A 230,686-nucleotide genomic window follows, 5' to 3' on the forward strand; every position below is an offset into this window, starting at 1 on the left:
GACAATCGTTACAACCACCAATTTTGACGAGATATTTCCCTTTCGCATACTCTTCACTCATATCATTTGAAACAGCTAAAGGTGAGACAATGAGTGTTATCAGTAATAAGGGACAACGTGTTTTTCTAATAAACATAATAAGCATACCTATGCCGTTGCAACAGGCTAATTATAGTTCTATAAATAAAAACACTCTTGCCAGTCAGTGATAATCTTATTGATTATCACCATTGAGACAATTTTCAAAAAGATTCTCGAAGCGTGAAACATACATTGCGATGTTTCCACTAATTGAATCAATAACGAGTTCACATGCGTAATAAAATGCATTTAGTGGCAACTCGTTAATAAATAGCCGTTATGCTTGAGCTAACGAGAGTGACATTTTTACAATAGTCACTTCTCTACCAGAAGGTAACGTATCTTGACCACCTAACCCATCGACTGAAAACCCGAAACTTTCGTACAGCCTACGGGCAGGCAAATTGAAATCGTAAACTTCTAACTTCAGTTCCTTAAATCCGAAACGACGACTATCTTCAATTACCTTCGACAATAGTTTCCGAGCTATGCCTTGCCCGCGAAATAATCGATGAACTTGTGTTCCAACATAGCCTATATGCACACTGACAGGGAAAGCCTCCACTACGCCAACAATCTTATTGTCAGAGATTGCTACATACTGAGGAAACTGGTCACGCTCACTTTTTTCTAGAACTGATTTAATTCGTTCTCTAGAAGGTGGAGGGGTAGCAAAAAATTCACCTTCATCAAACACGCTTTGCCACAGCGACAAAAAACTATCCAAATCCGCTGGAACGATTCGCCTTACTTCCATATATCCTCTTAGAGCCAATGCATCACAAAAAATGCCACGTATTACGAACTGATCCTCGACATTTTTTGTGTTCATTTATCTGGCTTTGTAAAAACTTAATAAGTTCAGAGACTTCATCATGTTTAAAGTGTCCGAACCGTAGAAGTGCAATACCTTTAATCAATCCGCTGAAAACCAGCTATTGGGTACTTTGACCGCTACAACCTGACTTGTACAACAAAGATCGTCACCAGAATACAGTTCACAGCTCAATGTCATCTTGTTGCCGTTAACGCTTTCAATGACGGCTACTAGTTCTAGATTTTGATCAATTCGCACTGGTTTAAGGTAGTTCACTTGTAATTTTCCTGTCGCATACCACACAGGTTCACCAGAGCCTATCTCTTGCTCCTGTAATTGATACCCTTTCGCTATCGCCGTGCAGATACAATGACAATCGATAATCGTAGAAATGATCCCACCGTTTAAGAACTGTGTCGGTCCAGCACAATGATGTGAAGATGGCACAAATGTACAGGCGGATTTATCTTCTTCAATCCAGTGGCTCTTGATTTGTAAGCCGGATGTATTTTGAGGACCACAGCCAAAGCAATGGTTATTTGGTATTAGATCTTGAAAAGCTTTTCCCTGCTTCATAGTTACTCCTGAAAACTAACTCTTGTTAATGATCAAAATGCTGACTAATTTCGCACTCAGCATGGCATCTTCCTTAAAAATGAACAAGTTGAGTCTCTAGAATTAAAAGGCTTATCAAAAAAGTACTTTTGCTAAAGGGGGTTGTAACTAAAAAGATGCAGATGCAAGAGAAAGAAGAAACGCATTCGCCGCGTGTTGATAAATAAATATAGAAAGCAACGTAGTAAAGTTGCTTTCTATATTTAAATTAAATAGTTACTTTCCCTGCTTACTAGGGAGCATATTTCGTAAGTAGGAGCGCCCGGTAATTCGACTCATAATAATGACAGCACCGATGTGGACACATACACAAAAGAAAGTGGTATTGACTGCGGTTTCATGAATGGCTTCAACCCAATCTTCTCCCCAGAAAAGATCAGTTTCCATCATATATCCTGATATTCCAGTGACTATCAGGCCAATCCACATGCACCAAATCATTATTGCACCTGCCGGGTTATGTCCTTGGTGCTCATCCTCCCGAGTCTGATATACCTCTTTTAAGTGTTGAATCGCTTTAGAGACAGAGGGTTGAAAGGAAGAAAGACGTGCCGGTGGTTTAGCAACACATCCCCATAGTAACCTTAAAACAACGGCCCCTACCACGGTATAACCAACCCACTGGTGTAAGTTACTGCCGTCCTCGGTAATGAAATAATTTACCAAGAATAGGCTAGCCACCACCCAGTGGGTGAGCTTAACTACCCGATCCCAGGGAGTTTTCTTAGTCATCGACTTCCTCTTTAACTACACTCATATCAACGGGGTTGTAGTAGATTTCAACACGCTTACCATTTGTGCCATAACCATATAATTCGTAACACCCTGTATTGGTTTGTTTAAACTTCTTCACTTTATATCCTTGTGACTCCACCATTTTCTGAGCCGTGTCGAATGGCATCCAATTATCCTGACTTTCTGTAGTACAGGTTGGATCTCCAGCGTATGCGCCAAAAGAAAGTAGTCCTGCGATCATCATTGTTGAAGTTAAAAGCGTTTTACGTTCCATATGATTATTCCTATTAGTAGTATGTAAGGTTAAAACTCATCACTCACATTAACCCTGCTAACTTAAGAACCGCTTAAGAATCGTCCACTTAAATAAAATTACCTTTTTCGACGTTTATTTGGATACTGCTCCCTTGATAGCATTCAGTTTCTCTCCACCATTAAGCAACAGAGTGAGCACTCAAAAAGATTAAGTCCACGTTATTGCACCGTTACTTTTTCGTCGTCCGCGTTGTTTTAGCTGTTGTGGACACAGTTTTGGTATTAGTCGTTGCTTTCAATGTATCTTTTGCGCTCACTTTCGTGCTTCGCGTGGTTGTTCGATTAGGTTTCACCACCGTGTTCTTTATTTCCTGATCCGGCACCATCTGCTCAAACCGCTCGATTTCAACTAATTGTGTTTTCTCGCGCGCTATCGCTTCATCCATTTTTTTATTAAACGCCGCACGTTGCTGTTCGAGTTCAGATATTCGACTTTCAATCCTGACTTTCTTTGCAGCAGCAGCGGTTTTCGTTGCTAATACCGGGTTCTTCACTTTGTCAGTTTGGCTCGCCTTTTCCATCTCTTTGATGAGCGAAAAATGCTTTTTCAATGTTGTATTTGCGTTTGCCATGATTTCGCTCCTTGATTAAATCTGCGAATTAAAGCCAGATTCTGGTACTGGGAATTCAGGGTGATTGATAACGGCTCCTTCTGTGATATTGCCAATATAAGGGCCAGCCATGCTTTGGAAGTTAAACGATGGAAGAAACCGAGTGCCCGACTTGATTTGATTACCCATCACAACGCCTCTGTTTCCGACCAAGATAACCGTTGCACCAGTTGCAATATCCCTACCGTTACTTCCAAAGTGTTCGACAAAATTATGATTAAAAAACACTCTCTCAAATCTGATTCGAACCAATTCAGTAATGTCGGTAGATAGCAGTTCTACAAGGGTATCTGCGCCCCGACCAAGAAACTTGTTGTTTGAAATTTGAACGGAGTAACCCAATATCCCGGTATTTTTCCCTTGGGTATCTAACAACGGCATCTCCAACAACCCCTGCATCAATAGTGCACGATCTTCTAGAATTCGTTCACGGGTCAGTAAGTCAGAATAAGAAACAAGATTACTTTCAACACGAGCTTCGAGCACATATAGCGCCCGAATCCCAACTGTGGCTTGGCCATTAACCACATCATCTCGACCCACACCCGTGTTAAGCACCTCATTAGACTCGATATGACATTCACCCAAATGGAAAATACTCATGATTGACGAGGCAAACACGCCCTGTGCTGACACGCCGACATAATTCAAGCGGTTTCCAATTACCGCTGCGCGTGCGAGGCAAAACATCAGAACTATCCCACCGAGCGCACAGTGGTTAATTTGGTTGTTGGTGACATCGACTCGTACACATTGAAGACAGCCAATTGCAATGCCGTCATCGCGAATTTGATTGCTACTGATTTGAACGTCTTCACATTGCGTGACCATAATGGCCAGTGTCGCTGCGACAATGATGTTATTTTCGATACTGACCAGCGAGCACCCCTGCACCGACACCGCAAGTTCTTCACCACTGTCACCAGCAATATCATTATTATCGATACGAAGCCCATTGACTCCCTCGGCCAATATGCCTCCACTGCAGCCATGTAACCAGTTTTGCGTCACGCTAATACCACCGGAAAACAATTTATCATCGCCTCCAAGCAAAATTGCAATTTGCGACTGAACCTTTCCTCCGGTTTCAATACGGTTACGCTCGACCAGTGCTCCTACGCCTCTCACCATCACACCAGTGCTCCCTTCTGACATCAGCACAATTTGGTTTTCTGAAACCGTGCCGTAAGAGCAATTGCACTCAACAGCTACCGCATCTTGGTCGACCACAATTCGACTTAAGGTAATGCGGTTACCTTTGACCTCACTGTATGAGGCCGTTGAAAATGCGTCTCCAAATATTTGATTGTTAACCACCACACCTCGAATGAAGCCAATGATGTCGTTCTCTAAGACTCTTACCCTACCGGACACTTCGCAAACTGCTATACCGACGAGTCCGGGAAGTTGCTCGGCATTAAAACGGATCACGTTGTTATTCAACGTTAGATCTTCGCCGCCATTATCTAGCCAAACACCCACTGGAGAACCCACAAATTGACAGTGGCACACACGCACTCTCTGACAATCAAACAACGCCACAGCCGGACTATCGGTTGACGGAACACTTGCATCCAGTGTTTGAACTCGACAATCCTCAATCAGACTATCGCTAACCGTTTTTAGGGAGATAATGCCATCTGAGCCTTTCGTTTCTCCACGACTAAGAATGGAAAACCCTGAGAGATGAATGCCAGAAAGCTGGCTGCCATCTTCTGAACTGACGGTAATTGCCTTTTCATTGCTGAGATTGAGGATTTGCGCACCGTGGCTTTCACCATGCAACGTGATATTGGGATAACGAATACGAAGCGGTCTGTGAATGGTATGGACACCCACTTTTAGGCAAACGCAGCCACCAAATTCAGGAGAAAGACTGTCTAACGCTGTCTGAATATCTTCACCCGGCCGTACGACAACAGTGCAGCAACCCACCGTGCCGATGGGATCCCGGCAGTCCTGCACAATGGGTTCAACAAATTCCCCACCTAAAATATCTAAAACAGCCAGTCGGCAATAGTGGTGATGAAATGCCTGAGGAGGAGCGTTGGTTAAGGTTTCAACTGAGCTGTCCGCGTAGCGGGTGACAAAGCTCCAATTATCACTCACATGATAATCGCCCGTCCCTTGTAAAGAAATCGCCGCTTCAACACCGTCCTCTAACGCAATAAATACGCCTTCCGGAGCCGGGATTAAACCATGACTTCCCGGGGCATCGAGATTAATCACTTCAGCACCATCCGTATCCAATACCACACCTGACTGATCCCAACGTCGTAAAATAGGATGGAGTGATTTATCGGCAACTGTGGAGGCAGGAATCAGCACGATATCATCGGCGCTCAAAGGGTTGGTAAGCACCACGCTATTCGTCGCGTAATTTACGGAAAGTATTTGAACCATGGTACCGGGATTGTCTTCCAATACGCGGACATCATCAGTAATCTCCGCCCAATCACCTGCGCTAAATCTCAGGTAATCATCTTTGGCAACTTGTTCCAGAGTGATGGTGTTACTCGCTGGCTGAGAAAGAATGCGCCCAGCGAAAGAGCCATTAACCCGAGACCATTTAAGCAACGCAACGCCATCTTCATTAACATCATGAACCGCAACCATGTAAGTGCGGTTTTCCAGGCCACGATAACCACCTTCTGGTGGCAGCAGACAAGGATCATCAACGGCGGAGGCGGGATTGGCACGAGTGGATAAACGAGAAGAGGATGGCTGAATAAACGCTGCCCAGTCATCAATATCTTCATCTTCAGTACTACAGGTTACGCCATCATCTACCGAAAAGAGTTTCACCTGCCAAACGGTTTGCAAGCGTGCACTGGTATCGACACCCACCGCCGGATCGATTAAATCAGGGTCTTCAAGGAAAGTGACCGGACGCTTCCATACATCCAGAAAGACCAGATAACGGCCGTCATCCAGATCCAGAGGTTCCATAATTGGCAGGTAGGGCTGCGATTGAAAAGGTACAGGCTCATTACTGCGCATCTCTTCCAACGGAAAATAAAATTCATCTTCGCCGTAACCAAAGTTCTCTGCAAGCAATCCATCGACATAATAACGCCCCGGGTGGATAAGCAACTCTCCGCCAGTAACCTCAATGCGAAAGCTGTCTGGCAGATGCGCTGGATAGCCACAAAAGCCAGCCAGGTCGATGGTTTCAGCACGAAAGCGCCTATCTACAATCTCCGCGCCCTCATTGAGCGGTGTATCCAACACCACCCTTCCTTGCATTGACACCAGTCCGGAGTAGTTATGACGTGGGTCAAACGTTTTTCCTGAAATATCTACAGCCATGAGTCCCTCCTCAGGTCACATAGATCAAGCCTGCATCGAGGCCAATAGGTAAAAATTCATTAAGACGAAACAGCAAAGCATCATGCCGCTGTGGGTAATAAAGATGATGATAAACGCCCATCTCTCCACCACTGTCGGCACCGCGGCGTAATTCTACCGGCGCAGAGAGTAGCAGTTGACCATAGGCAGGGTCGTTATATCGGGTAGATGTAAAGGCTGCTACGACACGTGCTCTAACCCCACGAGTGATGTTAGCGCGTTCAGTATCCGTCAGAGCCGGATTTCTCGATTCGGCAGCTTCTATTGCCTTAGCAGCTGCAAACTGTGGTTGGCATCTGTGTTGGCGAGGAACCCTTGAATTAGGCGGTATGTAAGAGAAACGGACACACCCGGTTTGTCGTTGCAATGCCCACACTGGTGCCGTCCAGGGATCAGTTTCGACCAGTGCAGCATCTACAATACAGTTCGAGATGAGTGGAAACGATCGTGCTCCAACTTTACCGATCACCGTCGATTCACAAAGTGTCAGTACGCCACCATGACCGTCTCCACCCAGTGATGAAAAGGCGATGTTAGTGTTTGATGTCGCATCAACAATACTGTCTTTAATAGTGACTGAAGCACCTTCTACGGTACGAATCGCACCAACGATTGAACGCTCAATTTCTACGGTAACATTAGCGATTTCGACAACCAGCGAAGGCAACTCAGTAAAGAGTGGCTCACCATCCATGCTCACAGAGTGTCCCGGGACCAATGTGATATTCCGCAAAACTAAACGGCGCAGTGCATTATCTCCGGTATCCTGAATCACAAGACGCCCACCGGTAATGACCAAGCCATCTAAAATAATTTCAGACTCAGCGCCACCTTCCAGAGTCATATCATTGCCGCCGAGCTGAACAAACCCGCGATGACCATCTTTAGCGCGTAATGACAATGTTCGATCTGCAGCTACGCTTACAGATAACGCCTCATTAAACACATGGGACACTGCAATTTCTGCTACGCCACCATCGGTAATCAAATCGAGCGCAGTCTGAATACTTTCTCCTCCACGAACTACCTCTGGAGGGCGTTCAGAAACAATAAACCCTTCACCACGCGAATAAGCACCCCCACCAATATCCGCACTCGCCCCATAGTGATACGTTACTTCAACAGATTCTGGCTCTGGCATGGATGCCGGAAGCGATAATCGGCCAAGCTCCGGGTCAACCGATATTAAGTTAACGGGAGAATGTGCCCAATCCGCACCATCATCGCTTAGATTACAGATTTGTAATTGATCAGCGGTTTTCAAAATCCCATCAATCACCAAAGTAAAGGCATGTGGATAGAAAGCTGGTAAGCAATCACCTGCGATATTGCTTCGTTTCAACGCAACGGGCAAGTTTTCTTCACGAGCAAGATGATTGATATCCGGCTCTGGTACTGGCTGATTAAACAGCTTGGTGTTACAACCTAACGGATTAAAGAGAAATCGCCGCTCAGCAACCCTGTGAGCAGGCACAATCGGCTGACGATAATGGCCTAGCCTCCAAAGGAATAAACCTACGTGATGAAAATGGTGCCGCCCTTCACTCTGGCTAATCCTGCCTACCGACGTTGTATAGCTCGCTGAATCAAAAGCAGAACCAATCGCATCGCACTTGCGGCTGTTTCTTAAATCCAAAGTGTAATGATTTGGGAGATGGATTGCCGCCATATGCTCAGGCCGTGCCAAAAGCTTGAAAAACTCCACCACTCTCGCAGGCCAGCGCGTGGTATCCGTTGCCATTTGCTCCAGCGCCAACGCAACCCCGCGTTTTCTCGCGAGTCGGATTTGATTGGCTGCCGCTGCGCGTTGACTGACACCAGGTATTTCAGCGCCATATCGATAACCGACCAACTCTCCCAGATAAGGTGCGGCCCATTCATCACAGGTTTCGATGAACTGATTATCGTAAAGACGGTCGATGTCATATTTTACGATGTTCGCCTGCTCAGCCAGAATCTCCATCAACGCTTTAAGTGGAAACCCCTGATCTTCGTCTCGACGACGATAGACTTCTGGCAACAGGTTGTACAAAGATTCAGGTGACAAACTACTCATAAGCAGGCCTCCAGAAAATCAAGTCCACTAGGGTGCAAGCTTAGGATTGACGCACCAACGATTTCACCATCCACTATTTCGGCCATAGGTGCCGCAATCCCTTCATATCGCGTTGGCGAACTGCCCGTATAGAGTCGTTCGATGACGACAGCGTCTATGCCTTCAACATCATGAAGCAATGCAATGACTTCACTGGCAAAAACAGGCTGGCCAAAGTCCCTGGCCTCGAAGGAAAACGACTCAAAAATGACCATTTCAGCTCGGTTGAGCACGTCGTCTTCCAGATAATCAGGATTCACTTTGACTTTGACCCCAAGACGAAAATAGGTTTGTCGAAAACTTCGCAGCACAAATCGTGAGAAAGGATTACCCGCATCCATCAATGCCTGCGTTAATGCATTATGAAGATCACCGCCTTCGGATACCTGAGCTCCCGCTTCCGCCGCTACCGTCACGACCACATGGTGCCCACCACTAACATGAAGCCATTGTGATGTCGCTTTAGCGATTCCTCCGTAAGCACGCGAGAAATCGGCATAATCCGTTAGTGAAACAACACGTCCTAACGTTCTGCAAGAAAGCGGTGCACTGACGCGGATATCATCCATACCTTCCGGATCGGCACCGCCTTCTGCATCCAATGGGTTATTTACTCCCTGAACACCCAATGGTTGCGACATTAACAGGTTGAGTTGACCAGCTTTCACCCTGCCTTCCAGTCCCAATGTCTTGCGATAACTGGCTCGGATGTTTTGTTGTCCTTTACCCGGTATCGCGCCTAAAGTCCCATCTCCAAATGCTACATGACTGTATCCGTTCTCATCGACGCGCATGGTGTAGACGCGATCGGTCGGTGAGGCATCAAGAAAATGGGGCACTTGTTTCCAGAGGACCTTATTGACACGAATTTCCATTGTTGGCTTCACTCCGGTTTCGGTCGCAGCAGGCACGAAGGTTTGAGGAGCCTGTTTAGATTTAAAGGCTAAGTGTGGTGTCGCGTTACCGTCACCAAGTACTTCAGCCACCGACTCTCCCTGTGAGGCATCTGCAACGTTGGCATAAATACGAAGACTTTGCGGGAAATAAGGGGCACCTATCGATTCGGAGAATGTCAGAGTCGTGCCGCCATTTTCGGCGAAACTGTGACTCACCGATTGAACGATTCTCGTCGCGACAACAGGCTCAGTACCTGCGTTTTCGGCTTCCCCCTTGAGTATCATTTTCCGGCCTTCTTCTAACCCCGGATACCAGCCATTTAATTCAATCGAAATACTCTCCTCGTCCATCGCCTCCGTAATGGGTGGATCAGCGATGTCCATCCACTCACTGGCACCAAATACCACAGTGCCTCTGATGGAGAGTTCGTCAAAATGAGCATCGCTGTTTAATGTCAGACGTGTACTTTTCCCCGTGACAGAGAAGAACGAGACAGACGTTTCGTTTGTATCAGTCACACTGTAACGCGACCACTTATTACCATCCCGAAGTACAACCACGCTCTCCTTACCGATGTCGGTGACCGGGCGTTCTAAGAAAACATGATGTGACGCGCTATCGTCCATTACGTCCAGCGTGCCACCCGCCCATTCATCCTCCTCTAAATCCGCATAAGGTCCGCTAGCAACATCTTCGACGACAACATCATCACCAGATTTTTTGTAAACAGGAAATGTGCCTGTTAATGAGTAATGCAAACTCGCCAAAGGGGGGGCTGCATGACCGAAAATTGCTGCTTTGGCACGAAACAGTTGTACTTGTCGCGTTGTTTTGGTGGATTCAATTAGCGGAGAAAAGAAAGCCTTTTCTTTAAAGGACTCCTGCTTTAGTACTCCCGCCAGCTCTTTGGCATCAACAGTTTTCCCTTTATAGTTCGCTATCTTATCTGCCAGAGATCGAGCGGTTCCTCCTGACAGGTCTGAATGAGAAGTGGCAAGCGGTTCAGACGATACTGGAGATATATCTATCCAGGTAAGGTCTTTTGAATCAGGATCTTTGGCTATGTTTGCGAGCACAGGAGTGACAGAATTAATAGTCGCGAATACTTGCTCGCCATCATCCGACACAAAATAAACCGCATCGCCAGTTTTCAGATTAAGGTTAGTGCCGGGCAGCGGAATCTTTTTGGTTGTCTCGGTTAACGGATGTGGTGCAGTCAATTTGGGACGAATCGCATTCCATGCTGCACGAGTGGTTAGCTCGCTCAACGTCTCGTAAATCACCGGCTTCTCGTCCTGGGCGGGAGTACTTTGCACTTTAGTACCCGCTGGAACAATAATTTCTTCCGGAATACCCTCTCCTGCAGCGATCGTAAATGCTAGATTTGTGGTGGCGGCAGCGCCAGGGTGAGGAACATAATTCGTCAGCATGGCTAATTCATAGAGAGAGCCGGTTTCCATCGCCGTGTTGACATAAGCTTCATTCAGCCACATTTCATTGTAGAACGTCAGTACATCGCAACTGGCGGCCCATGCATCTATAAGCGCTAGAGTAAAATCGCTCGACTCACGTGTAGTCAGTGTTCCTAGGGCGCCATATCTAGCTGAGGATAAGCGCGCGACCATACTGAGATAAAAGTCGTTGTATTCACCGATTCGATAATTAACGTGTGATAACCCTGCCGTGTTGTCAGGTGCTCTAGGGGTTCGTACTTCAATACCATTACAGGCTCCACAATGGGATTCGTGATCTGACATATCAACGCCCTCCATCCATGTCGAGTAGGAACACACCATGACCAGGGTGGCTGAAATCATTGTCGATTCGGGCAATTTCTGTGCGACCGAATTTCAGTTTTCTATCGGCAAGGCCACTGGTACGTGGATCACCAAATCTTCTGAATCGTATGATTTTCGCCGCAACGACACCCTCTACGTGTTGTGCAGCAGCGATCCATGGCGACAAATGTAATGTCTCCCCTGCGCGGAACCGATCGGGATGCAGCAAACCTAAAGAGCCATCGAGTAGACGACTAGGAGAGAAAAGTTTGATCAGTTGCTGCCATACGTAAGATTTAGAGGCATTTGGCGCGACACAAACATGTAAAGTCACTTCCAAAGGCACATAAACAGGTGACGACACCTCAATATCATGCGCTGCAAGCCGGAACTTTTCATAATGATCTCGAAGTGTGGAACGCAGGGCTTGAGGAACGTCCACTCTCTCTTCCGGATCCGGTAAAGCAAAAGTGGTCACCCAACTCCCTGTGTGGATGTACGCACAACTGACATCCTGAATACCTGCGACGCGTCGTCCCAGTGTCTGATAGTCTTCACGTGTAACGGCGCGTTCCTGATTCTTGAAGATAAACGGGGCACGTTTGCGGATTTCCGCATTCGTTTCAGGATTTCGGCCGCCTTCTCCCGGAGTAATATTTCGTACTTCTGCCACTTCCGGTATAGGTAAAGCGAGATGATAGAGTTTGTCGGCACCGATATTTCCAGCCTCCCCAATACCCACGCGGTAGGTCGCAAGAAATTGGGTTTCTGGCAGCGGACGGTGGCCAAATACGTTGTCACCAAAACGGAGATAAACCCGACCATCACGCTCAATTTCCGTAGTAAAGACGAAAGCGGAATCATCGCTTGCCAATAAGTCCCTCACAACCTGATAAGGACGTTCTTCACCGGCTTCATCAGCGTTGAGTGAAATATTGGCAACCGCTTCGTTTGGGCTCGGTGTCCGTAAAAGTACGGATGCGGGAGCACCAGCTTGATAGGCCGGAGAAAAGGTAAGAGGCAGGATGGCGAGCGAAGGTCGATAGCGAGGAGTGATCGATTCGGCCTGATTTTGTTCACAGTGTTGTTGCTCACAACTGGCGCTTTTTGAAGTCTCAGATTGCATGCCACGTCCCGGAGCCCAACTGAGAGTTGGCAGTGGTACATCGGGCAAGCGTTCGTCGGTAATTGTCTGACCATGATCCACCAGCACCAAATTGCCACGCGCGACAGAAACAGGTTCGATATAACGTCGCCCTTCTTCGATCGAAGTCTCTGATGAGATGCAGAGTGGAAATTTCAACGCGTCTGTACTGTGCCAAAAAATTTCTGTGATCGGCGCTTCTGTTACAGGATCAATCAGAAGTTCGTCATCAACATCAAACGCCTGAACCTTTGTGAGTAACACCACCTGACGATGCGATAACTGGCGGTCGGCTTGATTGCCACTTCTTGCCCCAATCACCTCCTCTAGCGCTAGGTACATCCCTGCCGTTAAATCAGGGTAGTGCCCATCCAAAGTCGCGCTCACTGCTCCTTTTGCCAGATAACAACGCGCGTTGCTCCAGGTGTAGAACTTCATTTCGTTGTGCAGCCTATAGAGCGCAGGAACGTCAAAACAGGTCTCATAAACTGCGCCACTTTTGGCTAATACAAACTCGTTTCGAACAAACGTTCTCGGCAGCTCACTGAGTTGAGTGCAGACAGCACTTCCCTCTGGGATAACTGCGCTCGCTGGTGCAACTGGCAACACATCCGCCGTCACCGCAAAATGGCAAAAGCAGCGTGCATTACAGCCTTCATCGACGGTGTAATCAACCAACCGTGTCATTCGCTTGAGGGAGATACGTGATCGCGCTTTATTCAGGTACGCTTCCGTCGTTGCAGTATCCTGATAATAAGCAAGTTGATCAGCGGTATAGGCAAGCACTTCGATTATCGCTGTAGAGAGATCTGCCGGATGTCCCGTCGCTGCCTCTTTAGCCGTCACGGATAGTCTGTCTAACATCATGCGGCGAAATGATTGGAAATCACGCGCGGTATAGTCAATTTCAGAATCAAGAGCTTCAGGTTCCGGGCAATCACAACGACTCTGACAGTCCAACTGCGTAGGACACTCAACCTTGAACGAGAAGGTAACGGAAGCCAGTGCAGGATCAATTTCTGGTGGCGGCAAAGGGTTCAACGAACTGGTGACAATATTAATGGTATAAGGAGAAAAGTCTCCAGGATCTTCAACTTCAATGACCAAAACATTGGTTTGTGCATCAAATCCCATCGTAACGTTGACCACTTTAATCGCAGTCGCCCCTTCGATTCGGATGTTATCAACCTGGTAAACAAATACGCCTGGGTCGTTGACCAGATGAAGATGCAGAAAGCGCTGGCGATCTGCTTCCACTGCCGCTTCTTTATCAATGACTTCGACAAAATCGATACCATTGAAGTCAGAATTGCGCACAGCCTCACGCCGCCGTTGGTCGCAGCAGAAATAAATCATATTGACACCTCACGTTCAAACGTTGCCTGCTGCTCTTCCCCTGTCGGCAGCACCAAGTAAGCAACATCAATAAACAGGGCACCATTTTCGAATCGCACATTCACTTCCGTCAGTTCAATGTCATCCTGCATCCAGGTTTGAAGGGAAGTCGCAATTAAACTGCGTGTATTTTCGATCACTGAATCACTGACGCCAGTAAACAACAGCCGATTTAACCCACATCCGAATGTAGGCACCATCACGCGCTCGCCCGGCTCTGTAAAAAGGAGTTGTTCGATGCGGTCACGAACAAGATCAAACCGCGTCGTTGTTGCCGTTTTGCCACGTGTATCAATTCGATAAGGAAAATCTGGATAAGCCATACCCTTTCACTCCTTTTCAGGTCGCCAGAACACGAGCTTGAACTACTGATGTAAACATCGGCGTGCCTGTCGGTGCGCAGATCGACTGCCCAACTTGCAGCGCAAAAGGCTGACCTTGCGACAGTACTCGCATTGACCCTGTGAGCCACTGACCAGTTAGGCAAGGACCATTACCAGCAGTCGGTGGTGGCATCGAACAACCAGCTATTACATAAGGTGCTGTCTGCAGCACTGTCGGCTGACCAGACACCATCACCCTAGGGTTTGGTATTGTCGGTGTGGCCTGCCCTCCATGAGCACAGGTGACGGTCGCGCCAACGTGAACAATCGCTCCTGGCATATCTGCTCCTCACCAATCAGGTTATGGTCAGCGCACCATTATTGATATCTACGGTTGGCCCAACCATTGATATCTGCGCCCCTCTGCCGTTGTTAATGAAAATACCCGCATCGGTAACCGACAGCGTCGCGCCAGTCCCGGTTTGCAACGTAATCCCGCCCATACCCATAGGTCCACCAACATCGCAAATGACAATTCCGTTCATTGCCAAGGTTTGCAATGTAATGGCGGAAATTGGCGGAACAGCCGTTCTCGCCAACGTCGGTACATCGGTTGGAGCACCAGCAAAACAACCCGTCCAAATTGGATAATCGACATCTCCCTGCTCAAACTCAATCCATACGCCTGATCCAATGGGTGGTACAGTAAACATCCCCGAGTTAACGCCGAGAACTGGCAAACAAGGCATACACCAGCTACCGGGTATCATTCCGGACACACTGGGAACGGTCGCCTGGATTCGACCTTGCTGCATAGGATCAACATTGTTCACGACCGTTCCCCTAAATTTCCCGTACAATGGCTGCGTCATGCGGACACCTTGCTAACAGTCGATAACAGACCGTCCCTACTGAGTTGAAAATTCTGTTTCAGCTCACCCTCTTTGAAGGTGGTGGTTACTGACTCAACATAATGAACACCATTGAACGCCGGACTGGCACCTCGCACATACACCAATCGTCTCGCTTTCAGTAACGAGCCGTACGACAAGACGTCAAGTGAGCCTGTCATTTTCAAAGCACGGACTGCCGAGCGTGCCGCTTTGGCCATACCAATCATTGCCGCTTGTACCGGAGAATATTTCGCCGTCTCATAAATATTTTGCGTATTCAGCGTGATCGGTCGGATTATCCCTAACGGCGGATTAAGCGGGTTTACATCTGGAACCGGAATCGTGATTGGTAGTTTGGTTTGCGGGTTCTGAATAGTAATCAGAGGGATAAACGCGCCTTGCGAGTTATAAGTTCCCGTCAGAGAAGTCACATTACGGCTGGCATCTAAATCATCATTCAACGGTTTTTGCACGTTTCCGAAACGCACATCTGGCCCCCAATAAGCCACAGAAGATCCCACGGTATCGGTCGGTTCGATATAGAACACGTACCCCACTTTTTCTGCGAGCGACTGAATGTAAGCCAAGTCTTTCCCCTGCTGTGTCGGTATGCGATCTGTTGGGATTGGCACATCAATCAACACTGAAGGTATCACTTTAGGAATGATCCCTAAAAAGGCATATTTTGCTAACACCAGATTTACTCTCACAAAATCCGGCATTGCGGGGTAGCGCATAAAGCTGAAGTCGATGTAATCAAGTACCTTACTGAGGTCTTCACCCGTTATGGTCATACGCGATACACCGGGTGAGTCGCCCGGACTGACGCTGTGCTCCGTAATAACGCCATCAATCAGCACATTCTTTTTGCCGTTCATTTCAACCGCTATCACTGTACGCACCAAGGGAATCGGATTATTGCTCGCCAACATAAACAGAGTATGTAAAGGCGAGTTATTGTCGATTTCGAACACCAACTGAAATCCCGAAGCATCTGTCGTGCTTGACCGTACCTCACAGGACACGAAAGCGTTGATCACAGCCTTTTTCACCGGTATCGGTGCAACAGGGCCAATGTAAAGACTCATAACAATCTCAGACATCAGCTCTCCTCATCGCCTGTTGAAAGCGAGATTTTACGACCGGGTGCCGCAACTAAATTGCCGGGATAAGCCTCAAGGTTTGCATCGGCAATACGCCACCACTGTGAAGGATCGGCATAATATGCAGCACCGAGTAAATCAAGACGATCGCCTTCTCTCACCAGTAACATAGGAACGGTACCTTCCACTGCTGGTTGAGGCAAAAAACGTCGACTGACGAAAACACGTTCAACTCCGTTACTGTCTTTCATCACTTTCAGCGGCGAACCCGCATAGCGACTATTCGACGGAAAATCAGCCGTTTCATCCGTATTGCCGAGAAGATATTGCGTTAAGTCTGTCATCGTTAATGTTCCTCACTCTAACCAACCGGTTGCGGGTTTAAAGACTTTAACTGCCTGTTTTTCAATGCCATCGAGATAATTAAGAAACAGTGCCGATGCCGGATGATCGAAGCCAAGATCATCAACTGATAGCACCTGTAGAGAAAGACTCGCCTTGGCACGCAGAGGATTGAGATGCGCACTAAAGAATTCTTCCGCTACCGAAAGGCTGCCCACTTTCACGGGTATTCTGCGATGTAGCCCCCAACAGAATACTGGCAAAGGTTGAAGCATCGGAATGATGGTAAGTTTGCCCTGACGTGCCAAGCTGTCGTTATCTAAAAGCTGCCGTTTCGTTGGTGAAATTAAACTTCTTAGCGCCGCGATATAATGGCCAATCCCATATTTCATCGCGTCTTCATCACCACGTGACATGGCATCCGTCGCATCCAGTATCGCATCAAACGTTATGGTTTCTTTCGGTGGTCCGTTAAGACGCAATTGTTCATTACGCGTGCCAGATGCCGCAGGCGCTTTCACTTCAAATTGAGTATTAAGCGTATCGGGATTTATCAGCAGTGGAATCGCATTTATAGGCTCTCCACTTTTCTGATCCAACAGCACGATGCCCGCTTTAAGATAATTCGGTTGAGAAGACAACATTTATCGTATCCTCCTTGCGGCTACCGTTCTTGATAACTGCTTTGCCATCGCAACAACAGCGCATTGCTGTGCTAACCTCTGCTGCTCAACTGACACCGATGTTAGATTTGGCCAGTTTTGACGCACAGCTTTTGACAGCTCAGTGTAGATTTCACTGTAAGAGGCGTTTTCTGCAATCTGAATGTGGTCAAAACCAATCGTGATTTTCATGCTTCCTTCCATACATTGAGCTAATCTACCGACTTCCAATCGTCTTCACTGAACCGAGCGAGCTCTCCACCATTTCAACAACGCGAACTTAACCATAATCCAGATCTCCCGCTTTTAATGGACGCTCCAATTTTTGCAGTTCTGCAGCAGCGGCCTCCATTAATCTGCGCATGGAAACAGGCTCATCATGTTTCGCTGCCAGAAAAGCACCATTAAGCGCAACATTGTGAATGCTGCCACCAGCCAAATTTAGGCGAGCGAGTCTGGCTGGATCCACATCAGCAGCGAGTGGTGTCTGTTTTGGGAATACAGTGCGCCAGATTTGTTCTCTCTCTGCGGGAGCGGGAAATGGAAAATCAATGACAAACCTCAGACGACGTATAAACGCTTTATCAACTTGAGATTTCAGGTTAGTAGCAAGAATCGCAAGGCCATTGTACATCTCGATACGCTGAAGTAAGTCGTCGGTCCCCATGTTTGCAAAGCGATCGTTGCTGTTTTTTACTTCTGCTCGCTTACCGAACAGTGCGTCGGCTTCATCAAAGAAAAGAATCGCGCCGCAACGTTCTGCTGCATTAAACAGCGATCGCATTTGTTTCTCAGTTTCACCGATATATTTGCTTATCACACTGGCAAGATCGATGCGGTAGAGATCAAGATTCAATGTGGTGGCGATGACTTCTGCTGCCATGGTTTTCCCGGTACCACTTTCGCCACTAAACATGGCGATGATCCCCATGCCACGGCTCATTCTGCTGCGAAAGCCCCAATGCTGATAAACACGGTTACGAAGTGCGACCTGAGATGACAACTGGTGCAACATTCGGGTTTGAGTTTCCGGCAAGACAAGATTGTCCCATGTTGCTTTGCACTCTATCCGCTGCGCCAGTTTCGATAACTCTGAGGAGGAACCGCGCTGACAAACACGCCAGAGCGTACTTTCCATTTGCTCGTTGTTAGCACTGGATTGTGCTGAGGCGATCGCTGCTGATCGCACGATGTCGGGCTCATTCATTGAAAATTGTTCTGCCAGACGAGAGGGCAATTCGTTCTTAATTGGCAAGACGCCCCGCCAGATGGACTCCTGCTCTTCCACCGTAGGGCGTTTAACCTCCAGTGGAAAGCTGCTTGCTGCCAACGCAGCAGGAGCTGCTCCGGTGTCTATCAGAACCAGACCTCTTAACCTTGTTATCAATTGCCGTGCAACCGTTTGTTTAGATGCCTCGTCGGCGTCTTCTACCAAAAGCAACATAGGAATCAGACAAGATTCACGAATCCAAAGTCGGACCAATGCATCGATATCATTAGGCCGAGATGGTAAATTATCAGCCCTGATACGTTGTAAACTCGCACCTATTTCTGATGCGATAACCCCCGCCATCGCCGCTCGGGCAGGAGCATCATCGCCGTACAACTCAAACACGGTTAAGGCTCCGCTTTGCTCCCGTCGCTGAATTTGAACGAGGTAGTTCGAGGCGGCTTCCAACTGTTTACGTTGTGATGGCATCAGTGACACTGTGATATCGACTATTGACGGCTCAAGCAGTACAGAAAGTCGCTCATCAAGGTAATTAATGCCACGAACAAAATTCACCACACGTTCATCAGCGATAAGCACGCCATCTCCAGAACCATGCGGTTGCCATTCGATCAGCAGCCAATAGCGCAGCGGTGACTGCGGCGAGAAGCTGCTCCAGTCGCATTCCGGTAACCGAGCAACACAAAGCATCGCAGTAACTAAAGGCATCGTAGTAAAAGAAGACTGAGAAATATGACCCGCAAGCTCTGCGCAGCGCTCTGCCACTTTTGGCTCCAAAGCCGATGCTATGAGCAAGGCCAGTACCGCCTGATCGCTCTCGTTCAGACCGAATTGCTCGATCAATACGTTCAGCGCAGTTGGATTTTCGTTTGATGTTTTAGTGCGATAACGAGCATTAATGGCAGAAGCAGATTCACGCGAAGCATCTACTTCATGCTCTCCAAGCATACTTATCGCCCAATCCACAACCGCCGCCAGATGCTCGTTGTTTTGCTGTTGCCAGTGATTCAAGGCTTCATGTTTCTCGAGTGACGAAAACTGAATAGATTCAGACATCATGGCACCACCACTACCTGAGTTGGATCAAAAATAGGCGCTCTTGGCTCGAAGTCCGGTGCAATCGGCGGTCTGTCACGAAGAATGAACCAGCTATCGACACCATCAACACGAAGCCTCGCTGGGTATGACCCCGCAGCTAAAGGTCCAAAGATAAACACTAAAGTATCTGTCTGGGACGACACGGTTTCTGATATTGCGCCTTCGGCACCAAGCCACATCAGTGCTTTTTGGCCGGGATGTACATGGGGCGAAACCTGTACCGTAACGACAACAGTCTGACCATTTCGTACCACACTGGTTGGTGGCAGAGTCATGACTGGTGCAATCTGGACCGCTAGTTGATTTGACTGCTGAATTTGACCATCAATCTCGACAGAATAAAGTAAGGAATAGAGGCCTGCAGCCCAATTTGCCGCATCATTCGGCAAAATGACTGACTGTAAACGTGCCGTTCCACCTACCTGTGCATTGATGGTATGTGTTACTGCCAGTGAGGTGTGCGTCAATGTAACGCCTGGATTATTGCCATCCAACGCAAAGCCTTCTACATCTAGCGGCTCTCCCAGTCTTGCACTTGGCTGTAGAGCGGGAGTAATCACACGTTTAAGCTGTGGTAAAGAAGCAAGCAAAGTTGGCTGGACATCAGGCCCGGTATTATTCGGACCGATGGTTAACACCGGTAGAGCTTGACTCACGCCGTACTCGGCTTCTATCAATACCGTAGACACACGATATGTCGCAGAAGGACGATACTGGCTTTGAAAAGCGCTCCATAATGAGGACTTTTCAGAGACAGACATTGAGAGCGGAGCAATTCGGATCGCCTCAGCTTGATCGGCCAGCCCAGTCGTAGCAAGAGCTTCAAGCAGTGGTGGGAGGCCTGCATCAATAACCGTTGAAACGGTCAGCGCAGACTGAATCTCCGCACGAGTGAACCCGGGATGCTCATGTAGAATTTGCATCGCATAGCCAAGAAGTACATCGTTATGCAGATCTGCCGTTCCGTATGCGCTGACGATATAAAAAAGATCGAGCGGTAACGGCGTGTTGTTGATTCTATCCCCTTGGCTATTTTGCGTAGGTAAACACTGATTAGCCCACGCACCATTTACTTCGGTGTGATAGAGGAACACATTTAACATCGGCGCGTTATCCGCTTCCTGAGCCAACATCTGATCAGGCGATATCGCATGCACCGTCACATTGCTGTTGACCACAGTGGCTACATCGTTATCCACCAGACCGTCATTCAATAAATCGCGGAGAAGTTGGGTTATACCGGCAATCGCTAGTGCACTGCTCATCGTTTACCCTCCTGACGTTCACGAAGATAATCACTGAGACTAATTGGCGGTTTCCAGTTTGACTGATGTTTCTCTGCACCATTAGAAGAAGACATGATAGTAACCTGACGGATAGTCACCGATACCTCGAGATTCTCTCCATCTCCGCTGTGGCCTTGAGTGTCAAACTCGGTACCATTCTGAGTGGTGGTCGGAGATTTTGGTGAGCTCTCGTAAGCAGCATCATTTCCTAAAATCGCCTGAGCAACTTGCTTGGTGAAATCTCTACGCTTTAATGGCTTAGAAAGTGCGTCGTAACCAGAATCAGTTGCAGAGACTGCCTCTAAATCTTTTAACTCACCCTGATGGATAAGCACGCTTTCGTTTTCGAGGTTGTACTCTGTGAAAACAGCAGAATGTTGAGATTCATCAATGTGACCAACTTGGCTGCTCCTGTTTTGTTCTGATGTATCTCTCATGGAAGCGTCTCGCTCGACAGTAAGACTCTCCGCGTGGCTACTTTCCTCTGGGTGGTACTCCGAAGTTACTTGTGTAGAGGCATCAATGTCTCTGTCTAAATTCGATTGAGCATTGTCAGCGTCACAGGTAGCTTCGGACATTAACTTTCTTGCAGGCGTAGATGCTGTAAACGCAGATTCGTCGTCCATTGATGGTTCAGAATTCGTCCAAGAGCTGGCGTCATTATGTTGAACGTCTGACTCGTAATGAGCATTTGGAGTGATATCAGAATAATAGGAGCGCACCACCGGTTTGAGAGATTGCTCTCCGGTCAGATTTCGGTGGATAAACTGGCTAAGCGTTCGGCTCATCATACTCTCCTGACATCACTCGACAATCATCGAAATGTGGCGACGTCTTCGTGCAGGGCTCATCGCGAGAATGTCCTGACTCGACCAACCGTATGCGGATGCCAAGAGATGAACATCCCAGAGCTGCTTTTCGACATGAGCCGAAAGCTGAGCCCAAAATTGACTCGCTATATCAAACTGATGTTCGGCCTTCGCGCCACATTCGGGACAAGCGGTAACCAAAGAGACGACCGACAGCGGCTCACACTCAAGCATGCCTCTTTCTAGCTCATCGAAAAGCGCTTCCCATCCTGAATGCACATCCTCTTTTTCAGCCAATTTGCGACTGACCTGCTTGAAGGACTCTTGATCCAACACACGTTGCGCAAACTGAAACAGCACTGAATCCCCTTGTTTTACCGCCATCAAGTCAGCAATACAGGGAAGACGGAAACGGCATTGAACACCATCAATATGGATTTCATGGTAGAGAGGAAGGTAAACCTCTGTATCCAATGTTCTGGTTACCGCATTCCAGCCATTATTAAACGAGACGGATGCCGTACTCAGTATTTGAGATGCCGTAAAGCTAAGCTCTGCTTTCTCACCACATTCAGTACAGGACGTAGACACGTTGATATCATCGCCAAACTGACATTGATACGCCAATAGCAACAGGTGATCGCGCCCGGCTACAGACCAGTTATTGAAAGAGGGCTTTAATGAGTCAGGCAGGTAGGCACTGGCCATAATGGCTGCACGATTTTGTCCCCGACAAGAAGAGGCCAACTCCCACACTTCCACTTGTTTGTTGTCGCTGAGTGCGTTTAATACAAATCTCATGTTTAAGACAAAGCTCATGTGCGATTACTCATTGCTCAGGATGAACAAAACTTGGCTCTTTCGGAGTCGTAACAGGTACACGTTCCCACCCCTCATTTTCCAGTTTGATAGTCTGAATCATGAACGCAGAACTTGACGCATCCAAACCCGGCAGGGCTTTATATTCCGAGACCCAACACCGATAGATAACGTAGCTGAGCACCTTCTGTCCGGCTTCATTCATTACTTCCAGAATCAGGTCTTTGTGCAGATCAGCCAGCGATACCTCGCCCCCTTCTTTGGTGCCAATACGCCAGACCTTATTTGCCCATTGTTCAAACTGCAGGTTTTCTGTTACCCCACGCTCCAACGTGATCGCTTCGAACTTAACCTGACCGGGCGATTTTCGAGTGTGAGAAGCGTCTCCACCCGCTCGATACTCATTCACTTCCACAGTACGGCTAAGACCAGAAACTTTTTGTACAGCGGCCAACACTTCACCACCCGCTTCCTTGATGATGAATTTATATCCAGGATATGGAACGACTCGTTGACCATTTACATTAAGCTGAGACATAACGCCCCCTCGCTACCTGTCCATAGAGATGATTAACATAGCCGGAAAACGAGCCACCGTTTCCGGCATGAGATATTAGCTTGCTCGGTTGTTCATCAGTTGAAGACTGACGACGACAAATTCCGCAGGTTTGAGCGGTGCGAACCCGACTAATACATTGACGACACCTGCATCAATATCAGCCTGCGTTGTTGTTTCGGAATCACACTTCACAAAGAAAGCCTGCTCCGGAGTACTCCCCTGGAACGCGCCTTGGCGGAAAAGCCCTTGCATAAAGCTGGTCACAGAGATGCGTATCTCAGACCAAAGCGGCTCATCGTTTGGCATAAAGAGCGACCATTGCAAACCCCGGAATAAAGATTCCTCAACGAAAAGTGCCATCCTGCGAACCGGGACATATTTCCACTCCGATGCCAGTTCATTTGCACCACGAAGTGTTCTTGCACCCCAGATGATGTTACCGCTAATGCCACCATTTCTGAGGCAGTTCAGGCCGATAGGATTAAGTAACCCTATCTCGTTGTTGGTGAGGTTCTGATTAAAACTGATCACATTACGAAGACTGGCCGTAACGCCTGCGGCTGCAGTCCAAATACCAGATTCGATATCTTTTCTCGCATATACGCCCGCAACCGTACCACTTGGTGCGATAGTACGAAGCCGGTTATCACTGTTTGGATCCGGCACCTGTACTCGAGGGTAGTAAGCGGCGGTGTTACGATGACGAAGTCCTGCTCCGGCGACTTCATCCAACCACTCGATGGCTTCATCCGCACTATTTACGTTCGCAGGTGGATCAATCAGCAAGAACGCTCGCTGCTCTTCACAATAGGCTATGGCTTGGCTCATTACGCTCGACATCGCCGCAACGCTGCCATTATTAAGATCAGACGCTTCAGGAATAAGCAACAGATTGAAAATATCGACATCTTCCAACGCGTAAATACCCGTGCGCTGATTTCGGTTACCGCGTAATTGCGCAGCCGTTGGTGCAGAGCCTGCGGTCCCCGCTACTGCCAAAGTTTGGTGTCCGGCTGGTGCGGTAGTATTCATGGCATATTGCTGAACATTGTTTTCAACACCAGCACCAACTAGTCCGGTTACCGTAGCAAAATTTCCGACTGATTCTGCAACAGCAATGACCTGTCCTGCACGATACTCGGTACTGCTACGTCCACTAAATATTGCCAAACGCTGGCCGCGAACCAACACCTGACATTGAGCCCAAAGTGGGTCAGCAGGACGCTCATCTCGAATGGCGTTCTGAAGCATGAGTGCGGCTTCTGCCATGGTAGTCGGCGGTGTTGAGCCATCAATCTCAACGTCTATAACACCAGCCCCCAAATTTATTTGCAGAGTACTCAGTGCTGCGAGACTCGCGTATTGCGTCGTGTCTTGCACAGCGGAGTAAAAGCCGGTTGGTGCGGGCATAGCTGTGCCCGTCGCAGTAACTTGAACCATCATGGAGTCATCATTGACCACGTCCTCGACATAACGAGGATGTGTAGTAACCATAGAAACGTTTCGGTACGTCTCGTTTCTTACTGGTAATTCCAAGCCGTCAACATGTCTGATTTCGGTTATGGAGAGATTAAAAAGAGAGGTAGGGTCTGAGGTGAGATAATCGATTTCGACGCGAATATTGTTGTTCCAGGTGCCCGGGTCTTCGACAGCATTCCCCTGAAACTGTCTCCCAGCTGCGAATGCAAGTGTACTGGCACCGTTCCAACTCTCCGCAGTCATACTGCCATTAGTGCCACCACCGACTCGAACAGCGAAAGATTCTCCTCCGCCATTGGCAAAAAACTGAGATACGGCATAGCTGGTTTCACTGTCTGAGTGAACACCGCCCATGTGAGTGTCAAAGTCACCGACATGAAACATCCTAACCGGTGTATTTAAAGGTCCTCGAGAAAAGCTGCCAACAAACGCAGCGATGGATGTTGCGGCGCCACTAATAGAGCGACTGCCGCTGGAAATTTCCTGGATGTAAACGCCTGGGTATGTCAGTGCAACGGGCATGATTGACTCCTCCAATAGAACAGTTGGCCCTGACGGTACTATTTACGACGTGAATCAATGGCAAAATTACCTAAGATAAAAACGTACCTGATATGAACCTATGCACACTTATAGAAACAACCTTGGATTAAAGCGTAGCAGCTTCTTTGTGACATGAAAGCGAGTGTTTTGAACGTTTCTGCAGTGAAAAAAACAGAGGAAATGAGGTGAATTATTTAATGTCAAACTTATCAATTAATTATGCATCCACACACTAATCATTTGAGTGAATAAAATAATTAAAAAATTTTTTGCTAATTTACGTTGGCACGGAAAATTCTTTAAAAAGTAAGCAATGGACGACACAATTAGCCGTGCCTCAGGGGATAAAGCCAATCGCTTAACGATTTTATCTGTGTCATTCCAGCGAGCTCAAGCGAGACTAGGAATCTAATAGCAGCGCGCTGAGCGGTTAATGAAATAATTTCGGCCATAAAGTGAGCGGAAATTAGACCTGAATAACACTCCTTCGTCGTTGTTCAGGATGACTGGAGGCTTAAACATGCCGTTAGCGACTAAACGAACGGCATTTACCTCAGGGTGCGGCTGGGGCAGCGGCATTCCTTTCGGCCAGAAAATCTTCGGCAGACATTCTGCGACCATCTTGGGTTCTTACCGATATTTCCGCTCCCCGGCGTTCTCGCCCACCACCACGAATGATAATAAATATATGGTAGTGCCCTTCCCTGCTTCGGAATGCGGATATTAATCTAGAAGCGTTTTCATCAACCCAGTTGTGGTAAATACTTGGGTCGTTGAAAACATCCTGCAGAAACTCAGCTTCAGCTCTGATGCCTAGCGGGTGAACTCGATCCCATTCCGCATCTAGATTCAGCATACCGAGCCTTCTTGCGTAGTTACGCACATTGAAGCGTTCAGTTAGAAAGTGGAGCATAACCGATTGGAATCCCAAATCATCACTTGCCATCAAGTCATCAAGATCGACATAACCCCGTCGTAGTTCATCCATTAAAAGTGGGGCACCTCCGACATAACCAGCGCCCGTGATTAGTCTCATAGGAACCATCTCCGCTCGATCTATAAAGCCCGTAATCCGCTGATCAAATGGAGTGAGCGCATTTTCATCGATGACGTTATATCGCAGAACTCCACCTTCTAACCTATATTCAATCCCCGTAGATAAGCCATTCATCCGGTCTATAAGTTCCTGTGCTCGGTCGAACGCTGAAGCACTACTACTCCCGGGTGGTTGTATCTGAATCTCGCGCTGGATCCCCGGAACATGCGCCGTGTTATTTGATTTAGCTCCTCCGGTTTGCTGCATCACGTGAGTTAATTCGTGGGCGATTAATGTTTTTCCTGCAACAGAGGTAGGACGGAATTGACCAGAGCCGAATACAATATGATTTCCAGCCGTATACGCTTTTGCATTGATCGATTTCGCAGACGTTGCTGCCAACGCGTTATCGTGAATACGAACACCACTCAAGTCCTGATCTAATCGGGGTTCAAAAAAAGCTCGAACGTCTGGATGAAGCGGTTCGCCCGCTGAACGTAGCACATCGTGAATAATAGTCGGTGCTGTAACCTTCCCAATGCCGCGATCTTGAATACGTTGGGCTTGAATACGTTTGGTCTGTATTCGCTTACCGTTCTGAATGAGTTGTTCACCTTTATTTTTAGGACAGAGACCACCATTAGCAAAAGACCTCATTAGCTTAGGTTCAGGCATTCGCATCACCTGGTCGGCAACACGATCCGCCTCTTGCTCATAAGCATCCCCCGGCTCATTTATCGTCAACTTCGTCTGAATCGCGACCGACCTGCGACTTATCGACGGACGTGCGTCGACACCTGACATGACTCTGGGTGATATTAATGGATTGTGGGCGTTTTCATTTGATGAGACGACGGAACTTTCAGAGTTCGAACGCTGGGATTGGAAAGTAAACATGTCAATGCTCTCTTGCCCGTTCCAAGCGCAGACATCTAACATCCACTTGGCTGGGACATTGTGATGAGGTTGAACTTAAACATAGTTCATATACGCGAAGATGTACAAATAGGTGAGACTAGCCTCATCGATGAGTTAGCGTTGCTTTTGCTCGTCGGCGCACTTTGTCTCACCCAGTTTAGATATTTAATCTGTTGATTATGCTCCACCTCAGTTCTAGGGCATCAAATTTTCACATGAACTACGCAACGATGCTGACTACCGCAAAGTAGAGCAGAGATGGACCAAGAAGGCAGCCTAATGCCGTATAAAAAGCTGCCGTGATGCAACCGTATGGAACGAGCTTTTCATCTGTTGCCGCTAAACCTGCAGCTACACCGCTCGAGGTTCCGATCAATCCACCAAACACGAGTGCTGAACGTGGAGAATTCAATCCTATAAATGGTGCGATAAACGGCGTTAGAATCATAACTAAAATGGACTTCACCAAACCCGCTGCGATAGACAGAGCCATAACCTCAGAACTTGCACCGAGGGCTGCGCCTGTTACTGGCCCAACGATGTAGGTTACTGCACCCGCCCCAATGGTGGTGATACTAACCGGATCGGTATAGCCAAATGCCATTGCGATGGCGGCTCCGGATACAAAGGACATCACAACTCCCAAGATAAGGGCTGTAATTCCCGATAAACCAGACGACTTCAGTTCATCCAATTTCACGCCAAACCCGGTCGCAATGATGGCAAAATCACGCAACATTGCGCCACCCAGTAAACCAATACCAGACAGAAATGGGATATCTACCGCTCCTTTTGTTCCACCACTAATTGCACCTGATACATAAGCCAGTGTCAGACCTAAGATAATCGCGATGGCTGAACCGTGTATTCTGCCTTTGGTCCATTTTTCTGATATCCAGTAAGACAACCACATCATCAGACCTATAACCGCGAAGCCCACGATTAGATCATACTTGTTAGATACAGAGATAAGAGATTCAAACATGTGGCCTCCCGCTTACGCTTGTTGTTTGTCTAGTTGGGACACTGAACTTGTCCCCATTTTCGTAATAACGGGTACCAATGCGAACCCAACGGCTACCGCAGTAACACCAGCGGTAATCGCCATCGGTCCGCCGGTAATTGCACCAATCACATTTTGTTTTGCTGCCATCGCGACGACGATTGGGATGTATATCGCGCTCCAAAAAGCGACGCCTTGCTCCGTTTTAACGTCGATCTTTTTATGTTTCTGAAGATAATCACTCGCAACAATTAAAATCACCATTGCGATACCTACCCCACCGACATTTGACGGTATGCCGAACATATAACCCAACAATTGCCCGATAGCCAAACCAGCGAGTGTACAAAGAGAAAGTAGTGCTACTCCATAAATGATCATTAAGTCACCTCCAATATGTGATACTTTCGTTTTGAACCTCACCAATTGTTATCACATTGTTAACCTCAATCAATTAACATATTTCCAAAACTGTTAACCTCAGGGTAATAGATGGCCTGTAACGGCAGAAAACAAAGTAACCAAACACATTATACTTTTTAATTATCAATATCTTAAATTAACCCCTTTGAGCTCAACATCAATGAACCCTTGGTTAAACTAAGACGTTTAAAGTACGTTTTTGTGATCCAGCTGAAATTAGAAAAGAAACATTTCATTTACATGGAAAGTGGCACACTGTGGCTTAGTGCAGACTTGTTTCAGAGCTCGGCTCTTAAATACCTCGATAAGGCTGTTGAGGTTCTATTTTTGAAAAAGGATATGAGAGGAATCTTATGAAATATCCTCTCTCAATAGGCCTGACCAAATAAAAATAGCTATTGAGGGAGGAAAGTAATTCAGGGGGATTTAAGAAGTTAACTACTTTTGGGTCCGTGGTTTAACTCCCAACGCACTTGGGGTCTGTCTGCTTCCACTTCGGTTAACGGTTCAACAAGTTTGAGTTCGTTAAAACATCGCTCTGCTAAGCGATGATACATATGCGTTCCGCGCTCTTTCCATTTCAGTTCATCGTCCGATACATCTCTTTTACGCTTTGCAGGACTGCCTAAAATCATGCTTCTTGGCGGATAGTCGCTCTTGGCTTTTACAAAGCTGTTCGCGCCTATAATGGATTCCTTCCCTATTCGAGTCAGATCCATGACGACAGCGTTCATACCAACTAAGGTGTTTTCGCCGATGCAGCAACCGTGAATGATCGCTCCGTGCCCTACATGAACATTTTGTTCAAGAATGGTTTCTTTTCCGGGAAAACCATGCATAACGCAGTTATCTTGCACGTTAGAACCTTTTTTCACGATAAGACGACCAAAATCACCCCGTAATACCGCAAGAGGTCCGATATAAACATTTTCCTCGATGATGACATCACCGATGATTTCAGCGCTCGGATGAACGAACGCCGAAGGGTGAATAACGGGAATAACGTCAGCAAATTGATAAATGGGCATTGTACTTCCTTGTTACAAAGCTCACTCTAGCTTAAACCACCAAAACGAATGTAGTAGTTTGGCGATGGCACAGGCAACTTTCCGTTTGGAGTTTCGCTGCTATCCATTACGTACTTCAGTGCCTTAGCGTGAACTTTTCTATAGATATTAATGGTTAACTGCTCGGCCTCTTTTCGTGGCCAGTCTTCCGGTAGCAGTTCTGTTGGTAAGTCCGGGTCTTTAACGATGATTCGGCGATAAAAGTGAATAACCATCAGTCTCATCTTAAATGCGTCTTCCTCACTGATCTCATCATCCGCCGTTTTTTCTAATATACTCCATGCCGTGCCGAACAAGTTGATAAATAGCTGATAATCTTCAGCAATACGCTCTATATCCCAACACTGTCGAACCATATTTCTCAATGCGTCTTCGCCTTCAGAATACAATTCGGCCTGCTGGAAGATCTTCGCACTAGAGATGTTTCGCGTAATCTCTTGCTTAATTTCTGGCGTCAATTGCTGTAGATCTGGCTGAACAAAGAAGTCCTTATCGAATAAACCAAACCCCTTGTGTTGCAGATATCTAACTTGTTCTTTACTGCTATTTGTCGGACCAAGTGAAGTATGAATAATATTCCAACGCTTGCTCCACGCTAATTTTTCAGAATGGTAAATTTTCTTATTAGCGTTAAGCATTTCATTGTATCTGGAAGGTTCCAGGTAATAGTAACTTTTACGGCCGACCTTATTGACCGTCAACCATCCATCTTTATGTAAACGAAAGACCGACGAACGTACAACGCGTTGATTCAAACCAAGTGTTTCCATCGCTTGAATTAGGTTACCTAACCAGATGCCACCACCACACGTCCACAAATAGTCACCGAAATAGGAAACAATCAACGACGTACCGCTGACTGATTGATGACCGGAAATTTTTTCTAAAAATGAATGTAAATCTTGGTTCAAAATAGCTCCATGTTTGGCTTCTAATTGGTCTCTATATAAAAGCCAATCCGTTTCCCTAATTAATCTCTGTATTATTCACAATTAGGGCGGTTATACCACTCTCGAATGCAACCTTTATCGAGAGTGGTATATTTAGCTGTTATGCTTTGGGACGCAAATCTCTCACACGCTGCGCTTTACCTTCAGAGCGAGGAATACCATTTACAGGAAGTAACTCAATCGTGGTAGAGATACCAATCATCGACTTGATTTGATGTTGCAAGCGCTTGGTAATCATCTCACTTTGGTCCAGATAAACATTGTCTTTTGCTTCGAGCAATACAACCAAATGATCAAGGTTACCTTTGCGAATCACTTCGAGTTGGTAATGCGGACTAAGCTGTTCGATTTGCAAGATCTGCTCTTCGATTTGCGATGGGAATACATTTACCCCACGGATGATCAACATGTCATCGCTTCTGCCGGTAATTTTGTCCATGCGACGCATCGTGCGAGCCGTACCCGGCAACAAGCGAGTCAGGTCACGAGTTCGGTAGCGGATAATCGGCAGCGCTTCTTTGGTCAACGACGTGAATACAAGTTCCCCATGCTCGCCATCAGGCATTACGTTACCTGTAACAGGGTCGATGATTTCAGGATAGAAGTGATCTTCCCAGATAGTTGGACCATCTTTGGTTTCAGCACACTCCATAGCAACGCCCGGACCCATTACTTCAGATAAGCCGTAGATGTCGAGCGCAACAATACCTAAGCGTCGTTCGATCTCTTTACGCATCTCGTTTGACCAAGGCTCCGCACCGAAAATGCCTATTTTAAGAGAGCAACCTGATGCGTCACCACCGTAATGCTCTTCCAATTTATCCAGCAAGTTTAGACAGTAAGATGGGGTCACCATAATGATGGTCGGCTTAAAATCTTCAATCAGTTGAACTTGTTTTTCGGTTTGTCCACCCGACATAGGAATAACCGCAGCACCGAGGCGTTCTGCACCGTAGTGCGCGCCCAAACCACCAGTAAAGAGTCCGTAGCCGTAAGAAATATGGATCAAATCTTTCGCACTACCGCCCGCCGCACGAATCGAGCGAGCAACAATATTTGCCCATGTATCAATATCATTTTGCGTATAACCCACAACCGTTGGCTGCCCAGTTGTACCAGAAGAGGCATGGATACGAGCCACGTCTTCCATCGGTACTGCAAAGGAATTAAAAGGATAGTTGTCTCTCAAGTCCTGCTTGGTGGTGTAAGGAAACTTATTAATGTCTTCGAGACATTTAAAGTCTGATGGATGCACCCCTGCTTCATCAAACTTTTTGGTGTACATCGGTGAGTTTTTGTAGGCATGTTCAAGCGTCCACTTCATGCGTCTGAACTGGAGTTCTCTTAACTCCTCTACAGAAGCGGTCTCAATCGCGTCCAGCGTATTTGAATACTTAATCATGTGTCGATCTCCTCGTAAGTCCTTTTGTTTCTTATTGGCTGTAAATCCCGTCTGTTGTATTTGTTTTAATCTCAGACGTTTTCGATGATCATTGCGATCCCTTGCCCTACGCCGACACACATACAGCACAAAGCATATTTCCCATTTCTACGTTTTAGCTCATTGCTCGCAGCCATTACGATACGAGCTCCGCTCATGCCTAATGGATGTCCTAAAGCAATTGCTCCGCCATTCGGATTTACGTGCTCGGCGTCATCAGCGACTCCTAGTTCACGCAATACCGCCAGCGCTTGCGATGCGAATGCTTCGTTGAGCTCGATAACATCCATATCATTAATTGATAGCCCTGCTATTTCTAGTACTTTTTTCGCTGCTGGCGCTGGTCCGACACCCATAATAGCAGGCTCTACGCCAACCGTTGCTGTTGCCAGTATTTTTGCCTTAGGCGTTAACCCGTACTGCTTAATGGCATCGTCGCTAGCAATCAGTACTGCAGCCGCGCCATCGTTCACGCCAGAAGAGTTTCCAGCTGTTACCGAACCGTTTTGCGCGAAAGGCGTTTTGAGTGCAGCGAGCTGCTCCAGAGTCGTTTGCGGACGAGGATGTTCATCTTCAGCAACAACAACAGGTTCACCTTTACGCTGAGGAATAGATACAGGAACAATCTCTTGTGCAAGCACACCGTTCTCTTTTGCTTGCTGCGTTCTTTGTTGGCTGCGCAATGCAAATGCATCTTGATCTTCGCGGCTGATTTGGAAGCGTTCCGCAACGTTTTCTGCGGTCTCAGGCATTGAGTCCGTACCATATTGATTTTGCAGCGCCGGGTTGATGAAACGCCAACCGATGGTGGTATCAAACATCTGACCGCTTCTATCGAACGCGGAGGCCGGCTTGCTCACCACATATGGAGCACGAGACATGGATTCGACGCCACCAGCAACCATCAACTTCGCTTCGCCCGCTTTGATAGTACGTGCAGCATGGCTAATGGCATCCATGCCTGAACCGCACAGACGGTTGATTGTTGTACCGGACACTTCGATCGGCATACCCGCCAGTAATAGTGACATACGAGCCACGTCGCGGTTGTCTTCACCCGCTTGGTTCGCACAGCCTAAAATCACATCATCAATCGCCGACCAGTCTAAATCTGGATGGCGTTCCATTAATGCTTTGAGAGGGATAGCGCCCAGATCATCCGCTCGAACGCTTGAAAGTGCGCCACCGAATCGACCGATTGGGGTTCTGACGCCGTCACAAATATATGCATTAGTCACTTAAATGTCCTCCTTTACTAGCTTGGTGCCAATTCGGTGAGATTTCCCACGAAACAGCGCAATCAACTTTTGGTCCTGATTGACGATTTCTATGTCATACGTACCGGTTACTTTTCCTTGAGATTTCACATTCGCAATGGCCGTTAGCAGGTCATTTTCAAAAGCTGGGCGAATGTATTCAATGCTGCATCCAGATGCCACCGCAGCTAAGTTTTCACTGTTACAAGCACAAGCAAATGCGGTATCAGCCAGAGTAAATAACATGCCTCCATGGCAACTGCTGTGGCCATTAAGCATCGATTGAGTCACTCGCATCGTGACTTTTGCCATCCCTTTGGCGACTTCCACGACATCCATTCCCATCGATTTTGTGCAGGTGTCATTCTCTAACATCGCTGCAACGGCCTTCTCAGCCACCGCTTTTTCATGCGCTGCTTCGTTCAAGTGTTCTGAAAGTTGCTTTGGATTGACAACTATCATGCTGCACCTCCCTTTGCTTTGATTGTGAATTGGCGAAGTAGTGGCGATGGACGATATCTTTCTTCGCAGTAGAAGGATTGCAAATGAGTGAGAGTGTCCAGTACTCGTTGCCAGCCAAGGCGTTCACCTTGCTCGATTGGACCAAGTGGATAGTTAACGCCACTCTTCATTGCTACATCGACATCGGCCAGAGACGCACCTTGCTGATTAACTAAATCAAGCGCTTCATTAATTAGCATTACCCAAGTACGCCATAGGATCAGGCCAGGGTAATCATCCAGCACTAATACCTGTTTGCCTTTTGATTGGAAGTAAGCAATCACAGCTTCGGTTTGCTGTGCAGAGTTCTGCAAAGCAGGAGCAATCGCGATAATGTCACTAGCGCCGTAATCTTGGCAGTAATCAAAGACAACCACAGGGCTCTGCAACTGTTCAGATAACTCTGACGCTGTCACACCTTGAGTTGGCGTAACAATGATGTCGTTTACACACAGCTGTGGAGCACCTTCGTTGCTGTAACTGTTAGGGAGCTGAGTCAATTCAACAAAGCTTGGCACGCCACTCCAGTCACCGAGTAACGATACTGACAAGCGTTCTGGCAGAACACATTTCTGCGCCAAATTAACACTTGGTTTGTCAGTTGAACCATCATAGCAATAGAAGCCACGACCCGATTTACGCCCTAAGAAACCTGCTTCGACAAGCTCTTTCTGTGTCAAGGATGGAGTAAAGCGTTTGTCTTGGTAATACGCGTCATAAACACTTTTAGTTACCGCGTAATTAACATCGTGACCAATCAGATCCATGAGCTCGAAAGGCCCCATATTGAACTGACCAGCTTGTGTGATGATATAGTCGATGTCTTGAGCGTCAGCGACACCACACTCCAGCGCACGCAAACCTTCTGCGTAAAACGGTCTTGCAACTCGGTTTACAATAAAGCCCGGAAGCGAGCGGGTGATAACAGCGTGTTTACCACATGATGCCGCCCATTCCTTAGCTGCCTCAGTGGCGGCCGGAGAAGTCGCGATGCCTCGCACCACTTCGACTAACTTCATCAACGGCGCAGGATTAAAGAAATGCAGTCCAACGAAACGTTCCGGTTTAGCCAGCGCACTGGAAATCGATGTCACAGAAATAGACGATGTATTCGTGGAAAGCAGGCAATCTTCTCGACAAATCGACTCTAGATCTCTGAATAGGCTTTGTTTGATCGCAAGATCTTCAACAATCGCTTCAATAACCAGATCCGCGCCTGCGACATCTTGTAAAGCGTCCGAGCAATACATGGCATCTAACAAGGCATCTTTAGCACTTAGTGACATTTTGCCGTTAGCAACACGCTTTTCTAAACGCTCTGCGATTACCGATTTAGCCTGCTCTGCCTTGCCCTGCTCAAGATCGAACAAAACGACTTGGTATCCAGATTGAGCCGCTACTTGTGCAATACCAGCCCCCATGGTGCCTGCACCGATGACCGCGACGGTTTTAATCACAAATTCCATGATTACTTCCCTTTAAACTCAGGTGCACGCTTATCGAAAAATGCAGCGATACCTTCGCGGTAATCGTCCGTTCTTCCCGCTAATCGCTGAAGATCTTTTTCTAAGTCCAGCTGAACTTCTAAACTGTTCTCGCTGGAGTGATTCAGTGCATGTTTAATAAGACCCAACCCTTTCGTTGGCTGCGTAGCCAAATGGTTTGCTACTGACATCGCCTTTTCGATAAGTTCTTCATCTTCAACACATTGCCAGATCATTCCCCACTCTTGTGCCTGACTCGCGCTTACTTTGTCACCGAGTAACATCAGAGCTTTCGCTCGTGCCGATCCCACTAAACGTGGCAGTGTCCAGGTGCCACCTGAATCTGGCACCAGACCAATCTTACAAAATGCCTGAATAAAGCTTGCTGACTTAGCCGCAAATACGATATCGCACGCCAATGCGATATTGGCACCCGCGCCCGCAGCCACACCATTGACCGCAGCAATGACTGGCTTAGGCATTGCAGAAATTTGTTTGATCAGAGGGTTGTAGTATTTCTCAATGCTCTCGCCAAGATCCGGCATTTCTGCGCCGCTATTTACGTTGCGATCATTAAGGTCTTGCCCAGCACAAAATCCTCTGCCAGTACCGGTTAGCAGCACTGCGCGCACTGAATCATCAGTTTCTGCCTGTTTTAGCGCTCGCTTAAGCGCTTTATGCATATCCGGGTTAAAGCTATTCAGTTGCTTAGGACGGTTAAGCGTAATGACCGCTACGCCAGCTTCTACCTGAAATAAGATTGACTCTTCCATTGATTACTTCCCTTTAAATGTTGCCTTTCTTTTATCAAGAAAAGCTTGGATTCCTTCCGCTCTGTCTCGGGTTTCCGCAAGCAGGCTGAATAACTGTCTTTCCATCATCAGTCCTTGGGCCAACGTGCCATTTGATACTGATTTTAATGACGTTTTAGCGGCGCGAACGGCTAAAGGCGCATGTTGGGCAATACTTGTCGCTATCTCTTGAGCTTTATTGAGCGTGTTTTGTGAAACCGTGATTTCACTGATTAAGCCAGCGTTAAGCGCCCTTTGAGCCGAGATTGGTTTTCCGGTCAGCACCATTTGGTTCGCAAGTGATTTTCCGACAGTACGAGCCAGTCGTTGCGTGCCACCTGCACCTGGCATTAAGCCCAACGTAATTTCTGGCAGACCAAACAGTGTCCCTTCTCCTGCAACAACGACATCACAAAGCAGAACCAGTTCTAATCCCGCCCCCAGGGCGTAACCATTGACTGCAGCAACCATAGGTTTTTCAAACTGGTCGATACGTTGCCAAAGTTTCGGTCTTGGATTTAGCCAAGTCTCTATCGACTGCTGACTCGACATCTCGTGCAAATCAGCTCCCGCGGCAAATATCGTTTCACCGCCGTAAAGCACCACCGACTTGATGGAAGTGTCCAGTGACGCCTCTTCCAGCAGATCCGCTAAGTGTTCCAAAACGTCATTGCTTAATGCGTTGCGCTTCTGGGGACGATTCAAAGTGATGGTTAACACCCCTTGATTGGAGATGTCACCGATCAGGTCCTGATAATCGGTCTGTAATGTCATGCTAGCCTCTACACATCAAAGTCGATTTCTATTTCGCTGGTTGTCGGAACGGCCTGACAACTCAAAACGTAGCCATCTTCAACCTGATCAGCTTCCAGGCTGTAGTTAGTGCCCATTTCAACCTGACCGGATTTAACTTTACAGATACACGTTGCACACACGCCGCCTTTACACGCATAAGGAAGGTCGACACCCTGACGAAGTGCTGCATCCAGCAAGCTGTCATCTTGTGAGGTCATATCAATCTTCATGATGCGACCATCTCGCTTAAGTGTGACTTGGGTATTTTCTGATTGGTTAGCTGGCTTCGCTTTAGACTTGGTTGCGGTGTTAAAACGCTCTACATGGTAATTGTCTTCGCTCAATCCGCCTTCTACCAACGCGGTGTAGCAAGATTCTAAAATCTCTTCCGGGCCACAAACGTAACATGCGTCAAAGTCGCTCCAGTTAAACAGGTTGCTACCGAGCTCGCGTAGTTTGTCGCCGTCTAAGCGACCATTCCATAGATCGACTTCATTGGTTTCACGTGAGAAGAAGTAACTAACGTGTAAACGATCCGGATAGCGGTTCTTCAAGCCCAGCAATTGATTGCGAAACATCATGCTATTTACGTTGCGGTTGCCATACAGCAAAGTGAAAGTGCTGTTGTCTTCCTGCTCTAACGCAGTCTTAAGCATGGATAAAATTGGAGTAATGCCTGAGCCTACCGCAATACCTAAATAATTTACTTTGCGCTCTGGACTAGGTGAAAATCCGAAGTGACCTTGTGGCGTCATCACCTCAAGTTCATCGCCGGGCTGAATTTCGTTGACGGCAAAGTTGGAAAAGCGACCTTCTGAAATGGCCTTGATACCGACTTGCAGACTGTTTTCGCCCGGTGCTGAGCAAATTGAATAGCAGCGTCTCAGATCCTCACCGTTGATGTTCGATTTAATAGTGAGGTGCTGACCAGGATGAAAACGAAACTGTTCGGCAAGGTCTTGCGGTACGTCAAAATGCAGCACCACAGAATCTGGCGTTTCCTTGTCTGCACGAGCGACTTTTAATGGGTAAAAATCTGTCATAATAATCCCTTACTTTATATGCACTTGAAGTAATCAAATGGTTCCAAACACGCATTACATCGGAAGTGTGCTTTACAAGCTGTGGAACCAAATTCACTCACCATTTTTGTATCAACACTGCCACAATGTGGGCATTCAGGCTGTGCGTTGATAGCTGTGTGCATACACGCTTTTCTGTCTGGTGGCGCGATTCCGTATTCACGTAACTTTTGTTTGCTCGACTCTTGAATCCAGTCTGTTGTCCATGCTGGATCAAGTTGTACTTCAACCCTCACATCCTCGTACCCTTCCGTGTTGAGGGTTTCTCGGATATCGTTCATCAGCATTTCTGTCGCTGGGCAACCGGAATATGTCGGAGTGAACTTCACTATCCAGGCATCACCGACTTTGGCAATATGACGAACCATGCCCAGTTCACCAATCGAAATAACCGGAATTTCCGGGTCTGGGATCGAACTAACTAATTGCCAAACGCGGTGCGTTTCTGGATCAGAAAGCGAATCGAGTGTTTGCTTAATCATCAGTACGCCCTACCACTGTTGGTTTGGATAAGTCCGTTGCATGTACTGAAGTTCCGCCAAAATGAAACCTAGATGTTCACTGTGCTTGCCTGATTTACCGCCTTGCAGAAAGTACTTAGATTCAGGCATCGATAGCGACGCTTTCTCTAGCGTTGCATTGACATTGCGCTGCCACTGCGCTTTTAGTTCAGAGACATCAACAATAATGTTCTGCTTAGCAAGCGCGATTTCTTCTTCACTTGGCTCAAACATCTCATCGGTGTAACGCCATAATTCGTTTAATGCAGTTTGAACTTTTTTATGGCTTAACTCGGTACCGCCACCTAAACGTTCAATCCAGCCAGAGCTGTATCTCAGGTGGTAAGCCACCTCTTTCAGGGATTTCTTAGCGATAGCCGCCAACTGTTCATCAGCACTGTGTGCTAGCTCTTGAAGAAACAGCGCATGGTAGTTGTCATAAAGAAACTGGCGCACGATTGAAATATCGAAGCCTTCATTTGGGCGCTCAGCAAGCAGAAGGTTTCTGTATTCGCGCTCTTCGCGAACATAAGCGTAGTCATCTTCCGTTTTTTGATTGTCTTCAAGCTCAGCGGCATATTGGTAAAGGTTACGAGCCTCACCAAGCAGGTCTAAGCCAATATTTGCCAACGCGATGTCAATCTCTAGTTCCGGTGCAATACCACACCACTCAGATAAACGATGGCTGAGAATAAGGTTGGTGTCTGCCAGCTGAAGTACGTAGTTTACTTTTGTTTGTTGTTCACTCATGACTCACTCCCTACATATGCTTGATGTCAGCAGGAATGGTGTAATGGCTGGCGTGGCGATAAACTTTATCTTCAGCTGGGTCAAAAAATGGACCTTGTTCGCTCGATTGAGATGCCGTGATTTGGTTTGACTCAACCACCCAAATAGAACAACCTTCACTGCGGCGAGTGTATAGATCGCGAGCGGCTTCAAGCGCCATTTGGCCATCAGATGCACGAACACTGCCTACGTGTTTATGGTCCAAACCTTGTTTGCTTCGAACGAATACTTCGTATAGCGGCCAGTTAAATGAACTCATCTTGATTCTCCTTAATCTGTTTCGATTCTATGTGGCGCGACTAGGCTGCGCTTTCCATCTGTTTTTTTGAGTAAGCGACAGCAGCTTCTCGAACCCATGCACCGGCTTCCCAGGCATCACGTTTGTCTTTCAAACGCTCGTGGTTGCAGATGCCGTGTCCATTAATCACCTGGTTAAACTCTTCCCAGTTGATCTCGCCAAACTCATAGTGGCCAGTTTCTTCGTTCCACTTCAGGTCTGGATCTGGAATCGTCATGCCCAGCGCATGAACTTGGTGAACGGTGTTATCAACGAACTTCTGACGTAGATCATCGTTGCTGACGCGTTTGATTTTCCAAGCCATGCTTTTCGCGGAGTTTGGAGATTCACTGTCGTTCGGACCAAACATCATCAATGCAGGCCACCACCAGCGGTTGATAGAGTCTTGAAGCATTGCTTTTTGCTCGTCACTGCCGTCAGCAAGCACTCGACAAGCTTCATATCCCTGACGTTGGTGGAAACTCTCTTCTTTACAGATTCGAACCATGGCACGTGCATAAGGTCCGTAAGAGGTACGGCACAACGCAACTTGGTTAACGATCGCCGCACCGTCAACAAGCCAACCAACAACACCAACATCAGCCCAGCTTAGCGTTGGGTAGTTGAAGATGGAGGAGTACTTCATCTCACCAGTCAGCATTTTTTCGTACAGGTCGTGACGCTCACCACCCAAGGTTTCTGCCGCGCTGTACAGATAGAGACCGTGGCCAGCTTCGTCTTGAATTTTTGCAAGCAATACCGCTTTACGACGCAATGATGGCGCACGTGTTAACCAGTTGGCTTCTGGCAGCATTCCGACTACCTCTGAATGAGCATGCTGACCTATCTGACGTACCAGTGTTTTACGGTATCCGTCAGGCATCCAATCTTTAGGCTCGACTGCAATCTCTTGTTCGATTTTTCGCTCGAATGACGTTTGCTCCGAAGACATCCTCTTCTCCATTTGATACATATTAAATGTTGTTTGTATTTTTAATGTATCACGTAAAATTACATTAGCAACACAATAATTACAAAAAAGTAAAATATGATGCATTTAATTGTTAAATTTGTGATAAAAAAACAGGGCCAAATGGCCCTGTTGAATAAGATTTAAAGAAATTTTTAGCGAATGTCTGAACTGTTAAAAGTCACCTTGCTGCCTCGCAACTAATGTAAGGATCGTATAAAGCGCGACTGGTTTTCCATCCTGATTACACACTTCTACATCCCAGGCCACGACGCCTTGTGCCTGTTCTTCGGCAGAACGCTGACGCTTCTTAATTTTCTTCTTACAAGTGAGATGAACTTGAATGGTATCGCCGATTTTAACTGGTTCGATAAACCTCAGTCCTTCCATTCCATAGTTGGCGAGCACAGGTCCGGGCGCAGCTTCTACAAACAGCCCTGCTGCGGCTGAAATGACGAAGTATCCGTGCGCCACCCTTTCACCAAACATCGACTCTTTGGCCGCGATCTTATCCATATGCGCATAGAAGTGATCACCACTTAAGCAACCAAAGTTGACGATATCTGCTTCTGTTATCGTTCTTCTTGCCGTTGTCAGGGTTTCGCCTATTTGCAAATCTTCAAAGTACTTTTTGAACGGGTGAATCGGGTCAGAGACCGTTTCAGCCCCGCGAACCCACTCCCGACCAATCTTAGCCAGCATGGTTGGTGAGCCTTGTATCGCGGTGCGCTGCATGTAGTGTTTCACACCGCGTAGGCCGCCCATCTCTTCACCGCCACCGGCGCGTCCCGGGCCGCCATGGACAAGCATTGGTAATGGAGAGCCGTGACCGGTGGATTCCTTGGATGATTCTTCATTCAAGATATGTAAACGACCATGAGATGACCCAATTGCAAGTGTCAGCTGAGCAGCCACATCCCCGGATGCGGTAACGATACTGCCTACCAAGCTGCCCTGACCTTTTTTAGCCAGTGCTGCGGCATCGTTTAAGTCACGATAAGGCATAAGAGTACATACTGGGCCAAACGCTTCTACAGAATGAACTTCTTCAACTTCATGAGGATTGTTGCAGCGAAGCAACGTTGGTGGATAGAAAGCCCCTTCACTTGATCCCTGAACTTTCAGGTCTGAGGCATTCCCGCCCGTCAGCACATCACAGTGATTTGATAACGTCGTGACTTTTTCTTTGACGTCGTTGAGCTGGCTTTTACTCACCAAAGCGCCCATTTTAACGCCTTCTATTGCAGGGTCACCGACGACAACTTTCTCGAGTTTTGACGTTAGTGCAGTTGCAACTTCATCAATCAAATGTTCGGGCACGATGGCGCGTCGAATCGCGGTACATTTTTGTCCTGCTTTCACCGTCATCTCGCGAGTAACTTCACGTACAAACAGCGCGAACTCTTGCATATCAGGCGTGACATCAGCACCTAAAATGGCACAGTTCAACGAGTCAGCTTCCATCGTAAATGGAATGGATTTCTGAGTAATCGAAGGGTGAGAACGAAGCATTTGACCAGTTTGTGCTGAGCCAGTGAACGTCACCACATCCTGGTAATCGAGATGGTCAAACATGTCGCCTACCGAGCCACAAATAACCTGAATAGCACCATCAGGCAGCAGGCCACTATCTAACATCGCTTTTACCATTGCCTGGGTCAGATACGCCGTTTCAGTAGCTGGTTTGACAATAGCGGCTACACCACCAAGCCAAGTCGGTGCTAGCTTCTCTAGCATCCCCCAGCAAGGGAAATTGTACGCATTAATGTGTAGAGCAACACCGGTTTTACTGGTCAGAAAGTGACGCGCCGCAAATCCACCCTCTTTTGAAAGTGGCAGCAGTTCATCTTCCGGCCAAATGGTATCGTTTGGTAACTCACGGTTGGCAACACTAGAGTAATTGAACAAGGTACTGACGCCCCCTTCAATATCAATCCAAGAATCCATTCTCGTCGCGCCAGTATGTTGAGAAAGCACGTAGAACTCTTCCTTGCGAGATAGCAGATACTTAGCTAAGTCTTTGATCATATTGGCACGCTCTAAGAACGTCATTTGAGAAAGAGCTTTTGTTCCTCGCTCTCTTCCATATTCCAAGACATTGGAGGCATCCATACCATCCGCATTGACCTGATATAACTCCTCACCAGAAATTGCACTTGAAACCACGCGTGGTTTCCCGTTACCAAAATACCATTCACCGGCTACGTAACTGGTTAATTGTTCCATTTCTATACCTCGTTAATCCTTAATGCTGTAGCAATTTACTCACTAGAGTTTTTTCATCGATAACGTGCTTAATTCGCCCTTAGCACATCACTTATGAAATGGCAGTGTTGTTCATCTTCAAAACAAGTTCTGATTCACAAAATCACAATTCATTAACAATCATGATACACAATCAAGATTTTAAATGATACGTTTAAATCGTCAATTGGCATAATTACGTGTCATTTGATGAGGAGATTAATTCATTTTAATGGGACTTACAAAGGAATCAGTATGTTTAAATCAACCGTAGCTAAAGGCCTTGCAGGATTGCTCGCTTCCACCATGTTGGTGAGTCACAGTGCTCAAGCACAAACACATGAACTAAAAATCGCAACATGGCTTAGCCCAATGCAGACTATGAACGCCGATGTATTACCGACATGGGGCAAATGGATCGAAGAAGCCACTGATGGGCGTGTCACAATTAAGTTGGAATACGACTTGGCTCACCCAAAAAGTCTCGTTGAATTAGTTGAAGATGGCGCGGTTGACGCGGCCTGGACCTTTCACGGTTATCTCCCAGGACGTTTTCGTTTAACACAAATTGCTGAACTGCCGGGGAACAAAGCAGGTGGTGAAGCAGCTTCCGTCGCGCATTGGCGTGTTAACGAAAAGTACTTTAAGAATTCTTTTGAATACAACGGTGTTGAACTGGCTGGCGTATTTGTTCATGGGCCGGGACAAGTTCATATGCGTGAGCCAATTGAATCTCTGAAAGATCTGAAAGGCAAAAAAATGCGTGTAGGCGGCGGTATTTCTACTGAGGTAGGCAACCTTTTGGAAGTCTCTGGCGTAAGCGCTCCTGCTACGAAAGCGTATGAGATGCTATCACAAGGCGTTGCGGACGGTCTGTTTATGCAGATGGATATGATGAAAGCCGCTCGTTTTAAAGACGTCACACCATATAGCTACAAGCTCCCAACGGGTTTGTATTTGGGTTCGTTTGGCATCTTTATCAGTCCTCAATTTATGGAAAAACTCTCTGAAGAAGATCGCCAAGCAATCAGAAGCGTTTCTGGTGAGAAACTCTCTGCGCTTGCAGGCCGATACTGGTCTAAAGCTGATGAAATTGGTGAAGCCGATATCATTGCTTCTGGCAGTCAGGTGAAAGACTTATCTGATGAGGATGTTCGTTACTACGAGCAACTTACACAAGGTCTTGATGACAAATGGGTGAAATCGGTTAAGTCACGTAAAGTTGACGCTCAAGCCGCTCTGACCGAGTTTAGAAAAATCGTTAATGACTACGAGCCAATCGAGCTTTAGGAATAAATGATGATCAACTCATTAATGTGGTTTACCAAAAGTTGGGAGTCTACTGCCCAACTTTTGGATAAATTTCTGAAGCTGTGTGCGTGCCTGATATTACTTTCAATGATGCTGCTTACCTGTATCGATGTAGTAGGACGCTACCTGTTCGAAAAGCCAGTAACCGGAAGTGTAGAACTTACAGAATTACTTTTGGGTGCACTGATTTTCTCCACTATGCCTTTGGTTACGTGGCGTAAAGAGCACATCAGCGTCGACCTGACCGATAGCATCATTCCCAGAAAAATAAAGAACATTCGTGATATGGGGTTCGATGCCGTGGTCTCTCTCTGCCTTGCAGTAATGGGATTCAAAGTATGGGAATTAGGTGACCGATCGCTGATGTACGGTGAAACGACTGAGTACTTAGAGATCCCAACTTATTATTTTGTCTATTTTCTGGCTATTTCATGCTGGTTAACCGCAATCACTTCGCTCGTTTTAGTGGTTACGCGAGTCTTTAACAAAGAGTATTTGAATCAGAGGGATTGATATGACTATTGCCTTAATTGGTTTTGCAGTGCTGATGATTCTAATACTGCTGAGAATGCCGATCGCGTTTGCTATGGGTGTGGTGGGCTTTGTAGGGTACGCTGCACTGGGAGACTGGAACTTTAACGGTGCGCTAACCGTCAGTGCGAAGCGATTGATCGACACCGCACAAGATTACGGTTTGTCGGTCATCCCTATGTTCATTCTAATGGGCAACTTAATCACCCGTGCGGGAATGTCTCAAGAACTGTACAGAGCTTGTTATGCGTTTTTGGGTCACTATCGTGGTGGTTTAGCAATGGCAACCGTAGCGGCATGTGGTGGATTCTCAGCAATTTCTGGTTCTAGCTTAGCAACATCGGCGACCATGGCTAAGGTTGCAATGCCTTCTATGAGAAAGTACGGATATTCAGATGGATTAGCCGCCGCCTCTATTGCTGCGGGCGGAACATTGGGTATTTTGATCCCACCAAGTGTCATCTTAATCATCTATGGCGTGCTCACGGAACAAAGTATTCGCGACCTTTTTGCCGCTGGCTTTATCCCTGGTTTGCTTGGCATTTTCATGTACCTTTTAGCAACAAAATACGTCGTATGGCGCAACCCGGATGCGGGGCCGAAAGGCGAAAAAATGTCGAAGGAAGACAAAAGAGCCGCGTTGAAATCCGTTTCTGGCATTCTTGGACTATTTGCTCTGGTGATGGGTGGAATATACCTTGGCGTATTTACACCAACTGAAGCGGCAGGTATTGGTGCCGGTGGTGCATTTGCTATTGCACTCTATCGCCGTTCTCTCACAATCTCAGTTCTTAGAGAGATCCTTATCGATACCGCAAGAACATCTACCATGCTATTCGGAGTTATTATCGGCGCGCTTATTTATTCTAACTTCGTAAACCGCACTGGTTTACCGCATGAACTGGTTACTTGGATGGAATCTTTCGGCGCTGAACCAATCTATGTGATTCTGGCGATCATGGGGATTTACATCCTACTCGGCACGGTGTTCGAAAGCTTGTCGATGCTGCTCCTGACAGTCCCAGTTTTCTACCCGTTGGTTGCTAGCTTAGGGTTTGATCTGGTCTGGTTTGGTATTGTGGTCGTGGTTGTCACTGAGATCAGTCTTATTACTCCACCGGTAGGATTGAACATCTTTGTGCTCAGCAGCGTAGTCAAAGACATCAAAACCAGTACGATCTTTAAAGGCGTCACACCATTCTGGTGCGCAGATATTGTAAGGCTACTACTGTTACTACTTATTCCGCCATTGTCTCTATGGCTTCCAAGTGTCATGTAACAAACTAAAGTCATCTAGCGATATTCTTTAAGATGCAATGATCCTCAAGAGTATCGCTAATCTTTTATCATCAACGTTTCATTAAATTGGTTATCTAATAACTGATAGACGCTCTTGCCAGTCCCGCTTATCCAGTTCACAACTTCTTTATTTGGAATTAATAACGGCATGCGGTGATGAAATTCGCTGCATTGTTGATTTGATTCGGTGGTTAGCGTTACGAGTTCTCGCCCATTGTCCACCGCAATACCTGCCATATACAAAACGTGGTTATCTCCAAGGCTGAAAAGGTACTTTACCTTTCTGCCATTTTCTTCTCGCCATTCATACCAACCCGTACACGGTACGATGACTCTGTTAAATTCAAACGCATTCGCAAATGTTGCTTTAACAGCAACAGTCTCGGCTTTCGCGTTGATGATCAGGTGGTTTGCCCAGTCAGGTTGTATTCCCCAAGGTAAATCGAGTTGTTTTAATTCACCGTGTTGGGCGCCGACAGTAGAAACGATTTGACTGGGCCTGAGATCTCTATTGGTTTCGGTTACAAAACTGATTCCAAGCTGTTCGGAAACAATTCGACATAGGGGGTCATCGAGTACATTTAACCTGCCACACATATCACACTCCTAAGAAACAATAGATGTAACACAAATTATAGTTACTTTATGACTCACCATTTATCTATGTATTAACATCACCGGTGGTCAGGAGTTAATACCTAAAACACCAATATTAAACATATTACATATCAATTAGATACACCCTTAAAATTTGTATTTCTAGCCCAGAAATTCCCTCGAATTAAAGTCACAGAATTTCAAAAATTGAATAGCCTTTTCTTTTTTCGAACTAACGTAATGGCAAATCAAGTGTTAACTTAACATTAACATCTTACACAAGGTAAAACCTCTGATAGGTTAAAGTTGACGATTTTATTCAGCCCAAAGAAAAAGAATAGTCTGACTAAAAAAGCACTTTATAAATACTCTACTAACATTTGGACGTTTAAGTATGAATACGATTATTAAAAAGACTGCTGCCACTGTACTGTCATCGCTTCTTCTAGCTTCACCTGCGTTCGCCGCAGACGTTACATTGAGATTCGGACACTTTTGGCCTTCCGTATCTGATATTCATAAAGAGATTTATCAAAAGTGGGCTGACGCTGTTGAAGCGGATTCAAATGGCCGCATTAAAGTAGAGTTGTACCCGTCTTCTACCCTTGCCAAGCCGCCTGCACAATATGATGCAGTAAAACATCGTATTTTAGATGTGACCGCTACGGTGCAAGGGTACTCTGCAAATCGATTCCCACTAACTCAAATCGTTGAACTACCGGGGGTCGTACAAAATGCCAATCAAGGCTCTTGTGTGATTCAAAAGCTATACGAAGAAGGTGCTTTTGCGAATGAATACAAAGATTCTAAACCACTGTTCTTATTTACCCACGGCGCTGGTTTATTGCATGTAAAAGGCAAAAATATCGAACAGCCTAGTGATCTGGAAGGTCTGCGTATTCGCCGACCAACAGCGGTAATCGGTGGCTTACTTGAAGAACTTGGTGCTCTTCCTGTCGGTATGCCAGCTCCGCAATCTTATCAATCTCTTCAGCGCGGTGTTATTGATGGCGTGGCACTTCCTTGGGAAGGTGTGAAGAGCTTTAGAATTAACGAGCTAGCGGAAAACCATACTGAAGTAGGTGGACTTTACTCCCTGGCATTCATCGTGACGATGAATAGCGACGTATACAAGTCGCTTGACGCTGAGCTTAAAGCGGTTATCGACAAGAACTCAGGTTCCGCATGGTCGAAGATTGCAGCACAAGTGTTTGATGATTTGGACAGCAAAGGTTTGGAAGAAGCCAAAGCCGCTGGTCACACTATCAACCGTATCGATGCATCAAGTAACGAAACAACCTGGAAACCAATTTTCGACAAAGTCATCGAAAACTACTTGTCTGATTTGGAATCGAAAGGACTAGCTGCACGCGACGTATATAAGCGAGCAATGGAACTTTCACAAGACTGTATTTAACTGCTGCCTTTCAGCCTTAACAAGGGAATGAGATTATGAAAATACTCATCAACCTAGTCAATCGCGCGGCACATATTGCCCATCTGGTCGCTGGTTTTATTTTAGTGTCGATGATGTTCATCACTCTCGCTGACGTCATCACTCGCGCGATGTTTAATTTTACTGACGGCAGTATCGACTTGACGTTTGTCGGTGGCATAGAGCTCATCAAATTTGGTTTGCTGTTTGCCATCTTGCTGACTATGCCTCACTCGGTAGCCAAATCTCAGGTCATTGTTGATTTGTTTACCGAGAAAATGAATCAGCGTCTGAAGATATATCTTGAAGCCTTCTACAACCTTGGTTTTGCACTACTGGGCGCGGGTATGTCAGTGCGCTTCTTTGAAGCGATTGAGTCGGCATCTCTCACTGGAGAAACCACACAAGATTTACAGATTCCGCTGGAATATATCTATATTGGTGTGGTTATCGCCACTGGGTTGCTTGCAGTTAAAGCGTTGATCATTGCAGGGGAGCTCATCTTTCACTGCCATACACCAGCGAAAAATAATGGCGGCGATGAACCAGCAAAGTTAAGCGACAAAAAAAGTAACGTGCAACAACGAAACAAAGAGGAGTTAGTCTAATGGATGCTTCAACGATTGGTCTAATTTGTATTGCGTTAATGTTAGTAATGATGGCGTTCAGAGCTCCTATCGCGTTATCCATGGCGGTAACCGGATTTGTTGGGTTCGGATCTATTGTTGCTTTTCCTTCTGCGATGGCGATTTTGGATAGCGGTCCGTTTGAAACCCTGTCTAACTACAGCTTTAGCCCGATTCCTATGTTTATCCTCATGGGTGTCTTTGCCTCTAAAGCACAAATGTCGCAAGAACTGTTTCATGGTGCGAGAACACTATTTGGTCGCTGGCGTGGTGGTATGGCACTGGCAGCAGTAACATCATGCGGTGTTTTCTCGGCTATCTCTGGCTCTTCTCTGGCCACAGCAGCGAGCATGTCTCGCGTTGCGTTGCCAGAAATGGAAAAGAATGGCTACTCAATGTCATTGGCAACCGGCACGCTTGCAGCAGGTGGTACATTAGGCATCATGATCCCGCCTTCTATCGCACTTCTTCTTTACGCGTTAATCACAGAGCAGTCTGTCGGTGATATGTTTATTGCTGGACTAATCCCTGGTCTGCTAGGGCTGTTACTGTACTGTGTGACGATTGCCATTACGGTTTGGCTAAAACCGGATCTCGCAACACCAGGTGAACAAACCTCCTTTTCAGAGAAGATCAAAGGGCTTAAAGGCTTGATTCCCTTCACTAGCATCTTCGCTTTCATCATCTGCGGTATCTATTTTGGCCTGTTTACACCAACCGAAGCGGCAGCGATTGGGGCGGCTGGTACGCTAGTCATCGCCTTGTTCCGAGGAATGAAATGGAGACAATTTGTTGAAGCGGTAGAGGAAACACTGGCTCTTTCTTCCATGATCTTCTTCATGATCATTGGTGCCGAAATTTTTGGCTACTTCCTTTCGGTTTCAAGAATCTCTTACACCTTGGTGGAAGTGGTCGATAGTCTACAGCTTTCTCCTTACATGGTTCTGTTTGCTGTGCTGTTATTGTTCGTCCTACTAGGTTGCGTCATGGACAGTATTGCGATGCTGCTCCTTACCGTTCCTGTCGTTTACCCTCTTATTGAGGCGGCAGGCTTTGACCCAATCTGGTTCGGCATCGTTGCGGTGATTACCGTTGAGCTTGGTCTTATTACGCCTCCTGTAGGAATGAACGTATTTGTCATCAAGTCATTAGCGCCCGATGTTTCAATTAAAGAAATGTACAAAGGCGTATTCCCGTTCGTCATGTCGGACGTTGTGCGCCTGCTATTGATAATTGGCTTCCCAACGCTCGCTCTTGGACTACTTTAATTCCCCCCCACTACCCTTACCACACGGACTGTGGTGAGGGTTTCCTCCCCCAACAAATTTCTTGGAGAATCTAATGAAAGCCTTTAGATCTGGTATTTTTGCGCCTGCGATAACCTGCGCCCTAGGCCTAATGTTATCCATCAGTGCATCAGCCAAAACCGATGTTATTCTGTTAGGAACGGGGACCCCAGTTCCTGATGCTGACCGATCTGGCCCATCAACCGCCGTTGTTTACAACGATACTGCGTTTGTCTTCGATGCAGGTGGCGGCATGGTACAAAAAGCGATTGAAGCTGCAGAGAAGAAAGGGATCAAAGCACTCTATCCTACTAACATTAAGCACGTGTTCATCACACACCTCCACAGTGATCATATCCTTGATATTTCGGAGCTGGCAGCTACTTATTGGTGGCGACGTGACGATAAAATATCGTTGTATGGTCCTATTGGTACGGAAAAATTTGTGACTGGATACTATGACATGTTGTCCGTTGACATTGGCTTGCGCACAAGCGGTAAACAGCCATTAAAAGATCCAACCAACTATCAAATGATCGTGAAGGAATACACCGAAAGTAACACCGTTTATGATCAAGATGGCGTCACAATCGAAGCCTTTACCGTCCCTCATGGTGATATCCGCCCAGCCTTTGGATACAAAGTGACGACGCCGGACAAAGTCGTCGTAATCAGTGGCGATACGGCCTATTCAGAAAAGATGATCGAAATCGCGAAAGGTGCCGACGTGCTGGTTCATGAAGTGATCAGCGAACAAGGGCTATCGAAGCTTTCTGAATTCTGGCAACAATACCATTCAACAAGCCATACCAGAACCAGTGAACTAGCAAAGATTGCTTCTGAAGCAAAACCTAAATTACTGGTGCTTACCCACATCCTTCACTACAGCGCGCCTATCGAATCGGTGTTGGAAGAAGTTCAAACCAACTACGACGGAGAGGTGGTTCTCGGTAATGACCTTGATGTGTTCTAACTAATAGACCCTTTAGCATTCCGTATCAAACGGGTTGAGCTGTCTGAAAGAAGTCGGGCTCAACTCAGACTTATTTTTAAAGAAACGTGAAAAATATGCCGGATCTTCAAAGCCTAAATTGTAGGCGATTTGGTCAACATGCAACTGGGTATACAGAAGGCTTCGCTTAGCTTCAACAAACAGTCTCTCAGCAATAATCGCTTTTGCCGCCACCCCTTTTGATTTGCGACATACTCGATTTAACGTCGACACCGACGTTTGCAGAGCTTCCGCATATTGAGCGACCGTCCAGTGACTACGATAGTTGTTCTCTAATAATTTTTGGAATTGATAATAGTGACTATTTAATGAGTTACCGACTTTGGTTCCTTCATCTTGCTGTTTTATCGCCCGAAACAAAGACAATAAGATCATTTTTGCCAACCACTCTGAAGCTAGTCTCATTCCCACATCATGTGCATTCAGCTCAGATGACAATAAATTACAATAATCACGCAGTTGAGTAAGTACCTTATCATCCGTTGTAAATGAGAGTACTCTTGGCTTATCCAGAACCGTCTCAAATACACTTTCAGCATACGTTAACGCCAAGTGATGAATCATCGGTTCCGCGATGCTTACAACATAACCTTCCGTATTCGGAGAAAAAATAAATCCGTGAACAACCCCGGTAGGAATCGAGACCACAGAAGCCCTATCTACAAATATCTTATTGTTATCTAATGATATATCTGCATGACCCTTGTTAAGTAAAAGAAGTTGAAAAAGCTTGCCGTGACTATGAGGTTTAATACGCCACCCTCTCGTTTCACTACGAGCAGCAATGGTTTCTACATGAACAAACTCAGAATTATTGCTGTCACTCTGTTCTCCATACAGGAAGAACTTTGGTACATCAGATATCGCACTCATTACTTAACCAATCATCAAACAAACATCACATCATGACCTAAAAGTACAAGAAATTGCTCTGTATGTGAATGGAGGAAATCACACTTTATTAACAAAATAGAAACACAAGGAACAAAACAAGCGGAGTGCTTAAAATGGAAGTTATCAAAACACAAGTTGCAATTATTGGCGCTGGTCCATCAGGCCTATTACTAGGTCAGCTACTTGCTAAACAAGGTATTGACAATGTCATTGTAGAACGTTCGACTGCGGATCACGTTCTTTCCAGAATACGTGCAGGCATCCTCGAGCAAGGTTTTGTTGACCTCATCAGAGAAGCTGGCTGTAACGCTCGTATGGATAAAGAAGGCCATGTCCATGACGGCTTCCAAATCAGTGTTGACGGTGAAAGTACAAGAATCAACCTCAAAGAACGCACTGGCGGCAAAGTGGTGACTTGTTATGGACAAACCGAAATCACCCGCGATTTAATGGAAGCAAGAAGTACTGCTGGCCTACCAAGCTATTATGATGCGCCAGTTACCGAAATTGTCGCGCCAGACTCTTCTAACCCTGCAGTTCGATTTGAGCACGAAGGTACGTCTTACGAATTACAATGTGATTTTATTGCCGGTTGCGACGGTTTCCATGGCGTATCCCGTCCAACTATTCCTGATACCATCCGTAAAGAATATGAGCGTGTTTATCCGTTCGGCTGGCTTGGATTACTGAGTGACACTCCACCAGTGGATGACGAATTGATTTACTGTAAACACCCTAGAGGCTTTGCACTTGCGAGCCAACGTTCATCGACACGCTCACGTTACTACCTACAGGTTCCTGCAACAGATAAAGTAGAAGACTGGAGCGACGAGAAGTTTTGGGACGAACTGAAAAAACGCCTGCCTGCCGAAGCGAGCAAAAACTTACAAACGGGTCCTAGTATCGAGAAAAGTATCGCCCCATTACGTTCATTCGTGTGCGAACCGATGCAATATGGGCGATTATTCCTGGTGGGCGATTCGGCACACATTGTACCACCTACGGGCGCAAAAGGACTCAACCTGGCCGCTTCTGACGTGGCGACGTTGTACAAGATCATGATTCAAGTGTACAAACACGATGATATGGAATGCATCAAACAGTATTCGGATATCTGCTTACGTCGAGTATGGCATGGCGAACGCTTTTCATGGTGGATGACTAACATGCTGCACGACTTTGATGAGCTTAGCGTGAATAACACCGATGGTGCTATTTTTAGCCACCTGATGTGTTCTGAGTTAGATTACTGTCTCCATAGCGAATCGGGTAAAACAATGATTGCCGAGCAGTACGTCGGTTTACCGTATGAAGAACTAAAACCGACAAAATAATCCCCTCTGGCATGTAACAACCTCCACCAAATAAGGATACCTCAGTATCCTTATTTGGATTAATCAGGGCGCACTATATGCTGAAGGGGATACTTATTATTACAATTATCTGTGGCTAAAACTCAGCTGTCACAATATTAGAGCAATCAGCATCAAATTTACTTCCAGCCTCACATACCTGATACGAGAAGGTACCACCACCCTTACCTAGGGAGTCATCCGTAAAAGTAATATCAGCAGACTGGTGCAACAAATTACCATCTCGATATATGTCTACTGTTACAGGAGTACCGTTGTCTAGCCAATGCCAATTCAGAGAAGCATTCATGGTCCCTCTAACTTTGCTAGTTGTGACGGTGAGCTCAATACCATAGCCTGATCCATCACCTGCGTTAGGGTCTTGAAGAGTAATGTAATCTGAATAGGTATCTGTTACTTCACCGTCATCAGTTACCGTTAAGGTAACCGTGTAAGTACCATAGCCAACATAGATGTTACTTGGATTCTGACTCGTCGACGAATTACCATCACCAAAGTCCCACAACCAGTTCATGATATAACCATCGCTATCATCAGAGACGTCAATGAAGTTTACGGTTAGCCCATTACTATCAATCGAATATGTAAATCCTGCCGTAGGTGCTTGATTAGAGCCTTGCTCAACTGGGGCCAGATTAGCAGAAAAGCCACTAACATCCAGTAGCGGTTCTGGAATCCCGTCATCCGAATCATCGGTCCAAATATCATTACCTGCAGCTATAACGGCATCATATAAGGCGTACACATCGTCTGCATCTAAAGGTGGATTAGTGCTCGCCAATAGCGCCAGAGCACCGGCCACATGTGGAGAAGCCATGGATGTACCACTAATTGTGCCGTACTCTCCCTGCTCCAGTGGATACGTAGATAGAATACAGACACCCGGTGCTGCGATATCAACGGCACTACCCCAGTTACTGAAATCAGCCAGAGTGTCATCTTGATCTGGGCGGCAGGTATTAGAGCCAAGACCTCCAGACACACCATCAAAGTCTGCAAGGGCACTTACCGTTAAGACGTTATTGAATGCCGCAGGGCTATAATTATTCGCATCAGCGTTATTATTGCCTGCCGCAACAGCAAAAGCGACACCAGCATTAACTGCTCCTTGAATGGCGTCGTATTCAGCCTGGTTGAAACCAGAACCACCCAGACTCATATTAGCCACTTCGATATTTCCGTTAGCCGCTATCCAATCAATGCCGGCAATGATCCATGAGGCATAACCGCTGCCTCTGGAGTTTAAGACTTTAACGGCCCACAAACGGGCACCGGGGGCAACCCCAACCACACCAATACCGTTATCCAGCGCTGCAATGGTTCCGGCGACATGAGTGCCATGATAATGGTCATCATCCCCACCACTATCACATGTCGTGCTAAACGGTCCTCCTGTTGCACAATTAACGCCTCCAACGACATTCAAATCCGGGTGATCAAAATCGATGCCGGTATCAAGAACAGCAACATCCACATCTACTCGGAAATCATCGTTACTATCAATACCAATGTTGGTATTCGTATCAGCAAAGATTCGCTGGATACCTGTGGGGGCTGTCTGAGCCGAAATATAGCGTATATCATCTGTGGCCACATATTTGACCTTAGGGTTTCTCTCCATAGCCGCAACTGCCTGGGGCGGTACTGTGATAGAAAATCCTTTCAGGGCGTGCTGATAGATAAAACCGAGATTGCCACCGACCTGGCGAGAGATCTCTTTGGCTGCAGCCGCCGGGTTATCGATATGGTCATGAAGAACGACAATATATCCTCCGGAAGGAGGCGCTGCCATCGTGACAGGTGTAACGCCAATCAACGCTGCCAGCGAGAGTAGCAGAGTAACTAAAATTTGTTTCATCGTAATTGCTCCGAACTAGATTTAGCTTTTCCGGTGGTAATTAGCTATCCGGCTAAGCTCCTTTTTAAGAGTAGTAGGAGATAACGTTATAAATAAACTCAGAAACCATTAAATTTGAGATTTATAACCTTAAATAGTTAGCTATCTAGTTAGAGTAATTGCGTTACGGTGTGATTAGGATTAGCTGGATGATTTGAAAACGGTGCTTATGGACATGTTAAACCAGTTATATGAATTTGCTACGAAATACAAAATAAACAGCACCGACTAAACATAAACCAGCCCATAGATAATCGAGTTTTAGGGGTTCTTTTAGATAAAGAACAGAAAAAGGAACGAATACCATCAATGTGATGACTTCTTGCATAATTTTTAGTTGGCCAACGCTCAATACGGTAAAGCCAATTCTGTTAGCAGGAACCTGTAGCAGGTATTCAAATAATGCAATTCCCCAACTTGCGAGCGCTGCAATTACCCACAACTTATTGTTCAGCTCTTTTAAATGAGCATACCATGCGAAAGTCATAAAAACGTTACTACATATAAGTAACGAAATACTGAGAAAAACAGGATTCATCAACACTCAAACTCAAATAGATGACCCACTACGATGATGAGCCAGGGCCAATGTCGGCGCATTCTACTCTTGAGTGAAAACAGAGTAAATTGGAATATTACAGATAAGAGTACCTTGTTTGTCATGCACTAAAGTTACAGTGCCGATAGGAACAGTACCGATAGGAGCCTCAACGTATTTCTGCCCAAAATCATTTGGTTTTAGTTTTTTGATACACTTCTATTGTCATTCACTGACCTAATTTTACTAATGGCTGAAGAAGCACTTGGCTTTGCATGACGAGTTAAATAAATACTGTTGGCTGATATAACAAGGAAACAGTGCTATACCAAAGAGTAGACAGTAAAAACAAAGGAGAAATAACTCATAAGCAACAGATTAGAAATCGCCATGAAATTTTTCGATGCATGTGAAACAGGAAAAGCCTGGGATGCATGCAAAATTTATTGTCACTCTGGTGCAACTTTTTCATCTCAGGCTGGAGCATTGGCAGATATTGACAGCCTAGAAGCCTATACAGAATGGACGAAGGGGTTATTAACACCTATTCCAGATGGTCGTTATGAATTAAAGAGCTTTTCAGAAGACAAAGAGCGCAATATTGTTACTGCTTTCGCTGTTTTTCATGGTACACAAACTGGTCCGGGTGGCCCGATCGATCCTACAGGGAATACTGTCGAAGCTGATTATGTCTATGCGATTCAATTTGAAGGTGACCTTATCAAGCATATGACCAAAATATGGAATGATACTACCAGTCTTCAACAACTCGGCTGGGCATAGCGCACATTACAGCGATAGACGCCTGTTTAGCACCAAGCGGAAATTCATCCCCAATCTGAACATAGAGCTTTAGAGTAGCTTGTCTATCATTGCAAAATCACCTTCGTAAATGCCAATAAAGGCAACCGCGAAATTCCTATCTCTCATGAACTCTTTTACGAAATCAACCCAAGGGGTGTTGGCGGGATATTCAACTGCGGTTGTAGTCCATAAGTGGACTACTAAAGCATTACCGGGATTGCCTAAAGGACAGGCAACCCATGGTCTAAGGTATACATTCGCCACCGATTTTATGCGTGAAGTGGTAACATTCTTGACTTAACTGTGAATATGTAAGATCTGGTACGAGTCAGCGCACTTAAGTTACCATTTCGTCGACATCTCAGATATAAGCATTTGCTATTGTGACTTAGCCTTCCGCTGTCGCCATATCCACCCTGCGACTGGTACTAAGATAGTTGCCCATAGCCATTGCCAATTGCTAGATATAAAAGCAACCATCTTTTGTTTTCCGGTCACTTCAACCTCTATAGATCTATCAAAAGTTTTAATAGAGCGTGGAGTTGTTCGCCCATCAATGTCCAACATCGCCACTAAAGTTAGGTGTAGATTATGCCTCCCCTCTGCTTTGGGATGAATTTCCCATCTCCATTCAGTTTGCACTGATTCGGAAATAATTTGTATATCGGGAGTTATCGATGTAATCGAAAATTTATCCCCGGAGAGCGTAGCTTCCATGATTCTGCTTACTTTAACTTCAGCGTCTTCTATCTCGCCTTGTTCAGTTATCTCTTGTTTGAGCTCTTCAACAGTACTGTTAAGGTCCAGTATTAATTGAATTTGATAGGAGCTATGTATGTTGATCGGCGCCTCAGGGACATTGTACACAACCACAGCATCTAGCATACTTTTAAGTTCTTTCTCTACATCTTTGAATCCTTGGTGGGAGTCATTAGACTTCTCGACTGATGAGCCGGGATAAATGCTCTCTGGTGGTGTGAGTTCTATTGTTTCCAATATTTCACGTGGAAGATGAGCTTTAGCTAAGGGTGGAGCTTCTCCTGTTAGGAGCGACACGTCATCGATTGCTTCACGCGGAGAATCGTGTATTTCCTCTCTTTCAATCTCTGCAGGCATTTTCTGTTCCATTGGGATTGATTTTACAAGCAGAAAGAAAGCTCCTAATGCTAGAAGCACAATTAAAGCCACTACAAATATTGAACTTAGTTTCATTGCTATCTCCAACCGAAACACCCTAGATAGAGGGTGATTAACGCAACAACAAGAATATGTGATAGCGTGCATATTAATAAATTTAGACTACGAAACACTGAAAATCACCGTCTAATTAGTTTGTTTTGGTCAATCTTGTCATGTGCTATACGCTACACTGACGCAGGCTTTGGTTACTACAAATTCGAGTGTTGATGGGAGGGTGTTTTGAGGTGTGTGTTATTTTAGCAGTGCACTTAGTACCTAATGAGATAAACCGATAAATACGCGAGGCTACACTGTGTCCGTCAGATCGAGGCTGGATCCAAAATGCACCCTTTCTGTGTTTCGTCCCACTTGGTATGTTAGGTTACTTCGTTGCTTATTGATCAAATTTTAGTAATCACTATGACACCTATTGATCAGATTTTGGTACTGAGACAAAGTGGCTTACCTTCCCATTGCAATACAGGCAGTATAAAAATCAATTACCATCAGATTATCCAGTGCTTTTCCAATACTTCGTTATAGCGGAAAGTAGTACGTAATCAGGGAAGGCCTTACTGCCACTCAAAACTCAATGCTCTTGAGGTAAATACACTGGCTGATCGGCTGTAATACCTTGCTTTACTTGTTGAGTGATAATGTCTGCCAGCACTTCATTTTGCCCCGCCTCCAAGCCATCAAGAGCGCGAGTAACTATTTCTTCCGGACTACTTTTAGGTATGTCGAAAGCCTGTGTTAGGTCGGTGTCTACATATCCCATATGTAAACCTAAAACTTGAGTCCCTTGAGAAGCTAATTCATGGCGCAATGCATTGGTTAATGACCAAGCAGCAGATTTACTCGCAGCATACGCCGCCAACCCGCCGTCATTGACCCAAGAAGCAACAGACAAAACGTTAAGTATTGCACCTCCACCTCTACTCTTCAGTACAGGAGCAAATGCTTTACTCATATGCAAAATGCCATAGAAATTAGTCTCGAAGGTACGCCTTGTTACCTCTAGACTGTCTTCAAACAAAAAGCCGCCAGTCTGAGCAATCCCAGCATTATTAATTACCAAGGTTACATCAGATGCTATTTTTGCTACGGCATTAACGTCAACGATTTTAGTCACATCTAATCTGAGCGGAAGAACTCCGGGCAGGCTAACAGTCGATGTATCACGGACAGCGGCATAGACTTTTTTTGCACCGCGGGAAAGTAATTCTTGAGTGAATGCAAGTCCAATTCCCCGATTTGCGCCAGTCACTAATGCTACAGAATTTTCAATTTTCATTTTAGAAGCCTTTGAATTTCTGGTGAATATAATATCGACTTAGAGCGATGATCTTCTGATGACTACTTTTCCTTTGTTGTGGGTTTTAGAGGTACCTTGAAGAGCCTCAAACCTACTTGAATTATTTTAGTCTAGCCTCGAAATTAGTACCTATCACTGAAGATAATACAGATAGAATAAATGAAATAATTACTTCGATAGAGGCAATGCAAGTTATAGGTACTGGCGGTCCTTAACTAACCATAAGGAACCCATTTTTATTGCAACTCTACTGACTGGAGCTTATTTTTTGCACCAAAGTGAATACAACCAGTATGCCCATCATATAAACTCCCGTCGAAACCAAATGGCTGGAATGCCGAGATATAGTGTCATTCATAATATTACAGAAGCTGCCGTAGTCAATTCGCTGACTTATGCTGATCTGAGCCACCAAAACCAGATAGTTCCTTAAGCGATTTTTCAATACCTGAAGTTATTCATGAATTGATAACTTAGCACTTTACAAAACGGCCATGTGTCTTCCATTAGAGTAGGTATGATTAGGGGGAACGGTTAGTTTCATCTTGGCGAGCCCGTAATTCGCTCAACTGATACGAACATAGATAGGAGTTCCACTGGATCGCCGAATTGCGTATAAATGGCAACATCAGCCGCATCGCGGCCAAAAGCGATAGCTATACGTCCCTTGTTCAAACCAGACTGGGTCGGGTCAAATGTATACCATCGATGACCAACATAAGCTTCAAACCAAGCGTGAAGATCCATAGGTTCTAGCCCTTCCAGATAACCTACAACCATTCGGGCGGGTATTGATAATGCTCGGCAACAAGCAATACCGAAATGAGCCATGTCTCGGCATACTCCACGCCCATACGCATTCAACTCAGAAGCGCTGATAATATTTTGTCCGGTTCCGGGAATGTACTGCATGCTATTACGAATGTAATCAACGATGGCAACGCATTGATCATATCCAGCTGAACGGCCAATTACGATTGAACGAGCCATATCAGAGAAGCGATCTGATTCACAATATCTGCTGGGAAGAAGAAATGGTAGTGTGTCTTCTGGTAGTTGCTGAACTTCTACAAATGGAGCATATAGGTTAACGTCATATTCGTCAGAGGTTTCTATATCTACAGATGAATGAACATTAAAATATCCGCTCGATGAGACCAGTCTCTGGCAAAGGTTCCCGAAAGAATCGGTAAACTCTACCACCGGCACACTAGGTGTCAGAATGTACTGTTCGCGAGCGACCCACTGCTGCCATCCGCTACGCGGGCGAAGCATAAGAATAAATGGTGTTGGTACAGGTATATTGAATTCAAGATTACAAGAAGCATGTAGCCACATGATACTGTCTCCAAGACCGAAGCATAATATAAAAAGACAGTATGCTCTATCTGTTAAATTATCTGGTTCGGTAGATAAATTAAGTCCACAGTGCCCCTAGTAGCGTACGTTTGTGGCTCATTAAATATTCTTGCTTATGTACTCCTTTAACTAAAGATAGACTCACCTGAATCAAAGCGAGGAAACAGTAACTAACTTCTTAGGAAATGCCTGTTTTCAGAGTTGTATGAAGTTACTAAGTGTAGGCAGGACTAGACTAAAGGAAGCAGGTCAGTACCCCAAAACCGAACGCCACCTGAACTCGGATTCAAACTCAGACGGTAATAGGTGTGCACTGTCGATTATTTATTTTCGTGATAGTCGCGGCTGCCTTGACTTAAGCCTAAGTAATTCTTTGAGGACACAGCTGGTTGATAAGGTAAAAAACAACTGAATGAAGGGCGACAAAACAAAGCGGCCACTCAGTGACCGCTTAACAAGGAGAGAATGAACAAATCGTATGACGACTATTTTGACTCGATCAACATAGTACCGGAGCCAGTGTTTGAGATTGGTGCATGGTAGCTGCTCTGTAATACGTTCAGCTCACCTTGCAGTGTTCCGCGCATACCAAGCCACATGTTCAGTTCAGGGCCTTGAGCACCACCCTCTTTGATAAGATCAAGGACAGAAAGCTTGGTCAGACATTCAGGCTCGTAAACCAGTTTATCCATGCAGTACAGGTCAAACTCTTTGTTAATAAAGCCTGCACGCTCGCCATCCAACTGATGCGACAAGCCACCAGTGCCAAGCACAACCACTTTTAGTTCCTGATCGAAACTCTCGACCGCAGCGGCAATCTGCTTGCCCAGGTCATAGCAACGCTTCGGAGAAGGCATTGGATGCTGCTCACAGTTGATACATACAGGAATAACCTGAACATCGTCGTACGAGTTATTTGGCCATAAAAGCTGCATCGGTACCGTAAGACCGTGGTCGACTTTCATCTCCTGACAAATTGTAATGTCGAACTCGTTTTCAACCAGATGATTACAAATGTGCCACGCTAAATCTGGCGAACCTTTTACATCAGGAACAGTTTGAATGCCCCAGCCTTCGTCGGCGTTCTCGTAACGGTCTGCAACACCAATTGCGAACGTTGGTTTTTTATCGATGAAAAACTCCAGTCCATGGTCGTTGTAAAACAGAATCGCAACGTCTGGTTTCTCTTCCGCTAACCATTTATGAATTGGAGGATACGCATCAAACAACGGCTTCCAGTATGGTTCCTGTTGTTGATTGTGTTCTATCGCTTTGCCGATAGCAGGGATATGTGAAGTACCGATACCACCTAAAATTTTAGCCATGATTATTTCCCCGCGTCGACTAGCATTTGCTTAAATTCTTCAACCGTTTTGCCCGTTTGAATCGCACCGATGTCTTGCATATTCAGACCAAGCATGCCGGCAAATTTAGCCAAATAGTAAATACTTCCGCCTAACTTAAGTAAGCCAAGCACATCACGATTTTGAATGGCTACTTTTTGCTCTTCTGTCAGACCATACTTATCGCAATAAGCCATTTCGTCACGCAGAAACTCCTCACGTGCCGAAGCCGTGTTGAGAGAAAAGCACATCTTGTTCAGACCGTAGCCTTTACGAGCCATTTCTCCATCAAACAGAATGGTGCCTTCAATTGAGGACTTGTTATCAAGGTAAGAAGACATATTAAACCTCCTCCGGCCAGTAAAGCTTCATCGGGTTAGTCACAAGCAGCGCTTGTTGCAATTCTTCCGATGGTGCAATTTTAGGAATCACATCAACTAGGTGACCATCATCCGGCGTGTGTGATTTCATGTTCGGGTGAGGCCAGTCTGTTCCCCACAGAACTCGGTCTGGGAAACGTTCAACTAACTCGCGAGCAAAAGGAACGACATCTGAATAGTTAGGAGGAGTAAGAGTCAGACGCTCTGGACAGCTTACTTTTGTCCAGATATTCGGGTTACTCTCCATCATGTTAATGAACTTCTCAAACTCTTCGCTGTACACGCCTTTAGAGACATCAGGGCGGCCCATATGGTCAATGACAACGGTCATATCAAGTTCATTAAGGAAAGGCGCAATCTCGTCGATATCCTGGGATTCAAAATACACGACTACATGCCAACCCATCGGGCGAATTTTCTCCGCAATAAGCTTTAGCGTTTCTTTTGGCGCAGTATCAACAAGACGTTTTACGAAATTAAAGCGCACACCCCGGACACCGGCTTTGTCCATCAGTTGCAGTTCTTCGTCGGTAACGGTTTCATCAACAAAGGCAATACCACGAGCTAAATTGCCTGCAGTATTCAGCGCATCAACCAAAGCCGCATTGTCTGTACCGTGACAAGACGCTTGTACGATAACGTTACGGCTGAAGCCGAGGTAATCTCTCAGTGCAAATAACTGCTCTTTAGAGGCATCACACGGCGTGTACTTACGTTTTGGCGAGTAAGGAAATTTACTTGCCGGGCCAAATACGTGGCAATGGCTATCCACAGCACCTTCCGGCACCTTAAACTCGGGTTTGCTTGGATTAGGGTGAAAAGGCAGATAATCCTTGTCCATGGTCAGTCCTTATATTCTATCTATTTGTATACACGATTCCGTCGAACAACTTACGGGCTGTGCGCAAAATTGCTGCAGCTTGGACTTGGCTGTTTTGTACATCCAACACTACGCTCATTTTGCCTATCGGGTGTTCAACGTCTACCGCTAAAGTTTCGCTTTGCTCGATTGATGCCAATTTTTGTGCAGGCGAACCGGGTAAAATGCACGCACTCGCGACACTCACGGCACCTAATACGCCTATAGACGCATGGCAGCGGTGAGGAATAAAAGTACGAGTAGAGATAGCGCCGCCGTACTGAGCTTTGCTAACTAATGTCATTTTAGGTACCGATAATTGAGTGACATCACCGAGATTCATTAGCGGTCCGGCTTGTAGCCGTATCGATTCAAGTTTTTGTTTCAGTTCAGCGTTATTGTCTAATTGATCGCGACTTTCATCGCCCGAAATACCAAGGTCTTGGGCATTGATGACAACAACAGGCATACCGTTATCAATTAACGTCACTTCAACACCGTCAATCACATCGACCGCGTTACCACTCGGTAGTAAAGCACCACACGTTGAACCTGCAGTATCTTCGAACGTAACTGCAATAGGCGCTGCGCTACCAGGGACGCCATCAATTTCACAGTCACCTTCATAGGTTACTTGTCGATTCGGCGTATTAACGGTCACCGTCACGATTTGATCGGTGTTCTCCATGTAGATCCTTACCGTCGTTTGCTTTTCTTGAGCCTCGACGATCCCTCTCTCTATCGCAAATGGAGCCACACCCGCTAGGATATTGCCACAGTTTTGCTTAGTGCTGATTAGTGGTTGATCTACAAACACTTGCAAGAACAGATAATCTACATCCACACCATCTCGTTCAGATGGTGCTACGATCGCAACTTTAGATGTCAGGGGATCAGCACCGCCAATCCCATCAATTTGTCGCTCGTCAGGAGAACCCATTACTGCGAGAAGAAAGCTCTCCAGACAAGACTGGTCTGAAGGCAGGTCACTTTTAAGAAAATATGCACCTTTTGAAGTACCCGCTCTCATCCACATACAAGGGGCTTGGTTAGACATACTTGAGCCCTTTTTCTGCTAAACGCTCACGCATATTATAGATGTCCAGGCCAAGCTCGCCGTTTGCTAAGCGAACACGTTTCGCCTCTTCTCTCTCGATGCGATCCAGTGCGGCTACCAGAACTTGTTTTGCTTCGTCGCGACGAACGACAACAACACCATCTTCATCGGCAACCATCACATCACCCGGGTAGACGATTTCTTCAGCACAGGTCATTGGAACGTTCACTGAACCCAATGTTTCTTTAATGGTGCCTTCACTGAAAATGGCTTTTGACCAAACCGGGAAATTCATTTCACGCAGATCTTTCGTATCGCGCACGCCGCCTTCGATGATTAGGCCAACCACACCGCGCGCTTGCGCTGACGTAGCTAGTAAGTCGCCAAAGAAACCGTGGTTTGATGGTGATGTCGGAGCAAAGACTAAAAAGTCACCGTCCTGAGCTTGTTCAATTGCTACATGCATCATCCAGTTATCACCCGCTGCGCCAGAAATGGTAAGCGCAGAACCAGCGACCGCATCACATTGGAAAATAGGTCGCATATAGTGCGCCAGCAAGCCGCGACGGCCTTGAGCTTCATGGATAGTAGCAACGCCACATTTGCGCAGACCTTCAATCACGTCTTTGTCTGCACGCTGAATATTCTGAACTACTACATTGTTTTGCATAATATTATTCCTTATGCCTTCAGACGGCTGAATACACGACGAGCATTGCCTTCAAAAATAAGCGCTTTTTGTTCGTCATTAACCTTATTGCTCGCATCAATGTAACGCTTGGTGTCATCAAAATAGTGACCACTTTCTGGGTCGATACCGCGCACTGCGCCTATCATCTCAGACGCGAACAGAATGTTCTCCGCAGGGAGAATATCCAGCAGTAGGTCAATACCTTTCTGGTGGTAAACACAGGTATCAAAGTAGATATTCTTAAGTACTGACTCTTCTAATGGTGGAAGCCCCATGTCTTGTGCAATACCGCGGAAACGTCCCCAGTGGTAAGGAACTGCACCACCTCCATGAGGAATAATGATTTTCAACTCAGGGAAGTCTTTAAATACATCCGACATCATCAGTTGCTGAAATGCAGTGGTATCCGCACCTAAGTAGTGTGACGACGTAGTGTGGAAACACGAGTTACATGCCGCACTCACGTGAATCATTGCTGGCACGTCCAGCTCGACCATTTTTTCGTAAAGTGGGTAGAACGCTCGGTCTCCCAAAGAGGCATCTTTCCAGAATCCACCAGTGGTATCCGGGTTTAGGTTACAGCCGATGAAGTCCATTTCTTCTACGCAGCGTACCAATTCAGGTACCGATTTTGCTGGTGTTACACCCGGAGACTGAGGAAGTTGAGCAACAGGTGCGAAGTTGTTAGGAAATAGGTCACACACACGGCGAATCAAATCATTCTGGTGCTCTGTCCAGAAACGGCTGGTATGCTCATTTCCGATGTGATGCCCCATCCAACTTGCACGAGGAGAGAAGATAGTCAAATCCGTTCCACGTTCTTTTTGTAAACGCAGTTGGTTGTTTTCAATACTTTCACGAATCTCGTCATCGGAAATATTGATCGTTCCCTTACTTCCAACGTGTTTAGGATCTTTAGCTACCGCAGCTTTCTGGCTCTCGCGATAGTCACCGACTTGCGGTGGTGTAGTGGTATAGTGGCCGTGGCAATCGATTATCATCTCATCAATTCCTTCTGTTGTTATGTTTTGAACTACTATAACGACGGAGATAACTACTCGACTATTTCAATTTATTTTTACGGTATAAGTTTTTGAGATAGAAACCTTACTTTTATCGTTAACAAATCAACTTAAAACCCAATAAATACAAGGATTCAACAAAAATGAATAGGTGTTAGAAAAATATAATTATCATTAGAAAAATGACGTATGGTAGCCTTATCTCGTCATATATAGATGGAGTACTTACTATGCAATGCCGCTTATTTGGTAAAAATATAACTCGGTCAAAATCCCCTTATTTCCACAACGAGCTTGCCAAACAATTAAATATTAACTTTAGCTATCAATTAAATAGTATTGATAGCGGGGATATTGAGGAGTTCAAATCTCAGGTAACGGCATTGTTCGGTTCTGAAATTCAATCCGCAAATGTCACCTATCCGTTTAAAGAAATCGCCATAGAAATCGCCAATAAACTCGACAAATCAGCGCAACGCGTTCAGGCGGCGAATACGTTAGTAAAAAAAGGCGATGAAATTATCGCTTACAACACGGATTACTCCGGGTTTAAACAGGCTTACCAAAAAGCGCGCGAGCAAAAACCTGGTCGCGTCGTCTTAATCGGTTGTGGAGGCGTAGGCAAAGCTGTTGCGATGTCTCTGGTTGATTTAGGTGCATCAGAACTGGTTTTATTTGATATGGATGAAAAGAAAGCCCGAGCACTTGCCGATCAGTTGGTTAATGAAGACTTGCAAGTGACGACGGCCAATGCTCAGTCACTTGAGTCTTACGTTAAACTGGCAAATGGCCTGGTAAACTGCACTCCAGTTGGGCACTACTCCATGCCGGGAACCCCTATTCCAGAAAGCTGGATAGGCTCTCAAGATTGGGTTTTCGACGCTGTTTATACACCAGTAGACACTCAATTTCTTTTGGCCGCAAAAGAGAAAAACGTTTCTATTATCAGTGGCTTTGAGCTATTTTTCCATCAAGCTACTGACGCATTTTCTCTCTTCACTAATACCCAACCTAGCCCTGCCGAGTTGGCGGAGTTTCGTGAATCGCATTTTGCTCAGCTGTGTTAAGTTAAGGTTCTCATCATGCCTAAGTTACTGTTATTAAATGGTCCAAACCTAAATTTGTTGGGCTCTCGTGAACCAGAAAAATACGGTCACGAAACGCTCGCGGATGTGGAGATTAACTGTAAAAAACTCGCATCAGAGTTTGGTTTTGACGTCGAATGCCTGCAAAGCAACATTGAAGGCGAATTGATTAACGCCATCCACCAAGCTGGCGCTGAATACAAAGCGGGTGAACTCGCGGGCATTATTTTCAACCCAGGTGCTTATACCCATACCTCAATTGCCCTTCACGATGCAATCGCAGGTGTTTCGGTGCCTGTAGTAGAAGTTCACATTACCAACGTACATGCTCGTGAACCGTTCCGCCATCACTCCTATATTTCTCCGGTGGCCGTAGGCACCATCATCGGCATGGGTACGAAAGGCTATCAACTGGCGATTAACTATTTACTAGGAAAATAATACTAAAGAAATAACGTCACAGCGTTTTTTAGTTAACTTATAAATAAAAAAGTAGGTGCTTCTAAGCACCTATTTTTTTATTCCTTTTATGCCAATGCCAGCAAGAATGATTAGATAATTGCTGGCATTGATATTATTCCTAACTTTTAATCATGATAGGCCTGAGAAGCCAAACGAATAAACGCGTTGGTTTCGCCATATTTTTTATAGTTTCCAACTCGTTGTAATACTTCAAAGAATAACCCATTGACTTCTTTGGTGTAAAAATGCAAGAAGCTACCGGTATCATCTTCCGTGTATAGGATATTGTTTTCTTTAAGTTTTGAGATAAATTCATCACTTAAATCAAACTGAGCCTGAATATCGAGGTAATAGTTGTTTGGTATTTTCAACTGGTAAATGGGTGACAAGTCTTGTACCGCAGAAAAAATATCACGACATTCAATTGCGATCTGGTTAATGCTTGCTCCATTTGATTTATTCAAAAAGCGCTGAGCAGAGGTCTGCTTGGCACTCGTGCTGTTTAACGCAAACTTAATCTTACCGTTTGGACTGGTGATTGTACGACTGGTGATTAGACCGTTTATATCTGGCAAGTCATAACTCTCTTCCGGTACAAACCCAAAAATGGATTTGTAGAAGAACAAGTTAGAAAGCAAAGTTTCTGGAGAGACTACCTGCCCCATATGATCGATACGAACTAAGTTGTCATTAGATACAGTGACATCCTTAACTGGCTGAAAATCGACTTCATAGAATTTCTCTGCATGGTTTTGATCAAGCAGATGGATTAACAGGTTACTTGAGCTTTTCAGGGTCGGGATATCCAGCTCATTCTCTTGACGAGCTTGATAAATCGTTGGGCTATTGTAACGCTTCGCCAGTTCCACCAGACGGTTTGAATCCTTCGCTAACACACCCAATGCACAAACCGATTCACCATGCCCTTCTAGATAGTTGCTGGCGTTACTGTTTTTCTCATAGTTGAATACGAAGTTAATGTCACCCAGTTGGTAAAGATCGACATTTTTGCTTTTATGACAATGGGTTTTCTCAAATCCAAGCGATTCAATGATATCGGTAAATGGATTGTTTTCGCGCTCTTTGACCGCAAATTCCACAAAACTTATATCACTTACCTCAGGAGCCTCGAACGTATCACTACTTTGATCCTCAAGCCATTTCAGTGAACGTACACCATCAATGGCTTTTTCAATCGGAGACGAAGATCGGAACTCATCATTAAACACTTCATGAGACAAATAGTCGTCGTAACCTTTGTCTTTAAGTGCTTGTACAAACTCAATAATAGGAAAATCACCCTGACCAGGGAAGCAGCGGTAATGACGGCTGTACTGAAGAATGTCCATTTGCATCTTAGGCGCGTCAGCGAGTTGCACCAGACCGATTTTTTCAACTGGAATCTCATTCTTTAGCGTGTCCAGAGTGTTACCACGGGCAAACATATGAAAGGTGTCAAGGACAATGCCCAGGTTCGGATGGTCAACTCGCTTAACGATATCCCAGGCATCGTCGTAGTCTGCAATGTGGCGACCCCATGCGAGCGCTTCATAACTTAGCTTCATATCTTCACGTTTAGCGAGCTCGGCTAAGGCATGCAAATCTTCAGCACATTGGTTTCTGTCCGGAGAAGCCAGCGGATGAACACTACTGCACATCATCAAACGATCCGTGCCTAGCTGATGCGCGAGATCGATCTTGCGCTCCATCATCTTATATTTTTTATCGCGTAGTTCAGGTGGTAGTCCTTCCATATCGCGAAACGGTTGCAGCACTAAAATTTCCAACCCTAGGCTATCAGCGATACGTTTTACATCACGAGCGGTGCCTCGGTATTGAGTCAAATCATTCTCGAAAATTTCGATTGCTTGGAAACCCGCCTTAGCTGCTGCATGCATTTTTTGCTCAAGCGTGCCAGAGAGACAAACGGTGGCAATTGAATACTTCATAAATTAACTCCTAGCCAATCAAAGGCTTGATATCTTGTAGAGGGAAGTCATATTCGGCTTTGCTGGCTATGAGAATGGCATTAACTAATAGATCAATAGAACCATTCCAAACACTCACCTCACTATGAATTAAACATTGCAACAACTATGGACAAAGTAATTCCGGAAGCCAGCGTTGTTGTTACAAGGGTGTTTACACAAAACTTTTGTTGATAATAAATAGAACCCAATATTGGATAGATAGTTAACATTGGTGCTGCAGCAAATATAATTAATACCTGTTTAAGCTCACCACTGATGGGAAAAATTGTCAGCAAACCAATACTAATCATCGGAAAAACAATTAATTTAGTAATCGAAACCAAAGCAGTTCGTCTTTTTTCTTCAATCTTAAACGATTGACCCAACGCACCACCAATAGCAAACAGAGCCAATGCGACTGCTGTATTAGAAAACCAATCGGCACTTTGTATAATAAAATCAGGCAAGGTTAAGCCTAATATATTTATAAGTAATGCAATAACTATCGCTATTATTATCGGGTTTCGACCAATGCGCTTAGCAATGGATTTAGTTTTTTCTAAAGTATTTGTTTTTACACTATGACTGATTTCAAGAAGCAATAAACAAAGCGGCATAAATAAAAGATTTTCTACCAATACACACATTAGAAATGCTTCAATAAATCGGCCTCCAAATAGAGACAAAACGATTGGAAACGCTACGAATGCACTATTAGGCATTCCACTTCCTAAAGCATTAATACATGCATCCTTCCAATCAGATCTTAATATTTTTTTACTGACTACCAGCGCAAAGCCCATCGAGATGATACCGGACATTGCATAAACCGAGACAAAGTTCAGCTCAATCGCGTGCTGGATATCTAGTTGCGATAAATTAATTAAAATTACGGCAGGCAACGAAAAATAAAGAACAAACTTACCTATATCCGCATGAAAACCTTGAGAGAAAAAGCGAATCTTCGTTGTATAAAAGCCTGCCGCCACTATCATCGCGAGCGGCAGGAGTACATCCATCACAGCCATAATAAGTACTTATTAGTAACCAAACAGTTTTGGTAAAAACAGCACGCTTTGAGGCACAAAGGTAATAAAGAACAGGACAACAACTTCAAGCAGGAACAACGGTGCTATTTGTTTCGATATAGCGGCAAGCCCAACTTTGGATATGGTATTGGCAACGAACAAACAAATACCAAGTGGTGGCGTAATCAAGCCAATCATTAGGTTAAAGATAACCACAATACCGAAGTGAACAGGGTCGATTCCGAAACTCATTGCAATTGGATGGAAGATTGGAATCAAAATAAGCATCGCCGCAATCCCCTCAAGAAATAGCCCAACCACCAGCAGTATCAGGTTGACCATAATAAGGAACATGATTGGGTCACTGATCGTGCTGATGATTTGCGCACTGATGTATTGAGGCACGCGAGAGAAAGTAAGTAACCAGTTAGCAACTGAAATCACGGCAATCAAAATCAACACGATAGATGAGTCTCGCATTGAGCGAATGAACACTTTCGGCAGGTCACTTATTTTTAATGTCTTGTAGAAAAACATACCAACAGTAAGCGCGTAGAATGCGGCGAAGGCTGCTGCTTCTGTCGGAGTGACTATGCCCAGTAGAATAGAACCAAGAATGAAAATTGGCATAGTCAGCGGTACAAACGCTTTCACTAACGCTTTGCGTCGACTTTGACGAACGACCTTACTGCGAATCTTATGGCGCGTCGCGTAGAAATAAACGAATATCGATAGTGCAATCGCAGACAAAATACCCGGAACAATCCCTGCTAAGAATAGAGCAGGAACCGATACACCACTTGCAATTAACGCATAGATAATCACCGGGATACTTGGTGGAATCATTGGACCAATAACGGAAGATGCAGCAGTCAATGCTGAAGAAAACTCTTTGCTATACCCCTCTTTTTCCATCTGAGGAATAAATACACGGCCAAGGGCAGACGTGTCTGCAACCGCAGAGCCGGAAATACCCGCAAACATCACTGATGACCATATGTTTACCTGAGCAAGTCCGCCTCGGAAATGCCCCACCAAAGCATTAGCAAAATCGATAATACGTGTGGTGATACCACTTTTGTTCATCAGCTCACCCGCCAGAACAAACAGAGGTACTGCCAAAATTGAATAGGAGTCCAATCCACTAAAAATTCGTTGAGCAACTAAGCTAACTGAAATTGGAGTACTGGTTACATAAAACGACATCGCCAGGATGACAGTAAATACAAGTGGAACACCGAATATCAGTAAGGTGCCCATCAAAGCTATAGATGGCATAATAATTCCCTATACATCTCTACGTTTCAGACAGGTCGCACGCCCGGTTAGAGCCAGCGTTACATGGGCCGCTAATCGGAGTGATGCAGCGATAAGTAAGCAAACTCCACCAACCACTAATGCCGATTGGAAGTAATACATACTGATCCCGATACCCGGTGATTCAATTGCACCGCGTTTGGCAACAAACAAATAACCCGACCAAATCAATATCAATGCGCTCCCAAATACTGCTATGTCGGTAATGACTTCTAATCCTTTTTGGAACTTAGCCGACTTAACTGAGCTAAGAACTGAAAATTTAATGTGTAGATCATCGAGGTAACAGATTGCTGTGGCAAACATAACGCCGTAAATCATGGCGTATTTGCACAGCTCTTCTCCCCAAAGAATGGATGTATTGAAAAAATAACGACTGATGGTGGTTAATAACATCACCACAAAGACTGTTAGCAATGAAGTGCCAGCAAGGATAGCCAGCAGCTTTTTGTATCGCTCTATCATAGCCTTTTCTCCCAAAAATTCCGTAAAGCCCTTTGTAGGCTTTACGGCTTACCTAAAATTAATTAGCAGCGTCTACTGCTTTAAGCGCTTCATCGATCCATTTTGAATCAATAGAGGTTTCTAGCCATTTGATAACAGCAGGCTGAGTTTTATCTCTGAACTTCTGCTTCTGTTCCGCTGTAAGCGACGTGACTGTCATGCCCTTTTTCGCCAGTAATTCAAGGCCAGCAGCTGAGTTCACTTGTTGGATAGCGCGGCTTACCGTACTCGCTACTTTTGCCGCTCGGTCAATAAGTTCTCTATCCTGTGCTTTTAAGCCAGTGTAGAAATCGTCATTGATCAGCAGAAAGTCAGTGCCGTACACGTGTCCGTCTAGCGTGATGTATTTTTGCAGCTCGTAGAATTTGTTGTTCGCAATAACACTAACTGGGTTTTCCTGACCGTCTACTACGCCCGTAGTCAGTGCCGCCGGAACTTCAGGCCAAGCAATTGGCGTTGGCTCTGCATCTACCGATTTCAACATTTCAATATAAAGGGGGGTGGTCATAACACGGATCTTAAGACCTTCAAGATCTTCCGGCTTTGTGATGACTTTCTTAGAGTTGGTGAAATGGCGGAAACCAGTCTCTCCGTACGCAAGGTTGCGTAGCCCTGTTTGTTTTAGGCAGTGTTCGCTTAATTTTGCACCAAACTCACCATCAAGCACTTCCCATGCAACCGGAGCTGAAGGGAACAAGTATGGGATTTCAAGTACACTCGCTTCTTTACACAGCTTACTGTAAGCACCGGAAACCATCGTCATGGTCAACATTCCTTCCTGAGTTGACTGTAACGCCTCGGTCTCTCCGCCTAACTGGCTGGATGGGTAGACATTAACACTAATACGTCCGCCAGATTCCGCTTCAACCAGATTTTTGAAAACTTGTGTAGCAGCACCTTTTTTGGATGTTGTCCAATCCTGAGAATCAACGTGTCCAATCGTGATTTCTATTTCAGATGCTACGGCAGTTCCCGCATAAGCAAGTGCGAGAGAAAGTGATAATGTTTTTATAGTTCTCATTCTGTAAACCTCCTGTTTCATGGCGTTCACAATCTAGCATTCACATCTAGCGGACCTATAATTCATATAGTGAAAGCGTCATTCAATTTTTAGATAAAGAGACACTTATCAATCGAGAGCAATAAAAAATTTAAATCATATAAATCATATAATTAAACTAAAATTTATAGAGTTAAAACATTAAATAAAAAATAAACACTCTCCATTGTATACAATTTCAAATAGGAGATTGATGTCACAATTCGTAAACAAAAAAGCAACCTAAACGTTTAGCATTGCGCGTAAACATGTCTAAATAAGTGAAAAGTCGGTGTGGACTTGTCTTCAAGAGTTGTTGCTCCATAAAGCATTAACATTTTTCACGGTTTCATATCCGATACCGCAGCTTACCTTTCTCAATTACAGGCGGTCTTATGTTTAACATCCCTAATATTCGGCACTTGCGCGCCATTTCTGAAGTTGTAAAAACAGGAAGCATCAGTAAGGCATCAGAGACCGTATTTCTCTCACAGCCAGCCATTACGCAGGCAATTTCAAAGTTTGAAAAGAGCATTCACAGCGAGCTTTTTGAACGAACAAGCGAAGGCATGACTCCAACTCCGCAAGGCAAAGCTTTTGCTTTTCGTATTGATAGGGCTTTAGAGCACTTAGAGCATGGTATCGCTGAGACACTTAAAATCGCCAAGGGCCAGCGAAAAAGTAATGTTCATCGATTCTTATACAATATGACTTCGACGCATCTTAAAGCGTTAGTCGCCGTGTCAGATGGGCAGGGATTCACCGAAGCCAGTCGGTTGTTAGAAGTCTCCCAATCGTCTGTTTATCGCGCATCTAAGGATCTTGAAGAGATCTTAGATGTCACCTTATTCGAAAAAATAAGTAATGGTATTGTCGTTAGTAAAGCAGGTACTGCGCTGGTCAAAGCTTGTAAGCTCGCATTTGTTGAAATTAAACAAGGCATCGAGGAGATCGATGCCCTGAGCGACCGACATAATAGTGTTATCACGGTGGGTTGCCTGCCGTTAGCCCGTACCTGTTTATTACCTATTACGATTAATGAGTTCAGTCAAAGCTACCCAGATTGCCGGATTCAGGTTATCGATGGCCCCTACTCCGATTTGCTCAACCACCTTAAGTACGGTGAAATCGATGTTCTGATAGGCGCATTAAGATTCCCTATTCCAAGCACCGATATTCGCCAAGAAACCTTGTTTGAATCAGAAAACAAAGTATTTGCACGCCATGATCATCCGCTGTCAAAAAAGGACACCCTATCTCTGCAGGATTTACATGCTGCGAGTTGGGTAGTGTCTAGCGCCAATACGCCTGGACGTAAAATGTTTGAAGACATCTTTATTAATGGCGGCTTGCAACCTCCTACTCGTTTGGTAGAAGCGAGCTCGCAAATGCTTGTGAAAGAGTTAATTCTGGGAAGTGATCGCCTGTCTGTCCTTTCGCAGCATCAAATTCAACGCGAACTGGATGAAGGCCATTTTACGATATTGCCTTTTGACTGCAGCCAGCAATCTCGACCGATAGGACTTACTATGCGCAAGAACTGGTATGCGACTGCGGTACAAACACATTTCGTATCGCTCCTGCGTAAGAATGGCTTGAAAATGTCAGGTTAATTTAGGGGGTGCTTTCTCAAAATTGAATACCTCTGATCATCTTTTGATTATTCGTGTTTTTGCCCAAATGTTAGAGTCGTATTCGGTGAAGCAACCTAGTCAGGTATAAAGGTGAAAACAACTCGTGCCGCATTTATTGGCTTCGGCGAAGCCGCTCAAGCACTTGTCAGTATTGCTGGTGATAATGCACCGGATGTGATCAGTGCTTTTGATATCAAAACTCGCAATGAGGCTACACGCGAAGCAAAACTGATGGACTACATACAATATCAGGTGAATGGCGCGTTTAACCCAGAGCAAGCCGTGTATGGTGCGCAGCTTATTTTTTCTCTCGTTACACCTGATCAGGCAAAGCAGGCTTTAGAGCCTTTGCAAAATGCTCTGACAGAAAAACAAACCATTATCGATTGTAATTCTTGTGCTCCTACGATCAAAATTCACAACGCGGCATTGGTGGAATCTCAAGGCGCAGCCTACATTGATGCGGCAATAATGAGCCCGATGAAAACGAGTTCAATGCAAATCCCGCTGTATATCTCTGGTAAAAAAGCCATGCAGATTGCACCACAATTACAATACCTGGGGTTTGACGTAACGGTGATTTCAGAGAAGGTCGGCGATGCCTCACAGATAAAAATGTTACGCTCCGCCATGGTGAAAGGGTTAGAAGCACTAACGACTGAATGTATTCTTGCTGCTCATAAAGCAGGTGTGGCCAAGCACGTGATTGATTCATTGGAAAAGAGTTATCCGCAACTTAATCTGTCACAACTATCTATTTACCATATGGAAAGAATGCTCACCCATGGTAAGAGACGAAGCGAAGAGCTTAAATCTGTGGTCGATACGCTTGCTTCACTCAATATCAATAACAGCATGTCTGGTGGAGCAATACGCTGGCATCAACTGATGTCGGACGTAAATGTAACTGTCGACAATCAGACTTTAGAACAGTTATCTAATCAAATTTTGAATACGATGGAGCACTCAGCGTCACCCATCCTATCAAACGATACCCTTACCTCTAACAAAGTGTAATAAAGGATTATTTATGAAAGTATGTGTAGTTGGTGCAACGGGTGCCTTTGGCCTTAAGCACTTAGAAGCAATTAAAAATATCGACGACGTAACGGTCACTGTTATGGTGTCTCCGGAGCAGGATAAGCTAGACGCTCTCATCAGCGAGTACAATTCACAAGCAGTGGGTGTGACAACACTTGAAGATGCTCTTATCCGCGACGATGTTGATGCCGTAATCCTGGCAACACCAACTCAGGTTCATGCTTCTCAGGCTATTCAATGTATGGAAGCGGGTAAGCACGTTTTGGTCGAGATCCCAATGGCCGATAATATCGAAGACAGCTACAAGGTAGTTGAGACTCAAAAAGCGACCGGTTTGGTTGCAATGGCAGGCCACACACGCCGTTTCAACCCAAGCCATCAATGGATTCACAATAAAATTAAGGCTGGCGAACTGAACATTCAACAAATGGATGTGCAAACCTACTTCTTCCGCCGTACCAACACCAACGCGAAAGGCGAGCCAAGAAGCTGGACCGATCACCTGCTATGGCACCATGCATGCCACACAGTCGATCTGTTCCAATACCAAACTGGCGAAACGGCTTCGCACGTACAAGGTTTACAGGGGCCAATTCATCCGGAGCTCGGCATCGCGATGGACATGAGCATTGGTATGAAGGTGCCATCAGGCGCGATTTGTACGCTTTCTCTGTCATTCAACAATGAAGGACCATTTGGTACATTCTTCCGTTACATCTGTGATGAGGGTACATTTATTGCTCGTTACGATGATTTGTATGACGGCTACGACAACCAAATTGATTTGTCGGGCGTTACTGTATCAAACAACGGCATTGAACTGATTGATCGTGAGTTCTTTGAAGCGATTAAAACCGGCAAAGAGCCAAACTCAAGTGTTGCTCAGTGTTTGTCGGCAATGGAAACTCTGCACCGTATCGAAGAACAGCTCTTTTAAGGAAAACTCAGCAAAGGAACCAAACTATGCAACAACGGAAAATTGGCCAGTTTCAATGTAATCCTGTCGGTCTGGGATGTATGAACCTCTCTCATGCTTATGGTACGCCACCAGATGAGAAACAGAGTATTCATTTACTTAATCATGCCTTGGATCTTGGTTACAACCACCTTGATACCGCAACGTTATATGGTGGCGGTGCCAATGAAAAACTTGTCGCTAAAGCCGTTGGACATAGAAGAGATGAATATGTGTTAGCCAGCAAGTGTGGCATGTTCATTAACGAGCAAGGTAAAAAAGAGATCAATGGTCGTCCTGAAGCGCTGCGTAAAAACATTGAAAACAGTTTGCAACGCCTCAACACGGACGTTATTGACCTCTATTACCTTCATCGCTGGGATAAAACCGTTCCTATTGAAGAGAGTGTTGGCGAGCTAAGTCGACTGGTTGCAGAAGGTAAAATCCGTGAAATCGGCTTGTCTGAAGTTTCAGCTGCGACCCTAACTCAAGCGGCAAAAGTGCACCCTATTGCAGCCGTACAGTCAGAATACTCACTTTGGACTCGCAACCCGGAGATCAAAGTGCTTGAAACCTGTAAAGCACTGGGTACCGCTTTTGTCGCATTTAGTCCTCTTGGAAGAGGAATGCTGACAGACACCATTTATTCGCCGACGAGTTTCACTCCTAACGATATCCGTCGCAACATGCCTAGATTCGATATTGAACATTTTTCACATAATCAGAATCTGGTCAGTGAACTTGCTTCCAGTGTCAAACAAGAGTTAGACGCGGATTTGAGCAATGCCAGTCTGGCAAGTATCGTTCTACGCTGGGTACTGGATCAACAAGATCATATTCACGTTATCCCGGGGACGACTAATCTAGAACATCTGGCTGAAAACATGTCTGCAACTACAGTGCGCTTACCAATCGACCTGTCAGAAAAAATGGGGCAGCTCATCAACAGCAACAATGTATCTGGTACTCGCTATAACGCCGCTCAACAAGTCGAGATAGATACTGAAGAGTTTGCTGATAGTCCTGCTCTACCTGCATAACCTACCCCACTTTCTGGTTATTGCTGCTCGTTGAACAGCGAGCAGCACAATTAAGTTTTTTCGTCATCTAGAACAGCGACGAAGGAGCGTGATTCAGGATCTTCTATCCGAGCAGTTTGTTACCAACGATTATTTCTATATCTTCTCAGCACGCTTATATTCGATTCCTAGTCTCGCTATGGCTCGCTGGAATGACGGCGATGAGCGCAAATAGATCTTTTTCAATGTAGAGAACCATTAAGCGACTACCATTAACGTCTTCGACGGGCTTTTCATTTTCCGCAACCAATAGCGCCTAGCTAACCACCCAACAAGCCCTCCCCCTAACCCTTTATGTTCCTTACCTGAGACAGTTAACGTTTTAATGACATAAGCGAACAAACAACAGGCTACGCTTCAACGCTATCCTTAACGCGCAACACGAACAAAGATGCCTGAAAACACTTCATCACCACTATCGAAAACACCCTGGTTCCGTCGACTGACTCAAGTACTCTTCGCCGGAGGTTTACTGCTCCTTTTAGCGATTATTTACTTCGGTGTGCAGTTCAACAACCTTGTCGCAGCCAAATTTGAAGGCCAGATGTGGCAGTTGCCTAACGTCGTGTATGCACGCCATCTGGTATTAAGCCCAGACAGTCAGGTTGATCAGAAGACCGTGCTCAGTGAGTTGGAGCAATTAAACTACCGTAGAGTCGAACAGCCAACATCCAGTGGTGAGTACAGTGTATCTGGCCAGACAATTCGCTTGATTCGTAGACCATTTGTATTTCCTGAGGGAGAGCAGCCAGCGCTACAGGCGAGCATTCGTTTTAGCGGTAAGCGCGTAGTTAAGATAACTGATGAATCCACCGGGATTGCTCTTGGTGTATTGCCGATAGAGCCTCAAATTTTAGGGATGCTTGATGGTGACAATACTGAAAAGCGCATCTATGTACCTAAAGATGAAATGCCTGATACGTTGGTTGCTGCATTGCTAGCCACAGAGGATCGTGACTTCTACCAACATGACGGCGTCTCTCCTATTGCTATTGCCCGTGCCTTTGCAGCAAACGTGACGGCAGGACGTAATGTGCAAGGCGGAAGTACCCTAACCCAGCAATTAGCGAAAAACTTGTTTTTAACTCGTGAGCGCAGCCTCGTCCGTAAGCTTAAAGAAGCTTACTTAGCGGTGATCATGGATTATCGCTACAGCAAAGAACAACTGCTTGATGCTTATCTGAATCAAGTGTACTTAGGACAAAATGGTCAAGACGCAATACATGGTTTTGCTTTAGCGGCACGTCATTACTTTGGCCGCCCATTATCTGAACTGCGCCTGGATCAACAAGCTTTGCTCGTGGGGTTAGTGAAAGGGCCTTCCTACTACAACCCTTGGCGTTATGCCGAACGCGCTAAAGCTCGTCGTGACTTAGTCCTGAAAATGATGGTAGATACAGGGGATCTTGAACTAAGTGATTATGAGAGAGCCATTCAAAAGCCATTATCAGTGCGTGCTCAAGGTAACGGTAATACGACTCAGCCTCCTTACTTTGATTATGTGAAACTCTCTTTAAAAGAGAACGGTATAGACTACAACAGTGGCCGTGGGTTACGCCTCTTCACAACCTTCGAGCCGAAAGTACAGAGTCAAGCCGAAGCAGCCGTCTATAACGTCATGCCACAACTCGAAAAGAAAGCAGGTCAGTCTTTAGAAACGGCGATGATTGTTGCAGATAAGCAAAGCGGCGCAGTTCGTGCCATGATTGGAAGTCGTCAGCCAAATTTCCACGGTTTTAATCGTGCAATCAATGCTGAGCGCCAGATAGGTTCTTTAATAAAGCCAGCGGTTTACGTAACGGCGTTAGCACAACCTAAAAGCTATTCGCTGGCAACGAACTTAGTCGATAAACCGTTAACAATTCACACTAAAAATAATGAAGATTGGTCGCCACGCAATTACGATCGTCAGTATCGTGGTCAGGTGACGCTCTATCAATCTCTCGCCCACTCTTACAATGTTCCAACCGTCAATCTAGGTATGGCTTTGGGTTTAGGGAACGTAACAAAAACGCTAGTGTCACTAGGCGTCAAGCAAGATCAAATCCCTCAAATGCCATCAATGTTACTGGGTGCCCTAACCCTATCGCCTATGGATGTGACCCAAATGTATCAGGCTCTGGGGAATAAAGGCGATAAACAAAACTTATTTGCGCTCAGTGCCGTACTCGACGAGCACGGACAAGTCCTATATCGCCACAAAGCACAGACTAAGAAAGTACTGGAACCTGAAGCTGCGTGGCTTATTGAATACGCGATGGAGCAGGTTGTTGAACAAGGCACCGCTCGTTATTTAAATCAGATAGTCCCTGCTCATGCTCATCTTGCGGGGAAAACTGGTACTTCTAACCAAGGCCGTGACAGCTGGTATGTAGGTCTTGATAACCGCGATGTAGTAACGGTTTGGGTAGGCCGTGACGATAACAATCCCGTGGCTTTGACAGGAGCCAGCGGACCATTACGCATCTACGGTGATTACCTTAAAAAAGCGGGCTACCAATCGTTAGATCAAACAAAACCAAAGCAGATTGGATTAGCGAACTATAGCCCTGACACCAGCGGCGGTTTGAGAGAAAGCTGTTTTGGAGAAGTCAGCTTACCTGTCTGGAATGAAACCGGAGAAGTGAGTCCAAACTGTTTGCAGCCTTTGGAAGATGGCCTGAAGGAAATAGGCCGTGGATTAGCAGAAGCACCAAAGCAGATCGGTGGATTTTTCAAGAGTTTGTTTGACTAAACAGAAGCAGGAGTCAGGTACGGATTTTCGACTGTTTACCGCCTATAAACAGTCGTCACGGATACTGATTACATTTCGTTGTTGAAGCAATGCCAATATCGTCAGGTTCGGCGATATTGGCATGAATATGCTAACGATGAAGGGACACGATGGCTCAGATTCAAAGCGTCGTTTACGGTCCCCCACTAACAGCGAAGTAAACACTGCCCACCGATTCTACATTGATTAAAAGCCAAGGAAGTCTCCGGCTAAGAAGCACAACTGAAGTGTTCTTTACTTCTTTAATAGCTACACTTGATTGTATTGACCATACATACGGTAAACGCCTTAACTCAGAAACTTTCTCATAATAGTCATCCAAGTCTGCCGCGATAATCTGAACCATAAAATCCGCTTCCCCTGTCACACAAAAACAAGTCAGAACCCAATCAAATTGCTGTTATAGCAGCCTTAACTTGTGCACTACTAGGTGTTCCTTATGGGGCATTCCACGTTAGTGATAATGCTAACGCTATACGCCGAAAGGCTATGGAAGAAGTGGGCTCTATCGCAAGTAAAAAGGGAATAAATCTTTCATATGATGATATAGATGCCTATGAGCCGACAATAAAATCAGTCCCATTTTTCAACAAGCCATCAACATTGCAAGACATTGAAAATTCGAAGAAAACAGAAATCGATATGTTTGCAGGTAGAATGGTTGAATTAGGTAAAGAGCTTGGGGTTGAGACACCATTAAGCTTTATGTTCCTTCACGGAATAAAGGTATTAGAAGAGAAGAATGACAGCTTGTTTTCTATGTAACTTATGAGTAACTTCAGGGTATCTAAAAATCGCTTAAGCCACCGTCTAGTTTTGATGGTGCCTTTCAATGGCTATAAAGCAATAATTAAAACGCTCTGTGAGTCATTCACATAAGGAAATACAATGAGACAAGATCTCACTACAATTCTTACAAAGTCTCAGTTACTTATTACTGATGGTGCTGCGGGTACGCACCTTGAGTCTATGGGTTGTGACCTTAACGACGATCTTTGGACAGCAAAAATCCTCAAAGACAGTCCGGAATTAATAAAGCAATTGCACCGCGATTACTTCCAAGCCGGAGCCGATTTTGGTGTCACGGTAAGCTATCAAGCCACAATTGAAGGCTACACCAAGAAAGGACTGACTAAAGCCGAAGCCGAGGATCTGATTAAGACATCCGCCACTCTGCTATTAGAAGCAAGGGACGAATGGTGGGAATCAGAAGGAAAAGCAGAAAATAGACGCTACCCGATTGCCGCTGCATCGATTGGTCCTTACGGTGCGTATCTCGCTGACGGTTCTGAGTACCGTGGAGATTACAACCTATCTAAGGAAGAGTTGCGCAAATTTCATCAGGAACGAATAGAGATTCTTTGGAACCAAGGCGTTGATCTCATCGCCGCAGAGACCATTCCACGCCTAGATGAAGCAATGGTCATTGCAGAGATCGTCCAAGAGCTAGATGCAAAATGTTGGATTACTTTCAGTGCTAAAAACGAATCGCAGATATGTAATGGTCAAGATATCTCTGAGTGTATCCGTGCTTTGGAACAATTTGATTGCGTTGCCGCAGTCGGTGTCAACTGTACCGCCCCCCAGTTTATTGGCGGACTGATTGAAAAAATCAACACGGAAACTAATAAGCCAATCGTTGTCTATGGAAACCTAGGTAATAGTTACGACCCAAACAGCAAAACTTGGTGTGAGCATGATAAAAACGGGTCGACAAGTTATCTCAATTACGCTCAGCAATGGAAAAATCTTGGCGCTCGAATCATCGGTGGATGTTGCGGTACAACGCCGACTGAAATAAAGCAACTCTTCTCTAACGTTGAGTAACAAAATTTAAATGCTAACGCTTCGCCCCTGAAATGATTCTCTGGTGCATACGAGGGTAAGGACTAACCCCATGAATGATGTAAACCTCAGAGATTGATTTCAGGAGCGAGGCACTTGAGTTAACCGTTTAACACCTTGACTATAATTCATTGAATTTTATAGAAACACACACAATCGAGTTCAAGATGCAGAATTCAGGGCGTTGTTTGAGTATATTTGGCCAATAGTCTGATTCACCTACTGCGGACATGGCATTTCAGGCCAAGGATAAATTGAGCATATCTTATAAAGAATAATATATTGATTATTCTTCCAAAATCTTCATCATCCATACGCTTTATGTCTGACATTGTCAGACCAGACAGAGCAACACAAAAATAAAAAATACGTGGATGTATAAAATGAATTCAAAGCCGTTAAAACAACAAGTTCGTGAGGTATTAACCTCCTCAATTGCTATTTTCACTCTCTTTTCCTCAGCGAATGCAACAGCCGCTGAATCGGCACTGAATGGGATATTAAGTTCAGGAGAACTCAAGTTCTGTTTTGAATCAGGTTATATTCCGTTCGAAATGACTGATAAAAGTGGAAACTATGTTGGATTTGATATTGATCTGGCCAAACAAATGGCACGTGCAATCAACGTGAAATTTGTTCCAGTCAATACAGCATGGGACGGAATTGTTCCTGCTTTAAAGACAGGTAAATGCGATTTTATCGGCGGCATGACAATTACGCCTGAGCGTAATTTAAGTGTAAATTTCGCAGATCCATACATAGAAGTTGGACAGACCATTCTTCTTTCTCCTAAGCTTGCTGACAAAATTCAATCGTACCGTGACCTGAACAATGCTCAATATGTAATCTCAACACAAATGGGGACAACTGGTGCGGAAGCTGCTAAAAAGTATTTGTCAGGAGCGAAAATCGATCTTTACGACACATCAGCCGATGCCGTACTACAAATTGCAAATGGTCAGGCTGATGCTTTTGTTTATGATTTTCCTTATAACGCCATGTACGAAGCACAACATCAGGATAAAGTGGTTCATCTCGACAATAGTTTCACCTTTGAACCTCTTGGTTGGGCTATACGCCAGGGAGACCCGGATTTCCTTAACTTCCTAAACAATTTTCTGCGCCAAATAAAAGGCGATGGAACCTATCAGCGTATTCATGATAAATGGTTCAAATCAAACAAATGGGTAGATAGCGTCCAGTAACCAAAAACCAAAAAGAGCCGCTATTAGCGGCTCTTAATTATTCGAATTTTCCGATATTCAGTCGATTTATTCTTTACCGAACACGTTGTTCTCTTGCTCTTGTACGCGGATAAATGTCGTGCGCTTCGTTAGCTCTTTAAGCTTTGCTGCGCCTACGTATGTACAGGTTGAACGCACGCCACCAAGGATGTCCTGGATAGTGCCGTGAACACTGCCGCGGTATGGCAATAGTACGGTTTTTCCTTCAGCTGCACGGTACTTAGCCACACCACCTGAGTGCTTGTCCATAGCCGACTGAGAAGACATGCCGTAGAACTTCATGAAGGTTTTACCATCTTTTTCGATGATTTCACCGCCTGACTCTTCGTGGCCAGCCAACATACCGCCCAGCATCACGAAGTCTGCACCGCCACCGAAGGCTTTAGAAACATCACCTGCACATGAACAGCCGCCGTCACCGATGATCACACCGCCAAGACCGTGGGCTGCATCACCGCATTCGATGATTGCAGAAAGCTGAGGGTAACCAACACCAGTTTTAACACGTGTCGTACATACAGAACCAGGACCAATGCCTACTTTAACGATGTCTGCACCAGCAAGAATCAGCTCTTCACACATGTCACCAGTAACGACGTTACCAGCAGAGATAACTTTGTCAGGGAATTCTGCACGTACGCGTTCTACATACTCAACTAAATGTTCTGAGTAACCGTTCGCAATATCAACACAGATAAAGATGAACTCGTCAGAAAGCGCCATTATGTCTTTCGTTTTTTGGAAATCTGCAGCAGACGTACCAGTAGACACCATAACGTTGTTAAGCGTTGCTTTATCCGCTGATTTAGCAAACTCTGCCCAATCTTGAACTGTATAGTGCTTATGAACAGCGGTCATTACACCATGCTCTGCAAGCGCTTTAGCCATTTCAAAGCTACCAACCGAATCCATATTCGCTGCAATTACTGGCACTCCAGACCATTGACGGCCACTATGCTTGAATGTAAAATCGCGGGTTAAATTTACTTGAGAACGGCTCTTTAGAGTAGAACGTTTCGGGCGAAACAGTACATCTTTAAAACCTAACTTAAGTTCTTGTTCGATACGCATTGTGTAATTCCTTGATTCATATGTATATGTGTCATCGCAGAGTGCGTAGTGGCACCGTTGGCAGACGGGTTCACTGTTCTTCGGACACAAAAAAACCGGAGCGTTGGCAGACGCTCCGGTTTTCAGCATTATAGGTCGGGATTTATTTCCTACAAGTCTGATATTTCATATTTTTTTGTGTTACCATCTTGACAATCGCATACCAAAATCACCCATCAAACCTTCAAGCTTTCTTTTTAATTAATAAATTCAACAAGTTAACAAAGCACTATACTTGAACGATTGCGCAACCCTTTGCGTTATATTTGAAGATCTTAAATGTTTCACATCTCAAATATGTCCAAAATCCATGCGATTGGAACTAAAACTCTCAGACTAACTGCGAAATTTTTTTGCCAAATTGGTTCAAATTTTATGGATTCATCGCACAGCGAAGTGCGTTTACCACGTCACTCGCTAGCAATCCCCGTTCGCCATATTTAACAGCGTTAATATCCGCCGCGTGGCTATGGATCATAACGCCTAATCTGGCAGCAATAGCGATTGGTATACCTTTCGCCAGCAAAGCGCCAATAACACCAGAAAGCACGTCTCCCATTCCTCCACTGGCCATTCCTGGGTTACCAGCGAGACAAACGTACATTCGTACACCATCATAGATGAGCGTTCCCGCCCCCTTTAACACCACTACACCGCCAAATCGTTCTTGTAACTGTCTTGCTGCGGAATATCGGTCGCGTTCAACTTCTTGTGTTGTAACATTTAACAGTCGTGCAGCCTCACCCGGATGTGGCGTGATCACACGTTGATTATCACACACAAGCGTTCCGTCACAACGCTGACTCAGCATTGCCAATATATTCAGCCCGTCAGCGTCAACTACCTTTGGTTTATGTTGCTGGGACAAGTACTGATAAGCTTGATAAGCCCATTCATCATCGCCAAATCCAGGACCAAAAACTAACGCATCAGCCCATCGAATGCGCTTAGTTAGAGCATTTTCTGTATCGCGTAATTCATCAGTAGTAATGCTCTGACTCATTACTTCCGGACAGGCTATTTGTAATGGAATAAAGCTATCTGGATGAGTGATCCCCGCAGTCAGTCCTGCGCCACTGCGTACCGCAGCCGAAGCGCAGAAGCGAATAGCGCCAGACATACCCAGATTGCCTCCGACGCAAAGCAATTTACCATTATCACCTTTGTGTGCCGCAGGCTTTTGAGGGGGTAAAAGCCGTGAGATCACTTTGTGATCGATACCTAATGCACTCTGTTCCTCTATGGAATCAAATTCTACATTTACCCCCAGACCACAGAAGTGCAACTCACCAACATGATCTCGCGCTCGGGCAGTACATAACCCTTGCTTGACGCCGATAAAAGTAACGGTGTGGTTTGCATAAACCGCCTCACCCAGCACAGAGCCAGTATTCGCACATAAGCCTGATGGAATATCAACCGATATCACGGGACAACGAATTTGGTTAATTTGCTCTATATAACGGCGGTATTCCTTCCTGACTTCTCCGCTCAACCCTGTCCCGAACATCGCATCAATAATAACCGCTGCGTCGAGCAACGCTGTGTTCCAGTCATCCCAACTGCTATTTTTACCATCAACAGATTGCCAATCTTCGTAAGCACAGAGCGCATCACCTGTGAGCGCAGAAGCATCTCCAAGCTGAAACACTTTAACATTGAGCTGAGCTTGCTTGGCCAAAGAGGCAAATATATAGCCGTCTCCACCATTATTTCCCTTACCGCACACAACCAATACGTTCTTCACTCTAGGGTAAAGATGAAGAAAGCGTTCATAAACGGCCATACCAGCGCGTTGCATCAAACTATACATGGAGACACCAGCCATCTGAGCCGCAATGACTTCACCATTTTTGACTTGTTCTGCTGTGTAAAGTTTTAGAGCAAGATTAAAGTCCATAACCATATTCTTTGTAGAGAGCCACACAAAATAAGTATACAAAAAAGCACCCAAAGTGGGTGCCTAATACAATTATTGATGTCGCAAGGGATTTCTATGGCACACCATGCCCTTTAGAAGCAACCCAAACTCGATACCATTGCTCACGAGTCAACTCGATGTTAAGTGCATCAACCGCAGTTTGAACGCGCTCAATCTTACCAGAGCCAATAATTGGGATTGGCTTAGATGGAAGACGACGTACCCAAGCATAAATCACTTGATCAATACTGGTTGCACCGATTTCTGCGCGAATCGCGTCCAGTTCGTTACGTACACGCACGGCTTGCTCACTTTCACCACTGAAGATTGAGCCACCACCTAAACAAGACCAAGCCATTGGACGAGTGCGCAGCATTTGCATTTGATCGAGTGTGCCATCGTGTGCAACTTCAAAGTTAAGCGGGTTAATTTCCACTTGGTTCGTGACGAGTGGTTTGCCCAGACGGGATTGCAACAGCTCAAACTGACTTGGTGTAAAGTTTGAAACCCCGAAATGCTTGACCTTACCGACTTTATGCAGTTCAGTGAACGCTTCTGCCACTTCGTCCGCGTCCATTAACACGTCTGGACGGTGAATAAGCAAGACATCGAGTTCATTCACATTTAGACGTTCAAGTGAGTTATTTACTGATTGGTAAATGTGCGCTGAACTCGTATCGTAATGGTTGATTTTACGATCTGGGGCTTTATCTCCACATAAGTTGATATCACACTTGGTTACGATCTGAATTTGCTCACGCACGCTCGTATCAAGCTTTAACGCCTCACCAAACAGCGATTCACATTCGTAATTACCATAAATGTCTGCGTGATCTACAGTCGTAATACCTAGCTCAATATGTTGCTTAAGGAATGTTAAACGCTCTTGCGCCGTCATTCCCCAATCTGCCGCACGCCAATAACCTTGGACCAGTTCAGAAAATTCTGGGCCACTCGGTGCAGTGACTACTTTTGCAACCATGGGTTCTCTCCTTTAATTAATCTGCTTTCATCCTAGTCTTGTTTTCGCATCGTCTCAACGGGTAAACTTTCGCAATTCGAACTGGAGTACGAAATATGTCTTTTGCCCAACGATTATCCACTTTAATTGGCGAAGAAAGCATCAGTGGCTTTGCGCGACGTGTTGATGTATCAGAAGCGTTGATACGAAAATATTTAAAAGGTAGTGAACCTAGCTTAACTAAGGCGAATCAAATCGCGATGCGAGCAAACTGCTCTCTTGAATGGTTGGCGACAGGCTGTGGCTATCTCTATCGCCGCGCAGAAGTGGTCGACATGGAAGCGTATAAACTCGCATTCCAATATGTGATGAATGAAGCTCTGTCTGAGGTTAACGAAGATTTGCATCGCAAACTTATTGCGGGTTACCAGTACTTACGTTCACACAAAAAGGCAGATGGATTTTTAGATGAGTCAGCAATGGCCACGTTTCTCTCGTTGCACCATGAAACGAAAAAGCATCATGAAACTAAAACGCAGCACGAGGCTAAAAGCGAGTGACGCGCATCCCTATCATTTCCCCATCGCTAGTGAGAATGACCTTTAGGCTAGGAGTAGTCACATTGAACTCACTGGCTCTCACCCACTGCATTGTCCGGCTGGCATCAGGCGGATAACGATTCATCAAAACAATCACTTCTTTATCGACTTCTTCAGCGGATTTCTGCTCGAGTGCACTCAACACGTCATACTCTTCCTCATCGAAATTCACACTCTGCATTACAAAACCATCTTTTCTCAGGCTGAGGATCAAATCGTTCCAGTTCTGCCATTGATACTCGTTTAAGAACAAGAAATTAGCTATTCCATCCCGTAACACAACTTCACCATACAAATGCTGAGAATAATAGTGAAAATCATCTAAACACAGTTCATCGGCAGGTTCTGTAGAGTCGCCTAAACCTGTATCGCACGGATACCAACTCCCTCCCTTTTGTATGACTTCCTTTACCTGATTGAAGGGCCGCTCAGATAAAACAGTGTGCCACCAATTATCCAGTGCCAATGAAGAACCAGAAAATAGAGCAACACAAACAGGAAGCAAAAGTCGGGAATATAAACGCATCATATTTTTTGAAGTCAGGACGAGATCGGTAACAGTGGCAATGACATTAAAGTGAGACGGAAAATTATCAAGTGGAAAAAGTCATTATGTGCGAAAGAAGTTAGAATTGCGCCCATTAAGAAGGCGCACATTTGCGTGCGCCTCTACCTCGTTACTCAATCGTGAGTCTGCGAATCGGGAAGTCTTTAGATGCATCCCAAACATAAAACGAGGACTTACCGTAGGGTTTGAATCCATCCAAATTGTGAGTTAATCGTCACATCCCTCCTTCTCAAGCAGTCATGTTGCTTTACACTTAAAGCATGGTTCATTTTTCTCAAATAACAAGTTTTCTCCGTAAAAATACAACGAGAAATATGAGATCAATAGCACAATGCTCGCGTATACTTTCATCACACAATCTTTAACACACCAATAGTGGAAAGCTAAATTGCAACTTTACCGATTAGGTCTAGCCTCGTCCCATCGTATAATTTCGGCCGTCCCAACAAACCAATAGAAACTGGAGAAATCTTTAATGACCAAAAGAGAGAGAATTGTGAAGTCTGTGTTAGCGCGAGTACCGAAAGATGCGATTAACCAGTTTATCTCTCGAGGGTCGACACCAGTATCTGTTCTGTTGATGGCCGCGATCGTGGGTATACTCGCAGGGCTTGTTGGAACGTACTTTGAGCTTGCAGTTCACTTCGTTTCAGAAACTCGAACTGAGTGGTTAAAAAGCGAAATTGGCAGCTTATTGCCTTTATGGCTGGCCGCAGTGTTAATCAGTGCCCTATTAGCTTTCGTCGGTTACTTTCTTGTTCACCGTTTTGCACCAGAAGCTGCCGGCTCCGGTATTCCTGAAATTGAAGGTGCAATGGATAACATCCGCCCAGTGCGTTGGTGGCGAGTGCTTCCTGTGAAGTTTTTCGGTGGCATGGGTGCGCTTGGTTCAGGTATGGTTTTAGGCCGCGAAGGTCCAACTGTGCAGATGGGTGGCGCGGTCGGTCGAATGGTCACTGACATCTTCCGAGTAAAGGATGACGATGCACGACACTCACTGCTCGCCTCCGGTGCTGCAGGTGGTTTAGCGGCGGCATTTAACGCACCGTTAGCCGGAATCATGTTTGTCGTTGAAGAGATGCGCCCTCAGTTCCGCTACTCGTTAATCTCCATTCGCGCAGTAATTATCTCTGCCATCATGGCAAACATCGTGTTTCGTACGATTAACGGCCAAGATGCAGTAATCACCATGCCTCAATATCAGCCACCAGCACTTCAATCACTATGGTTGTTCCTGTTATTAGGCGCTCTGTTTGGTGTATTTGGCGTAACATTTAATAAGCTAATTACTCTTGCCCAAGATAGCTTTGTTGCCATCCACAAAAATGATCGTAAGCGTTACCTCATCACAGGATCAATTTTAGGTGGTGTATTTGGCTTGCTGCTTTTGTACGTACCAGAATTGACCGGTGGGGGCATAACACTTATCCCGGACGTTACGAACGGTAACTACTCAATTAGTCTGTTGGTGTTGCTGTTTGTCGGCCGCGTAGTCACCACTTTACTTTGTTTCGGCTCTGGTGCTCCTGGCGGTATCTTCGCTCCGATGCTTGGTTTGGGAACTCTGTTTGGCTACGCGTTTGGTGCAAGTGCGGATGTGTTACTGCCGGCACTTGATATCGAACCGGGCATGTTTGCCATCGCAGGAATGGGCGCTTTATTTGCCGCGACTGTGCGTGCGCCAATCACTGGTATTCTTCTTGTCATAGAAATGACTAACAACTATTACTTGATCCTTCCTCTCATCATTACCTCTTTAGGAGCGGTAATTATTGCTCAGTTACTGGGTGGACAACCGATATACAGCCAACTCCTTCATCGAACGCTTAAAAACGACAAGTTACGTCAGCAAGATCTACCAGAAAACCAAGCTTCTTAATCTAATATTCACGTCTGCGCTCCAAATAATCTCTTAAATACTGAGGCTATTTGGAGCGACTAATTCTCTACTTTGACATCTTTTCCCAAATATTCGATACCAAACTCACAAAGTTGTCATTCTCCTTATCTTTACCCGCCACCTTTAAGAGTAACGACCAATAAAACTTGATAGTATGCGCGGCTGATAACGCCATGTTTCATGACTTGTGGCGTCATTTACACCAATCCTGAGAAAGAAATATGAAAATATTAAGCAAACTCTTGTTTCTCAGGGATTCAGGTTGGTATTAACGTTTCATTCGCGCAAAATCATTTCGGAGTAGATTTGAACTGGAGAAGACTTGTACAGTTTTATAGTGTCCCACCCTCTCAGGCTGCGTTAGCTCTGGGTATGATTGGTTTGGGCCAGGCTTGGGCACTGTACGTTCCAAATATTGGTGAACCGATTCGACCATTTCTCTCGTCACTTGGTGCATTACTGCTTGCTCCGGTTCTGATAAAGTATGCAACCAGCCCACGTTTGTTCATGGCGGACATTCGCCATCCACTTAGCGGCAGCTTAATGGCTCCGATGAGCATGGCTCTGCTTATCCTGACGGATTACCTTGCATCTGTCGCCCCGCTTGTTGCTTATCCACTTTGGTTTCTGGCTCTGATGCTTCATTTTTCAATGATGGTGCTGTTTTTTGGCTTCCAGCTGACTAACTTCAAGATGTCGAATATTGTTCCGAGTTGGTTCCTGTATCCTGTGGGAATAATAAGTAGCTCATTAGCAGGGTCTCAGTTCGGGCATAACTTGTTTTCAGAAACCGTAGCCCTTTTGTGTATCGGCATTTATTTCTTTATGCTGCCCCTTGTTTTATACCGTTTAGTCTTCTTTGGTTCTCTGCCTCGTAGGGCCAGACCTACGCTTGCTATTATGGCAGCGCCCGTTAACTTGTCTTTGGCAGCCTATTTGGTAAATTTCCCTGAGCCAGATCCAATCCTTACCGGGGCTTTAGCTGGCATCGCTATTACGATGACGTTGCTCATCTACCTCTGTTATTTCCGCCTGCTACGATTGAAGTTTCAGCCGTCGATTGCGGCGGTCACATTTCCATCAGTGATCAGTGCTATCGCAATGCATCGATTGACCTCATTTTTCGCAGAATCTCACCCGCAATGGAATTGGCTACACGACTTTGGCTTCTTAGAACTGAGTATCGCCACGGTATTGGTGGTTTGGGTATCAACAGGATATGTGAAAATGTACTGGCCAGAAATTGTCAGACCCCGCTCTAATCAAACATAAAAAAACGGCCTCAATTGAGGCCGTTTTTTATTGATTCAACTAAATGACATCACCCAGAAAACTTCGCCATGAAGTTGCCGATATTAGTCAAACTTGCTCCTGCCATCACGACTACAATCGCGACACCAGTAAATGTTAAGTACATTGGATGTTGATAATCACCCACGATGTCTTTTCTCTTTGTCGCAACAAGCACTGTGCCCAATACGATAGGAAGAATGATGCTGTTAACCAGACCAGCAAGCATCAATAGGAGAATAGGCATGTTCATCGTAACAGTGCCCAAAGAAGTTACGATGATAAATCCTACACACCACGCTTTTTCGTTGCGTGCCACGACTGGAAACAGAGTCTTAATCAGCGATATTGCCATGTAAGAGTTACCCACTACAGAGGTAATAGAAGCAACAAACAAGACCAGACCGAAAATGAAGTAACCCAACTCTCCTGCACCTTGACGGAAAGCATCTGCTGCTGGGTTAGAAGTATCCAGAGTCGCACCCGTTGCAATTACACCAAACACAGCTAAAAAGAGCAGTGTACGAATGACCACAGCAATTGAGATCCCAGCCCATGCCGTTGTCTTGATTGACGGGACGTTCTCTTTGCCTTTCAAGCCTATATCGACCAAGCGCTGCGCACCCGTATAGTAGCCACCGACTGCACCACCAACAATGGTCAAAGTCGGCAACAGCAGGCTACCTATATCAGAAGGCATCACTGCAGCCGCTAAGGTTTCACCCATTGGAGGTAGACTCGTCATTGCCACATATGCAATTAATATGATCATGAACAAGCCAAGGTAACGCGCCATTTGATCCATGCGCTTGGACGCGTTGTGAACGACAAACAACAAACAGCCGATCACACCAGTAAATAGAGCACCCCAAGTCGTATCCACACCGGTCAGAACATTGATACCCAATGCAGCACCGCTCACATTACCAAAGTTAAACGCGACTGCGCCTAACGCAAGCAAAATGCCAACACCATAACCCATACCCGGAGCAACTTTGTTAGCGATATCTTGAATACGCATACCGGAAACACCGACTATACGCCAGAGATTCATCACAATACCAAAGGTAATAAAGATTGAGGCAAGTACTGGAAACGCCATATCTACTTTGTAGATGTTGGTAAAAACGGCAGTTTGTGTGAGAAACCCAGGGCCTACGGATGTGGTCGCCATCAAAAACGCTACGCTTAACATAGCTTTCTTTTGCCAGCTGGCTTCTGTGGCCGAAGCGGATATAGGATTAGTACTGATGGTGCTTTGTGTCGTCATGCCAAATCTCAATTTTTGTTGTGTTTCTATTATTAGAAAAACAGAAACACAACTGACCGAGATCAGCTGAGCGTGGAGAAATACTTCTTTTAAAACAAATGATTACAACCTATAACCATTCATTGGTCGCATATACTAAGAGTATCTTTTATGACTGTCAACACAGAGTTGCATAAATATTTTTGTGGTAGTTTTTCTTTCACGCATACAAAAAAGGACGGCTTTAGCCATCCTTCATGTTTCAATTCAATTTATCGTAAACCGTGTAGAAACTCGGCACGAGTCGCAGGGTTTGTTTTGAAGATACCACCCAACGCTGTTGTCGTCGTTTCACTGGTTGCATCCATTACCCCACGCGATTTCACGCAATAGTGTACAGCATCGATAGTTACCGCAACATCGTCTGATTCCAGCAAAGTTTGCAGAGCAACTAGAATCTGTTGTGTCATGCGTTCCTGAACCTGAGGACGCTGAGCAAAGAAGCGAACAATACGGTTAATCTTCGACAATCCGATGATTTTTCCACGTGGAATATACGCAACTGCAGCTTTGCCATCGATCGTGACAAGGTGGTGCTCACAAGTACTGGTCACGGTGATATCTTTCACACGTACCATTTCACTCACGTTCATCTTGTTTTCGATAACAGTGATTTTAGGGAAGTTAGAATAATCAAGACCAGAGAAAATTTCGTCCACATACATTTTTGCAATTCGGTGCGGCGTTTCTTCAAGGCTATCATCTGTAAGGTCAAGCTGAAGGAGGCCTAAGATCTCACGCATGTGATACTCGATCTTTTCCTTTTTCTCTTCACGGCTCACGTTATTAGGACGCATTGGCGTTTCTAATCCGCGTTTATCTAGCGCTTCTTTTACTAACTTTGCTGACTCGCTAAGACCTGACATTACACTTCCTCTTTTATAACTACCGCGAACGGAGTGACATACATTTACCGTTGTTCATCCGTTAGCGTTTCAGTAACCCAGTTCAATGTTTATATCGCCAAAGCACATAACAAGAATACACTGAGCTGTTTTCTCTTTACCCGTTGGAGATTTTACCCCTTTTGGATGGGTGACAAGGATACTAGGATTTTTGAATAATTACACCCATATTTTATAGGTGGATATTCTGATGCCCAAATGACCTCTAGATATCAGATTCAAAAAAAGTCTCGAGGTTATTTGGGGATATCAATAAAGCTTTTATGATAAAGTTGCCACAAAACATAAGAACATAGGATTATCTCAATGGGCTGCTGTGATGCACCTGGCTTGATGCCAATTGAAGAAGCGATGGATAAAATGCTATCGCAAATCAAACCGATCCAAACCACATCGTCTCTGCCACTTGCTGAAGCTTTGGGTTACGTAGTTGCTGAAGATATTTTGTCACCAATCCATGTACCACCTTTCGATAACTCAGCCATGGACGGTTACGCGATCCGCATTAAAGATTTAGAGTCATCCTCTGTTTTGCCATTGGCAGGTAAGTCATTTGCTGGTCAACCGTTTGAAGGTGAATGGGACCAAGGCACCTGTGTTCGAATTATGACTGGCGCGAAGATCCCAGACGGATGTGATGCAGTCATTATGCAAGAGAACACGGAAGTCACAGAAGCTGGCATTAAATTTAATCAGACAGATGTAGAACCGCAAAACAACATTCGTCCGACTGGCGATGACATCAAACAGGGTGACATTGTACTGGCAAAAGGCGCGCGCCTGACACCTCGTGATATTCCTATGATCGCGTCTTTAGGTGTCAGCCAGGTGACGGTTGTACGCAAACCAAAAGTTGCATTTTTCTCTACCGGCGATGAACTGAAACCATTAGGTGAAACGTTGGAAGCTGGTCAAATTTACGACAGTAACCGTTACGGTATCAAACCATTGATAGAAAACTTTGGTTGTGAACCCGTTGATCTAGGTATCGTCCCAGATTGCCCGGAAACACTCAAGGCAACATTCGAGCAAGCGCAAACACTGGCAGATGTGGTTGTCACCTCCGGTGGCGTGAGCGTGGGTGAAGCAGACTATACCAAAGACATTCTTGAAGAACTTGGCGAAATCGGCTTCTGGAAACTTGCGATTAAGCCAGGCAAACCTTTCGCCTTTGGTAAGCTTTCTAACGCATGGTTCTGTGGTCTGCCGGGTAACCCGGTTTCTGCGATGATGACGATGTATGTGCTGGTTCAGCCAATGCTGGCGAAATTATCTGGTCATACAGAATGGCAAGAGCCAGTTTCCATTCCTGCTACCACAAAGACAGCTTTCAAGAAAGTGCCGGGACGCGCGGACTACCAACGCGGCATCTATTCTTTAGAAGATGGTAAGTTCGTGGTCGAGACAACTGGCAACCAAAGTTCCGGTGCATTCCGTTCGATGAGTTTAGCGAACTGTTTCGTGGTACTAGAGCGCGAACGCGGCCGCGTTGAGATCGGCGAGACCGTGAACATCCAGCTGTTCAATTCAACACTTTATTAGGGACGTTCTGTGGATATTCTGTCCGATCAAGAAATGCTGCGCTACAACCGCCAGATCATCCTTCGTCAGTTCGACTTTGATGGTCAGGAGGCACTCAAGCAAAGTTCGGTTCTTATTCTCGGCGCTGGCGGTTTGGGCTGTGCTTCCAGCCAGTACCTTGCTACTGCAGGCATTGGTAAGATCACATTGATTGATGATGACATCGTCGAGCTTTCAAACCTTCAACGTCAGGTATTGCACCACGATGCGGATATCGGTCGTAAAAAGGTCGAATCGGCCGCAGATGCATTACGCGAGCTGAATCCTCATATTGAAGTAGAGACGATTGCGCAGCGCCTTGATGACGCCGAGCTAAAAGCCCTTATCGAGCAACATACCCTTGTCGTAGATGGCTCGGACAACGTAGAGACCCGGAACCAGCTTAACCGTCTGTGCTTTGAGACAAAAACGCCTCTGGTATCTGGTGCGGCAATTCGCATGGAAGGTCAAGTCAGTGTCTTCGCCTATGATGATCCAGAACAGCCCTGTTACCAATGCTTGAGTGCCTTATTTGGTAGTGAGGCACTGAGTTGTGTGGAAGCTGGTGTTATGGCTCCGGTGGTCGGTATTATCGGCGCAGTGCAAGCGATGGAAGCCATCAAAGTGATTGCAAACTATGGTCAGCCGAAGAAAGGGAAAATCCTTATTCTTGATGCACTCACCATGTCATGGCGTGAAATGAATTTGATGAAAATGCCAACCTGTCCGGTTTGCAGTTAGTACCGAAGCTCAACATCATGTTGGGCTTTTTTACATCAGATGATTATCTGTAAATCCGATCCTTCTTTGAACATACAATTCTTTTATTGTAAAACTGTAGGACTATTCAGGCCTGAACGTACGGAACTCAACTTTGGACAATCCCAAAACTTACATTTTGGTTTTAATCAGTTTGGTCGCTTTACTGATTCTTATATGGCTAAACACCTCCAACACTGAGAAAACCGTAACTGCAACAGTAATCAGTAACACGTTGACTCAGTCTTTGGATGGTCAACGACGCTACCTCACCGTTGATTCACCTACGATAGGCCAACAACGGGTTTCTGTTTCAACTACGGTGTCGTGCCCTGTCGGCTCAACCGTGATATTAAGCCAAACCACCGGAACAACGATTGAACATTCACTCTCATTTGTTAGCTGCGAATAGAGCATAGATAACAAGGAATTAACGATGCACACATTGATTGACGCAAAAGAATTAAGTGCCCTATTAAACCAACCAACTGTGAAAATTTTGGATGCCAGCATTAATTTCCAAATCCCGTCTGAAGGTAAGAAAATCACCGACAGATGGATTCCCGGCACACTACGTTTTGACTACGACAAGGAATTTTGTCTGCCTGATTCTTCTCTTCCTCATATGATGCCAACGGAAGAAGGGTTTAATGCCAGTGCACAAAAGCTCGGACTTCATCAAGATGACCTGATTATTGTCTACGACAACTCGGGAACGCTCGCCTCTCCAAGAGCATGGTGGATGTTTAAAGCCATGGGACATGACAATGTACGAGTTCTCAACGGTGGGCTACCAGCGTGGATTGCAGAAGGCTTGCCTGTGGTCGACTCACTCAGCACGCCGAAACAACAAGGCACTTTTGTCGGTTCTTTATTTGCGGAAGCCTTCTTAGATGCACAAGCGGTACTCGCACATTCAAATAATCAAAGCGCTAATATCATTGATGCGCGCTCTAGAGCTCGTTTTTTAGGCGAAGTACCAGAGCCACGTGCAGGCCTGCGCAGCGGACATATACCAAACTCGATTTGTCTGCCTTTTCAAGATCTCATGATGGATGGCCACATAAAACCTACTTCAGAGTTGGCGAAAATATTTGCTGAACTCACCCTACATAGCGATAAAGCATGTATATTCAGCTGTGGATCCGGGGTTACCGCTTGTATTCTGTTGTTAGCTGCACATCAAGTGGGTCTGAGAAATGTGTCCGTTTATGACGGTTCTTGGACAGAATGGGGAGCCTGCCACCATTTACCAATTGAAGTTTAGGAACCGAAACCTTGTTATAGAAACTTCAGCAAACTAAGCTTTAGCAGAAAAAAACCGCATTCTAACTGAATGCGGTTTTTTGTTTTCCTGTTAAGGAAGTCAGTTATCACTACTTGTTCATTATGACGCTTGGGAAGCTGGTTTCTCTGGCTGGCGATAGTTAAGCAGACAAATAGCCACAATCACTACTAATGCAACCAATCGTAAAATGTCTGACATAAACAGTACTCCCAAAGCCATAGCAAGCAAAACAGCGCGCTGCCAATGTTGTAACGGTGAGAAAAGTCGTCCTTCAATACCACCGGCAAATGCGACAAACAGGCTGATGGTTGATATCACGCCGATAACAAAGTGCACCGGCTCACCATCTATCCAGATCAACCCGGAAAACGCCATCATCGCAGGGATGAGGAAAAAGCCCTGAGCGAGTTTAAATGCCTGAACCGCTGAGCGCATAGGTGATGCATTCGCAATCCCCGCTCCCGCAAACGCTGCCAGTGCAATCGGTGGCGTCACGTTTGACGTCTGAGACAACCAGAACACGATCATATGCGCCGTTAAGATCCCAAGACCAAAGTCCATCAACGCTGGTACTGCCATGATTGAAAGAACAATATAAGCCGCAGTCACCGGTAATCCCATACCAAGAACCACTGCTGCGACAGCAATCAATGCAAGTACTGACCACAAGTGACCACCCGACATCGCAATGAGGAACTGAGTAAACTGAAGACCAATACCCGTCTGACCGACGACGCCGACGACAATACCGGCTGTCGCACAAGCAACTGAGATTGGTATAGCAAGGAGTGCACCTTCTCTCAGACCTTCTATGAACAATTTCAAAGAAATACGGCTATGTTTACGCGTCATTGCAGCAACGAGAATCGCCGCACATCCGATAATTCCGACCAGCACCGGAGAGTAACTCATCATCAGGAGTGCCGTAATCAAAATAAGCGGTACTAAATAGTGCCAGCCATCTTTCAATACTTTTGAGATTTGCTCGGTCACAGTCATACCCTGTAAGCCAAGCTTACAAGCCATCAAATGAACATATAGCAATGTACAGGCAAAATACAAAATCGCTGGTGCAATCGAGACCAATAAAATATCGCTATATGGAATACCGGTAAATTGCGCCATCACAAATGCCCCAGCGCCCATTACCGGCGGCATGATCTGACCACCCGTTGATGCAGCCGCTTCTATACCCGCAGCCTGCTCAGGCTTGTAGCCGAGCTTTTTCATCATTGGTATCGTCAGAGCACCAGTAGTCACTGTGTTAGCAATCGCTGAACCTGAAATGGAACCTAGCGCTGCAGAGGCGATAACACTCGCCTTCGCAGGACCACCTCGATACTTACCAGCCAAAGCAAAGGCCATATCTATAAAGAACTGACCAGCACCTGTCACCTGCAAGAAGGCACCGAACAAAACGAAAATAAAGACTACACCAGCAGCAATCGCTAGTGGCGCACCGTATACACCATTGGTTGAATAAATGTGGAAGCGAACAATCTCTTCTATTGAGAAGCCTTTACTTGCAATGTTATCCGGCAGGACATCGCCAAACATGGCGTAAACCAAAAATGCTGCCGCAATCACTACCATCACCAGCCCGACGGTTCGTCTAGTGGCTTCAAGCAGCATCACAATCAGTACCACGCCTGCGATTTGTTCAACAGAACCTAAACCATCCAGTAAGAAACTGATATCGTCATAGTCAAACAAAGCGATGATCGTCGAAGCCCAGCATGTTAAGGCCACCAGAACAAAGTCAATGACTCTGCCTGTCAGATATAAAGGAAAGGAGCTTCTGGATTTAAAGGTCGGATAGACCAAAAAAGCTATCGCTAACACCCAACTGACGTGAATCGGTCTGAATACTGGTGCAGAAAGGGTGGCGACAATGCCCTGCCAAACTTGAAAGACAGATAAAGCGATAGCCGCAACGGCGGCTATCGAAAGTATCACGTCTGTAATTTTCTGGTTACTCGGATGAATCTGACTCATCACTTACTCCATGTAACATTACTTCTTTTATACGAGTTACTTTGCTTGTTCCTGAAGATATTTTGCCGAACCTGGATGCAGAGGAACGCCTTCCAGCTTAGCCATATTCTCGAGGGTTGTGTACTTAGTGACATCCAATACCTGACGAATTTCTTTGATGTGATCAAACGTGGTCTTGGTCAGCTGGTAAGCCATATCTTCACTCATATTTTTGTTCACAACCAAAACGTTCCATACTGCAGGCACCTGGAATGCAGGGACTTTGTTGTACGAATCGGCTGGCACATCAAGTTCCAGATATGAAGGATAAGCTTCTGAAATTTTCTTTAGCTCTTCATCACTGAAACTCAACACGCGAATGTCGCGAGTCAGAGCCAGTTCAGTTATTGCACCTACGCCCACACTACCTACGATCACGCCAGCATCAATTTGGTTATTCGCGATAGCACTTGTCGTCGCTGTGTAATTAAGAGACTGCGCTTTGATATCGTCTTCGGTAACACCCAAAGTGTTAAGAATGTTGATTGCACTCACCCGTGTACCCGAACCCGGCGCACCAAGAGAAATGCGTTTGCCTTTTAAATCGGTGACGGATTTGATATCAGAGTCTGCAGGAACGATAAACTGCACTGCATTTGGATAAAGAGCAAACAGTACCGCTACGTCCATCTTACGAGGAAACGGGTCAGTGCCCTCGTATGCTTGTAGCACAACGTTGCCCTGAGCAATACCAGCGAGCTGCTTATTAGTCGAAACTTTAATCGTATTTTCAACAGAGGCAGCAGTCACTTCTGCACGCATATTGAAGTCAGGTAAATTCTCACTCCAAATTTTGGCTAACATGCCACCTAGCGGGTAATAAGTACCACTCTGACTACCGGTACCAATAGTGTAATTTTCTGCCATGCTTGAGGCTGAAAATACGACAGCAAGCGCCACTAGCCCATTCCTTAGTGCCTGGTACATAAATGCTCCTTGTTCTTTTTGATTGATAGTTATACCCAAATAACCTCGAGATGCTTGGTGTACCTACGAGGCGACGCTCGAAGTCCTGTATCTTGAAGTCATTTGGATATACTTCATAAAGTTATGGTGTGCTCAGGGAGAAATAGCAAACGAGAATGAGATGAAATGAGAGCTTTGTGCGCTATATTGCATGCCACTCAGAAACTGGTTGAAACTTTTCCCTGTACACTATTCAGTGAGAAATCGTGGAAGATCACGATTAAAACCAAACTGAATTCGCATCACAAATTTTAGAATTGTTTGTTCTCCCGACCATGGGGAACTGCGATTGAAAACTCATATTTATATACTTTGCTGCAATTTGCAATCATAAAAAATGTATACGTCAACAAGCAACACGTGATCTGTGAGGCTTGAGCACAAGAACTAAAGTTGGATAAGTAGCATTCTAAATCAAGATATTACATTTAATTTTATTGTTTTAATTATCATTAAAATAATCTATCAAGACAGAAGCGAACCGAAAGTCTAAGTGAATAAAAAAGCAACAAGAAGAAATAAAAAGTCATCTAATATACGAGCCACCCCTTGTGAGCCAGACGTACAATAGCTTTGTGTCAGTTTGTCAGCAGAAAATGGCTAACTCAGAAAGGAATAAGGCTGCGAGTGACTTATAGATACTCGCAACCTTGCTATATCAGTAGGACACTGTCTGGTCTAAGCATCTGCTACTGTTTTGCCATGCATTTGTTCATCAAGGTTAAGTACGGTTAACGCGTTACTTACACTCGTCGCGATGACATCAATCGCTCCGGTTCTCAATGCCCCCAGTAATGCCAACGGTTTACTATTCTCAGCAGCAATAGCGATCACTTCTGACACAGATCGAAATTCATCAATGCCAAGCCCGATAATGCGATCGCTCATAACAGTCTTGGCCGATACGCCATTAATATCGAAAAAATCATAACCTGCGAAGTCACCGACCACACCCTGCATCATTCGAGACTGCACCACTTCTTCTGCTGTAAACCAGCCAAGGTCAACCATGTAGCTGTTTTCACTCATATCCCCGATTCCGACTAATGCAACATCGGCTTTACGTGCTAAGTCCAAGGTCTGCTTTACAGTCGCGTTTTGCATGAAGGCAAGTTTCTGCTCACGGTTTTCCGCGTATGCTGGCGCGTATAAGGTTTCCGATGTTCCGCCATAGCTTTTCGCAAACTGACGACAAATATGGTCTGCGTTAAACATACCTCCGCGAGGATGGATTCCGCCAATACCACAGACAAACTTAACATCCTTTTGTGGAATAACGCCGATGTGATGTGCAACTGCAGATACATTGCGCCCCTGGCCGACTGTCACTACCGTACCATTTTGTAATGTGCTGGCCATGTACTTAGATACCAACCCAGCTACTTGTAGCCTTTGCTGCTCTTCATTCGGTTGATCGAGTGCCACCAAAGCGCGCTTAACGCCGAAACGTTCAATAAGTCGTTGCTCAATCTTAGCACTAAATACCGGATGGTATTTCACCGTAATTTCCACGATGCCTTCGTCTCTGGCCTGCTTAAGCATTCGTCCCACTTTCGCACGGGAAACGGCAAACTTTTTCGAGATCTCTTCTTGCGTCGCTCCATCTTGGTAGTAAGCAACCGAGATTTCCGTCAAAAGATCGGCGCTCTCATCAGATACATCGGTATTGGATTTACTCATATTCAACCTGACTTGTGTTTATTTGTGCCCTTTCATAACGGGCAAATACTCAACGCCCTTACAAGCGCTCACATACGTAGCATATGTCACACCCATGCTTAACATCAACATTTGCTCATCACAAAAACAAATTCTCACCGTAAAAATTGCCCAAACAAGCGCCCGTATAAGCCACACACAGTCTAGGCAAACGTTTATTCATGTAACCCATGGTTAACGGCTAAAAAATTAATTGATGAATGTCACTTTCCCCCCAGATCAACAATTGACTTTCAGCGCAGATAAGATAATTATGGTGGCATCATTTACTCAGCATTAGATCAAATGTTCACAACAAATGTTCAAACGCTGAAAAGTTAAAATTTAGTTGGTAGACCTAATATCTACTTCTATCTACTGACACGCTTGCAAATGCACTCTTCATGCTTACAGCAAAGTATGAGCCCCATGAAATAGGATGATCGGAATGAGCAACAAATTAGAGCAACTTCGTAAACTAACGACTGTAGTAGCTGACACTGGTGAAATCGACGCAATCAAAAAATACCAGCCAGAAGACGCAACAACTAACCCTTCTCTGATTCTGAAAGCCGCTCAAATTGCTGAGTACGCACCTCTAATCGATGCTTCAATTACTTACGCAAAAACACAGAGCGACGACAAAGCTCAACAAGTTCAAGATACTTGTGACATGCTTGCTGTAAACATTGGTAAAGAAATCCTAAAAACTATCCCTGGTCGCATCTCAACAGAAGTTGACGCTCGTCTTTCTTACGACATGGAAGGCAGCGTAGCGAAAGCTCGTCAGCTGGTAAAAATGTACAACGATGCGGGTATCTCTAACGATCGCATCCTAATCAAACTGGCTTCTACGTGGGAAGGTATCCGCGCTGCTGAGATCCTAGAAAAAGAAGGCATCAACTGTAACCTGACTCTTCTATTCTCATTCGCTCAGGCTCGCGCTTGTGCTGAAGCTGGCGTATTCCTGATTTCACCATTCGTTGGCCGTATCATGGACTGGTACAAAGCAAAAGAAGGTCGTGACTTCGAAGCTCAAGAAGACCCAGGTGTACTATCTGTATCTAAGATCTACAACTACTACAAAGAGTACGGCTACAAGACTGTCGTTATGGGCGCAAGCTTCCGTAACATCGGTGAGATCCTTGAACTAGCTGGCTGTGACCGCCTAACTATCGCTCCTGCTCTACTTGCAGAACTAGAAGCGGCAGAAGGTGAAGTAGTTGAGAAGCTAGTGGACTCTAATGGTGCGCAAGAGCGTCCAGCTCCAATGACTCACGCAGAGTTCCTATGGGATCACAACCAAGATCCAATGGCAGTAGAGAAACTTGCTGAAGGTATCCGCAACTTCGCGATTGACCAAGGTAAACTTGAAGAGATGATCGCAGCTAAGCTGTAATCGCACAGAATCACAAAAGGGGAACGTTTGCGTTCCCCTCTTAATTTTCCTTTCCTAGAATTAAATATATTCGGTAACTATTATGGATCGCTCCTCTTTATCAAACAAACAGCTAGCAAATGCAATCCGTGCACTAAGTATGGATGGTGTTCAACAAGCTAACTCTGGTCACCCAGGTGCACCTATGGGTATGGCTGACATCGCTGAAGTTCTTTGGCGCTCTCACCTAAACCATAACCCATCTAACCCAGAGTGGGCTGACCGCGACCGTTTCGTACTTTCAAATGGCCATGGCTCAATGTTGATTTACTCACTACTACACCTAAGTGGTTACGAGCTATCTATCGACGATCTGAAAAACTTCCGTCAGCTTCACTCTAAGACTCCAGGTCACCCAGAGTACGGTTACGCACCAGGTATCGAAACGACAACGGGTCCTCTAGGTCAAGGCATTACTAACGCAGTTGGTATGGCAATGGCTGAAAAAGCACTGGCAGCTCAGTTCAACAAAGAAGGCCACGACATCGTTGACCACTTCACTTACGTGTTCATGGGTGATGGCTGTCTGATGGAAGGTATCTCTCACGAAGCGTGTTCACTAGCAGGTACGCTAGGCCTTGGCAAACTGATCGCGTTCTGGGATGACAACGGCATCTCTATCGATGGTCACGTTGAAGGCTGGTTCTCTGACGATACGCCTAAGCGTTTTGAAGCGTACGGCTGGCACGTAATCCCAGCGGTAGATGGTCACAATTCTGAAGCAATTAATGCAGCAATTGAAGCGGCAAAAGCAGACCCTCGTCCTACGCTAATCTGTACTAAGACTATCATCGGTTTTGGTTCTCCTAACAAGTCTGGTTCTCACGACTGTCACGGTGCACCTCTAGGCGCAGAAGAAATCGCAGCAACACGTAAAGAACTAGGTTGGGAGTACGGTCCTTTTGAAATTCCGCAGGAAATCTACGCAGAATGGTCAGCGAAAGAAACAGGCGCAGCTAAGGAAGCAGCGTGGGACGAGAAATTTGCAGCTTATGAAGCAGCATACCCTGAGCTGGCAGCTGAATTTAAACGCCGCGTAAACGGTGAACTGCCTGCGGAGTGGGAAGAGAAAGCAAACCAAATTATTGCCGATCTTCAAGCTAATCCAGCAAACATCGCATCACGTAAAGCATCACAAAATGCACTAGAAGCATTTGGTCAGATGCTTCCAGAATTCATGGGCGGCTCTGCTGACCTTGCGCCTTCTAACCTGACTATGTGGTCTGGCTCTAAGTCTCTAGAAGCGACTGACTTCTCAGGTAACTACATTCACTACGGCGTGCGTGAATTCGGTATGACTGCGATCATGAACGGTATCGCGCTACACGGTGGTTTCGTTCCTTACGGTGCAACGTTCCTAATGTTCATGGAATACGCACGTAACGCAATGCGCATGGCCGCTCTGATGAAAATTCAGAACATCCAGGTTTACACGCACGATTCTATCGGCCTTGGCGAAGATGGCCCGACTCACCAACCTGTTGAGCAAATGGCTTCTCTACGTCTGACTCCGAACATGAGCACATGGCGTCCATGTGATCAGGTTGAATCGGCAGTGGCTTGGAAACTGGCTATCGAACGTAAAGATGCGCCAACTGCGCTTATTTTCTCTCGTCAGAACCTGGCACAACAAGAGCGTACTGCAGAACAAGTAGCAGACATCGCGAAAGGTGCTTACATCCTGAAAGATTGTGAAGGCAAGCCAGAGCTTATCCTTATCGCAACTGGCTCTGAAGTTGAGCTAGCGGTTGAAGCAGCAGCGCAGCTAACTGCAGAAGGTAAGAAAGTACGTGTTGTTTCAATGCCATCAACGGATGCATTCGACAAGCAAGACGCGGCTTACCGTGAAGCAGTACTACCATCAGACGTCACTGCACGTATCGCTATCGAAGCAGGCATTGCAGACTTCTGGTACAAGTACGTTGGCTTCGGCGGCAAGATCATCGGTATGACTTCCTTTGGTGAGTCAGCACCAGCAGGCGAACTGTTCAAGATGTTCGGTTTTACTACTGAAAACGTAGTAAACACAGCGAAAGAACTGCTTGCTTAATCAACGATTAGCTTTCAATTAATTGCTTAAAAAACAAAGCCCCGCTAATACTGCGGGGCTTTTATCATCTAAATTAAATAACCGAGAGTTTTTAAGACAATACCGTTCACTTAACCGCGAGCAGAATATTCGAGTCTCCCGTCATCCTGGACAGCGACGAAGGAGCGTGATTCAGGATCTTCTATCCGAGCACCTTGTTGTCAAAGATATTTCTATATATCCTCGGCACTCTGTTATTAGATTCCTAGTCTCGCCAAGGCTCGCTGGAATGACCCTATAAGAATCGTTAAGCAACTGTCATTAGAATTTTTACGACTGCTTATCTTCAAATCGAAGCGCTAATTGATAGAAATCTTTGACCTGCTCTTTAAGCTGTAGACTGTTTTGCTCAACAGAGTGTGTCGCCGCTAAGTTCTGCTCTGCTGTTGAGGCGATAGACTGAATGTGCAGATTGACATCACTGGCCAGTTTTAGCTGGTTTTCCGCTGTCTCTGCCACATCAACCATCAAACCACTCATGGTTTGCATCATCTGCTCTACTTCCGATAAACGAAGCGTACTTTGTTCAGCAACTTCAGAACATGCATCCGTCTGATCTTTGTTTGCAATAATATCTTTCTGCCAACTCTGAATCGTCGATAGCATGGTAGAAAGTGACGCTTGAATTTGCTCTGTCGCTTTGGATGTGCGACCGGATAATGCCCGAACTTCATCTGCAACCACTGCGAACCCTCTGCCTTGCTCACCCGCTCGTGCGGCTTCAATTGCCGCATTTAATGCCAGCAGGTTAGTTTGTTCAGCGATTCCGCCTATTTCTTCCATCAGGTGGTTAACTTTCTGAGCCTGATTGCTGAGTTGGTATGTCGTTTCAGTTGCTTGCTCTGCCTGAAGACTCAACTGAGCTAAATTGCTATGTGTCTGAACGATAGTTTCTTTTGCCATAAGACACGACTCAAGAGTCTCATCAATAAGGAGGTGTGCGTCGTTCGTACTTGACGAGACTGAATTTGCCGACAGCTCAACCTCTTGCATGGCATCGCGCACTCTTCGAATATCTTGATTTTGTTGATTCAGCGCGGAATGTACTTCAGCCGTCGTTTGGCTTAGATTTTCAGCGCAGTCTTGTAATGGCAGTGCAGAATCCGTCATACGTCCCAATACGGTTCGAATACGAGCTGAGAGCATTTTTATATGAAAATCTGCAATTGAGAATGCGGTATCTCCGGAATAAATCAATCGGCTCACACTGTCATATTGCTTTTGTAGTATTTTAAGTTGCTGAGGGGTATCAATCAGTTCCTGGCGGAACAGCAGAGCTAACACGCCAGCAGGTAAAGCACTGGCTAGCCAAGCCAAAGGACCTTCGGCAGACAGAGCGTAAGCTGCTGCTGGGGCGGTTAATGCGCCAAGTAAAATAGCGTAGCGTAACGTTTCATTAATTTTTAAGGACCAAGTTCGACCAGATTTTTCAGCCGCTTTCATACCCTTATAAGCTTTTGCTGCGATATCAACCCATTCACGTTTTGGCTTAACACGTACCGACTGGTAACCGACAACCTGATTATTCTCATATATTGGCGTTACATAAGCGTCGACCCAATAATATCCACCAGATTTGGTACTGTTTTTTACCATACCACGCCAAGCCTTACCTTTCTTAAGGCGCTCCCACATGTCTCCAAACGCCCCTTTAGGCATATCGCTGTGGCGTACAATGTTATGATTCTGGCCTACCAACTCTTCATATTTATATTCTGCAACACGACAAAATGCTTCGTTGCAGTAAGTGATAACACCTTTCAAATTAGTAGTTGAGACCAGTTCCTCAAACTCTCCGACGAGAGTTTCTTGAGCTTTGAAGTTTGAATTGACTGACATAGACAATGCTTCTCATATTTATAGTTATATTTCGCTAATATATTGTAGAGCTGTTACGAAGTAATTTATTTACACCCCTTAAGGGTGATCCTTTAACGGCAAGACCTCACTTTTCTTAAGAGTAAATATTGAGAAAATTAAGCAATTGCATGCATTTGAAAGATCCGACCATAGCCTTATCAGCCGTTATACCAACCGCAGTAAGTAAGTTATCAGAAATAGCGTAGTAAAAATGCTTGAGAACAAGGCACAATTTTTCGATAAGTAGTTATTCTACAATCAAACTTCTTTATAAAAGAAAAGGTAACGCCGTTATCGAGTGTTTTAACAAGCTAGAATGACCAGTTATTTACTACGATTGGTATTATTTATATACGGATATTAAGCGACCTGAGATGTCTTTTGATTAAGCGTTTTAGTAAAGAAGAGCACAACGACCAGCAAAACGACAGGAAGTACGTATAGGTTGAGGTTCTGCCATCCAACCGTCGATTCAAGCCAGCCTGAAAGCAGTGCGGTAATCGTAACGCAGCCAAATACAAAAAACTCGTTAAATGCCTGAGCTTTACTTCGGTTCTTAGCTTCGTAGCATTGGCTAAACAAACCCGTTGCTGCAATAAACATAAAGTTCCAACCGACACCTAGCAAAACTAGCGCGAGACTAAAATGCCAAATAGATACTCCGTGAATGTTAATTGCGATACATGCGATAAAGAGCAGCCCACCTGCCAGAATCATATTTTTTGTACCAAATCGCTCTATTAAGCGTCCGGTAAAAAATGCGGGGGCAAACATTCCGAGAACATGCCATTCAATAACCCCTGCCGCTTTTTCAAAATGAAATCCACAACCGATCATGGCTAACGGTGTTGCTGTCATCAAAATGTTCATCACCGCGTACGCTACCATTGCCGCTATAACTGCAACCATAAAGTTAGGTCTGCGAACGATATCGGCTAGCTTGTCAGCTTTTACATGGGACAGTTGAGCGTGAGCAGCAGGAAAACGAATGGTTTGTAGCAATAGCAAGGCAGTAATATAAAGAACGATCAGTACAGAAAATGCACTGATATATAAGCCATCATTCGACCATTGTTGCGAATAAACCGCCAGATTCGGTCCGAGCATTGCTGCCAGCACCCCTCCGGCCATAGAGATCGAAATTGCTCTGTGTCGGGCCGATTCCTCGCACACTTCTATTGCAGCGAAACGATAAAGTGTTCCAAATCCAATCCCTACACCCAACAAGAAAGTTGAGACACAGAAGAGATAGAAGTTTTGTTCTGTCAGGGCATAGGTTGCGAGCGTCGCTCCGATGATCCCGATAGCATTACCAAGACTGAAACCTAAACGTCGACCCAATTTCCCCATAATTAATGAAGCGGGGATAGTCGCAGACATTAATCCAAGAAACTGAATGGCAACAGGTAAAGTAATCAGACTTGCAGAGGGCGCAAGAGTTTTCCCGATCAACGCTATTACCGAGATAAGAAGTATATTCCCTGTCATTAGCAAGGCTTGGCAAAGCGACAACAGCCAGACGTTACGATTCAATTCCATTTTCCTTTGGTTAACCTTTGTTCGGATAACATAAAGGAAAGGCGTTGTGATAGAAAGAAATTAGGACGTATAAAAATGAGGACGCACAAATAGAAAGAGCCAGAGACATCCGCCTCTGGCTCTTTTAGCTATTATTTCTCGCTAAGTTTATTTAGCTCGGCGTGCTTTAACAGCATCAGAAAGCTGACGTAATACTGTTTCTGTATCTTCCCAACCAATACATGCATCAGTGATTGATTGTCCGTAAGTTGCAGCTTTTCCATCAACGAGATCTTGGCGACCTTCAACTAGATGAGACTCGATCATCACACCAAAAATAGCGTCTTCCCCACCTGCGATTTGCTCAGATACGTCATCAGACACTAACATCTGACGCTTATATTGCTTAGAGCTGTTTGCATGGCTGAAGTCAATCATCACTTTCTTCGGAAGGCCGGCCGTTTCTAACTCATCTTTGATTTGAGCAACATGCGACGCACTGTAGTTTGGCTCCTTACCGCCACGCAAAATGATGTGGCAGTCAGGGTTACCTGCTGTTTCTACAATCGCAGAATGACCGTATTTCGTTACCGATAAGAAGTGATGAGACGCACTTGCAGAGCGAATCGCATCACTTGCAATCTTAATGTTGCCATCCGTACCATTTTTAAAGCCGACAGGACATGACAAACCTGACGCCAACTCACGGTGAACTTGTGATTCTGTTGTACGCGCACCAATCGCACCCCAACTGATCAAGTCAGCAACATACTGAGGCGTGATCATATCAAGAAATTCACTGGCTGTAGGTAAGCCCATGTCAGTGAGATCAAGAAGAAGTTTGCGGCCTATGCGCAGACCGTCATTCAATTTGTACGTGTCGTTTAGGTAAGGGTCATTGATAAGGCCTTTCCAGCCAACGGTCGTGCGAGGCTTTTCAAAGTAAACTCTCATCACAACTTCCAGCTGTTCGCCTAATTCATCACGCAATACTTTTAGCTTTTTACCGTATTCAACAGCAGCTTGCGGGTCGTGAATAGAGCAAGGGCCAACGATTACCAGTAGTCGATCGTCTTTACCTTCTAAGATATTGTGAATAGCATTACGACAATCAAAAGTGGTTGAAGCAGCGGTTTCAGTGGTCGGGAACTTCTCTAAAACTGCCACTGGTGGCAACAGTTCTTTTACTCTATTTATTCTTACATCATCAGTTTGAAACATCGCTTCTACTTCCTGGTTGCTATTACTAACCCACCTTTGCGCCAAATATAAAGCCTGCAATATTGTTCATAAAGCAAGCAGCAACAAGGGCTGTGGTTCATTTCTGTCTATCAATGCAAGTAACTTATCGGCTTCGCCATAGACTTTCAATCACTTTTTGCAAATAAATGCAAACAAATGGCTAGCGTTAAATTTTGCGCACGCCGTAAAAAAATGTTTACGAAAAAAAGTTCAAAATTATCATATATTTTCTTATATATTTAAAATTCTTTACTACAATGTAAGAAATATCAGAAGTTTGTGAGGTATTGCGTACGAAAAAGTTTCTCTAGTTCTAAGTTTTTGTTGCTTGATGTGAAACGAATAAACTATTAAACTAATTTCCTATAAACACTAGTTTTTTCTACAACTTTGATAACACAACGTATAATTTATATGCAATCAATACAAGGAAACATTATGAACAAAGTAGCAATTGCAGTAGCAGCAGTGGTGGCTAGTGGTAGCGCTCTTCTAAACTCTGCTCAAGCAGAAATGTATATCGGGGGTAAAGTGGGCTGGAATACGCTTGACGATGCTTGCTATCTAAATAGCCCTTGTGATGAAGATGCATTCGCGGCCGGTATGCACCTTGGCTACGGCTTTAATGAATATTTCGACCTTGAGTATGGCGTAGATTTCTTGGGTAACTACGAAGGAAACTCCAAGTCAGGGCCTACTACCGTAGATACTATTGACGGCAATCTATGGGCAATCACTCTAGCTCCTAAACTGAATCTACCTCTTTCTGATTCTTTTAACTTGTTTGCTAAGCTAGGCGGGGCGTACATGTTAGGTGATGACGAGTCTGACTTCGTTCCAACCGGCTCTCTAGGTGCTGAATACACTATCGACAGAAACTGGAGCTTGCGTGCTGAGTACCAACGCTACCAAGACATGTCTGACGATGTTTGGGATGATATGGATGCAAACTTCTTCAGTGTTGGTGTTAACTACACGTTCGCGGCTGCACCTGTCGTAGCGCCGATGGTTGAGCCAGAGCCAGAGCCAGAACCAGTAGCGGTAATGAAGACGCAGAAAGAATGGTACGGTTCAGGTACGTTTGAGTTTGATAGCGCAACACTGACACCTGAAGCTACTGAGCGTCTGGATAACTTCGTTAACCACTTGAACGAGTACCCTCAAGCTAACGTAGAAATCACAGGTTACACTGATAGCTCAGGTCCTGCAGCTTACAACCAAAAACTGTCTGAGCGTCGTGCTCAAGCGGTTGCTGATTACCTAACAGCAGCTGGTATTGATGCAGGCCGTCTGACTGTGTCTGGCATGGGTGAAGAAAACCCAGTAGCAGATAACAGCACTAAAGAAGGCCGTGCTCAAAACCGTCGTGTTGAAGTAGTAGTTCCAGAATTCGAATACGAAGTAATGGAAATGGTTCAACCATAAGCTCGGTGATATCAATTTATTGCTAGACAAAGGGGTGCGCTCGCACCCCTTTTTAATGACTTTTTATTAATAACTATCAAACCGTTAACGTACTTTCTCATCTACGGCTTAGCGAAGAAAACCAATTCATCACCTTCCACCATGACACAATCCATTCCTGCTGCGTGCGCAGCTCGCTTACCCAATTCTGTATCTTCAAAGACGAGACATTCAGTCGCATCCAGTCCTAACTGCTCTGCGGCCATTAAAAACGTATCCGGAAACGGTTTATGATTGTCCACATCGCTTGCGGTAACCACCACGTCCAATTTGTCCAATATCCCTGAGTGACTGAGTAAACGCATTGCGCTTTCCCGCTGGCTGCCGGTTCCCACCGCTATTTTTTTAACGCCCAGATACTCATCTAATACGAGGTTCGTGCAAGCGATGATATCACCGTGTAGCTCCATCGCTGCGAAAGTGTCCATCTTATATTTTGCAACCATTTTAGGGTCGAGCGAAAGTCCATGTAGATTGTTTAACTCAATAACAATTTTAAAGCTCGGCATACCGCCTAAGCTGTGGAACCAGTCTTGGCAAAATGGAAAATCGAATCGGTCAGCCGTCGCCTGCCACGCGGCCAGATGCGCGGGCATTGTATCTAATAAGGTGCCATCCATATCAAATATGAATCCCTCGTATGGCCTGAAATCAATCGTGCTCATGTCTTTTCTTCTATTTGTATATCTGTAATGTTAATTTATCAGCTCTTTCAATCGTCCCTATCGGCAATCGCTTACCATGCTCAAAATTGATAACTCCATCACACTTCAGGAATGGGAAATCCAATTATCCCCAATAAGAGCTCAAGGAAATGGCGGGCAGAACGTTAACAAAGTAGCGACTGCGATCCATCTGCGCTTTGATATACGTCATTCAAGTTTGCCGGAATTCTACAAAGAGCGATTACTCGCGCTTTCGGACAGCCGGATCACAAACGATGGCGTGATTATTATCAAGGCGCAACAATTCAGAACGCAGGAACAAAATAAAGAAGACGCATTGAATCGGCTGCAAGCGCTGATTACATCTGCTGTCATACAAAAAAAGAAGCGTATAAAAACAAAACCAACTCGCGCTTCACAACGCCGCCGACTTGACAGTAAAAATCTGCAAGGGGCAAAAAAGCAGCAACGCAAGAAAGTCCTGTATTAAAAACAGTCACTTAAAATGCAAAGTTTATTGGTGTATGAGATCGCTTTGGATCTCATATTTTGGGGGAATATTGGCCTTTCAAAGTACGCCAGGCGGCAGCTTATTGTTATTTAATACAAAATAGAAACTTTTTTAGCTAGTAATACTAATTAAAAGTGGATAGCAGAGTAAAAATAATCATCAGAGTCCGCCTGAAAGATCAATGCACCCAACCACTTATTCAGGAAACGATAATATGACTATTCGGCAAAAACTCTACTTCCTCGGAGCTATCGCCATTTTAGGTATCGTGACCCTTTTGGGCACCTCATCTCATTTCGCCAATCAGAGTACAGAACTCAACCACGCCGTTAAGTACGTGGGAGATTTAGAAATTCGTTTACTTAATTTACGCCGTAACGAAAAGGACTTCTTACTTCGCCGTGATGGTAAGTATTTAGATACATTTAATGGCAATATTGACCAGTTTCTTCAACTCGAAGAAGAGCTCGCTGAAATACTTACTCACTATGAACTCCCCTCTAGTAATCAGTTAAGAAAGGATTTACTTGCTTACCAGCAAGGGTTTCAGGCACTTGTGTCAGCATATCAGAAGTACGGTATTAACAGCGAAAGTGGGCTTTTAGCCCGCTATGAACCAGTGTTGTTTGAGACTAAGAAAGCCGCCGACCCTCAGCAGATAGTGTCACTTATTCATTTCGATAACGCCATAAAATCAGGGCAGTTTGATACTAGCTTATTGAGCGGTATCTATGCGCCTGAATTGATGGAAGTTGCAAAACAGCTAGCCTATCAGAAGCAAGTGATCGGAATTGCCTACAATAAAGGCCTGCTAGGCGAAACTCGTTCTTTATCTCACTCCGTTGAAGAACAGTTTGGCTCTTTCTCCTCAATGATTAATACAGCAGCAACGCAACGTGAAGAAAGAATGATGACAATTAAACAAGGCATCACGGCTTTGGTTTTGATTGTTTTATTTGCGCTCATTTGGCAAATCTCACGCTCAATCAATGTTCGCGTAAGTAGCTTACTAACGACGATTAAAAGCATCAGTGAGAGCAACAATATCGCTCTGCGCTCTGACCTCACAGGTAGAGATGAGCTTTTTGACATCAGCCACCACTTGAATGATCTTCTGGAAAAGCTTGAACGCTTAATTCAGAACACACAACATAAGTCGATGCAACTGACAACAAGCACTCAAAATATGCACAGAGAGCTTGAGGGAGTCATGGAACAATTCCACACTCAAACCGATCACACGGCATCGATGGCTACAGCTGTTCAGCAGATGGTAGCAACGATCGGAGAGATCTCTGAAAGCACATCAGTAGCCGTAGAGGGCGTTCACCAAGCTGCTAACAATGCCGAGCAAGGTCGTACGGTCGTCGAAACTACCGTCACGAACATCGGCCAGTTGACTGGCATCTTGTCTAACAGTCAGCAATCTATTGGTGCTTTAAATCAGCATGTCGATAAAATTGGCGGTGCGGTTAACATTATTCAGGAAATTGCCGAACAGACAAATTTACTTGCGCTTAATGCTGCTATAGAAGCAGCTCGAGCGGGAGAACAAGGACGCGGGTTTGCGGTGGTAGCCGATGAAGTTCGAGCACTGGCAAGTCGTACTCACCAATCTACAGAGGAAATTACGCGCGTCGTAACGGATATCCAATCCCAGATGTCGATGGTGGTATCCGATATCGATCACTGTAACGATCAAGGGCAACAAACACTGAACGCTTCAGAACAGTTGGATGCAAGCCTACAGCAAATCATCTCCGACATGCGGGCTATTCAAGGTAACTCGGAGCGTATCGCCTCTGCGATTGAGGAACAAGGTATCGTAATGAATCAGGTTAGCGATTCGATTAATGAGCTGAATGTGATTTCGGAAAACAACATGCAGTCTGCTCAGGAATGCTTGCACGAAGTCGATTCCGTTTCCGCTCAGGCGCACGGCATGGATGCTGCGGTCGCAGAGTTTAAAACTCGTATTAAGTAAGAAACACAGCTAACTGGCGCATATAGAAAGCCCGAAGCAATGAATGCTTCGGGCTTTTTGTTATCCGTTGAGCAATGTGTAGCTGAAAGTGATATCGCTACTCATCATCCAAAGGGACTAGTTTTGTGTTCCCGCCGTGCACTTTCTCACGTTGTTTTTGTACCATAGCGTAGAAGCCTGGAATCAGGAAGGTACCCGCAAGAAGCACGCATAGCAGGCCACCAATCAGGGAAATTCCCAAAGAGTTCTGGCTCACGTGACCAGCACCTGCAGCAAAAATCAATGGGAAAATACCCAGGATGAATGACCAGGACGTCATGTTCACAGCACGGAAACGCAACGTGCCGCCCTTCACTGCCGCACTGTTAATATCCACCTCTTTCACCTCTCGCTCTTGCTTAGCAAACTCCACAATCAAGATTGCGTTCTTCGCAGCTAATGCAATGAGCAGCACCAGACCAATTTGCGCATACAAGTTCAGCGGCGTTCCAGTTAGATTCAATGCGAGGAACGAACCTAATGTCGCCACAGGTACCACGAGAATAATTGCCAGAGGAATACTCCAGCTTTCATACTGTGCCACCATAAACAAATAGATAAAAATCAGTGCAAGTGCGAATGCATAAATTGCCTGGTTGCCAGCAAGAACCTCTTGGTAAGCCATGCCCGTCCATTCATAGGTATAACCTTGAGGTAAAACCTCTGCCGCTACACGTTCCATCGCCGCAATCGCATCACCACTTGAATAACCCGGAGCAGGTTGGCCCTGGATGATTGCACTGCGGTACATGTTGTATCGCCATGCTACGTCCGGCTCAAATACCTGTTCGTAACTGACCAGTGTACTCAGCGGAACCATTTCGCCACCAGCAGTACGCACATGGAAGCGTTCCAAGTCTTGCATACCACTACGATGTTGGCTGTCCGCTTGCATCGTCACCCGGAAGTTCTTACCAAACATAGTGAAGTCATTCACATACAAAGAACCTAAGTTACCTTGTAGAGTCTGGAAAATCGAAGAAAGTGAAATACCCAGCTGTTGAGCTTTCTCGCGGTCAATATCGACATAGTAATGCGGTACGTTTGCACGGAATGTACTGAAGGTATATGCGATTTCCGGCGCTTGGTTTGCCGCCTGGATCATCTCACCCATGACCATCGACAAATCCGTACGGCTTCGTCCCAAGGTATCCTCCAGCACAAATTCAAAGCCTGATGCGGCTCCCATACCCGGAACCGCAGGCGGGCCCATTGCAAACACAACAGCCTGTGGTAGTTTCATCGCAGCTAAACCGTTAATACGATTTGCGATCGCATTCGCTGAATGGTCACCACTAAACGTATTTCGCGTATCCCAGTCATGTAATTTAATAAACAGAGATGCGCCATTCGAAGCTGCTGCACCAGTCATGAACGAATAACCGTTTGCCACTGTTACACCATCAACGCCCGGTTCCTGCTCAATCAATTGCATCAGCTCGCTCGTGACTTCTTCAGTACGAGATAAAGAAGCCGAGTCAGGAAGCTGAACGTTCACCAGCAAGATACCTTTATCTTCTTGAGGTACAAACGCAGTAGAGGTTGCCTTAGCAAAGAAAGTTACCGCAGCAATGGCAACAATGAAGAAAGTCACCAGCAGCAGTGATTTCTTCACCAGGAAGCCTGCAACCTGACCATAACCTTTAGTTACACGCTCTAAACCTCGGTTGAATGCCTGGAACCAGTTTGCTGTGTTGCCACCACCTTGTTTTAATACCAATGAACATAACGCTGGAGAAAGCGTTAACGCGTTTATCGAAGAAATTACTACCGAGATACAGATAGTCAGGGCGAACTGACGGTACATAATTCCGGTAATCCCCGGAAGCATCGCAACCGGAAGGAACACCGCAAGAAGTACCAAGGTTGAGGTAATGATCGGCCCGGTTACCTCTTTCATCGCAAGCAAGGTTGCCTTACGCGGTGAAATGGTCGGATCCTTCGCCATAATCGTATCAACGTTTTCGATAACCAGAATCGCATCATCCACTACGATACCGATTGCGAGAATCAGACCAAACAGGGTAACGGTATTAATTGTAAAGCCCGTCACCTGCATGATCGCGAAAGTACCAATTAATGATACTGGGATCGCGACTACCGGAATCAAAGTTGCGCGTGCACTCCCCAAGAACAGGTACGTTACCGCAATAACCAGCAAAATTGCTTCTATTAGCGTCTTTACAACGCCTTTGATCGACTCGGAAACGAAAACTGTTGTATCGTAACTGGTCTCATAGGCCATACCTTCTGGGAAGTTCACACTTAATTGTTCAAGTAGCTCCATTACCGCTTTGCCACTTTCCAATGCGTTTGCATCAGACTGAAGAGACAACGCAACAATCGACGCATCCCGGCCACGGAACTTACCGTTACCATCGTAGAACTTTTTACCCAGCTCAACACGAGCAACGTCTTTTAAATAAACCGTTGAGCCATTTGGATTCGCACGAAGTACTACATTTTCAAATTCGCTAACACCCTCAAGACGGCCTTTCGTCACAAGGTTAAACTGAACTTCTTGCGGGTTATTGTAAGGTGCAGCCCCTATTCGACCCGCAGCCACCTGAACGTTTTGCTCCGCCAGCGCCGCATAAACATCGGTTGTGGTGAGTTTAAGGTTGGCCATTTTTTCAGGATCCAACCAAACACGCATCGCGTATTCACCGCCACCAATAACGTTAACTTCACTGATACCTTTCGCACGAGCAAGCTGATCTTTTACATTCAGGTTGATGTAGTTAATCAAAAACTGGTCATCATACTTGCCATCTGGTGAGTAGAAGTTCAAAACCATCAATAGGTCCGGAGAGCGTTTTTTAACGGTCACACCAACCATTCGGACTTCTTGTGGTAGCTTCGATTCAATCTGCGACACACGGTTCTGAACGTTCACCTGCGCCATATCAGGATCCGTTCCAACATCGAAGGTAACGTTCAAGCTGTATGAACCATCGTTAGCACTTTTTGAAGACATATAAATCATATCTTCTACACCGTTAACGGATGTTTCTATCGGATCGGCTATCGCTTGCTCGACAACTTCAGCACTTGCCCCAGTATAATACGCAGATACACTGACGGAAGGCGGGCTGATTTGTGGGTATTCAGCGACTGGCAGGATCGCTAATGAGATAGCGCCTGCCAATGTCAAAATAATGGAAATAACCAGTGCGAACTTAGGTCTTTGTATAAAGAAACGACTTAACATTTTGCCCCCTACTGTTTATCTTCAGTCGGAGTTTGAATGCTCACTTCAACACCATTACGAACACGCTGTAGGCCCTGTGTAATTACAGAATCGTTCAGTTCAAGACCCTCGCGGATAATAATCCCTTGTTCTACTTGTGGCCCCAACTCAACGTTACGGCGCTCTGCAATATTGCCTTCGCTTGTTACCATCACAAAGTCACCTTCCAGATCCGTTTGTACCGCCCGACGAGGCACGACAATCACATCTCTTGTATTCTTATCACGCAAGTTCACTTTGATATGCTGACCAGGCAGAAGCTTATGATCAGGGTTAGCCACGATAGCTCGCAACGCGATAGTGCCAGTTTTGGTATCAATACGATTTCCTACGAAATCAAGTTGACCTAATTGCTCGAAAAACTCACCGTTTTCAAGCTCTAGTTGCACTTCTACGCCGCTTGATTCTGCGGAACCATCACCTTTTACTCCGTCCATTCCCATTGCAAGACGCTCACGCTCGCTGACACTAAATGAAGTATGTACAGGGTCTAAGCTCACAAGCGTGGTTAATACGCCAGAAGATGGAGAAACCAGATCACCAGTACTCACTTTGGTATCACTGATACGGCCGCTGAAAGGCGCACGAATTTGTGTGTAAGACAGGTTAACTTCTGCAAGCTTAAGCTGTGCGTTAGCAGCTTCAAGCTCGGCTCTGGCACCAAGAAGCGCTGCAGTCAGAGCGTCAAATTCAGATTGAGAAATACTGCCACGTGGAAGTAGATTTTTTCCACGTTGGTGGTCAAGTTCCGCTTTTTTGAGTGCTGCTTCTGCCTGAGCCAAAGTTGCTTTCGCACTTGCTATCTGCGCTTCGAAAGAAGAAGGCTCGATAGAGTAAAGGAGTTGTCCTTTTTCTACCATTTGCCCTTCATCGAAATGACGGGTTTTCAGATAGCCAGAAATTTGCGCCGTGATATTGGTATCTTCTACCGCTTCAATGCGACCGATGTAAGACTTGCTCGGTTGGTAGTCGATAACGGTGACATCCTGAGTCACAACGAGAGGAGCCTGGCTTCCACTCTGGGTATTATTCACTTCTCCGCATCCTGCAAGGATAGTTGTAGCCGCTATTAGTGCGACGAGTAGTTTCTTTTGCATGTATTTACCATTTTTATGGAACAGGATATTGTTGAAAACACACCAACCTTACCGCCTGTAGAGTACGATTTCTCCTACATAAACCCTGCAAAACGTTTCTAATTGTAATCAAATGAAACCAAGTAAAATTAACGTGATGCAATGGAAAAATTTTTAAGATCGTTATTACTCTGAACACATTTTAAACAGCAAACCATCACTCCAATGTATGTGTGAATATCGCGTCTTATCGCCTCGCCATAACTCTCTTAAAAAACCCATTTCAACCGGGAAATCGACACTTTCTTGCTCCTTAACCATCAAAATTGAGTACTTAACTGTCGATACTCGTTTTTTGACTATTTTTTAAAACAAAATGGGTTATCATTCCAATAATTCAAAGCCTTCGATCGAGAGGATGAGCATGATTTCTAAATGGGCGAAACGTTTTTACCAAATGGCTGAATTGGTAGCATCTTGGAGTAAAGACCCATCAACACAAGTTGGCGCGGTGATTACTAAGCAAAACCGTATCGTTTCTGTTGGCTTTAACGGCTACCCACACGGTGTTTCTGATAGCGTGGATACCGATGAGCGAGAACTAAAATACTTAAAGACTCTGCACGCAGAGGAAAACGCAATACTGTTTTCTAAGCGCGATCTGGATGGGTGTGATATTTGGGTAACCCATTTCCCGTGCCCGAACTGCGCGGCAAAAATTATCCAAACAGGCATCTCACGTGTGCATTGCCCAGAGCAATCAGAAGATTTTTTGTCTCGCTGGGGTGACAAAATCCAAGTCAGCCAGGATATGTTCGATCAAGCTGGCGTGGAAGTGAATTGGCTGCCGCTGGCAGACATCAATATTGAAGGTAAAGACGTTCGTTAACCTATCTCTGAATATAAAACAGCCCAGAACGCTTCCGGGCTGTTTTTCTATCGCGGCCGCTTGTAAAACTACTGGTATTTCTTCGCAGTAAGCTCTGCAATTTTGGCGATAACCAATACCGATTTCTCCATCATCTCTACCGAAATGAATTCATGGATGCCGTGAAAATTAAATCCGCCAGTGAAGATATTCGGGCATGGTAAACCCATAAATGACAAACGTGCACCATCCGTACCGCCTCGAATCGGTTTAATCAGCGGTTCTACGTCGCACTCTTCCATCGCTTGTTTAGCGAGGTCGATGATATGAGGATATGGCTCAACCATCTCACGCATGTTGTAATAACTGTCTGTAATTTTGATTTCCACAAAACCATGCTTAAGCGATGAATTCATTTTTTCGACTAGCTCGTGCATGTATGCTTTTCGACTTTCCAAACCTTCACGGTCAAAATCGCGGATGATATAGCCAAGTTCGCTTCGCGCAACACCAAGTTTTCCCGAATTCAGGTGGTAGAAACCTTCATAACCTTCAGTGGTTTCGGGTGTTTGATCTTCTGGCATCTGAATCTGAAACTTGGCTGCCAAGTTCATCGCATTCACCATTTTCCCTTTTGCTGTTCCCGGGTGAACGCTGACGCCATGGAAAATAACGTCAGCACTTGCCGCGTTAAAGTTCTCATATTCCAGTTCACCTTGTGGACCACCATCAATGGTGTATGCCCACTGCGCACCGAACTTTTCAACATCGAACAGATCCGCGCCTCGGCCAATCTCTTCATCGGGAGTAAAACCAATGCAAATGTCGCCGTGTGGGATATCTGGATTTTCTATTAACATCGCGACTGCTGAAAGTATTTCTGCTATGCCTGCTTTATTGTCTGCGCCGAGCAGGGTTTTGCCATCTGTCGTGATCAGGTTGTGACCATGAAGATGATGTAAGTCCGGATACTGAACTGGTGACAGCACTTCGTCACCTAGACCAAGTGCGATATCACCACCCTGATAATCTTCAACAAATTGTGGGGTAACATGCTTCCCGGAGGCATCAGGTGCGGTATCCATATGCGCAATAAAACCAATTGGTGGCACATCGTAATTTACATTAGATGGCAACTTAGCCATCAGGTAGCCATTGTCGGTTAAAGTCACATTGCTTAAACCCAGATCGAGCATCTCTTGTTTTAACAGCTTGGCAAAAACGAGTTGACCTGGACTACTTGGACATGACGAAACTTTAGGATTTGACTGGGTATCGAACGTGACGTAGCGAAGAAATCTTTCAACTAAATGCTTCATAATTATTCTCATTACTCTAGACGATGGGCTTTTAAACCCCATAAACATGTTACGCCCACAGTAGAATAAGAACTTGCTTTGAATCATTTTCTAATCAAAAACAGCTTAGATTATGCGTATTGATACTAGGTATAAACTAATACCGAAGCTCTTCCGCTAATATACGCCATTCCTTCACTTCATTGTGAAAGTGGTTCCATTGCTTATTAGTCATTGATTGAGTAAGAGAGAAGGCAAGCTTATCAGCCAAGGCAACGTTGTGATCAATATTTTCTGACAATTGTTCGCTGTAAAAGCTGTCTGGCTCAAACAATAACTGCATGAACACTCGCTGATAAATAGCAGTGTTGGATTTATTCTCGAACAAGTATTCAAACTCTTGATATATTGACGCACGATAGTTGCGCCATAGTGGACTATTTAGAATAACTTGATCTGAAAATTGTCTCACATAGGCTTGCTGTTCGTTGTTTAAAGATCCAATCCACTCAGTCACCCATTCTTCAGTATTACCAAAAACAACTTCTCTCACTTCCTTTTCTGTTTTATCTGCATATTTGGCATTTCGCTTTTTATAATCCTTTCGGACATTGAGTAAAAACTCGCGCTGTTGCTTCTCGGTTAATTGCATACTGAGCGAGAACAAATCAGGAGCAACCTTACTGATAATACGGTCATAATGACCTCGAATTTTATCTCTGTTCTGCTGTAAGTAACTTAATGTGATATCGCTTTTTGTTACAGTTTCAAATTCTTTTAAATGATCAATATATAGAGGTAATTCTTCTTGTTTATGCCACTCAGCCAATAACAATAGCCGCTCCTCTAACAACCTTTCTTGATCACTATTGAGCGTGACATAATCATCCAGATATTCGAGAACAAACCAATCGAGATTGTTGTATAGGAACTTCTTAGTACAACCTACCAACACAAAAATGGAAATCAATATAAGGCCGTAGCGAAGCACTTTATTAGATACGTCATGTAATTTAATCACTTATCGGTTTCCCTTTTTTTTCGATTACGCTCTATAATCAAGCTATATCACTTAATATTGCGGCAAACTTACCTTGAAGTGACAAATATATGATGCCACCTACTAAAATATAGAGTTTGAAATTGACTTTTTAATCATAATTATCCGCAAAAAAGTGAGTTAGAGCGTATTTGTTGGCTAAAAATTGTACCGAATAGCGCTCCTTAAAGCGGCATATAATTTGCTTTGATAATTCTAGGATAGTTTAGGGAGACTAAGTATGGCTGCCGTTGAGCAACTTGATACTAGTGTAGAGTATGAAATTCTATATTTTGAACAGGGAAGAATGTTCCGCATGATGGTCGACGCTGAGAACAAAAACTCAGCTTATCAATTTTATTTAGGGTGTGGGAAACACATTAGCGACTTGTATTCTATCCGCCCCGACTATTGAAAATAACGCCTCTATTATCTGATAGAGGCGTTGTTGCATTGCTACTTAATGTCGCCAAAGCGCTCTAGGTAAAGAATAGTCGCAGCGGTCCGAGAAGGGACTCTGAGCTTCTTCAACAAGCTCTTCATGTGTACTTTTACTGTCGACTCTGAAATAAAGAGGCGGTCAGCAATTTGCTTATTACGAAACCCTCTCGCCACTTCTTTCAGTATTTGACTTTCGCGATCCGTCAAAGTGGCGAATACATCTTCCTGATCTACGCGTTCTCGAAGATATGTCGCCACTTCTCTGCTATACGTTTTATCTCCTTCGTTTGCCCGCTTCAGGAGTTCAACTAACTCATCAGGTTCCGTATCTTTAAGTAAATATCCATCAGCACCACTACGTACAATAGCATCAATATCTGCCGGACTATCAGAAACAGTCAGAATCACAATACGCGCTTCACAACCGTCTGCTCGCAATGCTTTTAACGTGTCTAAGCCAGACATGCCTTTCATATTCAGATCCAGAAGTACCAGATCCAATTCCAGTTCGTGGGCCTTGGCAACGGCATCCGCTCCATTACTTGCTTCTGCAATGACTTCAAACTCGCTTTCGAAACTTAGTAGTTGCTGGATACCACGTCGCATCAGTGGATGATCATCCACCAGCATTACTTTACACACCGTCAATGTTTACTTCCTTACTATGTTGGAATTCTAGTTTTACAGTACAACCCTTGTTGATTGACGCTTCAACATTCAGATCGGCATGCAGTCTTGCCGCCCGCTCTTGCATGATACTCATACCGTAATGATTAATTTTTTCGTCTTTATGCTCAAACCCTACACCGTCATCCCCTATCGTAACAGTGATTTTCCCACCATCATCAAGACATTGAATAACAATATTATCGGCTTGGGCATGCTTCATAGCATTCAGAGTTGCTTCTCTTATCAACTGTAGTAAATGAACCTGTTGATGGGCATCTAATTCTGTCGATGAGAGTTTATTATTTAAGGTTATTTTGGCAGATGTTTGCTCACTCAACGTGCCAACCATTTCGTGTAATGCCTGGCCAAAGCTCCCCTCTTTAATCGTTAAGCGGAATGTTGTGAGCAGTTCTCGCAATTGTGTATACGCGGCGGATAGGCCCGTATCAAGCTCAGCGGTTACCTGATTGGCTTGTGAGATAGCACGTTCATCTGGAAGATTCTTTACACTTCGTTTTAGCAGTGTTACCTGAATCTTCAAGTAAGAAAGCGCCTGAGCAAGAGAATCGTGCAGTTCTCGAGCGATGGTCGCCCTCTCTTCCATTAGCAAAATTTGCTCAGCCTGACGCTGAGCACGGTTGTAATACACCGCTCGAGAGAGAATTTGAACAAAATTATCAATTAACGAGTCATTCGGGCAAGGTAACCCCGCTTTCCAATATAAATAACCCAAGTGCTGACCATCAAGTATCAGCACTTCTGCATGACAGTCTTCAGCACAATCATGACAACACTCTTCTCCTTCGGTGAGAACCCAGTTCGGCTCACCCAGTTGTTCTATTTCTAACTTAACCGCCTGAATGCCTTCAAGACTAGCAATATGTTTTAAAATAGCCTGAAAATTTTCTTGATTAATCCGCGAAGCCGCCAGCTCTTTTGAGGAATCATAAAGAACCTCAAGCGTTTGATTCGCTTGCTGAAGTTTACGCGTCTTTTCGTCTACCGCTTGCTCCAAACCGCGGTATAACGTTCCAAGGTCTGTTGCCATCCGACTGAAGGTATGGGTAAGAATACCGATTTCATTATCGCTTGGCGTCTCTAACGAGATATTAAAGGAACGATTTTGGATCTGCTCACTTGCGATGACTAAGGATCTTAGCGGTCTGACAACTTCCCGGCGCACAAAGAGTACAACGAAGATACTGACACATAAAATGCCCCCGAGACCTAATCCGCCAATCCACGCCAAATTAATTAGCTTTTGTTCTGAAAAACTTTGCAGCTTAAACACGAACGTATCAATCTGATGAACAAAGCCTGCAACCAACAATTGATATTGACTCGGTTCATTCCCTTTCAGTACTGACTTAAGTTCATGCCAACGCGCAACTAAGCCGTAATAGTCTTGTGTAATATCTTCAGGCACGTTCCAACTTTGCAGTGCTTGCATAGAAGGTGATTTTATTGAGTACTCGAATGCATCAATATGAGAAGAATACTCATCGGACTGAATCTGAATGTCGTTTGCTAAGCGATAACTTTGCATGCGCATTGAACCCGCAACGTTAACCGCTTCAGCATCATTAAGGCTAGAGGCAAGCGTGAAAATAGCAAAGCCAGTCGTCGCTACCGATAACAACAAAATGATCAGCATCGCAGAGGCAATCGTACCTGTAACTGACTTTTTCACATTTTTAAACAATATGAGTTCCTCGCTTTTTCGTCCAGTTTGCTCGTGCAGTGAACCCATGACGTTTTTAACTTCATCAATATGTGATCAGCCGCGTCGGAATTTATTGATCTAAAACAATAATGCCCCTCAATTAACCCCTAAGAGGTATTTATACGAATATGTCAAAAACTACAATTTCGTTAGCGTTAATGAGTGTTTATTAATAAAAAAAGTGGGCTAAGCTTAGTTTAATTTAATTACCAAATTTTGAGATGAAATTCGAGTCGAGGTAACTACGTGGTAGACCTTTCCAGAAGAAGACTCTTCGCAAGAAAAACACAAAGTGAAGATGCCGTGCATCTGCCTTGGTTAGCTCAGCCAGAGCTTTTCACCGATGGTTGTACGCGCTGCGGAAAGTGCATTGATTCCTGCGAAACCAAGATTATAACCAAAAGAGACGGCGGTTTCCCATCTGTTGATTTTTCCATCGATGAATGCACGTTTTGCTATCAATGTGCCGACGCCTGTCCAGAGCCGCTATTTTTAGTGAAAGAAGCAACGCCTTGGCAAGCAAAAGCACATATTAATGACACCTGCTTAGCCAAACAAAATGTCGAATGTCGAAGCTGTGGGGACATGTGTGACCCAATGGCAATTCAGTTCGGGTTAGAACTGGGGAAAGTCGCACAACCAAATTTAAACCTTGATGAATGTACTGGCTGTGGCGCCTGTGTTTCTGTGTGCCCAACTTCATCCATCAATGTGAGCAATATAACTGCCTGAGCCGTAAACAAAGAAAGGCAATAACTGAGAGATCCATATGTCACTAAATGAAGTGCATATTTCAAGTTTGGTAGTACATGTACTGCCCGAGCATCTGGACGAGATTAAATCCCGGATCGAAACGTATGAAAACGCGGAGATCTATGGCGACAGTCCAGAGGGTAAGATCGTGGTGGTACTTGAGACCGAGAACCAAGGATTCATCACCGATACTATTGATGCAATCAACAACTTACCGAATGTCTTAAGCACAGTTCTGGTTTATCACCAAATTGAGACTGGGCTTGAAGAAGCAGATGAACAAGACACTGGAACACAACATTCCCAAATTGAGGGTGAAGTATGAAAATGACAAGACGTGCGTTTGTGAAAGCAAACGCAGCTGCATCGGCTGCCGCTGTCGCGGGTATTACACTACCAGCATCTGCAGCAAACCTGATCGCAAGCTCTGATCAAAGCGAAATTACGTGGGACAAGGCGCCTTGTCGTTTTTGTGGTACTGGGTGTTCTGTTCTTGTTGGTACGCAAAATGGCAAAGTGGTCGCTACACAGGGAGACCCAGAAGCACCAGTAAACAAGGGTTTGAACTGCATTAAAGGTTACTTCCTTTCTAAAATTATGTATGGCCAAGACCGTTTGACTCAGCCTTTACTTCGAATGAAAGATGGCAAATACCACAAAGATGGCGAGTTTACGCCTGTGTCATGGGATGTAGCTTTCGACACGATGGCAGAAAAGTGGAAAGCGTCTTTAGAGAAAAAGGGACCAACAAGCATCGGTATGTTTGGTTCTGGCCAGTGGACTGTAATGGAAGGTTATGCCGCAGCTAAAATGATGAAAGCGGGTTTCCGTTCTAATAACATTGACCCTAACGCACGTCACTGTATGGCTTCTGCAGTAGTGGGGTTCATGCGCGCTTTCGGTATTGACGAACCAATGGGCTGTTATGATGACTTTGAAAACGCCGATGCATTCGTTCTTTGGGGTTCAAACATGGCCGAGATGCACCCGGTTCTATGGACACGTATCACTGACCGCCGTCTGAGCCACCCTCATGTGCGAGTAAACGTATTATCTACGTACTACCATCGTTCGTTTGAGCTGGCAGACCATGGCTACATTTTTAATCCTCAGTCTGATCTGGCCATTGCAAACTTCATCGCGAATTACATCATCGAAAATGACGCCGTAAACTGGGACTTTGTTAATAAGCACACCAACTTTACTCAAGCGGACACGGATATCGGTTATGGATTGCGTGACGATGACCCACTGCAAAAAGCGGCGAAAAACCCTAACTCAGGAAAACTGACTTCTATCTCTTTTGAAGAGTACAAAAAGTCTGTTGCTCCATACACCGTTGAGAAAGCGTCTGAAATCTCGGGTGTTGAGAAAGAGAAACTTATCGAACTCGCTAAGCAATACGCCGATCCAAACACCAAAGTCATGTCGCTTTGGACCATGGGGATGAACCAACACACGCGTGGCGTATGGATGAATAACCTGGTTTACAACATTCACCTGTTAACAGGTAAAATTGCGACTCCGGGCAACAGCCCATTCTCTCTGACAGGCCAGCCATCGGCATGTGGTACAGCACGTGAAGTGGGTACGTTTGCTCACCGTTTGCCAGCCGACATGGTGGTAGCAAACCCTAAACACCGTGAAATCGCAGAGAAAATCTGGAAATTACCTGAAGGCACCATTCCACCAAAACCGGGCTTCCATGCGGTTCTGCAAGACCGTATGTTAAATGATGGCGTCCTGAACTGTTACTGGGTTCAATGTAACAACAACATGCAAGCTGGTCCAAATATCAACACTGAGCGTCTTCCTGGTTACCGTAACCCAGAAAACTTCATTGTTGTGTCAGACCCTTACCCAACTGCAACAGCACAAGCGGCTGACTTGGTTCTTCCTACTGCAATGTGGATTGAGAAAGAAGGTGCTTACGGTAATGCAGAACGTCGTACCCAGGTCTGGTACCAACAAGTTGGTACAGTCGGTGAGGCGAAATCTGACCTTTGGCAGGTAATGGAGTTCTCAAAACGCTTCAAGATTGAAGAAGTGTGGCCAGAAGAGTTGCTAGCCAAAGCGCCGGAATACCGTGGTAAAACCATGTATGACGTTCTGTTCAAGAACGGTCAGGTCGACAAGTTCCCGGTCGAAGAAGCGCGTGAACTGAACGATGATTCACACCACTTTGGTTACTACGTTCAGAAAGGTCTGTTCGAAGAATATGCAACGTTCGGACGCGGTCATGGTCACGACTTAGCGCCTTACGATGTTTACCACACAGTACGAGGTCTACGCTGGCCAGTTGTCGATGGTAAAGAAACACAATGGCGCTTTAAAGAAGGCTCTGACCCATATGCGAAAGCTGGTTCGGGTTGGGATTTCTATGGTAACGCGGATGGCAAAGCTAAGATCATCTCTGCCCCATATGAAGCACCGCCAGAAATGCCAGATGCAGAGTACGACCTATGGCTATGTACAGGCCGTGTTCTTGAGCACTGGCACACTGGTACTATGACTCGTCGTGTACCTGAGCTTTACAAAGCAGTGCCAGATGCAGTGTGTTACATGCATCCAGATGATGCAAAAGCGCGTAATGTTCGTCGTGGTGAAGAGGTACTCATCGCCAATAAACGCGGCGAAGTGCGTGTTCGCGTAGAAACTCGCGGTCGTAACCGTCCGCCTAAAGGCTTGGTATTCGTACCATTCTTTGATGCTCGTATTTTGATTAACAAGCTCATCCTTGATGCAACTGATCCGCTGTCTAAACAGACAGACTTCAAGAAGTGTCCAGTCAAAATCACCAAGGTTGCTTAACCCTTCAGATATCGAATAAAACGGCCGCCCTCTCGGCGGCCTGAAAAAGAATTTAAGCCATAAAGGCGGAGAAGAAACGATGAAAAAATTACTTGTCGCACTTTTATCGGTAGGTGCTTTGGTGACAGGCATTGCACAAGCTGAGCTGGATAACCCTGGTGGTATCGGCGGGTTAGAGTCTCTGCGCGGCACATCTCAACTGGAAGATACTCGCCCTGCTGATGAATTCAAAGACTTCCCGAAAGATCAAATTGTTGAAGACAGTTATGTTTATCAGCCACCACTGATTCCCCATAGCATCCGAAACTATGAAGTGTCGTTGAATGCAAACAAATGCCTTGCATGCCATAGCTGGAAAAATGCTAAACAGTCTGGCGCAACAAAAATCAGTGTAACGCATTACGTCAATCGTCAGGACGCAGTACTTGCTGACGTCTCTCCTCGTCGCTTCTTCTGTTTGCAATGCCATGTTCCACAAACCAATGCGGAGCCATTAGTGGAAAACGAATTCCAAGCAGTAGATTCGCTTCAGTAGTTGAAACGCGACGGCTAAGAGGTTACTTATGAAAATATTAAAAGCGTTTTGGGATAGACTGAAAAGCCCGAGTAAAGCTGCCGCTGGTGTGGTTTTATTCCTTGGCTTTGCCGGTGGTCTGCTGTTTTGGGGCGCATTTAACACGGGTATGGAGGCAACCAATACAGAAGAATTCTGTTCAGGCTGCCACGCACCAATCGTTGCTGAAATTAAAGAGACAATCCACTACTCGAACCGTTCAGGGGTACGAGCAATTTGTTCAGATTGTCATGTACCTCATGAATGGACAGATAAAATCGTGCGTAAAGTTCAGGCATCTAAAGAGTTGTTTGCTCATTACGTTCTTCGCACTATCGATACGCCAGAGAAATTCCAGGAACGCCGTGGACATTTGGCAGAGCGCGAATGGGCTCGAATGAAGAAAAATGACTCTTTAGAATGTCGTAACTGTCATGAATTCGATTACATGGACTACTCACAGCAAGGCTCACGTGCAGCAGATCAACACTCGACGGCGTTGGCTTCAGGCGACAAAACCTGTGTAGATTGTCACAAAGGTATCGCACATAAACTGCCTGACATGCACGGCGTTGAAGGCTGGCAATAAGGAGAACTGATTTTGAGTACTTTAGAATCTGTGATTTGGCATATCCTCGGATACAGCGCAATGCCAGTAATTATTTTGTCTGGCTTTGTTGGCGTAGCGGTAATTTCTCTCTGGATATTGTCTCTGGGTAAAGATAAGAAGATGTAGGCGACCGAAGGGTTAACGCATTAATAAGCGTCAACTTTTGCCTACTCCGTTGACGCACAGCGCTGAGCTTACACTCGGCGCTTTTTCATTCTTCTAATGATAAATAGTCCAAAAAAAAAGCGACCCTGAAGGCCGCTGAAAGTATCGCCAAATTAAATGCTAAGGAAATCATGACCATTCAAGGTTATTTCACTGGCAATACCTGCTTAACGTACAGACCTGGCGCCTCACCTACCACAGGGTTGTTTTCTGACCCAATAGGAAAAGGATCGACTTGCTCTTCTGGATTGAATTGAGTTAACCATTCATTCCAGTGAGTCCACCAAGACCCCTCTTTACGCTCTGCATTACTCAGCCATTCATCGGCCGAGTCTTCCAGTGTGTCGTTGAGCCAATAGCCATATTTGTTCTTAGCCGGTGGATTTACGATACCTGCAATGTGACCTGATTCACCCAGTACAAATGTCTTATTGCCACCTGTATTCAGCGCGCCTCGATACGTGCCTTGCCAAAGAGCAATATGGTCTTCTTTAGTGGAAACAAAGTAGCTCGGGATTTTAATCTTATCCAGATCCATCCACACGCCACCAATTTTCACACCTTTGTCTTCAACCAGCTTGTTCTCCAGGTAAAGCTCTCGAAGCAAAAAGTTATGGGTAGCGGCACTAACGTTGGTGCTGTCACTGTTCCAGTACAGCAAGTCGAAATCCACTGGGCTATTACCTTTAAGGTAATTGTCCACATAGTAATTCCAGTACAGGCTGTTCTCACGTAACAAGCTGAACGTCACGCTCAAAGAGCGGCCATCCATATACCCTTTCGCGTTGTTTTGCGCCTCAATCGCACTGATGATGACATCATTGATATAAGCACCGACCTCTCCTGGTTGAGAGAAGTCCAACAAAGTAGTAAAGAAAGAGGCTGACTTGATGCGCTTTTTCATGCGCTTAGCCGCATAGTAAGCAATAGTACTCGCAAGAACAGTTCCGCCAATACAGTAACCCGCCGCATTGATTTGCTCTTGACCCGTAATATCTTCAATTGCTGCTACGGCTTTAACTACCCCTTCCGTTACATAATCACCAAACTCTACTTCTGCTTGCTCTACTCCAGGATTACGCCAAGACATCATAAATACGCTGTGACCCTGCTCTAGCAACCAACGAACCATTGAGTTCTTCGCAGTCAGATCCAGAATGTAATATTTGTTGATGAAAGGCGGCACGATCAGCAACGGCGTCGCATTGACCTTCTCAGTCAATGGACGGTATTGGATCAATTCAAACAATTCGTTTTTGAAAACAACATCGCCCGCTGTAGTTGCAACATCTTCACCCACACGGAATGCGTTGTTATTGGTCATGCGGATTTTTAAAATATCTGCGCTCGACTCTACGTCTTCTTTGAACTGATCTAAACCTGCTATCAGATTTTGACCATTTTGCTCAAGTGTCAGTTTTAAAAGCTCTGGATTCGTTGCGATGAAATTAGAAGGAGAGAGGGCGTTGATTGCTTGGCGGGAAAAGAAAATAATGCGCTCTTTTGCCTTCTCATCTAAGCCTTCTATAGACTCGATGGTATCCAAATACGTCTTGCTAAACAAAAGGTAGGATTGCTTGATAAAGCTGTACATCGCTTCGTTTTGCCAAGACTCATGCGAGAAACGCTTATCGCCTTTATCAGCTTCGATGGCTTGCGTCTGGTTACCTGCCAAAACGACGTTCTGCCAGATTTGCAGCTGCTGTTCCCACCATTCTGCTTGTAACTTTAGAATTGAAGCGGGTTGATTGGCAGCTTGTTCGAACAGTCTGGCAGTGTCCTCAAAGTTCACTTCTTGCATGGCCTTGTTCAAAGGAGAATTCACGACTGCCTTGTTTACTTCGAAATCATGCCACCATTGTTGATTGGTTTCTTGAAGCTTTACAAGATAGTCCGAAAAGAAGTGTTGAAACATAGTCTTACTCCTATATTCGGAAAAAACAACGCCGCCCAAATGAGGGGCGGCGAGAATCGGACAAATTACGCTGGAGTAACAGTCTTTAGATTTTCCGAAGTCAGTTTCTCAACATCGTCTTTGAATTCTTTCGCGATAGCTTGCAGCTTGTTGCTGTCATCCATCATTTGTTGAGAAAGCTTAGTAAGAACGCTTAGCTGCTGGCTATTAAACGCTGTTAGTGAAGTAACATCTTTGATTTCTGACGCTGCTTTCATTTGGTTGATACCCACTTCGCTGTAAGTGCGCATCGCGTTAAGTTGAAGCTCAGTCAGAACTTCCACGTTTTTAGTAACTAGCTTGTTGAACTTCAAGTATGGTTCAAGTGTTTTTTCAGTTTGATCGCTGAATGTTTTGAAGAAATCAGTGTACATGGCTTATCTCCTAGATAAAAAATTAAATATGTCCGTTTAAAAACTAATTAACTGCTCTTAAAATGACAGCCGTCCCCATACCGCCGCCCACACAAAGTGAAGCGACACCGTATTGAGCGTCCTGTTTATGAAGTTCGTGGACTAAAGTAACCAAAATACGATTGCCCGACGCACCAAGCGGATGACCTAATGCAATAGCTCCGCCGTTAAAGTTCGCTTTATCTTTAATTGAGCTTACTGGCACCTGATTCGTTTCAGCCAACTGATGAATGACACCGAGTGCTTGAGCAGCAAACGCCTCGTTCAACTCGTAAACATCAATATCCTGAATGGTTAAATCCGCTTTTTTCAGCGCTTTATTAACCGACTCAACCGGACCTAGCCCCATGATTTTTGGATCAATACCAGACTGAGCATAGCTGACAATCTCAGCCATAGGCGTCAGACCATAAGCTTGAACTGCACTTTCCGATGCGACAATGATTGCACTTGCACCATCGTTGATACCAGAAGCATTACCTGCAGTTACCGTGCCATCTCGGTCAAATGCAGGACGAAGCTTGCTCAAACCTTCAAGCGTTGCGTTTGCCTTTGGATATTCGTCAGTGTCAAAAATAACCGTTTCGCGGCGCTGCTTCACTTCCACTGGTACAATTTCATCCTTGAACTTACCAGCTTCAATGGCTGCAATCGCTTTTTGTTGGCTAGCTAATGAGTACTCATCTTGCTGCTCTCGCGTGATGCCAACTTCTTTCGCCACATTTTCTGCGGTTACGCCCATGTGGTATTGATTATAAACATCCGTTAATCCGTCAGTGATGAGCAGGTCTTTAAGTTCCATATTGCCCATCTTGTTGCCGTCTCGAATGCTACTTGGCACAGTAAACGGAATCTGAGACATAACCTCAACACCAGCAGCAACAACCATTTGTGCGTCACCACTTCGAATGTGAGAAACGGCCTCCATCACGGCTTTCATGCCGCTGCCACACACCATGTTAATGCTGTATGCAGGGACTGATTCTGGAATTCCCGCATATAATGCAGCTTGACGACCAACCCCCATGCCCTGACCAGCGCTAACGACGTTACCGACGATCACTTCGTCAATCTTATTGCCATCCAGTTTTGCCGATTCAAGCGCACCTTTGATGGCCACGGCTGCAAGATCACCTGCCAATGTATCTTTTAAGCTTCCACCAAATGCGCCAATTGGTGTACGTTTAGCTGCTACGATATAAACTTTTTCCATTATCTCATCCTTAGTGCATGTAAAGACCGCCGTTCACCGACAGCGTTTCTCCGGTGATATACGCGCCTGCATCACTTACTAAGAAGCTAACGGATGCTGCAATCTCTTCTGGTGTTGCTAAACGCTTCATTGGAATCTGGTTAGTAATGGACTCCAGAACCTCAGGTTTCATTTGCTCAACCATCGGTGTTCCAGTATAGCCAGGGGCGATAACATTTACGGTAACACCAGAACGTGCACCTTCAAAAGCCAACGCTTTAGAGAAACCAATCATTCCCGCTTTAGCTGCTGAATAGTTCGCTTGACCAAACTGCCCTTTAAGACCGTTAACTGAAGAGATATTGATGATACGTCCACCACCTTTTTCACACATGGCAGCAAAAAGTGGCTGAGTCACATTGAATAAACTGTTGAGGTTGGTATTGATAACGTCATGCCAAGATTCTGCTGTCATCTTTTTAAACACGCCATCACGTGTGATACCCGCATTGTTAACAACAACATCGAGAGTCCCCTCTTCCTCAAGTAAAAGTGCCAATTTTTCAGCACATTGCGCTGTGTCGGTAACATCCAACTCAAAGAGGCGAACCTGATCTGTGGTAAACCCTTTGGTGTTAAACCATTCGAGCGCACATTCATAGTTGCCGGTGTTGTAGGTAGCGATAACTCGATAACCGTCATTCACTAATTGAGAGGAAATAGCGGAACCAATTCCGCCTTTTGACCCAGTGATCAAAGCGACTTTATTCATTGAAGACTCCATTCTTATCGGCATATATAAAATCAAACTCGTTAAAAACCACTTCATAAGTGGATATGTTTATTTAATTTTTTTTTGGCAAAAATTCCTTGACGCCCTTTATTTCAAGTTAATCCAGAAATATTACATTTCAAATAAAAAAATAAACTATTTACGTAATATTGATTTAGATCTCACAAACAATGAAACGTTAATTAAATGTTAATTTCAACTAAGGCACTGTTTTTAAACGTAATTAATTCTTGACACCAGCATTTTACAACAATGTAAAATGTTTAAATATCATATAGTTACATTTATTTCTTGAGTTTACATTCACTAACGGTGAAAGATCATAGTTAATATTGATAGAAAACATTGGAAATAATAAATTAGAGTATTAATTCCAAAACAACAAAAAATTAATTGTGTAAACGTTTACCACATTTAAAGCTATACATTAATCTTTGCAATCACGATGGAATACGCATTGTTAAAGAGAATTATTACTAACAACTATTTTAATTTATAGATATATGAAATTAATTTATAGATATATGAAATTAATTTATCGATATATAAATAAATTAATACGATCATTACTGGTGCAATCGCACTAATATGACGCGCTCATTAAAATATGATGTACTTTCCTTTAATATATTTTATGAACTTCAATAAAATAAAATTAAAGGTAACCTTTAGTTTGTAGTAGCTTCCTTCACCGCTTTGCACTATCTTTGTGAATCTTTCTCTACTACCTAATCATTAATACCTATGAATATGACACTGCTTAGTATGTTCATCCCTACCTTCTTTTTTGTTTCGATTACGCCCGGGATGTGTATGACCCTCGCGCTCACATTGGGGATGAGTGTCGGTTATCGCCGTACATTATGGATGATGATCGGAGAGCTGGCTGGCGTTGCACTCGTTTCTGTATCAGCGGTGCTAGGAATAGCAGCCATTATGCTTAACTACCCTTGGCTGTTTGTTGCATTGAAATTTATTGGTGGTGCGTATCTGCTTTATCTGGGCATTGAAATGTGGCGTTCAAGAGGGAAACTCGCTATCAATCTAGAAACTCAGACCACATTGCCTAAAGGCAACTGGAATCTGATTTTGCAAGGTTTCGTCACCGCCATTGCAAACCCTAAAGGTTGGGCTTTTATGATTTCACTTCTACCGCCCTTTATTGACCAGAATGCTGATCTTGCGCCTCAATTGACCGTTTTAATTTCGATTATCCTGATGTTTGAATTCATTTGCATGTCACTTTACGCAACAGGTGGAAAAGGATTAAAACGTATTTTAGGCCATTCCGAAAATGTACGCGTGATGAATCGCGTGGCAGGTACTTTAATGATGGGTGTGGGTGTCTGGCTATTAATGAGTTAATGGCAAAACAGTAATTATCTTTAGCATTCAACAACGGTTTCTAAAGACGTATTTCTATTCGATATATTGCTACTATACCCAAATAACCTAGAGATGCTTGGTTCAGCGAGAATGACTTGGCTCTCAGACGCGGCAACGATTTGAAGATTTAGTGGTTCTAAATCAAAAATCGTTAACAAAGACTGTGAGTCAAGACAACTCGCCCTTCGGGAGCGTGTCACTGACACAATTTCTGCGTCAAATAACTTGGAAAGAGCTTGCTATTCCGTTGCGTGTTCTTTCCTTGAGTGTAGGCCTTGAACTAGCATCAGTGACAACGCTCTGAATCCGGCATCTTGAAGTCATTTGGGTATATCGATATGTACAAATAAAAGCGCCACTCTAAACGAGTAGCGCTTTTACTTTATCAATAGCTATAAAACCTATTATGGGGCGGTATCAATTTCTACTGGTAGGTAATGTTTTGGCTCCAGTTTCAAACATTCCGGTAATACAGTGCCGATAGAAATCGAAGACCAGGTGCCAGAAAGTACACCGATAAACATTGCGGTAGAAAAACCTGCCAACGCCGCACCGCCCATCATCCATAGTGCACCCACCGTAATCAGCGTGGTACCTGAAGTCACCATAGTACGTGAGAACGTTGCAATCACCGCCTGATCATTGATGTCTTCTGTATCCCAACTCTGTTTTGCAATCAATAGCTCTCGAATTCTGTCAGCGATAATAATCGAGTCATTCAGAGAGTAACCAAGAATGGCCAAAATCGCCGCGAAGACAGTCAGATTAAACTCCATCTGAGTAAGAGCGAAAAAGCCTAAGACAAGCACGACGTCATGTGCGAGAGCAAACAGAGAGCCGCTGGCTAAACGCCATTCAAAACGGAAACATAAATAAGCCAAGATGGTTAGGACCGAAACGATCAACGCTAATCCACCTTGTTCAAATAAGTCCTGGCCCACTTGTGCACCAACGATGCTGTTACTTACGACCTCTACTTGATGAGAAACCGGCTTTAGAACGTCCGCCACGCTTGGCAGTGTTTGTCCTTGTTCCGGCACTGAATAGCGAATAACCCAGCGACCTTCTTCCCCCGAGCGCGTTACGGATGCCGATTCGCCTAGTTTAGGCTGTAACACCTCTAGTAAATCGTGGTTGGTCAACTGCTTGTCGATTTTTACCTCAGTCACCATGCCACCCGTAAAGTCCAGGCCTAGGTTTAACCCTCGCACTCCTAATGCCGCTATCGCAATGACAGTCAGAATCAGTGAAACCAGCGTAGTAAAGTAACGAATTTTGCGAATATTTTGTTGTAGCATTTTGACCATGATTAAACCCTCACATCACGACGGGCATCACGGCCCCAAATTAAGTTGATCATTGCTCGAGAGGCAAATACGCCGGTAAACATACTGGTCAACAGACCAAGGCCTAACGTTAAAGCAAAGCCTTGGATTGGACCGTTACCGATAGCGTACAAAATCACAGCGGTAATCATGGTGGTAATATTGGCATCAAGGATGGTCGCAAATGCGCTATCAAAGCCAGAATCAATAGCCTGAGCAAAACTTCGGCCTTCGCGCATTTTGTCTTTAATGCGTTCAAAGATAATCACGTTGGTGTCTACAGCCATACCTACGGTCAGCACCAAGCCTGCGATACCCGGTAAAGTGAGTACAGCGCCCGGCAGTAAAGCGATTAGCCCTAGTAAGCACAACATGTTCGCACACAGAGCAGCGTTTGCGACCCAGCCTAAGCGGCGATACCAGAGTGCCATAAAGGTCAGCGTTAGCCCCATCCCCAATGCAAGTGCCGCAAAGCCATTTTGAATGTTTTCAGCACCAAGCGAGGCACCGATGGTACGCTCCTCAACAATTGTCACTGGCGCAGTCAAAGAACCTGCACGCAGTAATAGCGCCAGTTGCTGCGCTTCATCCATGCTACCTGCTCCGGTAATACGGAACTGGCTGCCAAGCTGAGATTGAATCGTCGCAACACTGATGACACGCTCGCTACGCTCAGTTACTCCACGTGCGTTGGTCTTGTATTCACGATAGACAGTTGCCATTGGCTTACCAATGTGTGCTGCGGAAAAATCGCTCATTTTCTTTCCACCAGCGTGGTCAAGCGAGATATTCACTTCTGACATGCCCATTTTGTCTACGCCCGCACGAGCGTTGACGATATGTTCACCCGTAAGTACCGGACGTTTAGTCAGCGTTACTGTACGACCATCATTGTCCTTTAACACCAAATCTTGACTGCTGCTTGCTTTACTTGCGTCTTTCACTTCATAGAAAGCCAAACTTGCCGTCGCGCCAATCACATTTTTCGCTTGCGCAGGATCTTGAACACCGGGCAACTCGATACGAATACTTTCTTTGCCCTGACGCTGAACTAGGGCTTCTGTAATGCCCAGCTCTTCAATACGACCACGCATGATCTTCAGGTTTTGTTGCAATGTGGTTGACTGGAACTCTTGGATATTCTGTTCGCTTGGTTCGAGCACAAATCCACGTGAAGCACTTTTTGCTACCCAACCCGGGTAATTCTGGCGCAGAAACTGGTTCACGTCAGCGAGTGCTTGTTCACTTTCACTGATAACAGCAATGCGATTACCGCTCTCAGCTCGAACTTGGACACCGCGTACACGTTGGTCTCGCAGGTCAGCTTTAATCTCATCGATCAATGCATCTCGCTGCTCTTCGAACGCTTTATCCACATCTACATTCAATAGAAATTGCACACCTCCGCGGAGGTCAAGACCGAGTTTGATTGGATTAAATCCCATCTCGTTCAACCATTCTGGCGCAACAGAAACATAGGAGAACGTAATGCTGTCTTCGCTATTCAACTCATTATTGAGTAACGAGCGCGCGTTACTTTGCGCGTCTTCGTTGTCAAAAACGATGGTGGTTTTTCCATCCATCTCGATGATTTTATCGACCGGAATATGATTCGTTTTCATCAGTTGGTTGAGTTGTACAACCGACATTGAACCACTACCTTGATCGGCAAACGTCACTTGGATCGATGGCTGCTCGCCAAACCAGGTTGGAATGGCGCTTAGAGTAAGCATAATCACTGTCGCGACGAGCACGACATATTTCCATGCTGAATAATGGTTCAGCAATTTTCTACTTTTTTGCGGTTTTGGTGTTTTCTTCATATAAACATCATCCCTTCACTCTCTGGTGAAGATTTTAAATTGATCGCTTCAAGACACGACAACCTCTACCCAGAAAAATAGTGGGTACAGAATGCTCAGAACATGACGTACTGATAAATAGAGTCATCGTATTGAGATTGCACTTACTGTGCAAAGTGATGGTGTTTAAGCAGAAAACTGGCTATTGAGTGCGACGTACATCGCGTTGGTTTCTTTCCAACCAGAAATACGATATTCGCTTGTGAGGTGATAAAAAACAGACTGGACTTGGCACCAGTTAAGGCCTTCCAAGCTATAGGTGTAACCTACATCTGCATAAAATGGCGTGTTGAGATCGTTGGTAAAATCGATATCTGCATCATTAAGCCCCTCACGCAGATGAGAAGCCCAGCGTTGAGAAGAAAAAATCGCCAAGGTATCTGAATTTGCATGACCTTCAGATACGGGAGCTTGCGTTGACTCTTCTGATCCTTGAGAAAGATCAACGTCTGTGTCTGATGTCGTACCTGTGACTACAAACGGTTGTAACGTAGAAAAGTGCGGTAAGGGAGCTTTCTGATCATTGCGCGCAGCTGAAACATGCACTGGTACCAATACCATTGCAAGTAACAAAAAAAACAGCTTTCTCAAATAAATCAGAGGCATGAAAACTCACTAAAAGAAGAATAAGCTGAGTTTATTAACACAGCCAGTTGATACTATGCCTATTAACTAGGCTTCACAACTAAAAAGTTCTAAATCTCTGATTCCATATTTATCCAAAGAGAAGTTTTCGACGCTTAACGATAAAATATTTCACCGCTGTCTGCATCGAGGTAGATTTTATTCTCTTGCTCTAGCCCACTGCAGTAAATGAAGTAGACATTGCGCTCTTTGTAAGTCACCGAACGAACCCATCCCCCAAGTTCTTCGAAATCATCCGGCTCACAGGTGTTTTCGTCCAACAATTGCTGTGTCTTATCGCGGAAAATCTCCTGATGTTCTTTTAAATCGTCTGACTTTTGTAAATAACCATCAAGGATTTCCAAACGCTCTTGCTCTTTAATCACCGGCTCAGCATCCGAAAGCCCTTTGGCATCAAGCCATTCTGCTGTTTCCTCACCGCCTTCTTTGTAGACGAGGTAATCGGACATACGGTACCAACCGTTATATTTTTCGAGTACGGCGACTTTTTCTCCTTTGTAGAGGGTGTCGACGACTAAAGCGTTATGGTCAGGTTTGTTGTAAACATTAATCTGACGATCGATGACGTAATATTCTGTCATTTCGGGCTGAACAGATCCCAAGTCCATAATCGGCTTTGTGACCTTTTCACTCTGTTGCGACTTAGCTGATGGCTTTTCTGTTGCCGGTTCTGGTTGATTTTCTTGCATAAAGAAGAAATAGTAACCAGCGCCAGACCCACCAAGCAGTAAAACAACAACAATGGCGATAAGAGCTTTCTTCATATACGTTTCCTTTTTCTTTAGGCAAACATCCAAAAAGATGCTTTATTAATAGTCGCCAGAAATAAACTATAATTACAATCGCTTAACTAACGTGAAAAATAATGATCAATAAGATTAAATGGATACTGATACTTTTTATCATTCCTTCAGTTGGATACTCAAATGAACCATGTAATCCGTCTTCATGGAATGACAATCTTTACCAATTCAACCAGTTAGAGTCGAATTATAATAAGCATGTTAAAGTCTTCAATGCACTACTTTTTGAACACAAACAACGACCGCTATTATCGAAGCAGTTTTCTCCAGAGGAACTTGTGATGCTTTGGCGCGTAAAGTCGAGACGCGACATGCTCCAGACCCAGCTAGACTCTTCCATAAAATATCGTCAAGAGTTGAGCCATAAAGCAGAAGCGCTAACAAAACTCAGCACACAATCTAAATGGTCGGCCAATGCCTGGGAAAAATTAGCCCAAAGTTGTAAAAATGCGGATGAGATGGCAAATCAAATTACCGCAGAGTGGTACCAGATAAATGCCAATCAACTTGCCGATGACTATACCAACCTATCCTTACAATATCTTGGTCTAGCTAAACTTTATGACGAAGAAGCCAGTGCATTAAAAATGGCAAAAAGCGGAAATAAAAAAAATAACACCAACAATTGATCTATCCCATGAAACTCAACTAGTTGCACTTTAATCAGGCAAAATAGAGAGACATAGATCACAATAATGCTTTACTTGTGACCAATTATTGGTTAATTTAGCCATTAATAAAGTTTAACAAAAAGTCACAATTGGCTGGAGATGATGCTACAAAATGGTTATCAATCGATTAAGTAACAGGAATGAACCTAATACTACTAAAGCCAAGTTTTTGTCAGTAGTTAGGCATGTTAAAAGGTTTGGTTCAATCAGTGATTTGGATCTGTGTAAAATCTTTGGAGAAACAATTTGGAGTGATGGGAGGGAATACCATTCAGCTGCTTTCTCATTTAAAGTTGACAGACACACCGGGAATTGTGAAATATCACAATACAAGGACCACCAATAAATCGTATAGATTTAAAAAATAAAGATTTATAGAGCGAAGTCAGGAAACAGACTTCGCTTTTTTGATCATGGCAACAGTAATATCATGATCAGCCCCCCGCTCTCAATTAGCGGCCTATCTTACAGAGCCCTTAAGACTCACCTCTATCCTCTCGATCACGCATAAATCGGTAGACTGCTGTTCCCTTTTACCTGCCTGATCGCTAAATGAGTATGGATGTCTTTCACGTTCTCTAGTCTTTGTAGTTTTCTCGTGAAATTCTCATAACCAGCAAGATCCTTACTGACAACTTCCAATAAATAATCGTAGGCCCCCGAAACGACGTGACACGAAATCACTTCCTCCATGTCAACAATCGCACTTTCAAAATCATCAATAGAAGAAGCTTGGTGATTATTCAAACTGACCTCAACAAACACCGTCATCGCTATCCCCACAGTGGAACGAGTTACCATTGCGCGATAACCACTTATCACGCCTTCTTGCTCTAAACGCTTTATGCGCCTTGCGCAAGGAGAAGGAGATAGTCCCACTTGGTCAGCAAGCTCAGCGGTCGTGAGTCTGGCATCTCTTTGAATGAGATTAAGCAACTGCCTGTCAATTTTATCCATTTCCCGTATCCTGCCAAAAATAATCAAATTTTGTTGTTTACACGCACTTTATAACCAATATTAAAATAAATTACGTCACATTTTGCCACCATTGTGCGTCACTTTTATTCGACAATTAACGTATCGTTAACAAGTGGATACATCGGGCATGATTCTGGGATATGCAGCTATATTTGTGACTTTACTTCTTTGGTCTGGTTTTTTCATTTCTTTGAAAGGAGGAGCAATATCTGTACTGCAACCTGCCGATATTGCCTTGGTTCGTTTCCTTATCCCAAGTCTGGTATTGCTTCCCTTTGTCTTAAAACATAAGAAGGTGCTTAGTGCAGTACCCAATAAGTACTTAGCCGGCGCGGTTGTGGGCAGCGGACTGCCATACTTACTGGTGGTTGGTAGTGCTATGCATTTTGCACCCGTTGCTCACGGTAGCGCGTTAGTGCCTGGCACCTTGCCTCTATTCGTGTCATCAATCGCCGTTATCTTTTACGGACAAGCATTAAGTCAACATCGCTTATTCGGCCTTGTGACCGTCTTACTGGGTATCCTCGTGTTCCTGTTTTCAAACACAGGTGACGAATACAACTGGTCTCAAATGCAAGGTCACCTGCTATTTCTGACTGGCAGTATAATGTGGGCAGTATTCACCATCAGTGCGCGTGTCGCTAATCTCAACGCGCATGTTTGCGCGGGCTTTGTTGCAATTATTTCGCTGGCAATGCTGATCATTGCTGTGGGCTTTGGTTGGGTAGAAAGCTATTTAGTGGTCACGCCAATACAGCACTGGCCTTGGGAAGAGTTGTTCGGCCATGCCATGCTTCAGGGTGTGGGAGCAGGATTAATTGCTTCATATACCTTTATATACGCGATTAGAATTATTGGTGCAGAAGCCAGTGCCGCTTTTGGATCTCTCACACCAGTGATTGCAGCGCTGTTTGCTATGCCTATATTTGATGAACAACCCGATACACTCACGTGGCTGGCGCTGTTGTTGGTGACGTTTGGCAGTATTATCGCCAGCCAAATATTTATGAAAAGTGATCTCAGCCAGTCTTATCGTCCGCCGGTACACCGTTAGTTACGATACCCAATTAGCATTATGTTGTTTGGTTAAAGAAAAGGATCTCAACAGTTCACACAACACGTACCTTATTTATCGATATTCCGATGGGACTGTTGGAAGAGCAACTGATGAACTGTGGGGATGGTATGACGTTTGAGAAGTCTATTTCTATGGCAGAGCAGGTTGAAGATAGCGTTGCTGGTACAGCCTTCCTCTGTCCAGCAACGTGTGACAGTAATCATTTAAACTACGTCTATTGCTCCCCGAAGCTTGTCGCCTCGAAATTATTCAGCAATCGATGTATCAGGTAGGTCACCAATAAGGTCGCGACAATTGCGAATATTATGCTGCTCACTCGGTAAAGCGCACTAAAAATCAAATCACCATTAGGAGCCAAGTACTGACCAAATAGAATCCCTAAAGTTGTTAAGCCACCAAAACCTGCACCTGAGCCACTCGATTCTTTCACGTGCATGTAGCTGAATATCATCGCACCTATCCACAGCAGAGGAACAACAAAAAACAAAGTACCAGACCAGTCATAGAGAATGATCTGAGTTGTGATACCAAACGTTACCCCTAGCAGGGTGCCCATCGCTCTTTTGCGCGCATAGCCAAGTGCGCCGTTCCAGTGCATTGGGAACAGTAAGAGTATTGTCGTCGCCTGAGCAGATAGTGAGTCATTCAAGTCAAAGATCTGAAACACCAAAAAGGACATGGTAGCAATACTCGCACCCATTAGCGCCTCATGACGCATTCGGTGACTTTTCTTTGGCTCAGATGGTCTAACTGGTGGCTGACGAGGCTCAGCATCTGGAATGATAAACGTCACCAAATAAGCAACGATGACTGAAATAATATTCGCTTCCAGATTACTAAAGATAAGATCATTCAAATCGGTAGTAACGTAACTGGAAAAGTGCAGCATGATACTCAGGTTTAGTACACTACTTGCACCAAATAGGAAGAGACTTCCTTTGGACATACACGCAAATTTGTACAGAAACAAACCAAAAGCAATCAGTGTCATCAAAAATGGATGACCGCCAAACAGCCCGCCAAGAATTCCTACCTCAAGACCACAAACTACCGCAGCGAATATCATCTGACGAGCTGCATGCAAGTTTATTACTGGCACCATGCCAAGCAGCAGCATAGGTGTCACTGTGTAAAACACACCGTAGTTCCAGCCAAAGATTTTGCACAGGGTGAAACCTATTGTGGCTCCGGTTGCAATACGCAGACACTGCCGGAGATCATTCTCCGACATGGGGTGGTCCCATAACTTCATACCACCTCCCAATTAATAGATGTAATGCAAAGCACTCAAGAAATGAATCTGCAGGTTACTAAACCAGCCAGAAATCGTATTCTCAGGCAATAGCTGTACCGTTGCACGAGCGCCAGCAGGGAATGAATGGGTTTGTGGATCAGCAATTGATAAATGCAAACGCATACGTTGCGCGTCCCTTACCCAACGGTCGGTCTCAGTCGGCGTAGCAAGTCGGCCATCAGCATCAAACTGCCCCGAACTCACCCCTGCATCAATACTCGTGATTCGAGCTTCAAAAACTTCACCTGGTAATCTATCAAATGCCACCAATGCGCGACTGTCATGGTTAAAGTGGCGCAGGCTTTTTTCACGAAAATCAGCGATGATATCAATATCATCGGATACCAACGCGACCAATGGGCTTGCAGCCGATGCGTAAGCACCCTCTTCTAACTGTAAGTTAGCGACGACCCCATCGTGCTCAGCAACTACTCTTGTATAGGACAGATTTAATTCCGCTTGTTTTAGCTGGTTTTTAGCGACACGAACATTGACGTTCTCGTCTCCCAAATCACCACGGCTAACTTCAAGCTGCTTCAGGCGAGCACGAGCCGCCAATAGATTCGCTTTTTCTGCGGTTGCGCTACTCTGTGCGTCATCAAGTTGCTGTTGAGAAGTACCATTACGGTAAAACAATTGATTTAAACGCGTTGCTTCACGAACCTTTTGCTCTGCAACAATTTTATTTGCTTCAACATCTGCTTTCGCAGCAGCAATTGAAGCATCTAATTGCGCGTTATTTTGAATCACTTGTTCCAAATTCAGGTGAGCCTTCTCCACCTCTAGTTGATACGGTTGCGGGTCGATCTGGAACAAAATATCGCCCTTATGAATTTCTTGGTTATTCGTTACGTAAATCTCCGTGATTTGTCCACTCACACGAGGAGCGATTTTAGTAACCACTCGAGTTGCCATTGCTTGAGGCGTAAGAGGCATTGCTAGGTCAGCAATAAGGAAATAAGCAAAAACAAGGACAAATGTAACGCAGGAATATTTAATCCAGCGAGCGAACTTTTGGTCTGGAGTCATGGGGGTCAACTTCTCTCTATTCGGTTTTCTGACTTATTCGCTAAGAGTATCGAGTGCATTGTGAGCCATCTGCTCTAAGATTAAGCTCATTTTTTCCTGCTCTTCATCACTGATGCCTGACAATAATTTTCTGCGGACCTGAAGAATGCGATCTTCCATTTGAGTCAGTAGCGCTTTACCTTCATCAGTCAGACTAACAATGCGTGCGCGCTTGTCGTGATCGCAACAACGTCGCGATACCAGTGATTGTTCTTCCAGTAACTTTAACGTTCTCATCAACGACGCCAATTCAATTTCTAGTGCTTCAGCGAGATGCTTCTGACTGACATTGTCACCCAATCGATACAACTTCCATAAAGCTGTCCAGCGAGGATAAGTCAAATTCAGAGGCTCTAACTCTCTATCAGCAACCATTTTCCATAAACGAGAAACACGAGATAATTTTTCAGCGATGGAAAGATCTCTAAAAAGATTGCTTGCGTTGATCATAAGAATTACTCAATTACTTAGCGTGCTAAGTAATATAAAATAGTTAGCATGCTAAGTAAATAGTTTTGTGATGAAAATCACGTTGAATGATTTGCGGAAACGGGAGCGCCGATCACTAACGTAATTAAAGCTACTGCGAAGAAATAACTGGGAGGTTAGGTGGTTATAAAGACGAATAAAAAGGCACAATTTAAGTCATCCTCAAACTGTGCCTAGTGTGCAGCTCTATTTTGTTCGTTCGATCAAAAAACGCTGTTTGTAGTCTACAAGTGCATCATGGAATGCGTTTTCTTTGATTGGCTTGAGTAATATGTAGTTCGCTCCAGCTTCAATAAATGCGTCGCCGGTTTCTTTGGCGGTATCCGCGGTACAAGCATAGATTGGTATACCAAGATTAAGCTTGCGACGAATTTCCTTTGTAGTCTCGATTCCACCTAAATGGGGAAGCTGGTTGTCCATCAAGATTAAATCATAGGTGTTCTCTTTTAGAAGCTCCATGGCTTCCAGTCCATCCTTCGCCCACTCTACCTGCATTTTATACTTGTTGCAGAATGCATTTAAAATGAAAGCATTGGTGTGATTGTCCTCAACGAGCAGCACTTTTAATGTTCTCTCAAACAGGTCCTCAGGCTTCACATTTTGCTCTGATTCAAATTCCGTCAGTGCCCGTTCACGATCTTTCACAGGTAGAGTAACGACAAATGTGGTTCCATGCCCTTTTTGGCTGCGAACTTGTACATCACCCTCCAGCATATCGACTAAGCTCTTAACGATCGTCAGCCCCAAGCCACTACCACCATACTCACGAGTGGTGGTTTCCTCTTCTTGCACAAATGGCTCAAACATTTGATCCAGTTTATTAGGGTCAATACCAATACCAGTATCGGTAACTTCAACCACCAGCACACTATTTTCTGCCCCCTCAAACTGCTCTAAGACAGCACTTAGTCGAACACTCCCTGAAGGAGTAAATTTGACCGCATTGCTGAGGAGGTTAAACATAATTTGATTAAGGCGCACTTGATCAGTAAAGAGCTCAACATGAGGATCTAACCGATTTTCGATAATAATTTTTACACCTTTGCTTTCACAAATAGGCCGGTAAATATTCTCTAATGTACGAATGGTATCAGTGAAGGAGAAAGAATGTTTTTGAATGTTAAATTTCCCTTGCTCGATTTTGGAAAAATCTAAAATATCATTCAAAACAGCAAGTAAGTGCTCGCCACTGTGACGAAGTACGTCGATCTGATTACTTTGTTCTTGGGATTTTACAGAGCCTTTAAGCAACTGAGCGACACCTAAAATTCCGTTTATTGGTGTTCGAATTTCGTGGCTCATCTTAGCTAAGAAATCCGCTCGAACCTGAGCCGACTTTTCCGCTTCTTTTCTGGCTAAATTACTCTGCTTTTCAGCTTCAATGAGCGTCGTGATATCTTGCCCCTGAACAATAATTCCGTTGAGGTCTCCATCAACAAGAATCGGCGATAGATTCCAGCGATACACCTTTTCACCGATAGGTACATTGACGCCTGTTAATGTTGCGCCTTGCGCTGCCATACGTAAATGAGGAATCAATTTCTCTTTAAAGCGCCTAAATACAGGATGCATGGTCTCATTGACACTCTCTAGCACAAGCTCTTTTCTTGCCGCTGGGTTGATTTGGATTAATACGCCAGACTCAGACCATACCATCATTGGTGATAACGCGAAGTTAAACAGATCCCTGAAGGAACGTTTTTGTGCTTCAAGTTCTTCGAACGTATTCTCCAAAGTTGTCCCTATGTCATCGAACTCTTCAATGTCTGAGCCACAAAATCGCTCAAAGCCTTTTTCTTCTCGAGCGGATCGGGTGTACGACATCAGGGAACCAAGTTGTTCTGCTACCTTGTTCTCTATCCACTCTTTGGTCAATAAGGCAATCAGAATCATGCCAATCACTGAAGCCAACATCGCTAATAGATGCTGAACCTGAAGCATCACAACACTCTGGTTATCTTGCACAGTAAGAAGAGACAAGTCTGTATGAGCCGCATTTACCTCAATTGGCGTCTTAATAATCAGTAGACCATCAAGTTTCTGCTGCGATTCTTTACGTTTTAATACATCAAAGATTTTATAAGACTCATTGCCTGCCAACGAGTTAGCTAATGGCAAATCACCCGACACCAACACAACGTTGTCGACGTTCCCTTCGTTCTTCAACCTTTCCATGAGGCCAAAGTTGTTATCCAGAACAACGACATTGTATGAGTAGCCCATAACTTCACCGCTCTGAGGCTCCATAACAGGCACTCTCCTGACTAGCAGGTGTCGAGCGCCCATTGGCGTGTGCGAAGTAATGTAATACCAGTTATTAGTGAAAGTTACGTTACGGGCAATATTGTTGAGTATGGCATCATTGATACCGTAGAAATGCGCATTTCCGTCATCCCAAATGATGCCTTGATGATCACTCAGAAAGCGAATTTCCGGCGTGTGGTAAGGGTCACTCTGATCAATGCTGAGGAAAAAGAGATTTAAGGCTTCTTCATCTCGAACGCTGTAAAAATTCAGAACCACATCACTTTTTGAATTGCTGTCGTGATGGATCTGAATCGCCGCGAAATGACTGTCAAATATATTCAGAATCAGGGCTGATGTTTGTTGCTTAGTCCTGTCGACTTCTTGCCAAATGATCTGTTTGGAAAAGTAATAACTCTGAACGAATATGCCTAAAATAATCGGAGCAAGAACGAGAATAATTATTTTCGTAATGAGCGTCGACAATGAACGACGCTTTCTGGTTGATGTATTTGTCATCAATTATCTGAGTATCTGAATGCGCGTTTTCTTAAGGCTTCTATTCTTTCCGGAGAATCAGATTTAGAAACGATTTCGTAGTCACCAGAATATACGGTTGGTACTGACTTTCCTTCCAGATCCCACTTTATGGCTTCTGCCATGGCAATGCCCGTATCATCGTTCATTCGCATAATGGTAATATCTAACTCTCCGTTTAATATAGCATCAAGCTCTGCAGAGCCCCCTCCCCAACCGTTGATCATAATATCATCACGACCAAGATCTGCCAGCGCTTCTACCGCTCCTAACGCTACATCTGTGGAACATGCATAAATAAACTCAACATCAGGATACTTATCGAGACTCGCTTTAGCCGCTTCATACCCCGATTGCTTCGTCGCTTTAGTGTAGTAAGCAGATTGTAGTTCAAAGTCACTATCACGGCTTACTTGGTGAATAAATGAATTCCCTCGCACGTCACTGATGTATCCCTCAGAGAAATAGAGAACACTGTAGCGACTGTGCTTCGGGAAACGCTTACTAAATTCCGTAGCCAATTTTCTGCTGCCCTCTGCATGGTCAAAACCAACATAAAGAAACGGCTGATGATTATCCCAATCTCTTACTGGAGTGGTGATGTTCTGTAAGATCAGTTTGGTTTTCTTCGAATCCAAAACATGCTCGACAAACTTGCGATGCCTTGTGGTATCGAGAGTAAATATCAGGTAGTCAGAATTACTTTTCAACGCCTCCATCAAAGAAAGGCTTTGCTGTTTAATATCTGCATTTGGGCGAGTAAAAACCTGATTTAGCTGATAATCGATGTTGAGCTTATCCAAACGCTTTTCAAATGCATCAATGTTTCTGATCCAATAGTCAGAAATTTGTTGGCCCGGATAAACGACTGAAATCTTTAGCTCGCGCTTTTTCTCATTCAAAATTGGAATTGGTTTTTCTCGGACAGCTTCAGCAAGAGCGTTAGTCAGCTTCTTTTGCTCAGGATACTCGTCCAGAAACTCTTGATATTCCCAATATCCATTCAAGACTTGGGATGCTTGAGATACCGGGACAATACCGGCCATTAAAACAAGGGAGAATACGAACTCTTTTTTCATCTATCGCTCTTTTAGTTTTTATTGAGCCTAAATCAGCTCTATTTATTATCTAGCCGAGTCATCCATTACTGACGTAATCTACCTTCCACTGAGTCTTGGTTTCAATATATTTTTTGTGTAGCGCCATTATGCGTCAGAAATGTCCTACATAACAAACGAATATTCGCGTTCCCACGGTTCTCTAAGACCATCAAAACCAATCTCTAATTGATCAGTCTATTACTCTGACAGTAGCGTTAATTTTGTACCAAAAGCACATTTTAGGTAAAAAGAAACCGCCTAACGTCGGCGGTTTCTTTTGTGCAAATTCAAAGCGTAAATTGTTTTGTTGTCCGTCGATGTCGATCGCGGCAATAAAGCTATCTTAGTGTAAACCTCAAGCTTTGGTTATCATCAAAGGCAATGGAGGCTTTAGACTCGACTAATAACTCTTTTTTCTTTTTAGCTAATTGCTTAATGAAATACTCTGCTTTCATCGCACTATTTTTTGAGTCAAAATTCATCGTCCATTCCAGGGCTAATGGGCCTTTACCTTTCAGAGCTTTAGCTCCTTTGCCATCTTGATGCTGTTTAAACCGGCGCTCAACATCGTTGGTTACTCCACAATATAACGCATTACGGTTATTTCTTATCAGGTAAACACTCCAATATTGAGCCACACTTTCACTCATGAAAGTAGAGATTCAACCTGAGCTTTAAGTGCATCGAGTTCCTCTCTCATCTGAGCCACTTCCTGCTCAAGCTGACTAACACGGTCAGAGCCAGAAGAAAATGTCGACGCTGACGCTAGCGCAGAAACGTCCACTTCCCCACAGAATAAGTGCATATAGCGAGATTCTCGCTTTCCGGCTTCACGAGGGAGTTTAATAACCAAGGGACCTTTATCTTCACTTGCCAGATGCTCAAGAACGGTTTCAACCTCTTTTACATCGTTGAATGTCGCGAGACGGTTAGTTCGAGTACGAATCTCACCCGGAGTCTGCGCCCCACGTAGCAACATGCAGCACACGATGCCCTTTTCTTGTTCGGTGAGTTTTAAATCGCCGAACTCTGTGTTGCAAAAGCGGTGTTGATACTTGCTGACCCGACTATTAAAAGCGCTTTCGTCACTAACAAGTCGGCGATCAATCAGCGCATCTACTGCATCAAGCACTTCCGATTCAGACAGTGCCATTACAGGTTCACGATTGCTTTTTTGATTACATGCGTTGGTAAGTGCGTTCAGACTAAGAGGATATAGGTCGGGAGTTGTTACCTCTTTTTCGATTAAGCAACCAATTACTCGTGCTTCTATTGCCGTTAGCTCAACTTTCATAATGCATTCCTTATTATTTTTTGCATTTGAATTTTAATACCTCAGTGATTTCAAGCTCCCGGATTAGAAAATCAGTCTAGCGTTCGCTACTCACTTAAAATCACTTTGATATAAGGTTGTCAGGCTAAAGCATAGCGCAAGACCTGACCCCCTTTGCGAATCGGGTTTCGGTCTCAATGCTCGGAGAGGATAGGCACTGTTCTCATATTGCCGTCTTCATCAATCATTACAATCTTTGAACGATTGAGTTCAACTTCAATAATCTCAAGTTGAGTGCGCGCTTCTATATATGCCGCTTTTAACTTCTCAGTCAAAGAATTTGTGACTTCTTCACTATCTTGACTGTCGACTTGCTCCGCAGTGTTACGAGAGTCCATAACAAGTGTCATCATTTTTTATTTAATGGCGGTGATAATATAGTGAAGGTTCAATCATGACAACGCATCGATGCATTCTTCCCTGAAATCAGCCGCAGATCTGTCTTAAACGTATCAGCATGTTTAGGTCGTTCTGGGTTTATTTTCCCCCGCAACAAATCACTCTATACAGTATGGAAAGAAAGTATACCCATACAAAATTCGCAGCAAAAATATGATGACTGGTAGGTAAAGTTCAGCATGAACCAGCAGTAAGCTGTTGTTGTAACGTAAGGGGCATCGTGATTGGTTGAAAAGCGTTCAACTCTTCGTCGCTATTGATCTTAAGACTGTTATGCCACGGGATGTTGTGCTTTAATCGAGGAAGTATTCACAAATTAGGAAAGGGAACTATGAGTAGCGTATTTGAGATCGTTAACCAAGCTCGTCGTAAAAACAAACTACAACGTGAGCTTCTTGATAACGAAAAAAAAATTCGTGATAACCGCAAACGTGTAGACCTTCTAGAAAACCTACTAGACTACATCAAGCCAGAAATGACGCATGATGAAATCTTGGTGATCATCAAGAACATGAAAGCTGATTACGAAGATCGTGTAGATGACCACATCATTAAGAGCGCAGAAATCTCTAAAGCTCGTCGTGACATCAGCCGTCGTATTCATGAACTGACAGAAGAAGACAAGCAAAACACCGGCAAAAAATAAACACTGCCAGTAATGCGAAAATTCTAACCCCGAGTAAGGCACCTTGCTCGGGGTTTGTTTTTGTCACCGACTATAGTGCCGTGTACAATGAACCCTCACCATTCCCAATCCACAAACCCCATTTAACTTTTTATGACCTCAACTACGATCAACACGCAACCAACGCTTGCTAAGCAATTGTTCTCCATGACATGGCCTATGCTCTTCGGAGTGTGGTCATTGATGAGCTTTCAACTTGTGGATAGTGCTTTTATCGGCCAACTAGGTGTGTTGCCGTTGGCGGTACAAGGTTTCACACTCCCACTACAAATGGTTGTTATTGGTATTCAAGTGGGTTTAGGCATCGCTACCACTGCTGTTATTTCTAAAGCGATTGGATCAAAAGAAACGCGATATGCCAAGCAACTCGGCGGATTAGTGTTAATGATCGGCTCTATTGGTGTCGCAATAATCGCTCTTTTAATTTGGCTACTGCGCTACCCGATATTGTCGTCATTAAGTGCACCTGACACTGTGATGCCGATCATCGATACGTACTGGCCTTGGTGGTTACTGAGCTCTTGGACAGGGGCCGTCCTTTACTTTTACTACAGCATTTGTAGAGCGAACGGAAACACCATGTTGCCTGGCACTATGATGATGATCACTAGCGTTGTAAACCTGATTTTGGATCCTATTTTTATATTTACTCTGGATCTTGGCATTAATGGCGCGGCGATAGCGACCATTGCAGCATTTGGATTGGGAATTATCGTGGTAGCACCAAGAGTAAGAAAAAATCATTGGGCAATCGCACAATGGCAAGACTTAAACGTGAAGAAGAGTGTCCGATCAATTGGCAATATCATGGGCCCGGCAATGGTGAGCCAGTTGTTACCACCATTATCATCAATGCTCGCGACTAAACTGTTGGCCGGATTCGGTACTGCTGCTGTTGCTGCCTGGGCATTAGGGTCTCGTTATGAGTTTTTTGCAATAGTATCGGTTCTTGCGCTAACGATGTCTCTGCCACCTATGGTTGGACGCTTGCTAGGAGCGAAAAATTACAAAGACATTCGATCTCTCGTGAGTATCGCAGTGAAGTTTATTCTCAGCTTCCAACTATTAATTGCAGTCATCACCTTTGCAGTTGCCAGCCCTTTGGCAGTATTGATGACGAGTAATAATCAAGTTGAAAATGTGTTAGAAATGCACTTAATGATTGTGCCTATTAGCTTAGGCTCATTAGGCGTATGCATGCTCATGGTTTCTATCTGTAATGCGTTAGGCAAGTCGTACACAGCACTGACAATTTCAGCATTGCGCCTGTTCATCTTCTTTCTACCTTGTTTATGGATCGGATCTCAGCTTGGCGGGATAAAAGGTCTTTTACTCGGTGCGTGTATTGGTAATATTTTTGCTGGATTATCTGCTTATTTCACCTACCGCAGTACTATAGAAAAATTATCCAGAAAGTTAGATTAAAGACACGATAAAACGTTGTCAGATTAAGTAATTCAAAAAAAGCCCTCATTTTGAGGGCTTCAAAATCAAGTTGTTCCGTCCAAACTAGCTTAAGCAGTTTTATCCGCTGGAAAAACAACGCCAGTTTGTTTTCTTACTTCCGTTAACACCTTCGCTACTGTCAATGATCGTTGCTTGGTGGTCTCATCTATGACACCCATTTTAAGCTGTTTAGCAAACGCTTCCGCTTCGTAAACCATGTGATTTGCAGTTTGTGGCTGTGTCAGCACCTCTTTGCCTTCACCACGAAGAATACGTTCAACACCACGCCCAGTGGAGATCATGTCAACTAATACACTGCCCTGCTCGCCCTGAAATTCACTAGGAATCAATGAGTCACTCACTTTTGAATGTAGTAGATTCACGTTAAAGTCATCGTACGCAAGTGTCACACTGCCACATCCATCCACACCAGATGGCAATACATAGGCACTCGCTTGAACCTCATTAGGCTCTCCAAACAGCTCAATAGCGGCACCCAGACAATAATAGCCAATATCCATAATCGAGCCATTGGAAAATGCCGGGTTGAAAGTATTCGGATTTTCACCATTTAAATACTTTTGATATCTCGACGAATATTGACAATAGCTGATAGTGGCGTGTCTTAATGGTGCAATCGTCGGCAAACTCTCTTTCAATACGGTAAAGTTTGGCGTGTAAGGTGACATGAAAGCTTCGAAAAGAACGACATTATTTTCTTCAGCGCATCGAAACATCTCTTGCGCGAGTGCGTAATTAGAAGCCATCGGCTTTTCACAGATAACGTGCTTGCCGGCTTTTAACATTTGCAACGCTTGAGGCGCATGAAGTGAATTTGGGCTAGCAATGTAGACAGCATCAATATCAGGATCTTGCTCCAAAGATTCCAGATTATCGTAGAAAGTGTCAGCGTTATATGGAGTGCCGAATGAGCGGGCTTTCTCTATATCTCTCGAGTAAACCGCTTTGAGGCTAAATTCTCCTGTTTGTATAGCCGCTTCAACAAATTGTTGAGAAATCCAGTTAGTCCCGATAATCGCAAGTTTAAACATATCACTTCCTTTTTATTTTGATTCTAAAAGCTAAGGTCATTACGGCTTCTAGTGCCGATTTAAACAAGGTTTACTCGATTAAACAACTCTCATGTTCTGCTTATATTTCGAGACAAACTGGCAGATTAGCAGCAGTTTTCAATGTGACATCGTCACAAAAACCCAATACTTAATGAATCGAAACAATACTAACCGTCGTTTTATTGATATGCCTCAACATTCCTGATCCAACAGACTGCTAGTTTGGGGCACTTATTGGTTACCAGCTCATATATAAGCCTCAAATTGTCGAACTCACAGTAAATAAACTTTCAATTTGCAAGGTTAAAGAGTGTTTTTTGTACATTTCGCCCTCTTCGTACTGTGACTTACCGCAAATTTCTAATATTTAATATCCACCTTAGCAATGAAATTCAGCTCATACCTAAGGCGTAATTACGAATCGGCACAATAATGCATTTCATGTTTACTAGTTAAGTTGCGTTATCGATTGATATCACACAAAACTGAAACATCTACATATATTTTCACTCATTTGATTTGAACATGACCATTATCGTCGCAAAATAAGTTTGCATTTTTAAAAATGTCAACACTTTAAATTCGACGCTTTAGTCACACTAATCATCCATATCTTGGCGATAAATCAGTGGTTTCAACTGGATTTATTTTTCCTAGCAGAATAAGCCTTCCAACCGTAGAATCCGCCCCATAATTATTACAACCCGATTACATTACCACCAGACTCCTACGCTCTACCGTAGAGGTAAAAGCGGCGAGTATGGTTAGCCCCCAAAACGTGAAAGGTCCAATACAACAATGAGTCCAGAGAAATATCTCCAAGACTGGCAAACTAGCCAAACGATTGCTGAATCTATTTCCCCTTTAATTGGTAAGCTTTATCGTCAAAAAGGAATCGAAGTGGTTCTATTCGGTAAGACGCTTATTAACGCCACTACTATCGACATTCTCAAAACTCATCGCGTAGCAAGACGATACACTGGAAACCCTCTTTCTCTAGAGCACACAATGCCTATCATTCAAGCGCTATGTGAAATGAGCATTTCTTCTTGCCGTGTTGATGTTGGTCAGTTGGCTACCAAGTATTGGAATGAACACGAAGATACTGCTGCGCTTGGCGATTACCTACAAACAGCACTTCATGGCGCTCGTGATGCAGATTCATCGCTAGAAGCTCGCGACGTTGTTCTTTACGGTTTTGGACGTATCGGACGTCTGTTAACTCGTCTTCTTATCGAAAAGAGTGGTCCTGGTTACCCACTAAGACTTCGTGCAATTGTTGTTCGTGGCGGTAAGAAAGGTGACCTGGAAAAACGTGCTAGCCTACTGCGTCGTGACTCTGTACACGGCCAATTCAACGGTAGCATCATCATCGACGAAGAGCGTAAAGCACTGATTGTTAACGGAAACTTTATTCAGATCATCTACGCAAACAACCCTAGTGATATTGACTACACTGCGTACGGTATTAACAACGCACTTGTGGTAGATAACACTGGTGTTTGGCGCGATTCAGAAGGTCTGAGTCAGCACCTGGCATGTAACGGCGCAGAGAAAGTACTTCTGACCGCACCTGGTAAAGGCGACATTAAGAACGTTGTATTCGGTGTAAACGAATCTGTGATTCAAGAAGATGACACCATTATTTCAGCTGCAAGCTGTACAACAAACGCTATCACTCCAGTATTGAAAGCGTTGAATGACAAGTATGGCGTTCTATCAGGCCACATCGAGACCGTTCACTCATATACTAACGACCAAAACCTGATCGATAACTTCCACTCAGGTGACCGTCGTGGACGTAGTGCGTCTCTGAATATGGTTCTGACTTCAACAGGTGCTGCAAAAGCGGTAGCAAAAGCACTGCCGGAGCTTGCTGGTAAGCTAACAGGTAACGCAATTCGCGTACCTACGCCAAACGTATCAATGGCAGTAGCAAACCTGAACCTGGGTCAAGATGTGGATCGCGATTCACTGAATGACTACCTACGTGGAATGGCTCTAAATTCTGAGCTATCAGCACAAATTGATTACACGGACTCAACGGAAATCGTTTCAACAGATTTAGTGGGTTCTCGCCATGCAGGCGTAGTAGATGGTCAAGCGACTATCGCACAAGACAAACGTTGTGTACTGTACATTTGGTACGACAACGAATTCGGTTACAGCTGCCAAGTTGTGCACTGTATGGAACAAATGATGGGTGTTCGTTACCAAACATTCCCTCGATAGGTGAACATTGCTCCACAACGTTAACCACATGGTGTAGCGAACTATACTTCAACATTTGTTTTTTATAATAAGCGCGCAAGCGCAATACTAATCTTAACTCCCCCGTTTATACGCCTGAACTCACCCTCAGGCGTTTTTTCTTATATACAGTTTGACATTATTCAGACATTGCAACGTAAATTGTTCATGTTTAGTTCATATTCAGAGCGGTAATCTGAACACATAGACGAATAGAGAGGTCAAGTTTATGAATCGGATCATCGTTACTGCACTGGCACTGATTAGCGGTTTTTTTGCTTTAGTATTTAGCCTAATAATAGCGATCCCATTGACCATCGCGGCACTGATAACTGGTAAACGTATTGAGAAGCGCGTTAAGTACATGCAGAGAGAGGCGCAGGAAGAATATGAATTCAATACGGGAAAAGCGGACGCGATAGAAGGCGAGTTTGAAGAAGTACGCCGATAAAAGTATCAAAGTGTTTCTCGCCCCCCCCCCCCCCCAATAAAGCTAATAAAGCTAATAAAGCTCCTGAGAAACTCCTTGCTTACACCCAGCCTGTTTATCAAGCTGGGTGCTTTTTTATGGTTTGAATGCAAAAGAGCGGTGCTGGAAGGCTTTGATTATCCCGGGATCGGGTTGGCTATATCGTTATGACAACGCGCAAAGCCAACAGCATAAGAACAACCCCAGACAGGCGGTCAATCAATACGGCCTTTGAACGAATGCGATCGACCACCTTGGCGCTAGATAGTACGATGGTGATAAAGGTATACCACAAGCCGTCAACAAGAAATGGGGTCGCGACTATGATCATTTGGTTGCTGAGATCATTCCCCAACGCGACAAACTGGCTAAATAACGCGATAAAAAACAGTGCTATTTTGGGGCTGAGAATAGAGATAAAGAAGCCCTCTCTCGCCGACTGACCGACGGTGGTTTCCTGCCCAGATTCAAGTTTAGCAGCCACACCGCCTTTTGAACGCAGAGCATTAAACCCCAAATACGCCAGATACGCCGCCCCTGTCAGACTGATCGCTTTAAACAATATCGGACTTTGTTGTAAAACAACCGCCAGACCAATCAAAGTGATAAATGCGTATATCCCGATGCCAAACGCGTGTGCCCACGCTGTCGCCAATCCATTGATACGTCCACCTGCCAATGCGTGTTTAGCAATAATTGCCAAGCTAGGCCCTGGTGACATAGCGCCTAATAAGCATATCGTAAAAAGTGATAGCCAAACTGTTAGTGTCATAGAAACTTCTCCTTATTTGGCTTCAATCTATCAAGTGAAGGGATATAAATAGAAATCAAAGTTTTTCATAAAGGCTATAACTTAAAATCATAACTTAATGGATTGAGTATTCTGACTTCCGCATGATCAAACACATTTGCTCTCTCGCCCAACGATGCGCAGGATCTGTGTCATATTTTGGATGCCACATAAGCCAGTATTCATGTATCTGTGTCTTGATAGGTAATGGTTTATTGATGAGGTTCCAGTGCTTCGCCAGATTCAATGCAATATGCTCCGGTACCACCATAAGATGGTCACTCGTTACCAGACGGTTAACCGCTGCAGAAAAGAAAGGTACTTTGAAAGCGATATGACGCTCCAAACCAATTTCTTTTAAAGCAAGATCGGTACTGGAGTCCTTATCACCACCGCCGGTCACTTTAATGTGTGAATAGCTGACAAGCTGTTCCGCACTAATACTCTCACACTTAGCCAAAGGATGAGTATCCTTCATCAAACAGACCGAAGTATCCGAGCCTATGTTGATGCTTGATACACCTTCTGGTTTCGCGGGATACATAGAAGAGGCGATGTGTATCCCCAACTCATGCAACTTATCGAGAAAGTCTGGCTGCCAAAGCCGATACGCCATATCAAGTTTTGGTGCGTGTTCACTTAGATGCGATGCAATATCGGGAAGAACGTACTGCGCGACATAATCACTCGACGCAATAACAAGTTCTCCCTGCCAGGCTTGAGGCTCAAATGGTTTATCATGCAAAAGATGATCGAATTCAGCGAGTAAAGAATCCAGCTTATCTTTTAGCGCTATCGCGCGAGGCGTTGGGATCAGTTGGTTACCCTGACGAATAAGCAGAGGATCGCCACAAAGTTCACGGAGTTGGGCCAATTGGCGACTCACCGCAGATTGCGTGATATGCAGTCGCTCGGCGGTGCGACTAACATGGCACTCCTCTAGCAAAACATGCAAAGATCTGAGTAGATTTAAATTAATATGGTTTAACATTCTTTATCCATACGAATGGAAATCACGACCATGGTTTTGAGCTTCACTTTACAAACTTATTACCCGTCGTATTGAAAAACTCTGTTAATACGGTGTGGGTCATCAGGTGACGAAGCTCTGGGTAGCGTTGAATTTGATCTCTGATTTCATTAAGGCGATTCATGTTTGGCACCTCTACAAAGACCATCATGTCAGTTTCACCACTTATTGCATGACACCATTTTACACCATCAATCTTATACAGCTCATCAGCGTAAGATTCGCAATAGTAAGTAGAGGTTGATGTATCAAACTTCAAAGCAAAGTAAGCACAAATCGAGTCCCCTTCATTGGAGGCGATTTCTGCATGATATCCCAAGATGACTTTGTCATTTTCTAGCTTTCGAATGCGAGCCGTTACCGCTGAACGAGACAAGCTCACTTTCTCAGCAACTTCAGTCACTGACAATCGAGCATTGTGTCGGAGGATATCAATGATCTTGAGGTCAAACTTGTCCATAAACTTACCGCTTCTTCCTTATTTACTTCATTTTATAACGATTTTAAATTCATAAGAAACCAACATTTAGTTGGAATTATTTGAAACAACCGTCATATTGTCGGCTCAGAAACGCATTTTGTTTTCCAGAACTCATTTATTCTAAGAGTTTCGTAGTTCAACACCGTCAGAGACCAGCATGGAACAGCTCAAAAAAGATATCTCACTTATATCCGGCATCGCCCAACTTTCAACAACATTGATGGGTACAGGTCTATTTATGATACCGGCGATTGCGGCAGGTATTGCAGGTCACTTTTCACTCTGGGCTTGGATATTACTGTTTGCTGCAATTTGCCCTATTGCTCTAACATTTGCTCAATTAGGCAAACGCTATCCCAACGCTGGCGGCACCGCTTTCTTCGTACGTAAAGCCTTTAACGCAAAGTTAGAAAGCAGCGTTGCCTGGCTATTTGTCAGTGTGATTCCCGTTGGCATACCAGCAGCTATCGCTCTCGCGGCAGGTTTTCTTAAACAACTCCTCCCGGATCCGATAAATAATGACTTATTCGCTCAAGTGCTGACTATCGCCCTACTCATATTTGTTAACTTGCTGGGAACAAAATCGTCTGGTCGTTTGCAAACCGTTATTGCGCTTAGCGTATTTGCACTTGTAGGCGCCTTTCTATGGAAAGGGGGAATCAACAGTGCTGATCTTACCATGCCAACCGTCACAGCAGACTCGATTTGGCCAATTACCGCAGCTCTGGGCGTAATGTTTTGGTGTTTTGTCGGCATAGAGGCGTTTGCGCATATGGGTGAAGAGTTTAAGAACCCACAACGCGACTTTCCTATCGCTATTATTGTAGGATGCTTCGTTGCCGGAGCTACTTACTGGGCATGTTCAGTGGTTGTCTTAAAGTTTGGGGCTTATGGCACACCACAGTTTGATAGTGCATCTATTCCTTGGCTAAGCGCACAACTACTAGGAGACAGTGCCAAATGGGTCATTAGCGTGATCGGTTTTTCTGCCTGCTTTGCCAGTGTGAATTTATACACTCAAAGCTTGTCCCGGATGGTGTGGAGTCAGGCTCGTGAGCATCGACCTGGAAGTAAACTGGCCAAAATATCCCGACGTGGCGTCCCTTCGTCAGCAACATTACTTGTCGGTATTGTCCTGTTGCTGTCATGTGTCATAGGCAAACTTTCACAGCTCGATTTGGAGTTTTTCCTCAAATTGGCTAACAGCATTTTTGTGTTAATTTATCTGCTCGCTATGTTGGCGGCATATAAGCTTCTTAAAGGCGTTGGTAAGGCACTGGCTGGAGTATCTTTACTTCTTTGTACAGGCGTATTTATCTGTTTAGGTTGGTCTATGTTCTACGCGCTTACTATTTTTGCTTTACTTTCATTACCCTGGAAACAATGGGGACAAAAGCGACAACCACGAGCGATAGAGTAACTAGCTCAAAACAACTCAGATAATCGCTTTACAAGAGAGTCGATATCATTCAAAGCGACATTGCCATAGCCAAGCACCACGCCATTCCAATCCCGAAACTGGAATTCGGGATGCTCATAAAAACTTAGTGGACGCAATACGATGCCCTCTTTAGCCGCACGTTGCGTCCATATTTGTTCATCACATCCTGACCACCATTTTAGTGTTATGTGTAACCCTGCTGCCTGGCTAATCACACTGACTCTATCACCAAAGTATTCACCGATTGAGAAACACATTTGTTCATGTTTTGCTTTGTAAATACGGCGCATCCTTCGGATATGACGTAACAAACCGCCTTCAGCAATAAAATCAGCCATCGCCTCTTGTACATGACTAGGCGAATTTCCACTTAACGCATCTTTAACCATTAAGCATTTACCGACCAGCGTTTTCGGTACGACAAGATAACCTAGCCTTAGACCGTTAAACATAACTTTACTGAAAGATCCAACGTAAAGAACGTGATCATCCCGCCCCATTTGTGCTGCTAATCCTTGCAAACTGGTATACGGGCGGTGCGCAAACTGAAATTCACTGTCGTAGTCGTCTTCTAAAATCCAGGACGAATTCTGAACTGCCCAATTGATAATTTTCCCTCTCTGTTCGGTATTCAGAGTGGTGCCCATTGGATACTGATTACTTGGCGTAATGTAGAGCGCCTCAGCGTCACTGCTTGTCACAGAATCAATATCAAATCCGACCTTTTCCCTCACAATCAAAGGCTCGAACTGATAATGCTGAAATTGGATTAACTTACGCATTTGAGCATAGCCTGGTTGCTCCATTAACACTTTGTCACCACTATTCAATGTTGCCATGGTCGCAATACTTAATGCTTGTTGGGCACCAGAAGTAATAATGATTCGCTCAGGAGTACAATTTACTGAACGACTTGAGGCTAGATAGTCAGACAATGCACCGCGTAGTGCCCAGCTTCCTTGAATATCTTGATTCCCTAGCAGAGAAGTTCTAGCCAAGTGGCGATTAAGGTACTTTTGCCATTGAGCAGTAGGGAAAAGTGCTAAATCAGGAACTCCAGGAGCAAATGCGGAGTTAATGTCATGCTTAACAATTGGAGCACTAGTCATATTTACAGGTACTTTTTCCGGTAAATATTGTTCAGGCAGTTCTACGGCGACGTAAAAGCCAGAGCCTCTCTGGCTAATAAGATAGCCCTCTGCGACCAACTGCTCATACGCCGAAATAACGGTATTTCTGCTTAAACTTAACTCGTGAGAAAGTTTACGTGTGGAAGGTAATTTGCCATTTTTAGGCCAAAGACCTTTGACTATCTTCTCTCGAATCGCAAAAAACACCGATTGCTGCAACGTTCCAGCCTCCGCACTCACACATAAATCACCCACATCAATCAAAGACAAACCGGATCCATCCATTGTTTAAAACTGGCTCTCTTTAAACTACCAGTTAGGCGATACATTGCAACTAGACACTGATTAAAAATGCCTACCCCGGCATTGGGATTACGCCAAGGAGAGCAGTAATGTTATCAAACACAAAAAGAACACAAATTAAGAAAGGCGCGCACAAAGCGGTAACCGAAGTTGAAAAGCTACACAAGATTATTGATGAGAGTCTGATTGCCCATATTGCAATTAACAACGAACTTGGCCCCGTAGTGATACCTATGCTGGCATGGCGTGTAGGAGAGTTCGTCTATATCCATGGTGCAAATAACAGCCGACTTCTACGAACACTCAAACAAGGTCAGCAAACGTGTCTGACGTTCACACTCTTCGATGGATGGGTACTGGCTCGCTCAGCATTTCACCACAGCGCACATTATCGTAGTGCCGTTGTGTTTGGTCAGTTTGAAGTGGTGCCGGACCACAAAGAAAAAGATCACCTGCTGAATCACTTTGTGGAGCAAATCGCACCGGGTAGAACAGAGCAAATCCGATTAAGTAATGAAAAAGAGCTGAATGCGACTATGTTATTAAGAATCTCTCTGGAAGAAGCCTCAGTAAAAATTAGTAATTTCGGTGTCAACGATGACCCTGAAGATGTAGATATCCCAGTATGGGCTGGTGTACTGCCGTATCGAACTGTGGTTGGCCCGCTCGAGGCTAGCCATGATCTGTACGAAGAAATTACCGCTCCGGATTACAGCAGCGCTTATTCAAATCGCTGGTACAGTGCGGAAAATCAGACTAAGCCTTGAGTACATACAAAATGTAGGATCCCTATAACCGCTGGCACTGCTGGCGGTCTTTCATTAAGTATATCCAATTGCACACTTTTCCCGTATAACAGGGAGTCCCTAAGCGAGTCCAAAAAGCGGCATGCAGTGGTAGTTTGGATATAATTAACGGGAGGCTCTCATGTCGGACAAAGAAAGAAACTTACCCACACATCGCATTTCTCGATTTGGTAAATTTGCGTCTCTCGCAACAAGAGTCGCAGGGAACGTGCTTGCAGAAGGCACCAAGCAACTCGCTAAGGGTAACAGACCTAAAGCGAAAGACCTCCTATTGACTCCACAAAACATCACCAGGTTGACCGATCAGCTTGCCCATTTACGTGGTGCCGCAATGAAACTTGGTCAAATGCTGTCGATGGATGCAGGCGATATCCTCGATCCTGAGTTAGCCGACATCCTCTCCAGGCTGCGTTCTAACGCCGATCCGATGCCAGCGAAACAGTTAAATAGTGTGATGGAAAATTCGCTTGGTCCAAATTGGAAAGCGGAGTTTCTTGCGTTTAACTTCAAGCCCATCGCCAGTGCTTCTATCGGGCAAGTGCATCAGGCTTACAGTGACGCAGGTGACAAGCTAGCAGTGAAAGTCCAATATCCCGGCATTCGCAAAAGCATAAACAGTGACGTTGATAACGTCGGCACACTGCTTAAAGTCGTCGGGCTTATACCTGAGTCGGTGGATTACAAGGGGCTGCTAGAAGAGGCTAAGAAGCAACTTCACGACGAAGCAAATTATTTACGTGAAGCACAGTTCGCCATACGTTATTACCAGGCACTAAAAGAACACCCCCATTTCGTTGTGCCTAAAATTCACCCAGAAAGCTCTTCTCAGTCTGTGTTAGCAATGGAATTCATCGAAGGCGCCCCTGTTGATACCATCGTAAACTATGACCAAAAGACACGTGACACAGTAATGCATAACTTGCTTGAGCTGCTGTTTCGCGAACTGTTTGAGTTCAAGATGGTTCAGACTGACCCAAACTTCGCCAACTATTTATATATTGAAGAAACCAAACAGATTGGTCTGTTAGATTTTGGTGCTACCCGAGAATACAGTGAACGCTTTAGTTCAGGTTACCGCCTAGCGTTCTCTTCTGTAATTAATGAAGACGAAAATGGCCTGAATGACGCTTTGCAGCAAATTGGCTTTTTCAGCCAAACCATAGTAGAGGAGCAGCGCAAAGCGATTCTCGATTTAGTCAAAATGGCATGCGAGCCAATGTTAGTTGACGAGGCATATGACTTTAAAGCCAGTGGCCTTGCACAAAGGCTACGGGACGCTGATAAGATCCTCAGTATGGAGCAAGATTACTGGCATACACCACCAGCAGATGCCATTTTTCTTCACCGGAAAATTGCCGGTATGTACTTACTCGCGGCTCGGATCGGTGCCAAAGTGAACATTCGGAAACTCGTTGAGCCCTATCTGAAGATCAATTTCGGTTAGCCTATTGTTTTTCTGCTGCTTTCAAGTAGTTTGACTACTGTTTAAGCCTTTTGGCCCGGACTCTAGGCACAATAATTCGCTATTGTTAATAGAAAGCTTCGACCGAAAAGTAACACGCTATCATTTTCCACTAAAACGCATAAATTATCGGGGTGCTCGGTGAGCAAGTTTCAAGATCTCTCCACTCTAATACAACAAATTGGACAAGCCGAAGAAGCGGATCAAGTCGCGACACTCAATGAATCTATCGAAGCGGGTCTGGAGCCCGGTGCGATAGCTTTGATTCTGGAAGCCTTCACCATTAATGATCGTGTTCGTTTATGGAGAGCCTTACCACTCGAGCTGCACATTGATGTACTGACTGAAATGCGTGCTGACGTTCGCTTTTCTATCATCAATGCCTTATCAGAAGTTGAGCTAAAACTGACCCTTGCTAAGCTGGATAACCTTTCGCTGATCGAATGGGCAGATTCACTGCCGGAAGAGATCATTCATGAAGCTCTCTCGCTCATCGAGAAAGCCGAGTTAGAGCTTTACGATCAAGCGAATGCTTATGAAGATGAAGAGATAGGTCGTTGGGCTGAACGTAAAATCATCACCCTGCCTTTTAACATAACTGTCGAGACGGCTAAGCAGTTGATGGATCGTTACAGCTACGGCACGCCTCAGCAAGTCTATTTGATCAACCGTAAAAAACAGTTTCGAGGCGCAGTGAACTACTACGAGATATTGCGTAGTGACCCCGATACACGCCTGAAAAGTTTAGCGATTGAGACAGTAACCGTACTGGATAGCAAGATGTCTCTGCCTGAAGCCGTTGAAGCTCTAGAGCACAGTTCACTTTCAGCGTTGCCAGTGACAGATGCCGATCAAACTCTAATTGGAGAAGTGGATTGGCAATTTGCACTAAGTACCCAACGCGAAATTTATGAAGCTCGTTTGATGGCGGGTACCGGTATGGATGAAGGGGACGACTTGTTTGCTCCGGTCATTAAGAGCTCTCAAAAACGCGGGGTATGGCTTGGTATTAACTTACTTACCGCTATTTTAGCCTCTGTCACCATTGGGCTTTTTGAGGACGTCATCGCTCAGGTGGTTGCGCTCGCAGTGTTAATGCCAATCGTTGCCTCGATGGGCGGTATTGCGGGTAGCCAAACCCTTACACTGATGATCCGTGCAATGGCCCTCAACCAGATCACACCAGGTAACCGCTTTAAGCTACTAAAAAACGAACTTGGTATCGGCTCGTTAAATGGCATTGCCTGGGCTCTCATTATCGGAGGGTTAGCGGGATTATGGTTCCAATCGGCTATCCTTGGGGGCACCATCGCTCTGGCGATCATCGTAAATATCATTACTGCAGCACTGTTTGGCGTGTTGATTCCCATCATGTTGGATAAATTGGAGCTCGACCCCGCACTAGCTGGTTCAGTGATTTTGACTACTGTGACGGACGTTGTTGGCTTTTTTGCCTTCTTAGGCACCGCAAGTCTAGTATTATTGTAAAGAAGCGCTGTTAGTTTATTAATCAATCATTAGCATATTAAAGGTAAATTGCATATCGCAATTGCAATTTGCAAAAAGCATCAAATTTTAAGCAACGTATCTCAGAGAAACCACGGAGTTTCGATGAATTTAAAGTTGGCACGTAAGCTGCATTAATTGAGCTGACCCTTCTTAAGCCGAGGGTCACCTAGCCAACTGACGTTGTTAGTGAATTAGATTTTGTTCACATGTATATAAGCCAATCGCACTGTTTGCGGTTGGCTCTTTTTTTATCTGCCTTCTTTAAGCTTCAAATCGTTTCTAAGCTTCACATCGTTGCGCGTCTGAGTGCCAAATCATTCTCGCTGAATCAAGCCTTTCGAGGTTATTTGGGTTTAAGTCTCAATAACACCATCGCATTTGGAAATTAGTTTCTTTGTTGGGCATACTTTCCCCCAAAATTTTAGTGTTAAGTATTCTCATGACCTCATTAAGCCAAACTGAATCTCTGTTTTTAGAATTTATGCAGCAAGAAATGCAAGTTGATGCTGCCCACGATCTTAATCACGTGAAGCGTGTTGCTAAAACCGCCAAGAAACTAGCTAAAGAAGAAGGTGCTCAACTGGAGGTTGTATTACCTGCCGCTTATTTGCACGACTGTTTTACGTACCCGAAAGATCATCCCAACCGGAAGAAAAGTTCTGTAATTGCAGCTAAGAAAGCCATCGCCTTTTTGGAGAGTATTGATTACCCACATCAGTACCATGATGCCATTGCTCATGCGATAGAAGCGCACAGTTTCAGTGCCAATATTCGGCCTAACACACTAGAAGCACAAGTCGTGCAGGATGCCGACCGTTTAGATGCACTGGGCGCGATAGGTGTGGCACGCTGCATTCAAGTCAGTACGCACTTCAATGCAAAGCTCTACGACCACGATGACATATTCGCCGAAGAGCGTGAGCTAGATGACAAACAATTTACCCTTGACCACTTTCAGACTAAGTTGTTTAAAATCGTAGATACGATGAACACCGATTCAGCCAAGCAGGAAGCACAGCGACGCAAAGCGTTTATGCAAACCTACTTAGGCCAGTTACGCGAAGAGGTTGCCGAATAAATGTCCGAAAGCTATGCCCTGATTAAAGAGCTCAAACGGCAATTAAAACTTGCAGGTTTACACTATGTGGACGTAGCACAGCACCTTGACGTCAGCGAAGGAACAGTGAAAAGACTGCTTGCTGAAGGTCATCAGATTAGCCTCGAAAGACTCGAGCGTATCTGCCAGTTGATTGGTCTGGAAATGGCAGAGTTGTTTAAACTCGCTGCGTCACATAACCGAGGACTGGAATCACTTTCTCTAGAACAAGAAAAGCAACTCGTTGAAGATAAAGCATTATTGCTGGTCGCAATTTGTGTAGTGAACGGATACCAGTTTGAACAAATCATTGAGCAATATTTGTTTAATGAACCCGAACTGGTGCAAAAACTTGCCCTGCTAGACCGTCTTAACATTGTTGATTTACTACCTGGGAATAAAATTCGCTTACGGATATCCCCGACTTTTCAATGGCAGATGGGTGGTCCGATTCAACGCTTTTTTCAACAGCAAGTTCAGGAAGCATTTTTCCAAAGTTACTTTTCCGCAGAAGATGAAAAGCTAACGATGGCTACAGGTTTAATGAGCATCCCTACCAACAAGAAGCTTCAACAAAAACTACAAAAGGTTATCGACGAGTTTTATCTGGCTTGCCAAAGTGACAACGCTTTAGGGATGAATGAAAAGCACGGAACTTCTCTGGTTATCGCCATGCGACGATGGACATTTCCCTTATTTAAACCTTGGGAAAGAACGCCTCATAACAAGTAACAAATTTGGCACCTTTTATTGAGAAAAGTTACACTAAAAGGCACCTTTAGTCTCACATAATGTTACTTTTAATATATAACTGGTTTATCTGAGAACAAGGCATAAAGTGCTCGCATATTTTGACTTTGTTCTTATGGAGCCAGCATGTTCTTCTCTAAGCGCTTTTTCCCGTTTTTTGTCACGCAATGCCTTGGGGCACTGAATGACAATGTATATAAAAATGTTCTTTTATTGATGGTCACCTACCGTCTGATTGATTCATTACCGGTATCAGCCAATTTGTTTGTCAACCTCGCTGCAGGTCTGTTTATTCTGCCTTTCTTTTTATTCTCCGCTCATGCAGGCGCTGTTGCTGATAACATGGACAAAGCCAAGCTGATTCGACGCCTGAAGATTATCGAACTGTTGATTATGGTGTGTGCCGCCACGGCCATCATGACGCAAAACGCAATCTTGATGTTATTGTTACTGTTTTTAACCGGAGCACAGTCAGCATACTTTGGGCCAGTAAAATACGCATTACTACCTCAGGCATTGAAAGCAAATGAGCTAATAAAAGGTAATGCATGGGTTGAAATGGGCACCTTTCTTTCCATTCTGATGGGGACATTAACGGCAGGACTTTTATTAGCGATTCCGAATGGGACTTTTATTGCTTCTTGTCTTGTCATCGTCCTATCGCTAATGGGGTTCTTAAGTAGCGTGTATATTCCTGCGTTACCGAGTCAATCCAAACAAACAGTGAAATTCGAGCCAATTTCTGGCCTTAAAAAGACCCTAAAAGTCGCGCAAAAACAACGTGGGGTCTGGATGTCAATTCTGGCCATTAGCTGGTTTTGGTTTATGGGAGCAACCTACCTGACGCAATTCCCTAACTTTGCTCGTGAACATCTGTTTGCCGACAGTACAGTCGTGTCTTTGTTACTGGCGCTGTTCTCAATTGGTATCGCAACAGGCTCCTGGCTGTGTGAAAAACTCTCTTTTGATCATGTTGAACTGGGTATTCTGCCATTTGGCATCTTGGGTTTAACCGTCTTCGGCGTAGATTTATTGTGGGCGGTACCATCATACGACACCTTGCCAAGCGGCTATTATGACGTACACAGTTTTATTTCTGATTCCAAACATCTCCGAGTCATGGTGGACCTGTTCTTAGTTGGACTAAGCGGTGGTGTGTTTGTCGTCCCACTGTATGCATTTATCCAATCACGCGCTAAATCAGGGGAATGTGCACGTTCAATCGCCGCCAACAACATCATGAATGCCTTATTCATGGTCATGTCAGCATTGGTATCGATATTCGTCCTAAGCGTTTTAGACTGTTCTGTAGTTGAACTGTTCGTAATCATGGCCATCGGCAATTTCTTGGTCGCCGTTTTCGTATATCGCCAAGTTCCTGAGTTTACGCAGCGTTTTATCAGTTATTTACTCAGCCATTGCTTGTACCGCGTATCCGTTAAAGGACGCCAGCACATCCCAGAGAAAGGCGCTGCATTAATCGTCGCAAATCATGTCAGTTATGTGGATGCACTGATTCTGATGGGAACCTCTACCCGTCCAGTTCGATTTGTGATGGATAAATCCATCAGTGAACTGCCAATACTTAAGTATGTGTTCCGCCATGCTGGCGTCATTCCAATTTGTTCTCCACGTAAGTGTGCGGACACTTACACGAAAGCATTTGCACAAATAGAGCAAGCTCTGAATAACGAAGAGGTTGTGTGCATTTTCCCTGAGGGTCGTTTGACATCAGACGGTGAGTTAGGTGAGTTTCGTCCCGGGGTAGAAAAGATCCTTCAACGCACGCCGGTACCAGTTATACCAATGGCATTAAAAGGACTGTGGGGCTCATTTTTTAGCCATAAAGATGGACACGCACTCACTACCCTGCCAAGACGTTTTTGGTCCAAAGTCGAAGTGAAAATTGGTGAAGTTGTCAGCCCAATTTCACTAGATCGCCACAAGTTGCAGCAAGAAGTACAAGAATTGCTGATAAGTCACAAGTAGTTACGCCTAATTTAGAGTAGGATTACTAATACATCATCGGGGGTAATATGAAAATCATCATTCTACATGGTCTTTATATGCATGGGCTGGTCATGCAGCCTCTTAGCAAAAAGCTACGTAAATTAGGCTATGAAACAAAAGTGCTAAGTTACAACACCGTATCGATAAACGAAGAAGAACTATTCGATGCCATAGATCATGCGCTCAATCCGCTTACCGCCAATATACTAGTTGGACACAGCTTAGGTGGCTTGATGATTAAACGTTATCTGGGGAACAGAAAACCAACCACCAGCTTAGTCTCCCATGTTGTTGCAATCGGCTCTCCGTTGAAAGGCGCTTCAATTGTCTCCCGAATTCAAGACCTTGGATTAGGAGCAATTTTAGGTAACTCACCAAGTCACGGTTTAAATAAACACGAAGATGTCTGGGATTTTCCACAGAAGCTCGGCAGTATCGCAGGCACTGTCCCTATCGGTGCTCGTCCGCTCTTAATGCGCGATGGCAATACTCTGTCTGATGGCACGGTTACGGTCGAAGAAACCCGTCTGGAAGGGATGCAAGACCATATAGAAGCGAAGCAAACGCATACCAGCTTAATCTACAATACCTTCGTCCCGGTGCAGATTGATCACTTTATTCGCACCGGTTTTTTTCGTCGGTAGCACATTTTTATGTAATAAAAGAGTAATCTGCTTCCCAAAATATTGTTAAATCAGTACTATCTCTAAGTCAGCCGTAATTAAAACTTGTGGTTTGGCATAATTTTAATTGTTCTCAGGGCGGGGCGAAATTCCCCACCGGCGGTATACTCTTTTGAGTGAGCCCGCGAGCGCTCGATTCGTCGAGGTCAGCAGATCTGGTGAGATGCCAGAGCCGACGGTTATAGTCCGGATGAAAGAGAATAAGAATACACCAGTCGACTCACTCAACTATTGGGAAGAGCTGGTGCATTTCTTTTTGATCGCATTTTACGGCGATCTCTCACACCGCCCTGATTCTGGTCATTTTTAGGAGTTAACCATGAATCAGTCATCTCTACTTGCCGAATTCGGTGATCCAATTACTCGCGTTGAAAACGCGCTTACTGCACTTCAAGAAGGTCGTGGGGTTCTTTTGCTCGATGACGAAGATCGCGAAAACGAAGGCGATATCATCTACTCAGTTGAACATCTGACTAACGAACAAATGGCACTGATGATCCGTGAATGCAGTGGCATTGTCTGTCTCTGTCTGACAGATGCTCAAGCAGATAAACTACAACTGCCTCCAATGGTTGTGAACAACAATAGCGCGAATCAAACAGCATTTACCGTTTCAATTGAAGCTAAAGTAGGTGTAACCACCGGTGTATCCGCCGCTGACCGTGTAACCACAATCAAAACCGCAGCAAATCCACATGCAAAACCAGAAGATCTAGCGCGTCCAGGTCACGTATTTCCATTACGTGCACGTCCAGGCGGTGTAATGACTCGCCGTGGACATACTGAAGGTACGGTTGATCTGATGCAAATGGCGGGACTTCAACCAGCTGGCGTATTGTGCGAAGTGACTAATCCTGATGGCACAATGGCTAAGACGCCTGAACTCGTCGCCTTTGGCCGCCTTCACAACATGCCGGTGCTAACGATTGAAGACATGGTTGCTTACCGTAACCAATTCGATTTGAAGTTGGCATAACGCTACCAAGTTTCTATTCGGGCCGCACTATTGTGCGGCTTTTTTGATCGATATCCAATCTCCTGAGTAACACTATACTGACTAAGGTGAACAAATAAGGAGATCAAATCATGAAAGGAATAATAAGACCCTTTGTCACTATCGGGCTCTTCAGCCTGAGTACATTGGCTTTTGCTTCGAGTTGCCCTGACATTCTTCAGGGTAAGCAAAGACTCCTGAACTCCACTGAAGAAATTGATTTGTGTGAGAGCTTTAAAGGAAAAACGTTACTCGTTGTAAACACCGCTAGTCAATGCGGATTTACTCCACAATTCGAGCAATTGGAAACCCTTTACCAAACCTACAAAGATAAAAATTTTACGGTCATCGGTTTTCCGAGTAATGACTTCAAGCAAGACAAAGGAAGCGAAGAAAACTCAGCAAAAATCTGCTATCTCGATTACGGCGTCACCTTTCCTATGATGGCAAGAAGCTCTGTGATGGGCTCGGATGCAAACACCGTGTTTAGCGAGATAAGCCAACAGGCGGGTGTCTCACCAAGATGGAACTTCTACAAGTTTCTAATCGATAGGGAGGGAAAAGTCATCGCAACTTTCCCTAGCTCAACTTCTCCAACGAGTACTACGCTTACTGATATGATCGAACAACAACTGTAGGAGTAAAGTCATGGTCACTACGCGCTCAACAATGTTGCGCCTTGGCTACTTGGGGTTACTGCCATTCCTATTCAGTTTGCTGCTCATCATTTCTGACACAACGCTTTTCAACTTAAGTGGCCATCAGTTTTTTATTGCCTACAGCGCCGTTATCTTAAGCTTCTTGTCTGGAGTGCTCTGGGGCAATGGGATTGATCATTATTACCACCGTCTAAGCCGCAATATATTAATCCTAAGTAATCTCTTTGTATTGCTCGCTTGGGGCTCTCTGCTTCAAGGGCACACACATTACATCACGGCCACGTTACTCTTAGCCACGGGATACATTGCGGTGTGGTATGCAGAGAAGTTGATTAGAAAAGTGGAACAAGAGAGGGATCCAAAAGGCTATCAGGTACTGCGAGGTCAACTCACATGCGGCGTGCTTCTTATGCACGGCATCGCCTTGTTGGCTTGATTTTCTACAGTTAAACAATTAATCCCTTCTTTTCAATATAAAAATGGCGACATAAATGTCGCCATTTTTTATTCGTACTTAATACCTAAAGCGTCAATAGATAGTTAACCAATTCGTTGTACTCATCGTAAGAACGAATTTCATTAGGAATAACAATGTACTTGTTGTTCACAATCAAACCCGGTACCCCTGTCAACGTGCTTTCTTTGAACTGCTGATCGAAACGCTTTTGCATCGAATTCACGGCAAAGCTGTTGTACGCGGCATCAAACTTTTTAGCATCAACTCCATTGTCAGTGAAGATTCTTTTTAACTCAGATTCGTCTTTAGGTGCCTCTCGTTTTTGGTGGATCTGAGCAAACATTGCCGGAATCATTTTATCTTCCACCCCTAGCGATACCATTGTCGCGTAAGACTTCGCCATAGGAACAGCCATGTTTCCTCCCATAAAGGCAACATGGACTTTTTCAAATCGTGCCTGTTCAGGTAAAGCAGGCTTCAGATTTGCAATTAAGCTTTCAAATTTATAACAGTGCGGGCAGTAAAAAGAGAAATACTCTGTAACCGTAGGCTTCGTTGCTTTTTCTGCGTCCAACACTTTGTAGTGCTTACCCTCTTCGAACTGTGCTGCATGTGCGGTAAATGCCAGTAACAGGGTACTGAAAAGCGCAAATAGTTTCTTCATTGTTGGTTTTCCTTCAAGGCGATCATGTGCCTTTCTAATTCTGAATAATTTACAAAAGTTGTATGTTCTTTATAGGTTAGAAGAAAATCAAACAATGGGAGGTCGATACGGTTCGTATACAACTGTTACCGCTTTTACTGCGGGAGGCCTTTGTATTAGAGCAAGTCTGTATGGGAGGAGAATCAAGCCACTCAGTGGCAGACTCATAGGCACTTTCACAATACATGAAGAACTGCAGCCAGCTTGTTGCTCCTTCCCTGGCTTCAGTGTGTGCTTGCTATCTTGAGACTGAATACAGTCAGAATTCACCCCAAGCTGTGCCTGAACTGCCTCTGAAGGAGATTGAACACTCTGCTGTTCTAAAGGTATGGTCGACGCTTGTACTTTAGGAGACAAACTGGTCAGCAGCATTGCAACCAAGCAGGTCAAAGTCAGCAGCAATGTGCGGTTAAATGTCAACATACCAACGTCTTCAAAAATATGATGAATTTCATCATACAGAAACACACTGTTCATACAAGCTTGAAGAGCAATTCGCGATTAATCCGCGTTCATTATTTTCGTCTTTTTTACCGGCATGTCGATGATAAAACTTGAATTAAGCATGAATACTTTGTAATAGTTAGAATAGTTTTTGTACAAACAAGGAAAGATTAATGCTTAAAAAAAGATTTTTTAAAACAAAAGATGAAGTCGAAGTCACTTTTGAGCTCGATAAAGAGCAAATTGAATCAGTAAAAATTGCTGGAGACTTTAACAACTGGCAGCCGGAGCCAATGAAACTGGTCAAAGCAAGCGGCCAATTTAAGTTCAAAACTCGCTTACCAAAGGAACAAAACATCGAATTTCGTTACCTGTTAGACGAAGCTGAATGGCAAAATGACCCTCAAGCCGATGGCTACGTGCCTAACGGATTTGGCAGTGATAACAGTGTCGTCTGCACGAGTGAACAATAGGCGTAAGTCTCACTTTATATTTTCACACATTAGGATCAGGCGCACTTGTTGCGCCTTTTTTGATCGAACTCTAATTAGAAGTAATGGTGGTCTTTGCTGCATGCATATCAAAGCCAGCATGCAGATTACTTTGCCTTTTTAATACCACACTCGCCTTTTCAAATTTACGCCTCTTTATATTCACAAATGTTTCACGCGCGACCCATTAGTCTCACCACTAGCTTGTGCACTCGAACACCAGCAAAGGTATTTTTCATCGATCGGTATTGGAACTCTATTTTGAAACCAGGAAAAACAGGTATTCGCCGAGTCATGGACGCGACCGGTTACTCACTTCAGGGATTGAAAGCGGCATGGACTAATGAAGCGGCTTTTAGACAAGAATTACTCCTTTCTATTGTACTTTCGATCAGCGCATTCTTTTTGCCTGTCACAACGTTAGAAAGAGTACTGATGATCAGCAGTTTACTGGTGGTCTTAATCGTTGAATTAATTAATTCGGCGATAGAAGCAGTAGTTGACCGTGTCAGCGACGACTGGCATGAGCTAAGTGGTCGCGCAAAAGATATTGGATCTGCAGCCGTACTTGTCGCATTACTACTCGTCCTTTTCGTCTGGGCGTCGTTTTTGCTTTAGTTTTTTGTAAGGCAGTTATTTATGAAGACCGTTGATTTACAGAAAGAAGGTATCTCTTACGTTGCCTTTACTTTTATGTTGGCGTTTTATTTTGCTCTTATCGTTAATGTCCCGATTTATAAAGAGCTCATTAGTATTTTCTCTCATCTTGATAACGTAAAAGTCGGATTTGCCATTACGATCCCAATTTTCTTTATTGCTGCACTGAATTTTCTTTTCAATTTATTCAGTTGGCCATGGATAGGTAAACCATTTTTTATCCTGCTACTCGTTCTGTCTAGTATGGTGAGCTACGCGAGTTACAACTACGGTACACTATTCGACTACGGAATGATCGCCAATATCATTGAAACCGACTCTAGCGAAGCTGGTTCTTATCTTAGCGCCTATTCCACTTTATGGGTGATTTTAATGGGCATCGTTCCAGCCTTGATTGTCGCTAAAGCCAAATTACGTCCGCTCAATGGCGAGTTGCTCCGTTTTACGCTAACTAAACTCGTATCGATGATTGCCTCTCTTGCTGTCATTGCCGCTATCGCGGGCATATATTATCAAGACTACTCATCGGTCGGCCGCAATAACAGCTACCTGAAAAAGATGATTATTCCCACTCAATTCATCTACAGTGCGAGTGGATATATTAAGAAAAACTACCTGACAACGCCGGAGCCTTATCGCGAGATTGGTACAGAGGCAAAACAATCACAATCCGCAATAAAACAAGCGGAAGAAAAGCCAACCTTACTAGTCTTTGTTGTGGGTGAAACGGCTCGCTCTCAGAACTACCAATTAAATGGATATGAGCGCAAAACCAACCCATACACCAGTAAACTGGACGTCATTTCATTTCAGGATTTCGCCTCATGTGGAACAGCAACAGCGGTGGCACTTCCGTGCATGTTCTCGCAGCTTACCCACAATAAATTCGAACGCACGAAAGCAGACAATCAAGACAACGTGTTAGATATTATGCAGCATGCAGGCATCGACCTGATGTGGAAAGAGAATGATGGTGGGGATAAAAACGTCGCCCACAAGATCAAAAAAATTGCGTTAGACCGAAGTAAAGTCGATCAATGGTGTAATGGCAGCAATTGCTATGACATGGCCCTGCTTAATGACCTCGATCAGCAGATCGAAAGTATGAGAGGTAACCGGGTCGTCACTATGCACCTCAATGGAAGCCATGGCCCAACGTACTTCCAGCGTTATCCAAAAGATAAAGCCTTCTTCCAACCCGACTGTCCACGTGCAGATATTGAAAACTGTAGTGTCGAACAAATAGTCAATAGTTACGATAACACTATTCGTTACACAGACTACGTTTTGGAGCAAACCATCAACAAGCTCACCAGGTTGGAAGACAAATACAACACAGCGTTGATTTATCTCTCTGATCACGGTGAGTCATTGGGTGAAAACGGTATGTTCTTACATGGCATGCCTTATAGTCTCGCACCAGATTTCCAAAAGCGTGTGCCTTTTATGATGTGGATGTCACCAAGCTTCAAACAGGCAAAACAGATCGATTCAGATTGTCTGAGCCAAGAAGCGCAAAGCGTGGGTAAGTACTCACAAGACAATATCTTCCACTCTCTACTAGGGATCATGGATGTTAAAACCAACGCCTATGACGCTAATATGGACATATTTAACCCATGTCGTATACCTAATGCCTAGTGTATGAGTTGAAACCTAAAGCCTGACCGAAAGTTGTAAGTCAGGCTTTTTATGCCAAAACCCTGCAACGAACGGACTCTCGATTGCTATAATCTCGTTCTAATAAATTAAAAGAGCAAGAGAAGAACCAAGATGAAAATTGGCATTGTTGGCTTGGGAGACATCGCACAAAAGGCATACCTTCCGGTTATCACTCAACTTCCAGATATTGACTTAGTATTTTGTACCAGAAATACACATACCCTCCGTTCTCTGGCGCAACAGTACCGAATAGCTGAGACCTGTCAGGATTATCACCAGCTCGTTAACTTTGGCGTCGACGCAGTCATGATACACGCTGCAACAAGCAGCCACTTCCAAATCGCTGAATACTTTTTGAAGCAAGGTATTCCTGCGTTTGTTGACAAGCCTCTTGCTGACAACGCAGCAGAAGTTGAAAAGCTATATGAAATTTCAGCTCAGACTGCTCAGCCTCTTTATGTTGGGTTTAATCGCCGCCACATACCGCTCTACAATCAACACATGCCGGGCACACAGCAGGGGGAAATTACCGGGCTAAAATCGCTCAGATGGGAAAAGAATCGACATAACCTGCCAGGTGATGTTCGTACTTTTATTTTTGACGATTTCATTCATCCGTTAGACAGTGTCAATATTGTGGCTAAAAGCGACTTACAAGATGTTTACATCACTCATCAATTTAGCGGAGCACTTCTCGCTCGGCTGGATGTGCAATGGCAGCATGACGAAACAGTGCTACACGCCTCTATGAATCGCCATTTTGGTATCACCACCGAACGTGTTCAGGCTTGTTATTCAAATAAAGCAGTTGAGTTTGACTCTTTTGTTGAAGGTAAGCTTCACAATGAAAACCAAGAACACAAACTAAGCCTAAAAGATTGGACGCCAATGCTGACCAGTAAGGGCTTCCATAACATGCTTTTAGATTGGATTGGGGTCATTGAGAGTGGGAAAATGGCAAATCATATAGTGGAGCGAAATATCGCTAGCCACCAGCTTGCGGAAGCTATCTGTCGACAAATTGAGCAGACAATACTGCGTTAAGCTACTCAAATACAATACCCAGGTTCAAGCGCTCTATAGAGACATCAGCATGGGTATTTCTTTCCCAACTTACAATAAGTTACTTGGCTTTGTTTTGGCCGATTTTTGTCATTCATACTCTGTTAAGATTGATGTGACATACTTATAATCATACTCAAGTGATATGATCGACCATTAGAAATAGGAAATAGAATGAGAACTCTGGGCAACATCATCTGGTTTGTGTTGGGTGGCGTATTTATGGGCTTGCTGTGGTGGGTTTTTGGCATCTTGGCGTTCATCAGCATTATCGGTATCCCTTGGGGGCGAGCGTGTTTCGTCATGGGTAATTTTTCATTTTTCCCATTCGGAAAAGAAGCCATTTCACGTGATGAATTGACCAATGAGATGGACATCGGCACCAGTCCACTTGGTGTCATAGGTAATATAGTTTGGTTTGTGTTTGCAGGTCTCTGGCTGGCAATCGGTCATGTGATATCCGCCGTAGCGTGTTTTGTCACCATCATCGGTATTCCGTTTGCACTTCAGCACCTGAAACTAGCGGTTATTTCCCTCGCTCCAATTGGCAAAACCGTTGTATCTAAAGAAGAAGCCGCAATGGCACGCTTCAACATTAATCGATAATTCTTGTTATCCTCTGGGAGATTTTTCTCAGAGGGTAACCCCTGTCAAAAGTAAGCCGATTATCGCTACAGCGTACTCAATTATTATTGATTGTATATTCATATCGTCGCCTAATATTTGAAATTAATGCCTAGACCACTACTGACTTCCTCGTTTTAGTTATAAAAATCAAAGATAGTTAATTTCTAAATGTTAATGAAACGGTAGCTAAACCTCGCCTTTAGCTTACTGTTCCGACTCTCCCTACCTGCATGTTTTCTAAAAGCCGAATTATAAGCATAGTAAAGATCAACGAAGATCGTGCAGACTTGGACGCCAAAAACAAGAGATATTGTCTTTGAACTGTATATTTTGCAGTAAAGATAATGACTTAAAAATGCGATTTTTTGACAGCTAAATATGTCTAAGAAACTTTGTGAAATGGAGAGAAATATGAATAATTTATATGGTGGAAAAGTAAAGAGCAGAAGCTAATTTGTACTCTGCTCTCTTGATAAAACTCTGCAATCAGAAAAGGTTAGAACTCGCGGTTCATTCTTTCAAGACAAGTAAGAAAAATGGATTGCTGCTCTGGATCTATATGACGGGTCAAATCACGAACTAAATCAAGATGTAACTGATTGTGATGTCGATGAATAACTTCACCTTCTGGCGTCAATTTAACCACAATTGCACGGCGATCTTCGGGATGGGGGCAACGTTCGATCAGATTCGCATTCACCAGTTTTTCAATCTGAACTGTCAATGTCCCTGTTGTTATCCCAAGTTTTTCTGCCAGTTCTTTCATCCGCAAAGCTCCATGGCCCCCCAGCACTTCAATTGTGTGGACCTGCGCCAATGAATAACCAGTTTCTTTAACCACTGACTGTTCCCACGAAGACATTTTGTCATAGAATTCAGTCAGCATTTGATTCAATTTTTCTAATTCGCTCATCGTTTAGTCATTTTGCACTTCGAGAGTAAGATGATGAATCTTATCAAACTTACTCAATAATTGCTTAAATTCAGTTAGCGTTTTATCGCTGTGATTACGTATCGCGATCGCGGCTGAGTAATGATGGCCACTAATTTTCCAAACATGAAGATCAACGACTTCAGCATAAGGTTCGAGCACGGCTTGAATATCCGTACGGTACTGTTTATCAATGCTTTCATCCAATAAAACCGGCGCCGTTTGCTTCAATAAACCAAGCGTCCACTTCCCAATAACAAGAGCCCCTACCATACCCATGGCCGCATCCAACCAAATCCATCCGTAAAATTTACCAATAATAAGTGCAATGATGGCAAGCAGTGAAGTCAGTGTATCGGCAAGAACATGGAAGTACGCCGCCGCAAGGTTATGATCATGGTGGTGACCGTGATGATGTTCATGATGATCGTGGTGCTCATCATGGTGGTGATCATGTCCATGATGGTGATGATCCTGAAGTAGCAGCATGCTCGCCAAGTTAACCACTAGGCCTATGACCGCCACCATAATGGCTTCATTAAATTGAATGCTTTCAGGATTGAATAAACGGTGTATGGATTCAACCATCATCATCAGTGCGACCATCCCAAGCGCAATTGCACTGGTGAAGCCCCCTAGCACGCTAACTTTCCCGGTACCAAATGAGAATCGCTTACTGTTCGCATGTTGCTTTGCATAACGATAGGCAAACAGAGTGATACAAAAAGCGGCAGCATGGGTTCCCATATGCCAACCATCTGCCAGCAATGCCATCGAGCCAAATAAAGTCCCTGCACTTATCTCCACTACCATAGTAACAACGGTGAGAACGAGTACGTAAAATGTTCGCTTTTCACCTTTGTGATTATGAGACACAAAATCGTGTGTATGCTGCGATGCTGCCATCATGATTTGACCTTTCATTCCTGAATTTTTTGTTTGATTATCAAAATATTTGAATTAAATTTAGTTTGATAATCAAACATTGTCAACACAAAACATACTAAGTGAGATCGTGTCTTTGATACTGGCTTGGGAATTAGCCTCTCATAAGTTATGCTGACGAACTGCCAGTGTGATCGACGAGCGATGGAAAACAACGATGAAACAAATAGGTACGAGAGCACTAATTGTTGAAGGGGGCGCAATGCGCGGCGTCTTTTCTTGCGGCATTCTCGATCACTTTTTAGAACAAAATTTCTCTCCATTCGACAGTTTTTGGGGAGTATCAGCAGGTGCAAGTAACTTAGCTGCCTACCTGGCAAAAATGCCGGGGAGGAACCTGAAAATCTATCTCGACTACAGCCTGCGAAAAGAGTTTATTACTCCCAGCCGTCTATTTCTCGGTGGCGATATGATGGATCTGGATTGGATGTGGAAAGTCACACTCGCTGAGCTTGGTATTGATAAAGAGGTTATAAAAGCAGATTCGCGGCCTTTCTTTTTGGGTGTAACTCGACAAGATACAGGCCAAGCAGAATACCTGACTCCAGACGTCGAAATGCTTGCCGAAACAATGAAAGCCAGTAGTGCTCTACCTATCCTATATCGCAATGGTGTACTACTCGATGGTACTCGATATGTCGATGGTGGTGTGGCAGATGCAATCCCCATTGCGGAGGCAATTAAACGCGGCGCAACCAAAATCATGGTATTACGTAGCCGACCTGCCAGTTACCGAAAATCAAAAGCCAAGTTCAGTTCCATCACCAAAAGAATGCTGAGAGATACCCCTGCCCTGATTACGCCCATGCTGACACGGGATATTCGCTACAACCAAGCCTTATCAGTTATTGATAATCCACCCGATGGGGTCGAAATCATTCAGGTTTGTCCACCTGAGACATTCAAACTAAAGCGGTTAAGCCGTTCACCAGAACCATTGCGTGCCGCCTATGACCTTGGTATTGAGGCAGGTAAAGAAGCCATTGTACGCTGGCAGCAACTCTAAATATTTTCACTCCACCAAGAAAAAAAACCACACCTCACGGTGTGGCTAACGCAAATTCGATGGCAGTGGATTATCTTATTTGCTTCACAATGAACCCAACAACTAGGCTCCAATTCTTTTCTTGATAATTTACGACCACTGGGCGTATAGCCTAATAGGTCTCAAACAATCCTGCATTGTAGTCTTGGATTGCTTGTTCGATTTCTTCAATGCTGTTCATGACAAATGGACCGTAATGAACCACTGGCTCGTTGATTGGCTCACCAATGAATAGTAATACACCGCTTTCCTCGTTTGCTGTCAGCACTACTGTTTCACCCTTAGACAAGAGTGCCATTTCCCCTTGTCTTATTGCACGCTTCTGGTTCTCAATACCGCCTTGATAAACATAAACCATCATGTTGTGATTTGGCTTTGTCACAAGCGTAATAGTTTCACCTTCATGCGGTCGCCAATCAGCGACTGTGGCCTCAACACCTGTTTTCGTCAGCGGGCCTACTACAGTGTTGTTATTAAGGTTTAGCTCTCCGGCAATAATACGAACCAGACCTGCTTCTTTATCATCAAATTCGGTGATTGTTTCCGGCTGAAAATCATGATACTGAGCTGGTTGCATCTTGTTTTTAGCTGGCTGGTTAATCCAAATCTGAAAACCATGTAGCTCACCGTCTTGCATGATAGGCATTTCACTGTGAATCACACCACGCCCAGCGGCCATCCATTGAGCACCACCAGAACGAAGTTCACCGACATTGTTCATATGATCACGATGCTGAAAGTGCCCCTTCAACATATACGTCAAGGTTTCAATCCCACGATGTGGGTGTGGAGGAAAACCGCCGATATAATCCGCTCGATCATCTGATTTCAGTTCGTCCATCATCAGAAATGGTGAAAAATGTGCGTTATTGAATCCTGCTACTCGGCGAATTTTAACGCCGTCTCCATCCGCAGTCGGCTGAGAAGGAATCAACTGACGAATTTCTCTTACTGTGCTCATAATCTTGCTCCTCGTGCGCTTTTAAGCAGATCTACCCAACAAGTCTGCATACGATCGCGACATGTTCATATTGTAGATTGAAGAAAAATAATAGTGACCAGAAGCAGTTGAGCTACTTATTCAAATTTTTCGAACAACAGCTTAAATCTTATCAAGATGTAGCAGAGGAGTACTGCTACTGTTGTTGGATTGGGCAAAACATGGCAGAAGACAGAATCAAATAACTTACAGATAATGCGAAAATAAATGTAGCTATTTTTTAAACTCGGTGTATAGTGACCCTTGGCTCATATAGAAGAGCTGTTAATGCAACATTTAGTTTAAGTTTCCTCTCAGTAAAATCTTGAATCTCAAATTCAGACACCTGCGTACAACTTCCTCTTGGTTGAACATTCAATAGCTTAAAAAAGATCCACCCAATAATTCATGTTTTGATACAGAGGTATTTATGTCTGGTAAAGTAACTGGTTCAGTAAAATGGTTCAACGAAACTAAAGGTTTTGGTTTCCTATCTCAAGACAACGGCGGCCAAGATGTATTCGTACACTTCAACGCTATTGTTGCTGACGGTTTCAAAACTCTGACTGAAGGTCAGAAAGTAAGCTTCAACGTAGAGCAAGGTAAAAAAGGTCCTCAAGCGACTGAAGTTACTCCTCTATAAGACTGCTTTTCTTGGTGTAGCATCTCCATGCTGCACCAAATTTCTCCCCCTTCAAAAACACCTCCCCACATGTATTCAGCCAAATAAATAATGGCTTAGCTTAGTGCTGTCTAAAATAAGTTTGGCAGTACCGTTTTATATTTTATTAATCTCAGGAAAATATTATGTCCTCAAGAAGAACAAGCCGTCAAAGGCATTGGTATCAACTACTTAGCAAAGATAAAATCGTCAAGAAACAGGAGAATAAATGTTAGATATAGAGTTTATTTTAGAAAACCCTCAAATCACCTGGAACGCCAGAATACATCAACTTAATGGTGATATTTTAAGGCGGCATATATTACCAAAACTGCACTCCACCAGTATTTTCATTGAATTTAACTATTGTGAAAAAGCCTGTGAAGGTACGATTCTGAGTGAGTCAGGATCAAAGTTAGGTCACTTTATTGTCAAATAGTACGATTCAATACGTCGACAATACTAATAATTACTTTGGAGCAATATCTTATGGATAGAAAAACTAAAAGCCAAATTGAGAAAGAAAAGAAAGAGTCTGAACAACTTATCACAGCGGCGAAACAAAAAACCCGACGTCGTATTGAAGATATTATGGAACAAAGAGAGTTCGATAAATTATTTGACCTCTAAGTGCTACTTCCTCGGTTTCTTTCTTCCTGTTCATGTGTAAGGTAACGCCACCTGCCTTCCACTTACATGATTCTCCCCTTAGACTCATCAGCTCAATACCACTTTTTCTTACTGATAAATCAGCCCCACGCGTAGATATTCATATCGCTAATTAGCGACAAGATTGTCGAACGCCAACACCAAATACCAACACACCCTAGTCAAATTGATAATTTTGCGTATAATTGCAACCGTTTGCTTCGTATAACCCCAATGATATGGTTTGGGGGTCTCTACCAGCTCCCGCAAAGTGCTGATTACGAAGAGTTGAGATAACGGTGTATCTTACTCTTTGTAATAGCGTTCGACTTATTTCTATCTATACCTATTCTTAGAGTAACTGCATCCATAATACACAAAAGGTGGAATATGAACGCATTTATTCAAGGTCTTCCAAAAGTAGAGTTGCACTTACATATCGAAGGATCACTCGAGCCAGAACTCATGTTCAAATTGGCAAGACGTAACGGCATCGACATCCCATATTCATCACCACGCGAGTTACGAGAAGCGTACCAGTTCGAAGATTTGCAGTCTTTTCTTGACCTCTACTATCAGGGTGCTGATGCATTACGTACTGAACAAGATTTTTACGATCTGACCTGGGAATATCTAGAGCGCTGCAAAGCAGACAATGTCATCCACACAGAAATTTTTTTCGATCCGCAAACACATACTGATCGCGGCATTGATTTTGATACGGTCATCAATGGTATTGAACGTGCGCTAAAAGACGGACGTGATAAGCTCGGCATCACTTCACAAATCATTGCATGCTTCCTTCGTCATCTCTCTGAGGAGAGTGCGATGGAAACTCTTCAATCTATCCTCAAGCATCGCGATAAAATTATTGGCGTCGGACTCGATTCATCAGAGAAAGGAAATCCACCAGCCAAATTCAAGCACGTGTTTCAGCAAGCCAAGGAAGCAGGGTTACTTACCGTTGCACATGCAGGCGAAGAAGGCCCTGCACAAAATATTTCGGATGCGATTGAAATGCTGGAAGTGAGTCGTGTTGACCACGGGGTTCGCTGTGTAGAAGATGAACAGTTAGTGGAATCACTAATTAAGAGCAAAATGCCGCTGACGGTTTGCCCTCTATCAAACATAAAACTGTGTGTCTTTGACGACATGAAACATCACAATATCGTGGAGCTTTTACGCAAAGGCGTTGCCGTAACTATCAACTCTGATGATCCTGCCTACTTCGGTGGCTATATGACTGATAATTTCCTGGCCGTGAGTCAAGCTCATCCAATGAGCCACGCAGAGTTAGCCAAATTTACCCTCAACGCGATTGAAGCAAGCTTTATTGATAGTGAAATGAAAGCCAACTATCGTTCACAAGTTGAGCAATACGTTGAACGTCACTCTGCGTGATAGACATTGAGTCCAACCTGGATTAACACAGCAATCATGAGGGGACGCCTAAGTAATTTTACAAATATGCTCAAAAACGAGCAGACTACTTGGTTATACCCTTACAAACCGTCTGTGGTTAATGTTGAACTTAAGCGCTAGACTGACTGAGATTAAGTAACGAATCACAAAAGGAAGACAATCATGATTCAACAAGGTCAAACACTACCTTCTGCGACTGTCAGTGAGCTAACTGCCGATGGCATGGTAAACCACGACGTAACAGAACTATTTGCAAACAAAAAAGTAGTGTTGTTCGCTGTACCCGGCGCGTTCACTCCAACTTGTTCAGAAGCTCATTTACCTGGTTATGTTGTACTCGCTGACCAGCTAAAAGCAAAAGGCGTTGATCTAATTGCATGTGTAGCAACAAATGACGCATTTGTTATGCATGCATGGGGCGAAGCACAAAATGCCTCTGAGATTAAGATGTTAGGTGACGGCGACGCTAGCTTTACCAAAGCACTAGGTCTGGAAATGGATACAGCTGGTTTTGGCGGTATTCGTTCACAGCGCTATGCAATGATTATTGATAATGGTGTCGTTACCACGCTTAACGTTGAAGCACCACAAAAGTTTGAAGTAAGCAACGCAGAAACAATTCTGGCTGCTCTGTAAATATCTAAAAAATATCGCCCCGACATATGTATGTTGGGGCGATATTTTTTATTAATACAATTTAACGACTTAGAGGATATCTTCGAGTTATTGCTAAAAGTAATGTCATCAGCAATAAGTACATGTAATCTAGAGAACCACCGCTACTATCGCCGTCGTCGTCGTCACATCCAAAAATAACATAGTCACCATCAATATACGTTTCACACTCATCGGTGTCAGTGACTTCTTCGTCTTCTGTAACAGAATCACCTTCTTCATCATCAGTAACAGTATCATCGTCTTCTTCTGCAATAACGAGAAAATCAGGCTTGGTGATCACAGCTTCAGGCGGTTCGTCACTGCTAATGTACGATTCTATCCATTCCGTGTAATACGATACGTTGGTGTACCAGGTTGGCAAGGTAATCGAGCTACAAACGCTATTAATGATAGGCCCCGCGCTGATAATACCGACTTGGGTAAAACTAAGACCATCGCTGCTTTTCAGTAATAAAGGACCACCAGTATCGCCGACACAAGCACCGTTACCAATGATGCTATCTCCACTACCACCAACAATTGCTGTAGGTAATGTGCAAAGCTTCGTAAGATCAAGAGGAGATGATATATATTTTGGTAGATCTTCCGCAGATTCAAGACGTTCATAACACAAAGGCACAGGATAATACGACACGTCCGTATCTAGTAAGACCCCACCATCAGTCCCCCAACCCGCGACTTTTACATTAGGTTTTGGGTCTGCTGAGTCCCATTCATCAACTAAATTAGACAACCTAATATCACTCTCTGAGTCACCTAAGCTTACCGTACCGACAAGATTGGCAGGAAAATCGCGTTCCACATAAAGTAAAGCAAGATCATTTTGGTATGCTGTTGATTCGAGAACCGTCAACCCGGTTTCATCCGTCGTCACTGAGTTCACTGGATAATAATCTGGGTGTATCACAACGTGAGTGACCTTGTAGATATCAGATATCTCAACTAAAGATAAATCAGCCTTACCTGCCGTTACCGATATTTCTTTGGGTTTGGCAACATCATAAAGCGTAAACACGTCAGGGTTCGAGTTACTATCTTCCAAACTAGCATCAGATGCGACTAAACAGTGGGCAGCAGTTAACACCCAGCGGTCACCGACAATGGTGCCCCCGCATGAATGATCCTCCGCGAAAATACTGGCACGAACAGAGGCTAAAAAAGAGAACTCTTCCTCAAATGCCTGTTGTGATACTGGGACATCGTCCTCTGTAACCACAACCGCATACGTTGGTACACTGATCAAAAGTGAGGCAAATAGCGGTGCCCATTTGTTTCTCATACACTTCCTTCCTTGGTTAAACAAAGCTGACTGAGTATGAAAGGATAACGCCTGATAGGCACCTACACACTTAGACATCAATTGCACACAGTATAAACACTTGTTCCAAGATTATCTGTAACTTATGTTGCAAAACAAAAATTATGGGACATGATTCTAAAGTTTAAGAAATCGTTGCCATTCTCATGCAAAGGTGTGAGCCACGCCCTCGTCGAAGGGTAAAAATACACTAATAAAATCAACGTATAAAAAACTGAGTATCGAGCATTGACTTAAAAATAAGTGAAATGCAGTCTAGTGCAAAGAATGAAAACTATAGAAAATAAAAAAACGTCCGCACACAGGCAGGTCAAAAAACACTTGTGCGGACATAATAGAAAAGCCAGTTCATGTTTTTGAACTGAAAATTAGGGGGCAATGAAAATCGATTAATCATGATTTCCAACTTCAATTATATTACTGGTATTTTTATTAATATTGTTAATTTAACGTCAATAATAATATAGTCTCAATGGATAGAAACTATATAAATCTTTCTATTAAATAAGGTTTAAAATAAAAACAAAAGGATAATATAAATACATTAATTTCATTTATGTCAGACCATAGTTTGATTTATATTTAATGGCCCGTTGATTATCTGAAATTAATAAAATACTTACATTAAAATAAGAAATGCGCACCTAAAACAAATGCGCAAATACTTAGTGGAGTGTTTATAATTTAAGGTTTGAGCTTCAGAACATCGTCAATATCTTGTGCACTATGACGCTCAGCCAGATGTTCCCAATCTTCACCCCAAAAACGGTTGACTATTCGACCACGTTTTACAGCTTCACGCTCATCAATGCTTTTAGCCCAACGAACAACATTTTTGTAGCTATCTACATCTAAAAACTCAGCCGCATCATAAGAGCGCCCTAAAACAAAGTTACCATACCAAGGCCAAGTGGCAATATCTGCAATACTGTATTCATCACCAGCTAAGAACTCGTTATTTGCCAAGCGCTTATCCAATACGTCCAACTGGCGCTTCGCTTCCATCGCAAAGCGGTTGATTGGGTATTCAAACTTCTCAGGAGCATAAGCATAGAAATGACCAAAGCCACCACCAAGATATGGTGCAGATCCTTGCAACCAGAATAACCAGTTCATCACTTCAACTCGTTTAGCCCCATCTTTAGGTAAAAACAAGCCAAACTTTTCCGCTAAATAGAAAAGAATGTTGCCAGATTCAAATACGTTTACAGGCTCCTCACCAGAGCGGTCCACCAATGCTGGAATTTTTGAGTTCGGGTTTACAGCGACGAATCCTGAACCAAACTGGTCTCCTTCCCCTATCTTAATCAAATACGCATCGTATTCTGCCTCTTTCACACCGGCGGCCAGCAGCTCTTCAAACATGATGGTGACCTTTTGGCCATTGGGTGTACCCATGGAATAAAGCTGGAATGGATGTTCACCAACTGGCAACTCTTGTTCATGACGAGCGCCTGAATCTGGGCGATTGATGCTCGCCCATTGGCCGCCATTTTCATTGTCGTTCGTCCAAACTCTTGGTGGTATGTACTGGTTTAACATTTTTATTCCTTATCGTGTTTGAATGCGCCTTTGGCTGATTAGCTTATTGCTTCAGCAACAATACTGAAGCTGTCCTAACAGTAAATGCAGGGGAGATAATCAGAATATTAGGTCGTAATCATCAAATAAAAGCCCCCCGCACCAATTTGATTAGAACCTTTCGTTATGGGAGTTTCTTTCGCGATATAAGAAATAAAAATGGAAAAGACAGTTTGGTAGTAAGAAAGTCGCCCCCGAGATAGGGGCGACATATATTAGCTATAAGACTAAACCACCATCTATTTTCAGGACTTGCCCTGTAATGAATTCACTCTTATCAGATGCTAAAAAGGCAACGCCATTTGCGATGTCTCGAACTGAGCCCATGCGTCCTAATGGTGTTTTTCCTTCCATCATTTTTATCACTTTTTCAGGTAGATTTTTGGTCATATCGGTAACAATGAATCCAGGAGCGACACAGTTAACACGTATCTGCGCCCCTTTTCGGGCAAGCTCTTTCGCCCATCCTTTGCTCATTGATATCACTCCACCTTTACTTGCCGCATAGTTACTCTGACCGATATTCCCGTCAGTGCCGACAATGGAAGAGATATTCACGATACTTCCGGAGCCTTGATTTAACATTACAGGTGCGACGCTTTGAGTAAGCAAAAATACTGCTTTAAGGTTTACGTCAATCACACTGTCCCAATCTTTCTCCAGCATATCCTGAAGTAAAGCATCTCTCGTGATACCAGCGTTGTTAACCAATACATCGATGCGATGGTGTTGCTTAATAATACTATCGACTACTTCATTGACTCCTTTGGAGTCACACAGGTTAACTTGATAACTTGAGAGTTGTGACGATACTCCCCACTCAACCGGGGAGATATCTAACCCGATGACATAAAAGCCATCTTCCAATAGTTGCTCACAAATCGCTCGTCCAATACCGCGAGCGGCACCCGTGACAATGGCTACTTTGTCATGTTTCATCTTGGTGGTCCTTAATTACAGAGGATACAAACTGCGCTTAAGCGCTTATTTTTGTACCCTCTTCAGCTTCTCGTTCTAGCACGCCTTTGCGTTGCTAATAAAACTATAGATAAATTCTGGGTGCGAGATGTGAGCAAACCGATACAAATAGCCAATATTTTCCCGCCTCAGCCAACTCATTGCGACTTTTTCGCTCCCTTTTTCAAGAAAATTTCATACACTCGTTGCCAGAGTATTAACCCAAGGTTGAGCGTTGCACGTACAATCAATTAACGTTCATCTCAAAATAGGTCTCGGGATTTCAGTATGTTGAATATGAATTTTTCTCAGCGAGTTGTCATTAACACAGCTCAGCAAGAATGGGTCGCAAGCCCCGCCTCAGGCGTTTGGCGTAAGCCGCTAGAGCGTGAAGCGAAAGAATCCGGACACACGACCAGTATTGTAAAATATGAAGCTGGATCACGTTTTGCTACCCATCATCACCCTGTCGGTGAAGAGATCTTGGTACTCGAAGGCGTATTTTCCGATGAAAACGGTAACTATCCAGCGGGCACTTATATCCGCAACCCGCCGGGAAGTCATCATGCTCCCTTTAGCGAGGAAGGTTGTGTGATTCTGGTGAAACTCAATCAATTTGATCCTCAGGACCTCACTACAGTGCGTACCAATATCAATACTGCTGAGTGGCTTCCGGGTTTAGGAGGATTACAAGTCATGCCTCTTCATGAGTTTGAACATGAACATGTGGCGTTAGTAAAGTGGCCAAAAGGAGAGCGCTTTCAGCCACACCGACACTTTGGCGGTGAAGAAATTTTTGTTTTGTCTGGCGAGTTTAAAGATGAATTCGGAAGTTACCCAAAACACACATGGTTGCGTAATCCACATATGAGTGAACACTTTCCTTATGTTGAAGAAGAAACGGTGATTTGGGTTAAGACAGGACACTTGCTCGTCAATTAACTCCCTGCAAGAAAAAAACGGCTCGTATTCCAACATACGAGCCGATACTCATTAATCGGTTACGCCCCCATAATTCTGGAATGTAGCCAATCTTTCAGCTCGGCACGATTATGTTTCAGCACATTCATGGCCTGATCATCGATAGGGTTTCCTCGCAGTTCCAAAACGCGAATTTCTTTATCTAATGCGTTGTAGTTTCTAACGTTTTCAGCAAAGGACATATCGAGTTCAGAAAGCTGAGCGATAGTATCCAAATGTTCTGGGAATTCATGAGTTAATGAGTGATTTTCACCTAACATATAAACCTCTTGATGGACTGTTGATGTATATGTCTTGCTCACTTTTTAAGCAGCGCACTAATAAACATAGCATTACATTGCCAAAGATAGCGTCGAATTGAGCACACTTTTACGTAACCACTGAAAACAACAATATGCCCTTCTTTGATTAATATTTAGTCACCTTCAACTACATTTAATAGAATTCCAACCAAAAGGTACATCCAATGAAAACCATTAAATTCAGCTTAATGAGTGCTGCAGTGGTCATGGCACTTTTCGGCTGTAATTCAGACAGCGATTCCGTTAGCACAACAACACCCGTGACACTTTCAGTATCCGATGCTCCCATTGACGGCGTATCAGAAGTGGTCGTGACATTTAGCAAAGTTGCCTTCTTATCTATCGATGATGAAACACCCCAAATTTTTGAGGTCTACAAAACCGACGGAGAAGGGAATTATGTGGATGAGAATGGTGACCTGCTTCTTGAAGGCGAAGACCCAATTCCACTCAGCGTGGATTTGCTAAATGTACAAGGCAGCGATGTACACGATCTCATTGATGAAGAGCTAATCCCTACCGGTAATTACAAGCTTTGTGTTTTTGCCAATGACGGAAACCACCCAGATTACCCATCTTATGTCGTTGATGAATTGACGCTTAACCAAATCCCTCTCACAGTTAAAGGGGATGGGGCTTGTCCACAAGGGGTAGGTAAAGAAGACAACGTCGGGGTGCTTTTCTTCAACAATACGTTTGCGGTTAACCCGGACAACAACGAATACGTCGTTGAATTTGATCTACGTCGAGGGCTAAAAGATGGCACCGGTCAAAACGAAGGTTACAGCATTCAACGTACCTCCGTGACTTTGATTAACACGGTGACCACAGGCGAAATTCAGGGTGAAATCTCGTCAACGACTTATCAGAGCTGCGTTAACGATACCGTGACTGGAAATGGTTATGTTCAAGCCGTGTACTTATATGAGGGCGATGTTGCCGAACAAGACATGGGACCATTTGCGGGCGTAGAAGGGCTTGCTGAACCAATCGCTGCATCTAACGTTGTACTTGCCGATAATAATACGGATTACATGTATGAATTTGGCTTTGTTGAACCTGGTACCTACTCCATCGGGTACACCTGCACTGCCAATGATGATTCGGAAGATGGCTTAGTCGAAGGCGAGACCTTCAGTATCTACGATTCAGCCAGTGGTTTAAGCGTTTCGGTTGGTACAGATACCATCGCCGACTTCTAACGACTATCGACATGCAGGGTCTTTGAGACCCTGCTATTTAATACGTTGTTGGCAATGAACTTCAAAAAAAACTGATCGGTAGATAAAAATCCAGTTCAAACTGCTCTTCCTGATTTAGGAAGTGATTTTTATGGTAGTGGACATAAGCAGGCGTTGATCGCAGCTTAAAGCCAGAAGTGGGTAACCACAATTCCATTATCTGACTTATTTGTGGCAATAACTCCCCGTACTCTCCCTCGAGATGAAATACCGCATGCAATCCACCAGGGATGACTAACTGATTCACCACCCCACGTACTTTAAGTGGATTGTCTATCGCCAAACAGGCGACATAACGACATTTGTCCAGCTCAACCCAGGCGGGATTAGAGTGATGCAAGCCATACTGAACAGAAAAATCCCGTTTTTCCGATTCCGCCCACGCCTTTAAAACTAACCAGGCATTTCGGATTGAGCGGTTATACCCTTCATGCCGGACATAAGCAGCAAAACGTTGTGGGACTTCCATAATTTTTGGTGCTGGTAATGCGCGCGTGGCAACTCGATCATAACCTGCGGCCACTTCTGGATCTTTGAGATACGGTTTATCCGCCACTTTTAGATCGTGCTTTCGCCAAGCACCCGGAGACATATCAAACGTTGTCTTAAATGCCCGACTGAATGAAGAGACGGAGCTAAAACCGCACTTATTGGCAATCTCCAATACCGACGACTTTGTGTCAAACATCAACTGATTGGCGGCATATTCCATGCGCGTACGGCGGATATATTGATGAATGGACTCACCGACCACTTGTTTAAACACACGATGAAAATGTTGTTCAGAGTAGGCTGCTACATCAGAAAGCTGTGTAGCAGATAACTCTCTGCTTATATCTTGATGTATGTAAAACAACACATCGTTGATTCGAGAAATTTGTTGATGACTCACTGGCTAAACTAATGCGCTGATAAAGCATAAATGGACATGTTGAACAGCATAAATGGACACACTTCACTTATCAATTCCCATGTACTATTTGAGCCACAACAATAAAACGAGAAAACACAGCACATGGAAATCGCACAATCATTACAACAAATAAAATCTTCCTATATTCGAGAAATTCTCGCTGCAGCCAGCGATAAAAATGTCATCTCTCTGGCCGGCGGTTTACCTGATGAGAAAACTTTCCCTATCGACCTGATGAAGACGACTTTGGAAAATCTCGCAAATATGCCGGAGGTCTTTCAATACGGTTCGACTGCAGGCTATGCCCCATTGCTTAGCTTTCTGACCAATTACTATCAATTGCCAGAATCTCACCTTGCCATGATCACAACAGGCTCTCAGCAAGGTCTGGATTTGATTGCCCGTGCTTATATCAATCCAGACGACAAAGTGGTAATGGAAGCACCAAGCTACCTTGGTGCGATGCAGGTATTTGGTTTAGTGCAAGCCAATATTGTTACCGTTTCACAAACCGAATTTGGCCCTAACCTCGAAGAGCTGGAATGCTGTTTTACTGAGCAAAAACCGAAAATGTTTTACGCGGTTCCGGATTTTCATAACCCCACTGGTGTTTGCTGGGCATTGGAAACACGTCAAAAAGTTGCAGAGCTATGTATAAAATACAACGTCGCGTTTATTGAAGATGCGCCTTACCGCGAGTTGCGCTTCTCTGGTGAAGCTCTGCCAATGGTTTCTGATTTCTGCCCTCAACATTCCATCGTGCTACACTCATTTTCAAAAATTGCAGCGCCAGGTTTACGTATCGGCGTTGTAACTGGTAAGAAAAGTTATTTAGAGCCACTCGTCAAAATCAAACAAGGTGCTGATTTACATTCAAGCGTTCCAATGCAAGCTCTGCTGCTCGGACTATTGCAACATGACAACTTCGAATTACACATTTCAAAAATCTGTGAGTTGTACAAATCTCGCTATGACGTGATGTACACTAAATTGCATCAACAGCTTCCGAATGGCTGCGTACTGAAACCCGTCAATGGTGGCATGTTTGTCTGGGTGGAAATTCCGGAGTGCAATACTTTCGAACTCGCAAAATCACTGCTGGCAAATGGCGTGGCTGTCGTTCCCAGTCCAGTGTTCTATCCAGAAAATTCGGAAGTAAAAGCGGCGCTACGTCTTAATTTTACAAACGCAACACCCGAAGAGTTGACGGTTGCTGTGACTCGCTTAGCTGACGTCCTGACCAATATTTAGAAGAAGTTATACTTATCTGGCACGCGACCTTCGAGAATAGTTCATCCAAGTTACCTTTAGGTTCTTTGTCGGGAAGGCGGCGTGCCACAAAAAGTTCCCATAAAAATAAATTTTTTCCTTCAAATCAACTTTCTACAGTAAGTGCCTGTTTTTCTTAGGCCTCGATATGCGACACAATTAATGCTCTCAATTACATATTGATGGTTAGAAAAGTAACGTCTATCTTTCAGAAAAAGGCATCAACTTTGTAGCATTATTGCTCTCTATTTCAGGCACTTTCGCAAGTGGTGACATAGAGTAATTCAAAGTGTCGAGGAAGTATCTGGAAGTAACTAAAACGAGATAACCTGCTACTAAGAGTTGATCACAACCATTCTGAAAGTCGCGATACCAATCAGGCTGATTGGGGGATTTATGTCAGCCGTTCGCACTAAGAGACAGAGGGGTTATCAGGATGAAAACTCGAAGACTAAAAGGGCTTGTCATTGTCGGCTTGTCCGTCCTATTTTTCTACTTTCCCGCTTACTTCGCATACGCTGCATCACCGCCAAATTGCATCAATATACTGGCGACCAACCGAACCGCAGTCTCACAAAAAATGTTGGTTCTTCTCGGTGAAGACATCACTAAATCTAATCGTATTACGACCGTAGTTCCGACAAAAAAGAATCCGTTTGTAACCGAAGAACTGGTGTCAGTTGCCAACTACGTTTCACCAAATACCCGCTACCCAAATCGAACGCTAAAAGACATCGAAAGACTTAGAGCGAATTTAGCGCAGGCAGCGAAAGAAGCTGAACGATTGAAAGGGACATTTGAACTGGCATTTATCAGCCTTGTCGATGGCTATTGTCAGTTTTCAAGTCACGAACTGACCCAATACGCGAAAATAGATTTTGACCATTTGGAAGGCCTCACCCTTTACTCCATACCTGCGCTAATAGAGATGGCTGACCAATCTTACGCCTTGGCGAACAAACAGTCACAGTCAGACGAAAAACCAAACGAATCGAATCAGTCTAACAATGACCGACAACAACGTGAAGAAGGCGCAGTTGCCGCTGCCAGCTATCAAGGCGACAACGTTCTGGTGAAAGTTGAAGACTTTGACGGCTCCAACGTAACTTTCTCTGTAACAAACATCGGATCCGAAGGCGAACTGGAACCTCAGTTCAACACATTTAGCGCTTATCGTAATGAAAGCGGAAACCTTTTGTATAGACCTGAATCACTGCTCAGTGTTGAGGATAGTGATGGTAACAGTCTGCCAACCATAGGGATCGCAGAGCTTTCTTCCCAAGGAGGTAAACGTTTATCTATAGCACCGGGAGAAACCCGAAAATTCGTCACGCAGCTCATTACCAAGGCTCCTGAACACGCCGAATTAAGCTTAGAGTTCCCGGCCAGAGCACTCAATACAGACCGGCCGTTCTCATTATCATTTACCGACTTAATCGCCATAGCAACCGCGGACATAAACTAGTCCAACAAAAGAGCGATATTTCACTTCTCTCGAAAACAAGGCAGGCTCTAGCAGCCTGCTTTGACACTTCGACTCAAACTCTGAACATAAGGATGGCTTTTCTTTGTCCTCAAAGAGATAGATACCTCAAACAGTGAACCGGTAAGTAGTAATCTCTGAATATCTGCGATAAAAAGTGTGATGGTAAAAATCGAGGGATAAAATTTGGCTTCTAAGAATAAACTGATCCGTTATATCGCAACGGAAGTATCTGATGTCTTTGATAAAGAAGATTCACTGGTCGCTCAGGTTCAATCCAACCAACTGTCGCAAGTGCTGCTACTTTGGCAAGTCAAAAGCCCGACCCTCGTCCTTCCAGCAGGAAATAAGTGGCCAGCATCAGAAGAGCTGAAATATGCGCTGGACGAATCCGGCTGGAAGTTATTCTCACGCAAAACCGGCGGCGCTCCCGTTCCGCAGGTACCCGGTATTATTAATCTTTCTCATATCTATCACTGGCCGGATGATCAGCCGTACGACATCAAAAAAGCCTATCTGGATTTATGTGCCATATTAATCGTTTTCTTCGAACAACTGGGCGTTATGGTCGATGTGCACGCCACCCCATTTTCATACTGTGATGGCGAGTACAACTTAAATATTGCCGGGCAAAAGGTGGTGGGTACCGCACAACGCGTATTACTTAAAAAAGGCGGCGGCAAAGTCGTATTATCCCAAGCTTGTATCCTGATTGACGCTGATGTCGACAAGATCGTTGAACCAGTACGACTGTGCAATCAACTTTGTGGTCACAGCGATGATATTCGAGGTGATGTCCACACACCACTATTCGAACACATCTCCGAGAAACCATCCGTCGACACCCTATTTCAACAACTGACCAGTGCGTTTCTGGAACATCCTAAACGCGCTTAACTTAAAAAAGAGCAAGATGTGATTCCTGCTCCGACGCTACATATCCGTTAGTAAGAATAGTCATTACGCTCACTAACGATATCTGAGAAGTACTCTATGAACTCAAACTGCATACCGTGATCTTCCATATAATAGACATTTTTTCTGAACGGGTGCTCATCACCGCGATGATCCAGCTCGTAACCTGCCTTACCTAGTCGTTCAATAAGTGCTTCTACATCGGGAATTACAATCCCAACATGTTTGACGCCCGTAAATTGCGATGTCCAATGATTCGCATCGCCCTTTCCTCCGGAAGATATCGCAATATAGGAATGGTCATCGCCAACGTGAAACCATTCAATAGATCGACCAAACCAATTCTCAACTTTTCCGCCACCGCGTACTTTCCACTCTGGGATTGCAGCCATCAAAAACTCAATGGTCTTTTGAGCATCCACAACAGAGATATTGGCGTGTTCAACATAACTTTTCATTACCTTTTCCTTCTCGCTTTCATATGGTTACTAAACACTCTAGAACCTCAAGCTAAGTTGAGGTAAAGGTCAATTTAGACTCCAGTGTACAAAATGAGATGAAGATCAAATGCGGAATTAGTTGAAGATAGAGTACAAAAGCCTCAGAATGTCGCACTTTTCGCACCGAATATAATTTCGACGCGTTTTTATCCAACTCGACAATTGAGAATCATACATATGGGTTTTACCTCGTTAGGTCTATCTGCTCCAATCCTTAAAGCAATTCAGGAAAAAGGCTACGATACTCCTTCTCCAATTCAGGCTCAGGCAATTCCGGCAATATTGGAAGGGAAAGATGTCATGGCGGCAGCACAGACCGGTACAGGTAAAACAGCAGGCTTTACTCTGCCAATCCTAGAGAGTTTGTCGAGCGGACCTCGCGTTCGTAGTAATCACATTCGTGCGCTGATCCTTACGCCAACTCGTGAGCTTGCCGCTCAGGTACAGGAAAACGTCTTCATGTACGGCCGCCATCTTCCGCTTACGAGCGCAGTAGTGTTCGGCGGTGTGAAGATCAACCCTCAAATGCTGCGCCTGCGTAAAGGAGCGGATGTGTTGGTGGCGACACCGGGCCGCCTGATGGACCTTTACAATCAGAATGCAGTTAAATTTGATCAGCTTGAAGTGTTAGTGTTAGATGAAGCAGACCGTATGCTGGATATGGGCTTTATCCGCGACATTCGTAAGATCCTTAATTTGCTGCCAAAACAGCGTCAGAACCTACTGTTCTCAGCCACTTTTTCTGATGAGATTCGTGATCTTGCGAAAGGCTTGGTCAACAGCCCTGTAGAGATTTCTGTTAATCCGGCAAACTCTACGGCAAGAACCGTTGAACAATCCATTTACCCAGCGGATGTTAAAAAGAAAGCACCGATGCTGGTCAAACTAATTAAAGACGGTGACTGGAAGCAAGTATTAGTGTTCACACGCACTAAACACGGCGCAAACCGCTTGGCGAAGTTCCTAATCGACCAAGATCTGCCAGCAGCCGCTATCCACGGCAACAAAAGCCAGGGAGCGCGTACCAAAGCACTGGCTGATTTTAAATCGGGTGAGATTCGAGTGTTGGTTGCGACCGACATCGCAGCTCGCGGTATTGATATCCCTCAGCTCCCTCAGGTGGTGAACTTTGAATTACCAAAAGTTGCTGAAGACTATGTACACCGCATCGGTCGTACTGGCCGTGCGGGCGAAGTGGGCAAAGCGATCTCTTTGGTATGTGCTCTTGAAGCACCGGAGCTTTTTGCAATTGAGCGTCTAATCCAAGAACTACTCCCACGTAAGGAACTGCAAGGCTACGCGCCAACGAATGTTGTTCCGGAGTCAAAATTAGATACACGTCCGATTAAAGCTAAAAAGCCGAAGAAGCCTAAGAAACCAAAAGCAGAAGGTGATAACGCTCAGCCTACAGAGAAAAAGGCATCCACTGGTGCTGGTAAACCTAAACGCCGCTTCAACGCTAACAATAGTGGCTCAAACCAAGGTGGAACAGGCAAGCCTAAAGGCAGCCGCGAAGGCCAGGGTCGTGCAAACAGTAAACCAAGTGGCAGCAAACCAAACGGTAATAAAAACGGTAATGCTGGCAAACCATCGGGTAACCGCAAACCGACTAATGCAAAACCAGCAGGCAATAAACCATCAGGACAACGTCGTCAGGCTCGTCCGCAACCGATGAATTAAGCCTAAGTAAGCTACTAGTCAGTTCGATTTAAAGACGACAAAGCCGCTGATCATCTCAGCGGCTTTGTTTTTATCTAACCTAAAAAGTTATTTCACAGGCGTGATTCGAATATCCGCGATTTGCGCTTCGTTCTTCTCACCTTCAATACCACCAGCATAGATGTAGGTTTCATTCGACTTGAGATAGCTCATATTGAAATGATCCTTCAGAGCAATCTGATAAGTCATACCTTGTTCAAGCGCGATTTCAACTGGAGTTGAGTAACGCATGCCTTGGTTTTCACCAATATGTCCCATCTGTAAGTAACCTTGACCAACGACATTGCCTGAATCGTCCATCACCTCTAACAACTTCACCGTATTAGTGATCCCCGTGTTGAGCTGGCCCAGATTATTGTTATACCAAGCATCAAATTGGTAAGTGCCACTTGATGGTACTGTGAATGACTCCAATCCATTCACTGTGCCGCTGTCTTTGTTTACGGTGATAACTGACACATCGTCTTTAAGAGGCTGATAATCCCCTTCCAGCTTGACTCGAATCTCTTCACCCACACAAACAGGCTGACTTGGGTTTGAGCGGAAGCCCTTTTCGTTGATGCTTTCTGCCAAGTAACAAGCAAATCCTTGTAGCATGTCTGTGTAGGATTGAGCAGCTACATTTGATTGAATCAACTCGCCATTACGATATAAGTTGACGTTGTACTTGCTGCTTACATCAATGTTGACGGAATTGTCTGAGGTCGTCACCACCAACGTTGGCTCTTGAGGTGAATAAACACTGCTATCTTCGCTGGCATATGGAGCAACTCCCGACACGACGTTGATCTCGCTATCAACATTGACCAACCCACCTAATATAACGCGGTAGTGTCCATCTTGATCTAAAGTGACATTTTCAACTGGGTAATACCCTGTCTCGTCTTCGCTGACTTCTGGTAGTTCAACCGTCACCGAGTACGTTTTCCCTTTGAATTCGAAATTTTCCAACGTGATTTGGTCAGACTGAGCCAGTAAGTTATTGCGTACCCAGCTTGTGATAAAAGGTTTTACTTCAAGCTGACCCGTCTCGGTATGGATACCAAAAATCGTTTCCACCACCATGTTCAGGTAACCACCCACAGACCACAGTTGACGCTGAGAGTTAATGACAGGACCGTCAAGACTTGGATCTGCACCATGATCACTGTGAATAATGAAAGATTTGCCCGATAACCACTCCAAGTTTTCCATGTTCGACAAGTTGGTAGCGGTTCCTCGAACCAGAGATTGAATCGCATTGTTCGCCGCTGCAACATTTTGTGTTTGATGTGCGGCACGCAAGCTATACGCTGTCACGAAAGGCCAGATTGCTCGGTTATGATAGACGGCCACATCCGGCTGTTGAGGGAAATAAACAGGCACACCAAACTCACTGTGTGGGTAATTCGCCATGATCTGTTTTGCTTGCACGTCTGTCGCGATACCGCTGATGATCGCAAGCGCCTCACCCAACATGTCATATTTATCGATTGCAATGTCTTTACCGTTGTCAAACAGGTAACTCACATACATACCACGATCAGCATTCCAGAACTGTTGATTAATGGCGACTTTCAGCTGTTCTGCCCACTCACTGTATTTCACCGCATTGGTAGAATCGTATTCCTCAGCCAGTTTCGCCGCGAGCTGTAATGCACGGTAATGAACCACGTTAGTTGATAGTGCCTTACTGCTGCCTATGGCATTCACATCATCTGGTGTCCAGGTCGAGTAAGTTTGCTCACGCCAATCAAGGAAGGATTGTTCACCCGTGTAAAGTCCTGATTTCCCGTCAAAAGCTGCAAGACGATCCGCTTCCAGGGTATTGCTGACTGCTTTGTAAGCACGTTCTGCGAACTGGTTGTATTCTTCTCCGTCCAGTGCCGAAAGTAGTCGTTCAGCACCAAGCGCCCACGTTGTTCGGTCAGTGCTGATCGGCCAACTGCCACCTGTACCTGTATCCTGTACAATTTGTTCGCCATCATACTGTTGTTCCGTGGTATCACGGAAAACGGACAGCTTAAAGTTCAGGCCATTTTGCACACGAGTCGGATTCATCAGAGCAAGCGAAAGATCAGCAGCATACGCTAAATCACGCGTCCAAACGTAATGCCACTTCGCGCCCGTCTCAAATACTTCCGCTTTAATCGGGTTGTTGTAGTTGTAATTGCCGTCTTTGATCTCAGATACTGCAAGCTGATCCAGTTCTTTCATCGTCAATGCAAACAGCGCATCAAATGCAACATCACCCGACACCACTCGCGGGCCTGATTGTTCATTCACCACAACGCCTTGGTCTAGCGCATCACGTAGTTCAGTGGTTGTCGAGATACCAAACTCACGAGCCTCTGCGCTAGGGTCCTTCACAGAGAAAGTAACGGTGTCGCTGGAGTCATCATAGTTAGAAAACAGTTTTACCTCTTTACTCAGATGCCCCTCATGCACCATTGCTGGGTCCAGAATGGCATCTGAGTAGTATTTTTCAGCTTCTTCTTGCGTTGCTTTTGTCACTGTCATTGTCGCGCGACTTTCATCGGCAAAGCTTACGGAAAACTTGTAGTACCCTTTGTCTTCGAACGTGATCTCCGAGTTACAGTCATCGTTCATGCACGTTTCATTAGTGTCGGGTTTTGGTAGGTAGTCCTGAGCTTCATCAAACGCCGCGGGTTCCTCAAAATAGGTGTATTGGATCTGCCACCCCGGATCGGCAATCTTGAACTGATTACTTCCTCGAGCGACGCGAAGTACGGTCTCGTACTCATTGTTACCCAAATAGTTTAGCTTGGCATGTTCAGCCGTGCCCCAATCCCCGTTCAGTCCTCGTAAATACAAGTCCGAAGAGATAATAGGTTTGTCGACAGAGTCAGTCACGTCTGACGAATCAGATCCACATCCAGCCAGACCAATACAAGACGCGACAGCAAGCGCAATAAAGCTCGGTTTCATGTTCATTCCTTAGATTGTTATTTTGGGCGTTAGTCTAAGGAACGCATTCTTAAGAGAAAAATAGGTAACAGACGCTGAGCTATAGATGACATCTATATCTCAAACCCCAACGGTGATTTGGATCTATGAAATACAGATTTTTCCTACAAAATTGAATTCCAAGTTTGTGATTGGGCTATGTAATTGTGCAAAATACACCGCGCTCAAAGAGGGGAAAAGAATATGGATAAATCACTGCAGCAATTTTTGTTGGTTGCTCGCTGTCAAAGCATCAGTGCCGCCGCAAGGTTAGCAGGGCTCAGCCAACCGACTGTGACCAGTAATTTGAAAAAGCTTGAAGAGAATCTTGGCGTAACACTGTTCGAACGTCATCCTAACGGAATGGTCCTGACCGAATACGGCCGCATCCTGTACCGTCACAGTAATGCGATGCAACACGAATACAACCAAATGATGCAAAGCATTGAAGAGCGAAAACAGTACCAAGTCGGGAAAATAAAAATGGGGACGGGAGACGCGTGGTGGTCATTATTTGTTAAACAAGCGCTAAATGAACATCTAGCCAAACTACCGTCCGCTTCGACACACGTAGAATTTGGTAACCATCTGGGATTAATGGACTCGTTAATCAACGAGCAAATCGAGTTCTTTATCGGTCATGAAATTGTCGGATTATCTTCGAAGTGTGACGTCACTTTTATTCCTTTATTTCAAACAGTCGATGCTTTCTTCGTTTCTCCTGATCACCCTCTATTGGGAAAAACGGTAACGGAAGAGATGCTGCATGAGTACCCTGCTCTTTCTGTCACCTATGATGCAAAGAAATTCGCCCATGTTATCGATAATCCAATCCCAAAGCAGAACGAACGCGAAAGACAACAATTAGATGACAGACCGACTTATGAAGTGGACTCACTACTTGCCAGCATCGATGTACTGAAAGAGAGCGTCGCAATCATGTCTTACACCCGCCATTTGCAACCCTATCTGGAATCATTTGGACTGCAATGTTTAAGCATGGCAACCGAACCGAAACCTGGAACGGTAGGCATTTATCGTCATCGTCGAGAGACATCCGAGTCACACCTTGACTTAATTTCTGGCATCACTCAGCGCGCCAAATTACTAAGATAAAAAAGCCCCAATACAACAGTGTGTTGGGGCATGACTAAGGTAAAAACCCTTATGCAAACAATCTAATTTAAACGACTTGTAATTCACCATTTCGCCAAGGTTCAATGACAACCTTGATGTGGTCGTTTGGTGTCATTAACTGCTTAAATGCACTTTCAACACCATCCATACCCACTTTTGCAGTCAGCATTTTCTGCCATGGCACTTTACCGTCCGCAATCGCATGAAGACATTGCTCAAACTCATGTGGCTGGTAGTAGTATGAGAAACGCAGATCAAGCTCTTTTACTGTCGCGTAAGCGTAGTTGATGGTGGTTGGCGTAGTATGAATACCAGTCACCACGATGCGAGCACCTGCCGGAGCACGGCGGATAAAGTCATCAATCAACGTATGTTTACCCACACATTCAAAGATAACCAGGCGTGATCCCGCTGCCACTTCAGCACCTACCGCGACTTCATCTTCTTTGGTCGGGTTTACCACACGAGATGCACCAAACTCTTTTGCCAGTTCCAGCTTCTCATCTTGAATATCGACCGCCAGAATATTGCTAACCCCACGCTGTTGAAGCGCTGTGATAACAGCAAGACCAATTGGACCACAACCTACAACAAGTGCAGTCTCACCAGCTTGGATATCGCTGCGGTTAACCGCATGCAAACCTACTGCTAGTGGTTCAGCTAACGCTGCAGCTTCCGACGGAACATTCTCAGGAACAGGCAAAAGAAGCGCTTCATCAAGTAAGAAGTATTCAGAGTATGCACCATGAATACCCGGTGTCACACCAACGCCAGCCCCGTTTTGGCTTAGCAGAATCGGAACCGAAGTAACTCGGCTACCCACTGGAAATGCTTGTTGAGTGTCATCACCATATTCGACGACTTCCGCACAGAACTCATGACCAAGCATGACTTCTGTGTGGTCATCCATGCTTTCTGACATCACACCAAGTTTGCGGTAAAAATCAAATACCTCATTCGTATGACGCGCAATGTGTAAATCAGAACCACAAATGCCGCACGCTAGGCTACGAACAAGTACTTGGCCTGCCGCTGGCTTTGGCACTTCAACCTGTTGCAAGTGAACGCCGCCATCTTTCATTACGATACTGTTCATTGTTGCCATAAATTTACGCTCCAAGCTCGTCGCTCAGACCTGCAATCGCACCTGGCTTAATGTAACGTGGCGTGATGCCTTGAGCTTTCGCCGTTGCGATAACCACTTGCTCAATCCAACCCGCGTCCATGATATTCATGAAGTTACCGTCTTGGTCAAAGTTGATGTTAGCACCTTGAATCACCATGAAACCGTCTGCACCGCCTGACTCTTCCGGACAGTGGAACGTATGGATAGAACCGCCTGGCTCATACAAATAGCTGCCCGCTGTTTGCTTTTGCTCTGGGTATTCAATGTAATGCCACATACCGCTTAGCGTGTAGAAATGTACTACTCCAGTATGGAAGTGCTGAGGCAGAGTAATACCTGGTTTGAATTTCGCTCGAATAACCCAAGTACCATTCTCTGGGTCTAGAAACAATGGGTAAACATCAACACCCGGTAGTGCATCTTTGATGATCGACTCTTCATTTGTGTTCAGAGTTAACAGTAAATCCTGATGATTAATAACTTCTGGTAATGACATAACTCGCTTCCTCGCTTTTGTTGTAATTAGACTTCCACGTCTTAGCCCAATAATGGGTATTTAAAATTCTCGAAACCGTCTGATGCACTTACAGTACAGCCGTTGATACAGTTGGCTTTTTCGCTGACCAAAAATGCAACGACGTTGGCGATTTCTTCTGTTTGAGTGAAGGTATCGCGCATTTGCTCTTTACGGATGTGTTCCCAAAGACCAATCGCTTCATATTGGCGTAGCATTGGTGTATCCACACGACCCGGTGCGATGGCACAAACGCGAACACCTAATGGCGCAAACTCTAAAGCGGCACATTTCGTCATCATGTCAACGGCGGCTTTGCTCACGTTATAGGTAAACGTCATTTCCGCTGCCATTTTTGCGTAAACAGAAGAGGTATTCAGGATGACACCCGGAGTGCCTTGTGCCTGGAACTGGCGTCCAGCGGCCAAGATTCCGTAGTAAACGCCGTTTTGGTTTACCTTAGAAACGGGCTCGAAATCTGCGACAGGATCATGGCCTAGTAACGGTTTCGCTAAACCAATGCCCGCGTTGTTGATCATGATATCCAGCTTGCCAAACTGCGCGACGGCGTAATTAACCATGGCTTCAACTTGCTGATAATCAGTTACGTCAGCAACGAAGGTTTTCAATGTGTTAACATCTGCACCTTGATAAACTTCGAGCGACTGTTTAGAAATATCGACAGCCAGCACGTTTGCGCCCTGCGCACGCAGTTTTCCAACGATGGCTTGACCAATACCACCAGCTGCGCCAGTGACGATCGCAGTTTTGTTTATCAGTTCCATTTAGCTTCCCTTCTACACTTTGTTATCAAAATGTAACTTAGATCAACTCATTGACACTCACTTGACCTTTTGCGAATAAAATTTGATATATTGCGATTTACAAACCATTAACATTTCAAGATCGAGATATGTATATCGTAAGAAGCGGTGCAGCAGACAAATTTGATAGTTTAGTTTCTGAGCACGGACAGAATCCTATAGAGATAATGAAACAGGCAGGACTTTCGGCTGCACAGTTCCGCGATCCCGATACTTATATCGCTAACTCGAAGCTGGCCGAACTATTGGAAATCGCGGCAAAACGTTGTCAGGAACCTCTGTTTGGGGTGCTGCTCGCGCAACGGCAAGGTTTTAACGCCTTAGGTGACTTACCTATGCTGGTCGCTCGCGCCGAAACCGTGAGAGAAGCTTTGATACGTGCCAATGATTATCTCTATTTGCAATCTTCTGGTGTTAAGTTCGCAATGACAGCGCAAGATGAATGGATGAAACTCTCCCTGAGTATTGATACTTACAGTGAGCAAGTGACCACCCAGCTGATGCAAATGAGTGTCATGCAAATGGCAAGGTTTATGGCGAACTTACTCAATATCGATATGAATAGCTTCACTTTATACCTTACCCAATTTGGCAACTTGGGCAACCGAAGTGACAGGTCCGCGCACCTGCCCAAAATACGTTTTGGTGAAAAGTTTAACGGTATCATGCTCAAAAGAAGCCTACTTGATACCAAAAATCATCAGGACGAAGACGCTTTGGATCGACACTTTCAGGAGCACCTGAAATATCTTAAAAATCGTTATCCAAATAATTTTAGCGATCAAGCCATAGATATGATCGGGCGTTTACTACCCACTGGTGAGTGTAGTGTTGAGCGGGTAGCAAGAGCCTTGGATATGCATCCGCGAATGCTACAAATACGGCTGAAAGAACGAGGAAAAAGTTATAGCCAGTTATTACGGCAGGTAAGACAAAGTTTGGCCGAACGTCGACTTAATGAAAATATTCAGAGCATTACCGACATTGCTTTACAGCTTGGCTATGCAGAGACAGCGGTATTCAGCCGCCATTTTCGACAATGGACAGGCAAGCCTCCAAGCCAGTGGAGAAAAGCTCAACACTTAGAAAAAGCAAAAGAGCGCTAATTGCAGCGCTCTTTTATACTGAGTATTTTTACTTTAACGCGTTAAGCACAAATTAAAGCTCTGCACCATTCGTAGCAATGACGTTTTTGTACCAATCGAAAGAGGCTTTCTTCTTACGATCTAACGTACCTTCGCCATTGTTATCTTTATCTACATAAATAAAACCATAGCGTTTTTCCATCTCACCGGTTGAGGCACTTACCAGGTCAATACAACCCCAAGGTGTGTAACCCCAAAGTTCAACGCCGTCTTTTATCGCTTCACCCATTTGTTCAATGTGTGATTTCAGGTAATTAATACGGTAGCTATCGTTGATTGAGCCATCCTCTTCAACTTTATCGAACGCACCCAAGCCGTTTTCAACCACCATCAAAGGAATCTCGTAACGAGCGTAGATTTCATTCAGTGTGTAACGCAGACCAATTGGGTCAATTTGCCATCCCCAGTCAGAGGCTTGCAAATATGGGTTTTTAACACCGCCCATTAGGTTCCCAGAGCCAGTTTCATTATCTGGATTCGCAGAAACACAGTTAGACATGTAGTAACTAAAGGTGTAGTAATCAACTGTACCTTCAGCCAGTATTTCAGCATCGCCTTCGGCAAACTCAATTTCCACACCATGCTCTTGGAAGTAACGTTTTGCGTAGTATGGATATTTACCACGAACCTGAATATCGCCACAGAAATAGTTGTGCATTTTAACGTGTTCTTGAGCCAGGATGACGTCTTCTGGATTACAGGTGAATGGGTAAGTGGTCATGAAGGCAATCATACAACCAATTTCAAAATCAGGGTTGATTTCATGACCCAGTTTTACGGCTTTTGCACTTGCAACGAACTGGTGATGCAGAGCCTGAAAACGAATCTGTGGGTTATCTACCTGATTGATAAAATCCGTTGTACCTTCGTTTAAGATACCCAAACCAAGATAGTTACCAATAGGAATGGTACCGATATTGATTTCGTTGAAGGTTAACCAGTATTTCACTTTACCGTTGAAGCGCTTAAATAGTGTTTCTGCGTAACGTGTATAACAATCGACTACTTGTCGTCCTGCCCAACCATTGTATTCTTGGGTCAGACCGAACGGCAATTCATAGTGTGAAATCGTTACTAATGGTTCGATATCGTATTTTTTTAGTTCATCAATGACGTCTTCATAGAACTTCAGACCCGCTTCATTTGGCTCTGATTCCATGCCAGTCGGGAAAATACGGGTCCAGTTGATTGAGAAACGGAATGTTTTGAAACCCATTTCAGCAAACAGTGCGATGTCTTCTCTGAATCGGTGATAAAAGTCTATCGCTTCATGCGAAGGGTAATGAACGCCCTCTTCGATGGTGCGAGTAATACGGCGTGCAACAGTATGGGTTCCACCACTGAACATATCACTTGTACTTGGGCCTTTACCATCTACGTCCCAAGCGCCTTCAAATTGGTTCGCCGCTGTAGCCCCACCCCACAAAAAACCTTTCGGAAAGACGTTATCACTCATTACATTTCCACCATTATTCAATTAGTTAAGATATCTATTTATTCAGAACCTGCCATTCTTAAGCTCGGCCCTTAGATGTATTTGCATACAATACAACACAAAATGAAACCGGTTACAATTATGAAAGATAAATTTTTTATTATTTGCCGATAGCGATCAAAAACTGAGTTCAGACTTTTAACAAAGCCCGAATACGTCTATTTATTGAGCAAAAAATAAGAATTCAGCGTTTTCTTCACCATAAAAAAGAGATCCGAATAGCATTTTTTTATCTTCTAACGATTCTTTCTGTGATCCATTTCTTTATTGTTTTTTATCGATGTTGATGTCAAAAGCGATTCCAACTTATTCTGTAACCGGTTTCGGAAACCGGTTCCAATAACTAGATAGTACGTGAAATATAATAAAGAGAAAGGTGGATATATGGCTGCGGTCAGAGATTATGCTCAACTTGCGAAAGACATTCTTTCGCAAGTTGGCGGACAAGAAAATGTAAGTAAATTTTCACGCTGTGCTACCCGTCTGCGCTTAGTATTAAAAGAGACACCTGAAGGTGCAGCAGACAAAATAAAAGAGATGCCTGGCGTTATTACCGTTGTGATAAGTGGCGGTCAATTTCAGGTCGTGATCGGCACTCACGTCCAAGATGTATACTCAGCAATGTCAACATTAGTAGATACATCACTAATGTCTGAAGGCTCTGAAAAAGTGAGACTACTGGACGCTATTATTGCTTCTATGTCATCCATTTTCGCACCTTTTGTTTATATTCTTGCAGCAGCAGGTATCTTACAGGGTGTTTTGATTTTCACTCATCACCTTGCACCAGGCGTGGCAGGCACAGGGGCATTTGAAGTTCTGAACTTTATGTCATGGACGCCTTTCGTGTTCCTTCCTATCTTTATCGCCATCACTGCATCAAAACATTTTAACTGTAACCCTCTTATTGCGATTCTGTGTTCATGTGCATTAATCAACCCTTCTTGGGGAGAAATGGCAGCCAGAATTGCTGATGGCGAATTAATCACTTTCTTGGGTTTGCCACTGGCTAAAACCGTTTATACCGGATCTGTGCTGCCTGCTATCTTCATGGTTTGGGCACTGAGTTATGTTGAAAAGTATATCAAGCGAATCTTACCTGATGTGGTTCGTGAACTGTTCACACCATTACTTTGCATGCTCATCATGGTACCTGCGACGCTGGTATTAATTGGCCCTGCAACCAGCTTTGTTGCAAGCATTATTGCTACTGGTTACAACACACTGTATGAAGTTGCTCCAGTTGTCGCCGCTGCTGTTATCGGTGGTATTTGGCAAGTATTGGTTATCTTTGGTGTTCACTGGGGTACAACGCCAATTGTCTTGGCAAACTACGAAAACTTTGGTTATGACTCTATTCAAGCATTCTGCGGTATCGCTGTCGTTGCACAAATGGCTGCGGCTTTCGCTGTCGCATTGAAGTCTCGTAATACTCGAATGAAAACAACGGCTTACTCTGCAGGTATCACAGGCTTCTTCGGCATTACAGAACCTGCAATCTACGGCGTTACGTTAAGACTTAAGAAGCCATTTATATGTGGCTGTATTGGCGGTGCAATCGGTGCAGCAGTCGCGAGTCTATTCCATACTTACTACTATGCTTATGCAGGGCTGACAGGAATTCTAACCGTGGTAAACGCAATTAGCCCGGATAACCCAAGCTCATTTACAGGTGCATTGCTAGGTACAGGTGTCACTATCGTTGTTACCACCGTTCTGGTTTATTTTGTTGGCTTTGAAGACCCTGTAGAAGTCGAAGAGAAGAAAGAGAATGGTTCATCGGTAACGCCTCACTCAGCGCCTGCTGTGAAGAAGTCAGCAACTTTGGTTAGCCCGCTAAAAGGAGAGATCATTCCTCTGGAAACCGTAAACGACGAAAGTTTTTCGCAAAAGTTACTGGGTGATGGTGTTGCAATCAGACCAACAGAAGGCATCGTGCGCGCGCCATGTGATGCTGTTATTTCATCCGTCATTGAAACCAAGCATGCAGTCGGTATGACATCCGCAAACGGGGCTGAAGTATTGATTCACGTTGGCCTCGACACGGTAGAACTTAAAGGCCAGTTCTTTGAGTGCTTGGTTGAACTCGACCAAGAAGTTAAAGCGGGTGATCCACTAATCAAATTTGATCTGCAAAGCATTGCGAATGCGGGTTATGACACAACCACACCGTTCATCGTAATGAACAGTGATGAGTACGAATTTAAACTGATCGAGCAAGGTCAGGATGACAAACAAATTGAAATTGGACAGCCTGTAATTCAAATGGCTTAAGGGTAAGTAAAGATGAGTAGTGTTTTTCCTGAAAACTTTTTATGGGGCGGCGCAGTAGCTGCACACCAAGTTGAAGGCGGATGGGACCGAGATGGTAAAGGTCCGAGTATTGTTGATGTGTTATCCGGTGGTGACGTCAACACCCAACGTAAAATTACCGATGGTGTATTAGAGGGTTACCACTATCCAAACCATGAAGCGACCGCGTTCTACGACCACTACAAAGGTGATGTAGCACTGCTGGCAGAAATGGGCTTTAAATGTTTCCGTACTTCTATTTATTGGCCACGAATTTTCCCTAAAGGGGACGAGTTAGTGCCAAATGAAGCGGGCTTACAGTACTACGATGACCTGTTTGATGAGTTATTAAAACACGGTATTGAGCCAGTCATTACTTTGTCTCACTTTGAAATGCCGCTGCATTTGTCAAAAGAGTACGGTGGCTTTAAAGACCGTCGAGTTGTTGATTTCTTTGTTCACTATGCAGAAACGGTCATGCGTCGCTACAAGAACAAAGTGAAATACTGGATGACGTTTAACGAGATCAATAACCAACGTGATCTGCATTTGCCTCTATGGGGTTACTCAAACTCGGGCGTGGATTACACCGTTGAGGAAAATCCAGAAGAGTGTATGTACCAAGTCGTACACCACGAATTTGTCGCTAGCGCAAAAGTGGTAAAACTGGGTCATGAAATCAACCCTGATTTCCAAATTGGCTGTATGGTTGCGTGGGTTCCAATTTACCCATACTCATGTGCACCAGCAGACGTGATGTTGGCTCAAGAAGCAATGCGTAACCGCTTCTTCTTCAGTGACGTACATATGCGTGGTGAATATCCAGCATACACACTGAAAGATTGGGAACGTAAAGGCTACAACATCAAGATGGAGCCTGGCGATCTGGAGATTTTAAAAGAAGGCGTCTGTGACTATATCGGCTTTAGCTACTACATGTCGGTAGCGGTGAAAGCCGATGCTGAAGAAACAACAGAAGGCTCAATGAGTGGCTTTACCGGCAGCGTGAAGAATCCATACGTTCAAGCGTCTGAATGGGGTTGGCAGATTGACCCGGTAGGTCTGCGCTACTCTCTATGTGAGCTGTATGAACGCTACAACAAGCCACTATTCATTGTAGAAAATGGCTTTGGCGCTATAGATCAAGTTGAAGAAAACGGTGAGATCAACGATGACTACCGTATCGACTACCTGAAAGCTCATATTGAAGAGATGCAAAAGGCTGTTGATTACGATGGCGTCGATTTGATGGGCTATACCCCTTGGGGATGTATTGACTGTGTCTCTTACGGTACAGGTGAATATCGTAAACGTTATGGCTTTATTTACGTCGATCGTCACGACGACGGAACAGGAACCATGGGACGTAGCCGTAAGAAAAGCTTCTACTGGTATAAAGACGTCATCACTAGCAACGGTGAAAAACTGTAAAACTCGCCGTAGCTAAAACAACGCTCTAGAAAATACACCCTGCGTCTCAGACATGGGGTGTATTTTTTTGCCAAAAAACACGGCAGAAAACCCTGTTTTATCTCAGTGAGAATCATCACAACATTTAGCAATATTCGTTTCTCAGCAGTCATTCCCAGACTAATATTAGCTAAAAATGGAACCGGTTTCATTGATAGAATGTATAACCGGAAGTGGCTTTATAAATATCCACTGGAAATCGAAGACAATGGAATCCACATACACTGAAAATAAGAAAAACCTTTCTCTTGGTAGCCGAGTAATCCAGGTAGTGTCCGATAGCTTTTCGCCAATTATTGGCGTCATGGCAGGTGCTGGTATGCTCAAAGCTCTGTTAGCGATTTTAGTCATGACGAGTTGGCTTTCACCAGAAAGCAGCACCTACCTGACACTGTCTGCAGCTGGCAATGCCGTTTTTTATTTTTTGCCTGTTATGTTGGGAAGCTCTATAGCGGTTAGGTTAGGAGCGAATGGCTATATCGGTGCGACCGTTGGCGCTGCACTTCTTGAACCTAATTTTATAGCCATGATCGGTCATCACGAAAGTACCTTTATGGGGATACCTTTTACCGCGATGAGTTATGCGTCGACCGTTTTTCCGATATTTATCGCCATTACTGCACTTGCTCTACTAGAAAAAAGAGTGCAACAGTTCTGCCCTTCAAACGTAAAGTTATTCCTGGTCCCAATGATCTGTTTGCTGATCATCGTACCGATGACAGCAACAGTATTTGGCCCTATCGGGATCTTTTTAGGCAACTTGGTCGCCACAGGTATTGATCACCTTCAGGCATACAGCTCAATGCTCACTGGTGCTGTCATTGGCGCAAGCATCATGTTCCTTGTGATCTTCGGATTACATTGGGGAATATTCCCTGTGGTGATCGCTAGTGCGGCCGCTGGAGGGGACTCGATTTTCCCAATGTGGGCTCCGAGTACTTTCGCTCAGATAGGTGTCGCGTTTGCCATTTGCTTACGAGCACGTAATACAGAAGTACGAACACTGGCGGGACCTGCCGCTTTAACAGGACTGCTAGCCGGGGTTACGGAACCGATCATTTACGGTTTGATTCTTCGCTATCGCCGTACCATCCCTATCGTTGTCATTTCAGGCATGCTAGGAGGCGCGCTCAATGGCTACTTTCAGGTAAAAATGACCGCTTTCGCATTTCAAAGCATCTTTACCATCCCAGTATTCACCCCAGCGTTGATTTATGTTCTGGGTATTGCTGTTGCCTTCTCTTTAGCAATGCTGCTGACCCTCTCATTGGGTTACGACCGCACGAATGAATCTCAAAGAAACGATGTAACTAGCTTTAACTACAGCTAACAAGAAGAGTGGTTGTTTAAAGACGAAGTAAGACGATGGGCTCCACCAATGAATGATGAAGCCCTTTCATTTATCTCCCGAGAAGTTTTAGAACCTCGCTTGAAGACGAGAAGTCTTTAAGGGAAGTTAACTTGATATCAGCGATGCCAAAGCGTGGATTCGCTTCTTGTCCCGGTTCAGGAACACAAATCGCCTTCATTCCTGCTGCCTTTGCTGCAATCAACCCATTAACGGAATCTTCAATTGCCACACAGTTATAAGGCTCTGTGCCGAGTTGTATTGCCGCGTCCAGATACACCTGTGGATGAGGTTTTCCATAAGGAAGATGTTCCGCTGAAACGTAAACTGAGAAATATTTACCGATCCCGAAGGTTTCCAGAACAGCTTCGATTAACCTCTGCGGTGAAGAAGAAGCTAGTCCAATTTTCAATCCTGCTCGTGCCACTAAATCCAGAGACTGTTGCACACCAGGTAGCAATTGACCGTGAGACTTAATTTGTCCAATCACTTCGCTCAAGATAGCATCCGCAAGATCGGTTGCGCAGTTCGGGTTTAAGCCACAGTATCGAATCCAGTAGTTCGCTATTTCATCAATGCGAAGACCCGTACTCTGGTATGCGAGTTGTTCGGTGATCTGCCCACCAAAACGGGCAACGGCATTGACTTTCGCTTTACGCCAGAACGGTTCAGAATCAACGAGCACGCCGTCCATGTCAAAAATAATTGTATCTATCAAAATCGTTTCCTGCTTATGAGTTATGGGAAATTAAAATCGGGCTTGTCTTTGTGCAGAAATAAATCTGGGTGGCTAATCATTATCATCCTTGCAGTTTGCTCTGAGTTTCACATTTTTAGATTAATGAACAATAATGAATGAAACCGGTTACATTATGGGCTATATATAATACAAAAAATGTGATTTTATGCATGGACTTGAGTTTTAAGCGCTGAAATCAATTATGTTGACTTTGTGAGTAAATACACAGTTACTTGAGCTTTACAGTTAAAACAAACCGACAGATTATTCTCGTCTAATCAAATGATGTAAACTGTCCTTCCAAAGTATGTGGGAATAAAAAAATGGCGACAATCAAAGACGTATGCAAAGCAGCAGGCGTATCGAAAGCAACCGTATCCAGGGTAATTAACGGCAGCGAATATGTAAAAGAACAGACCCGTCAGTCTGTGTTGGCAGCAATGAAATCTCTGGGCTATCAGCCAAACGCGTTTGCGCGAGCGCTAGCGACAAACAGCTACAATACGTTCGGGTTAATTCTCCCACATTTTGAAAGCCACTATTTCAGCTCGATACTGACCGAAGCTGCATTAGATATGCAAAAAGCAGATAAAAAGTTGTTTGTAATGAACAGTAGCGACAGCGCTGCAGGGGAAGAGGATGCCGTTCGTTCCCTTAATGCTCACAACTGTGATGCCATTCTTATTTATAGCCGCCATTTGTCTGAACAGCAGCTTTCGAGCATACAACAAGAAATCAAAACCCAGCTTATCGTCATCAACCGTGCTTTGGATGACGAGAAATTATTTAGCTTCGGTTTTGACCAAGAGCAAGTGGCTCGCCTTGCAACTAACTACCTTTTGGACATTGGCCATAAACAAGTCGCCTGTATTACTACGCCAATGTCCAGTAGTACCGGTCAGAAACGTCTTTCTGCCTACAAAGAAACCCTTACAGAGCATGGTATAGACATCGTAGACACTCTGATTATCGAAGGTGAGAGCAACCCAAAAAGTGGTTATGATGCAACGATCAAACTGATCGATAGCGGCGTGCCTTTTACCGCTATTTTTTCGTGTACAGACTCAATGGCCATCGGGTCTATCCGCGCATTGCATGACAGAGGAATAAAAGTTCCAGAACATGTTTCCGTCATCGGAATCGATGGAGATCCGACTGCCGATTATATGGTGCCACGCATATCCACTGTAGCTTTACCTATTTTGGAACTAACCCGAGACGCTGTCACCACAGCACTTACCCTAAATAAAGAGCAAACAAGCGATAAAAAGCACTTTCAATATCAGGGCTCTCTGCAAGTAAAAGAGTCTACTCGCAACGCTAACTGATTGCTGTACTCGAAGTTCTTTGGACAAAAGAAAGCAATAGAAAACTTCAATACGTCTGAGCGCTGAAATACAAACTAAATGCTGGATTTGGCCTTCAAAGCCAGCATATTAGTACGATATTCACCCCACTTCCCTTCCCCGCCCTTTCCTTGCTGATCAGGACTGGTTAAAATGGCAAAAATTGCGTATCAACTGGATTAAACATGGCAAAACTAACCCTTCAAGAACAAATGCTGAAAGCTGGCTTGGTTAACGAGAAAAAACTAAAAAAAGCGAAAAAAGGCTCCAAAAAATCCCGCGTTCAAGCTCGCGAAGTCAAAGCGGCCGTTGAAGAGAGCAAGCGCCAGCAGTTAGAACGAGATAAAGAGTTGAGCAAGCAACAGAATGCTGAGCGTTTAAGTAAAGAGATCAAAGCGCAAATCAATCAATTGATCGAAATGAACAAAGTTGATTTGAAAGATGGCGACATCAAATACAACTTCACAGACGGGACTTTGGTGAAATCGCTTTACGTTGATTCTGTCATTCGTGAGCAGTTAATTAAAGGTATTCTGGCTATTGCGATTGTAGGCGAGAGCTATGTGGTTATCCCACGCGGCGTAGCAAACAAAATCGCACAACGTGATGAATCAGTCATTATTGATCAAAAAGAGCCTGAAGCTGATATTCCTGCAGAAGATGACCCATACGCAGAGTTCGTCGTTCCAGACGACCTAATGTGGTAATTCACAATCACCTAAAAACTAAAGGCAGCGAAATTCGCTGCCTTTTTGTTTCTTTCTATTACAGTTCTAAGTGCAGGTTACTTAGAAAGACAAGTTATCGATAATGTCATCGTCAACCTGGTTAGCTAATGTCACTTTTAGCTTAGGTGTTCTTGCCATCTCACGTTGAATAGCGAAGTTAGCTTCTTTGTTACGCGCCCAGCTACGACGTGCGATACCGTTGTTAACATCGAACAACAGCATGGACTTCAGTCTGCGCTCAGCACTATCGCTGCCGTCTAGCAACATACCAAAACCGCCGTTGATCACTTCACCCCAGCCTACACCGCCACCGTTGTGGATAGAGACCCAAGTCGCGCCGCGGAAACCATCTCCGATTACGTTGTGAATCGCCATGTCAGCGGTAAAGCGGCTACCATCATAGATGTTCGACGTTTCACGGAACGGTGAGTCAGTACCACTTACATCGTGGTGGTCACGACCAAGCACCACAGGACCGATTTCACCTCGATTGATCGCATCGTTAAATGCTTTCGCGATTTCCATACGACCTTGCGCATCAGCATAAAGAATTCGAGCTTGTGAGCCTACGACCAGTTTGTTTTGTTTCGCATCTTTGATCCAAGTGATGTTGTCTTGCATCTGCTGCTGAATTTCTTCTGGCGACTCTTCCATGATCTTGCTTAGCACTTCTGCGGCTATCGCATCAGTTCTGTCCAGATCTTCCGGCTTGCCTGAAGTACAAACCCATCGGAACGGACCAAAACCATAGTCAAAACACATAGGACCAAGAATGTCCTGCACGTATGACGGGTATTTGAAGTCAATGCCGTTTTCCGCCATCACATCGCCACCAGCACGAGATGCTTCAAGCAAGAAAGCATTACCGTAGTCAAAGAAGTAAGTACCGCGAGCTGTGTGTTTATTTACCGCATCAGCATGGCGCTTCAGAGTCTCTTGTACTTTTACCTTGAAAAGCTCTGGCTCTTCACGGATAAGACGGTTTGATTCTTCATAACTGATGTCAACCGGGTAGTAACCGCCTGACCAAGGGTTGTGTAGCGAGGTCTGATCCGAACCAAGGTGCACGAAGATTTCCTTCTCGTAGAAGGCTTCCCATACATCAACCACGTTGCCGATAAAGGCAATAGATACCACTTCTTCGTTGGCCTGAGCTTGACGAACACGCTCAATCAGCGCGTCCATGTTGTCGACCAGCTCATCCACCCAACCTTGCTCATGACGCTTAATTGCCGCTTTCGGGTTCACTTCTGCACATACAGTAATACAGTTCGCGATGTTACCCGCTTTAGGCTGTGCACCACTCATGCCGCCAAGACCAGCAGTCAGGAAGATCTTACCTTTCGGACTTTGACCTTTTTCCAGCACCTTACGGAATGCGTTCATTACCGTGATTGTTGTGCCGTGTACGATCCCCTGAGGACCGATGTACATAAATGAACCCGCAGTCATTTGCCCGTATTGAGTCACGCCTAAAGCGTTGAATTTTTCCCAATCATCTGGCTTCGAGTAGTTAGGGATCATCATGCCGTTAGTTACAACTACACGTGGTGCTTCTTCCGACGACGGGAACAGCCCCATAGGATGACCAGAGTACAAGTGTAGCGTCTGGTCACTTTCCATTTCACTTAGGTATTTCATGGTCAGCAGGTATTGTGCCCAGTTCTGGAATACCGCACCGTTACCACCGTAAGTGATTAGCTCTTCAGGGTGCTGTGCTACCGCAGGATCTAAGTTGTTGTCGATCATCAGCATGATGGCAGCAGCCTGCTCACACTTCGCCGGATAGTCTGAAATAGAGCGAGATTTCATCTCGTAGTTCGGCTTGAAGCGGTACATGTAAATACGACCGAAATCTTTCAGCTCCAGAGCAAACTCTGCAGCCAGCTCCTTGTGCCACTCTTTCGGGAAATAACGCAATGCGTTGCGAATAGCCAACTGCTTTTCTTCAGAAGTCAGAATGTCTTTGCGCTTCGGAGCACGGTTTACACCTGCCGGATACGGTTTAGGTTCCGGCAGTGTGTTAGGGATCCCTTGTTTAATTTGTTCTTGAAAATTCAATACGGTTTCCATCCTTAGCGGCTCCCTCTAGTTAACATTAAACGCTTGTGTTTTAACGAGTTTGATCATCGCGTCGATGTCTGGCTTAAGAAGGCGATCTTCTTCTAGCTTGGCAACTTTCTCACGAATAATCTGGAAGTTCTCTTCGATAAGATCTGAACATTTGTTCGGACGTCTAAACTCTATCGCTTGTGCAGCATACATCAATTCGATACCGAAGATCTTTTCCAGGTTACCTAAGATCTGGTTAAGTTTTCTGCCTGAGATGCTGCCCATCGAAACGTGGTCTTCCTGACCCATTGAGGTTGGCACGCTGTCGGCAGACGGTGGGAAACAGAGTGATTTGTTTTCAGTTACCAATGCTGCTGTCGCGTATTGCGGGATCATCATGCCCGAGTTAAGACCACCGGATGAGGTCAAAAGACGCGGTAGACCGTGTAGTCCTTCAAGCAACAGGTAACAACGACGGTCTGAAATGTTGCCCAATTCTGCAGCAGCAATAGATGCATAATCCAATACCATTGCCAGCGGTTGACCATGGAAACTACCACCGGAAATCGCTTCTTCAGCGCTGATAACAATCGGGTTATCAGTCACAGAGTTCATTTCGATTTCAGCAAGTTCTTTTAAGTGGTTATATGCATTGCGAGAAGCACCATGTACTTGCGGAATACAGCGCAATGAATATGGGTCTTGCACGCGAACACAATTCGCATGCGAGGCCATGTTTTCTGAGTCTTTGAAGAAGCGTCTCATTCGAGCGGCGACTTCAATGTTACCAGCGAATGCACGGGTCAGGTGAAGCTCTTCTCGGAATGGAGAGCCACTACCCTGCATGCCTTCAATACTCATCGCGCCAGCCAAATCAGCCAAATCAAGTAGATAGCGCATTTTAGTCAGTGCGGTAATCGCGTGAGAAAGAATAAATTGAGTACCGTTGATGAGCGCCAAGCCTTCTTTAGCATGCAACTCAAGTGGCTCTAAACCATGTTCACGAAGCGCTTGCGCTGCTGGGATGATGCTATCTCCCTGCCAAAATTCACCTTCACCAATCAGTGGTAAAAACAGGTGAGATAGTGGTGCTAAGTCACCCGATGCGCCAACTGAGCCTTGCTCCGGCACAACAGGGATCAGATCCAGTTCAATGAACGTCAGCATACGCTGAACGACTTCCAGGCGAATACCTGAGTAGCCCTGACTTAAGGCATGCACCTTAGTGATCAGCATAAGTTTTGAGATTGGTTTAGCTATTGGCTCACCAACACCAACCGCATGAGTAATAAGGAGGTTTTTTTGTAGCAGATGCGTTTCTTCAGGTGAGATTTGAGTATCACACAGAGGACCAAATCCAGTATTGATGCCGTATACTGCTTTGTCTGAAGCTGCGATGATGTCCACATTACGGCGACTTGCATTGATTTTATCTAGTGCTTCTTCACACAGTTCAGCTTTGATACTGCCATCAGCAATTCCGTTTACAATATCCAGGTTTAGTCGGTCTACACCATATCTAAACATTATTCTGTTCTCCTAACTTACTGATAACTTGCTATCAGGTTGCTTATTATGAGCCTATGCTAACTTGCTCTGGATGTTTTATAAAAGCATAATGTTCGTAGTTCATTCCGATTTTGTCGAACTAAAGACTTAACATAACAAAGAGGTCGATCATGCAGGTTCAAGATGTTGATTTACGTATGCTGAGAATATTCGTTGCTATCGTCGAATGCGGTGGTTTGTCAGCTGCGGAATCCCGTTTAAATATAGGTCGATCAACCATTAGCTCCCATTTATCCGATTTGGAATTACGCCTTGGAATTAAACTATGCAAACGCGGCCGAAGTGGCTTTGAAGTAACAGAGGAAGGGCGTGTTACCTATCAGGCATCACTGGAACTACTTCAACAGTGCGATGCCTTTGCAGCCACAGTCGCAAGTTCTAAAAACGAACTCTCTGGTCGAGTAACGATTGCCATGATTGACACGTTAGTCAATGATCCCCGCTGCCGTGTGGCACAAGTTATCGCCGCATTAAAAAAACGAAGTAATAACTTACAGTTCGACATTAACGTATGTGAAGCGCGCGAAGTAGAAACATCAGTAGCAAATGGCCGCTCACTCGTTGGCATCGGTGTCAGTCGCCATCAATTAAGAGGGCTCGACTACTACCCCCTGCATAATGAAACTAACTATTTATATTGTGGTAAAGACCACCCACTGTTTGACTGTAAAGCGTCGGAAATCACCAAACTGTTACAACAAGCGGAAGTCATCACCAGTAACTACATGAGAGATAAGGAAACCCGCAACGACGCTCTGAATTACCAAAACAGCGCCATTGCCTATCACGATGAGGGGATTGCCCACTTAATTTTATCGGGGGCATTTATCGGCTACCTGCCCGAACATTACGCCAGCTATTGGGTCGACAAAGGACTGATTAAGCCTATCTTGCCCGAAAAATATACTTACCAAATCCCGGTCATGCTGATCACGTCAAAAAACAATTCGGCTTCACCACTCTCCAACGCTCTGATTAAAGAGATTAAACGCTGTCATGGTGCCAATACATAATCAGGTGGCAGCAGCCTGAAAAGTGATTTTTACCAGCAGGAATTGGTCCCGAAAAAAGAAAGGCCTAACATTCGTGTCTTAACAACACGAATGTTAGGCAAAATACAGCCCTGACCAACGCCAACACTGCCCTACAAATAGAATGTATTAGGTACTAGAACACGGTTTGTACCACTGCCGAAATACCATGTTTCTGAAGATCATTAGCGGCCGCTAACTGATGAATTGTCTGCGGGGTATAATTGCGCTGGTCATAAACCACGACCATGCTTACATCACCACGTTTTAAAAAATTAGATTCACCATAAGGAGTGTAACGCGTCGCTCCCAGAGCCAACAGCACCTGAGATGGGTAATTTGCCTCAGCAATCATCTGCTTGATATTTTCTTTAGGTCCCATGTCTTGCTGCTGGTTCATCTGCTCTCCAATCCATTCAAGCAAGGTCTCGTAGAAATAGGTGTATCCAGAGATTTCGCAATCTTCACCATACAGCTCAAACGATTCGCCCCGTTGGTGAAAACTTGCAATCCGATATTGATCAATCTCACCGCCACGAGAGAAACCGCTAATTGGCAGCATGGTTTCGGCAATGCCCTTTGATGCCGTTCCCCAGTTCTTTTTCTCACTGATTTTATTGGCGTTAGGACGGCGAATTGAGCAGTCATTAAATGCACCAAATGCTTGAGGTAGTAAATCAACGACGTGATTATGCTGATCATAGATGACATCGCACAGAAGCCCTACTTCTGGTTCAATTTGTAAATTATCGACATCCAGAGGCAGTTGAATCGCATCATGACTGAGCGGGAAATTGGTCAAAAATGAGGTGCTCTCAGAAGGCACGTAAATAGGAAATAGTGCTTGCGGCATAGCAAGGTCTGACCCTTCTATTCGGGCAAAATCCGCCGCCTCGCCAGCTTGCTGTAGGTGACCGGCAAAATTGCCGGCGATGCCGAGTACAAGAACATCTGTGTACATTTCCATGAAGGTGAAATCCTTATTTTTTCACTATTGTCGATTTAACGGCTATGTTGATTAAGGTGATTTACCTGCGCTAACAGCCAGGTCATCGCTAACAAATCAGCACTCCCTCCCGGGCTCAGACGGCGCTCAGTAAACTGCTTGTTTAGTTCAATAAGTTCTTGTTCGAGTTGAGGATTGTCACTGCCGCCTTTTTGCAAAAGTTGCCAAGCCGCATTTTGCACGAAACGCAGTCCATGCATGCCGCCGCGAGACACCACATTGGTGTCTTGGTTGTTCGCCATCAAGACCAGCAAAGTTTGCCACAATGCGTGTTCGGTGGTTTTTCCTTTGGCGATCGCTTCCTCGTACGCCGGAAGGCTAAACTGAGTAATGGTGGCAAAGCCCGATGCCGCTTCTCCGCGAGCGCCGGTCAAACCATATTGCTCATAGAGCTTTTCCCCATGGGTATTGGCGGTACGATCTGAACGTTTCAATTCATCAATCACCAACGTTGCGCAACAACGTTTGATTACGTGGCTAACATGAATCGAGTCAAGCGTTAAGCCTTTACCTTTCAACCAACCAATAGCGCCGCATATCAGCCCAATGCTGAAAATCATACCTTTGTGCGTGTTGACCCCCTGAGTGGCTTTAAACATCGCCTGCTCAGCTTGTACACCAATAGGCCTTAATACTGACAGTAAGCTGTCAGCCATAAACTGACGATGTTCAAAACCGGCACTCAAAAAGTCATGAATAAAAGGCTTAATTGCTTCAGCGCTGCGTTCAAAAAGACGCACATCCATATCGCTGTGGGCGCCATTATCGAGCAAATCAACTAACCCTGGTTTCGGCGTCAAATGCACTTCCACCAACATCGCGTGATACGCCAACTCGGACACCAATTTAAACAGGTCAACACGTACTGAGCGGTCGGCTTGAACTGGTGTACTGTAGAAGCGCTCAGCGCCCACTAAAAGATTAAGCGCTGCATTCATGTTCTCTTACCATTTCATCGATTACGGAAGTAAGTTCAGAGAGTGTGTGACGACGACTGCGTCCACAAACAACGGCATCTTGCTCACAGATAAGGCATTTACGACGCGGCATTTGTTCTCCTTGACGCGATATAATTTTGCCATCTTCGCCAATCACATCGAGGTCCATCAGCCTGCCCAGCGGGTGACATGACTCAATTTTAATCATCAGCTTTTTGAGTACCGATGCGCTGACCGCTTTCACCGCAAATACCCCTTCTGGGCCAGTATTTTTAGTCAGCAGTTGGCGCGCTGCTATGTCACAGCCATGTTGCTTACAAGCAAGGCTTATGGCCGCCACCCCTTGCTCAAACACTTTGTGTGAACTTGGGGTCAACTTGTATGGGCCTGGAATATTGACAGTAAAGGAAATTAAAGGTGCGGAGTGGCGGCTAAGCCACTCCTGCTGTCGTTTTACTCGAGCCTCTTTGCTCTCCAATACTTCGTCAAGCCCAACCGCGTGTGCCTGGCGATCAAAGGTCATTGTTTTACTCTCCTAATCACATCAATCACAGAACCATCACGGTAACGAACATAACCCACGATTTGCTCATCAAATTCAATCGGCGCTGGTTCACCCGTTAAAGTCATGGCGCGCTGGTAAAGCGTTTCAATATCCACCACTTCGATACCTTTGCTTTCTAGCTGCTCACGTACGTCCGCACGTTTTGGATTCACCGCCACACCGTGATCGGTCACCAACACATCCACCGACTCACCAGGCGTTACCGTATTAAGCACGCGATTCACCACAGTTGGAATTCGGCCGCGAACAAGTGGTGCAACGACAATCGCTAAACTTGCACCTGCTGCGGTATCACAGTGGCCACCAGAAGCGCCGCGAATAACCCCATCAGAGCCTGTGATTACGTTGACGTTAAATTGAGTATCAATTTCTAACGCACTGAGAATCACAATATCTAAGCGATCGACCACCGCCCCTTTTGAGGATGGATTCGCGTATTCATTAGCGGAAATCTCAATATGATTTGGATTGCGCGCCAATGAGTCTGCCGCACCCGCATCAAAACATTGCACATCAAGTAAATGTTTAATCAGGCCTTTTTCATGCATCGCCACCATTGTTGAGGTGATGCCACCTAGCGCAAATTCAGCCGTAATGCCTTGTTTCACCATTTCATTTTCTAGAAAGCGAGTGACGGCTAACGACGCACCACCAGACCCGGTTTGCAGGTTAAAGCCTTGTTTGAAATAAGGTGAGTTGATGATGACATCCGCCGCTCGCTTCGCTATCAGAAGTTCACGCGGGTTGCTGGTAAGGCGCGTTTCACCGCCACCAATTTTGGCAGGATCACCCACTTCAGCAACTTGCACTACCGCATCCACGTGGTCTTGCGTGATGGACGCAGGATGGTTGGGATAAGGCGCTAAACTTTCAGTCAGCAGTACCACATGTTTTGCATGCTGCGCGTCGACTTTGGCATAACCCAACGATCCGCAGCGAGATTGGCCATTAATGCCATTAGCGTTACCAAATTCATCGCAGCAAGGGACACCGATAAAGGCGACATCAATGTTCAGCTCACCACTTTGTACCAAGTGAACACGGCCTCCATGGGAATGAATATGCACAGGCTCTTTCAATAATCCGTTTGAAATCGCCTCGCCTAGTTCGCCGCGAATGCCCGATGTATAAAGCTTACTCACCACACCATTACGAATATGCTCTACGATAGGCGAATGAATGCTGGTTAGTGAACTCGGCGCTAACGTTAAGTTTTTAAAACCCATATTGGCGATGGTTTCCATCACCATATTGATGACTTTATCCCCACCGCGAAATGAGTGGTGGAAAGAGACGGTCATGCCATCTTGTAGCCCTGAGTCGCGAATGGCTTGCTCAAGGTCTGCTTTCATTTTGCGACCCGTTTTTGCGTTCGCATCAGTCAGATAAGGCGTGATACGGTTGGCACCGCCAAATGCTGTCAGTGATGACGCTTGAGGAAGGTCTAGATTAAATTCAAATTCTGCCATGATACTGCCCTACTGTTTGATGCCTGATTGTGCTTTTTGAAGAGTCCAGCGCGCGCGCTCAATGATTGGACTATCGACCATTTTGCCGTTAAGAGACACCACACCGAGACCTTGCTCTTCGGCTTCTTTCGCGGCTTCAATGACGCGAATGGCGTAGTCCACTTCTTTCTGCGTTGGGGCGAATACGTTATGGATAATTTCGATTTGGCGTGGGTTAATCAAAGACTTGCCATCAAAGCCTAGTTGCTTGATGTGCTCTGCTTCACGTAAGAATCCTTCTTCGTTATTGGCATCAGAATAAACCGTATCAAACGCCATAATTCCAGCCGAACGCGCCGCCTGCAAAATCGAGCAGCGTGCAAATAGCAGTTCGGTACCTTCTGGTGAACGCTGGGTACGCAGGTCGCGAACGTAATCTTCGGCACCCAGAGCGATACCAATCAAACGCGGACAACAATGCGCGATATCTACAGCGTTATTAACCCCGTTAGCCGACTCAATCGCTGCCATCATTTTGGTACTGCCTACTGTACGACCACATTGGCGCTCAATCTCTGTGATATGACGTTCCATCTCCAGCACATCTTCAGCGCTGTCGGTTTTAGGTAGACGAACCACATCAGCACCACCGCGAACCACCGCATTGAGGTCATTAAGGCCGTGCTCAGAGTCGAGAGGATTAACACGGACCACGGTCTCAACATCTTTATAAAACGGGTGTTGCAGCGCATGAAACACTAACATTCTTGCGGTGTCTTTTTCGCGAATAGAGACGGAATCTTCAAGGTCAAACATGATGGCATCTGGCTTGTAGATAAAGGTGTTGCTCAACATGGCTGCGTTGGCGCCAGGAACAAACAGCATGCTGCGACGTAGTTGACTCATGATAGTGTTCTCCATTCAATGTGTTTGCTCTCGGCAGCTCGCATTACTGCGGCTTGAACTCGAGCTTTGATCACACAATCCAAAGCACCTTTATCTTCAATCTCAAGCTGGGCAGATTCGACGCCCATACTGCTGAGCACTTCACGAACCAAACTTTCGATAGCGGTACCGAACTGCTTTTGCACTGAACTGTCTAGCGCAATATCAATCACGCCTTCTGGGTTAGGCGCAATACGAACTTGCAGATCACTGGACTCCAGTGTGCCTGCAAAAGCGGGCTGTATAATTTTCATTCAATAAACCTTTACACGTTAATTTGTTAGGCAGCTAAGCAGCCGCAAACTCACCAGAACGCACCGCGGCGAATAATTGATGGCTCTGGATATAATCGATGGATGTCTGTGGCAGCAGCGAAGCGAGCTGTTTGATCTGCCCTTGCTTAAGTAATGAACGTACCGTTGAAGCGGATATGGGCTGTTGATGTGCAGTTTTACGTTCAAATTCAATTACTTCAACCTGAGGCCACTTCAAGTCGCCCGTGGTCAGCCAATGTTTCATTTGTTGGTTGTAATGGCTGGTGACCACGCACTCTGGTTCACTGCCTACGTAACGATGGGTAATGCCCAAAGCTGGCGCTATGAAATGACGAAATAGTTGTAAGTCGATGGCGGTATGACAATAGTTAACCAAGCCCTGGGACTTAATAAAATACGTAGGAAATGTTGCTCTTGAAATAATATAACTCGAACCTGGGTGTACAGTTATATTTCGAATATGGCTGATGCCATTTTTAATCATTTCAAACCTGTCGTGATAAGAAAACTCACTTCCTTCTTCTTTAACGACGATTAAATGTAACCAATCACAATCTTTTGCCGCTTGCTCAATTAAATATTGATGACCTAAAGTGAATGGATTCGCATTAATAACGATTCCACCAATTTTATTACCATCCACTTTTAATTTATTCAATTTTCGACAATAGTTTCTTAAACGATATTGACTATTCTCTAAAAGCACTAAATTTCCATCTACTTTTGCAATAGGAAAGAAACCTGATTGACGAAATAATTTAACATTCTGTGGTTTAGTAAATAGGAATAATTCATACCTTCCCATTTCATAAGCCATAGATGTTAATTCAGTCATAAGTTTCAATGAAAACCCAGTACCATGCAATTGTTCAACGATAGCAATTGACTTGAGGATATTCCCGGCAATCCCGCCGCAGGCCACAATCTCCTCGCCTGAATACGCGACAATAAAGCGCTCTACATCCGTGTCGACACCAAGGTTAAAGCGTTGCAAGAACGCAGCTATATCAGACCACTTTTTATGATTCCTAGCACTAACCCTGCTTAATGTATAAGTGTCAAACATCTTATTCATCCCCTTATCTCGACACATACATAGTGAGCGAATAGAAGATAGAAAATAATGATCGAAGTCGATTATTTCTTGCGACTAAAAAGCCTTTATGAATTTAATGAATTTAATTATTTAACTCATTGTAATGTAACAAAACTTAGTAATTAAAAACTTTAAATTCATAAGTGCATCTTTAAGCCATAGCGTTAAATGATCACTCTCACAGTTAATGTAAGAAAATCTTAATAACTTAGTAAGTGAAACATCAACAATGGAATATTTAAGATGAACGAAAAAACTTTAATTATAAATGAAGGACAAAGTCCTGGCTTAGCGATGTTATCGCAAGTTAGAATTTTTGGCCTACCTCTACCTCTCTACAGCATCTTATTAATGGTTGTTTTAATCGCACATGTAACTGACACGCTCCCAGATAATATTGTGGGTGGCTTTGGTTTTATGTTCGTGGTTGGAGCATTATTTGGTGAATTAGGGAAACGTCTGCCAATCTTCAACAAATATATCGGCGGTGCACCTGTTATGATTTTCTTGGTCGCTGCTTGGTTTGTTCATGTTGGCTTATTAACGGAGAGAGAAATATCAACAGTCACCGATGTCATGAAGACGACTGACTTCCTCGACTTGTTTATCGCCGTATTGATTACGGGTTCGATTCTTGCCGTAAACCGTAAACTTTTGCTCAAATCTCTTGTCGGCTACATTCCAACGATTTTAGCTGCGGTCGCTGGCGCTTCAATACTTGGCATTTTGGGTGGTTTGATCTTCGGCATTTCTATGCAAGAAATCATGATGTTATACGTATTGCCGATCATGGGTGGTGGTAACGGTGCAGGCGCAATTCCGCTATCAGAAATCTATGAGTCAGTGACCGGAGGCTCAAAAGAGCAGTACTACTCTGTCGCGATTGCGATCTTAACCATTGCCAATATCGTTGCAATTGTTGCAGCAGCGGTACTCAATGGCATCGGTGAAAGAATGCCATCCCTTACTGGTAATGGTGAGCTACTACGTAAATCGAACTTCAACGTTGAAGAGCAAAAAGAAGCGAAAATCACTCCACGTGAAATCGCTATCGGCCTGATGCTATCTGCCTGTGTTTATACCTTTTCTGCCGCGCTGTCGAAAGAGATTTTGCCTGGTTTTGGCGATGTAAAAATTCATACCTTCGCTTACATGGTGGTTTTGGTCGCGATTCTTAACGCTTGTGGTCTGTGCTCTGAAGAGATCAAAGAAGGCGCAAAACGTCTCTCTTCTTTCTTCTCGAAACAACTGCTTTGGGTACTGATGGTTGGCGTGGGTATTGCCTACACCGATCTTGGTGAAATTATCAATGCATTGAATTTTACCAATCTGATCATCGCAACACTTATCGTCATGGGTGCCATTATGGGCGCAGCTATTGGTGGCTGGTTGATGGGCTTCTACCCTATTGAATCATCCATTACTGCTGGCCTTTGTATGGCAAACCGCGGCGGTTCTGGTGACCTGGAAGTACTTGCAGCTTCAAACCGCATGTCTTTGCTTTCCTATGCACAAATCTCATCACGTCTTGGTGGCGGTCTGGTACTGATTATTGCCAGTGTCGTGTTTGGCGTACTCGGCGGTTAATCGCAGTATTTTTTTATTGGGAGCAAACGGGTGACCTTTGCTCCCCCACTTATTTTTGGGAGCGCTTATGCAGTCAAATCTATTTTCCGAAGGACTCAACCTGATGACGTTAGGCATGGGGTTTGTGTTCATTTTTCTCGTCTTTTTGGTGTTTGCCGTAACCGCCATGTCCAACTTGCTCGCACGTTGGTTCCCAGAACCTGAACCAAAACCGGCAACAAAAAGTGTTACACCCCCACCTTCAGTACAGCAAGACAACCAGTTAGTTGCTGTGTTGGCGGCGGCTATTCACCACAAAAGAATTCAACAAAACTCGCTGTAGAAGGAATACTCATGTCTGAGTCAAAAAAAACCATTGGCATTACCGACGTTGTCTTACGTGACGCGCATCAATCGTTATTCGCAACTCGTCTTCGCTTAGATGACATGCTTCCTATCGCTCAGCAACTTGATGAGATAGGTTATTGGTCTCTGGAATGTTGGGGTGGCGCCACTTTTGACAGTTGCATTCGCTTTCTTGGCGAAGACCCATGGGTACGCCTGCGCGAATTGAAAAAAGCAATGCCTAAAACGCCTCTGCAAATGCTGCTGCGTGGTCAAAATCTGTTGGGCTATCGTCACTATGCTGACGATGTGGTGGATAAATTCGTGGAACGTGCGGTAAGCAACGGTATGGATGTTTTCCGTGTCTTTGATGCCATGAACGATCCGCGAAATATGCAGCAGGCCATCACCGCAGTAAAAAACAACGGTGCTCATGCCCAAGGCACACTGTGCTACACCACCAGCCCGGCGCACAACCTACAAACTTGGGTTGATGTGGCTCAGCAACTGAGCGAAATCGGCGTCGATTCCATCGCTCTCAAAGACATGGCGGGCATTTTAACTCCATATCAGGCCGAAGAGCTGGTTTCGATCCTGAAAAAGCAAGTCGATGTGCCACTGCATCTACACTGCCACTCTACTGCTGGCCTTGCAGATATGACGGTTATTAAAGCAATTGAAGCAGGCGTTGACCGCGTTGATACCGCTATCTCTTCAATGAGCGGCACCTACGGCCACCCTGCCACCGAGTCGTTAGTCGCGACGCTCAAAGACACGCCATTTGATACTGGGCTTAATATTGAAAAACTGGAATCTATTGCGGCTTACTTCCGTGACGTGCGTAAAAAATACGCCGCCTTTGAAGGTCAGCTAAAGGGCTCAGATTCGCGCATCATCGTCGCACAAGTTCCAGGTGGCATGCTCACCAATATGGAAAGTCAGCTCAAACAACAAAATGCGGAAGACAAACTTGATCAAGTGCTTATTGAGATTCCGAAAGTACGTGAAGAACTTGGCTTTATTCCACTGGTAACCCCAACCTCGCAAATTGTTGGTACTCAAGCCGTAATCAACGTGTTGATGGGTGAGCGTTACAAAACCATCACCAAAGAAACGGCGGGCGTTTTAAAAGGTGAATACGGCCGCACTCCAGCACCAGTCAACGTGGCTTTACAAGCGCGCGTTCTCAACGGTGAACAGCCAATAACCTGCCGTCCAGCAGACCAACTGCCGCCAGAGCTCGATACCCTGATTAGCGACGTGAAATCTCAGGCTCAAGAGAAAAATCTCACGCT

The 230,686-nt window shown here is 44.7% G+C and carries 211 protein-coding genes and 2 riboswitches (2 of these 213 only partly in view); of the genes, 85 read left to right on the forward strand and 126 right to left on the reverse strand.

Annotated elements, in window-relative coordinates; all coding sequences use genetic code 11:
- The 40 genes from WJM94_RS05285 to paaZ form a co-directional block, all read right to left on the reverse strand.
- Positions 1-136 carry the start of a c-type cytochrome gene (locus WJM94_RS05285; RefSeq protein ID WP_444493186.1) on the reverse strand. 344 nt of this gene lie to the left of the window's left edge, so 136 of the gene's 480 nt are visible here — the first part of the coding sequence; its start codon is at positions 134-136; the stop codon falls past the left edge of the window.
- 222 nt (positions 137-358) lie between these two features.
- Positions 359-838 (reverse strand): GNAT family N-acetyltransferase, encoded by a 480-nt coding sequence (locus WJM94_RS05290; RefSeq protein ID WP_444493187.1) that lies wholly within the window; start codon positions 836-838, stop codon positions 359-361.
- Positions 839-997: 159 nt separating this feature from the next.
- A complete protein-coding gene (locus WJM94_RS05295) occupies positions 998-1,474 on the reverse strand; it encodes a PaaI family thioesterase (RefSeq protein WP_444493188.1) in 477 nt (158 codons plus the stop codon).
- A gap of 255 nt (positions 1,475-1,729) precedes the next feature.
- Complete coding sequence (locus tag WJM94_RS05300; RefSeq protein WP_444493189.1) at positions 1,730-2,245, reverse strand: cytochrome b/b6 domain-containing protein; 516 nt, start codon at positions 2,243-2,245, stop codon at positions 1,730-1,732.
- Positions 2,238-2,522, reverse strand: a complete 285-nt coding sequence (locus WJM94_RS05305; RefSeq protein WP_444493190.1) for a PepSY domain-containing protein — start codon at positions 2,520-2,522, stop codon at positions 2,238-2,240. Before WJM94_RS05305 ends, WJM94_RS05300 begins: the two co-directional genes overlap by 8 nt.
- Positions 2,523-2,733: 211 nt before the next feature.
- Positions 2,734-3,135, reverse strand: coding sequence for a hypothetical protein (locus tag WJM94_RS05310; RefSeq protein WP_444493191.1), 402 nt, complete (start codon positions 3,133-3,135; stop codon positions 2,734-2,736).
- Positions 3,136-3,150: 15 nt separating this feature from the next.
- A complete protein-coding gene (locus WJM94_RS05315; RefSeq protein WP_444493192.1) occupies positions 3,151-6,483 on the reverse strand; it encodes a DUF6519 domain-containing protein in 3,333 nt (1,110 codons plus the stop codon).
- 10 nt (positions 6,484-6,493) lie between these two features.
- Entirely contained in the window at positions 6,494-8,578 is a 2,085-nt protein-coding gene (locus WJM94_RS05320) for a hypothetical protein (protein ID WP_444493193.1), read from the reverse strand.
- Positions 8,575-11,271 (reverse strand): hypothetical protein, encoded by a 2,697-nt coding sequence (locus WJM94_RS05325; protein WP_444493194.1) that lies wholly within the window; start codon positions 11,269-11,271, stop codon positions 8,575-8,577. The genes WJM94_RS05320 and WJM94_RS05325 overlap by 4 nt, the downstream gene beginning before the upstream one ends.
- A gap of 1 nt (position 11,272) precedes the next feature.
- Positions 11,273-13,753: a baseplate J/gp47 family protein gene (locus WJM94_RS05330; protein ID WP_444493195.1), complete on the reverse strand. Its 2,481-nt coding sequence runs from the start codon at positions 13,751-13,753 to the stop codon at positions 11,273-11,275.
- A 35-nt stretch (positions 13,754-13,788) separates the two neighbouring features.
- Positions 13,789-14,154 (reverse strand): GPW/gp25 family protein, encoded by a 366-nt coding sequence (locus tag WJM94_RS05335; RefSeq protein ID WP_444493196.1) that lies wholly within the window; start codon positions 14,152-14,154, stop codon positions 13,789-13,791.
- Positions 14,155-14,170: 16 nt separating this feature from the next.
- The gene (locus tag WJM94_RS05340) at positions 14,171-14,494 is read right to left on the reverse strand and encodes a hypothetical protein (protein ID WP_444493197.1); all 324 of its coding nucleotides are present in this window, start codon (positions 14,492-14,494) and stop codon (positions 14,171-14,173) included.
- A 16-nt stretch (positions 14,495-14,510) separates the two neighbouring features.
- Positions 14,511-15,026: a phage baseplate assembly protein V gene (locus WJM94_RS05345; protein WP_444493198.1), complete on the reverse strand. Its 516-nt coding sequence runs from the start codon at positions 15,024-15,026 to the stop codon at positions 14,511-14,513.
- Positions 15,023-16,150, reverse strand: coding sequence for a hypothetical protein (locus WJM94_RS05350; RefSeq protein WP_444493199.1), 1,128 nt, complete (start codon positions 16,148-16,150; stop codon positions 15,023-15,025). The genes WJM94_RS05345 and WJM94_RS05350 overlap by 4 nt, the downstream gene beginning before the upstream one ends.
- Positions 16,150-16,494, reverse strand: coding sequence for a LysM domain-containing protein (locus WJM94_RS05355; RefSeq protein WP_444493200.1), 345 nt, complete (start codon positions 16,492-16,494; stop codon positions 16,150-16,152). The genes WJM94_RS05350 and WJM94_RS05355 overlap by 1 nt, the downstream gene beginning before the upstream one ends.
- A gap of 12 nt (positions 16,495-16,506) precedes the next feature.
- Complete coding sequence (locus tag WJM94_RS05360; protein WP_444493201.1) at positions 16,507-17,136, reverse strand: CIS tube protein; 630 nt, start codon at positions 17,134-17,136, stop codon at positions 16,507-16,509.
- A complete protein-coding gene (locus WJM94_RS05365) occupies positions 17,137-17,346 on the reverse strand; it encodes a hypothetical protein (protein WP_444493202.1) in 210 nt (69 codons plus the stop codon).
- An 88-nt stretch (positions 17,347-17,434) separates the two neighbouring features.
- On the reverse strand, positions 17,435-19,444 hold the full coding sequence (locus WJM94_RS05370; RefSeq protein ID WP_444493203.1) for an ATP-binding protein: 2,010 nt from the start codon (positions 19,442-19,444) through the stop codon (positions 17,435-17,437).
- Positions 19,441-20,748 carry a DUF4255 domain-containing protein gene (locus WJM94_RS05375; RefSeq protein ID WP_444493204.1) on the reverse strand — a complete coding sequence of 436 codons (1,308 nt, stop codon included), beginning with the start codon at positions 20,746-20,748 and terminating at the stop codon, positions 19,441-19,443. Before WJM94_RS05375 ends, WJM94_RS05370 begins: the two co-directional genes overlap by 4 nt.
- On the reverse strand, positions 20,745-21,557 hold the full coding sequence (locus WJM94_RS05380) for a hypothetical protein (protein WP_444493205.1): 813 nt from the start codon (positions 21,555-21,557) through the stop codon (positions 20,745-20,747). The genes WJM94_RS05375 and WJM94_RS05380 overlap by 4 nt, the downstream gene beginning before the upstream one ends.
- Before the next feature lie 15 nt (positions 21,558-21,572).
- Positions 21,573-22,397, reverse strand: a complete 825-nt coding sequence (locus WJM94_RS05385; RefSeq protein WP_444493206.1) for a T4 family baseplate hub assembly chaperone — start codon at positions 22,395-22,397, stop codon at positions 21,573-21,575.
- 10 nt (positions 22,398-22,407) lie between these two features.
- On the reverse strand, positions 22,408-22,935 hold the full coding sequence (locus WJM94_RS05390; RefSeq protein WP_444493207.1) for a phage tail protein: 528 nt from the start codon (positions 22,933-22,935) through the stop codon (positions 22,408-22,410).
- Between the two features lie 75 nt (positions 22,936-23,010).
- Positions 23,011-24,957, reverse strand: coding sequence for a phage tail sheath family protein (locus tag WJM94_RS05395; protein ID WP_444493208.1), 1,947 nt, complete (start codon positions 24,955-24,957; stop codon positions 23,011-23,013).
- A 574-nt stretch (positions 24,958-25,531) separates the two neighbouring features.
- The gene (locus WJM94_RS05400; protein WP_444493209.1) at positions 25,532-26,518 is read right to left on the reverse strand and encodes an eCIS core domain-containing protein; all 987 of its coding nucleotides are present in this window, start codon (positions 26,516-26,518) and stop codon (positions 25,532-25,534) included.
- A 634-nt stretch (positions 26,519-27,152) separates the two neighbouring features.
- Complete coding sequence (madM, locus tag WJM94_RS05405) at positions 27,153-27,917, reverse strand: malonate transporter subunit MadM (protein ID WP_444493210.1); 765 nt, start codon at positions 27,915-27,917, stop codon at positions 27,153-27,155.
- 12 nt (positions 27,918-27,929) lie between these two features.
- Complete coding sequence (madL, locus tag WJM94_RS05410; protein WP_444493211.1) at positions 27,930-28,316, reverse strand: malonate transporter subunit MadL; 387 nt, start codon at positions 28,314-28,316, stop codon at positions 27,930-27,932.
- Between the two features lie 476 nt (positions 28,317-28,792).
- Complete coding sequence (locus tag WJM94_RS05415; protein WP_444493212.1) at positions 28,793-29,386, reverse strand: phenylacetic acid degradation protein PaaY; 594 nt, start codon at positions 29,384-29,386, stop codon at positions 28,793-28,795.
- A gap of 26 nt (positions 29,387-29,412) precedes the next feature.
- Positions 29,413-30,336 carry a PaaX family transcriptional regulator gene (locus tag WJM94_RS05420; protein WP_444493213.1) on the reverse strand — a complete coding sequence of 308 codons (924 nt, stop codon included), beginning with the start codon at positions 30,334-30,336 and terminating at the stop codon, positions 29,413-29,415.
- A gap of 139 nt (positions 30,337-30,475) precedes the next feature.
- Positions 30,476-31,777, reverse strand: a complete 1,302-nt coding sequence (gene paaK, locus WJM94_RS05425; RefSeq protein ID WP_444493214.1) for a phenylacetate--CoA ligase PaaK — start codon at positions 31,775-31,777, stop codon at positions 30,476-30,478.
- A 71-nt stretch (positions 31,778-31,848) separates the two neighbouring features.
- Positions 31,849-33,054, reverse strand: coding sequence for a 3-oxoadipyl-CoA thiolase (gene pcaF / locus WJM94_RS05430; protein ID WP_444493215.1), 1,206 nt, complete (start codon positions 33,052-33,054; stop codon positions 31,849-31,851).
- Positions 33,055-33,534 carry a hydroxyphenylacetyl-CoA thioesterase PaaI gene (paaI, locus tag WJM94_RS05435; RefSeq protein ID WP_444493216.1) on the reverse strand — a complete coding sequence of 160 codons (480 nt, stop codon included), beginning with the start codon at positions 33,532-33,534 and terminating at the stop codon, positions 33,055-33,057.
- Positions 33,531-35,039, reverse strand: a complete 1,509-nt coding sequence (locus WJM94_RS05440) for a 3-hydroxyacyl-CoA dehydrogenase (RefSeq protein WP_444493217.1) — start codon at positions 35,037-35,039, stop codon at positions 33,531-33,533. The genes paaI and WJM94_RS05440 overlap by 4 nt, the downstream gene beginning before the upstream one ends.
- Positions 35,040-35,041: 2 nt before the next feature.
- Positions 35,042-35,830, reverse strand: a complete 789-nt coding sequence (paaG, locus tag WJM94_RS05445) for a 2-(1,2-epoxy-1,2-dihydrophenyl)acetyl-CoA isomerase PaaG (protein WP_444493218.1) — start codon at positions 35,828-35,830, stop codon at positions 35,042-35,044.
- Between the two features lie 3 nt (positions 35,831-35,833).
- Positions 35,834-36,622: an enoyl-CoA hydratase-related protein gene (locus WJM94_RS05450; protein WP_444493219.1), complete on the reverse strand. Its 789-nt coding sequence runs from the start codon at positions 36,620-36,622 to the stop codon at positions 35,834-35,836.
- Between the two features lie 8 nt (positions 36,623-36,630).
- Complete coding sequence (paaE, locus tag WJM94_RS05455; protein WP_444493220.1) at positions 36,631-37,686, reverse strand: 1,2-phenylacetyl-CoA epoxidase subunit PaaE; 1,056 nt, start codon at positions 37,684-37,686, stop codon at positions 36,631-36,633.
- A gap of 14 nt (positions 37,687-37,700) precedes the next feature.
- Positions 37,701-38,207, reverse strand: a complete 507-nt coding sequence (gene paaD, locus WJM94_RS05460) for a 1,2-phenylacetyl-CoA epoxidase subunit PaaD (protein WP_444493221.1) — start codon at positions 38,205-38,207, stop codon at positions 37,701-37,703.
- A gap of 9 nt (positions 38,208-38,216) precedes the next feature.
- Complete coding sequence (gene paaC / locus WJM94_RS05465) at positions 38,217-38,975, reverse strand: 1,2-phenylacetyl-CoA epoxidase subunit PaaC (RefSeq protein ID WP_444493222.1); 759 nt, start codon at positions 38,973-38,975, stop codon at positions 38,217-38,219.
- A 10-nt stretch (positions 38,976-38,985) separates the two neighbouring features.
- Positions 38,986-39,273 carry a 1,2-phenylacetyl-CoA epoxidase subunit PaaB gene (gene paaB / locus WJM94_RS05470; protein ID WP_020334268.1) on the reverse strand — a complete coding sequence of 96 codons (288 nt, stop codon included), beginning with the start codon at positions 39,271-39,273 and terminating at the stop codon, positions 38,986-38,988.
- A gap of 40 nt (positions 39,274-39,313) precedes the next feature.
- Positions 39,314-40,243, reverse strand: coding sequence for a 1,2-phenylacetyl-CoA epoxidase subunit PaaA (paaA, locus tag WJM94_RS05475; protein WP_444493223.1), 930 nt, complete (start codon positions 40,241-40,243; stop codon positions 39,314-39,316).
- Between the two features lie 192 nt (positions 40,244-40,435).
- Positions 40,436-42,487 carry a phenylacetic acid degradation bifunctional protein PaaZ gene (gene paaZ, locus WJM94_RS05480; protein WP_444493224.1) on the reverse strand — a complete coding sequence of 684 codons (2,052 nt, stop codon included), beginning with the start codon at positions 42,485-42,487 and terminating at the stop codon, positions 40,436-40,438.
- A 273-nt stretch (positions 42,488-42,760) separates the two neighbouring features.
- Between paaZ and WJM94_RS05485 the strand changes: the two genes are divergently transcribed.
- The 3 genes from WJM94_RS05485 to WJM94_RS05495 are packed head-to-tail and all read left to right on the forward strand — an operon-like array spanning position 42,761 to position 45,626.
- Positions 42,761-43,795: a TRAP transporter substrate-binding protein gene (locus WJM94_RS05485; protein WP_444493225.1), complete on the forward strand. Its 1,035-nt coding sequence runs from the start codon at positions 42,761-42,763 to the stop codon at positions 43,793-43,795.
- A gap of 9 nt (positions 43,796-43,804) precedes the next feature.
- Positions 43,805-44,329 carry a TRAP transporter small permease gene (locus tag WJM94_RS05490; RefSeq protein ID WP_444493226.1) on the forward strand — a complete coding sequence of 175 codons (525 nt, stop codon included), beginning with the start codon at positions 43,805-43,807 and terminating at the stop codon, positions 44,327-44,329.
- A 1-nt stretch (position 44,330) separates the two neighbouring features.
- Positions 44,331-45,626, forward strand: coding sequence for a TRAP transporter large permease (locus WJM94_RS05495; protein ID WP_444493227.1), 1,296 nt, complete (start codon positions 44,331-44,333; stop codon positions 45,624-45,626).
- Positions 45,627-45,682: 56 nt separating this feature from the next.
- On the opposite strand, the gene WJM94_RS05500 is transcribed toward WJM94_RS05495, so the two are convergent.
- On the reverse strand, positions 45,683-46,243 hold the full coding sequence (locus WJM94_RS05500) for an SOS response-associated peptidase (protein WP_444493228.1): 561 nt from the start codon (positions 46,241-46,243) through the stop codon (positions 45,683-45,685).
- A gap of 394 nt (positions 46,244-46,637) precedes the next feature.
- On the opposite strand from WJM94_RS05500, the gene WJM94_RS05505 reads away from it, so the two are divergent.
- The 4 genes from WJM94_RS05505 (at position 46,638) to WJM94_RS05520 (ending at position 50,563) form a co-directional block, all read left to right on the forward strand.
- The gene (locus WJM94_RS05505) at positions 46,638-47,660 is read left to right on the forward strand and encodes a TRAP transporter substrate-binding protein (protein ID WP_444493229.1); all 1,023 of its coding nucleotides are present in this window, start codon (positions 46,638-46,640) and stop codon (positions 47,658-47,660) included.
- A gap of 35 nt (positions 47,661-47,695) precedes the next feature.
- Positions 47,696-48,286 carry a TRAP transporter small permease gene (locus WJM94_RS05510; RefSeq protein ID WP_444493230.1) on the forward strand — a complete coding sequence of 197 codons (591 nt, stop codon included), beginning with the start codon at positions 47,696-47,698 and terminating at the stop codon, positions 48,284-48,286.
- Positions 48,286-49,572 carry a TRAP transporter large permease gene (locus WJM94_RS05515; RefSeq protein WP_444493231.1) on the forward strand — a complete coding sequence of 429 codons (1,287 nt, stop codon included), beginning with the start codon at positions 48,286-48,288 and terminating at the stop codon, positions 49,570-49,572. Before WJM94_RS05510 ends, WJM94_RS05515 begins: the two co-directional genes overlap by 1 nt.
- A 73-nt stretch (positions 49,573-49,645) precedes the next feature.
- Positions 49,646-50,563 carry an MBL fold metallo-hydrolase gene (locus tag WJM94_RS05520; RefSeq protein ID WP_444493232.1) on the forward strand — a complete coding sequence of 306 codons (918 nt, stop codon included), beginning with the start codon at positions 49,646-49,648 and terminating at the stop codon, positions 50,561-50,563.
- A gap of 12 nt (positions 50,564-50,575) precedes the next feature.
- On the opposite strand, the gene WJM94_RS05525 is transcribed toward WJM94_RS05520, so the two are convergent.
- The gene (locus WJM94_RS05525) at positions 50,576-51,475 is read right to left on the reverse strand and encodes a helix-turn-helix domain-containing protein (protein ID WP_444493233.1); all 900 of its coding nucleotides are present in this window, start codon (positions 51,473-51,475) and stop codon (positions 50,576-50,578) included.
- A gap of 134 nt (positions 51,476-51,609) precedes the next feature.
- Here WJM94_RS05525 and pobA point away from each other — a divergent pair, with 134 nt between their 5' ends.
- On the forward strand, positions 51,610-52,830 hold the full coding sequence (gene pobA / locus WJM94_RS05530) for a 4-hydroxybenzoate 3-monooxygenase (RefSeq protein ID WP_444493234.1): 1,221 nt from the start codon (positions 51,610-51,612) through the stop codon (positions 52,828-52,830).
- A gap of 115 nt (positions 52,831-52,945) precedes the next feature.
- On the opposite strand, the gene WJM94_RS05535 is transcribed toward pobA, so the two are convergent.
- Together WJM94_RS05535 and WJM94_RS05540 are read right to left on the reverse strand one after the other, a co-directional pair.
- Complete coding sequence (locus WJM94_RS05535) at positions 52,946-54,727, reverse strand: S8 family serine peptidase (protein ID WP_444493235.1); 1,782 nt, start codon at positions 54,725-54,727, stop codon at positions 52,946-52,948.
- 226 nt (positions 54,728-54,953) lie between these two features.
- Positions 54,954-55,304: a DMT family protein gene (locus WJM94_RS05540; RefSeq protein ID WP_444493237.1), complete on the reverse strand. Its 351-nt coding sequence runs from the start codon at positions 55,302-55,304 to the stop codon at positions 54,954-54,956.
- A gap of 390 nt (positions 55,305-55,694) precedes the next feature.
- Here WJM94_RS05540 and WJM94_RS05545 point away from each other — a divergent pair, with 390 nt between their 5' ends.
- Positions 55,695-56,087, forward strand: coding sequence for an ester cyclase (locus tag WJM94_RS05545; protein WP_444493238.1), 393 nt, complete (start codon positions 55,695-55,697; stop codon positions 56,085-56,087).
- Between the two features lie 399 nt (positions 56,088-56,486).
- Here the strand turns inward: WJM94_RS05545 and WJM94_RS05550 are convergent, their stop codons facing one another.
- The 9 genes from WJM94_RS05550 to WJM94_RS05590 all read right to left on the reverse strand — a co-directional run bounded on the left by WJM94_RS05550 (position 56,487) and on the right by WJM94_RS05590 (position 65,292).
- Complete coding sequence (locus WJM94_RS05550; protein WP_444493239.1) at positions 56,487-57,320, reverse strand: hypothetical protein; 834 nt, start codon at positions 57,318-57,320, stop codon at positions 56,487-56,489.
- A gap of 556 nt (positions 57,321-57,876) precedes the next feature.
- A complete protein-coding gene (locus WJM94_RS05555; RefSeq protein WP_444493240.1) occupies positions 57,877-58,581 on the reverse strand; it encodes an SDR family oxidoreductase in 705 nt (234 codons plus the stop codon).
- Between the two features lie 561 nt (positions 58,582-59,142).
- A complete protein-coding gene (locus WJM94_RS05560; protein WP_444493241.1) occupies positions 59,143-59,940 on the reverse strand; it encodes a transglutaminase-like domain-containing protein in 798 nt (265 codons plus the stop codon).
- 506 nt (positions 59,941-60,446) lie between these two features.
- On the reverse strand, positions 60,447-61,286 hold the full coding sequence (locus tag WJM94_RS05565) for a class III extradiol dioxygenase family protein (protein WP_444493242.1): 840 nt from the start codon (positions 61,284-61,286) through the stop codon (positions 60,447-60,449).
- A gap of 2 nt (positions 61,287-61,288) precedes the next feature.
- A complete protein-coding gene (locus WJM94_RS05570; RefSeq protein ID WP_444493243.1) occupies positions 61,289-61,645 on the reverse strand; it encodes a protocatechuate 4,5-dioxygenase subunit alpha in 357 nt (118 codons plus the stop codon).
- A gap of 1 nt (position 61,646) precedes the next feature.
- Positions 61,647-62,525 carry an amidohydrolase family protein gene (locus WJM94_RS05575; protein ID WP_444493244.1) on the reverse strand — a complete coding sequence of 293 codons (879 nt, stop codon included), beginning with the start codon at positions 62,523-62,525 and terminating at the stop codon, positions 61,647-61,649.
- 16 nt (positions 62,526-62,541) lie between these two features.
- A complete protein-coding gene (locus WJM94_RS05580; RefSeq protein ID WP_444493245.1) occupies positions 62,542-63,600 on the reverse strand; it encodes a 4-oxalomesaconate tautomerase in 1,059 nt (352 codons plus the stop codon).
- A complete protein-coding gene (locus tag WJM94_RS05585; RefSeq protein ID WP_422834030.1) occupies positions 63,593-64,270 on the reverse strand; it encodes a 4-carboxy-4-hydroxy-2-oxoadipate aldolase/oxaloacetate decarboxylase in 678 nt (225 codons plus the stop codon). The genes WJM94_RS05580 and WJM94_RS05585 overlap by 8 nt, the downstream gene beginning before the upstream one ends.
- A gap of 11 nt (positions 64,271-64,281) precedes the next feature.
- The gene (locus tag WJM94_RS05590) at positions 64,282-65,292 is read right to left on the reverse strand and encodes an amidohydrolase family protein (protein ID WP_444493246.1); all 1,011 of its coding nucleotides are present in this window, start codon (positions 65,290-65,292) and stop codon (positions 64,282-64,284) included.
- A 251-nt stretch (positions 65,293-65,543) separates the two neighbouring features.
- Here WJM94_RS05590 and WJM94_RS05595 point away from each other — a divergent pair, with 251 nt between their 5' ends.
- Positions 65,544-66,380, forward strand: a complete 837-nt coding sequence (locus WJM94_RS05595; RefSeq protein WP_444493247.1) for a shikimate dehydrogenase family protein — start codon at positions 65,544-65,546, stop codon at positions 66,378-66,380.
- 15 nt (positions 66,381-66,395) lie between these two features.
- Positions 66,396-66,839: a type II 3-dehydroquinate dehydratase gene (aroQ, locus tag WJM94_RS05600; protein ID WP_444493248.1), complete on the forward strand. Its 444-nt coding sequence runs from the start codon at positions 66,396-66,398 to the stop codon at positions 66,837-66,839.
- Positions 66,840-66,985: 146 nt separating this feature from the next.
- Here the strand turns inward: aroQ and WJM94_RS05605 are convergent, their stop codons facing one another.
- The 5 genes from WJM94_RS05605 to WJM94_RS05625 all read right to left on the reverse strand — a co-directional run bounded on the left by WJM94_RS05605 (position 66,986) and on the right by WJM94_RS05625 (position 72,700).
- Positions 66,986-68,809, reverse strand: coding sequence for a bifunctional sugar phosphate isomerase/epimerase/4-hydroxyphenylpyruvate dioxygenase family protein (locus WJM94_RS05605; protein ID WP_444493249.1), 1,824 nt, complete (start codon positions 68,807-68,809; stop codon positions 66,986-66,988).
- A 122-nt stretch (positions 68,810-68,931) separates the two neighbouring features.
- Complete coding sequence (locus WJM94_RS05610) at positions 68,932-69,858, reverse strand: AEC family transporter (protein WP_444493250.1); 927 nt, start codon at positions 69,856-69,858, stop codon at positions 68,932-68,934.
- Between the two features lie 12 nt (positions 69,859-69,870).
- Positions 69,871-71,136 carry a TRAP transporter large permease gene (locus tag WJM94_RS05615; protein WP_444493251.1) on the reverse strand — a complete coding sequence of 422 codons (1,266 nt, stop codon included), beginning with the start codon at positions 71,134-71,136 and terminating at the stop codon, positions 69,871-69,873.
- A gap of 9 nt (positions 71,137-71,145) precedes the next feature.
- The gene (locus WJM94_RS05620; RefSeq protein ID WP_444493252.1) at positions 71,146-71,640 is read right to left on the reverse strand and encodes a TRAP transporter small permease; all 495 of its coding nucleotides are present in this window, start codon (positions 71,638-71,640) and stop codon (positions 71,146-71,148) included.
- 58 nt (positions 71,641-71,698) lie between these two features.
- Positions 71,699-72,700 carry a DctP family TRAP transporter solute-binding subunit gene (locus WJM94_RS05625; protein ID WP_444493253.1) on the reverse strand — a complete coding sequence of 334 codons (1,002 nt, stop codon included), beginning with the start codon at positions 72,698-72,700 and terminating at the stop codon, positions 71,699-71,701.
- Positions 72,701-73,113: 413 nt separating this feature from the next.
- On the opposite strand from WJM94_RS05625, the gene WJM94_RS05630 reads away from it, so the two are divergent.
- The 5 genes from WJM94_RS05630 (at position 73,114) to mrcB (ending at position 80,161) form a co-directional block, all read left to right on the forward strand.
- Positions 73,114-74,331: a LysR family transcriptional regulator gene (locus WJM94_RS05630; protein ID WP_444493254.1), complete on the forward strand. Its 1,218-nt coding sequence runs from the start codon at positions 73,114-73,116 to the stop codon at positions 74,329-74,331.
- A gap of 111 nt (positions 74,332-74,442) precedes the next feature.
- Complete coding sequence (locus WJM94_RS05635) at positions 74,443-75,369, forward strand: DUF1932 domain-containing protein (protein WP_444493255.1); 927 nt, start codon at positions 74,443-74,445, stop codon at positions 75,367-75,369.
- A 13-nt stretch (positions 75,370-75,382) separates the two neighbouring features.
- Positions 75,383-76,330 carry a Gfo/Idh/MocA family oxidoreductase gene (locus tag WJM94_RS05640; RefSeq protein ID WP_444493256.1) on the forward strand — a complete coding sequence of 316 codons (948 nt, stop codon included), beginning with the start codon at positions 75,383-75,385 and terminating at the stop codon, positions 76,328-76,330.
- A gap of 26 nt (positions 76,331-76,356) precedes the next feature.
- The gene (locus WJM94_RS05645) at positions 76,357-77,388 is read left to right on the forward strand and encodes an aldo/keto reductase (RefSeq protein ID WP_444493257.1); all 1,032 of its coding nucleotides are present in this window, start codon (positions 76,357-76,359) and stop codon (positions 77,386-77,388) included.
- Positions 77,389-77,818: 430 nt separating this feature from the next.
- A complete protein-coding gene (gene mrcB / locus WJM94_RS05650) occupies positions 77,819-80,161 on the forward strand; it encodes a penicillin-binding protein 1B (RefSeq protein WP_444493258.1) in 2,343 nt (780 codons plus the stop codon).
- Positions 80,162-80,333: 172 nt separating this feature from the next.
- Here mrcB and WJM94_RS05655 read toward each other — a convergent pair whose 3' ends face one another.
- Entirely contained in the window at positions 80,334-80,582 is a 249-nt protein-coding gene (locus WJM94_RS05655; RefSeq protein ID WP_444493527.1) for an Lrp/AsnC ligand binding domain-containing protein, read from the reverse strand.
- A 20-nt stretch (positions 80,583-80,602) separates the two neighbouring features.
- On the opposite strand from WJM94_RS05655, the gene WJM94_RS05660 reads away from it, so the two are divergent.
- The 3 genes from WJM94_RS05660 to WJM94_RS05670 all read left to right on the forward strand — a co-directional run bounded on the left by WJM94_RS05660 (position 80,603) and on the right by WJM94_RS05670 (position 83,250).
- Positions 80,603-80,965, forward strand: coding sequence for a ketopantoate reductase family protein (locus WJM94_RS05660; RefSeq protein WP_444493528.1), 363 nt, complete (start codon positions 80,603-80,605; stop codon positions 80,963-80,965).
- A 123-nt stretch (positions 80,966-81,088) separates the two neighbouring features.
- Positions 81,089-82,027: a homocysteine S-methyltransferase gene (gene mmuM, locus WJM94_RS05665; RefSeq protein WP_444493259.1), complete on the forward strand. Its 939-nt coding sequence runs from the start codon at positions 81,089-81,091 to the stop codon at positions 82,025-82,027.
- 401 nt (positions 82,028-82,428) lie between these two features.
- Positions 82,429-83,250: a transporter substrate-binding domain-containing protein gene (locus WJM94_RS05670; protein ID WP_444493260.1), complete on the forward strand. Its 822-nt coding sequence runs from the start codon at positions 82,429-82,431 to the stop codon at positions 83,248-83,250.
- A gap of 66 nt (positions 83,251-83,316) precedes the next feature.
- Here the strand turns inward: WJM94_RS05670 and WJM94_RS05675 are convergent, their stop codons facing one another.
- The 3 genes from WJM94_RS05675 to WJM94_RS05685 form a co-directional block, all read right to left on the reverse strand.
- Positions 83,317-84,360, reverse strand: coding sequence for a GMP reductase (locus tag WJM94_RS05675; protein WP_444493261.1), 1,044 nt, complete (start codon positions 84,358-84,360; stop codon positions 83,317-83,319).
- Between the two features lie 412 nt (positions 84,361-84,772).
- The gene (locus WJM94_RS05680) at positions 84,773-86,299 is read right to left on the reverse strand and encodes an NAD(P)H-hydrate dehydratase (RefSeq protein WP_444493262.1); all 1,527 of its coding nucleotides are present in this window, start codon (positions 86,297-86,299) and stop codon (positions 84,773-84,775) included.
- Positions 86,300-86,393: 94 nt separating this feature from the next.
- Entirely contained in the window at positions 86,394-87,302 is a 909-nt protein-coding gene (locus tag WJM94_RS05685) for an aldo/keto reductase (protein ID WP_444493263.1), read from the reverse strand.
- A gap of 95 nt (positions 87,303-87,397) precedes the next feature.
- On the opposite strand from WJM94_RS05685, the gene WJM94_RS05690 reads away from it, so the two are divergent.
- Positions 87,398-87,841 carry a helix-turn-helix domain-containing protein gene (locus WJM94_RS05690; protein ID WP_444493264.1) on the forward strand — a complete coding sequence of 148 codons (444 nt, stop codon included), beginning with the start codon at positions 87,398-87,400 and terminating at the stop codon, positions 87,839-87,841.
- Here WJM94_RS05690 and WJM94_RS05695 read toward each other — a convergent pair.
- Positions 87,828-88,409: a hypothetical protein gene (locus tag WJM94_RS05695; protein WP_444493265.1), complete on the reverse strand. Its 582-nt coding sequence runs from the start codon at positions 88,407-88,409 to the stop codon at positions 87,828-87,830. The genes WJM94_RS05690 and WJM94_RS05695 overlap by 14 nt on opposite strands.
- 514 nt (positions 88,410-88,923) lie before the next feature.
- Between WJM94_RS05695 and clcA the strand changes: the two genes are divergently transcribed.
- Both clcA and WJM94_RS05705 read left to right on the forward strand, forming a co-directional pair.
- On the forward strand, positions 88,924-90,327 hold the full coding sequence (clcA, locus tag WJM94_RS05700) for a H(+)/Cl(-) exchange transporter ClcA (RefSeq protein WP_444493266.1): 1,404 nt from the start codon (positions 88,924-88,926) through the stop codon (positions 90,325-90,327).
- 327 nt (positions 90,328-90,654) lie between these two features.
- Positions 90,655-91,620 (forward strand): TDT family transporter, encoded by a 966-nt coding sequence (locus WJM94_RS05705; protein WP_444493267.1) that lies wholly within the window; start codon positions 90,655-90,657, stop codon positions 91,618-91,620.
- A gap of 49 nt (positions 91,621-91,669) precedes the next feature.
- Here the strand turns inward: WJM94_RS05705 and WJM94_RS05710 are convergent, their stop codons facing one another.
- The gene (locus WJM94_RS05710; protein WP_444493268.1) at positions 91,670-92,908 is read right to left on the reverse strand and encodes an NRAMP family divalent metal transporter; all 1,239 of its coding nucleotides are present in this window, start codon (positions 92,906-92,908) and stop codon (positions 91,670-91,672) included.
- A gap of 251 nt (positions 92,909-93,159) precedes the next feature.
- Entirely contained in the window at positions 93,160-93,813 is a 654-nt protein-coding gene (folE, locus tag WJM94_RS05715) for a GTP cyclohydrolase I FolE (RefSeq protein ID WP_444493269.1), read from the reverse strand.
- A gap of 345 nt (positions 93,814-94,158) precedes the next feature.
- Between folE and moeA the strand changes: the two genes are divergently transcribed.
- The 4 genes from moeA (at position 94,159) to WJM94_RS05735 (ending at position 97,438) form a co-directional block, all read left to right on the forward strand.
- The gene (gene moeA, locus WJM94_RS05720) at positions 94,159-95,394 is read left to right on the forward strand and encodes a molybdopterin molybdotransferase MoeA (RefSeq protein WP_444493270.1); all 1,236 of its coding nucleotides are present in this window, start codon (positions 94,159-94,161) and stop codon (positions 95,392-95,394) included.
- A gap of 9 nt (positions 95,395-95,403) precedes the next feature.
- Complete coding sequence (gene moeB / locus WJM94_RS05725) at positions 95,404-96,153, forward strand: molybdopterin-synthase adenylyltransferase MoeB (RefSeq protein ID WP_444493271.1); 750 nt, start codon at positions 95,404-95,406, stop codon at positions 96,151-96,153.
- A 133-nt stretch (positions 96,154-96,286) separates the two neighbouring features.
- On the forward strand, positions 96,287-96,583 hold the full coding sequence (locus WJM94_RS05730) for a hypothetical protein (RefSeq protein ID WP_444493272.1): 297 nt from the start codon (positions 96,287-96,289) through the stop codon (positions 96,581-96,583).
- Positions 96,584-96,607: 24 nt separating this feature from the next.
- A complete protein-coding gene (locus WJM94_RS05735) occupies positions 96,608-97,438 on the forward strand; it encodes a sulfurtransferase (RefSeq protein WP_444493273.1) in 831 nt (276 codons plus the stop codon).
- Positions 97,439-97,558: 120 nt separating this feature from the next.
- On the opposite strand, the gene WJM94_RS05740 is transcribed toward WJM94_RS05735, so the two are convergent.
- The 3 genes from WJM94_RS05740 to WJM94_RS05750 form a co-directional block, all read right to left on the reverse strand.
- The gene (locus WJM94_RS05740; RefSeq protein WP_444493274.1) at positions 97,559-99,454 is read right to left on the reverse strand and encodes a TRAP transporter permease; all 1,896 of its coding nucleotides are present in this window, start codon (positions 99,452-99,454) and stop codon (positions 97,559-97,561) included.
- A gap of 36 nt (positions 99,455-99,490) precedes the next feature.
- Positions 99,491-100,420 carry a TAXI family TRAP transporter solute-binding subunit gene (locus WJM94_RS05745; protein ID WP_444493275.1) on the reverse strand — a complete coding sequence of 310 codons (930 nt, stop codon included), beginning with the start codon at positions 100,418-100,420 and terminating at the stop codon, positions 99,491-99,493.
- Positions 100,421-101,137: 717 nt separating this feature from the next.
- Positions 101,138-102,139 carry a sugar-binding transcriptional regulator gene (locus WJM94_RS05750; protein ID WP_444493276.1) on the reverse strand — a complete coding sequence of 334 codons (1,002 nt, stop codon included), beginning with the start codon at positions 102,137-102,139 and terminating at the stop codon, positions 101,138-101,140.
- A gap of 466 nt (positions 102,140-102,605) precedes the next feature.
- Between WJM94_RS05750 and tal the strand changes: the two genes are divergently transcribed.
- Positions 102,606-103,556 (forward strand): transaldolase, encoded by a 951-nt coding sequence (gene tal, locus WJM94_RS05755; RefSeq protein WP_444493277.1) that lies wholly within the window; start codon positions 102,606-102,608, stop codon positions 103,554-103,556.
- Between the two features lie 82 nt (positions 103,557-103,638).
- A complete protein-coding gene (gene tkt / locus WJM94_RS05760) occupies positions 103,639-105,645 on the forward strand; it encodes a transketolase (protein WP_444493278.1) in 2,007 nt (668 codons plus the stop codon).
- Between the two features lie 309 nt (positions 105,646-105,954).
- Here the strand turns inward: tkt and WJM94_RS05765 are convergent, their stop codons facing one another.
- From WJM94_RS05765 to aroG, 3 genes are all read right to left on the reverse strand, one after another.
- A complete protein-coding gene (locus WJM94_RS05765; RefSeq protein ID WP_444493279.1) occupies positions 105,955-107,523 on the reverse strand; it encodes a methyl-accepting chemotaxis protein in 1,569 nt (522 codons plus the stop codon).
- A gap of 381 nt (positions 107,524-107,904) precedes the next feature.
- Positions 107,905-109,077: an MFS transporter gene (locus WJM94_RS05770; protein ID WP_444493280.1), complete on the reverse strand. Its 1,173-nt coding sequence runs from the start codon at positions 109,075-109,077 to the stop codon at positions 107,905-107,907.
- 153 nt (positions 109,078-109,230) lie between these two features.
- Entirely contained in the window at positions 109,231-110,283 is a 1,053-nt protein-coding gene (gene aroG, locus WJM94_RS05775) for a 3-deoxy-7-phosphoheptulonate synthase AroG (protein ID WP_444493281.1), read from the reverse strand.
- Positions 110,284-110,742: 459 nt separating this feature from the next.
- Here aroG and WJM94_RS05780 point away from each other — a divergent pair, with 459 nt between their 5' ends.
- Positions 110,743-111,729 (forward strand): OmpA family protein, encoded by a 987-nt coding sequence (locus WJM94_RS05780; RefSeq protein WP_444493282.1) that lies wholly within the window; start codon positions 110,743-110,745, stop codon positions 111,727-111,729.
- A 101-nt stretch (positions 111,730-111,830) separates the two neighbouring features.
- Here the strand turns inward: WJM94_RS05780 and WJM94_RS05785 are convergent, their stop codons facing one another.
- The gene (locus WJM94_RS05785; RefSeq protein ID WP_444493283.1) at positions 111,831-112,433 is read right to left on the reverse strand and encodes a beta-phosphoglucomutase family hydrolase; all 603 of its coding nucleotides are present in this window, start codon (positions 112,431-112,433) and stop codon (positions 111,831-111,833) included.
- Positions 112,434-112,509: 76 nt separating this feature from the next.
- Here WJM94_RS05785 and arfB point away from each other — a divergent pair, with 76 nt between their 5' ends.
- Together arfB and WJM94_RS05795 are read left to right on the forward strand one after the other, a co-directional pair.
- Complete coding sequence (gene arfB, locus WJM94_RS05790) at positions 112,510-112,923, forward strand: alternative ribosome rescue aminoacyl-tRNA hydrolase ArfB (protein ID WP_444493284.1); 414 nt, start codon at positions 112,510-112,512, stop codon at positions 112,921-112,923.
- Between the two features lie 235 nt (positions 112,924-113,158).
- Positions 113,159-114,928, forward strand: coding sequence for a methyl-accepting chemotaxis protein (locus WJM94_RS05795; protein WP_444493285.1), 1,770 nt, complete (start codon positions 113,159-113,161; stop codon positions 114,926-114,928).
- A 97-nt stretch (positions 114,929-115,025) separates the two neighbouring features.
- On the opposite strand, the gene vmeZ is transcribed toward WJM94_RS05795, so the two are convergent.
- Together vmeZ and vmeY are read right to left on the reverse strand one after the other, a co-directional pair.
- The gene (gene vmeZ, locus WJM94_RS05800) at positions 115,026-118,178 is read right to left on the reverse strand and encodes a multidrug efflux RND transporter permease subunit VmeZ (protein WP_444493286.1); all 3,153 of its coding nucleotides are present in this window, start codon (positions 118,176-118,178) and stop codon (positions 115,026-115,028) included.
- Between the two features lie 8 nt (positions 118,179-118,186).
- On the reverse strand, positions 118,187-119,314 hold the full coding sequence (gene vmeY / locus WJM94_RS05805) for a multidrug efflux RND transporter periplasmic adaptor subunit VmeY (protein ID WP_444493287.1): 1,128 nt from the start codon (positions 119,312-119,314) through the stop codon (positions 118,187-118,189).
- A 403-nt stretch (positions 119,315-119,717) separates the two neighbouring features.
- Here vmeY and WJM94_RS05810 point away from each other — a divergent pair, with 403 nt between their 5' ends.
- Positions 119,718-120,182, forward strand: coding sequence for a dCMP deaminase family protein (locus tag WJM94_RS05810; protein ID WP_444493288.1), 465 nt, complete (start codon positions 119,718-119,720; stop codon positions 120,180-120,182).
- Positions 120,183-120,250: 68 nt separating this feature from the next.
- On the opposite strand, the gene pepT is transcribed toward WJM94_RS05810, so the two are convergent.
- Positions 120,251-121,480 carry a peptidase T gene (pepT, locus tag WJM94_RS05815; RefSeq protein WP_444493289.1) on the reverse strand — a complete coding sequence of 410 codons (1,230 nt, stop codon included), beginning with the start codon at positions 121,478-121,480 and terminating at the stop codon, positions 120,251-120,253.
- Between the two features lie 136 nt (positions 121,481-121,616).
- The gene (locus WJM94_RS05820) at positions 121,617-122,480 is read right to left on the reverse strand and encodes a DUF6279 family lipoprotein (RefSeq protein ID WP_444493290.1); all 864 of its coding nucleotides are present in this window, start codon (positions 122,478-122,480) and stop codon (positions 121,617-121,619) included.
- Between the two features lie 259 nt (positions 122,481-122,739).
- Here WJM94_RS05820 and WJM94_RS05825 point away from each other — a divergent pair, with 259 nt between their 5' ends.
- Positions 122,740-122,913, forward strand: coding sequence for an RNA helicase (locus WJM94_RS05825; RefSeq protein WP_444493291.1), 174 nt, complete (start codon positions 122,740-122,742; stop codon positions 122,911-122,913).
- A gap of 41 nt (positions 122,914-122,954) precedes the next feature.
- Here WJM94_RS05825 and WJM94_RS05830 read toward each other — a convergent pair whose 3' ends face one another.
- Together WJM94_RS05830 and narQ are read right to left on the reverse strand one after the other, a co-directional pair.
- Positions 122,955-123,587: a response regulator gene (locus tag WJM94_RS05830; protein ID WP_444493292.1), complete on the reverse strand. Its 633-nt coding sequence runs from the start codon at positions 123,585-123,587 to the stop codon at positions 122,955-122,957.
- Positions 123,574-125,310 (reverse strand): nitrate/nitrite two-component system sensor histidine kinase NarQ, encoded by a 1,737-nt coding sequence (gene narQ / locus WJM94_RS05835; protein WP_444493293.1) that lies wholly within the window; start codon positions 125,308-125,310, stop codon positions 123,574-123,576. Before narQ ends, WJM94_RS05830 begins: the two co-directional genes overlap by 14 nt.
- Before the next feature lie 267 nt (positions 125,311-125,577).
- On the opposite strand from narQ, the gene napF reads away from it, so the two are divergent.
- The 6 genes from napF to WJM94_RS05865 all read left to right on the forward strand — a co-directional run bounded on the left by napF (position 125,578) and on the right by WJM94_RS05865 (position 130,184).
- Positions 125,578-126,063, forward strand: a complete 486-nt coding sequence (gene napF / locus WJM94_RS05840) for a ferredoxin-type protein NapF (RefSeq protein WP_444493294.1) — start codon at positions 125,578-125,580, stop codon at positions 126,061-126,063.
- A 37-nt stretch (positions 126,064-126,100) separates the two neighbouring features.
- The gene (locus tag WJM94_RS05845; protein ID WP_444493295.1) at positions 126,101-126,409 is read left to right on the forward strand and encodes a chaperone NapD; all 309 of its coding nucleotides are present in this window, start codon (positions 126,101-126,103) and stop codon (positions 126,407-126,409) included.
- Entirely contained in the window at positions 126,406-128,895 is a 2,490-nt protein-coding gene (gene napA, locus WJM94_RS05850; RefSeq protein WP_444493296.1) for a periplasmic nitrate reductase subunit alpha, read from the forward strand. The genes WJM94_RS05845 and napA overlap by 4 nt, the downstream gene beginning before the upstream one ends.
- 79 nt (positions 128,896-128,974) lie before the next feature.
- Positions 128,975-129,430, forward strand: a complete 456-nt coding sequence (locus WJM94_RS05855) for a nitrate reductase cytochrome c-type subunit (RefSeq protein WP_444493297.1) — start codon at positions 128,975-128,977, stop codon at positions 129,428-129,430.
- Between the two features lie 28 nt (positions 129,431-129,458).
- Positions 129,459-130,037, forward strand: coding sequence for a NapC/NirT family cytochrome c (locus tag WJM94_RS05860; RefSeq protein WP_444493298.1), 579 nt, complete (start codon positions 129,459-129,461; stop codon positions 130,035-130,037).
- Positions 130,038-130,049: 12 nt separating this feature from the next.
- Complete coding sequence (locus tag WJM94_RS05865) at positions 130,050-130,184, forward strand: TIGR02808 family protein (RefSeq protein WP_444493299.1); 135 nt, start codon at positions 130,050-130,052, stop codon at positions 130,182-130,184.
- 184 nt (positions 130,185-130,368) lie between these two features.
- On the opposite strand, the gene phaC is transcribed toward WJM94_RS05865, so the two are convergent.
- The 4 genes from phaC to WJM94_RS05885 all read right to left on the reverse strand — a co-directional run bounded on the left by phaC (position 130,369) and on the right by WJM94_RS05885 (position 134,554).
- On the reverse strand, positions 130,369-132,138 hold the full coding sequence (phaC, locus tag WJM94_RS05870) for a class I poly(R)-hydroxyalkanoic acid synthase (protein ID WP_444493300.1): 1,770 nt from the start codon (positions 132,136-132,138) through the stop codon (positions 130,369-130,371).
- A gap of 65 nt (positions 132,139-132,203) precedes the next feature.
- Positions 132,204-132,551, reverse strand: a complete 348-nt coding sequence (locus WJM94_RS05875) for a phasin family protein (protein ID WP_444493301.1) — start codon at positions 132,549-132,551, stop codon at positions 132,204-132,206.
- Between the two features lie 43 nt (positions 132,552-132,594).
- Complete coding sequence (locus WJM94_RS05880; protein WP_444493302.1) at positions 132,595-133,803, reverse strand: acetyl-CoA C-acetyltransferase; 1,209 nt, start codon at positions 133,801-133,803, stop codon at positions 132,595-132,597.
- 10 nt (positions 133,804-133,813) lie between these two features.
- Entirely contained in the window at positions 133,814-134,554 is a 741-nt protein-coding gene (locus tag WJM94_RS05885; RefSeq protein ID WP_444493303.1) for an SDR family oxidoreductase, read from the reverse strand.
- Between the two features lie 765 nt (positions 134,555-135,319).
- Here WJM94_RS05885 and WJM94_RS05890 point away from each other — a divergent pair.
- Positions 135,320-135,940, forward strand: a complete 621-nt coding sequence (locus WJM94_RS05890; protein WP_444493304.1) for a LysE family translocator — start codon at positions 135,320-135,322, stop codon at positions 135,938-135,940.
- A 425-nt stretch (positions 135,941-136,365) separates the two neighbouring features.
- On the opposite strand, the gene secF is transcribed toward WJM94_RS05890, so the two are convergent.
- The 4 genes from secF to WJM94_RS05910 form a co-directional block, all read right to left on the reverse strand.
- A complete protein-coding gene (gene secF / locus WJM94_RS05895) occupies positions 136,366-137,268 on the reverse strand; it encodes a protein translocase subunit SecF (RefSeq protein ID WP_444493305.1) in 903 nt (300 codons plus the stop codon).
- A 2-nt stretch (positions 137,269-137,270) separates the two neighbouring features.
- Entirely contained in the window at positions 137,271-139,109 is a 1,839-nt protein-coding gene (gene secD / locus WJM94_RS05900; protein WP_444493306.1) for a protein translocase subunit SecD, read from the reverse strand.
- 165 nt (positions 139,110-139,274) lie between these two features.
- Positions 139,275-139,754 (reverse strand): hypothetical protein, encoded by a 480-nt coding sequence (locus tag WJM94_RS05905; RefSeq protein WP_444493307.1) that lies wholly within the window; start codon positions 139,752-139,754, stop codon positions 139,275-139,277.
- Between the two features lie 134 nt (positions 139,755-139,888).
- The gene (locus WJM94_RS05910) at positions 139,889-140,557 is read right to left on the reverse strand and encodes an SH3 domain-containing protein (RefSeq protein ID WP_444493308.1); all 669 of its coding nucleotides are present in this window, start codon (positions 140,555-140,557) and stop codon (positions 139,889-139,891) included.
- A gap of 101 nt (positions 140,558-140,658) precedes the next feature.
- Between WJM94_RS05910 and WJM94_RS05915 the strand changes: the two genes are divergently transcribed.
- The gene (locus WJM94_RS05915; RefSeq protein ID WP_444493309.1) at positions 140,659-141,225 is read left to right on the forward strand and encodes an ATPase; all 567 of its coding nucleotides are present in this window, start codon (positions 140,659-140,661) and stop codon (positions 141,223-141,225) included.
- A 543-nt stretch (positions 141,226-141,768) separates the two neighbouring features.
- On the opposite strand, the gene WJM94_RS05920 is transcribed toward WJM94_RS05915, so the two are convergent.
- Positions 141,769-142,224: an Lrp/AsnC family transcriptional regulator gene (locus tag WJM94_RS05920; RefSeq protein ID WP_444493310.1), complete on the reverse strand. Its 456-nt coding sequence runs from the start codon at positions 142,222-142,224 to the stop codon at positions 141,769-141,771.
- 148 nt (positions 142,225-142,372) lie between these two features.
- Here WJM94_RS05920 and WJM94_RS05925 point away from each other — a divergent pair, with 148 nt between their 5' ends.
- Positions 142,373-143,299, forward strand: a complete 927-nt coding sequence (locus WJM94_RS05925) for a DMT family transporter (RefSeq protein WP_444493311.1) — start codon at positions 142,373-142,375, stop codon at positions 143,297-143,299.
- Between the two features lie 238 nt (positions 143,300-143,537).
- Here the strand turns inward: WJM94_RS05925 and WJM94_RS05930 are convergent, their stop codons facing one another.
- The 8 genes from WJM94_RS05930 to WJM94_RS05965 all read right to left on the reverse strand — a co-directional run bounded on the left by WJM94_RS05930 (position 143,538) and on the right by WJM94_RS05965 (position 151,726).
- Positions 143,538-144,575 (reverse strand): DUF2955 domain-containing protein, encoded by a 1,038-nt coding sequence (locus tag WJM94_RS05930; RefSeq protein WP_444493312.1) that lies wholly within the window; start codon positions 144,573-144,575, stop codon positions 143,538-143,540.
- A 12-nt stretch (positions 144,576-144,587) separates the two neighbouring features.
- Entirely contained in the window at positions 144,588-145,646 is a 1,059-nt protein-coding gene (locus WJM94_RS05935; RefSeq protein ID WP_444493313.1) for an HlyD family secretion protein, read from the reverse strand.
- A 33-nt stretch (positions 145,647-145,679) separates the two neighbouring features.
- Entirely contained in the window at positions 145,680-146,135 is a 456-nt protein-coding gene (gene slyA / locus WJM94_RS05940; RefSeq protein ID WP_444493314.1) for a transcriptional regulator SlyA, read from the reverse strand.
- Between the two features lie 225 nt (positions 146,136-146,360).
- On the reverse strand, positions 146,361-148,937 hold the full coding sequence (luxQ, locus tag WJM94_RS05945; protein ID WP_444493315.1) for a quorum-sensing autoinducer 2 sensor kinase/phosphatase LuxQ: 2,577 nt from the start codon (positions 148,935-148,937) through the stop codon (positions 146,361-146,363).
- Complete coding sequence (locus tag WJM94_RS05950; protein WP_444493316.1) at positions 148,937-150,034, reverse strand: autoinducer 2-binding periplasmic protein LuxP; 1,098 nt, start codon at positions 150,032-150,034, stop codon at positions 148,937-148,939. The genes luxQ and WJM94_RS05950 overlap by 1 nt, the downstream gene beginning before the upstream one ends.
- A gap of 359 nt (positions 150,035-150,393) precedes the next feature.
- On the reverse strand, positions 150,394-150,705 hold the full coding sequence (locus WJM94_RS05955) for a GIY-YIG nuclease family protein (RefSeq protein ID WP_444493317.1): 312 nt from the start codon (positions 150,703-150,705) through the stop codon (positions 150,394-150,396).
- A complete protein-coding gene (locus WJM94_RS05960) occupies positions 150,702-151,349 on the reverse strand; it encodes a YceH family protein (RefSeq protein WP_444493318.1) in 648 nt (215 codons plus the stop codon). Before WJM94_RS05960 ends, WJM94_RS05955 begins: the two co-directional genes overlap by 4 nt.
- Positions 151,350-151,522: 173 nt before the next feature.
- Positions 151,523-151,726: a hypothetical protein gene (locus tag WJM94_RS05965; RefSeq protein WP_444493319.1), complete on the reverse strand. Its 204-nt coding sequence runs from the start codon at positions 151,724-151,726 to the stop codon at positions 151,523-151,525.
- A gap of 392 nt (positions 151,727-152,118) precedes the next feature.
- Here WJM94_RS05965 and WJM94_RS05970 point away from each other — a divergent pair, with 392 nt between their 5' ends.
- Together WJM94_RS05970 and WJM94_RS05975 are read left to right on the forward strand one after the other, a co-directional pair.
- Complete coding sequence (locus WJM94_RS05970) at positions 152,119-152,433, forward strand: DUF496 family protein (protein ID WP_444493320.1); 315 nt, start codon at positions 152,119-152,121, stop codon at positions 152,431-152,433.
- Between the two features lie 132 nt (positions 152,434-152,565).
- On the forward strand, positions 152,566-153,897 hold the full coding sequence (locus tag WJM94_RS05975; protein WP_444493321.1) for an MATE family efflux transporter: 1,332 nt from the start codon (positions 152,566-152,568) through the stop codon (positions 153,895-153,897).
- Between the two features lie 89 nt (positions 153,898-153,986).
- Here WJM94_RS05975 and WJM94_RS05980 read toward each other — a convergent pair whose 3' ends face one another.
- Positions 153,987-154,970: a Gfo/Idh/MocA family protein gene (locus WJM94_RS05980; protein WP_444493322.1), complete on the reverse strand. Its 984-nt coding sequence runs from the start codon at positions 154,968-154,970 to the stop codon at positions 153,987-153,989.
- Positions 154,971-155,789: 819 nt separating this feature from the next.
- Between WJM94_RS05980 and WJM94_RS05985 the strand changes: the two genes are divergently transcribed.
- A complete protein-coding gene (locus WJM94_RS05985) occupies positions 155,790-157,223 on the forward strand; it encodes a glyceraldehyde-3-phosphate dehydrogenase (RefSeq protein WP_444493323.1) in 1,434 nt (477 codons plus the stop codon).
- A 247-nt stretch (positions 157,224-157,470) separates the two neighbouring features.
- Complete coding sequence (locus tag WJM94_RS05990) at positions 157,471-157,692, forward strand: hypothetical protein (protein ID WP_444493324.1); 222 nt, start codon at positions 157,471-157,473, stop codon at positions 157,690-157,692.
- Between the two features lie 175 nt (positions 157,693-157,867).
- On the opposite strand, the gene WJM94_RS05995 is transcribed toward WJM94_RS05990, so the two are convergent.
- The 3 genes from WJM94_RS05995 to WJM94_RS06005 all read right to left on the reverse strand — a co-directional run bounded on the left by WJM94_RS05995 (position 157,868) and on the right by WJM94_RS06005 (position 159,990).
- A complete protein-coding gene (locus WJM94_RS05995; RefSeq protein ID WP_444493325.1) occupies positions 157,868-158,482 on the reverse strand; it encodes a LysE family translocator in 615 nt (204 codons plus the stop codon).
- A 94-nt stretch (positions 158,483-158,576) separates the two neighbouring features.
- Positions 158,577-159,491 carry a LysR family transcriptional regulator gene (locus tag WJM94_RS06000; RefSeq protein ID WP_444493326.1) on the reverse strand — a complete coding sequence of 305 codons (915 nt, stop codon included), beginning with the start codon at positions 159,489-159,491 and terminating at the stop codon, positions 158,577-158,579.
- A 43-nt stretch (positions 159,492-159,534) separates the two neighbouring features.
- Positions 159,535-159,990, reverse strand: a complete 456-nt coding sequence (locus WJM94_RS06005) for an Lrp/AsnC family transcriptional regulator (RefSeq protein ID WP_444493327.1) — start codon at positions 159,988-159,990, stop codon at positions 159,535-159,537.
- A 178-nt stretch (positions 159,991-160,168) separates the two neighbouring features.
- On the opposite strand from WJM94_RS06005, the gene yjeH reads away from it, so the two are divergent.
- Entirely contained in the window at positions 160,169-161,431 is a 1,263-nt protein-coding gene (gene yjeH, locus WJM94_RS06010; protein ID WP_444493328.1) for an L-methionine/branched-chain amino acid transporter, read from the forward strand.
- 5 nt (positions 161,432-161,436) lie between these two features.
- Here the strand turns inward: yjeH and pdxR are convergent, their stop codons facing one another.
- A complete protein-coding gene (gene pdxR / locus WJM94_RS06015) occupies positions 161,437-162,867 on the reverse strand; it encodes a MocR-like pyridoxine biosynthesis transcription factor PdxR (RefSeq protein ID WP_444493329.1) in 1,431 nt (476 codons plus the stop codon).
- 107 nt (positions 162,868-162,974) lie between these two features.
- On the opposite strand from pdxR, the gene WJM94_RS06020 reads away from it, so the two are divergent.
- From WJM94_RS06020 to WJM94_RS06065, 10 genes are all read left to right on the forward strand, one after another.
- Positions 162,975-163,652, forward strand: coding sequence for a pyridoxamine 5'-phosphate oxidase family protein (locus tag WJM94_RS06020; RefSeq protein WP_444493330.1), 678 nt, complete (start codon positions 162,975-162,977; stop codon positions 163,650-163,652).
- Positions 163,653-163,812: 160 nt separating this feature from the next.
- Complete coding sequence (locus WJM94_RS06025) at positions 163,813-165,135, forward strand: ABC1 kinase family protein (protein ID WP_444493331.1); 1,323 nt, start codon at positions 163,813-163,815, stop codon at positions 165,133-165,135.
- A gap of 159 nt (positions 165,136-165,294) precedes the next feature.
- Positions 165,295-166,641, forward strand: coding sequence for a magnesium transporter (locus WJM94_RS06030; protein WP_444493332.1), 1,347 nt, complete (start codon positions 165,295-165,297; stop codon positions 166,639-166,641).
- A 460-nt stretch (positions 166,642-167,101) separates the two neighbouring features.
- The gene (locus WJM94_RS06035) at positions 167,102-167,740 is read left to right on the forward strand and encodes an HD domain-containing protein (protein WP_444493333.1); all 639 of its coding nucleotides are present in this window, start codon (positions 167,102-167,104) and stop codon (positions 167,738-167,740) included.
- Positions 167,741-168,490: a helix-turn-helix domain-containing protein gene (locus WJM94_RS06040; protein WP_444493334.1), complete on the forward strand. Its 750-nt coding sequence runs from the start codon at positions 167,741-167,743 to the stop codon at positions 168,488-168,490.
- 144 nt (positions 168,491-168,634) lie between these two features.
- On the forward strand, positions 168,635-170,497 hold the full coding sequence (locus WJM94_RS06045; RefSeq protein ID WP_444493335.1) for an MFS transporter: 1,863 nt from the start codon (positions 168,635-168,637) through the stop codon (positions 170,495-170,497).
- Positions 170,498-170,544: 47 nt separating this feature from the next.
- Positions 170,545-171,162, forward strand: a complete 618-nt coding sequence (locus WJM94_RS06050) for a triacylglycerol lipase (protein WP_444493336.1) — start codon at positions 170,545-170,547, stop codon at positions 171,160-171,162.
- Between the two features lie 104 nt (positions 171,163-171,266).
- Positions 171,267-171,407: riboswitch (FMN riboswitch) on the forward strand.
- A gap of 113 nt (positions 171,408-171,520) precedes the next feature.
- Complete coding sequence (gene ribB / locus WJM94_RS06055; protein ID WP_444493337.1) at positions 171,521-172,177, forward strand: 3,4-dihydroxy-2-butanone-4-phosphate synthase; 657 nt, start codon at positions 171,521-171,523, stop codon at positions 172,175-172,177.
- Positions 172,178-172,287: 110 nt separating this feature from the next.
- The gene (locus WJM94_RS06060) at positions 172,288-172,833 is read left to right on the forward strand and encodes a glutathione peroxidase (RefSeq protein ID WP_444493338.1); all 546 of its coding nucleotides are present in this window, start codon (positions 172,288-172,290) and stop codon (positions 172,831-172,833) included.
- Between the two features lie 10 nt (positions 172,834-172,843).
- Complete coding sequence (locus WJM94_RS06065) at positions 172,844-173,290, forward strand: DUF3429 domain-containing protein (RefSeq protein ID WP_444493339.1); 447 nt, start codon at positions 172,844-172,846, stop codon at positions 173,288-173,290.
- An 85-nt stretch (positions 173,291-173,375) separates the two neighbouring features.
- Here the strand turns inward: WJM94_RS06065 and WJM94_RS06070 are convergent, their stop codons facing one another.
- Complete coding sequence (locus tag WJM94_RS06070) at positions 173,376-173,975, reverse strand: thiol:disulfide interchange protein DsbA/DsbL (protein WP_444493340.1); 600 nt, start codon at positions 173,973-173,975, stop codon at positions 173,376-173,378.
- A gap of 87 nt (positions 173,976-174,062) precedes the next feature.
- Complete coding sequence (locus WJM94_RS06075; protein ID WP_444493341.1) at positions 174,063-174,491, reverse strand: hypothetical protein; 429 nt, start codon at positions 174,489-174,491, stop codon at positions 174,063-174,065.
- A gap of 140 nt (positions 174,492-174,631) precedes the next feature.
- Between WJM94_RS06075 and WJM94_RS06080 the strand changes: the two genes are divergently transcribed.
- From WJM94_RS06080 to WJM94_RS06100, 5 genes are all read left to right on the forward strand, one after another.
- Entirely contained in the window at positions 174,632-174,931 is a 300-nt protein-coding gene (locus tag WJM94_RS06080) for an isoamylase early set domain-containing protein (RefSeq protein WP_444493342.1), read from the forward strand.
- A gap of 279 nt (positions 174,932-175,210) precedes the next feature.
- Positions 175,211-175,567 (forward strand): diacylglycerol kinase, encoded by a 357-nt coding sequence (locus tag WJM94_RS06085; protein WP_444493343.1) that lies wholly within the window; start codon positions 175,211-175,213, stop codon positions 175,565-175,567.
- A gap of 21 nt (positions 175,568-175,588) precedes the next feature.
- Entirely contained in the window at positions 175,589-177,247 is a 1,659-nt protein-coding gene (locus tag WJM94_RS06090; RefSeq protein ID WP_444493344.1) for a phosphoethanolamine transferase, read from the forward strand.
- A 132-nt stretch (positions 177,248-177,379) separates the two neighbouring features.
- Positions 177,380-178,312 (forward strand): Gfo/Idh/MocA family protein, encoded by a 933-nt coding sequence (locus WJM94_RS06095; protein ID WP_444493345.1) that lies wholly within the window; start codon positions 177,380-177,382, stop codon positions 178,310-178,312.
- A 192-nt stretch (positions 178,313-178,504) separates the two neighbouring features.
- Positions 178,505-178,936, forward strand: a complete 432-nt coding sequence (locus WJM94_RS06100; protein ID WP_444493346.1) for a YccF domain-containing protein — start codon at positions 178,505-178,507, stop codon at positions 178,934-178,936.
- 517 nt (positions 178,937-179,453) lie between these two features.
- Here WJM94_RS06100 and WJM94_RS06105 read toward each other — a convergent pair.
- Positions 179,454-179,870 (reverse strand): MarR family winged helix-turn-helix transcriptional regulator, encoded by a 417-nt coding sequence (locus WJM94_RS06105; RefSeq protein ID WP_444493347.1) that lies wholly within the window; start codon positions 179,868-179,870, stop codon positions 179,454-179,456.
- A gap of 3 nt (positions 179,871-179,873) precedes the next feature.
- Positions 179,874-180,794 carry a CDF family Co(II)/Ni(II) efflux transporter DmeF gene (dmeF, locus tag WJM94_RS06110; protein ID WP_444493529.1) on the reverse strand — a complete coding sequence of 307 codons (921 nt, stop codon included), beginning with the start codon at positions 180,792-180,794 and terminating at the stop codon, positions 179,874-179,876.
- A 196-nt stretch (positions 180,795-180,990) separates the two neighbouring features.
- Between dmeF and WJM94_RS06115 the strand changes: the two genes are divergently transcribed.
- Entirely contained in the window at positions 180,991-181,839 is an 849-nt protein-coding gene (locus tag WJM94_RS06115; protein ID WP_444493348.1) for a patatin-like phospholipase family protein, read from the forward strand.
- A gap of 151 nt (positions 181,840-181,990) precedes the next feature.
- Here WJM94_RS06115 and WJM94_RS06120 read toward each other — a convergent pair whose 3' ends face one another.
- Entirely contained in the window at positions 181,991-182,839 is an 849-nt protein-coding gene (locus tag WJM94_RS06120; RefSeq protein WP_444493349.1) for a pirin family protein, read from the reverse strand.
- Positions 182,840-183,287: 448 nt separating this feature from the next.
- On the opposite strand from WJM94_RS06120, the gene cspE reads away from it, so the two are divergent.
- The 5 genes from cspE (at position 183,288) to WJM94_RS06145 (ending at position 186,224) form a co-directional block, all read left to right on the forward strand.
- A complete protein-coding gene (cspE, locus tag WJM94_RS06125) occupies positions 183,288-183,500 on the forward strand; it encodes a transcription antiterminator/RNA stability regulator CspE (RefSeq protein WP_444493350.1) in 213 nt (70 codons plus the stop codon).
- Between the two features lie 247 nt (positions 183,501-183,747).
- Positions 183,748-183,957 (forward strand): hypothetical protein, encoded by a 210-nt coding sequence (locus WJM94_RS06130; RefSeq protein ID WP_444493351.1) that lies wholly within the window; start codon positions 183,748-183,750, stop codon positions 183,955-183,957.
- A gap of 50 nt (positions 183,958-184,007) precedes the next feature.
- On the forward strand, positions 184,008-184,148 hold the full coding sequence (locus tag WJM94_RS06135) for an adenosine deaminase (RefSeq protein WP_444493352.1): 141 nt from the start codon (positions 184,008-184,010) through the stop codon (positions 184,146-184,148).
- 219 nt (positions 184,149-184,367) lie between these two features.
- Positions 184,368-184,467: riboswitch (purine riboswitch) on the forward strand.
- Positions 184,468-184,556: 89 nt separating this feature from the next.
- On the forward strand, positions 184,557-185,567 hold the full coding sequence (locus tag WJM94_RS06140; RefSeq protein ID WP_444493353.1) for an adenosine deaminase: 1,011 nt from the start codon (positions 184,557-184,559) through the stop codon (positions 185,565-185,567).
- A 183-nt stretch (positions 185,568-185,750) separates the two neighbouring features.
- Entirely contained in the window at positions 185,751-186,224 is a 474-nt protein-coding gene (locus WJM94_RS06145) for a peroxiredoxin (protein WP_444493354.1), read from the forward strand.
- Between the two features lie 61 nt (positions 186,225-186,285).
- Here WJM94_RS06145 and WJM94_RS06150 read toward each other — a convergent pair whose 3' ends face one another.
- From WJM94_RS06150 to WJM94_RS06160, 3 genes are all read right to left on the reverse strand, one after another.
- A complete protein-coding gene (locus WJM94_RS06150; protein WP_444493355.1) occupies positions 186,286-187,545 on the reverse strand; it encodes a S1 family peptidase in 1,260 nt (419 codons plus the stop codon).
- A gap of 723 nt (positions 187,546-188,268) precedes the next feature.
- Positions 188,269-189,126 (reverse strand): glutathione-dependent disulfide-bond oxidoreductase, encoded by an 858-nt coding sequence (yghU, locus tag WJM94_RS06155; protein WP_444493356.1) that lies wholly within the window; start codon positions 189,124-189,126, stop codon positions 188,269-188,271.
- Between the two features lie 258 nt (positions 189,127-189,384).
- Positions 189,385-190,104 carry a beta-ketoacyl-ACP reductase gene (locus WJM94_RS06160; RefSeq protein WP_444493357.1) on the reverse strand — a complete coding sequence of 240 codons (720 nt, stop codon included), beginning with the start codon at positions 190,102-190,104 and terminating at the stop codon, positions 189,385-189,387.
- A 306-nt stretch (positions 190,105-190,410) separates the two neighbouring features.
- Between WJM94_RS06160 and WJM94_RS06165 the strand changes: the two genes are divergently transcribed.
- The gene (locus WJM94_RS06165; protein ID WP_444493358.1) at positions 190,411-191,064 is read left to right on the forward strand and encodes a cupin domain-containing protein; all 654 of its coding nucleotides are present in this window, start codon (positions 190,411-190,413) and stop codon (positions 191,062-191,064) included.
- Positions 191,065-191,123: 59 nt separating this feature from the next.
- Here WJM94_RS06165 and WJM94_RS06170 read toward each other — a convergent pair whose 3' ends face one another.
- Positions 191,124-191,363 carry a YdcH family protein gene (locus WJM94_RS06170; RefSeq protein ID WP_444493359.1) on the reverse strand — a complete coding sequence of 80 codons (240 nt, stop codon included), beginning with the start codon at positions 191,361-191,363 and terminating at the stop codon, positions 191,124-191,126.
- A 206-nt stretch (positions 191,364-191,569) separates the two neighbouring features.
- Here WJM94_RS06170 and WJM94_RS06175 point away from each other — a divergent pair, with 206 nt between their 5' ends.
- A complete protein-coding gene (locus WJM94_RS06175; RefSeq protein WP_444493360.1) occupies positions 191,570-192,607 on the forward strand; it encodes a DUF4382 domain-containing protein in 1,038 nt (345 codons plus the stop codon).
- Between the two features lie 61 nt (positions 192,608-192,668).
- Here the strand turns inward: WJM94_RS06175 and WJM94_RS06180 are convergent, their stop codons facing one another.
- The gene (locus WJM94_RS06180) at positions 192,669-193,538 is read right to left on the reverse strand and encodes an AraC family transcriptional regulator (RefSeq protein ID WP_444493361.1); all 870 of its coding nucleotides are present in this window, start codon (positions 193,536-193,538) and stop codon (positions 192,669-192,671) included.
- Between the two features lie 123 nt (positions 193,539-193,661).
- Here WJM94_RS06180 and WJM94_RS06185 point away from each other — a divergent pair, with 123 nt between their 5' ends.
- The 3 genes from WJM94_RS06185 (at position 193,662) to WJM94_RS06195 (ending at position 197,208) form a co-directional block, all read left to right on the forward strand.
- Positions 193,662-194,810, forward strand: coding sequence for an aminotransferase-like domain-containing protein (locus WJM94_RS06185; RefSeq protein WP_444493362.1), 1,149 nt, complete (start codon positions 193,662-193,664; stop codon positions 194,808-194,810).
- Positions 194,811-195,264: 454 nt separating this feature from the next.
- Positions 195,265-196,293 (forward strand): hypothetical protein, encoded by a 1,029-nt coding sequence (locus WJM94_RS06190; protein ID WP_444493363.1) that lies wholly within the window; start codon positions 195,265-195,267, stop codon positions 196,291-196,293.
- A gap of 204 nt (positions 196,294-196,497) precedes the next feature.
- On the forward strand, positions 196,498-197,208 hold the full coding sequence (locus WJM94_RS06195) for a lipoate--protein ligase family protein (RefSeq protein ID WP_444493364.1): 711 nt from the start codon (positions 196,498-196,500) through the stop codon (positions 197,206-197,208).
- Between the two features lie 47 nt (positions 197,209-197,255).
- Here WJM94_RS06195 and WJM94_RS06200 read toward each other — a convergent pair whose 3' ends face one another.
- Positions 197,256-197,684: a VOC family protein gene (locus WJM94_RS06200; RefSeq protein WP_444493365.1), complete on the reverse strand. Its 429-nt coding sequence runs from the start codon at positions 197,682-197,684 to the stop codon at positions 197,256-197,258.
- Between the two features lie 219 nt (positions 197,685-197,903).
- Between WJM94_RS06200 and WJM94_RS06205 the strand changes: the two genes are divergently transcribed.
- Positions 197,904-199,406 carry a DEAD/DEAH box helicase gene (locus WJM94_RS06205; protein ID WP_444493366.1) on the forward strand — a complete coding sequence of 501 codons (1,503 nt, stop codon included), beginning with the start codon at positions 197,904-197,906 and terminating at the stop codon, positions 199,404-199,406.
- A gap of 87 nt (positions 199,407-199,493) precedes the next feature.
- Here WJM94_RS06205 and WJM94_RS06210 read toward each other — a convergent pair whose 3' ends face one another.
- Positions 199,494-202,373, reverse strand: coding sequence for an MGH1-like glycoside hydrolase domain-containing protein (locus WJM94_RS06210; protein WP_444493367.1), 2,880 nt, complete (start codon positions 202,371-202,373; stop codon positions 199,494-199,496).
- 222 nt (positions 202,374-202,595) lie between these two features.
- Here WJM94_RS06210 and WJM94_RS06215 point away from each other — a divergent pair, with 222 nt between their 5' ends.
- Positions 202,596-203,507, forward strand: a complete 912-nt coding sequence (locus WJM94_RS06215; protein ID WP_444493368.1) for a LysR family transcriptional regulator — start codon at positions 202,596-202,598, stop codon at positions 203,505-203,507.
- A 67-nt stretch (positions 203,508-203,574) separates the two neighbouring features.
- Here WJM94_RS06215 and WJM94_RS06220 read toward each other — a convergent pair whose 3' ends face one another.
- Genes WJM94_RS06220 through WJM94_RS06230 form a run of 3 tightly spaced genes read right to left on the reverse strand, consistent with a single transcriptional unit; the run spans position 203,575 to position 205,953 of the window.
- Positions 203,575-204,633 carry a zinc-binding dehydrogenase gene (locus tag WJM94_RS06220; protein WP_444493369.1) on the reverse strand — a complete coding sequence of 353 codons (1,059 nt, stop codon included), beginning with the start codon at positions 204,631-204,633 and terminating at the stop codon, positions 203,575-203,577.
- Between the two features lie 4 nt (positions 204,634-204,637).
- Entirely contained in the window at positions 204,638-205,150 is a 513-nt protein-coding gene (locus WJM94_RS06225; protein WP_444493370.1) for a 2,4'-dihydroxyacetophenone dioxygenase family protein, read from the reverse strand.
- Between the two features lie 41 nt (positions 205,151-205,191).
- Complete coding sequence (locus WJM94_RS06230) at positions 205,192-205,953, reverse strand: SDR family NAD(P)-dependent oxidoreductase (RefSeq protein WP_444493371.1); 762 nt, start codon at positions 205,951-205,953, stop codon at positions 205,192-205,194.
- A gap of 128 nt (positions 205,954-206,081) precedes the next feature.
- Between WJM94_RS06230 and WJM94_RS06235 the strand changes: the two genes are divergently transcribed.
- On the forward strand, positions 206,082-207,098 hold the full coding sequence (locus tag WJM94_RS06235) for an AraC family transcriptional regulator ligand-binding domain-containing protein (RefSeq protein WP_444493372.1): 1,017 nt from the start codon (positions 206,082-206,084) through the stop codon (positions 207,096-207,098).
- 52 nt (positions 207,099-207,150) lie between these two features.
- Here WJM94_RS06235 and WJM94_RS06240 read toward each other — a convergent pair whose 3' ends face one another.
- Positions 207,151-208,593 carry a glycoside hydrolase family 1 protein gene (locus WJM94_RS06240; protein WP_444493373.1) on the reverse strand — a complete coding sequence of 481 codons (1,443 nt, stop codon included), beginning with the start codon at positions 208,591-208,593 and terminating at the stop codon, positions 207,151-207,153.
- Between the two features lie 423 nt (positions 208,594-209,016).
- On the opposite strand from WJM94_RS06240, the gene WJM94_RS06245 reads away from it, so the two are divergent.
- The 3 genes from WJM94_RS06245 (at position 209,017) to WJM94_RS06255 (ending at position 213,724) form a co-directional block, all read left to right on the forward strand.
- Positions 209,017-210,906 (forward strand): beta-glucoside-specific PTS transporter subunit IIABC, encoded by a 1,890-nt coding sequence (locus WJM94_RS06245; RefSeq protein ID WP_444493374.1) that lies wholly within the window; start codon positions 209,017-209,019, stop codon positions 210,904-210,906.
- Between the two features lie 12 nt (positions 210,907-210,918).
- Entirely contained in the window at positions 210,919-212,355 is a 1,437-nt protein-coding gene (locus WJM94_RS06250; protein WP_444493375.1) for a 6-phospho-beta-glucosidase, read from the forward strand.
- A 247-nt stretch (positions 212,356-212,602) separates the two neighbouring features.
- Complete coding sequence (locus tag WJM94_RS06255) at positions 212,603-213,724, forward strand: PTS transporter subunit EIIC (protein WP_444493376.1); 1,122 nt, start codon at positions 212,603-212,605, stop codon at positions 213,722-213,724.
- A 70-nt stretch (positions 213,725-213,794) separates the two neighbouring features.
- Here the strand turns inward: WJM94_RS06255 and hxpB are convergent, their stop codons facing one another.
- Positions 213,795-214,460 carry a hexitol phosphatase HxpB gene (hxpB, locus tag WJM94_RS06260; RefSeq protein ID WP_444493377.1) on the reverse strand — a complete coding sequence of 222 codons (666 nt, stop codon included), beginning with the start codon at positions 214,458-214,460 and terminating at the stop codon, positions 213,795-213,797.
- A 344-nt stretch (positions 214,461-214,804) separates the two neighbouring features.
- On the opposite strand from hxpB, the gene WJM94_RS06265 reads away from it, so the two are divergent.
- A complete protein-coding gene (locus tag WJM94_RS06265; RefSeq protein ID WP_444493378.1) occupies positions 214,805-215,809 on the forward strand; it encodes a LacI family DNA-binding transcriptional regulator in 1,005 nt (334 codons plus the stop codon).
- 203 nt (positions 215,810-216,012) lie between these two features.
- A complete protein-coding gene (locus tag WJM94_RS06270; RefSeq protein ID WP_444493379.1) occupies positions 216,013-216,534 on the forward strand; it encodes a DUF2058 domain-containing protein in 522 nt (173 codons plus the stop codon).
- An 81-nt stretch (positions 216,535-216,615) separates the two neighbouring features.
- Here WJM94_RS06270 and WJM94_RS06275 read toward each other — a convergent pair whose 3' ends face one another.
- Positions 216,616-218,628 (reverse strand): urocanate hydratase, encoded by a 2,013-nt coding sequence (locus tag WJM94_RS06275; protein ID WP_444493380.1) that lies wholly within the window; start codon positions 218,626-218,628, stop codon positions 216,616-216,618.
- Between the two features lie 15 nt (positions 218,629-218,643).
- Positions 218,644-220,134 (reverse strand): histidine ammonia-lyase, encoded by a 1,491-nt coding sequence (hutH, locus tag WJM94_RS06280; protein WP_444493381.1) that lies wholly within the window; start codon positions 220,132-220,134, stop codon positions 218,644-218,646.
- 152 nt (positions 220,135-220,286) lie between these two features.
- On the opposite strand from hutH, the gene WJM94_RS06285 reads away from it, so the two are divergent.
- Positions 220,287-221,189, forward strand: coding sequence for a LysR family transcriptional regulator (locus WJM94_RS06285; protein ID WP_444493382.1), 903 nt, complete (start codon positions 220,287-220,289; stop codon positions 221,187-221,189).
- Between the two features lie 154 nt (positions 221,190-221,343).
- Here WJM94_RS06285 and WJM94_RS06290 read toward each other — a convergent pair whose 3' ends face one another.
- From WJM94_RS06290 to citC, 7 genes are read right to left on the reverse strand one after another with little or no spacing between them, the layout of a single operon-like run.
- Positions 221,344-222,174: a DUF5718 family protein gene (locus tag WJM94_RS06290; protein WP_444493383.1), complete on the reverse strand. Its 831-nt coding sequence runs from the start codon at positions 222,172-222,174 to the stop codon at positions 221,344-221,346.
- A gap of 35 nt (positions 222,175-222,209) precedes the next feature.
- A complete protein-coding gene (gene citG / locus WJM94_RS06295) occupies positions 222,210-223,151 on the reverse strand; it encodes a triphosphoribosyl-dephospho-CoA synthase CitG (protein WP_444493384.1) in 942 nt (313 codons plus the stop codon).
- Entirely contained in the window at positions 223,135-223,674 is a 540-nt protein-coding gene (gene citX / locus WJM94_RS06300; protein ID WP_444493385.1) for a citrate lyase holo-[acyl-carrier protein] synthase, read from the reverse strand. The genes citG and citX overlap by 17 nt, the downstream gene beginning before the upstream one ends.
- Positions 223,671-225,185: a citrate lyase subunit alpha gene (gene citF / locus WJM94_RS06305; RefSeq protein WP_444493386.1), complete on the reverse strand. Its 1,515-nt coding sequence runs from the start codon at positions 225,183-225,185 to the stop codon at positions 223,671-223,673. Before citF ends, citX begins: the two co-directional genes overlap by 4 nt.
- A gap of 9 nt (positions 225,186-225,194) precedes the next feature.
- Positions 225,195-226,070, reverse strand: coding sequence for a citrate (pro-3S)-lyase subunit beta (gene citE / locus WJM94_RS06310; protein WP_444493387.1), 876 nt, complete (start codon positions 226,068-226,070; stop codon positions 225,195-225,197).
- Positions 226,067-226,363, reverse strand: a complete 297-nt coding sequence (gene citD / locus WJM94_RS06315) for a citrate lyase acyl carrier protein (RefSeq protein ID WP_444493388.1) — start codon at positions 226,361-226,363, stop codon at positions 226,067-226,069. Before citD ends, citE begins: the two co-directional genes overlap by 4 nt.
- A gap of 34 nt (positions 226,364-226,397) precedes the next feature.
- On the reverse strand, positions 226,398-227,450 hold the full coding sequence (gene citC / locus WJM94_RS06320) for a [citrate (pro-3S)-lyase] ligase (RefSeq protein ID WP_444493530.1): 1,053 nt from the start codon (positions 227,448-227,450) through the stop codon (positions 226,398-226,400).
- 273 nt (positions 227,451-227,723) lie between these two features.
- Here citC and citS point away from each other — a divergent pair, with 273 nt between their 5' ends.
- The 3 genes from citS to oadA form a co-directional block, all read left to right on the forward strand.
- Entirely contained in the window at positions 227,724-229,067 is a 1,344-nt protein-coding gene (gene citS, locus WJM94_RS06325) for a citrate/sodium symporter CitS (RefSeq protein WP_444493389.1), read from the forward strand.
- A gap of 67 nt (positions 229,068-229,134) precedes the next feature.
- On the forward strand, positions 229,135-229,389 hold the full coding sequence (locus WJM94_RS06330; RefSeq protein ID WP_444493390.1) for an OadG family protein: 255 nt from the start codon (positions 229,135-229,137) through the stop codon (positions 229,387-229,389).
- A gap of 11 nt (positions 229,390-229,400) precedes the next feature.
- Positions 229,401-230,686: the 5' portion of a sodium-extruding oxaloacetate decarboxylase subunit alpha gene (gene oadA / locus WJM94_RS06335; protein WP_444493391.1), read on the forward strand. It continues 502 nt past the right edge of the window; the window shows 1,286 of its 1,788 coding nt (coding positions 1-1,286); the start codon lies at positions 229,401-229,403; the stop codon falls past the right edge of the window.

It is taken from the genome of Vibrio sp. YIC-376 (assembly GCF_052353105.1).
GTDB lineage: Bacteria > Pseudomonadota > Gammaproteobacteria > Enterobacterales > Vibrionaceae > Vibrio.

What these genes read in the sequence shown, in the direction of transcription:
- WJM94_RS05290 (WP_444493187.1), bottom strand. Translation starts at nt 838, where the DNA reads ATGGAAGTAAGGCGAATCGTTCCAGCGGATTTGGATAGTTTTTTGTCG.
- WJM94_RS05295 (WP_444493188.1), bottom strand. Translation starts at nt 1,474, where the DNA reads ATGAAGCAGGGAAAAGCTTTTCAAGATCTAATACCAAATAACCATTGC.
- WJM94_RS05300 (WP_444493189.1), bottom strand. Translation starts at nt 2,245, where the DNA reads ATGACTAAGAAAACTCCCTGGGATCGGGTAGTTAAGCTCACCCACTGG.
- WJM94_RS05305 (WP_444493190.1), bottom strand. Translation starts at nt 2,522, where the DNA reads ATGGAACGTAAAACGCTTTTAACTTCAACAATGATGATCGCAGGACTA.
- WJM94_RS05310 (WP_444493191.1), bottom strand. Translation starts at nt 3,135, where the DNA reads ATGGCAAACGCAAATACAACATTGAAAAAGCATTTTTCGCTCATCAAA.
- WJM94_RS05315 (WP_444493192.1), bottom strand. Translation starts at nt 6,483, where the DNA reads ATGGCTGTAGATATTTCAGGAAAAACGTTTGACCCACGTCATAACTAC.
- WJM94_RS05320 (WP_444493193.1), bottom strand. Translation starts at nt 8,578, where the DNA reads ATGAGTAGTTTGTCACCTGAATCTTTGTACAACCTGTTGCCAGAAGTC.
- WJM94_RS05325 (WP_444493194.1), bottom strand. Translation starts at nt 11,271, where the DNA reads ATGTCAGATCACGAATCCCATTGTGGAGCCTGTAATGGTATTGAAGTA.
- WJM94_RS05335 (WP_444493196.1), bottom strand. Translation starts at nt 14,154, where the DNA reads ATGGCTTATCCAGATTTTCCTTATCGAATTGATACACGTGGCAAAACG.
- WJM94_RS05340 (WP_444493197.1), bottom strand. Translation starts at nt 14,494, where the DNA reads ATGCCAGGAGCGATTGTTCACGTTGGCGCGACCGTCACCTGTGCTCAT.
- WJM94_RS05345 (WP_444493198.1), bottom strand. Translation starts at nt 15,026, where the DNA reads ATGACGCAGCCATTGTACGGGAAATTTAGGGGAACGGTCGTGAACAAT.
- WJM94_RS05350 (WP_444493199.1), bottom strand. Translation starts at nt 16,150, where the DNA reads ATGTCTGAGATTGTTATGAGTCTTTACATTGGCCCTGTTGCACCGATA.
- WJM94_RS05355 (WP_444493200.1), bottom strand. Translation starts at nt 16,494, where the DNA reads ATGACAGACTTAACGCAATATCTTCTCGGCAATACGGATGAAACGGCT.
- WJM94_RS05360 (WP_444493201.1), bottom strand. Translation starts at nt 17,136, where the DNA reads ATGTTGTCTTCTCAACCGAATTATCTTAAAGCGGGCATCGTGCTGTTG.
- WJM94_RS05365 (WP_444493202.1), bottom strand. Translation starts at nt 17,346, where the DNA reads ATGAAAATCACGATTGGTTTTGACCACATTCAGATTGCAGAAAACGCC.
- WJM94_RS05370 (WP_444493203.1), bottom strand. Translation starts at nt 19,444, where the DNA reads ATGATGTCTGAATCTATTCAGTTTTCGTCACTCGAGAAACATGAAGCC.
- WJM94_RS05375 (WP_444493204.1), bottom strand. Translation starts at nt 20,748, where the DNA reads ATGAGCAGTGCACTAGCGATTGCCGGTATAACCCAACTTCTCCGCGAT.
- WJM94_RS05380 (WP_444493205.1), bottom strand. Translation starts at nt 21,557, where the DNA reads ATGAGCCGAACGCTTAGCCAGTTTATCCACCGAAATCTGACCGGAGAG.
- WJM94_RS05385 (WP_444493206.1), bottom strand. Translation starts at nt 22,397, where the DNA reads ATGAGCTTTGTCTTAAACATGAGATTTGTATTAAACGCACTCAGCGAC.
- WJM94_RS05390 (WP_444493207.1), bottom strand. Translation starts at nt 22,935, where the DNA reads ATGTCTCAGCTTAATGTAAATGGTCAACGAGTCGTTCCATATCCTGGA.
- WJM94_RS05395 (WP_444493208.1), bottom strand. Translation starts at nt 24,957, where the DNA reads ATGCCCGTTGCACTGACATACCCAGGCGTTTACATCCAGGAAATTTCC.
- madM (WP_444493210.1), bottom strand. Translation starts at nt 27,917, where the DNA reads ATGTTTGAATCTCTTATCTCTGTATCTAACAAGTATGATCTAATCGTG.
- madL (WP_444493211.1), bottom strand. Translation starts at nt 28,316, where the DNA reads ATGATCATTTATGGAGTAGCACTACTTTCTCTTTGTACACTCGCTGGT.
- WJM94_RS05415 (WP_444493212.1), bottom strand. Translation starts at nt 29,386, where the DNA reads ATGCCCATTTATCAATTTGCTGACGTTATTCCCGTTATTCACCCTTCG.
- paaK (WP_444493214.1), bottom strand. Translation starts at nt 31,777, where the DNA reads ATGATTAAGTATTCAAATACGCTGGACGCGATTGAGACCGCTTCTGTA.
- paaI (WP_444493216.1), bottom strand. Translation starts at nt 33,534, where the DNA reads ATGATAGTTGTCAATCCAAAGCAACTTTCAGAACACTTGAACGAAGCA.
- WJM94_RS05440 (WP_444493217.1), bottom strand. Translation starts at nt 35,039, where the DNA reads ATGGAATTTGTGATTAAAACCGTCGCGGTCATCGGTGCAGGCACCATG.
- paaG (WP_444493218.1), bottom strand. Translation starts at nt 35,830, where the DNA reads ATGGAAGAGTCAATCTTATTTCAGGTAGAAGCTGGCGTAGCGGTCATT.
- WJM94_RS05450 (WP_444493219.1), bottom strand. Translation starts at nt 36,622, where the DNA reads ATGACATTACAGACCGATTATCAGGACCTGATCGGTGACATCTCCAAT.
- paaE (WP_444493220.1), bottom strand. Translation starts at nt 37,686, where the DNA reads ATGACAGATTTTTACCCATTAAAAGTCGCTCGTGCAGACAAGGAAACG.
- paaD (WP_444493221.1), bottom strand. Translation starts at nt 38,207, where the DNA reads ATGATTAAGCAAACACTCGATTCGCTTTCTGATCCAGAAACGCACCGC.
- paaC (WP_444493222.1), bottom strand. Translation starts at nt 38,975, where the DNA reads ATGAGTGAACAACAAACAAAAGTAAACTACGTACTTCAGCTGGCAGAC.
- paaB (WP_020334268.1), bottom strand. Translation starts at nt 39,273, where the DNA reads ATGAGTTCATTTAACTGGCCGCTATACGAAGTATTCGTTCGAAGCAAA.
- paaA (WP_444493223.1), bottom strand. Translation starts at nt 40,243, where the DNA reads ATGTCTTCGGAGCAAACGTCATTCGAGCGAAAAATCGAACAAGAGATT.
- paaZ (WP_444493224.1), bottom strand. Translation starts at nt 42,487, where the DNA reads ATGGAACAATTAACCAGTTACGTAGCCGGTGAATGGTATTTTGGTAAC.
- WJM94_RS05485 (WP_444493225.1), top strand. Translation starts at nt 42,761, where the DNA reads ATGTTTAAATCAACCGTAGCTAAAGGCCTTGCAGGATTGCTCGCTTCC.
- WJM94_RS05490 (WP_444493226.1), top strand. Translation starts at nt 43,805, where the DNA reads ATGATCAACTCATTAATGTGGTTTACCAAAAGTTGGGAGTCTACTGCC.
- WJM94_RS05495 (WP_444493227.1), top strand. Translation starts at nt 44,331, where the DNA reads ATGACTATTGCCTTAATTGGTTTTGCAGTGCTGATGATTCTAATACTG.
- WJM94_RS05500 (WP_444493228.1), bottom strand. Translation starts at nt 46,243, where the DNA reads ATGTGTGGCAGGTTAAATGTACTCGATGACCCCCTATGTCGAATTGTT.
- WJM94_RS05505 (WP_444493229.1), top strand. Translation starts at nt 46,638, where the DNA reads ATGAATACGATTATTAAAAAGACTGCTGCCACTGTACTGTCATCGCTT.
- WJM94_RS05510 (WP_444493230.1), top strand. Translation starts at nt 47,696, where the DNA reads ATGAAAATACTCATCAACCTAGTCAATCGCGCGGCACATATTGCCCAT.
- WJM94_RS05515 (WP_444493231.1), top strand. Translation starts at nt 48,286, where the DNA reads ATGGATGCTTCAACGATTGGTCTAATTTGTATTGCGTTAATGTTAGTA.
- WJM94_RS05520 (WP_444493232.1), top strand. Translation starts at nt 49,646, where the DNA reads ATGAAAGCCTTTAGATCTGGTATTTTTGCGCCTGCGATAACCTGCGCC.
- WJM94_RS05525 (WP_444493233.1), bottom strand. Translation starts at nt 51,475, where the DNA reads ATGAGTGCGATATCTGATGTACCAAAGTTCTTCCTGTATGGAGAACAG.
- pobA (WP_444493234.1), top strand. Translation starts at nt 51,610, where the DNA reads ATGGAAGTTATCAAAACACAAGTTGCAATTATTGGCGCTGGTCCATCA.
- WJM94_RS05535 (WP_444493235.1), bottom strand. Translation starts at nt 54,727, where the DNA reads ATGAAACAAATTTTAGTTACTCTGCTACTCTCGCTGGCAGCGTTGATT.
- WJM94_RS05540 (WP_444493237.1), bottom strand. Translation starts at nt 55,304, where the DNA reads ATGAATCCTGTTTTTCTCAGTATTTCGTTACTTATATGTAGTAACGTT.
- WJM94_RS05545 (WP_444493238.1), top strand. Translation starts at nt 55,695, where the DNA reads ATGAAATTTTTCGATGCATGTGAAACAGGAAAAGCCTGGGATGCATGC.
- WJM94_RS05550 (WP_444493239.1), bottom strand. Translation starts at nt 57,320, where the DNA reads ATGAAACTAAGTTCAATATTTGTAGTGGCTTTAATTGTGCTTCTAGCA.
- WJM94_RS05555 (WP_444493240.1), bottom strand. Translation starts at nt 58,581, where the DNA reads ATGAAAATTGAAAATTCTGTAGCATTAGTGACTGGCGCAAATCGGGGA.
- WJM94_RS05560 (WP_444493241.1), bottom strand. Translation starts at nt 59,940, where the DNA reads ATGTGGCTACATGCTTCTTGTAATCTTGAATTCAATATACCTGTACCA.
- WJM94_RS05565 (WP_444493242.1), bottom strand. Translation starts at nt 61,286, where the DNA reads ATGGCTAAAATTTTAGGTGGTATCGGTACTTCACATATCCCTGCTATC.
- WJM94_RS05570 (WP_444493243.1), bottom strand. Translation starts at nt 61,645, where the DNA reads ATGTCTTCTTACCTTGATAACAAGTCCTCAATTGAAGGCACCATTCTG.
- WJM94_RS05575 (WP_444493244.1), bottom strand. Translation starts at nt 62,525, where the DNA reads ATGGACAAGGATTATCTGCCTTTTCACCCTAATCCAAGCAAACCCGAG.
- WJM94_RS05580 (WP_444493245.1), bottom strand. Translation starts at nt 63,600, where the DNA reads ATGTCTAACCAAGCCCCTTGTATGTGGATGAGAGCGGGTACTTCAAAA.
- WJM94_RS05585 (WP_422834030.1), bottom strand. Translation starts at nt 64,270, where the DNA reads ATGCAAAACAATGTAGTAGTTCAGAATATTCAGCGTGCAGACAAAGAC.
- WJM94_RS05590 (WP_444493246.1), bottom strand. Translation starts at nt 65,292, where the DNA reads ATGATAATCGATTGCCACGGCCACTATACCACTACACCACCGCAAGTC.
- WJM94_RS05595 (WP_444493247.1), top strand. Translation starts at nt 65,544, where the DNA reads ATGCAATGCCGCTTATTTGGTAAAAATATAACTCGGTCAAAATCCCCT.
- aroQ (WP_444493248.1), top strand. Translation starts at nt 66,396, where the DNA reads ATGCCTAAGTTACTGTTATTAAATGGTCCAAACCTAAATTTGTTGGGC.
- WJM94_RS05605 (WP_444493249.1), bottom strand. Translation starts at nt 68,809, where the DNA reads ATGAAGTATTCAATTGCCACCGTTTGTCTCTCTGGCACGCTTGAGCAA.
- WJM94_RS05610 (WP_444493250.1), bottom strand. Translation starts at nt 69,858, where the DNA reads ATGGCTGTGATGGATGTACTCCTGCCGCTCGCGATGATAGTGGCGGCA.
- WJM94_RS05615 (WP_444493251.1), bottom strand. Translation starts at nt 71,136, where the DNA reads ATGCCATCTATAGCTTTGATGGGCACCTTACTGATATTCGGTGTTCCA.
- WJM94_RS05620 (WP_444493252.1), bottom strand. Translation starts at nt 71,640, where the DNA reads ATGATAGAGCGATACAAAAAGCTGCTGGCTATCCTTGCTGGCACTTCA.
- WJM94_RS05625 (WP_444493253.1), bottom strand. Translation starts at nt 72,700, where the DNA reads ATGAGAACTATAAAAACATTATCACTTTCTCTCGCACTTGCTTATGCG.
- WJM94_RS05630 (WP_444493254.1), top strand. Translation starts at nt 73,114, where the DNA reads ATGTTTAACATCCCTAATATTCGGCACTTGCGCGCCATTTCTGAAGTT.
- WJM94_RS05640 (WP_444493256.1), top strand. Translation starts at nt 75,383, where the DNA reads ATGAAAGTATGTGTAGTTGGTGCAACGGGTGCCTTTGGCCTTAAGCAC.
- WJM94_RS05645 (WP_444493257.1), top strand. Translation starts at nt 76,357, where the DNA reads ATGCAACAACGGAAAATTGGCCAGTTTCAATGTAATCCTGTCGGTCTG.
- mrcB (WP_444493258.1), top strand. Translation starts at nt 77,819, where the DNA reads ATGCCTGAAAACACTTCATCACCACTATCGAAAACACCCTGGTTCCGT.
- mmuM (WP_444493259.1), top strand. Translation starts at nt 81,089, where the DNA reads ATGAGACAAGATCTCACTACAATTCTTACAAAGTCTCAGTTACTTATT.
- WJM94_RS05670 (WP_444493260.1), top strand. Translation starts at nt 82,429, where the DNA reads ATGAATTCAAAGCCGTTAAAACAACAAGTTCGTGAGGTATTAACCTCC.
- WJM94_RS05675 (WP_444493261.1), bottom strand. Translation starts at nt 84,360, where the DNA reads ATGCGTATCGAACAAGAACTTAAGTTAGGTTTTAAAGATGTACTGTTT.
- WJM94_RS05680 (WP_444493262.1), bottom strand. Translation starts at nt 86,299, where the DNA reads ATGGACTTTAATCTTGCTCTAAAACTTTACACAGCAGAACAAGTCAAA.
- WJM94_RS05685 (WP_444493263.1), bottom strand. Translation starts at nt 87,302, where the DNA reads ATGGTTGCAAAAGTAGTCACTGCACCGAGTGGCCCAGAATTTTCTGAA.
- WJM94_RS05690 (WP_444493264.1), top strand. Translation starts at nt 87,398, where the DNA reads ATGTCTTTTGCCCAACGATTATCCACTTTAATTGGCGAAGAAAGCATC.
- WJM94_RS05695 (WP_444493265.1), bottom strand. Translation starts at nt 88,409, where the DNA reads ATGATGCGTTTATATTCCCGACTTTTGCTTCCTGTTTGTGTTGCTCTA.
- clcA (WP_444493266.1), top strand. Translation starts at nt 88,924, where the DNA reads ATGACCAAAAGAGAGAGAATTGTGAAGTCTGTGTTAGCGCGAGTACCG.
- WJM94_RS05710 (WP_444493268.1), bottom strand. Translation starts at nt 92,908, where the DNA reads ATGACGACACAAAGCACCATCAGTACTAATCCTATATCCGCTTCGGCC.
- folE (WP_444493269.1), bottom strand. Translation starts at nt 93,813, where the DNA reads ATGTCAGGTCTTAGCGAGTCAGCAAAGTTAGTAAAAGAAGCGCTAGAT.
- moeA (WP_444493270.1), top strand. Translation starts at nt 94,159, where the DNA reads ATGGGCTGCTGTGATGCACCTGGCTTGATGCCAATTGAAGAAGCGATG.
- WJM94_RS05735 (WP_444493273.1), top strand. Translation starts at nt 96,608, where the DNA reads ATGCACACATTGATTGACGCAAAAGAATTAAGTGCCCTATTAAACCAA.
- WJM94_RS05740 (WP_444493274.1), bottom strand. Translation starts at nt 99,454, where the DNA reads ATGAGTCAGATTCATCCGAGTAACCAGAAAATTACAGACGTGATACTT.
- WJM94_RS05745 (WP_444493275.1), bottom strand. Translation starts at nt 100,420, where the DNA reads ATGTACCAGGCACTAAGGAATGGGCTAGTGGCGCTTGCTGTCGTATTT.
- WJM94_RS05750 (WP_444493276.1), bottom strand. Translation starts at nt 102,139, where the DNA reads ATGAGTAAATCCAATACCGATGTATCTGATGAGAGCGCCGATCTTTTG.
- tal (WP_444493277.1), top strand. Translation starts at nt 102,606, where the DNA reads ATGAGCAACAAATTAGAGCAACTTCGTAAACTAACGACTGTAGTAGCT.
- tkt (WP_444493278.1), top strand. Translation starts at nt 103,639, where the DNA reads ATGGATCGCTCCTCTTTATCAAACAAACAGCTAGCAAATGCAATCCGT.
- WJM94_RS05765 (WP_444493279.1), bottom strand. Translation starts at nt 107,523, where the DNA reads ATGTCAGTCAATTCAAACTTCAAAGCTCAAGAAACTCTCGTCGGAGAG.
- aroG (WP_444493281.1), bottom strand. Translation starts at nt 110,283, where the DNA reads ATGTTTCAAACTGATGATGTAAGAATAAATAGAGTAAAAGAACTGTTG.
- WJM94_RS05780 (WP_444493282.1), top strand. Translation starts at nt 110,743, where the DNA reads ATGAACAAAGTAGCAATTGCAGTAGCAGCAGTGGTGGCTAGTGGTAGC.
- WJM94_RS05785 (WP_444493283.1), bottom strand. Translation starts at nt 112,433, where the DNA reads ATGAGCACGATTGATTTCAGGCCATACGAGGGATTCATATTTGATATG.
- arfB (WP_444493284.1), top strand. Translation starts at nt 112,510, where the DNA reads ATGCTCAAAATTGATAACTCCATCACACTTCAGGAATGGGAAATCCAA.
- WJM94_RS05795 (WP_444493285.1), top strand. Translation starts at nt 113,159, where the DNA reads ATGACTATTCGGCAAAAACTCTACTTCCTCGGAGCTATCGCCATTTTA.
- vmeZ (WP_444493286.1), bottom strand. Translation starts at nt 118,178, where the DNA reads ATGTTAAGTCGTTTCTTTATACAAAGACCTAAGTTCGCACTGGTTATT.
- vmeY (WP_444493287.1), bottom strand. Translation starts at nt 119,314, where the DNA reads ATGCAAAAGAAACTACTCGTCGCACTAATAGCGGCTACAACTATCCTT.
- WJM94_RS05810 (WP_444493288.1), top strand. Translation starts at nt 119,718, where the DNA reads ATGATTTCTAAATGGGCGAAACGTTTTTACCAAATGGCTGAATTGGTA.
- pepT (WP_444493289.1), bottom strand. Translation starts at nt 121,480, where the DNA reads ATGAAGCATTTAGTTGAAAGATTTCTTCGCTACGTCACGTTCGATACC.
- WJM94_RS05825 (WP_444493291.1), top strand. Translation starts at nt 122,740, where the DNA reads ATGGCTGCCGTTGAGCAACTTGATACTAGTGTAGAGTATGAAATTCTA.
- WJM94_RS05845 (WP_444493295.1), top strand. Translation starts at nt 126,101, where the DNA reads ATGTCACTAAATGAAGTGCATATTTCAAGTTTGGTAGTACATGTACTG.
- napA (WP_444493296.1), top strand. Translation starts at nt 126,406, where the DNA reads ATGAAAATGACAAGACGTGCGTTTGTGAAAGCAAACGCAGCTGCATCG.
- WJM94_RS05855 (WP_444493297.1), top strand. Translation starts at nt 128,975, where the DNA reads ATGAAAAAATTACTTGTCGCACTTTTATCGGTAGGTGCTTTGGTGACA.
- WJM94_RS05860 (WP_444493298.1), top strand. Translation starts at nt 129,459, where the DNA reads ATGAAAATATTAAAAGCGTTTTGGGATAGACTGAAAAGCCCGAGTAAA.
- phaC (WP_444493300.1), bottom strand. Translation starts at nt 132,138, where the DNA reads ATGTTTCAACACTTCTTTTCGGACTATCTTGTAAAGCTTCAAGAAACC.
- WJM94_RS05875 (WP_444493301.1), bottom strand. Translation starts at nt 132,551, where the DNA reads ATGTACACTGATTTCTTCAAAACATTCAGCGATCAAACTGAAAAAACA.
- WJM94_RS05880 (WP_444493302.1), bottom strand. Translation starts at nt 133,803, where the DNA reads ATGGAAAAAGTTTATATCGTAGCAGCTAAACGTACACCAATTGGCGCA.
- WJM94_RS05885 (WP_444493303.1), bottom strand. Translation starts at nt 134,554, where the DNA reads ATGAATAAAGTCGCTTTGATCACTGGGTCAAAAGGCGGAATTGGTTCC.
- WJM94_RS05890 (WP_444493304.1), top strand. Translation starts at nt 135,320, where the DNA reads ATGAATATGACACTGCTTAGTATGTTCATCCCTACCTTCTTTTTTGTT.
- secF (WP_444493305.1), bottom strand. Translation starts at nt 137,268, where the DNA reads ATGGTCAAAATGCTACAACAAAATATTCGCAAAATTCGTTACTTTACT.
- secD (WP_444493306.1), bottom strand. Translation starts at nt 139,109, where the DNA reads ATGAAGAAAACACCAAAACCGCAAAAAAGTAGAAAATTGCTGAACCAT.
- WJM94_RS05905 (WP_444493307.1), bottom strand. Translation starts at nt 139,754, where the DNA reads ATGCCTCTGATTTATTTGAGAAAGCTGTTTTTTTTGTTACTTGCAATG.
- WJM94_RS05910 (WP_444493308.1), bottom strand. Translation starts at nt 140,557, where the DNA reads ATGAAGAAAGCTCTTATCGCCATTGTTGTTGTTTTACTGCTTGGTGGG.
- WJM94_RS05915 (WP_444493309.1), top strand. Translation starts at nt 140,659, where the DNA reads ATGATCAATAAGATTAAATGGATACTGATACTTTTTATCATTCCTTCA.
- WJM94_RS05920 (WP_444493310.1), bottom strand. Translation starts at nt 142,224, where the DNA reads ATGGATAAAATTGACAGGCAGTTGCTTAATCTCATTCAAAGAGATGCC.
- WJM94_RS05925 (WP_444493311.1), top strand. Translation starts at nt 142,373, where the DNA reads ATGATTCTGGGATATGCAGCTATATTTGTGACTTTACTTCTTTGGTCT.
- WJM94_RS05930 (WP_444493312.1), bottom strand. Translation starts at nt 144,575, where the DNA reads ATGAAGTTATGGGACCACCCCATGTCGGAGAATGATCTCCGGCAGTGT.
- WJM94_RS05935 (WP_444493313.1), bottom strand. Translation starts at nt 145,646, where the DNA reads ATGACTCCAGACCAAAAGTTCGCTCGCTGGATTAAATATTCCTGCGTT.
- slyA (WP_444493314.1), bottom strand. Translation starts at nt 146,135, where the DNA reads ATGATCAACGCAAGCAATCTTTTTAGAGATCTTTCCATCGCTGAAAAA.
- luxQ (WP_444493315.1), bottom strand. Translation starts at nt 148,937, where the DNA reads ATGACAAATACATCAACCAGAAAGCGTCGTTCATTGTCGACGCTCATT.
- WJM94_RS05950 (WP_444493316.1), bottom strand. Translation starts at nt 150,034, where the DNA reads ATGAAAAAAGAGTTCGTATTCTCCCTTGTTTTAATGGCCGGTATTGTC.
- WJM94_RS05955 (WP_444493317.1), bottom strand. Translation starts at nt 150,705, where the DNA reads ATGAGTGAAAGTGTGGCTCAATATTGGAGTGTTTACCTGATAAGAAAT.
- WJM94_RS05960 (WP_444493318.1), bottom strand. Translation starts at nt 151,349, where the DNA reads ATGAAAGTTGAGCTAACGGCAATAGAAGCACGAGTAATTGGTTGCTTA.
- WJM94_RS05965 (WP_444493319.1), bottom strand. Translation starts at nt 151,726, where the DNA reads ATGGACTCTCGTAACACTGCGGAGCAAGTCGACAGTCAAGATAGTGAA.
- WJM94_RS05970 (WP_444493320.1), top strand. Translation starts at nt 152,119, where the DNA reads ATGAGTAGCGTATTTGAGATCGTTAACCAAGCTCGTCGTAAAAACAAA.
- WJM94_RS05975 (WP_444493321.1), top strand. Translation starts at nt 152,566, where the DNA reads ATGACCTCAACTACGATCAACACGCAACCAACGCTTGCTAAGCAATTG.
- WJM94_RS05980 (WP_444493322.1), bottom strand. Translation starts at nt 154,970, where the DNA reads ATGTTTAAACTTGCGATTATCGGGACTAACTGGATTTCTCAACAATTT.
- WJM94_RS05985 (WP_444493323.1), top strand. Translation starts at nt 155,790, where the DNA reads ATGAGTCCAGAGAAATATCTCCAAGACTGGCAAACTAGCCAAACGATT.
- WJM94_RS05990 (WP_444493324.1), top strand. Translation starts at nt 157,471, where the DNA reads ATGAATCGGATCATCGTTACTGCACTGGCACTGATTAGCGGTTTTTTT.
- WJM94_RS05995 (WP_444493325.1), bottom strand. Translation starts at nt 158,482, where the DNA reads ATGACACTAACAGTTTGGCTATCACTTTTTACGATATGCTTATTAGGC.
- WJM94_RS06000 (WP_444493326.1), bottom strand. Translation starts at nt 159,491, where the DNA reads ATGTTAAACCATATTAATTTAAATCTACTCAGATCTTTGCATGTTTTG.
- WJM94_RS06005 (WP_444493327.1), bottom strand. Translation starts at nt 159,990, where the DNA reads ATGGACAAGTTTGACCTCAAGATCATTGATATCCTCCGACACAATGCT.
- yjeH (WP_444493328.1), top strand. Translation starts at nt 160,169, where the DNA reads ATGGAACAGCTCAAAAAAGATATCTCACTTATATCCGGCATCGCCCAA.
- pdxR (WP_444493329.1), bottom strand. Translation starts at nt 162,867, where the DNA reads ATGGATGGATCCGGTTTGTCTTTGATTGATGTGGGTGATTTATGTGTG.
- WJM94_RS06020 (WP_444493330.1), top strand. Translation starts at nt 162,975, where the DNA reads ATGTTATCAAACACAAAAAGAACACAAATTAAGAAAGGCGCGCACAAA.
- WJM94_RS06025 (WP_444493331.1), top strand. Translation starts at nt 163,813, where the DNA reads ATGTCGGACAAAGAAAGAAACTTACCCACACATCGCATTTCTCGATTT.
- WJM94_RS06035 (WP_444493333.1), top strand. Translation starts at nt 167,102, where the DNA reads ATGACCTCATTAAGCCAAACTGAATCTCTGTTTTTAGAATTTATGCAG.
- WJM94_RS06040 (WP_444493334.1), top strand. Translation starts at nt 167,741, where the DNA reads ATGTCCGAAAGCTATGCCCTGATTAAAGAGCTCAAACGGCAATTAAAA.
- WJM94_RS06045 (WP_444493335.1), top strand. Translation starts at nt 168,635, where the DNA reads ATGTTCTTCTCTAAGCGCTTTTTCCCGTTTTTTGTCACGCAATGCCTT.
- WJM94_RS06050 (WP_444493336.1), top strand. Translation starts at nt 170,545, where the DNA reads ATGAAAATCATCATTCTACATGGTCTTTATATGCATGGGCTGGTCATG.
- ribB (WP_444493337.1), top strand. Translation starts at nt 171,521, where the DNA reads ATGAATCAGTCATCTCTACTTGCCGAATTCGGTGATCCAATTACTCGC.
- WJM94_RS06060 (WP_444493338.1), top strand. Translation starts at nt 172,288, where the DNA reads ATGAAAGGAATAATAAGACCCTTTGTCACTATCGGGCTCTTCAGCCTG.
- WJM94_RS06065 (WP_444493339.1), top strand. Translation starts at nt 172,844, where the DNA reads ATGGTCACTACGCGCTCAACAATGTTGCGCCTTGGCTACTTGGGGTTA.
- WJM94_RS06070 (WP_444493340.1), bottom strand. Translation starts at nt 173,975, where the DNA reads ATGAAGAAACTATTTGCGCTTTTCAGTACCCTGTTACTGGCATTTACC.
- WJM94_RS06075 (WP_444493341.1), bottom strand. Translation starts at nt 174,491, where the DNA reads ATGAACAGTGTGTTTCTGTATGATGAAATTCATCATATTTTTGAAGAC.
- WJM94_RS06080 (WP_444493342.1), top strand. Translation starts at nt 174,632, where the DNA reads ATGCTTAAAAAAAGATTTTTTAAAACAAAAGATGAAGTCGAAGTCACT.
- WJM94_RS06090 (WP_444493344.1), top strand. Translation starts at nt 175,589, where the DNA reads ATGAAGACCGTTGATTTACAGAAAGAAGGTATCTCTTACGTTGCCTTT.
- WJM94_RS06095 (WP_444493345.1), top strand. Translation starts at nt 177,380, where the DNA reads ATGAAAATTGGCATTGTTGGCTTGGGAGACATCGCACAAAAGGCATAC.
- WJM94_RS06100 (WP_444493346.1), top strand. Translation starts at nt 178,505, where the DNA reads ATGAGAACTCTGGGCAACATCATCTGGTTTGTGTTGGGTGGCGTATTT.
- WJM94_RS06105 (WP_444493347.1), bottom strand. Translation starts at nt 179,870, where the DNA reads ATGAGCGAATTAGAAAAATTGAATCAAATGCTGACTGAATTCTATGAC.
- dmeF (WP_444493529.1), bottom strand. Translation starts at nt 180,794, where the DNA reads ATGGCAGCATCGCAGCATACACACGATTTTGTGTCTCATAATCACAAA.
- WJM94_RS06115 (WP_444493348.1), top strand. Translation starts at nt 180,991, where the DNA reads ATGAAACAAATAGGTACGAGAGCACTAATTGTTGAAGGGGGCGCAATG.
- WJM94_RS06120 (WP_444493349.1), bottom strand. Translation starts at nt 182,839, where the DNA reads ATGAGCACAGTAAGAGAAATTCGTCAGTTGATTCCTTCTCAGCCGACT.
- cspE (WP_444493350.1), top strand. Translation starts at nt 183,288, where the DNA reads ATGTCTGGTAAAGTAACTGGTTCAGTAAAATGGTTCAACGAAACTAAA.
- WJM94_RS06130 (WP_444493351.1), top strand. Translation starts at nt 183,748, where the DNA reads ATGTTAGATATAGAGTTTATTTTAGAAAACCCTCAAATCACCTGGAAC.
- WJM94_RS06135 (WP_444493352.1), top strand. Translation starts at nt 184,008, where the DNA reads ATGGATAGAAAAACTAAAAGCCAAATTGAGAAAGAAAAGAAAGAGTCT.
- WJM94_RS06140 (WP_444493353.1), top strand. Translation starts at nt 184,557, where the DNA reads ATGAACGCATTTATTCAAGGTCTTCCAAAAGTAGAGTTGCACTTACAT.
- WJM94_RS06145 (WP_444493354.1), top strand. Translation starts at nt 185,751, where the DNA reads ATGATTCAACAAGGTCAAACACTACCTTCTGCGACTGTCAGTGAGCTA.
- WJM94_RS06150 (WP_444493355.1), bottom strand. Translation starts at nt 187,545, where the DNA reads ATGAGAAACAAATGGGCACCGCTATTTGCCTCACTTTTGATCAGTGTA.
- yghU (WP_444493356.1), bottom strand. Translation starts at nt 189,126, where the DNA reads ATGTTAAACCAGTACATACCACCAAGAGTTTGGACGAACGACAATGAA.
- WJM94_RS06160 (WP_444493357.1), bottom strand. Translation starts at nt 190,104, where the DNA reads ATGAAACATGACAAAGTAGCCATTGTCACGGGTGCCGCTCGCGGTATT.
- WJM94_RS06165 (WP_444493358.1), top strand. Translation starts at nt 190,411, where the DNA reads ATGTTGAATATGAATTTTTCTCAGCGAGTTGTCATTAACACAGCTCAG.
- WJM94_RS06170 (WP_444493359.1), bottom strand. Translation starts at nt 191,363, where the DNA reads ATGTTAGGTGAAAATCACTCATTAACTCATGAATTCCCAGAACATTTG.
- WJM94_RS06175 (WP_444493360.1), top strand. Translation starts at nt 191,570, where the DNA reads ATGAAAACCATTAAATTCAGCTTAATGAGTGCTGCAGTGGTCATGGCA.
- WJM94_RS06185 (WP_444493362.1), top strand. Translation starts at nt 193,662, where the DNA reads ATGGAAATCGCACAATCATTACAACAAATAAAATCTTCCTATATTCGA.
- WJM94_RS06190 (WP_444493363.1), top strand. Translation starts at nt 195,265, where the DNA reads ATGAAAACTCGAAGACTAAAAGGGCTTGTCATTGTCGGCTTGTCCGTC.
- WJM94_RS06200 (WP_444493365.1), bottom strand. Translation starts at nt 197,684, where the DNA reads ATGAAAAGTTATGTTGAACACGCCAATATCTCTGTTGTGGATGCTCAA.
- WJM94_RS06205 (WP_444493366.1), top strand. Translation starts at nt 197,904, where the DNA reads ATGGGTTTTACCTCGTTAGGTCTATCTGCTCCAATCCTTAAAGCAATT.
- WJM94_RS06210 (WP_444493367.1), bottom strand. Translation starts at nt 202,373, where the DNA reads ATGAAACCGAGCTTTATTGCGCTTGCTGTCGCGTCTTGTATTGGTCTG.
- WJM94_RS06215 (WP_444493368.1), top strand. Translation starts at nt 202,596, where the DNA reads ATGGATAAATCACTGCAGCAATTTTTGTTGGTTGCTCGCTGTCAAAGC.
- WJM94_RS06220 (WP_444493369.1), bottom strand. Translation starts at nt 204,633, where the DNA reads ATGGCAACAATGAACAGTATCGTAATGAAAGATGGCGGCGTTCACTTG.
- WJM94_RS06225 (WP_444493370.1), bottom strand. Translation starts at nt 205,150, where the DNA reads ATGTCATTACCAGAAGTTATTAATCATCAGGATTTACTGTTAACTCTG.
- WJM94_RS06230 (WP_444493371.1), bottom strand. Translation starts at nt 205,953, where the DNA reads ATGGAACTGATAAACAAAACTGCGATCGTCACTGGCGCAGCTGGTGGT.
- WJM94_RS06235 (WP_444493372.1), top strand. Translation starts at nt 206,082, where the DNA reads ATGTATATCGTAAGAAGCGGTGCAGCAGACAAATTTGATAGTTTAGTT.
- WJM94_RS06240 (WP_444493373.1), bottom strand. Translation starts at nt 208,593, where the DNA reads ATGAGTGATAACGTCTTTCCGAAAGGTTTTTTGTGGGGTGGGGCTACA.
- WJM94_RS06245 (WP_444493374.1), top strand. Translation starts at nt 209,017, where the DNA reads ATGGCTGCGGTCAGAGATTATGCTCAACTTGCGAAAGACATTCTTTCG.
- WJM94_RS06250 (WP_444493375.1), top strand. Translation starts at nt 210,919, where the DNA reads ATGAGTAGTGTTTTTCCTGAAAACTTTTTATGGGGCGGCGCAGTAGCT.
- WJM94_RS06255 (WP_444493376.1), top strand. Translation starts at nt 212,603, where the DNA reads ATGGAATCCACATACACTGAAAATAAGAAAAACCTTTCTCTTGGTAGC.
- WJM94_RS06265 (WP_444493378.1), top strand. Translation starts at nt 214,805, where the DNA reads ATGGCGACAATCAAAGACGTATGCAAAGCAGCAGGCGTATCGAAAGCA.
- WJM94_RS06270 (WP_444493379.1), top strand. Translation starts at nt 216,013, where the DNA reads ATGGCAAAACTAACCCTTCAAGAACAAATGCTGAAAGCTGGCTTGGTT.
- WJM94_RS06275 (WP_444493380.1), bottom strand. Translation starts at nt 218,628, where the DNA reads ATGGAAACCGTATTGAATTTTCAAGAACAAATTAAACAAGGGATCCCT.
- hutH (WP_444493381.1), bottom strand. Translation starts at nt 220,134, where the DNA reads ATGTTTAGATATGGTGTAGACCGACTAAACCTGGATATTGTAAACGGA.
- WJM94_RS06285 (WP_444493382.1), top strand. Translation starts at nt 220,287, where the DNA reads ATGCAGGTTCAAGATGTTGATTTACGTATGCTGAGAATATTCGTTGCT.
- WJM94_RS06290 (WP_444493383.1), bottom strand. Translation starts at nt 222,174, where the DNA reads ATGGAAATGTACACAGATGTTCTTGTACTCGGCATCGCCGGCAATTTT.
- citG (WP_444493384.1), bottom strand. Translation starts at nt 223,151, where the DNA reads ATGAATGCAGCGCTTAATCTTTTAGTGGGCGCTGAGCGCTTCTACAGT.
- citX (WP_444493385.1), bottom strand. Translation starts at nt 223,674, where the DNA reads ATGACCTTTGATCGCCAGGCACACGCGGTTGGGCTTGACGAAGTATTG.
- citF (WP_444493386.1), bottom strand. Translation starts at nt 225,185, where the DNA reads ATGGCAGAATTTGAATTTAATCTAGACCTTCCTCAAGCGTCATCACTG.
- citE (WP_444493387.1), bottom strand. Translation starts at nt 226,070, where the DNA reads ATGAGTCAACTACGTCGCAGCATGCTGTTTGTTCCTGGCGCCAACGCA.
- citD (WP_444493388.1), bottom strand. Translation starts at nt 226,363, where the DNA reads ATGAAAATTATACAGCCCGCTTTTGCAGGCACACTGGAGTCCAGTGAT.
- citC (WP_444493530.1), bottom strand. Translation starts at nt 227,450, where the DNA reads ATGTTTGACACTTATACATTAAGCAGGGTTAGTGCTAGGAATCATAAA.
- citS (WP_444493389.1), top strand. Translation starts at nt 227,724, where the DNA reads ATGAACGAAAAAACTTTAATTATAAATGAAGGACAAAGTCCTGGCTTA.
- WJM94_RS06330 (WP_444493390.1), top strand. Translation starts at nt 229,135, where the DNA reads ATGCAGTCAAATCTATTTTCCGAAGGACTCAACCTGATGACGTTAGGC.